The organism is Micromonospora sp. CA-248089 (assembly GCF_050948515.1).
GTDB lineage: Bacteria > Actinomycetota > Actinomycetes > Mycobacteriales > Micromonosporaceae > Micromonospora.
The window spans coordinates 3,402,314-3,629,709 of sequence record NZ_CP192016.1 but is presented as its reverse complement, the minus strand read 5'-3'; the positions used below and the strand labels follow the sequence as shown (position 1 = coordinate 3,629,709).

Genomic DNA, 227,396 nt, shown 5'->3' with positions numbered 1-227,396 from the left:
CTCACCGGCACCTGTCTCGACATCGGAGACGCCTCGCCGTTGCACCCGGTCCGGCAGGCGCTGCGCCGGCTCGACGCCGAGCAGGCCGACGCGCGCACCACATCGGCCGTCCGCGGGGTCCTGCAGGTCTTCGACGAGGAGACCCCGGGCCCGGACGGCGCCGGGGCGCTGCTGGAGCGGGTCGCCCAGGGCCTGCACCTGGTGGCCGGCGGGCGTCCGCTGGTGCTCGTCCTCGACGATCTGCAGTGGGTCGACCGCAGCACCCGACAGCTCCTGCTCTACCTCCTCGCCGGGCTGGGCGACCTCCAGCTCTCCGTGCTGGCCGCGATCCGGGCCGAGTCGCTGCGCGGCGCGCACCCGCTGCGCCGGGTGCTCACCGAGCTGCGCCGGCTGCGTTCGGTACGGGTGATCGACCTGCTGCCGCTGGACCGGTCCGCCACCGACGAGCTGGCGGCCGCGGTGGTCGGCGCGCCGCTGCCGCCGGAGGCCGCCGACCAGCTCTGGCAGCGCAGCGGCGGCAACCCGTTCGTGGTGGAGGAACTGGCCCGGGACCGGCGCGACGGCCGCGACGGCCTCTCCGACACGCTGCGCGAGGTGTTCCTCGACCGGGTCGACGCGCTGCCCCAGCCGGCGCACGCGGTGGTGCACGCGGTGGCGGCGGGCGTCGAACCGGTCGAGCACTGGCTGCTGGCCCAGGTGGTGCGGCTGCCCGAGGAGGAGCTGCTCGACGCGGTCCGCGAGGCGGTCGCGCACCGCCTGCTGGTCGGCGCCGACGACGGTTACCGGCTGCGGCACCGGCTGGTCGCCGAGGTCCTGGCCCACGAACTGCTGCCCGCCGAACGGGCCGCGCTGCACCGCCGCTACGCCGAGGCGCTCACCGCCGTACCGGCCGAACTGCACCAGGCCCGGCTCGCGCACCACTGGCGGCAGGCCGGCGAACCGGCCCGGGCGCTGCCCGCCGCGATGGCCGCGGCCCGCGAGGCGGAGCGACTGCACGGGTACGCCGAGGCGCACCGCCACTGGTCCGCCGCGCTGACCCTGGCCACCGAGCCGGCCGCCGTCCTGCCCGACGGGGGACTGCCGGAGCCGGTGGACGTGGACCGGGCCGAGCTGCTCAGTCACGCCGCCGAGGCCGCGCACCACAGCGGCGAGCACGCCCGCGCCCTCACGCTGCTCGAGGAACTGGCCGACGACCCGTCCGGCCCGCCGGTCTGCGGGTTGCGCATCCGCCGGGCCCGCTACCTGGCCGCGGCCGGCCGGTCGGCACCCGCGGAGCAGGAGTACCGGCGGGTGCTGGACTCGCCCGACTGCACGCCGCAGGAGCGGTGCACCGCCGCGGCCCGGCTGGCCGAGCTGCTGCTGCACCTGGGCCGCTACGCCGAGGCCGGCGACCAGGCCCGGGAGGCCCTCGCGCTCGCCGCCGACGTTCCCGGCACCACCTCCGAGGTGGTGATGGCCAGCGCCGCGCTCGGGTTCAGCGAGGCGTTCCTGGAGGATCCGGCCGCCGGGCTGGCGGTGATGCGCCAGGCGCTGGACACCGCCGAGCGGGCCGGGCGCCCGGAGGACGTGGCCTGCGCGTACCTGCACCTGGCCGAGCTGCTCACCGGGCCGCTGAACATCCTCGAGGAGGGGGTGGTGGTGGCCCGCCGGGGTGCCGACCGGGTCGCCGAGCTGGGGCTCGGCCGCACCTGGGAGACCCGGCTGCTGGCGGTGGCGACGAACGGACTGTTCCGGGTGGGGCAGTGGGCCGAGGCGGAGAAGGTCGTCGCCGCCGCGCTGCGGCACCGCCCGTCCGGGGCCGACGCGGTCGAGCTGCTACTGGCCCGGTGCCGGCTGTCCGTCGGGTACGGCGACGTCGAGGCGTCCGACCGCGACCTGGAGGCGGTGGCGACGGTGCTGGCCGGTGGCGGCGCCCGGCACGTGCTGCCGATGCTCATCCTGCGCGCCGGCCTGGCCATGTGGCAGGGCCGGCACGACCTGGCCCGGCAGGCGGTGCAGCGGGGCCTGACCGAGAGCCGCTCCGACGACGTGATCGTGCTGGCCACGCTGGCCTGGCACGGGCTGCGCGCGGAGGCCGAGGCGACGGCCAGCCGCACGATCGAGGTCGACCCGAACGCGGTACGCCGACTGCGCGAGGTGGTCGACCGGGTGACCGGCAAGAGCGCCAAGGCGGGCGCCCCGGTGCGCTACGTGGCCGAGGGGTTCCTGGCGCTCTGCGAGGCCGAGCTGAGCCGGCTCGAGGACGGCCGCGGCGACCCCGCGCTGTGGGAGCGTTCCGCCGCCGAGTGGGACCGGCGCAACCACCCCTACCCGGCCGCGTACTCGCGGTTGCGGCAGGCCGAGGCGCTGCTGGGCCGCCGCAGCCGGGTGGCCACCGCCGGCAAGCTGCTGCGCCGGGCGCACGAGATGGCCCAGTCGCTCGGCGCGGTGCCGCTGACCGCGGAGATCCGTACCATCGCCGCGCGGGCCCGGGTGACTGTGGACGCCGCGCCGGAGGCCGCGCCGGTGCCCCGGCAGCGGGCGGCGGCGCCCGCCGGACCGGCGGTGGACGAGCTGGCGACGCTCACCGCGCGGGAGCGGGAGGTGCTCGCCGCGGTCGCCGAAGGGCTGACCAACCGGGAGATCGGCCAGCGGCTGTTCATCAGCGAGCGGACCATCGGCGTCCACGTCTCGCACATCTTCGACAAGCTCCAGGTCCGCACGCGGGTGCAGGCCAGCGCCATCTTCCTGCGCAACGGCGCGGAATAGGCGTACGTCGGCAATACGTCGTTCGACGGATCCCTGTGTGGACGGTGACTGGCAGGCTGTCCCGCGGAACAGGGGTGGCGTCGTGGGGGCGCCGGCCGGCTGATGGAGGAGAGATGACCGAACCGGTCTGGGGTCCTGTGCACCAGGACATCGTCGGCCTTCTCGCCGACCATCCCGCCGACGTGCCGGCGGTCGTGGACCATCTGACCAAGCTGCAGGACCTGCTGGTCCGGCTGCCGCCGCTGGAGGAGAGCTGCCCGCTCGCCGACTTCAACAAGCTCTACCTGATCATCACCAGCACCGTGCTCGACGGCCTGTACGACGACCGGTTCTGCGACCCGGCCTTCCTGGCCCGGCTGGACGTGGAGTTCGCGGCCCGCTACTTCGAGGCGCTGCGGTTCTGGACCGACTCCAGCCCGAGCACCCCGAAGGCGTGGTCGTGCCTGTTCAAGCGCATGCGCGGCCCGGACGCCCGGCCGCTGCCGTCCGCCGCCGCGGGCGTCAACGCGCACATCAACTACGACCTGCCGTTCGCGCTGGTGACCACGTTCGACAGCCTGGAGTCCGAGCCGATCGACGGCAGCGACCAGCACCGCGACTACCTGGAGATCAACAAGATCTTCGCCGAGCGGATCCCGGAGCTGCGCCGTGGCTACCTGGACAACTGGCAACTCATGATCGACATGGTGAACGGCGACATCGACGACTGGTACCAGGGCGAACTGGTGGGGTACACCCGGAACGTGGCCTGGCGCAACGCGCAGAAGATCTGGCGCTGCCGGCACGACCCGGACGCCCGCGAGTGTGAGCGGACGCGGCTGGACGACAACGCCGCGCTGCTCGGCCGGCTGCTGCTGTCGCCCCTCGGGGCGTTCCTGCAGTAGCCGGGACGGGGGGTTCCCGCGTCCCGCCGTCCGGGCGCGGGACGCGGGAACGCCCCCCGGGGTGTCGAGCCCGCCGCACCGGGTACCTCGCCGCCGTGCCGCGAGACGAACCAGCCGGCCCCGGGGCGCTCCCGCCGGGCCCGGTCCGCCGCTTCCCGTTCCGCTTCGACCCGGCGTTCCGGCTGCCGCTGGCCCTGCTCGGGGTCCGGCCCGCCACGGCCTGGCTGGACTGGGGACCGGACGCGCTCGTCGTCCGGTTCGGTCCCTGGCTGCTGCGCACCACGCCGGACAACGTCACCGGGGCGGAGCTGAGCGGACCGTACCGCTGGTGGCGGGCGATCGGCCCGCACCTGTCGGCGGCCGACGGCGGGGTGACCTTCGGCGCGAGCGTGGCCGGCGGCGTCTGCCTGCGCTTCGCCGAGCCGGTTGCGGCGCTGGTGCCCGGCCCCTGGCTGCGGCACCCGGCGGTGACCGTCACCGTGGCCGACCCGGCGGCGGTGCGCGCGCTGGCCCGCTGACCGGATCTTTGACCGGTTCGGCCGAGCCGCGCCCGGGACAAGCCCTACCGTCTTTGCCAGGGGGACGAAGGGGAGCAGATGGGGCAGGCGGGGGACGCGGAGCAGCCCAGGCGTGCGCGGGAGCGGCGCCGGGAGGCGCACGCGGCCGCGGCGGCCCGCGCCGGGCGGCACGGCGACCACGCCGAACGGTCCGGCCGTACGGCGCCGGAACTGCCGGAACGGGTGGCGGCCCCGGCGCGGCCTGCCGCGCCGGCGGGCCGGCTGCACCGGTGGCTGTTCGCGCACCGGGTCGAGCCGGTCGGCCCGGAGGTCCGCGAGCACCAGACCCGGTCCCACCCGTGGTGGCAGGTGATGTGCCTGACCGGCGTCGACTACTTCTCCACGCTGTCCTACCTGCCCGGCATCGCCGCCGTGGCGGCCGGCGCGCTCAGCCCGCTGGCCACGCTGCTGATCGTGGCGCTGACGCTGCTCGGGATGCTGCCGATGTACCGCCGGGTGGCCCGGGAGAGCCCGCACGGGCAGGGCTCGGTGGCCATGCTGGAACGGCTGCTGCCGTTCTGGCGGGGCAAGGTCTTCGTGCTGGTGCTGCTCGGCTTCGTCGCCACCTCGTGGATCATCACGATCACGCTCTCCGCCGCCGACGCCAGCGTGCACCTGCTGGAGAACCCGGTCCTGCCCGCGTCGTTCCCGCACGGGCAGACGGCGGCGGTGCTGGTCACCGTGGCACTGCTGCTCGTGCTCGGCGGCGTGTTCCTGCTCGGGTTCAGCGAGGCCGTGCAGGTCGCCATCCCGCTCGTGGCGGTGTTCCTGGCGCTGAACGCCGTGGTGGTGGTCGCCGGGGTGGCCGAGGTCGTCGCCGACCCGGGTCTGCTCGACGACTGGACCGGGCGGCTGGCCCACGCCGGCGGGCCCGGCGACATCGTGGTCACGAGCGTGCTCGCGTTCCCGCTGCTGGTGCTCGGCCTGTCCGGTTTCGAGACCGGGGTGAGCATGATGCCACTGGTGCGCGGCGAGGGCGACGACGCGCAGCGGCGGCTGGACGCCCGGATCCGCAACACCCGGCGGCTGCTCACCACCGCCGCGCTGATCATGTCGGTCTACCTGATCGCCACCACGTTCGTCACCACCGTGCTGATCCCGCCGGAGGCGTTCGACCCCGGCGGGCCGGCCAACGGCCGGGCGCTCGCCTTCCTCGCCCACGAGCACCTCGGGGAGGGGTTCGGCACCGTCTACGACATCAGCAGCGTGCTCATCCTCTGGTTCGCCGGCGCGTCGGCGATGGCCGGGCTGATCAACATCGTGCCCCGTTATCTGCCCTCGTACGGCATGGCGCCGGAGTGGGGGCGGGCGGTGCGCCCGGTGGTGCTCGTCTACACCGCGATCAGCATCGCCATCACGATCGCGTTCGGCGCCGACGTGAACGCCCAGGCCGGCGCGTACGCCACGGGCATCCTCGCGATGATGGTCTCCGGCGCGATAGCGGTGACCATCGCGGCGTTGCGCGCCCGCAGCCGCGCCGCCGCCGCCGGCTTCGCGCTGCTCACCGCCGTGCTGCTGTACGCGCTGGTGGAGAACGTGGTGGCCAAGCCCGACGGGATCACCATCTCCGGGTTCTTCATCGCGGGGATCATCGCGGTGTCGCTGATCTCCCGGGTCACCCGGACCACCGAGCTGCGGGCCGAGCGGATCGAGTTCGACGAGCCGGCCCGACGCTTCGTCGACGAGTCCGTCGCCCGGGACGGGCGGCTGCACCTGATCGCCAACAAGCGGCAGCGCGGGTCGGTCAAGGAGTACCGGGTCAAGGAGCGGGCGCAACGGTCGATGAACCCGGTGCCGGGCGCCGCCGACGTGCTGTTCCTGGAGATCGACGTGAGCGATCCGTCCCAGTTCAGCCAGGTGCTGCGGGTGCACGGGGTGGAGTCCGGCGGCTTCCGGATCCTGCGCGCCAGCAGCCCGGCCGCGCCGAACGCGATAGCCGCGATCCTGCTGGCGCTGCGCGACGCCACCGGCGTGCGCCCGCACTGCCACTTCGAGTGGTCGGAGGGGAACCCGATCGCGCACCTGCTGCGCTACCTCATCCTCGGCCGGGGCGACACCCCGCCGGTGGTGCGGGAGATCATCCGCAAGTCCGAGCCGGACCCGACCCGCCGCCCCGGCATCCACGTCGGCGGGTGAGGAGCGGCCGGGACACGGGACCGGCCGAGGCGCGGTGGGCTAGCCGAGCGCGCGTACCCGGGCGAGCAGGTCGCGGGCGCAGAAGTCCAGGAAGCCGTCCGGGTCCGGGCCGGCGTTCTGGAACACGATGTGGTCGAAGCCGGCCTCGACGTACGTCCGCGCCTTCTCCACGTGCGGCGTCGCGTCCGGGCCCACGGAGAACTGCCGCCGGATGTGGTGGTCCTCGACCCAGGAGGTGGCGGCGTCGAAGTTCACCGGGTTGGGCAGCTCGCTCATCACCTTCCAGCCGGTGACCGCCCAGCGGCTGGTCTCCTTCGCCGCGCGTACCGCCGACTCCTCGTCGGCGGCCCAGGCCATCGGCACCTCGGCGTAGCGGGGGCCCTGACCGCCGGCGTTGCGGTACTGGTCGACGATCGACGCCTTCGGCTCGGTGGCGAACAGTCCGGTGCCCAGCTCGGCCGCGAGACCTGCCGACTCCCTACCGCTGGCGGCCACGGCGAGGACCGGCGGCTGGTCGGGCAGGTCCCAGATCCGGGCGTCCTCCAGCTGCAGGTGCCGGCCGTCGTACGAGCGGTATCCGCCCTGCCAGAGCAGCCGGATGATCTCCAGCGCCTCGCGCAGCCGCTCGTGCCGCCCCCGGACGCTCGGGAACCCCTGCCCGACGACGTGTTCGTTGAGCCGCTCGCCGGCGCCCACCCCGAGCGTGAACCGCCCGTCGGAGATCAGCGCCATGGTGGCGGCGGCCTGCGCGACGATCGCCGGGTGGTAGCGGACCGAGGGGCAGGTGACACCGGTGGCGAGGCCGATGCCGGTGGTACGCGCGGCGATCGCGCCGAGCGCGCTCCAGGTGAAGCAGGAGTGCCCCTGCACCTCCAGCCACGGGTGGTAGTGGTCGCTCATCTCGACGAAGTCGAAGCCGGCCTCCTCGGCCCGGACCGCCTGCCGGATGAGTTCCTGGGGCCCGAACGCCTCCGAGGCGAGCTTGTAGCCGATCCGCATGCCCGGTTCTCCGTTCCCGTCGTCGGCGAACCGCTGCCGTTCCCACCCGTTCCGCCCGCAAACCCGGCCGGACCCAGCCTCCTAGGATGCCGTAGGGGTGGTGACCCGGCGGACACGAAACGGCCCGCGCTCGACGGGCGGGCGCGGGCCGGGAGGGGAGTACGGGAGCGGCGGCCTACTTCGACGGCTCGGGGAGCTTGCAGTCCACCTTCGGGTTGGCGCCGATGTAGTTCAGCGGGCCGGCCACGATGGTGACCAGGATCGTGCCCGCCTCCGCACAGTTGGTTTCGTCGTTGCCGTAGTAGCCGCGCTGACCGGCGGCGATGGCGCCGATGATGAGCCAGATGACGACCAGGACGCCGACTATCGAGGTGCCGCGCATCAGTTGCCTCCACTGGGGTTGTGGTGGATTCGAGGTGGAGGCCTTGTACCCCGTCCGGGTGATCCGCCAAACGGCGCGCAGGTGCCGGCACGGCCGATTCCGATTACCTCAGTGCGGCGGCATCGGCTCCTCCGGCGGGCGGCCCCGGCTGCGGCGGTAGTCGGCGAACGCCACTCCGGCCAGGACCAGCATCGCCCCGGCCGAGGCGTAGACCGGCGCGAGGAACAACCCGGCCGGCGCGATCGACAGCAGCGCCAGCACCCCGCCCGGCCGCGACGGCGAGACCCGGCTGAACACCTCGTACTCGAAGGCGGCCCGCCCGGCCAGGAACAGCGCCGGCCCGCCGAGGATCACCGCCAGCCAGGCCGGCGGCGTGTGGCCGGTCGGCTCCAGCAGGACCAGGTCGAACCCCGCCGCGGTGGTCACCACCCCGGCCACCATCAGCAGATGGGTGTACGGCGCGGTGTTGAGAAACCGGCTCGGCTGGGCGGCCCGGGCGATGGCGTGCGGCAGCAGCTCACCGGACTTGTGTACGTAGATGCGCCAGAGCAACAGCGTGGTGGCGAACGCGGTGGCGAACGCGACCAGGTTCTCCGCCTCGGAGTGGTGCAGGCTGAACACGGTGCCGGCGACCAGCACGGCGTCGCCCAGCGCGATGATGAAGAACTGCTGGTACCGCTCGGACAGGTGCTCGGCGGTCACGTTGCGCTGGGCCTCCGGCACCGCGCCCAGACCGGGCACCGGGTACGCCAGACGGAACCCCAGGTAGTCGATGGCCAGGGCGGCGGCCCAGAACCACAGGCGGGCGGTGCCGTGCGCGGCCAGCGCGCCGACCAGCCAGGGCACCGCCGACACGGCGAACCAGACGAAGATACGCAGTGCCCGGCGGTTGCTCTGCGGGTGCCGCCGGACGGCGGGCATGAGGAACAGGCCGCGTCCGAGATGGATCGCCACGTACGTGCCGCCGAACACCAGCCCTCGGGCGCCGAACGCCTCCGGGATGGCGGTGGTCATCAGCAGGGCGCCGAACATCACCGCCACGATCAGCAGCTTGATCTCGGTACGCTGCGGGTCGTAGATGTCGGTGACCAGCGTGGTGATCGCCCAGGTCCACCAGATCGCCATCAGCATGACCAGGGACTCGGCGGCCCGTTCCCAGGTCACCGACCCGACCAGGTTGCGCGAGATCAACGCGAGCGCGACCACGTACACCAGGTCGAAGAAGAGTTCGAGCAGCGTCACCCGGCGCGGCGCCTCCGGGTCGCGGACCGGCGGTCGCCGGCCTGCGGGCTCCGGCGCTGCGGTGGGCACGAGACGCTCCTGCGGGTGGCGGTACGCGCGGCGGGCCGTCGCGGCCCCTCACCGACCGTAGCGACGCCCGTCCCCGCCCGGTCCGTTTTCCGGCATACCGCTCCGGGTTGGGGGTGATGGGGCGGCTGGTGATGTGGCCAGTCCGGCGTGCTGGCGGATGGCGGAACGCGCCGGGCCGGTGGCGACCATCGTCACCACCGGCCCGGGAACGCGCAGGACCGTCTACTCGGCGCCGGCCGGGAGCACCCGGTCGGCGTCCGCGCCGATGCCCGCCAGCACCTTCGCCTGCTGCGGCCAGGTGGCCAGACCCGGCGCGGAGCGCAGGCCGGCGGCCTTCACCGTCTGCCGCAGCGCGGCCTCGTCCAGTTCGGCGAGCTGCCGGTAGGTGCGGATCCCGGCGTCCTGCAGGGCGGCGGCCAGCTTCGGCCCGATGCCCTGGATCCGCCGGAAGTCGTCCGGCGCGCCGGCGTCCGCCGCGGCCGGGGCGTCGTTCTCGACCGAGGTACGCGGCGCGGGCACGGCGACCGGCTCGGCGGCGCCGACCGGCTCGGTGGCCTCGACCGGCGCGGCCTCGGTGGCCGGCGCGTCGACGGCCGCGCCGACCGCGGGCTGCTTCTCCGTGACGGGCTCGTCCTCGGCGAGGGTGGCCGGAGCCGCCACCGGCTCGGCGTCGGCGGTGGCCGGAACCGTCACCGGGTGGGCGTCGACGGTGGCCGGAGCCGGCTCGGCGTCGGCCACGGGCGCGGCAACCTGCTCGGGCTCGGGCTCGGGCTCGGGCTCGGCCGAGGGCGACACCGGCTCGGCGGCGACGGGCTCGAACACGACGGGCTCGGCGGCGACCGGTTCGGACACGACGGGCTCGGCGGTGACCGGTTCGGAGGTGGCGGCCTCGGCGGTGACCGGCTCGGTGGCGACGGGCTCGGACACGACCGACTCGGCGGCGACCGGCTCGGACACGACGGGCTCGGAGGTGGCGGCCTCGGCGGCGGCGGCGGGGGAGGACTCGGCCGGCTCGTCGGCGGTGCGGGCGGTGGCGACGGCCGGTTCGGCGGTCGCGGTCTCGGTGGGCGCGGGCTGCTCGGCCAGCGTGGCGGCCGCCGGGGGCTCGTCGACCACGGCGACCGGGCGCGGCTCGTCGACGGTGGCGGTCACCGCGGGGGTGGTCTCCACCGTGGGCGTCGCCGGGGTGCCGGACCGGCGGCGGCCGACCAGGAACCAACCGGCGCCGAATCCGATGAGCAGGGCCAGTATCACGAAAAGCCACTGCCCGAAGCTCGACGGCATGGCCAACCTCCTTCTATATGTACGTGTACGACGGTGCCGAAAGACTCGGGGCAGCTTCGCACACGCGCGCGGCGCACGACAGGCAGGCCGGGGCCGGGCCACGACGGTGGGACCGGCGGTGTCGGCCGGTGGCCGGAGCATGACCGAGCGTGTGCCGTACGGCCGCGTCGAACGGCGTCGGAGGGCGGGGAGACGCCCCGGAACCCGGTGCCGTGCGTGGTTCCGGGGCGTCCCGTCCGTCGCCCGTGGCCGGTCAGTGGATCCGGTCGGGCGCAGGGGTGTCGGAGGCGTCCCAGCTGTAGAAGCAGCCGGCCACGGCGTCGCGGGGGGAGTTCCAGGTCGGCAGGTACGGCGAGGTGTGCGCGGAGAGCCGCTTGTTCACCTGTTCGTAGAGCGGGTGGTCGCGCAGCTCCGCGGTCAGCCCGGGGTCGACGTCGACGGTCTCCATCAGATGGACGCACAGGTCGTGCAGGTAGTACAGCGACCGGTGCCGCACGCCGGTGAGGTGGGGGAGTTCGGTCGCGTCGGCCTCGGCGAAGATCTGCGCCACCCGTCCCTGCGCACCCGGCACGATCCGGCTGACCACCAACAGTCGACTCATCGTGACCCCTCTCGCCGCGGCGGTGCTGCGTTCACGGTGCCGGTCGCGCTGTCACCTGGCCGTCACCGCGTACCCCGGGGCATTGATGGTGGTGGCGGCGCGGCGGGGGCGCGCGGCGCCGGCTTGGCGGTCCGGTCGGTGCGGCGCGGCGGCGGCTCCGGGCGGCTGGCCCGGCGGATCGGCGCGAGGGTGTCGTCGAGCAACGCGGTCATCGCCGGGGACGGTTCCAGGCGCAGCTCGCGCAGGAGCAGGTCCCGGTAGACGTAGAAGGAGTGGACCGCCTCGAACGCGTTGCCCTCGGCCAGGTGGATGCGGACCACCAGTCGGTGCGGGGTCTCCCGCAGCGGCTCGGCGGCCATCGCCTCCAGCGCGGCCTCCAGCGCCTCGCCGTGCCGTCCGGCGGCGAGGTGGTTGCCGGCGAGTTCCTCCAGCATGTGCAGGCGCAGCTGGCGCAGCCGTTCGCGTTCCAGCAGCACCCAGTCGTCGTACCAGCCGGGGAGCAGGTCGTGGCGTCCGGCGCCGGCGGCGCCGCGCGGGACGGCGCCCTCGCGGACCAGCGCGGCGGTCTCCACCAGGTCGTCCACGTCGAGGCGGACGGTCGGTCCGAGGCGGACGGTGTCGCCGTCGGTGCGCAGCGGGCAGCACGGGTCCTGCCGCAGCCGCCACAGGGCGGTCCGCAGCGACGACAGCGCCCGCTCCTCCGGCGTCTCGGGCCACAGCAGCCCGGCGAGGTGGCTGCGGGTCGCGGCCGGCCGCAGGCCGATCAGGGCGATGACGCGCTGCAACCCCCGGGGTACGACCACCGGCGCGTCGTCGTGCAGCAGCTGGAATCCGCCGAGCAGGTGCAGTGACACCCGTGGGGCGGGTTCGCCCGCCGTCGGCATTCTCGATCCACCCGACACGGCGCACCCCCCAGCACCGGAACCCTCGTCCCGACGTATCGCGTTGCCCGGACCGCCGCCCGCGACGCCGGTGTCGGAACGCCTCCGCCACGGCCGGAAGCTCCACCGTGGCCGGGCTGACCGAGACGCAGAATATCAACGCCTGTTACTCTCAGTCAACGATCCGTCGGTCACCTGACTGTCCGCAGCGGACCGGTAATACGCCTGTGATCTGCGAAGAAGTGTCGTCACCCGGAGAGCGGAAGGCGATCTTCCCATAGCTCGCGCACAGCTTGCGTCAACGCAGCGTCACCATGTTTGTGGCGCGATGGGGCCCGGTTGACGCCCGGTAGACGCCTGCGGCGCGACCGTGTGCCCATCCGTGCGGCGCGACCGGTTCGCCGCGCACCGGGACGTACGCAGGAGGCGCGAATGGACCGTTCGCTCATCGTCGCCAAGGTGGTGCCCACAGCCGAGGACCGGGTCGCCGAGATCTTCGCCGAGTCCGACGCGACCGAGCTGCCCGGCCTGGTCGGCGTCCGGCACCGCTCGCTGTACCGGCTGCACGACCTCTACGTGCATCTGCTGGAGACGGAGACGCCGGCGCAGGGCGCCGTGGAGGACAACCGGGGCCATCCGGAGTTCGTCCGGATCAGCGAGCGGCTGCGGCCGTACATCTCGCCGTACCTGCCGACCTGGCGCTCGCCCCGCGACGCGATGGCGCACTGCTTCTACCGCTACGACGCGCCGGCCCACCGGTACGACGCGGCCGGGCGGCCACGGTGACCACGACCGCCCCGCGCGACGAGCAGCTCTGGTCGAGGTGCGACGGGTGCGCGTCGCTGCTCTACCGCAAGCGGCTGCGTCGCAACCTGGACGTCTGCCCGGAGTGCGGCTCGCACGCGCGGCTGGACGCGCCGGACCGGGTGGCGCAGCTGGCCGACCCGGACTCGTTCGTCCCGCTGCCGGACCGGGCGGTACGCGTCGACCCGATCGAGTTCGTCGACGAGCTGCCGTACCCGCACCGGCTCGGCGCGGCCCGCGCGGCGACCGGCCTGGACGAGGCGGTGCTCTGCGGCACCGCCCGGCTGGGCGGGCACGCGGTCGCGCTGGCGGTGATGGACTTCCGCTTCCTCGGCGGCAGCCTCGGCTGCGCGGTCGGTGAGCTGATCACCCGGACCGCCGAGCGGGCGCTCGCCGACGGTGTCCCGCTGGTGCTGGTGACCGCGTCCGGCGGCGCCCGGATGCAGGAGGGCGCGCTGTCGCTGATGCAGATGGCCACCGTCAGCCAGGCGCTCGCCGGGATGCGGGAGGCGGGCCTGCTGACGGTCAGCGTGGTCACCGATCCCACGTACGGCGGCGTGGCCGCCTCCTTCGCCACGAACACCGACCTGGTGCTGGCCGAGAGCGGCGCCCGGCTGGGCTTCGCCGGGCCCCGGGTGATCCGCCAGGTCACCGGCGCGAAGCTGCCGGAGGGCTTCCAGACCGCGGAGTACCTGCTGCGGCACGGCCAAGTGGACATGGTGGTGCCCCGGCACGCGTTGCGGGGCCGGCTCGCCGCGCTGCTCGCCGCCGCCGAGGCGGGCCGCCGCCCGCCGGAGACCGCGCCCGCCCCGCGCCCGCCGGCCACCGCACCGACTGCGGCGGCGCGGCCGGACCGCGACCCCTGGGAGACGGTACGCACGGCGCGGCACCCGGGCCGGCCGACCACACTGGACTACCTGGAGACGGCGTTCGACGGCTTCGTGGAACTCCACGGGGACCGGCTCGGCGCGGACTGCCCGGCTGTCGTCGGCGGCATCGCCCGCCTCGACGGCCGTCCGGTGATGGTGATCGGCCACCAGAAGGGACACACCACCGCCGAACTGGTGACCCGCAACTTCGGCATGGCCAGCCCGGCCGGGCACCGCAAGGCGCTGCGGCTGATGCGTCTCGCGGCGCGGCTGCGGCTGCCGGTGGTGACGCTCGTGGACACGCCCGGCGCGGACCCGGGGGTGAGCGCCGAACAGCAGGGCCAGGCGGCGGCGATCGCGGAGAACATCCTCGCGCTCACCGTGCTGCCCACGCCGGTGGTGGCGGTGGTCACCGGGGAGGGTGGCAGCGGTGGCGCGCTCGCGCTGGCGGTCGCCGACCGGGTGCTCATGCTGGAACACGCCGTCTATTCGGTGATCAGCCCGGAGGGCTGCGCGGCGATCCTCTGGCCGGACAGCTCGGCCGCCCCGCAGGCAGCCCGCGCGTTGCGGCTCACCGGTGCCGACCTGTGCCGCCTCGGCGTGGTCGACGAGCTGGTGCCGGAGCCGCGTCCGGCCGCCCACGCCGACCCGGGCGGCGCGGCCGAACTGCTGCGCCGCGCGGTGGCGGCGAACCTCGCCCCGCTGCTCACCGTCCCGCCGGCCACGCTGGTCCGCCGCCGCCGGCAGCGCTTCCGCCGCTTCGGCGCGGCCCGCGCGGCCGGACCGTCCCCGGCTGCCTCCTCGGCCGGTGGCCGGGCGGAGGTGGCGTGATGGCCGACGCCGAGGCCGAGCAGGTGCTCGACGGGCTGCGCCGGCAGGCCCGCAAGCTCGTTGCCGACCTGGCCGGGCCGGTACGCCGGGTGCGGCTGCGCAGCGGCGAGTCGGTGCTGGAGGTCGAGTGGCACGACCCGGCGGCACCCGCGCAACGCGCCGCCGAGCCGGCCGAGGCGCTTCCCGCGCGGGCCGCCGAGCCCGCCGCACGGGCGGCGCCGGTGGCCGACCGGCCGACGGTGCGCTCACCGGTGGTCGGCACGTTCTACCGGGCCCCCGAACCCGGCGCGATGCCGTTCGTCGCGGTCGGCGACCTGGTCCGCCCGGGCCAGGTGGTCGGCATCGTCGAGGCCATGAAGCTGATGAACGAGGTGACCGCCGGCCAGGCCGGACGGGTGGTCGAGGTGCTGGTTGACGACGGCAAGCCCGTCGAGTACGACCAGCCGCTGATCGCCCTGGAACCGGTCACCGGACGGGACTCCTGATGTTCGACAAGGTGCTGATCGCCAACCGGGGCGAGATCGCGCTGCGGGTGCTGCGCGCCTGCCGGGAACTCGGCGTGCGCACGGTGGTGGTGCACTCCAGCGCCGACGCCGACTCGCTGCCGGTACGGCTGGCCGACGAGGCGGTACGGATCGGCCCCGCGGCCAGCCGCCGCAGCTACCTCAACGCCGCCGCGATCGTGGAGGCCGCCCGGCAGACCGGCGCGCAGGCGGTGCACCCCGGCTACGGCTTCCTGTCCGAGGACGCCGACTTCGCCGAGATCTGCGCCGAGAACGGGCTGGTCTTCGTCGGCCCGCCGCCGCAGGTGATGGCCGCACTGGCGGACAAGTCGACCGCCCGCGCGCTGATGAGCAGGGCCGGGCTGCCGCTGCCGCCGGGCAGCGTACGGACCCTGCCCACCGTCGCCGAAGCACAGGAGGTGGCCGCCGAGGTGGGCTACCCGGTGATCGTGAAGGCCGCGGCGGGCGGTGGCGGGCGCGGCATGACCGTGGTGCGTTCGGCCGCCGAGCTGCCCCGCGCGTACGCCCGCACCCGCGCCGCCGCGCAGGTCGCGTTCGGCGACGACCGGGTGTACGTCGAGCGGTACCTCGCCGACGCGCGCCACGTCGAGGTGCAGGTGCTCTGCGACAGCCACGGCAACGGCGTGCACCTGGGCACCCGGGACTGCTCGGTGCAGCGCCGGCACCAGAAGCTGATCGAGGAGGCGCCCGCGCCCGCGCTGCGGCAGGCCACCCTGGACACCGTCGCCGAGGTGGCGCTGCGCGGCGCGCTGTCGGTCGGCTTCACCGGCGCCGGAACCGTGGAGTTCCTGGTCGACGAGGCCGAGCGCTGTCACTTCCTGGAGATCAACTGCCGGATCCAGGTGGAACACCCGGTCACGGAGATGATCTCCGGCATCGACCTCGTGCAGGAACAGCTGCACGTGGCGTTCGGCACCCCGCTGCGGCTGCGCCAGTCCGACGTACGCCTGGACGGCGTGGCGATCGAGTGCCGGGTCAACGTGGAGGACCCGGACCGCGACTTCGCGCCCGCACCGGGCCGGCTGGACCGGTTCCGGCCGCCGGGCGGCCCGTTCACCCGGGTCGACACCCACGGCCACGTCGGCTACCTGGTCAGCCCGCACTACGACTCGCTGCTGGCGAAGGTGGCCGTGTGGGCGCCGGACCGGGACGCCGCGCTGGACCGGCTCGACCGGGCGCTGGCCGAGTTCGACGTGGCCGGCCCCGGTGTGCGTACCACCATCCCGTTCGCCCGGCGGGTGCTGCGCGATCCCGCCTTCCGCGCCGCCCGGCACACCACCGCCCTGGTGGAACGCCTGCTCGCCCCGCCCGCCGACGACACCCCGCCGACCAGTGACACCCTGCCGACCGGCGACGCCCCACCGGCCGAGGCGGCGCGGGCCGTCGTGCCCGATCCGCGCGCCGCTGCCGAGCCGGACAGCCGTACCCCCGTCAGCGCCGTGCCCGCCGCCGGCCCGACCACCTGGAGGAACCGATGACCGTCGCCCCCGACCGCCCGCTCGCCCGCGAGATCACCGACATCCTGGTCACGCACTGCGGCCTGGACCCGGACGCCGCCGCCGGCGCGCCCGCCGCGAGCCTGGAGGAACTGGGCATGGACTCGCTGGCGCTGCTCGAGCTGTCCGCGGTGGTCGCCGACAGGTGGCGGGTGAAGATCCCCGAACAGGCCGGGCAGCTCAGCATCGCCGGCGTCGCCGACCTGGTGGCCCGCAAGGCGGACCCGCCCGGGCACACCGAGAACGCCGTGGAGATCGCCGCGCCGCTGCCGCTGGTCTGGGAGATCACCAACGACGTGGCCCGGTGGCCGGAGCTGTTCACCGAGTACGCGGTGGCGGAGATCCTGCACCGCGACGGCGACACGGTGCGTTTCCGGCTCACCATGCATCCGGACTCCAACGGCGTGTCGTGGAGCTGGGTCAGCGAACGCACCGCCGACCCGGCCACCCGGGAGGTGCACGCCCGGCGCGTCGAGACCGGCCCGTTCGAGTACATGCGCATCCACTGGCGCTACGACGAGACGCCCGGCGGCACCCGGATGACATGGACGCAGGACTTCGCGATGAAGCCCGACGCACCCGTCGACAACGCCGGCATGACCAACCGGATCAACACCAACAGCACGATCCAGCTCGCCGTGATCAAGGAGAAGATCGAGCGGGCACACGCGGGAGGCGCGCGATGACCGACACCACCACCGCCCGGGTCTCCGTCCACGACGTGCCCGCCGACCGCCGCCGCGGCGGGGAACTGCGGGTGCTGCTCGGCCCGAAGACTGTGGGCAGCACCTCCGGATTCATGGGCGTCGCCACGCTCGCGCCGGGGGAGCGGATCGCCGAGCACTACCACCCGTACAGCGAGGAGTTCCTCTACGTCGCCCGCGGCGCGATCACCGTCGACCTGGACGACGTGCCGGTCCCGGTCGCCGCCGGGGAGGCGCTCTACGTACCCAAGGACGTGCGGCACCGGCTGCGCAACACCGGCGACGAGCCCGCCGAGGTGGTGTTCCACCTCGGACCGCTCGCCCCGCGCCCGGAACTCGGCCACGTCGACACCGAGAGCGCCGCACCGCCGCCACGGGAGCCGTCGTGACCGGCCGGCGCACGGTGGTGACCGGGATCGGCGTCGTCGCACCCGGCGGCGCCACCCGGGACCGCTTCTGGAAGACGATCACCGAGGGACGCACCGCGACCCGGCGGATCAGCTTCTTCGACCCGTCGCCGTTCCGCTCGCAGATCGCCGCCGAGTGCGACTTCGACCCGGACGCCGCCGGGATCACCCTCGCCGAACGGCAGCGCGCCGACCGGTACGTGCAGTTCGCGCTCGCCTGCTCCGCCGAGGCGCTCGCGGACAGCGGCCTCACCCTCACCGACGCGCAACGGGAACGCGCCGGGGTGGTGCTCGGCACCGCCGTCGGCGGAACCATGGCGCTGGAACAGGAGTACGTGCGGGTCAGCGACTCCGGCCGGCAGTGGCTCGTCGACCACGCGCTCGGCGGGGCGTACCTCTATCAGGCGCTGGTGCCCAGCAGCCTGGCCGCCGACGTGGCCTGCCGGCACGGCCTGCACGGCCCGGCGCAGGTGATCTCCACCGGTTGCACCTCCGGCATCGACGCCATCGGGTACGCCCACCAGCTCGTCGCCGACGGCGAGGCCGACGTGGTGCTCGCAGGTGCCGCCGACTCACCGATCTCCCCGGTCACCGTCGCCTCGTTCGACGCGATCGGCGCGACCAGCCCGGACAACGACGACCCGGAGCACGCCTCCCGGCCGTTCGACGCCGACCGGCACGGGTTCGTCCTCGCCGAGGGGGCGGCGGTCCTGGTGCTGGAGGAGGCCGAGCACGCCCGCCGCCGGGGCGCGCACGTCTACTGCGAGGTCGCCGGGTACGCCAGCCGCAGCAACGGTTTCCACATGACCGGGCTGCGCCCGGACGGCGCGGAGATGGCGGTGGCGATCAGCGACGCCCTGCGGCAGGCCCGGCTCGCCCCGACGGCCGTGTCGTACGTCAGCGCGCACGGCTCCGGCACCCGGCAGAACGACAGGCACGAGACGGCAGCTTTCAAGCGGGCGCTGGGGGAGACGGCGTACCGGGTGCCGATCAGCTCGATCAAGTCGATGGTCGGTCACTCGCTGGGCGCCATCGGCTCGATCGAGATGGCCGCCTGCGCCCTGGCCATCGAGTACGGCGTGGTCCCGCCGACGGCGAACTGGACCACCCGCGACCCGGAGTGCGATCTGGACTACGTACCGAACGAGGCCCGGGAGGTGCCGGTGGACGTGGCGTTGTCGGTGGGCAGCGGGTTCGGCGGATTCCAGTCCGCGATGGTGTTCGGCCGGCTGGCGGCGGTGCCGACATGACCGCGCGGGCCGTGGTGACGGGCATCGGCGTGGTCGCGCCCAGCGGCATCGGCGCCGAGGCGCACTGGGCCACGGTGCTCGCCGGAACCCGGCGCACCGGGCCGATCACGCTGTTCGACCCGGCGCGCTACCCGACCCGGGTGGCCGGCGAGGTGACCGATTTCGACCCGGCCGGGTTCAGCGACACCCGGCAGCGGGTGCAGACCGACAGGTGGACACACCTCGGCTTCGCCGCCACCAAACTGGCGCTCGCCGACGCCGGGCTGCCCGAGGTGTCGCCCGACCCGTACCAGTGGGCGGTCACGCTCGCCAGTTCCTCCGGCGGCAACCTGTTCGGGCAGCGGGAACTGCAACGGCTCTGGGGCGGGCCGAGCCGCACCGTCGGGGCGTACCAGTCGATCGCCTGGTTCTACGCGGCGAGCGTCGGGCAGTTGTCGATCCGCCACCAGTTCAAGGGACCGTCCGGGGTGACCGTGTCCGAGTCCGCCGGCGGGCTGGACAGCCTGGCGCACGCGGTGCGCACCATCCGCCGGGGCACGCCCGTGGTGATCGCCGGGGCGACCGAGTGCCCGCTGAGCCCGTACGCGCTCGCCTGCCAGCTCCGCTCCGGGCTGCTCAGCGACGTGTCCGACCCGGAGAAGGCGTACCGGCCGTTCGACGTCGCGGCCGCCGGATACGTGCCGGCCGAGGGCGGCGCGGTCTTCGTGGTGGAGGAACTGGGCCACGCGCTGTCCCGGGGCGCCCGCGTCTACGGGGAGGTCACCGGCTGGGCGGCCACCCACGACGCCGCGCCCACCGACCCGGCCGGCGGCCCGGACCCGGCCCACTACGCCCGCGCGCTGCGACTGGCGCTGGAACGCGCCGGGGTACGCCCGCACGACGTGGACGTGATCTGGCCGGACGCGCTCGGCGTGCCCGCGTACGACCGGGCCGAGGCGGCGGCGCTGCGTGCCGTGTTCGGCGACCGGACCCCGCCGGTGACCACGCAGAAGCCGCTGACCGGGCGGGCGCACCAGGGCGGGTCCGCACTGGACGCGGCGACCGCGCTGCTGGCGTTCCGCCGCGGCATGCTGCCCGCCTCGGCCGGCCCGGACGAGCCCGCGCCCGGCTGCGAGCTGACGTTCCTGCGGCAGCCCCGCCCGCCGCGCAGCCGGATCGCGCTGGTCGGCGCGCGCGGCTTCGACGGGTTCAACAGCGCGCTGGTGCTGCGCGGCGCCGCGCCCCCGCCGGGCGAGCGCTGACCGTCACGACGGCCGGGCCAGGTACGCGGTCTTCGCGTCGCCGGAGAACCCGCAGGCCAGGTAGAAGGCGTGGGTCGCGGGCGAGCGTGATCCGGTCATCAGCATCGCCTTGTAGCAGCCCGCGTCCCAGGCGGCCCGGAGCGTGCCGGCCATGATCCGCCTGCCCAGGCCGGTGCCGCGCCGCGACTCGTCCACCACCACGTTCTCGACGACCGCGTAGGGCGACGCCGACCGGCTCAGGTTGGGGATCACGTTGAGGTACGTGGTGGCGACGACCGCGCCGTCCACCTCGAGCACGAACAGGTGCAACCCCTCGGTGGCCAGGATCCGCGCGAAGGCCCGCTCGTCGGAGCCGTCGCTCAGGTGCGGGTCGTCCGGGTTCAGCTGCCGGTAGAGGCGCATCACCTGCGCGAAGTCGTCGGGCCGGGCCGCACGGAACATATCGGGAGCGTAGCCGCACCCGCCGTCCGCGCGAGGGCGCACGCGCACAGCATCCGGCGGCCGGCGGACTACCTTGCCGGCGTGGCCCCGATCCTGCCCGTCCGATCGAGCCTGAGCAATCCACCCAGCCGCCGTTTTGGATCTAGCCATTTGCATCTGGCGATGCGGAAGGGCCCGTCGTAGGGTTCCGCCATACCCCGAACGACGTACCCGCTGGGCGGATCCGCCCAGTTCCTCTGTGGAACGGTGGCTGGTCGTGACTGCACATCCCGTGGCGGAAGATCCTGCCTCGACAACGGTGGACTGGGTGGACGACATCCTGTTCACCGGCCGCGACACCGACGTCTGCCTGCGCCTGCCGGAACCGGTGGACAAGGGCACGCTGCGCCGGCTCGTCGGCGAGGCGCAGGACCGGCTCGCCGAGGCCGGGCTGCGTGCCGGAGGCGCGGCCGCGCTGCGCCTGCCGCCCTCGCCGGCGTACGTGGCGCACCTGCTCGCCACCTGGCGTACCGGCGCCCAGGCGGTGCTGCTCGACCACCGGCTCACCGACCACGAGGTCGACCAGGCGCTGCGCCGGCTCAGCCCGCAGGTCGTGGTCGCCCCGACCCGGACCGGTGGCGGCGCGCTGCGGATCTTCGTCGACGTCACCGCCGGGGTCAGCGCGTACTCCGACCGCCCGGCGGGCAGCCCGCACGCGGTGATCCAGCTCAGCTCCGGCTCCACCGGTCCGTCCAAGGTGATCGGCCGTACCGCCGCCGACCTGGTCGCCGAGGTGCACCGCTACACCCGCATCGACGGTGTCGCGCTGCCCGGCGAACGGATCATCCTGCTGCCCAGCATGGTGCACGTGCTCGGCCTGGTCGGCGGCCTGCTCTACGGGCTGCACGCCGGCGTCGAGCTGTGCCCGCCGGAGCGGCTCAGCGGCGACGCGATCCTCGCCGCCGTCGCCGCCCAGGACACCCCGGCCACGGTGCTCGGCGTGCCGTTCCACATCGGCCTGCTCGCCTCCACCACACCGTCCGGGCCGCTGCCCCAGCTCAAGCGCATGACCACCGGCGGCGAGCTGGTGCCCGCCGCCGTGGCGAACGCGTTCACCGACCGCTACGGCGTGCCGCTGGGCAACATGTACGGGATGACCGAGGTCGGCGTCATCGGCACCGACCTGTACGGGCGGCACCGCCCCGCCATCGCGCCCGCCCCCGGCATCGAGGTACGCGAGCGCGACGGCGAGCTGTGGGTCAGCTGCCCGGCCAACCCGTACGTCGGACCGGCCGACCCGACCCGGTGGGCCGACGGCTGGCTGCACACCCGCGACGCCGGCGTGGTCGACCCGGACACCGGCCTGGTCACCATCAAGGGCCGGCTGGACTCGCAGGTGTCGGTGGGCGGCCTGAAGGTCGACCTGACCGAGGTGGAGGCCACAGTCGCCGGGCTGCCCGGCGTCATCGCGGCGGTGGTGGTCTGGGACGACGGCATCACCGCGTACGTCCAGTCCGACGGCTCGCTGACCGAGGAGACGCTCGACAAGCTGATCGCCGAACGGCTGGCCGGCTTCAAGCGGCCCCGCACGCTGCGCCTGCTCGACCAGATGCCCCGCACCACCACCGGAAAGCTGGTCCGGTCCGTCGCGGCACTGCGGGACGCGGCGTCGTGACCGGCCCCCTGTACGAGCAGCACGCCCGCCGGACGCCCGCCGGACGTCCGGTCCATCCCGAATCCCGACCCCGACCGGCGGAGCAGCGCGCCACCCGCGCGCCCGACCCGGCCGGTTCACACGCACGCGGCGTCCCGACCGGGCACCGTCAGCCGGTACACGGAGAAGAGGTCTGAACCCATGCGAGACCAGGTCCGCACTTTCGTCGTCGAACAGCTCGCCGACATGAACTACGACGTGGACGAGCTCGACGACGACACCACCCTCGGCCCCTCCGGCGTCGACCTGGAGTCGCTGGCCCTGGCCGACCTCGCGGTCCGCGTCGAGGATCGCTACGGCCTCAAGTTCGCCGACGACGAGTCGGAGAAGCTGGCGTTGATGACGGTCGGCGAGTTCACCACGATGGTCGCCGACCGGGTGGCCGCGAACAGCGACAAGTCCTGATGTCCGGTCAGCCCGACCTGGGGCGAGCTGACCTGGTGAGCATGCTCGCCGAACTGACCGCGAAGCCCGCCGACCAGGTGCCGGACCGGCTCGGCTCGATGGAGCTGGCCTGGCTGGTGCACATGGTCGAGCAGCGCTACGACCGCCGGCTGGACCTGAGCGACGACCAGCTCGCCGGCATCCGCACCGTCGACGACGCGCTCGCGGTGTTCCGCGGGTCGCTGACCGCTCCCGCAGATGGCTGAGCGGGAGACCGTACGGATCACCGGCACGCACGCGCTCAGCGCCCTCGGCAGGGGCGCCGACGCGCTGCTGGCCGGGGTGCTCACCGGCACCCCGGCGTTCGGGCCGGTGCGCCGTTTCGACACCACCGGCCGCCGCGTGACGGTGGCGGCCACACTGCCGGACGTCGGCACGCTCGTCGCCGAACTGGCCGACGCGATCGACACCGCCGCCCGGGCCGCCGGGCTGGACCGGGCCGGCCGTGCCGACTCGGCGCTGTTCCTGGCCACCCACGGCAGGCCGCACTCGCTGCCCGTACCGGAAGGGTCGGACGAGCCGACGGTGCCGGCGCTGGCCGGTCACCTGGCCGCGCGGTGCGGCCTGGGCGGGCGCACCCGGATCTACACCACCGCCTGCGTGTCGGCGAGCAGCGCGGTCGCCGACGCGGCGGCGCTGATCCGCCGGGGGGACCTGGAGCGGGTCGTGGTGGCGGCCGGGTACCTGGTCGAACCGGACCAGTACGCGCTGTTCGACGCCGGGCGGGCGCTCGCCGCCGACGGCGCGGTACGCCCGTTCAGCGCCGGCCGCAAGGGCCTGCTGCTGGGCGACGGGGTGGCCGCCGTGGTGCTGGAGTCGGCGGGCGCCGCCGCCCGGCGGGGCGCCGAGTCGCTGGCGAGCGTGACCGGATGGGGCCGGGCGGGGGACGCGTACCACCCGTGTCAGCCGCACCCGGACGGGCTCGGGCTGGCCCGGGCGGTCGAGGCGGCGCTGCGCCGCGGCGGGCTGCCTCCGGACGCGGTCGGCTACGTCAACGCCAACGCCACCGGCACCCCGTTCAGCGACGCCTCCGAGGCGGCGGCGCTGACCCGGGTGTTCGGCGAGGACGCCAGGCGGCTGCCGGTCAGCTCCACCAAGTCGGTGCACGGGCACGCGCTGGAGGCGTCCGGGTTGCTGGAACTGCTGGTCACCGTGCTGGCGCTGCGGCACGGCAAGCTGCCGGTCACCGCCGGCTGGCTCGGTCCCGACCCGCAGTGCCCGCTGGACGTCATCCGCGACGCCCCGCGCCCCGCGCGTACCGGGCACGCCCTGACCCTCAACGCCGCCTTCGGCGGCGCCAACACGGCCCTCCTGGTGAGCACCGCATGACCGCCTCCGTGCCCAGCCCCCCGCGATCTTGCACTTCCGGCCCCGGCGAAACGGGCACAACGCCCGCCGAGGGGGCACCAACCGCAAGATCGCGCGCAGGGGTGGTGGTGCTCGCGGAGGCGCGGTGGCCCGAGGCGGGGGATGAGGGTGCTGCGCCGGCGGGGGTGCCGGGGTTCGTGCACTCGCCGTTCCATCCGCTGGTGGCGGCGGTGGCGCAGCGGTGCCTCGCGCGGCGGTACGGCGACGGACCGCTGCCGCCCGGCAACCGGACGGCTGTGGTGCTGGTCAGCGCGGGCGGGGACACCGCCGGTGCGGCGCACGTCCGCGCCACGGTGGCCGCGGGCGGACGGATCGGGCCGCTGTTCTTCTTCCAGTCGGTGCCGAACAGCGTGGCCGGGCACGTCGCGGCGCGCTGGGGACTGGACGGGCCGGTGGTGTGCCTGAGCCCGACCGGCGACGCGCGGGCCGACGGGGAGGCGGAGGCGAACCTGCTGCTGTACGACGGCGACGCCGCACAGGCGTTGCTGATCCTGATCGAACTGGCACCGGACGGTACGCCGGGCGAGGCGACCGCGGTGCTGCTGGGGGAGGGAACACGTCAATGAGGACGAAGGGACTGCGCGGCGCGCTCGCGGCCGACGCGGAACTGGGCGCGGGCAACGTGCTCGCCCGGGTGCTGGCGCACGGCGCCGACCCGGACGGGCCGGGGCTCACGTTCGACACCGAGATCGACGGCCACCCGGCCGAGACTCCGCTGACCCTGGGCCGGCTCGACCGGATGGTCGCCGCCCGGGCGGCCTGGCTGCACGAACGCGGGGTGAAACCCCGCGACCCGGTCGCCGTCTGGGCCGGTACGGCCGCCGACATGGTGCTGTCGTTCCTGGCGCTGACCCGCCTGGGTGCCATCCCGGCGCTGATGAACGGCAGGCTGCGCCCCGAGATCGCCGCCGAGTACATCCGCCGGCTGCGCGCCGCCGGGGTGCTCGCCGACGCCGCGCACGCGCAGGCGCTGGCCGGGCACGACCTGGGCGCCCCGATGATCGGCGAACCCGCGCAGGCGGGCACCGGCGACCCGGACGCCGCGCCCGCCCACTACCGGCACCACCAGGACGACCCGATCGTCATCACCCACACCTCCGGCACCACAGGCGTGCCGAAGGCGGTGCTGCACTCGCACGCCAGCCTGTTCGCCGCCACCCGCCACCTGCTGTCCATGCCGCAGGCGCAGGGGACCACGCGCATCCTCAACGCGCTGCCCGCCCCGCACACCGCCACGGTGCTCATGGTCAACCAGGCGCTCGGCAACCGGGCCGAGATGTTCCTGCTCTCCGAGCAGGGCGGCGAGCGGGTGCTCGACGCGATCCAGCGGTGGCGCCCGGACGGCGTGTTCGGCTTCTCGGTCACCTGGGCCGAGCTGGCCCGCTTCGACCTGTCCGGTTACGACCTGGACTCGGTGCGGCTGTGGTTCAACACCGGCGACTGCTCGCACGAGCCGCACGTACGGCGGCTGGTCGCGGTCGGCTCCCGGGACGTGGTGACCCGTCAGGGCGTCACCCGGGTACCCGGGTCGGTGTTCATCGACGGGCTCGGCTCCAGCGAGATGGGCCACTCGATGTTCCACATCACCCACACCACCGACACCGACAGGTACGGCCGCTGCGTCGGCCGCCCGTACCGGTTCACCAAGGTCGCGGTGCTCGACGCCGACGGCAACGAGCTGCCGGCCGGGCAGGTGGGCTGGCTCGGCATCGACTCGCCGTCGCTGTTCCGCGGCTACTGGAACGACTCGGTCACCACGTACCGGTTCCGGCTGCGCGGCTGGTACCTCACCGGCGACCTGGTGTACGCCGACGAGGACGGCCGCTACTACCACCTGGACCGGGCGGTCGACTCGGTCGAGGCCGGCGACGGGAAGCGGTTCTTCACCGCGCTGTCCGAGGAACGCATCCTCGCCGCCAGCCCCGACGTCACCGACTGCACAGTGGTGATCGTCAAGGCCGACGACGGCACCGTCACCACCGACGTGCTGCTGGAACTGGCCGCCGGCGCCGACCCGGACGCGGACCGCACCGAGCGCATCCGTACCGCGCTCGGCCCGGACGTGGCCGCCACGCTGCGCCGGATCGTGCCGGTACGCGCCGACGACATCCCGGTCACCGTCACCGGCAAGGTCCGCAAGGTGGCGCTGCGCGAGCGCTACCTGACCGAGGCGCCGTCGTGACCGCCGTCATCACCGGCATGGGCCTGTTCACCCCGGCCGGGCGCGGCGCGGCGGACACGTTCGACGCGCTCGTCTCCGGCCGCTCCGGGCTGCGCCGCCCGCCCGAGGGACACCCGGCGGCGGACAGCCTGGAGGTGGCCGGGCTGCTGCCGGACATCGACCCGCGCAGCGTCGCCTCCGGACCGGAGACGAAGGTGCTCGACCGGGTGGTGCTGCTCGCCCTGATCACCGCCGCCGAGGCGCTCGCCGACGCCGGCATCGAGGTGGGGCGCGACGTCGACCCGGAGCGGATCGCCGTGATCGTCGGCGGTGTCGGCGGAATGTCCACGCTGGAGGGTCAGGTGCTCGCCCGGGCCGCCCGGGGCCGGGCGGCGGTCAGCCCGTACCTGCTCACCGGCATCCTGCCGAACATGCCGTCGGCGCGGATCGCCATTGCGCACGGCGTCCGCGGTTACAGCTCGTCGGTCGGCACCGCCTGCGCCTCCGGCGCCCAGGCCGTCGCCGACGGGGTACGCCTCATCCGCTCCGGCGAGGCCGACGTGGTGGTGTGCGGGGCGAGCGAGGCGCCGCTGTTTCCCACGTTCGCCGACACGTTCGGCAACGCCCGGGCGCTGGCCCGCGGCTGGGACGAACCGACCGAGGCGAGCCGTCCGTTCGACAAGCGGCGCAACGGCTTCGTGCTGTCCGAGGGCGCGGCGCTGCTGGTGCTGGAGCGCGCCGGCCACGCCGACGGACGGGGTGTGCGCGGCTACGCCGAGGTCGCCGGTTTCGGGGCGAACACCGACGCGTACCACCCGACCGCGCCACGGCCGGACGGCGCGGGCGCGGCGGCGTGCATGCGCCGGGCGCTCGCGGCGGGCGGGGTCGAGCCCGCCGACGTCGGGTACGTCAACGCGCACGGCACCGGCACCAAGCTCGGTGACGTCGCCGAGACGGTCGCGCTCGCCGAGGTGTTCGGCGCCGGTGGCGTGCCGGTCAGCTCCACCAAGGCGCTCACCGGGCACCTGCTCGGCGCATCGGGGGTGCTGGAGGCCGCCGCCACCGCGCTGGCGCTCGACAGTGGCCTGCTGCCACCCACCTACCACCTGGACGACCCGGACCCGGAGTGCGAGGCGGACCACGTCCGCGCCGTGCCCCGGCCCACCCGGGCCGGCCATGCGCTGACGAACTCGTTCGGGTTCGGCGGCCAGAACGTCAGCCTGCTCCTGCGCCGGCTCTCCGGGCCGGCCCGCCGGGCCGCCACCCCGGCCGCGGGCTGACCGGACTCCAGTCCCGGGCGTCCGTCCGGGTCGCGATCACGGGGGGAACAGGGGAAGCCCATGACCATCAACGGGATAGATCATCTGGAACTGTACGTGGGGGACGCCCGGCAGGCGGCCTTCTACTTCGACAACGCCGTCGGTTTCCGGCTGTGCGGGCAGGGCGGTCCGGAGACCGGGCTGGACGGTCAGCGGTCGCTGCTGCTGGCCCAGGCCGGCATCCGGCTGCTGCTGACCACCGGACTGTCCGCCGAGCACCCGGCCGCCACGTACGTGCACCGGCACGGCGACGGCATCGCCGTGGTGGCGCTCGCCGTCGACGACGCCGCCGGGGCGTACGCGGAACTTGTCGACCGGGGCGCGACGGCGCTGAGCCCGCCGCGCACCTTCACCGGCGCGGACGCCGAGGTGGTGGTCGCCGAGGTCGGCGGCTTCGGCGACGTGGTGCACCGCCTGGTCGAGCGGCGCGGCGACCCGGGTGTGTTCCTGCCCGGGGCGATCGAGCCGGTGACCGTGCCGGACGGGGAGGACACGCTGCTGGCCGAGGTCGACCACCTGGCGATCTGCGTGCCGCCGGGGCAGCTCGACGAGATCGTCGCGCACTACGAGAAGGTGTTCGGCTTCGCCGACATCTTCACCGAGCACATCGAGGTCGCCGGCCAGGCGATGAACTCCAAGGTGGTGCAGAGCCCGTCCGGGACTGTCACGTTCGTGCTGCTGGAGCCGGACACCAGCGCCCGGCCGGGGCAGATCGAGGACTTCCTGCGCTGGCACGCCGGTGCCGGGGTGCAGCACCTGGGCCTGCGTACCGACGACATCGTCACCGCCGTCGGCGCGCTCGCCGGGCGGGGGGTGCGCTTCGCCAGCACCCCGGGCGCCTACTACGACGGGCTGGAGCAGCGGGTCGGCCGCCTCGACGCGCCGGTGGACCGGCTGCGCGACCTGAGCATCCTGGTCGACTCCGACCACGACGGCCAGCTGCTGCAGATCTTCACCGAGTCGATGCACGTGCGTCGCACCCTCTTCCTCGAACTCATCGAGCGGCGCGGGGCGCGCACCTTCGGCAGCGGCAACATCAAGGCGCTCTACGAAGCGAAGGAACGCGAGCTGGCCGCGGCGGAAGGGGTGACGGCATGAGGGAACGCACCGAGCGAAGCGAGGGCCGTGAGGCCATGCCCGGCCGGCACGGCATGACCACCATCGATCCCGGGCTGACCGCCGAGGAGGAGGCGCTGCTCCCCTCCGACGAGGACGTCCGGCACTACGCCGAGCACGGCTGGTACCTGTCGAAGAAGCTGCTCACCGACGACGAGGTGGACGAGCTGGTCGCCGCCACCGACAGCTACTACGCCGGGGAACGCGACCGGCGCCTGCCGGTACGGCCGCCGAAGCTGGCCTACTGGGAACCGTCGAAGGGTGACGTGCAGCGGCACAACGACTACGTCCACCACGAGCACGACGGCATCGCCCGCATTCTGCGCAAGCCGCTGATCGGCGCGGTCGCCGCCCGGCTGGCCCGGGCCGCCGAGATCCGCATCTTCCAGTCCACGCTGATCTGGAAGCCGCCGATCGCCGGTGAGCCGTCGAACATCGTGCCCTGGCACTTCGACAAGCACTACTGGGCGTCCTCGTCGTCGGAGAACATGCTCACCGCGTTCATCCCGTTCCACGACTGCGGCGAGGAGATGGGCACCATCACCATGGTCGACGGCTCCCACCGCTGGCGGGAGATCGGCGCCGACGACACGGTGGTGCGGCACTTCGCCGACCGGGACCGCGACCAGCTCGAGGCGATGCTCGCCGAGAACGCCGCGTACAACGGGGCGACGATCCGCAAGATCCCCATGGTGATCCCCAAGGGACACATGAGTTTCCACCACTGCCGCACCTACCACGGCAGCGGTGCGAACGTCAGCGGGCGGCCCCGCCGGGCCGTCTCGCTGCACCTGCAGGACGGCGACAACGCCTGGCGGGAGTACCCGCTCTCCGACGGCACGCTCGCCGCGTACAACCACGACGTGCTGGTCCGCCGCACCCACGAGGGCCGGCCGGACTACGCGGACCCCGATTACTGCCCGGTCATCTGGCGCGACCGCGCCCAGCAGGGAGGCTGACAATGTCACGGTACGACTGGGGTAAGACGCACCCGGGCATCGAGCGGCTGGAGCGGGCGGTGACCGAGCGCCGCGACGTGGTGGTCAAGCACCCCCTCTACGCCAACCTCGACACCCACGACGCGCTCGTCACGTTCATGGAGCACCACGTCTTCGCCGTCTGGGACTTCATGTCCCTGCTGAAGTCGCTGCAGCGGCAGCTCACCTGCGTCACGGTGCCGTGGATCCCGACCGGGCCGACCGGCAGCCGCCGCCTGATCAACGACATCGTCATGGTCGAGGAGAGCGACGAGCTGGGCGACGGCTACATCAGCCACTTCGAGCTGTACGTGCAGGGCATGACCGAGGCCGGCGCCGACACCACCGCCGTGAACAAGCTCGTCGACCTGCTGCGCGACGGCAGCCCGGTCACCGAGGCGCTCGGCGCCGCCGGCGTCCCCGCGGCGTCGGCCGCGTTCGCCGGCACCACCTGGCGGATCATCGAGACCACCCCGGTGCACTGCCAGGCCGCGGCGTTCGCGTTCGGCCGCGAGGACCTCATCCCGGAGATGTTCACCCAGGTCGTCGCCGTCAACGAACGCAGCAACCGGCTCAACAAGTTCGTCGACTACCTGGAGCGGCACATCGAGGTCGACGGCGAGCAGCACACCCCGATGGCCATGCAGATGCTGGCCGACCTGTGCGGCGACGACGACACCAAGTGGCAGGAGTGCGCCGACACGGTGAACGCCGCGCTGACCGCCCGCGCCCGCCTCTGGGACGACATCCTCGCCGCCGTCAAGGAGGGCCGTCCGGCGTGACCGGCTCCGACCCGCTCCGGCTCTACCGGACGGTCCGGCTGATCCGCCGCTTCGAGGAACGCGCGATCGAGCTGGTCCGCGCCGGGGAGATCGTCGGCGGCATCCACCCGTACCTCGGTCAGGAGGGGATCGCCGCCGGTGTCTGCGCGGCGCTGTCCGCCGCGGACCTGGTCACCGGCACCCACCGCGGGCACGGGCACGTGCTGGCGAAGGGCGCCGACCCGGCCCGGATGCTGGCCGAGCTGTGCGGCCGGGTCACCGGGCTCAACCGGGGCCGGGGCGGGTCGATGCACGCCGCCGACTTCGGCGTCGGCGTCCTCGGCGCCAACGCCATCGTCGGAGCCGCCGGCGCGATCCTCACCGGAGCGGTGTGGGAGCGCCGGCGGCGCGGCGCCGACATCGTCGGCGCCACCTTCTTCGGCGACGGCGCGGTGAACGAGGGCATGCTCCTGGAGGCGTTCAACCTGGCCGCGCTCTGGCGGGTACCGGTGCTGTTCGTCTGCGAGAACAACGGCTACGCCACCACCATGCCCGTCGAGGGCGCGGTCGCCGGCACCATCGCCGGGCGGGCCGCCGCCTTCGGCATGCCGGCCGTCGTCGTCGACGGGCAGGACCCGGAGGCGGTACGCGAGGTCACCGCCGCCGCCGTCGCGCGGATGCGCGCCGGCGGCGGACCCGAGCTGGTCGAGGCCCGCACCTACCGCTTCGACGCCCACCACACCTTCGAACATCAGGTACGCCTCGACTACCGGCCGCCGGAGGAGGTGGCCGAGGGCCGGTCCCGCGATCCCGTCGACATCGCCGGCGCGCGGCTCGACCCGGCGGTACGGGCCGAGGTGGACGCCGCCGTCGAGGCGGAACTGGACGCCGCCGTCGCCTACGCGCTCGCCGGGCCGCACCCCGACCCGGCGACCGCCCTCGACCACCTGTACGCCAGCGGGCTCACCGCCCGGACCGGAGGTGGCTGAATGCCCCGGCTCTCCTACCGCAGGGCGCTCACCCGTGCCCTCGCCGACGAGATGGCCCGCGACGAGTCGGTCGTGGTGCTCGGCGAGGACATCCGGGTGGCCGCCGCGAACGTCACCACCGGACTGCTGAAGAAGTTCGGCCCGGAACGGGTCCGCGACACGCCCCTGTCCGAGCAGGCGTTCACCAGCTTCGCCACCGGCGCGGCGCTGGCCGGGGCCCGCCCGGTGGTGGAGTTCCAGATCCCGTCGCTGCTGTTCCTGGTCTTCGAGCAGATCGTCAACCACGCGCACAAGTTCCCGCTGATGACCGGCGGCCAGTGCGCGGTGCCGGTCACCTACGTGGTGCCCGGCTCCGGCTCCCGTACCGGCTGGGCCGGGCAGCACTCCGACCACCCGTACGCGTTGTTCGCCCACGTCGGGGTGACAACTGTCGTACCGGCCACACCGGCCGACGCGTACGGGCTGCTGGTCTCCGCGATCCGCTGCGACGACCCGGTGGTGGTCTTCGCCCCGGCCGGCGCCCTCGACCTGCGCGCCGACGTCACCGACCCGGCGCCGGTGCCGCTGGGCCGCGGGATCGTCCGCCGCGGCGGCACCGACGTGACGGTGGTGGCGGTCGGGCACCTCGTGCACGACGCGCTCGCCGTCGCCGAGGAACTCGCCGGCCAGGCGTCGGTGGAGGTGTTCGACCCCCGCACGCTCTACCCGTTCGACTGGGACGGCCTCGTCGAGTCGGTGAGCCGCACCGGGCGGCTCGTCGTCGTCGACGACGGCAACCGCTCCTGCGGCATCGCCGGGGAGATCATCGCCACGGTGGTCGAGCGGGTCCGGCTGGCCGCCCCACCCCGGCGCGTGACCCGGCCCGACGGCGCGGTGCTGCCCTTCGCGCCCGCCCTGGACCGCGCCGTGCAACCCGGCCGCGACCAGCTCACCGCCGCCATCCAACTGACCCTCAAGGACGGATGAACGATGGACCCGAACTACACGTGGCCGCCGCTCGGCCAGGCGTGGACCGACCTGCCCGAGTCCACCCGTACCGCGATGGTGACCACCGGCGCCGCGGCGTGGGAGAAGATCTTCCACGGCCGGGCCACGTACAACAAGCAGTGGCGGCTGGCCCGCCCGCCCGTGTTCACCGCCGACGCGTTCCGCGAGCTGAACGAGGTGTGCGACCGTATCGCCCAGCTCATCCTGGAGGCCTGCCGGCGTCGCGCCCGTACCGCCGGTGAGCTGCGCCTGCTGCTCGACGTGCCGGACGGCGAGACCCGGCTGCTCGACCCGGACGAGGAACTGCACGAAGGGCTGCTCGCCGCGTACCGGCCGGACGTGCTGTTCTCCGGCGGCGTGCCGTGCATCGTGGAGTACAACATCGACAGCAGCCTCGGCGGCGGCTTCGACGCCGACACCGTCATCCAGCGGTACGCCGAGCTGTACGGCACGCACGGCCTGCTCGACGGCGCGCGGCCCGCGCCGTCCCTGCTGGAGCAGCGGTTCGTGGCCATCCGGGACACGCTCGGCCTGGCCGACGGCGCCCGGGTGGCGCTGCTGATGGACTTCGAGGCCGACTATCCGGGGCTGGACGACCCGGAGACGTTCATCCGGATCCTGTCCCCGCTGATCGACCAGGCCCGCCCGTTCGGCATCGACCTGGTCATCGCCCCGGTCGCCACCGCAGCCCTCGACGAGCAGAACCGGCTGGTCGTCGGCGGGGCCCCGGTGGACGCCCTGTTCCGGCTGTTCGTGCCCAACCGCGTCACGCCCAGCCCCGGCCTGGACGCGGTGGCCGGCGCGCTCGCCGCCGGCACGCTCCCGATGTTCGTCAGCAGCGCCGCCTGGCTGCTCAGCAACAAGCTGAACTACGCCTGGCTCTGGGCCGACCTGGACCTGCTGGCGGAGGACGACCGGACGCTGATCCGCCGGTACGTGCCGCACACCGTCGCGCTCACCGCCGACCAGCTCGACCGGGCGCTCGCCGAACAGGCCGACCTGGTCGCCAAGCCGGCCGGCGGGTCGGCCGGGCACGGGGTGCTGATCGGGCGGGAGATGACAGCGGTGGCGTGGGCGGACGGGGTGCGCGCGGCCATCGCCGAGGGCGGCAACATCCTGCAGCGCTACCACGAGGCGGACCGGGTGGCGATGGACTTCGTGCAGATCGAGACCGGCGAGACGGTCACCGCGGACGTCCCGTACAGCCTCGCCCCGTACCTGTTCGACCGCACCGAATCGGGCGCGCTGGCGCGGGTCGGCTACCCGGGTTGCGACGAGGTGCTCAACCTGGCGAGAGGCGTCCTCCTGACCGGCATCCTGCTAACCGACTGACCCCGGTCCCTCCCCGTCCCCCCGTCTCCCCGTTCCCGTTCCCCCCTCCTCCCTCCCAGCGTTGATCAAGGAGTTTGTGTCCTCGCGGGGGCGTGTGACCGACCCAAACTCCTTGGTCAACAACGTGGATCCGGCCCGGCGATTGGCCCTCGGCCCCTGACTCCGTTGATCATGAAGTTGGCGGGGACAAAACGGACGCAGAGCGCCGTCAACTTCATGATCAGCGGGGCGGGGCGGGGGCGCCGGGCGCGGTCAGGGGTGGGGGAGGTGGGTGGAGAGGACCCTCAGGGTTTCGGCTGTGGCTATCGCGTCGCTGCGGGCGCTGCCGTGCCGGCCGTCGCTGCTGTACAGCGACGGGTCGGCCACCAGCGGATGGTCGGTCAGGTGGACGTGCAGCGTGCCCAGCCGTTCGGCCACGCCCCGGGTGTGCCGGGACAGCAGGCGCATCCGCTCGCCGAGCGCCGCGCGCAACGTCTCCGGCACCGCCGGGCTGTGCGACACGTCGAACATGCCCACGGTGATCACGTCCGCCCCGGCCTCCCGCAGCGCGGTGATCATGGCGGTCAGCTCGGCGTCGACCGCTTCGGCGTCGTAGGCGGACCGGAACGCGTCGTTGCCGCCGCACACCACGAGGGCCAGGTCCGGTTCGAAGGCCAGCGCGTCGGCGAGCTGGGTGGCCCGGACCTCGTGCGCGCGCAGTCCGCGCCGGCCCAGGTTCCGGTAGGCCAGTTCCGGGCGTATCGCGCGCAGCTCGGCGGCGATCCGGTCGGCCCACTGGAGGTCGGGGTAGCCGTCGGCCGGCTCGCACAGCCCTTCCGCGACGCTGTCACCCAGCACCACGAACCGGCGCCACGGGTGCCCGCGCAGCAGGTCGGCGGCCTCTCCCGGCCGCAGGCACCACGGGTCGGTTGCCTCGGTCAACGTCGATGGCATGCACGGCAGGCTAGCCGAGCGCCCGGCGCGGGAAAAGAGGGCTCAGGGCAGCAGGGCCAGCAGTTCCGCGGGCCGGGTCAGGCTGAGGTCGGCCGGCTCGTCGGGGTCGTACTGGTGACCCCACGCGGCTGCCACCGCGACCGCGCCGCTGCGCCGCGCGGCGCGTACGTCCAGTGGCGAGTCACCCACGTACGCGGCACGGTCGGGCGGCACGGCGAGCCGCCGGCAGGCCGCGTCCACGCCGTCGGGCGCCGGCTTGGGGCGCTCGACCTGGTCTCCACCGAGGACGACCTCGAAGTGACCGAGCAGTCCCGCCCGGTCGAGCAGGATCTCGGCGGCCCGGTGGCTCGCGCCGGTGAACACGCCCACCGGCACCCGGGCGGCGATCCGGGCGAGCGCGTCCGCGACGCCGGGGTAGACGCGCACCTGCCCGGCGAGCGCATCCAGCTCGGTGTGGTAGCGGTCCAGATCAGCGCCGGAGGCGGGCCGCCGCAGCAGGTGGGTCAGCAGGTCGATCGGGGAGCCGATCGAGTAGCCGGCGATGACCTCGGCGTCGGTGTACGACGGCCCGCCGCCGGCGCGCACCGCCGCCCGGTACGCCGCCGGCACCACCGCGTGCGACTCGACGAGCGTGCCGTCCATGTCGAACACGATCGCGTCCACCGGGCCGGTCACGCGCCCTCCGCCCGGTGTGCGGCGGCGAGCCGCTTCGGGGCGCGGGTGTGCCACGCCTCGGTGACCAGCTCGGTCAGCTCGTCCACGTCGATCCGGTCGAGCCGGACCAGCACGGCCGGGTATCCGTCGAGGTGCGGCGTGGTGAAGTAGACCGCCGGGTCGTCGGCGAGCAGCGCCTCCTTGGCGCCCAGGTCGGGCACCCGGACGCCGAGGATCGGGCCGTCGGGTGCGGCGTCGCCGAGCGCCTCGAGGTCGCTGCGGCGCAGCGGCCGGTCCCAGACGAACATCTTGTCGCGCACCCGCCAGGCGGGCAGGTCGTCGTACGAGCCGCGCTCGGTGGTCTCCGGCAGCGCCAGCGCGATGCGCCGCACGTCGTCCCAGGTCGCCATGGGCCGACCCTACCGCCGACCCCCGAGACGGTGGCCCGGACCGGGCGGGCTCAGACCGGCGTGGGCGTGGCCGGTTCCGCCGCCGCCCGCCGGGACGCGCGGGTCAGCAGCAGCGGCCCCACGGTCAGCACCAGGCAGACCACCGACATCACCAGCAGTGCCGGGGTCAGGTCGAGCAGTGCCACCGACCACCCGCCGAGCAGCGCGCCGACGGGCAGGCCGAGGAACGCCACCGAGCCGGAGATGCCCAGTACCCGGGTCTGCAGCTCGCCCGGCACCCGCTGGTAGAGCGTGGCGCCGAGCAGCGGGTTCACCGCCGCGATGCCGATGCCGGACAGGAACGTCACCACGAGCACCACGACCAGGTCGTCGCTGAGCGCCAGCGCGAGCAGCCGGGGCGCGCCGCTGAGCGTCAGCCCCAGCGCGAACGTCGTGCCGGCGGGCAGCCGGGTGCCGAACATCGTGAACAGCACGTTGCCCAGCAGCGCGCCGCCCGAGAACACGCCGAGCAGCAGACCGAACCCGGCCGGGTCGCCGAGCACCTGGTTGACCCACAGCGGGATCCAGACCGCGACGCTGGCGTTGGCGAACATGTTCGACACCGACACCACGATCAGCATGATCATCAGCGTCCGGTCGGTGCGCAGGTACGCGAACCCGCCGCGCAGCGCCCGCAGGTAGGGCTCCCGGGGCGCGGGCTGCGCCGGCGCCGGCGGCCGGACCAGCACGCCGATCAGCAGCGCGCAGACCGCGAACGTGGCCGCGTCGATCCAGATGGCCCGGGTCAGCCCCACCCAGTCGATGAGCAGCCCGCCGAGCACCGCGCCGAACAGCGTCATGCCCCGGGCCAGGCCGTCGTAGGCGCTGGTGAGCCGGATCAGCGGCACCCCGGCCCGCTCGGCCGCCGGTTTGAACAGCACGTGCTTGACCCGGTCGCCGATGCCGCGCAACCCGCCGGCGATCGCCACCAGCACCAGCAGCGTGCCGAAGCCGAGCCAGGGCGCCAGCGCCACCACGGCCATCGCGACCGCGCTCGCCGCGTCCACGAACACCGAGGTACGGCGTACCCCGAACCGGTCCGCCCAGGGGGTCGCGAGCGCGCTGGAGAGCATGTACGGAAGCGTCTCCGCCGCCGCGACCAGTCCCATCTTGGTGGGGCTGCCGGTGGTCTCCAGCACCAGCCAGGGGATGGCGACCACCGAGATCCGCGTGCCGAGGTTGGACAGCAGGTCGGCGCCGACCAGGGTGTACAACTCCCGGCGCGGGTTCACGCCGGACTGCCGATCGGGTCGGCGCCGGCCGGGTGGGCGGCGGCGTACCGGGCGCGCAACGCGCGCTTGTCCACCTTCGCGGACCGGTTCAGCGGCAGCGCGTCGACGAACTCGACAGCACCGGGCGCCCACGTCTCGCTCAGTTCCCGGACCACGAGCGCGATCAGCTCCTCGCCGGTCACGGACGCGTCCGGTGCGGGCACCACGTACGCGTGCGGCAGTTCCCCGGCCACCGGGTCCGGTACGCCGATGACGGCGGCGGCGCGTACCTCGGGGTGGCCGGCGAGCACGTCCTCGATCGGGCGGGAGTAGATCGGCCAGCTGCGCTGCCGGGTGAGGATGCGGTCCTGTAACCGGTCGACCAGGTAGAGGTAGCCGTCGGCGTCGAGGTGCCCGATGTCGCGGGTGCGGACCCAGCCGTCGACGAGCGTGTCGGCGGTCAGCTCCGGCTGGCCGTGGTAGCCGGCGAAGCTCAGCTTGGTGCGCACCCACACCTCGCCGTCGGTGCCGGCGGGCAGCACCCGGCCGTCGGCGTCGCGGATCTCGACAGTCACGTCGCCGTACGGGCGGCCGCAGGAGCGCAGTCGCTCCGGGTGCTCCGGATCCTCGGTGAGTCCGGGCAGCGCGCAGATGACGACCGCCTCGCTGAGCCCGTACACGATGCGCAGGCACGGGCCGAAGCGGGCGATGGCCTGGCGCAGCCGGGCCGGCGCGGCGGGCCCGGCGCCCACGTTGAACATGAACATCGCGGAGAAGTCGGCGCCCGGCAGGTCGGGGTGGTCGAGCACCTCGTAGAGCATCGGCGGGGTGACGAACGTGGAGGTGAGCCGCTCGGCGTCCACGGTGGCGATGAACACCGCCGGGTCCCACTGCTCGCGCAGGAACAGCACGCCGCCGGTGAACAGGTTGAACAACGTGGTGATCTGGCCGCTCGCGAGCCACATCGGGGAGTGCGACAGGTGCCGCAGCAGCGGGAAACCGGCGCCCCGGAAGTCGGCGGCCAGGGCCAGCACCTGCCGGTAGAAGCTCTCCCGGTGGTGCACCAGCTTCGGCGTGCCGGTGGTGCCGCTGGTCTGCAGGAACGACTCCGGCGCGGGCACCGCGGCGGGCAGCTGGACCGCCGGCCCGGCGGCCTCGGCGGTCAGGTCCGGCCCGGCGCCGCCGGGGCCGAGGCAGAGCACCGGTACGCCGGACAGGCCCGCCGCCACCTCCACCGCCTGGGCGTCGCGCGGGTCGTGGACGAACGCCTCCGGCGCGGACAGCGCGACGAACTCGTCGACCTCCCGCCGCGAGGTCACCGGCGCGACCCACATGCTCCGGCAGCCGAGCAGGTGCAGGGCCAGTTGCAGCAGCGGGCCCTCGACCGTGTTGCCGAGCATCACCAGCACCGCCGCGCCGGGGCGTACCCCGTGGTGGTGCAACGCGGCGGCGAGGCCGCGCACCTGCGCGGCGACCTGGGGGTAGGTGAGGCGGCGCCCGCCGCCGACGAGCGCCTCCCGGTCGCCGAACCCGGCGAACAGCTCCAGCGCCTCGTGCACGTAGTTCGGCCGGTCGGTCATCGGGCAGCCCCCATCATGGTCCGCGAGCGGCGTCCGGCCAGGTCAGGGCCGGGACAGGACGGCAGGTGCCAGGGTCGGCGACCGCACCGCCGCCAGTCCCGAGCCTAGGCAGCCGTGGTCCACGGCGGACAGAGCCGATCGTCGCTGCGTCACGCCCCCCGGGCATTTGATCATGTCGATCAGGTTGATTGACGCTCGTCACAGCCGGAAGCTAGTTTCCGGTCCATCGCCCGGGCCGGTGCCGCCGACCGCGTCACGCCCGGGGCTGCCGACCATGGAGGATCGATGCCGACCCCGAAGAGATGGCACGTCATAGCTTCCGCCGTAACGCTGCTGATCGCCGCAACCCCCGCGGTCACCGCCAGCGCCGGCCCGACCGACACCGACCGCGCCGGGCACGCGCGCGCCGAGTGGGCCGGAACCTGGGCCGCGGCGGTGACCCGCGGGAACACCGTGGGCCTGACCGAGACCGGCCTGAACAACCAGAGCATCCGGATGACCGTGCAGACCACTGTCGGCGGGCCGCGCCTGCGGGTGCGGCTGACCAACCTCTACGGCCAGCAGGCCATCCAGGTGGGCCGCGCCACCATCGCCCGGCCGAACACCGCCACCCCCGACGACCTGTCGGACATCGTCCCGGCCAGCGTCCGCCAGCTGACGTTCTCCGGCGCCGGCTCGGCCACCATCAACAAGGGCGCCGAGCTGCTCAGCGACCCGGTGGCTTTCCCGGTGACCGAGCAGGAGGACCTGGTGGTCACCCTGTACTTCCCGGTGCTCACCGGTCCGGTCACGTTCCACGGCCAGTCCCGGGTCACCAACTTCATCGGTGCCACCGACCTCACCTCGGCGGCCGACGGCGCCGGCTTCACCATCCGGCCCAACTGCTGCTGGATGTTCCTGTCCGGCATCGACGTGGAGCGCAAGGTCACGCCCGGCTCCGTGGTGGTGCTGGGTGACTCCATCAGCGACGGCAATGGCAGCACCGTCAACGCCGACCGCCGCTGGCCGGACTACCTGGCCAAGCGGCTGATCGACGCCCGGCCGGACCCGCGTACGCCGGGTGTGCTCAACCTCAGCCTGGCCGGCAACCGGCTCAACCACGAGGGCACCGAGCCCGGCGCGGGCGACTTCCCCGGCTACTACGAACTCGGCCCGAACGCGCTCGCCCGGCTCAACGAGGACGTCTTCCCGCAGACCGGGGTGCGTACCGTCATCACCCACCTGGGCATCAACGACATCTGGATGAACGGCGACAGCCCCGAGGCGATCATCGCCACGCTGCGCCAGCTCAACCGGCAGGTCCAGGCGCGTGGCCTGACCAGCATCGCGGGCACGCTCATGCCGTACGAGGGCAACGGCGGGCCGGGCGTGTGGACGCCGGAGAAGGACGCCACCCGCCAGGCCGTCAACACCTGGCTGCGCGGGCCGGGCCGGGCCGAGTTCGACGGCATCGTCGACTTCGACGCGGTGATGCGGGATCCGGCCCAGCCGAGCCGGCTGTTGCCGGCGTACGACTCGGGTGACCACATCCACCCGAACGACACGGGCGCTGCGGTGATGGCGAACGCCGTACCACTGAAGCTGCTCGGACTGTGACACCGGGCGGGGGCGGCGGTCGACACGACGCCGCCCCCGCCGCCGTTTTCCTGGGGAGGAAAAGACAGTGGACGTCAGCGAGATCCTGACCGGCCTCTACAGCGAACAGGGCCGGCAGAACCCCTATCCCTTCTACGCGGCCCTGCACGAGCACGGGCCGATCAACGCCGTTCCGGCCCGGGCCGAGCACAGCACCGTCAGCGCGGTGGCCGGCGGGTACGACGTGGTGGACCAGATCCTGCGCGATCCCAGCTGGTACAAGGGTTTCCCGCCCGGCTGGGAGGAGCAGGAGATCCTGCGTACGTTCCTGACCTCGATGATGTTCGTGAACCCGCCGGACCACACCCGGATGCGCGCGGTGTTCGCCAAGACGTTCACCCCGCGCCGGCTGGGCGCGCTGGAGCCAGTGATCGAGCGGATCGTCGCCGAACGCCTGGACCACCTGGCCGAGGCGGGCGCGGACGGCCACGAGGTGGACTTCGTGGCCGATTTCGCCTACCCGGTCCCGGCGCTGGTGATGGCCGAGTTCATCGGCCTGCCGGCGGCCGACCTGTCCTGGTACCGGCAGCGGGTCGACTGGATCGACGAGTACATGGACGTGTCCGGCAAGACGCCGGAGCGGCTGGCCCGGGCCAACCAGGCCGCCGACGAACTGCGCGTCTACTACCGGGACCTGATCGCCCACCGGCGCCGCGCGCCCGGCCACGACCTGATCAGCGGCCTGGTCGAGGTGCTCGACGCGGGCGGCGTCGACCTCACCGAGGAGGAGTTGATCAGCAACCTGATCGTGCTGTTCAACGCCAGCTTCGTCACCACCGTCTACATGTTCAGCAACGGCTTGCCGCTGCTGCTGGACCACCCGGACGTGACCGCCGCGCTGCCGGGCGACGACGAACTGGCCCGCGGCTGCGTGGAGGAGGTGCTGCGGATGGAGAGCCCGGTGCACTTCCTGGCCCGCTCCGCGCCCGCCGGCGTCGACCTCGGCGGCGTACCGATCGGCCGCGACGACAACGTGCTGCTGCTGATCGCCGCCGCCAACCGCGACCCGGCCCGGTTCCCCGACCCGGACCGCTTCGACCCGCACCGCGACGGCCCGCCGTCGCTCGCCTTCGGTGTCGGGCTGCACTTCTGCCTCGGCTCGGCGGTGTCCCGGCTGGAGGGCCGGCTGGCGCTGCCGCGCCTGTTCGCGCGCTTCCCCCGGCTCGCCATAACCCAGCCCTACACGTACAGCGGGAGCCTGTTCCTGCGCGGAATCGACAAACTCTTCGTCACCACAGGGGAGGCCGGATGACACTCGATCCGCAGGTGGTCGCGTGGCGGGCCGCACGGGCCGCCGCCGGCACCGCGCCGCTCTACACCCAGACCCTCGCCGAGGCCCGCGCCGCCGACCTCGCCGCGATCCGCGCCGGCTCCGGCGTGGTCGAGCCGGTCGCCGAGGTACGCGACACGACGGTGCCCGGCCCGGCCGGGCCGCTGCCGGTGCGGATCCACCGGCCGGACGGCGACGGCCCGCTGCCCACGCTCGTCTACTTCTTCGGGGGCGGCTGGACGCTCGGCAGTGTCGACACCGCCGACGGGATCTGCCGGCGGCTGGTCAACCTCACCGGCGCGCAGACCGTGACGGTCGGCTACCGGCTCGCCCCGGAGCACCCGTTCCCGGCCGCGGTGGAGGACTGCCACGCCGCGCTGCGGCACCTCGCCGCGCACGCCGCCGAGTTCCGCGTCGACCCGGACCGGCTCGCGGTGGGCGGCGACAGCGCGGGCGGGAACCTGGCCGCCGCGGTGACGCTGCTGGCGCGCGCCGACGGCGGTCCCCGGCTCGCCGCCCAGTTGCTGGTCTACCCGAACACCGACCAGCGGCCCGGGCACCGCCCGGCCGACGACGAGGATCCGCTGCTGTTCAACAGGCACTCGGTCGGCTGGTACCGGAGCCACTACCTCGCCGACCCGGGCGACGCGGCGCACCCGCTGGCGTCACCGCTGCTCGCCGAGGACCTGAGCGGCCTGCCCCCGGCGCTGGTGATCACCGCCGGGCACGATCCGCTGCGCGACGAGGGACTGCGGTACGCCGAGCGGCTGCGCGAGGCCGGTGTGCCCACCGAGACGGACGACCACCCGGGGATGGTGCACGGGTTCTTCGCCATGCCCGGCGTGTTCGACGCCGGACGGGAGGCCCAGGAGCGCGCCGCCGCCTTCCTGCGCCGCGCGTTCGGGCTCGACCCGGCGCACGCGCGGGCGGCGACGGGTGCCGACCATGGCTGACCCGGCCGACGGGTTCGTGCCGCCGGCCAGCCTGGCCGACTTCGCCGCGCCGGCCCGGGCCGTGCTTCCCGCCGACGTGTGGGACTTCGTCGACGGCGGGAGCGGCACCGAGACCGCCCTGGCCGCGAACCGGGCCGCGCTGGACCGGGTGGCGGTGCTGCCCCGGATGCTGGCCGGTGTGGACGACCCGTCCACCGAGGCGACGCTGCCCGGCGGCCGGGCCGCGATGCCGGTGGCTGTCGCGCCGATGGCGTACCAGCGGCTGCTGCACCCCGACGGCGAGCCGGCGCTCGCGGCGGCGGCCCGCGCGGCGGGCGTGCCCTACGTGGCCAGCACGCTGGCGAGCACCCCGATCGAGGAGATCGCGGCGACCGGCGCGACGGTGTGGTTCCAGCTCTACTGGCTGCGCGACCGGGCGCTGGTGGCCGACCTGCTCGACCGGGCGTCGGCGGCCGGCTGCGCGGCGGTGATGGTGACCGTGGACGTGCCGGTGCTCGGGCGGCGCCTGCGCGACGCGCGCAACGGGTTCGCGCTGTCGCCGCACGTCACCGCCGCGAACCTGCCCGGCGGCCGGGACGACCTGGCGCACCAGGGCACCCCCGGCGTCTCGGCGGTGGCGGTGCACACGGGCGCGGTCTTCGCCCCGGCGCTGAGCTGGGCGGACCTCGACTGGCTGCGCGCGCGTACCCCGGTGCCGTTGCTGGTCAAGGGCATCCTGGACCCGCGCGACGCGGTCCGCGCGGCGGACGCCGGCGTCGACGCCGTGGTGGTCTCCAACCACGGCGGACGGCAACTCGACGCCGCCCCGGCCAGCGCGGCCGTGCTGCCGGAGGTGGTCGAGGCGGTCGACCAGCGGTGCGCGGTGCTGCTGGACAGCGGCATCCGCGGCGGTGTCGACGTGCTGCGCGCGCTGGCGCTCGGCGCGGACGGCGTGCTGCTGGGCCGGCCGCTGCTCTGGGCCCTGGCCGCCGGTGGCCGGGCCGGCGCCGAGGCGGCACTGGCGCTGCTCGCGGCGGAACTGCGCGACGCGCTCATCCTCAGCGGCTGCTCCGACCCGGCCTCGGCCCGGCGGCTGCGTACCCGGATCGGAGGCTGACGTGGAACCGGTCGACCTGGCCGTCACGGCGCTGCACGGCAGCGTCGGCGACCCGGCGCTGAACTCGATGAACTTCCTCAACGAGGTGGCGCAGCACTACCCGGACGCGGTGTCGCTGGCGGCCGGACGGCCGTACGAGGCGTTCTTCGACTCGGCGGTGCTGCACACGCACCTGGACCGCTTCCGCCGCTACCTCGCCGAGGACGTCGGGCTGGACCGGGCCGGCGTGGACCGGACGCTGCTGCAGTACGGCCGCACCAAGGGCGTCGTGCACCACCTGATCGCCCGGCACCTCGCCGTGGACGAGGGGCTCACCGTCGACCCGGAGTCGGTGGTGGTGACCGTCGGCTGCCAGGAGGCCATGTTCCTGGTGCTGCGCGCGTTGCGGGCCGGCCCGGCCGACGTGCTGTTCGCGGTCGCGCCCACGTACGTCGGCCTCACCGGCGCGGCCCGCCTGGTCGACCTGCCGGTGCGCCCGGTGGCCGGCGGTCCCGGCGGCGTCGACCTGGCCGACCTGCGCGCCGGGGTGCGCCGGGCCCGCGCGGAGGGGCTGCGCCCCCGGGCCTGCTACGTGATGCCGGACTTCGCCAACCCGTCGGGCGTCAGCATGGACACCGCGCAGCGGCGGCGGCTGCTGGACCTGGCCGCCGAGGAGGACCTGCTGCTGATTGAGGACAACCCGTACGGCCTGTTCCCGGCCGACGGCACCGACCGGCGGCCCACCCTGAAGGCGCTGGACACGGCGCGCCGGGTGGTCTACCTCGGCTCGTTCGCCAAGACCGTGCTGCCCGGCGCCCGGGTCGGCTACGTGGTGGCCGACCAGCGGGTGGGGGAGGCGGACGGCAGCGTGGTCCCGCTCGCCGACCACCTCGCGAAGATCAAGAGCATGGTCACCGTGAACACGTCGCCGGTCAGCCAGGCGGTGATCGGCGGCGCGTTGCTGGCACACGACTGCTCGCTGGTGGCCGCGAACGTGCGGGAGCGGGCCGCGTACGCCCGTAACCTGCGCCACCTGGTCGACGGCCTGACCCGGCGCTTCCCGGCCGGCGGGCCGGTCTCCTGGACCGTCCCGGCGGGCGGGTTCTTCGTGGTGGTGAGCGTGCCGTTCGCGGTGGACGACGCGCTGCTGCACCGCTCGGCGCGCGAGTACGGCGTGCTCTGGACCCCGATGGCGCACTTCTACGACGCGGGCACACCGGTGAACGCGCTGCGGCTGTCGGTGAGCGCCGTCACACCGGAGTCGATCGATGTCGGCCTGGACCGGCTGGCCGCGCTGGTCACGGACACCATGACGGCCGAGGTGACGCCACAGTGTCAGGGTTCCGCCACAGTGCGTGTTTCCTGACTCCGTTCGTCTGTTGATAATGGACGAATGGTTGCCTGGGAGTACGCGTTGCTCGTTCGTCGGTATCAGGGTCAGGGTCGCAATTTCCACGTCTCGTTCGTGTGGTACGGCCCGGACGGGTCACGCACCGACGTGACCGCGTACGGCGACACCGCGATCGCGCACCTCAACCGGGTCGGCCGGGAGGGCTGGGAACTGGTGTCCGCCGCCGAGGACGTGAACAACGTGCAGGGCAGCACCGAGGTCCACCGCTACCACCTGAAGCGCCCGCTGAACTGACCCGTGAACCGCCGGCGCCCCGGGAGACCGTTCTCCCGGGGCGCCGCTTCGTGTTCGGTCGGGCGCTCAGCCCAGGTCGACCGCCGGGTAGAGCGGGAACGGCGTGAGCAGGTCGGCGGCCTGCTTGCCGACGGACTCGGCGACCGCCGGGTCCAGCACGTACTTCGCCTTCGACGGCGCGCCGTCCGGGCCGGTGCCGGGCGTGGTCTGGCTGAGCACGGTGTGGATCAGCTCGGCGGTGGCGTCCATCTCGGCGGCGCCGAGGCCCCGGGTGGTCAGCGCCGGGGTGCCGATGCGGATGCCGGAGGTGTACCAGGCGCCGTTCGGGTCCTGCGGCACCGAGTTGCGGTTGGTCACGATGCCCGAGTCCAGCAGCGCCTGCTCGGCCTGCCGGCCGGTCAGGCCGTAGCCGGACACGTCGATGAGCACCAGGTGGTTGTCGGTGCCGCCGGTGACCAGCGTCGCGCCCCGGCGCAGCAGCCCGTCGGCGAGCGCCTGCGCGTTGTCGACGATCCGCTGGGCGTAGTCGGCGAAGTCGGGGCGGCGCGCCTCGGCCAGCGCGACCGCCTTGGCGGCCATCACGTGCGGCAGCGGCCCGCCGAGCACCATCGGGCAGCCCCGGTCGACCTGGTCGGCCAGCTCCGGCCCGCAGAGCACCATGCCGCCGCGCGGGCCGCGCAGCGACTTGTGCGTGGTGGTGGTGACGATGTGGGCGTGCGGCACCGGGTCGAAGTCGCCGGTGAAGACCTTGCCGGCGACCAGCCCGGCGAAGTGGGCCATGTCGACCATGAAGGTGGCGCCGACCGAGTCGGCGATCTCCCGCATGATCCGGAAGTTGACCTTCCGGGGGTACGCGGAGTAGCCGGCGACCAGGATCAGCGGCTTGAACTCGCGGGCCGCCTCGGCCACCCGGTCGTAGTCGATCAGGCCGGTGGCCGGGTCGGTGCCGTAGCTGCGCTGGTCGAACATCTTGCCGGAGATGTTCGGCCGGAAGCCGTGGGTGAGGTGGCCGCCCGCGTCCAGCGACATGCCGAGCATCCGCTGGTTGCCCAGCTCGCGGCGCAGCGCGAACCAGTCGGCCTCGGTGAGGTCGTTGACCTGCCGGGCCTGCGCCTTCTTCAGCGCGGGCGACTCGACCCGGTCGGCCAGGATCGCCCAGAACGCGACCAGGTTGGCGTCGATGCCCGAGTGCGGCTGCACGTACGCGTGGGACGCGCCGAACAGTTCCCGGGCGTGCTCGGCGGCGAGCGCCTCGACGGTGTCGACGTTCTGGCAGCCGGCGTAGAACCGGCGTCCGACGGTGCCCTCGGCGTACTTGTCGCTGAACCAGTTGCCCATCGCCAGCAGCGTCGCCGGGGAGGCGTAGTTCTCGCTGGCGATGAGCTTGAGCGACTCGCGCTGGTCGGCCAGCTCCGCGGCGATGGCGTCGGCGACCCGCGGCTCGACGCCGCGGACGACCTCCAGCGCGCTGCGGAAGGCGGTGGACTCGGCGTTGCGCGACATGCGACCTCCAGGTGACGTGCGGAAGGCCCAGGCGCTCGGCATGCGTCCTCATGACGAGGCCGCTCCCCGATGGTGCTCCATCTCCACGCGCCAGTCACGGCCTGTGCCGATCCTACCGGCCCGGCCCGGACCTGCGGGGTTGGGCCGCCCGTCCCGGGGCACACCGTGGGGAGGGCCGGCCCCGACCCGGCCCGGGGGAGAGGAGGCACGACCATGACCACACCGAGCACCGGACGGCCGCTCGCCGTGGTGACCGGCGCGTCCAGCGGCATCGGGTACGAGCTGGCGGTCCAGTTCGTCGAGCACGGGTACGACGTGGTGGTCGCCGCCGAGGACGCGGCGATCGAGCGGGCGGCCGGCGACCTGCGGCGCGACGGCGGCCCGGAGGTGTACCCGGTCCGGGTGGACCTGGCCACGCCCGAGGGCGTACGGCGGCTGGCCGGGGAGGTGACCGGCCTGGGGCGCCCGGTCGACGCGCTGGCGCTCAACGCCGGGCGCGGCGCGGGCGGGGACTTCGTCGGTGGCACCGACCTGGACGACGAGCTGACCGTGATCGACCTGAACGTCCGCTCGACCGTGCACCTGGCCAAGCTGCTGCTGCCGGACATGATCCGCCGGGGCGCCGGGCGGGTGCTGTTCACCTCGTCGATCGCCGCCACCATGCCCGGGGCGTACCAGGCGGTCTACAACGCCTCGAAGTCGTTCGTGCAGTCCTTCGCCGAGGGGGTGCGCAACGAGCTGAAGGACAGCGGTGTCACCGTCACCTCGCTGATGCCGGGCCCGACCGACACCGAGTTCTTCGACCGGGCCGACATGGAGGACACCCGAGTCGGCAAGGGGCCCAAGGACGACCCCCGCACGGTGGCCGAGGACGCGTTCGAGGCGCTGATGAAGGGGGAGCACAAGGTCGCCGCCGGCTCGCTGGTCAACAAGATCCAGGTGGCCGCCGGGAAGATCATCCCGGATCGGCTGAAGGCCGAGCAGCACCGCAAGATGGCCGAGCCCGGCTCGGGCGACTGAACCCCGAACGCGAGCGGGACCGCCCCGAGGGAAGGGGTGGTCCCGCTCGCGTTCCGGGGCCGGTGTCAGGCCACCACGGCGTCCATCGACTTCTTCAGCGCCTTCGGGGCGGTCGGCGTCTTCGGCGCCTTCGGCCGCAGGTCGAGCATCCGCTGGCCGATCTCCTGGAGCTGGTTACGGCCGAGCGCCTCGCGGACCTTCGGGAACCACTCCTGCTCCTCCTCCTCGATGTGGTGCGACACGTTCTCGATCAGCACCGTCGTCTTGGCGTTGAAGCGTTCGTCGTCGGCGTCCATGGTGAACAGCTCGAAGCAGAGCACGTCCGCGACGTGGTGCTCCTCGTACGACTCCAGGACGTCGTCCTCGACGTCGGGCACCAGCTTGCGGACCTCCGGGTACATCACCTCGTTCTCCAGGTAGGTGTGCACCGTGAGAGCTTCGAGGATCTGCCCGACGATCTTCCCGCGCTTGCTCGCCGGTCCCTCCTCGGCCTCCTGGAAGGCCTTGAACAGGCGGCGGATCTCTTTGTGGTCCTCCTTGAGCAGGACGATCGCGTCGGTGGACACCGTTACCTCCTAAGTCGGCTGACGAATGGCCCCCTACCCGGCGCCCGACCAGGACAAACAGACCGGGCCCGGCAATCGCTGCCGGGCCCGGTCCACGCGGATCGGGTTACTTGACCGCGTTGTACGCGTCCACGACGCCGGCGCCGTAGAACCCGTTGCGCTTCCCGCCGGAGCAGGTCGCGTCGTACGCGTTCGGGCCCGCCGGGATCAGCGGCACCGGGTTGTAGACGCCCGACGGGCAGGACTTCGCCACGGCGGTGCGCTCGAGGAACGAGGAGAGCTGACCCGGCGTCATGCCCGGGTGCGCGGACAGCGCCAGCGCCGCGACGCCGGTGGCGTGCGGGCCGGACATCGAGGTGCCCTGCTTGTAGCCCCACCCGTTGGTGCGGGTGGCGGTGTTGAAGGTGGTGGACAGGATGCCGTCGGTCGACGTCGAGCGGGCGCCCTGGGTACGGAACCGGGTGTCGCCACCCGGCGCGGTCACGTCGATGACGCCCTGGCCGTACGAGGAGTAGTAGCTCTTGTCACCGGTCGGGCCGACGGCGGCGACGGTCACCACGCCCGGCGCCTCGGCCGGCAGGTCGAGGCAGGCGTTGGTGAGGTTCTCCCGCTCCTCCGGCGTGCCGTTGTTCGGGCTGCCGGTGTCGGTGATCTTGTGGGCCAGGTCGTAGTTCGAGTTGCCGGCCGACGCGACGTGCAGCACGCCCTGGGACTGCGAGTAGCGCAGGGCCCGCTGCACGGCCTGCCACACCGGGCGCTGACGCGCGTCGTTGCGGCAGTTCAGCTCCCACGGGTCGATGTAGTAGCTGTTGTTGGTGAGCTGCATGCCGTGCTCGGCGGCCCACATGAACCCGCAGACGGCGGCCTCCGGGAAGATGTAGCCGTCGTCGTTGACGACCTTGACGGCGGCGACCTTCACGCCCGGCGCCACACCGGTGACGCCGACGCCGTTCACCGCGGCGGCGATGGTGCCTGCCACGTGGGTGCCGTGGTCGCTGGTGGTCGGGTTCCAGGAGGCCTCGGTGGTGTCCGGCGCGCCGCCCACACAGGAGGCGCTCTTGTCCTTGGCGATCTGGGTCGCCAGGTCCGGGTGGCTGCTGGAGATGCCGCTGTCCAGCACACCCACCACTACCGACGGGCTGCCGCCGGTCACCGCGTGCGCCTGCGGGACGCGGATCATGTCCATGTCCCACTGCTGGCCGTAGAGCGGCTCGGCGGTCGGGTCGCCGGCGGCCGCGGCGACGGCGGCGGCCGGGACCTCGACCGTCTCGCCCTCGTCCAGGGCGGTGCCCAGGCCGCCGGTGGAGGCGACCGACTCGACACCGGCGCCCGCCACCCGGGTGGCGAAGTCCGGGGCGGTCGAGCGCACGACCAGTACGCCGATCTTGTCGTACGCGGCCACCACGGTGCCGTCGGCGGCGGCCACCCGGGCGGCGGCCTTGGCGGTGCTGTTGCCCTGCGGGGCGAGCACGATGTAAGAGGTTTCCGGTCCGACGGCCGCGGCCGGCGCCGTGCCGCCGACGAGGGCGAGCCCGGCGCCGAGCGTCACTGCCGACGCCGCGGCGAGTGTCTTGCGACGGAGGTTGTTCACACAGACTCCCAGGGGTTCGTGCGGGTGGACCGCACCCCTGGTGCGGGCTGCGGTCCGGGCGGAGGCACGGCGAAGTACCGGCCTCGCCCGGACCAGCGCCACCGCCCTGCGGGGTGTTACACGTGCCGCCGGGCGGGAGAGTGGACCGTCAGACAGTGGCGATCGTGTAGGGGATCTCGTCGAGCAGTTCCCGGGCGAGGAAACCGATCCGCCCGTACCGGGGGACCAGCCGCTGCCCGCTCACCGCGTGCGCGAACGCCGCCCAGCAGGCCGCCTGCGCCGGGTCGGCGCCCCGGGAGAGCAGGCCCGCGAGCAGCCCGGCACGTACGTCGCCGCTGCCCGAGGTGCCCAGCCCGGCGTCCCCGCTCTCCTCGCGCCAGGCCCGGCCGTCCGGTGTCGCGATGTGCCCGTACAGCGACACGACGGCGTCGTACCGGCCGGCCAGTTCGACCGCCTCGGCGTCCAGGTCGTCGCCCGGGTCGCGGCCCAGCAGATGCCGGGCCTCGGTCAGGTTGGGGGTGAGCACCACCTTGCGGCCGGACCCGGCCAGCAGGTCCGGCGCGTGGCTGAGCGCGCCGAGCGCGTACGCGTCGAGCACTAGCGCGGTCTGGCGGCCGGCCGCGTCCAGGACCAGGCGCAGCAGCTCCCCGGTGGCCTCGATGTCGGTCAGGCCGGGCCCGACCGCCACCACGTCCGCGTCGGCGACCAGGCCACGGAGCAGGTCTCCCGGGTCGCCGCGGACCGCACCGTCGGCGGTCTCCGGCAGGCCGACCACGAGTGCCTCGGGCACCTGGATGCTCAGCGACGGCGCTGTCGACTCGGCGGCGGCGAGCTGGAGCACGCCGGCCCCGGCCCGCAGCGCGGCCACCCCGGCGAGCAGCACCGCGCCGGGGGTGAACCGGGAGCCGCCGACCACCAGCACCGTGCCGCGCGCCTCCTTGCCGCCGGTGGGCACCGGCAGCGCCCAGTCCCGCAGCAGCGCGGGGGTGATCACGTCAGACCGGCTCGGCATGGACCTCGTCCTCCCTGGTGGGTGTCGCCCCCTGCCGGTGCAGGTGGGTGACGTCGTTGAACACCTCCGGCGTGAGCCGTCCCGCGTCGTCGGCGTGCCAGCCGGTGACCGAGCAGTTGGCGATCACGTGTTCGCGGGTCAGCGCCATCAGCTCCGCCTCGGTGAGCCCCTCCACCAGGTAGCGCAGCAGGAAGACCAGCGCGTCGTGGCCGAACAGCAGCACCCGGCCCCCGTCGTGGTCGCGGCGCAGGTCGCCGAGCAGCGCCCGCAGCCGCAGCGCCACGTCGGTCCAGGACTCGCCGCCGGGCGGGCGGTAGTAGAACTTGCCGAGCCGGGTACGCCGGTCGGCCTCGTCCGGGTAGCGCCGCCGTACGCCGTGGCCGGTGAGCCCGTCGAGGATGCCCAGTTCCCGGTCGCGCAGCCGCTCGTCGACGCTCATCGGGATCCCGGTTCCGTCCAGCGCCAGCTCGGCCGTCCGGACCGCCCGCAGGTACGGCGACACCACAGCCACCTCCGGGCGGCGCGAGCCGGGCAGCTCGGCCAGCCAGCGGCCGGTCGCCCGCGCCTGCTCCTCGCCGGTCGGTGACAGCGGCACGTCGGCGTCCCGGTGGGTGAGGTCGATCAGCTCGGCGCCGGACGTCTCGGCCGCCGTGGCCGCGACGTTCGCCGTGCTCTCGCCGTGCCGGACGATCCAGAGCGATGCCAACTCCGCCATGCGGCTCCCGGTACCCGGGCTCGACCGGGGATAACCGTGCGACCTGCGGATGTGGGCTGCTGATCACCTGAGCGGTTCTCACGCTGTCGGTGCCGCCGGTTATGGTCCCCGCACACTGCGGGCGATCAAGGAGACGGTGTGCGCAGATTCGAGTTCGTGGGCGGCGGTTCGGCCAAGTTCTGGGAGGTCGGGCAGAGCGACACGACGGTGACGGTCCGCTATGGATCGATCGGCTCGCAGGGCCGCACCCAGGTCAAGGAACTGGGTTCGCCGGCCGAGGCCGCCGCGCACGCCGACCGGCTGGTCGCGGAGAAACTGCGCAAGGGGTACGCCGAGACGACAGTCGCGCCCTCGGCCGGGCACACCGGAGCGCCCGCCGTCGAGCCGACTGCGCCGGGTCACGACCCGGAAGCGGCCGGCACCGGTTCGGCCGGCACCGGTTCGGCCGGTAGCGACCCGGCCGGGGCGCTGTCGCCTGCCGGCGAGCTGCCGGACGAGGACGCGTTCGAGGTCCCGGGCGGCTGGCGACGGATACTGATCCCGCGCCGGGACGGCACACCCGGCCCGGCCTTGCCGTCCGCCGCGAAAAGCCGCGCCGCCGGGCGGAAACTGCTGGACTCGCTGGCCGACCATCTCGCCTCCACCGCACGGCTCTCCTTCGATCCGGAGCTGGGCCCGGCGCTGCGTGGCTACCTCGACGGCCGGCCTGGTCCGCTGGGCGGGGCGGCGCTGGTGGCGGCGGTGGGCACGGCGCTGGACTACCGGGTGCGCGACCAGCAGGGGCATGCCCTCGCCGACCTGCTGGTCGCCGACCTCGGCCCGGCCGGTGCGGCGGTCGCCGCGACCGAGCAGATCACCGTGGCGGCCGCCGGACACTCGTCCTCGTTTCCGTTGCGCCGCACCGAGGCGACGAACGCACACGGCTACAGTCACTGGCGACTGCGCCGGTCGGTGATGCGCCGGGTCCGCGCGCACCTCGCGGCAGCCGGTGACGGCGACTACGCCGCGGCCCACGCCGCACTGGCCCCGTACCGGTCCGGGCCGCTTCCGGTGCGGGCGGCCACCTCGTTCCTGCTGCCGACCGAGCGGGAGTGGGTGGCCCGGGACGTGGCCGACGTGGCGCGCGAGGGGGGTCCGCTGCTCGCGGAGCTGCTGCTCTGCGCGGTCGACGACGTGGACGCCGTCCACGCCCTTGAGGGGCAGCAGACGGTCTACCGGCTGATGTACGACCTGGCGCCGATCGTCACCGCCACCGCGGCGGTCGGGTCACCGATCGCGCCGGTGCTGATCGGCTGGTTCGACCACGAGCACGCCGGCGCGGACGCCCGGCAGCGGCTGGTGTCACTGCTGGCGGCCCTGCCCGGTGACGAGCCGATGGCGGCGCTGCTCGACCGGCTGGACCGCAGGTACGTCCCGCCCGCGGTGACGGAGATGCTGCGCCGTTTCCCGGTGCGCGGCGTGCGCCTGCTGTCCGCCGCCGCCGAGGGGCGCAGCCCGGCCGCGCGGGAGGCCGCCACCCTGCTGCGCGCGCACGTGCTGGCCAACCCGGCCGCTGTCGAGGCCGCGCTGCCGGCGCTGGACCCGCCGCAGCGGGAAAGGGTCGAGCGGATCCGCGACGACGCGTCCGCGCTGCCGGTCGCCGCGCCGGACCGCCTGCCGCCGGTGCTCGTGACGCCGCCCTGGTCGGTCCGGCGCCCACGAGCCACCCCGCCCGTGGTGGACGGCCTGGAGCGGCCCGCCGGGTCCGCCATGGACTGGCTGCCGGGCGAGCGGGAACGGTGGGCGGCGGTCGTGCCCCGCTGGTCCGGCTACTGGAACGGGAACGACCTGAGCGTGCTGGCCGCGAAGATCGCCGCCGGGCGGGCCGACTCGCGTGAACAGATCTACTTCTTCGTCCGGGCGACCGGGGAACTGGCCCGGCCGCTGCTGCCGGCCTGGCGGCCCGACGAGTCCTGGGGCGCCGACGAGTGGATGTCCCGCCTCGTCGGCCGGTACGAGTTGGACGCGCTGCCCACCGCGCTGCACCTGGCTCGCACCGCGCCGAAGAGCGTCGGCGAGGTGCTGCTGCCGTACGCCGACGGTGAGGTGGCCGACCTGGTGGCCGACTGGCTCGACCGGCTCAAGTCGGCCCGCCCGGTCGCCCGGTCCTGGCTGCGGCGGCACCCGGAGTACGCCGTGCGGGCGCTGCTGCCGGCGGCCCTGGGCACGCCCGGCCCGCGCCGCCGGGCCGCCGAGCGGGCGCTGCGCCTGGTCGCCGCGGAGCACCGCGAGGTGCTCCTGGGCGTGGCCCGCGAGCACGGCGAGGAGGCGCTCGCCGCCGCCACGGCGATGCTCGACGCCGACCCGCTGGCCCAGCTTCCGGCCCGGATGCCGAGCCTGCCGGTGTGGCTGGACCCGGCGGTGCTGCCGCACGTGCTGCTGCGGGACCGCTCGGCCGCGCTGCCCGCCGATGCCGTCCGCCACCTCTGCACCATGCTCGCCATCTCCCCGCCCGGCGAGCCGTACCCGGGGGTGGAGATCGTCCGCACGGCCTGTGACACCGACTCGCTGGCGGAGTTCGCCTGGGCGCTGTTCGAGTGCTGGCAGGGCGCCGGCGCGCCGTCGAAGGACGCCTGGGCGTTCACCGGGCTCGGGCTGCTCGGCGACGACTCGACCGCGCGGCGGCTCGCGCCGCTGGTCCGGGCCTGGCCGGGTGAGAGCCAGCACACCCGGGCGGTGACCGGCCTGGAGGTGCTGGCGCAGATCGGCACCGACGTAGCGCTGATGCACCTCTACGGCATCTCGCAAAAGGTGAAGTTCCGGGGCCTGCGGGAGCAGGCGGCGCGCAAGGTCACCGAGGTCGCCGAAGGGCTGGGCCTGACGCCCGAGCAGCTCGGTGACCGGCTGGTGCCCGACCTCGGGCTGGACGCCGACGGCAGCCTGGTCCTCGACTACGGGCCGCGCCGGTTCACCGTCGGCTTCGACGAGCAGCTCAAGCCGTACGTGGTGGACGGCGCGGGGGCCCGCCGCAAGGACCTGCCCAAGCCCGGCGCCCGGGACGACGCCACGCTGGCGCCCGCCGCGCACAAGCGCTTCGCCGGCCTGAAGAAGGACGTCCGTACGCTCGCCGCCGACCAGATCCGCCGCTTCGAGACGGCGATGGTGACCGGGCGGCGCTGGCCGGCCGCGGACTTCCGCCGCTACTTCCTGTCCCACCCGTTGCTCTGGCACGTCGTCCGACGGCTGGTCTGGGCCACAGTGGACGGCTCCGGTCAGGTGGGCACCGCGTTCCGGGTGGCCGAGGACCGCACGCTCGCCGACGTCGACGACGAGACGTACGCGCTGCCTGATGACGCCACCGTCACCATCGCGCACCCGCTGCACCTCGGCGCGGCGGTGCCGGCCTGGGCGGAGGTCTTCGCCGACTACGAGATCCTCCAGCCGTTCCCGCAACTCGGCCGCGAGGTCTTCCACCTGGACGAGGCCGAGCGCACGGAGAAACTGCTGCACCGGCACATGGGCGTCACGGTCCCGGCCGGGCGGCTGCTCAGCCTGGAACGGCGGGGCTGGCGGCGCGGCACACCGCAGGACGCCGGCATCCAGAGCTGGCTGGAGCGCGAGGTCCCCGGCGGCCGGGCCGTGGTGATCGACCTCGACCCCGGCATCGCGGTCGGAATCGTCGACATGTTCCCCGACCAGAAGATCGAGGCGGTCTGGGTCAACGACGTGCCGTACGGCGACTGGTTCCAGCGCGGCGGCAAGGTCCGCCTGCGCGACCTGGACGACGTCACCGTCTCCGAGGTGCTGCGCGACCTGGCGGAGGTGACCCGGTGACCGCGCTCGACCCGGCCGTCGAGCGGGCCCAGCGTCCCCCGGCCGAGGTGCGGTACGCCGACGAGCTGGCCGCGCTGGCCGCGAACGACAACGACCCACGCCCGCCGGGCTGGCGGCTGAGCCTGCGCGCCGCGCGCCGGTTCATCCTCGGTGACCCGGCGGCCGGGATCCGGCGCAAGTTCGTCGGCGACCCGTCGCTGATCGACCGGGCACTGGTGGCGCTGGCGACCAGCCGCGGCCTGATGCTCGTGGGCGAGCCCGGCACCGCCAAGTCGTTGCTGTCCGAACTGCTCGCCGCCGCGGTCAGCGGCGACTCCACGCTCACCATCCAGGGCGGCGCGGCCACCACCGAGGACCAGATCCGCTACTCGTGGAACTACGCGCTGCTGGTCGCCGACGGCCCGTCGCCGCGTGCGCTGGTGCCGGCGCCGCTGCTGCGCGGCATGGCCGAGGGGCGGGTGGTCCGCTTCGAGGAGATCACCCGCTGCCCGCTGGAGGTGCAGGACTGCCTGCTGTCCCCGCTGTCGGACCGGGTCCTCGCCATTCCGGAGCTGCCGGGCGCCGACGCCATGGTGTTCGCCCGCGAGGGCTTCAACGTGATCGCCACCGCGAACACCCGGGACCGGGGCGTCAACGAGATGAGCGCCGCGATGAAGCGGCGGTTCAACTTCGAGACCGTCTTCCCGATTCCCGACCTCGGCACCGAGCTGGAGCTGGTCGAGGCCGAGGCGGGCGAGCTGCTGCGGCGCTCCGGCGTGACCGCGCCACCCCGGCGGGACCTGCTGGAGGTGCTGGTGACCACGTTCCGGGAGCTGCGGACCGGGATCACCGAACGCGGCGACGCGATGGAGCGGCTGTCGGCGGTGATGAGCACCGCCGAGGCGGTCTCGGTGGCGCACGCGGTCGGGCTGCGCGGCTGGTTCCTGCGCGGTGAGCCCGGCGACGCCGCCGACCTGGTGGCCTGCCTGGCCGGCACCGCCGCGAAGGACGACGCGGAGGACCTGGCCCGGCTGCGGCGATACCTGGAGCAGCAGGTGTCGCGACGCTCCGGCGCGCAGTGGCGGGCGGTGCACGACGCCCGGCACCTGCTGCCCGGGTGAGCGCCGTCGAGGCGCCCGGCGGCGTCACGTTCCTCGGCGTCCGGCACCACAGCCCGGCCTGCGCCCGGCTGGTCGCCGCCACGGTGGCGCGGCTGCGCCCGGCGTACGTGCTGGTGGAGGGGCCGGCGGACCTGAACGGGCGGATGGACGAGCTGCTGCTCGACCACCAGCTGCCGATCGCCGTGTTCACCGCGCACCGCGACGGCATGCGGCGGCACGCCTCTTGGAGCCCCTTCTGCGCGTACTCGCCGGAGTGGGTGGCGCTGACCGCCGGGCGGGAGGTGGGCGCGCAGCTGCGCTTCATCGACCTGCCCGCGTGGCATCCCGCGCTGTCCGACCGCGCCAACCGGTACGCCGACGCCGACGAGCGGTACGCCGAGGCGGTCCGCCGGCTGTGCGCCACCCTCGCCGTGGACAACGTGGACGCGCTCTGGGACCACCTGTTCGAGATCGGTCCGGACGACGGGCTGGCCGAGCGCCTCGACACGTACTTCGACCTGCTGCGCGGCGAGTCGGCGGCGGGGGATGACGACACCGCCCGGGAGGCGTACATGGCCCGCTGGGTACGCGCCGCCCGGCGCCGGGCCGCCGGCCGGCCGGTGCTGGTGGTGACCGGCGGTTTCCACCGTCCCGCCCTGGTCCGGCTCACCGCCGGCGACGACGCAGCGGACGACGACTGGCCGGAGGTCCCCGCCCCCGCACCGGACGCGGTGGCGGGCAGCTACCTCGTGCCGTACTCGTTCCGGCGCCTCGACGCCTTCGTCGGCTACCAGTCCGGCATGCCCTCCCCGGCGTACTACCAGCGGGTCTGGGAGGACGGCCCGCGCCGGGCCGCGGAGGCGCTCACCGAGGCGGTGGCGGCCCGGCTGCGCGCCCGGCGGCAGCCGGTCTCCACCGCCGACCTGATCGCCGCCCGGAGCATGGCCGGCGGCTTGGCCCGGCTGCGCGGCCACGCCCACCCGGGCCGGGTCGACGTGCTCGACGCTCTGGTGTCCGCGCTGGTCACCGACGCGCTCGACCAGCCGCTGCCGTGGGCGACCCGGGGCACCCTGGCACCCGGCGCCCACCCGGTGGTGGTGGAGATGGTCGCAGCGCTCAGCGGTGACCGGGTCGGTCGGCTGCACCCGGACACGCCGCTGCCGCCGCTCGTGCACGACGTCGACGCCGAGCTGGCACGGCACCGGATCGATCCGCACGAGACGGTCGAGCTGGACCTGACCGACGCCGCCGACCTGGCCCGCAGCCGCCTGCTGCACCGGCTGCGGCTGCTCGACGTGCCCGGCCACACCCGCGACAGCGGCCCGCGCGTGGGCGCGGACGCGCTGCTCACCGAACGCTGGTCGCCCGCGCCGTCGGCGGACCGGCTCGCCCGGGTGATCGAGGCCGGTGGGTACGGGCCGACCGTCACCGACGCCGTCACCGCCCGGATCGAGGAACGGGTGACGCTGCTCGGCGCAGACGTCGACGCGCTCGCCACGACGCTGTTCGACACCGCGCTGGCCGGGCTGCCCGAGCACTCCACCCGCACGCTCACCGCGATCGCCCGCGCCACCGGCGGGGTCACCGACCTGCGGGCGCTGGGCCGGGCGCTCGCAGTGGCGCTGGCGCTGTGGCGGCACGACCGGCTGCTCGGCAGCGCCGGGACGGCCCCGCTGGGCGCGCTGATCACCGCCGCCGTACGCCGGGCGCTCTGGCTCGTCGAGGGCGTGCGCGCCGCTGCCGCCCCGGCCGACCCGGGACGGCTCACCGTGCTCGTCGCGGTCCGGGACGCGGTCCGCCACGCCGGCCCGGCGCTCGGGCTCGACCGGGACGGCGTGCTGGCAGTGGCCGGGCGGGTGGCGGCCGACGCGGCGGCCCCGCCGGACCTGCGCGGCGCGGCGCTGGGCCTGACCTGGTCGCTGGGGGACGTGCCGGACGTCGCCCGCGCGGTCCGGGCGGTGGCCGCGCCGGACATGCTCGGCGACTGGCTGGGCGGGCTGTTCGCACTGGCCCGGGAGGAGGTGGTGGCGGGCGACGCGGCACTGCTGACCGTGGTGGACGAGCTGCTCGCCTCGATGGGCGCGCACGACTTCCTGGTGGCGCTGCCGGCGTTGCGGCAGGCGTTCGGCTGGTTCCCGCCCCGGGAACGGGCCGAGGTGGCCCGGCACGTGCAGACGCTGCGCGGCGGCGACGCGCCGCCCGGTGACCTGCTGCGGCTGGACGCCGACCCGCTGCTGGTGGCCGCCGCCCGCGCGGTGGAAGAGCGGGTCGACGCGGTGCTGACCCGGGAAGGCCTGTGGGAGGGGGACGGAACGTGAGCGACCCGATGCGGGAACGCTGGCGGCTGGTGCTCGGCGACGCCGCACAGGACAGCCTGGGCGGTCTGTCGGCCGACGCGGCCGGCCGGGACGCGGCGCTGGACTGGCTCTACGGCCGCGACGCCGAACTGGGCCGCCGCGACGTGCGGCGCGGCGGGTCCGGCCCGTCCGTGCTGACCACTGTGGACTGGCTCGACGGGATCACCCGGCTGTTCCCGAAGGAGACGGTGCAACGGCTGGAGCGCGACGCGGTCGAGCGGTACGGCATCCACGAGGTCGTCACCGACCCGGCGGTGCTGGCCCGGGTCGAGCCGAATCCGGCGCTGCTGCGCGCGGTGCTGCGCACCAAACACCTGATGAACCCGGACGTGCTGCGGCTGGCCCGGAAACTTGTCGAGGCGGTGGTGCGGCAGCTCGTCGAACGGCTGGCCGCGGAGGTGCGGCAGTCGTTCTCCGGGCCCCGGGCGCGCCGCCCCAGCCGTTTCCGGCAGGCCCGCAACTTCGACGTCCGGCGCACCATCCGGGCAAACCTGGCGCACTGGCGGCCGGACGAGCGCCGCCTGCACGTACGGCAGCCGCACTTCTTCTCCCGTACCCGCCGCCACCTGGACCGCTGGCAGGTGATCCTGCTGGTGGACCAGTCCGGTTCGATGCTCGGCTCGGTGATCCACGCCGCGGTGACCGCCGCCTGCCTGTGGGGGCTGCCGGGCGTCCGCACCCATCTGGTCGCCTTCGACACCGACGTGGTCGACCTGACCTCCGACGTGGACGACCCGGTGGAGCTGCTGATGAAGGTGCAGCTCGGCGGCGGCACCGACATCGCCCGCGCGGTCGCGTACGGCGCGCAGCTGGTGGAGAACCCGCGCCGGACCATCGTCGCGCTGGTGTCCGACTTCTACGAGGGCGGCGACGCCGGGCGGCTGGTCCGGTCGGTGCGGCAGCTCGTGGAGCAGGGCACGCACGTGCTGGCCCTCGCGGCGCTGGACGAGGAGGCCGACCCGGCGTACGACAGGGCCACCGCCCAGCGGCTCGCGGACGTGGGCGCGGCGGTAGGCGCGATGACGCCCGGCGAGCTGGCCGCGTTCGTGGCCGAGCACGTGGGCCGGTAGGGGGACCGCCATGACCCGCGAGGATCTGATCGCGCTCACCCCGGACGTGCTCGCCGCGCTGAGCAACAGGGGCCTGGTGAAGCGCGCCACCAGGGAGGTCGACGCCGGCGAGCGCCCCGCGCTCACCGTGGACGCCGACGGCGCGGTGCGTGCCGCGTACCCGGACGGGGTGACGGCGACGCTGCCCGCGGGCGCCGGCCTGGCAGCCGGGAGCTGCACCTGCCCGGCGCCCGGCGTGTGCCGGCACCTGCTCGCTGTCGTGCTGACCTACCAGCGCACGCACGGAGAGGCCCCGGGCCGCGAGGCCGCGCCCGACCGGAACGCCGGGCCGGGCCACGACGCCCCGCCCGGCCGGGAGGATGCCGGAGGCGAGCCGTGGCGCTGGTCGCCGGGCGACGTCACCGACGAGGAACTGGCCGCCGCGATCGGTGCCCCCGCGCTCGCCGCCGCGCAGCGGCGCCGTCGGCGCGGCTACACCGCCGTGGTCCACCGGCCCGACGCCGCCGACCCGGTCCCGCGCGTGGAGCTGCCCACCGGCACGGTCCGCTTCCTGATACCGCGCCAGGTCGGGTACGCGCGCGGCGACGCGGCCGACGACGGCGGCGAGGCGATCGCCCTCGCGGTGTGGGCGTGCCGGACGGCCGACCGGGAGCAGCCGGACCGCCCCGAGGCGCAGGTACGCGTCGGCGGCGCGGCCACCGTGACGGACCATCCGGCGCTGGACGCGGCGGTGGCGCTGGCCGCCGACGTGCTGCTGACCGGGGCCGCGCACCTGGGCTCCGGTGTGGACGCCCGGCTGGCGGCGGCTCGGCGCGACCTCGACGCGGCAGGTCTGCGCTGGCCGCTGCTGGCGGTGGAGGACCTGACCGGGCAGCTGGGGGCGTACGCGGCGCGCGGCGCCCGCTACCGGCCGGAGACCCTCGCCGACCTGCTCGCCGAACTGCCCGCCCGGCGGCGCGCGGTCGTCAACGCCGGCGCCACCCCACCGGAGCGGGTGCTCGGCACCCACGAGCCGGCGGAGACGCCGCTGCGGCGGGTGCGCCTGACCGGCCTCGGCGCCCGGGTCCGTGAGAGCGGCGGCGAGGTGGGTGTGGACGTGGTGCTCGCCCACCCGGCGGCCGTCTCCGTGCTGGTGCTGCGCCGCGCCTACTCCGTCACCGACGACGGCACGCCGCCCGGCCACGAGCTGGCCGGGCGGCGGGTCACCGGCACCACGCTCGGCGCGCTGGCCACCGGCAATGTGGTCTCCGAGTCGGCGGTGCGCAGCGCCGCGCATCAGCTCCGGTTCGCCGCCGGGCGGCTGGCCCGCACCACAGTCACCCCCGGCACCGGGTCGTGGTCCGAGCTGCCGCCCGGCCTGCTCACCGGCGACCCGGACGCGCTCGCCGCCGAGCTGGCCGGTCGGCCACCCCGGCTGCTGCGCCCCCGCACCGCCGCCGAGTCGGTGCGGGTCCTGGCGCTCGGCGAGGTGCGCGCCATCGGGTACGCGGCCGGCGAGCAGCGCCTGCACGCCACGGTGGCCGGGGCCGACGGCGGCACGGCGACGATCACCGCCACCCACCACGCCGCCGCCCCGGGCGCACTCGACGCGCTCGCGGCGGCGCTGGACGGCACGCACGGGCCGCCGCGCTTCGTCAGCGGGACGGTCCGCCGGGGCGCCGACGGGCTGGTCGTCGAGCCGCTGGCGGTGGTCGCCGACGCGGTGGTCGTACCCGATCTGGCACCCGGAGTGGGCGACGGCCGGCCGGCCGGCGCGGTAGGCGCCCGGCCCGACCCGGTCGCGGCTGTCCTCGGTACGGCGTCGGCGCTGCTCGCCCAGGCCGCGCACACCGGACTGCGGCACCTGCCGGCGGGCTTCCCGGACCGGCTGCGCGCGACGGCCGCCACGCTCGGCGGAGCCGGCCTGGAGCGTTGCGGCGCGACGCTGGCCGGGCTGGCGGCGACGCTCGGCGCCGACCCCGGCGAACCGGCGGTGCGGGCCTGGGTGGACGCCTGGATCCGGTTGTCCGTCACGGCGGAGTCCCGGTGAGCCGGTCCCCACCGGGGGAAAGGATCGCTACGGTGTGACGGTGGCGACCACGGCGGCGCAGGAGATCCAGGTGGGGGAGCGGCTGGTCCGCGTCTCCAGCCCCGACAAGCCCTACTTCCCGGAGCGCGGGCTGACCAAGCTGGACGTGATCAGCTACTTCCTGTCCGTCGGCGACGGCATCCTGCGCGCGCTGCGGGACCGGCCGACCATGCTGGAACGCTGGCCGCGCGGCGTGTTCGAGGGCGCCAAGGTGGCCACCCGGCAGACCAACAAGGGCGACGCGTTCTACCAGAAGCGGCTCCCGGCCGGCGCGCCCGACTGGGTCCGCACCGCCCACATCACGTTCCCGAGTGGCCGTACCGCCGACGAGGTGGCCCCGAGCGAGCTGGCCGTGGTGATCTGGGCGGCCAACCTGGGCACGCTGCGGTTCCACCCGTGGCCGGTGTCGAAGGACGACGTGGAGCACCCCGACCAGCTGCGCATCGACCTCGACCCGATGCCGGGCGTCGACTTCGCGCAGGTGGTGCCGGTGGCGCACGAGGTACGCGCGTTCCTGGCCGAGCTGGGCCTGGAGGGCTTCCCCAAGACCACCGGCGGGCGCGGCATCCACGTGTACGTCTCGATCGAGCCGCGCTGGAGCTTCGGCGAGTGCCGGCGGGCGGTGCTCGCGCTCGGCCTGGAGATGCAGCGCCGCCTGCCCGACCTGGTCACCACCACCTGGTGGCGCGACCAGCGGGACCGGCCGGTCTTCGTCGACTACAACCAGATGGCCCGCGACCACACCATGACCTCGGCGTACTCGATCCGGCCGACGCCCGCCGCGCTGGTCTCCGCGCCGCTGGACTGGTCCGAACTGGACGACGCGCGCCCGGAGGACTTCGACGTGCTCAGCATGCCCGAGCGGTTCGCCGGGCGCGGCGACCCGCACGCCGGGCTGGACGGGCGGCGGTACTCGCTGGAACCCCTGCTGGAGCGGGCCGACGCCGAAGGGCTGGAGCCGCCGCCGGAACGCTGACCGGTCAGTCCCAGGGGCTCTGCGTGCCGTCGAACTCCTCGAACACCAGCCAGGTACGTGTGGACAGCACCCCGGCGATGCTCTGCACCCGGTCCAGCACCACGTCCCGCAGCGTCGCGTTGTCCGGCGCCCGGACCAGCGCGAGGACGTCGTGCTCTCCGCTGAGCAGCGCCGCGTGCTCGATGTAGCGCACCCGGGCCAGCTCGGCGGAGACCTCCCGCCAGGTGTTCTGCTCGATGGTCAGCGCGATGTACGCCGACGTGCCCAGCCCGGCCGGCTCCGGCGCCACCCGCGCGGTGAACCCGGTCAGCACCCCGTCGCGCAGCAGCCGCTCCACCCGGGCGTACGCGTTGGTGCGCGAGACGTGCACCCGTTCGGCGAGCGTACGGATCGACGTGCGGGCGTCGCGGACCAGTTCGCGCAGGATCCGCCGGTCCACCTCGTCGAGCGGCCCGGCCGAACGTCCCGTTCCGCCCGCCGCGCCCGGTGTGGTGCCGGTCTCCTGGCTCACCTCAGCCGCCCTCCCGTGCCATTCGTCCCGCGTTCATCCCGCATGTTGAGTCAATCATCCACGACCGGGAGCATAGGGCCACCACACGTCCAGGAGGTCCCCGCCGTGACGACCACACCCCAGGCGGTCCGCAGGGCATCCCCGCGCACCCGCCGGAAGACCACCCCGGCCGCACCCGACCCGTCGGCCGGCTTCATGCCGCAGGCCGAACCGGTCCGGCTGCTCGAATCCGACGGGACCCCGCTGCCGGCCCGCGACGACTACCCGGAGCCGCCGGTCGAGACGCTGCGCGAGATGTACCGGCGCATGGTCGTCGGCCGCCGCTTCGACGTGCAGGCCACCGCGCTCACCAAGCAGGGCCGCCTCGCCGTCTACCCGTCCGCGCGCGGCCAGGAGGCGTGCCAGATCGGCGGCGTCCTCGCGCTGCGCGACACCGACTGGGTGTTCCCCACCTACCGCGAGTCGATGGCGCTGACCGCGCGCGGCCTCGACCCGGTCGAGGTGCTCACGCTGCTGCGCGGCGACTGGCACTGCGGGTACGACCCGGCCGTCACCCGCACCGCGCCGCAGTGCACCCCCCTGGCGACCCAGTGCGTGCACGCCGCCGGGCTGGCCTACGGCGAGTCGTACCAGGGCCGCGACACCGTGGCGCTGGCGTTCATCGGCGACGGCGCCACCAGCGAGGGCGACTTCCACGAGGGCATCAACTTCGCCGCCGTGTTCAAGGCCCCGGTGGTCTACCTGGTGCAGAACAACAAGTACGCGATCAGCGTGCCGCTGTCCCGGCAGACCGCCGCGCCGAGCCTCGCGTACAAGGGCGTCGGCTACGGCGTACCCAGCGAGCAGGTCGACGGCAACGACCCGGTGGCCGTGCTCGTGGTGCTGGAGCGCGCCGTCGCGCACGCCCGCGCCGGCAAGGGCCCCTACCTGGTCGAGGCCCACACGTACCGGATGGAGCCGCACACCAACGCCGACGACCAGACCCGCTACCGCGACGCCGACGAGGTCGAGGCGTGGCGCGACCGCGACCCGATCGCCCGGCTCGAGGCGTACCTGCGGGCCAAGGGCGTGCTCGACGACGCCGCCGTCGCGGCGATCGCCGACGAGGCCGAGGAGTACGCCGCCGCGCTGCGCCGCCGGATGGACGCCCACCCGACCGTGGACCCGCTGAGCCTGTTCGACCACGTGTACGCGGAGCCGACGCCGCAACTCGTCGAGCAGCGCGAGATGGTCCGGGCCGAGCTGGCCGCCGACGCGGAGGGGGACGCCTGATGGCCACCATGACCATGGCGAAGGCGCTCAACGCCGCGCTCGCCGACGCGATGCTCGACGACGAGCGGGTCGTCGTCTTCGGTGAGGACGTCGGCCAGCTCGGCGGCGTCTTCCGGATCACCGACGGGCTCCAGGCCCGCTTCGGCGACAAGCGCTGCTTCGACACCCCGCTCGCGGAGGCCGGCATCGTCGGGTTCGCCGTCGGCCTGGCCATGTCCGGGCTGCGGCCGGTGGTCGAGATGCAGTTCGACGCGTTCGCGTACCCGGCGTTCGAACAGATCGCCTCGCACGTGGCGAAGCTGCGCAACCGCACCCGCGGCGCGCTGAGCGTGCCGATCGTCATCCGCGTGCCGTACGCCGGTGGCATCGGCGGCGTCGAGCACCACTGCGACTCGTCCGAGGCGTACTACGCGCACACCCCCGGCCTGAAGGTGGTCACCCCCGCCACCGTGGACGACGCGTACTCGCTGCTGCGCGCCGCCATCGACGACCCGGACCCGGTGGTGTTCCTGGAGCCCAAGAAGCTCTACTTCACCAGCGCCGAGGCGGACCTGCCGGCCCGTACCGCGCCGATCGGCAGCGCCGTGGTGCGCCGCCCCGGCACCGACGCCACCCTGATCGCGTACGGCCCGGCGGTGCCGATCGCGCTGGCCGCCGCCGAGGCCGCCCGCGAGGAGGGCTGGGACCTCGAGGTCGTCGACGTACGCAGCATCGTGCCGTTCGACGACGCCACAGTCACCGCCTCGGTCCGCCGTACCGGCCGGTGCGTGGTGATCCAGGAGGCGCAGGGCTTCGCCGGTGTCGGCGCAGAGATCGCCGCCCGGGTGCAGGAACGCTGCTTCCACGCGCTGCACGCCCCGGTGCTGCGGGTGTCCGGGCTGGACATCCCGTACCCGGCGCCGATGCTGGAGCACACCCACCTGCCCTCGGTCGACCGGGTGCTGGACACCGTGGCCCGCCTGCAGTGGGACGACCAGCCCGACACGCGGTGGGTGGCGGCATGAGCGAACGCACCGAGCGGAGCGAGGGCCGTGAGGGCATGCCCGGTCAGCGCGGCATGAGCACGGCTGTGGGAACCCGGGACTTCCTTCTTCCCGACCTCGGGGAAGGGCTCAGCGAGGCGGAGATCGTCGAGTGGCGGGTCGCCGTCGGCGACGTGGTCACCGTGGACCAGAGCGTGGTCGAGGTGGAGACCGCCAAGGCCGTCGTCGACGTGCCCTGCCCGTACGCCGGACGGGTCGTGGCCCTGCACGGCGCGGCCGGTGAGGTCCGCCCGGTGGGTCAGCCGCTGATCACCATCGCCCCGCTCGACGACGCACCCGACCCGCACGCCACCTACCGCGAGGAGGAGCGGGCCGGGTCCGGCAACGTCCTGATCGGCTACGGCACAGGGCACGGCGGCTCGGGCCGACGGAGGCGTCGGCCGCGGCTGGCGCTCGCGCCCGAGCCCGGCGCGCCCGCCTCGGCGGACTCCTCGGCCGTGACCGGCTCCGCGTCCAGCCCGGTGGCCGTGACTGGCTCTTCGGTTTCGGCGGGTCCGGCTCCGGCTGGCTCGTCGGTTCCGGCGGGTGCTCCCGCCCTGGCGGGACCGCCGGCCCCGGGCGGCCTGTCCGCGTCGGCGGGCCGGGCGGCCGCTGCGGAGGCGGCCGGCGGATCGGCGGCGCCGTTGGTCATCTCGCCGATCGTGCGGCGGCTGGCGAAGGAGCACGGCATCGACCTGGCGTCGCTGCGCGGCACCGGGCCGGGCGGCGTGATCCGCCGGGCCGACCTGGACGCCGCCGTGGCCGCCTCCACCACCGCCGCCTCGGCGGCCCGGCTGGCAGCGGTGCCGGACGCCCCGGCCGCCCACGTCGGGCTCGCCCCGGCCGGCGACGGTGACACGGTCATCCCGCTCACCGGCATCCGCAAGGTGATCGCCGACAAGCTCTCCCGCAGCCGCCGGGAGATCCCCGAGGTGACCATCTGGGTCGACGTGGACGCCACCGGCCTGCTGGAGACGCGCGCCGCGATCAACGCCGCCACGCCGGAGGCACCGGTGAGCATCCTGGCCCTGCTGGCCCGGATCTGCCTCAGCGGCCTGCGGAAGTTCCCGCAGCTCAACGCGCACGTCGACACCGAGGGGCAGCGGATCATCCAGTCTGCGGGCGTGCACCTGGGCATCGCCGCGCAGACCGACAGGGGCCTGGTCGTCCCGGTGCTGCGCGACGCGCAGCGGCTCACCACCCGGGAACTGGCCGCCGCGCTCGCCGAGACCACGGCGGCGGCCCGGGCCGGCACGCTGCCGCCGGCGCGGCTGACCGGCGGGACGTTCACCCTCAACAACTACGGCGTGTTCGGCGTGGACGGCTCCACACCGATCATCAACCACCCGGAGGCGGCGCTGCTCGGCGTCGGCCGGATCGTCGACAAGCCGTGGGTGGTGGACGGGCAGCTCGCCGTCCGCAAGGTGACCCAGATCAGCCTCACCTTCGACCACCGCGTGTGTGACGGTGGCGTGGCGGGCGGCTTCCTGCGCCACGTGGCCGACTGCGTCGAGCAACCCGCCCTCCTGGTCGCCAACGTCTGACCCCCGCCCTCCCGGCACCCGGCCCCGGCCCTCCCCACAGAGGACCGGGGCCGCGCCCGTCCTCCTCCGCCCGCCCGCCCGCGATCTTGCACTTGCGGCCCGTGATGTGCCCGATTCGCACCCTTCTCCAGGGCCGCAACTGCAAGATCTGTGAAGGTGTTTGTCAAGCGTTGGTTTCGAGGGTGCGCCAGATTTGGCGGGCTTTGTAGCGTTTGAGGCTGCGGGTGATTTCGGCTGGGGTGCGGCCTTCGGTGGTGCGGCGTTCGACGTAGTCCTTGGTGGGTTGGTGGCATCGTTGGCGGGTTTTCGCGATGGTGTGTAGGGCGGCGTTGAGGGTGCGGTCGCCGCCTCGGTTGAGGCGGTGGCGGATGGTGCGTCCGGAGTTGGCGGGGACGGGGCTGGCGCCGGCGAGTGAGGCGAAGGCGGCTTCGTTGCGGAACCGGCCGGGGTGTGACCAGGCGGTCAGTGCGATCGCGGCGGTGACGGGGCCGATCCCGGGTTGGTCGAGCAGGGTGGGGCAGAGCTTGTCGACCAGGGTGCGGATCTCGGTGAGGTTGGCTTTCAGGAGCTTCTCGAGGGTCAGGATCTGCTCGGCCAGGGCTGCCAGTTGAGTGCGGCGCAGTCGGTCAAGTCCGCTGCCGCTGCCGCTGCCGCTGCCGGTGCCGCTGCCGCTGCTGGTGCCGCTGCCGCTGCCGGTGCCGCTGCCGCTGCCGCTGCCGCTGCCGGTGCCGGTGGTGAGGGTGGTGGCGTGTTGGACCTGCCGCAGGGTGTTCAGTCCGCGCATCTGTGTGCGTAGATCGTCGTCGGCGGTGAGGATCAGCGATTTGAACAGGTTGATGGTGGCGGTGCGGGTGTCGCTGTAGTGGCGGCGGCAGACGTGCAGCAGGCGCAGGGCTTCCCGGTCGCCGTCGGCGCGGGGCGTGGCGACGTGGTCGGCGGCCAGCACCGCGCGAGCGGCGTGCACGGCGTCCAACGCGTCGGACTTGCCGCCTCGCCGACGGCGTCCGGCAGCGGGTTTGGGTGCTTCCAGGACGTCCTCACCCGCGGCGCGCAGGACACGCAGCAGACCGACCCCGTGACACCGGGCGCCGTCCAGGGCCCAGGCCCGCCGGCCCGTTCCCAGCCCGGTCGTCTGCCGCCCGGCCCAGGCCAGCAGAACAGCGGCGCCGTCGGCGGTGGCCGGCACGGTGATCTCGGCCAGCACTGTCCCGACCGGGGTGAGCACCGCGGCGGTGTGCGTATCGGTATGGGTATCCACACCGATGACCGCGTCAACACGGCCGGCCAGACGATCTGCCAGGATGGAAGGCACGGACGGTTCTCCCTTGCACGGGACGACGTTCGGACGGCGTCGGCCCGGGAGACGATCACCCGGCGGCACATCTGTGATGAGTCACGCGACACCAATCGCGGACAGGCTTCTGATCAGGCCAGCAAGGTGGGCCGGGCCGACGCCGGCAACCCACGAGGACAGGTCGCACTCCACGGCACACCCTTCTGCGGTGGCCAGATCTTGCATGAGTCACTCGTCGATCACCGACGTCGAACCCTACCGATACCAACCCCTCCCGGAACCGGCCCACCTATAGAAGCGTCGCGGCAGCGGTGCGGCTCGCGTTGGGGGTGATGTCGTCCAGCGCTGTCCGCCTTGCGAGACCGTTGTTCCGGCGGTTGGGTTCGCTCGAGATCTTGGTAGGAAAGCGCCCCTATGAGGGCTGTCATGTCCCGGGACATGTGTCAATGGGAAGTCCCGATAGATGTGTCATGGGTTGTGGATCGTGGGGGTGGGGGTGAGGGGGATGTAGTTCTTGTCGGGGTCGAGGTGGAGATGGCCGATGGGTTGGCCGTCGGGGTGGTAGATGGTGACGTGGTTGTTGTCGCGGATGGCGGTGACGGTGGTGCCGGCGTGGGTGGCGCCGACGCTGGTGCGGTGTCCGGCGATGGCGATGGCGCCGTTGCTGGCCACGGGGCAGTGGTGCAGGGTGGCGTCGGTTTGCAGGGGTGTGCTGGTGGGTCCGCCGAGGGTGGGTGCGTGGGTCCAGGCGTGGGCGGGTGTGGTGCGGCGGGGTAGGGCGCTGTGGCGGCGTTGGGTGTTGTAGTAGCGGCGGTAGGTGTCCAGGAGTGTTTGCAGGGCGGTGAGGGTCTGTGGTGGGGGTTGGGTGCTCAGCCATTTTTTGAGGGTTTGGTGGTGGCGTTCGACCTTGCCGCAGGTTTGTGGGTGGTAGGGGCTGGAGTTGATCGGGCGGGCGCCGTGGTCGATCAGGGTTTGCACGAAGGTGGAGATTGATCCGGGTCGGGTCCGGCGGCTGGTGAACGCGATGCCGTTGTCGCTGAGCACGATGGCTGGCACGCCGTAGGCGGTGAACGCCTGTCTGATCGCGGTGATCGCGGCTCGGGCGGTCTCCGCGGCGGCGGCGTGGCAGGCGACCAGGGTGCGGGTGCAGTCGTCCAGGACGTCGAAGACGACAACCGTGCGGCCGTCGGCGAGTTTCACTTCGGTGGCGTCGATCTGATAGCAGTCGCGGGGCCGGGCATAGCTGAAACGCCGCCACGAACTACGCGGTCGTTTAGCCGGAGTAGCCACGAGCAGGTCATGTCGGGCCAGCACCCGGTTGACCGTCGAGCGTGACGGCACCGACCAGGACGCGCCGATGCGCCGGCGCACCTCGCCCAACGCGTCTCGGATGAAGTCCGCCCCGTTGTCCGGGCCCAGTTCAACACGCAGTTTGCAGATCCACGCGTCCACCTCCGGCGGCGTGACCCGCGGACTACTACGCGGACGCCGGGATCGTTCCTGCCACTGACCCTCGGCCCGGATACGTGCGCGGTGCCGGTACACCGTGCGCACCGACACCCCGTGCTCACGCGCGAACTCGGCCGCGTTCACCCGAACCCCCGCCGCCAGCAGCGCGTCCAGCAGGTTCATCACATGCCGCCGAGAAGCCATGCCCGGCAGCACATACCACCCGACCCAAGATCCCTACCACCTGACACATGTATCGGGACTTCAACGCTGACAGATGTCATGGGACTGAACAGCCCCTATGAGGGCCGTTTCGTACCAAGATCTCGCACTGCCTCTCGCCTTCATCCGTCGATCATGAGGTTGACCGGGGCAAAACGGACACCGCGTGCCGTCAACTTCATGATCGACGGGCCGGGGGCGTGCCGGGGGCCGGGGGGCGTGGGCGGGGGGACAGGGAACCGGGCGGAGGGCGCGTGGGGCGCAAGCGGGGACGGGAATTACCTGTCCGGCACGATTCTCCGCAGCTGTTTCCGAGCAATTCCGCCGAAGGTGCCACGGCGCGATCCCAGGCCTACAGAATGTGGGCGAGAGGGTTCGGAAATGGGGGGCGAAATATGTTTGCGAGGCGCCGACTGACGCTTTTCGCGATGACCGTCGCAGCCGCGCCGCTGGCGGTCGGCGCGTGTACCGCCGGCCCGAAGTCGGTGGCGAAGCGGGCCGAGGCGGCGCCGCCGTCGGTCACCGTGTCGCCGGCCGACCGCACCCGGGACGTGCCGATCAGTGCGGAGGTGGGAACGAAGGTCAGCAACGGCAAGGTCACCGCCGTCAAGCTGACCGACGACAAGGGGAACGCGGTGCCGGCCCAGCCGCGTGAGGACGGCTCCAGCTGGGTGCCGGACCGGCCGCTCGTCAATTCCCGGACGTACACGGCGGAGGTGACCGCGACCGGCGATTCCGGTAAGACCGCCACGCAGAAGACGACGTTCACGACGATAGCCAAATCCACCAAACCGGCAGTCACCAGCGAATTGTATTTCCGGCCGAATCAGACGTACGGGACGGCGATGCCGGTCGTGCTCGGATTCGACCCGCCGATTCCGAAGGAGGCGCGTGCGGACGTCCAGCGCCGGCTGTTCGTGAAGACCGATCCGCCGCAGCCGGGCACGTGGTCCTGGGTGGCCGACGGCAAGCAGGCCGAGTACCGGGCGCCGGACCGGTGGAAGCCGGGTACGAAGATCAGCGTGCGCAGCGCGTTGCAGGGTCTGCCGATCGGCAAGGACGCGGTCGGCGACTCCGACCGGGTGGCGAGCGCCAAGGTCGGCCGGCAGGTGACGCTGGACATCGACAACGAGACCAAGCAGATGACCGTCTACCAGGACGGCAAGGTGCTCAAGAAGATCCCGGTCAGCCTCGGCAAGCCGAGCACGCCGACGTCGAGCGGCGCCATGGTGATCATGGAGAAGCACGAGCACACCACGTTCGACACCCGCGGTGAGCCCAACGGTGGCTACGTGGTCGACGTGGACGACGCCCAGCGGCTGACCTGGGGCGGCGAGTTCATCCACTCGGCGCCGTGGTCGGAGGGCGACCAGGGGAGCACGAACGTCTCGCACGGCTGCACCAACGTCTCGGCGACCGCCGCGGACTGGCTGATGGGCTTCACGCAGGTCGGCGACCTGGTGACGGTCAAGGGCACCGAGGTGAAGCTCGACCAGGGCAACGGCTTCACCGCCTGGAACGTCGGCTGGGACGAGTTCGCCAAGGGCAGCGCGCTGCCCGTACCGGCGGGGCTGAAGCCCACGCAGAGCCCCACGCCGCACCCGGGCGCGGTGGCCGGCGGGTCGTCACCGGCCCCGGCCCCCTCGCGGAGCAACAGCGGCGGCTGAACCTGGGGAGGAACGGCCACGGGGCCGGCCCGCGTCCGCGCGGGCCGGCCCCGCGCCGTGCTCAGTCGAGGTCGACGCGGGCCACCCCGGTCGCGGTCAGGCTGCCCAGCCAGAGGTGGCGGCCGTGCTGCCGCACGCCGGTGACCATCGGGTACGCCCCGCTCGGGCCGTGCAGCGTGCGCAGCACCCGGCCGGTGCCGTCGACCAGCGCGACCAGCCCGTAGCGGCGTGGCTGCGGCTGCACCGCGCCGGGTAGCAGGGCCACGATCTGCCGGACCCGGGGATGCGGCAGCAACCGTTCCATCGCCCGCAGCCGAGGGCTGGGCAGCGCGACCCAGTACGTGCCGTCGCCGACCGCCGAGACGTTGTCCGGGTACGCGGGCAGGTCGGTGAGCACCGTGGCCCGCCCGCCGGGCAGGTCCACCCGGAGCAGCCGGTGGGTGGCGGTCTCGGCGAGCATCAGCGCCGACTCGTCCGGGGTGAGCGCGAGCCCGTTGGGAAAGTAGAGCCCGTCGGCCACCACGTCGGTGCGCCCGGTGCGTCTGTCGTAGGCGAGGACGCGCCCGTTGGGCCGGTGCTCCAGCAGGTCGCGTTTCCAGTGCGACAGCGGGAACCGGTCGGAGGAGTCGGTGAAGTAGACGGTGCCGTCGCGGGCGACCGCCGCGTTGTCGGCCAGGTGCACCGGCGGCGCGGTGCCGGTCAGCTCGTGCACCCGTCCGGCCGGGTCGACCCGCAGCAGCCCCCGGTACGCGTCGCAGACCAGCAGTCCGCCGTCGACCGGATCGCGCTCGATGCCCAGCGGTCGTCCGCCCGTCTCGGCCAGCAGGGTGGGCGGCGTGCCGGGCGGGGAGTCGGCCGGCCACCACCAGAGTCGGCCGTCCTCGTCACCGCTGACCACCCGGCCGTCCCCGTCGACCACCACGTCCTCCGGGCCGTGCCCGCCGGCCGGCAGCGGCAGCAGGTCGGCCCGGTCGAGCCGGGTGTCAGCGGGCGCCCAGGGGCCGGTGAGCGGCGGCGGTACGGTCGCCGGCTCGCGGACCGGCCGGATCAGCAGTGGGGCACGCGGGCGGGGGACGGCCATCGGCTCATTGTGGCCCGGCGGCGTCGCGAAGGGCAGTGCCCGACGGCGTTTCGTGCGCGTGGCGGGGGGCTGCGGGATGACCCTGAGACGGCTCGGGGTCGGGTCCCGGACAGTACCCGGAACCCACCGCCGCGAGGCCCGGAAATGTCGGTGGGCCCGGGTAGGTTGGGGCGCATGGTACACAGCGTTGAGCGCTTCCACGTGGCGATGGACGTGCGCGATCACGTGGTCGAGCTGCGCCCGGTCGGCGAGATCGACATCGCCTCCGTGACGGCGTTCCGGGCCGCGCTCTGGGCGGCGCCGGCCCGGCCGGTGCTGCGGGTCGACCTGTCGGGTGTGCGGCTGCTCTCCGCCGCCGGCGTCCGCGCGCTCGTCGCCACCCACCTGCGGGTCCGGGCCCGCGGTGGTGAGCTGGTGCTCACCGATCCCGACCCGGTCGTGGCCCGCGTGCTGCGGGTGACCGGCCTGCACCGGGTGCTCCCGGTGCGCTGCTCGGATCGCGAGCACGAGCTGGTGGCCTGCGCGGCCTGAGCACCGAACCGGCCGGGCGGCCGCGACCGAGGCGCCGCGACCGAGCGGGACATGCGCCGGGCCGCCGGCGTGAGTGCCGACGGCCCGACGTGAACGGCCCTGCGCTCAGCGCACGCCGAGCAGGTCCACCACGAACACGAGCGTCTCGTTGGGCTTGATGACGCCGCCCGCGCCCCGGGCGCCGTAGCCCAGGTGCGGCGGGATGGTGAGCTTGCGCCGGCCGCCGACCTTCATGCCCACGACGCCCTGGTCCCAGCCGGCGATGACCTGGCCGCCGCCGAGCGGGAACTCGAACGTCTCACCCCGGTTCCACGAGGCGTCGAACTCGCGGCCGTTCGAGTGGGCCACGCCCACGTAGTGCACGCTCACCAGTTGGCCCGGGCGGGCCTCCGGGCCGTCGCCGACGGTGATGTCCTCGACCACCAGATCGGCGGGCGGCGCGCCCTCGATCGGGCCGACCTCGGGCTTGTCCATGAACGGTCTCCTCGGGTGCTGACGGTGTGGTCACCGTCGATCCTGCCGGATCGCGACCGGCCGATACGCGCCGGTCCCCGCACACCGGCGTGGCGGGGACACGAAAGAGGCGGGCGTCGCCTGTCGGCGACGCCCGCCTCCGGGCGAGCTGGTCACTTCAGCCAGGGGAGACGCTGGACCAGGGGGAGCTTCGCCCAGACTCGGCCGAGGCCGAGGGTGTTGCCGGCGCCCACCAGGGCCAGACCGGCCAGCAGACCCGCGTAGATGAGGTGGTCGTCCATGAAGGGGTTGTTCGCCGGGGGCAGCACGGCCGTCCACATCAGGACCAGGAGCAGCCCGCCGGCGACGGCGGCGATCCGGATGCCGATGCCGAGCATGAGCGCGACACCGATGCCGAGCAGGCCGAGCATGAACAGCCAGTCCGCCCAGGCCGCGCCGGCCAGGTTCTGGTAGAAGCCCGCGAACGGTCCCTCGACGGCGTTGCCGAGGAAGCCCTTGGTCGGGCTGCCGCCGTTGATCCAGGCGTTCTTCGCCGGGGTCTCGTGGCCGAGGCCGAACATCTTGTCGAGGAAGGCCCAGAGGAACACCCAGCCCAGGGCGAGCCGCAGACCGGCCCAGACGTACCGGGTGGCCTTCTGGCGGGTGGTCTCGGTGTGCGCCGCCGGAGCGGTGGTGACGGCGGGGGTCCGCTTGACGGCGGGGGTCCGCTCGATTGTCGCGGTCATTGTCTCCACGTCCCTTCCTTGCCTCGCACCGCGCTTCCCGGTGGCACATTCATTCCACCGCCGCGCCGTCTCCCGGAGCAGGGCCGAGCGGTGCCCTCCTGACCGGGTCCTTGGTCCCGTCCGGACCCGGTCCGGTCGGCCCCTCGCGGCCGGTCCGCCGCCCCTGACCAGGGCGTACGCCGGCGGCCTACCGTCGCAGGTGAAGACCCGGCACGAGGAGGTCGTGATGAGGACGTGGCAGGTGGCAGACGTGATGACCAGGGACGTCGCCACGGTGACGGCGGAGACGCCGTACCGCGAGATCGTCGACGTGCTGGTGCGGCAGCGGATCAGCGGCGTGCCGGTGGTGGACTCGTTCCGCCGGGTGCTCGGGGTGATCTCCGAGGCGGACCTGCTGCACAAGGTGGAGCGGACCGGCCACCCGGACGAGCGGCGGGTCTTCGAGGGACGGCGTCGCCGTACCGCGCGGGAGAAGGCGGGCGCGCTCGTCGCGCGGGACCTGATGACCGCCCCGGCGGTCACCACCCACGAGCGGGCCACGCTCGCGGCGACCGCCCGGATGATGGACCACGAGGCGGTCAAGCGGCTGCCCGTGCTGGACGACCTGGGCCGCCTGGCCGGCATCGTCACCCGCGGTGACCTGCTGCGCGTGCACCTGCGTACCGACGCGGAGATCCGCGAGGAGGTCGTGCGCGAGGTGCTTCGCCGGGTGCTGTCCGTGCGCGACGGTCTGGTCACGGTCCAGGTCCGCGGCGGCGAGGTCACCATGGACGGGCGGCTGGACCGGCGCAGCGCCGTCGACCTCGCCGGCCGCCTCGCCGCCCAGGTGGCGGGCGTGGTCGCGGTGCACAACGCCATCGGGTACGACGTGGACGACACCACGCTGATGGAGCTGGACCCGGTGCACGCCACCCCGGTCGCCTGAGCGCCGCCACCCGGGCCTCACCTCTCAGGTGGGGCCCGCGGTGGCGAGCTGGGCGGCGAGCAGCGCCGGCGCCTCGGCCAGCGAGGGGCCGTACCAGGTGAGGTGCCGGCCGGAGACCAGCGCCGCGGGTACGCCGGGGAACGCCTCCGGCCCGTCGTCGGCGGTGAACCGGTACGGCTCGTCGGGCAGCACCACCAGCTCCGGCGCGCGGGCGCGCAGCTCGTCCAGGCCGGGCCGGGGATAGCGTTCCGGGTCGCCGGCCCAGCCGTTGCGTACGCCGAGCCGGGCCAGCACGTCCCCGGCGAACGTGTCCCGGCCCAGCACCACCCACGGGCGCCGCCACACCGGCACCACGGCGGTGGGCACGCGTTCGGGCGCCGGCAGCGCGGCCCAGGCGTGGCGGGCGTCCCGCAGCCACCGCGGCTCGGCCGGCACGCCGAGCGCGACGACCAGCTCACCGAGCTGGTCGAGGGCCTCCGGGACGGTACGCGGGAAGGTGACCCGGACCGGCACCCCGGCCGCGCGCAGCGCCTCGGCGTCGGCGAGCCGGTTCTCCTCCTCGTTGAGCAGCACCAGATCCGGCTCCAGCGCGAGCACCCGGTCCAGGTCCGGGTACTTCGTCCCACCGACCCGGGCGACGTCCAGCCCGGCCGGATGGGTGCACCAGTCGGTCGCACCGACCAGCACCTCCGGGCGGGTGGCCGCGACCGCCTCGGTCAGCGACGGCACCAGCGACACCACCCGCACCGCGTCTCCTTCCCCCGGACCGGCCGTCAGCGGGCCGGGGTGGCCACTGCGTCGGCGTTCTCCGGCGGCAGGCCCGCGACCGGCAGGCCCTTGCGTACCGCCCAGTCGACAGCGGCACGCAGGTCCGCGGTGGGCAGCGGCCGCCGGGTCGTCACCCCGACCGCCGCGTGCACGATGTACGCCATGAACGGGTACGACCGGGCCAGCGCGCCGATCGCGTCGTGCAGCCGGCGTACCACCTCCAGCGCGGCCGGTTCGTCGAGTCCCGGCAGGACGAGCTGGAACTCGTTCTCGGTGACGCGCACCGCGCGGTCGACCGGCCGCAGCGCCGCCGTGATCGCGGTGAGCACGGCGTGCCCCTCCCGGGCGACGCCGCGGCGGCCGAAGCGTTCCGGCGAGCCGGGCGGTGCGTCCACCCGGATTCCGATCAGCGCCACGGGCAGCGTGCCGGAGGCGGTGACGCCGTCCGCGCCGGACCACCGGGCCAGGCCGGGCTCGTCCAGCATCGTCTCGGCCGGCTGCGCCGGCAGGTGGGTCCGGTCGCCGCGGCGGGCCAGCATCCGCAGCGCCGCCTCGGCGCGCGGTTCACCCGGCCCGGCCGGAATGTCCCGCACCCGGGCGATCGCCTCGTCCAGCGCGGTGCGTGCCGCGGCGGGCAGCCGCTCGGCGAGCTGCTCGCGCAGCCGGATCGTCTCGTGCAGCGCCTCGTCGCGCCGGAAACCCCAGCGTCCCTCGAACAGCCGGCCGGCCTCGAGCGTCGGGGCGGGCGCCACCTCGGCCCGGTCGTGTGCGACGAGAGTGGCGCCGAACCGCGGGCTCAGCGCCACCACCGTCCACTCCCGGGCCAGCGCCTCCGTCTCGTCCAGCGTCACCCCGTAGATCCCCTCGGGCAGGTCCGGCGGCGGCCCGCCGACCATCGCCACCACCGTCACGGCGGCGCGGCCGGCGATGCGCCGGTAGACCTCGCGCTCCCGGGCGAAGTACGGCAGGCGCTGGAACAGCGCGAGCACGACGAGTGGGCCGTCCTCGGCCTCGGCGAGCGCGGCGCGTTCGATGGCGTGGGAGACGGCGACGAGACTGCGTTTGGTGAACTGTTCCGGGGTCCGTCCGCTGGGCACGGGCAGAGCCTAGAGGGACAGGCGCGGTTGCGCACCGGTCGGCCGGGGGGTGCGTGCCGCACCGCCTACACTCGGGCGTCGACCGGACGAGGGGGGATCGGGGCGAGATGACGAGCACAGGCAGCGCGACCGCGTCCTGGCTGCGGCCGATCCCGCCCGGCGCCGCGCCGTGTCTGACCCGCGCGGGCCACCTCGGTCACGCCGGCCGGCGGCTCGGCGACCTGGTGCAGGGCCGCCCGCCGGGTGTCACGGGCAGTCAGTGGAGCACCGCCGGACGGGCGTCGCTCGACCTGGTGGTCTGCGCCGCCGACACCGGGCTGCCGCGCTTCGCGGTGCGGTTCACCGCGCCCGCCGGCGACGGATCGCCCGCCCGGCGGGCCGAACGGCTGACCGACGCGGTCTGCGCCGCCGTGGGCCTGCCGCTGCTGCGTGTCGAGTCGCCGACGCTGGGCGGCGCGGAACAGGTCCGCCGGTTCGTCGAGTACGTGCTGGACGCGCGGGCCTACGCCGACGGCACCGACCCGGACGCCGGTGACGCGGTCGGCTTCCGGGACATCATCGGCCGGCTGCCGGACGGCCGTCGCGGGCCGGTGAACGACCTCGGCGCGCTGGCCCGGGTCGAGGCGGTCGAGGCGTACGTGGCGGGCCGGATCGTCGACCCGATCGTGCGCGGGTTGCACGTGCGCTGGACCGGCGGCCCGGCGGAGGGCTGGGCCTGGGCCGAGGTGGGGCCCGGCCGCTGCCTGCTGGAGCGGGTACGGCTGACCTCGCGCGGCTTCTCCTGCGGCGTCGATCCGGGGCGGCTCGCCGAGGATCTGGCCGTGGCGGCGCTGGGGGAGCGGCTGCGTGACCTCGACGCCACCGCACCGTCCGAGGTGGACCGGGACGAGCTTCTCCGGCGGGTACGCGCGCTCGCCGCGCAGCGGGATTCCTTCGACGGCGGGTTCGCCTTCGAGCACCTCTGCGCCGACTGAGCCGTCCTCGTCCCAGGACGGCGACTTTTCGATTTTTTTCCGATCTCCGGTTGAACCTTCGCCGACGGCGCTCCGTACCTCATCGGGAATGGACGCAGATCTTCCCCGCCGCGCCCGGACGGCGCGGAGACGGTGCGGAAAGGGCACCGTCGGCCATTGACGCGCGACTGAGCGTCGCAGTGATCTCACACCCCGAATTCGTCGGTCCGCCGGGATCACCAGTCAACTACCGGATCGAGAAGGAGAGCAATTCGATGCGCAGGTCCACACGGGCGCGCCGGTCATCCGGTAACGCGCGGAGCAAGCGGTTGCTGGCAGTGGTCGGCACGCTCGCGGTCTTCGGCGGCATCGTCGCCGTCACCCAGATCTCGTCCGCCCAGGACCGGCGGACGACCACCCGCGCCGCGTCGGCGTCCTGCGTGCCCGCGAGCTCGGGGGCGACCGCCCCGGACGGTCAGGGCAGCACCACCCGTACCTGGCAGAACGGCCGGTGGGTCCGCAACCACTGGGGCGACGGCCAGATGTCGCCGGCCGAGTGCCAGCAGACGAACGCGGGCGGCGCCGGCGCCGGCACCCCGACCGTGGCCTGCCCGGACGTCCGCAGCCGGCTGCCGCAGGTGCCCGACCGGGCCCGCGCCGAGGTGGACCGCACCCTGGCATTGCTGCAGTCCCAGATCGCGGATGCGAACCGGCGGCTCGCGGCGGAGGGCCGCAACGGCGGTGACTTCATCAACAACGCGATCCTGCGTCCGCTCGCGGACAAGCGGACCGCGGCGCTCAACCGGATCGCCACCGCCATCGGCCGGGTCGCCCAGCGCCCGCAGGGCCTGGACCAGCTCGCCCAGTGCGCGCTGACCGACGCCCCCGGCACCGGTGGCGGCCAGAACGGCGGGAACAACAACGGGGGTCAGAACGGCGGCAACAACAACGGCGGCCAGAACGGCGGAAACACCGGCGGCAACAACGGTGGCGGGAACAACAACGGCGGTGGCCAGAACAACGGCGGCGGCAACGGCCTGAACGTGCTCGCCAAGGACTGCTCCGGCAGCCAGCTCCAGGCGCACGACGGTTTCCAGAACGGCAACCGGTGCGTGAGCACCGCGTTCGGTGAGGTCGGCGCCGCGGCGAACAACCCGTCGCTGCTGATCACGCAGTTCCCGAACCAGGTGCGGCGCAATCAACCGTTCACGCTGCGGGTCACCACCAAGAACCTGGTGCGGGACCGCTTCCTCGCCGCCGGCCAGGGTGGCTACTACCTGGAGAGCTCGCTGCTCAACGGCGAGGGCCTGGTGCGCGGTCACTTCCACACCGCCTGCCGGATGCTCGGCAGCACCCGGCAGCCTCCGAACCCGCAGGACGTGCCGGCCTTCTTCGTCGCCACCGAGGACGGCCGGGGCGGCAACCAGCCGGACGACGTGCTGATCCAGATCCCGGGCCTGGCCCAGTCGGGCGTGGCGCAGTGCGCGGTCTGGGCCGGTGACGGCTCGCACCGCATCCCGATGATGGAGCGGGCGAACCAGACCCCCGCCATCGACGTGGTGCGCATCCGGGTCAACTGACACTGACGAACGGCCGCGGCCGTCCGGGGGACTCCTCCGGGCGGCCGCGGCCGTTTGCGCGGACCGAAACGGCGGGACGTGGTCCCGGAGGAAATTTCATGCCGGCGGTATCCGGTCGGATGAAAGTGCCGACCGTAGAAAGCCGATCGGGGCCGCGCCGATTTCTCAGCGTGACCCCGGGACGCCCGACGGTGAACCGGCGGTGATCAGCGGTTCTTGTACGCCTCGACCACCGACACCGGGATGCGCCCGCGCTCGGAAATCTCGAACCCGTTCTTGGCGGCCCATTCCCGGATGGCGCGGTTCTGCTCGCGGTCCATTCCCGAGGTGCTCGGCCGGGTGGTGCGGCGGGCGCCGCGAGGAGCTTCGGTCGTTCCCCGGCCGATTCGCCTGCCAGCGCTGATGTACGGATCCAGGGCCTTGCGCAGGACGCCCGCGTTCTCGTCGGAGACGTCGATCGTGTACGCCGCGCCGTCCAGGCTGAACTCGACGGTCCGATCGGCCTTTCCGCCGTCGAGGTCGTCGGTCAGAACGGTGATTACTTTCCTTGCCATCGCCATTACTCCCTGTGTCGGGCGGGGTGTGGCTAAGAGTTTGACCTACCGCACGGTAATTCCGCAACAATAGCCGACTCTTCCCATTCGGCGGGTCGCGGTAAAGGATGCCGCCATTGGGCACGGAGCGTGGGAGCGCGACGTTGAGGAGTGGCGTGGGTCACAACCCGGAACAAGGGACACGTTTTGTTACTTGAGCCAGACACGCTCAACCAACGTGATGGCAGGTGTTCGATGGCAACTCTTCCGGTACTTCCTCTGACCGACGCCGTCCTGCTGCCCGGGATGGTCATCCCGGTGACCCTCGACCCGACCACCCAGGCCGCCGTCGACGCGGCCCGCGCCACCGGCGACAAGGAACTCCTGGCCGTACCCCGCATCGACGGCGAGTACGGCTCCGTCGGCGTCGTCGCGACGATCGAGAAGGTGGGCCGGCTGCCCAGCGGCGAACCGGCGGCGGTCGTCCGCGGTCTCGCCCGTGCCCGCATCGGCTCCGGCGTGCCCGGTCCCGGCGCCGCGCTCTGGGTCGAGGCGACCACACTCGACGAACCCGCCCCGGCCGGGCGCGCCCGGGAACTCGCCCGCGAGTACCGCGCGCTCATGACCTCGGTCCTGCAGCAGCGCGGCGCCTGGCAGGTGATCGACGCGATGGAGCGGATGACCGACCTGTCCGAGCTGGCCGACTCGGCCGGTTACGCGCCCTGGCTCAGCCTGACGCAGAAGACCGAACTGCTCGCCGCGCCGGACGTCACCGCCCGGCTGGACCTGCTCGTCGGCTGGGTCAAGGAACACCTGGCCGAGCAGGAGGTCACCGAGCAGATCAACAGCGACGTCCGCGAGGGGCTGGAGAAGTCCCAGCGCGAGTTCCTGCTGCGCCAGCAGCTCGCCGCGATCCGCAAGGAACTCGGCGAGGACGAGCCGGACGGCTCCGCCGACTACCGCTCCCGGGTGGAGTCCGCCGACCTGCCGGAGAAGGTACGCGAGGCGGCGCTGCGCGAGGTCGGCAAGCTCGAGCGGGCCAGTGACGCCTCACCCGAGGCGGGCTGGATCCGTACCTGGCTGGACACCGTCCTGGAAATGCCGTGGAACACGCGTACCCAGGACAACACCGACCTGGCCGCGGCCCGTGCCGTGCTCGACGCCGACCACGCCGGCCTGGCCGACGTGAAGGACCGCATCCTGGAGTACCTCGCGGTGCGCAACCGGCGCGCGGAGCGCAACCTCGGCGTGGTCGGCGGACGCGGCTCCGGCGCCGTGCTGGGCCTCGCCGGCCCGCCCGGTGTCGGCAAGACCAGCCTCGGCGAGTCGGTCGCCCGGGCGCTGGGCCGCACCTTCGTCCGCGTCTCCCTCGGCGGTGTCCGGGACGAGGCGGAGATCCGCGGCCACCGGCGCACCTACGTCGGCGCGCTGCCCGGCCGGATCGTGCGGGCGCTGCGCGAGGCCGGCTCGATGAACCCGGTCGTGCTGCTCGACGAGGTCGACAAGCTGGCCGCCGGTTACGCCGGCGACCCGGCCGCCGCCCTGCTGGAGGTGCTCGACCCGGCGCAGAACCACACGTTCCGCGACCACTACCTGGAGGTCGACCTCGACCTGTCCGACGTGCTGTTCCTCGCCACCGCGAACGTCGTGGAGGCGATCCCCGGCCCGCTGCTGGACCGGATGGAGCTGGTCGCGCTGGACGGCTACACCGAGGACGAGAAGGTCGCCATCGCCCGCGACCACCTGCTGCCCCGGCAGCGGGAACGGGCCGGGCTGACCGCCGAGGAGGTCACCGTCGCCGACGAGGCGCTGGCCCTGATCGCGGGCGAGTACACCCGCGAGGCGGGCGTCCGGCAGCTCGAACGGTCCCTCGCCAAGATCCTGCGCAAGGTGACAGTCGCGCTGGCCGGCGACCCCGTGCCGGTGCACGTGGACGCCGGCAACCTGGCCCGCTACCTGGGCCGGCCGAAGTTCACCCCGGAGTCGGCCGAACGCACCGCCGTGCCCGGCGTGGCGACCGGCCTGGCCGTCACCGGCGCCGGTGGGGACGTGCTGTTCATCGAGGCCACCACGATGGAGGGTGAGCCGGGGTTGACGCTCACCGGCCAGCTCGGCGACGTGATGAAGGAGTCCGCGCACATCGCGTGGTCGTACCTGCGGTCGAACGGACGGCGCTACGGGCTGGACCCGAACGCCCTGGCCGGGCGGCGGATCCACCTGCACGTTCCGGCGGGAGCGGTACCGAAGGACGGCCCGAGCGCCGGCATCACCATGGTGACCGCGCTGGCGTCCCTGGTGACCGGACGACCGGTACGACCCGAGTTCGGGATGACCGGCGAGGTGACGCTCTCCGGCCGGGTGCTGCCGATCGGCGGGGTGAAGCAGAAGCTGCTCGCCGCGCACCGGGCCGGTCTCACCGAGGTGATCATCCCGAAGCGCAACGAGCCGGACCTGGACGACCTGCCGGCGCAGGTGCGGGAGGCGTTGACCGTGCACACGCTGTCCGACGTGGCGGACGTGCTCGCGCTGGCGCTTCGCCCGGCCGAGATCGGCACCCAGGCGCTGGACGGCCCGGCGCTCGCCGCGGCCTGACGACAGTCGCCCCGGCCACCGTACCCACGGTGGCCGGGGCGCCGTCGTACCCGGCTGCCGGTCGCGCCGGGCTCAGCGGCGGTCGCGCCGCTCGTAGCCGCGGTCGCGGCGCTCGCCCGGGCCGTCGCCGTCCCGGTCCCGGCGCACCGTCGCCTTGCGCCCCTTGATGGTGGTGCCGCGCAGCGCGGCGATCACCTCGTCGGCCACCCCCTGCGGCACCTCGACCAGCGAGAACCGGTCGGCGATCTCGATCGAGCCGATGTCCCGGCCGCTGACCCGGGTCTCCCCGGTGATCGCGCCGACCAGGTCCTGCGGACGCACCCCGGCCCGGCGGCCCAGCCCGATGAAGACCTGCGTCGCCCCGCCGGTACGCGGACGGCCCGGGCCCCGGCGGTCGCCCCGCCCGCCGGTCTCCGGCCGGCCCTCGCGCGGGCCCCGGACCGGGACCTGCGGGATCTCCTCCTCGTCGTCCGAGCCCGGCGACGTCGCCTCGTGCGCCAGCTTCACCGCCGCCAGCGCCACCTCGACCAGGTCGAACTCGTCGGTGAGCGACTCCACGATCGCCCGGTACGGGTCGAGGTCGTCCTCCAGCAGGCTCTCCCGCAGCGCGCCCTGGGTCAGCTCCAGCCGCCGGGTCCGCATGTCCGCAACCGTGGGGATCTTGTCGATGGCGATCCGCTGGCCGGTGACCCGCTCGATGGTCTTGAGCATCCGGTGCTCACGCGGCTCGGCGAGCGTGATCGCCACGCCCTCCCGCCCGGCCCGGCCGACCCGCCCGATTCGGTGCACGTACGACTCGGGGGCCGACGGCACGTCGTAGTTGACCACGTGGGTGAGCTGCTCGACGTCCAGCCCTCGGGCGGCCACGTCGGTGGCGACCAGCAGGTCCGCCGTGCCGGCGCGCAGCCGGCCCATCACCCGGTCCCGCTGCTCCTGGCTCATCCCGCCGTGCAGCGCCTCGGCCCGGTAGCCCCGGCCGTTCATCGTCTCGGTGAGCCGGTCCACCTCCTCGCGGCTGCGGCAGAACACGATCGCCGCGGTGGGCGACTCCACGTCCAGCACCCGGCCCAGCGCGGCCGGCTTGTGCCCCCGGGCCACGATGTACGCGCTCTGCCGCACCCGGGGCGCCTCGCCGGCGACCGGCCGCTCCCGCTCGATCCGGATGCGCACCGGGTCGGTCAGGTGCTGCCGGGCCAGCCCGTCGATGCGGGCCGGCATGGTGGCCGAGAACAGCACCGTCTGCCGGCCGGCCGGGGCGTGCTCCAGGATCGCCTCGATGTCCTCGGCGAAGCCCATGTCGAGCATCTCGTCCGCCTCGTCCAGCACCACCGTGGTCAGCGCGCCGAGCCGCAGCGTGCCCCGGGCGATGTGGTCCAGCGCCCGGCCCGGCGTCGCCACCACCACGTCCACCCCGTGGTCGAGCGCGCGCAGCTGCCGGCCGATCGGCTGCCCGCCGTAGATCGGCAGCACCCGGGCGCCCAGGTCCTTGCCGTAGCGGTGGAACGCCTCGGAGACCTGCACGGCCAGCTCCCGGGTGGGCACCAGCACCAGCGACACCGGGTCGCCCTCGGCCCGCCCGACCGGCATCCGCTGCAGCAGCGGCAGCGCGAACGCGGCGGTCTTGCCCGTACCGGTGGCCGCCTGGCCCAGCAGATCCTGCCCGGCCAGCAACGGGGGGATGGCCTCCCGCTGGATCGGCGTCGGTTCCTCGTACCCGAGCGCGGACAGCGCGCCCAGCAGCTCGGTGCGGAGCCCGAGATCGGCGAAGGCGAAGGCGTCCTCGGCGTCGTCGGGCACGGCGGGGTCGGTCGGGGTCGGTGCGGCGGTCATGCGACAAGTTTTTCATCACCGCCGAGCGGCGGTCGCGGCGACCGGGGCAAACGTTCGCCGCGCCACCCGTGTGCCGTCCCCTCCGGGTGATCCGGCGCGGCCCCGTGCCCCCGCCGGATCACCGGGACAGGACGGCGGATCACCGGGACAGGACGGCGGATCACCGGGACAGGACGGCCAGGAGCGTGGTGAGGCCCACACCGACGTCGAACACCGCGCACCACAGCGCGTACCCGCGCGGCACCACCGTGCCGGTGCGGTGGTACCAGGCGTCCCATGCCGCGTGGACGAGCCAGCCCACCCCGACGATCACCCCGGCGACGTCGGCGGACGCGATCATCGCCACGACCGCCAGGCCGCCCCACACGGCCGCCCCGGCGAGCTGCGCCGCCAGCGCGCGCCGGTCACCCCACTGCCGCCGCCAGGTGCCGATCAGCAGGTAGCCGGCCGGCAGGACCAGCAGCGTCCACGGCGCGAACACCGTGGGCGCGAACCACATGTCCACGGTCAGCAGCAGCGCCAGCCCGGCCGGCCACCCGCGCGCCACTGCGGCCGCGACCGGGTGCCGGCGCGGCCGGGCGACGGCGGTGTGCCGGTGCCGCAGGGCCACCAGCAGCATCACCGGCACCATCAGCAGGTGCCCGCCGAGCAGCAGCGTCTCGTCCCCGACCCACCCGGCCCACCAGGGCGGGAGCAGCAGCAGGAACGGCACGTACATGGCCGCCGACATCTCCGCGGTGGCGGCCCGGCCGTCCCCCCGGTACCACATCCAGGCGGCCATGCCCGCCGCCATGTTCGTCGCCATCACCAGCGCGGCCACGTCCGGCCGTGCCAGCACCGCCGCGCCGCCCAGCAGGTTCCCGCCCACCCGCCACAGCGGCCCGAGCAGCACCATCCCGGCCGCCATCGCCACCACCATCCCGGCCAGGTGCCGGGTCCGCGCCCACCCGGCCCACCGTCGGGGTACGACCACAGTCATCTCCGTCATGCCCCGACCCTGCCGCCGCCCGGCGCACCGGAGAAGGCGCATCTGTCATCGGGAAACCGTGCGGATCGCACGGTCCGGCCGTGACGTCTCCCAGGGGTGGGCGAGCCGGTGCACGCCCTAGGATCAGCGGGCATGAGCGTCGATCCGGCGGACCACCGGCTGCGCCGGGCCCGGCGGGTCACCCTGCTGTCGCTGGCCACCAACGTGTGGACCACGGTGCTGCTGCCCGCCGTCGGCCTGGCCCGCGAACCCGACCCGGTACGCGTCGCGCTCGGCGCCGCCGGGCTGCTCGCGTTCACCGTCGCCCAGATCGGGGTGCTGCACGCCGCCGTCACGCCGTGGCTGCCCGTACCGGACCGCCGTCGCCGGCACGCCGCGCTCACCGTGGCGGCGCTGCTCAGCCTGCCGCTGCTCGGCCCGGTCGCGGCCGGCTCCTGGCCCACCTGGGCCTGGCTCGGGGCGTCCCTGGTGGGCATGACGCCGCTGCTGTTCCGGCCCGTCGTCGCGGCGGTGGCGGCGGCCGGCGTCCTCGCGGTGTCCGCCGTCGTCACCGGGGTGACGGGTGGGCCGGTGCCCACGGCACTGCTGGTCACCGGCACGGTGGGCGCCGGCATCGCCGCGCTCACCTGGGTGCAGGTCTGGTTCTGGGACCTGCTCGTCGAGGCCCGGCAGGGGCAGGCCGCCCAGGCGCGGCTGGCCGCCGCCGAGGAACGGCTGCGCTTCGCCCGGGACGTCCACGATCTGCTCGGCCACGACCTCACGGTGATCGCGCTCAAGGCCGAGCTGGCCGAGCGGCTGGCGCCGCGCGACGCCGCGAGGGCCGCCCGGGAGGCGGCGGAGGCCCGGCGGCTGGCCGGGTCGGCGCTGACCCGGGTACGGGCGGCGGTGCACGGCTACCGCGCCGTCGACCTGGCTGAGCAGGCCGCCGCGGTGGGGGAGGTGCTGCGCTCCAGCGGCGTCCGCACGACGGTGGTCCCGCCCGCCGGTGAGGTGCCCGAGGCGGTCGCCGCCGACCTGGCCGCGGTGCTGCGCGAGGCCGGAACCAACGTGCTGCGGCACAGCCGGGCCGGCTGGTGCCGGATCGAGATCACCCGGGAGGACGGCGTGGTGACAGTGACCGTCAGCAACGACGGCGTCGGTGCCGGCACCGGACCGGACCAGCTCAGCGGCGGCCTGCGCGGCCTCGCCGACCGGCTCGCCCCGGCCGGCGGACGGGTCCGGGCCGAGGCCGCCGACGGCGTGTTCAGCCTGGTGGCGACGGTACCGGTGACGCCGTGATCCGGGTGCTGCTGGCCGACGACGAGGAGCTGATCCGGCTCGCGCTGGCCGCGCTGCTCGACCTGGAACCGGACATCGAGGTGGTCGCGCACGCCCGCGACGGACGCGCCGCCCTGGACGCGGCGCTGGCCCACCGCCCCGATGTCGCCGTGCTCGACCTGGAGATGCCGCCGCCCGGTGGCGTCGAGGTCGCCGCCGAGCTGACCCGGGCGCTGCCCGGCTGCGCGCCGGTGATCCTCACCGGACACGGCCGGCCCGCCCAGCTCCGGCCGGCGCTCACCGCCGGCGTACGCGGGTTCCTCGCCAAGGGCGCTCCGGGCGGTGCGCTGGCCGACGTGATCCGCCGGGTGCACTCCGGCGCGCGTTACGTCGATCCGGCGCTCGCGGCCGACGCGCTCACCCTGCCGGAGTGCCCGCTCACGCCGCGTGAGCTGGAGACGCTGCGGCTGGCCGAGCTGGGCACCCCGGTAGCGGTGATCGCCCGGCGTACCCACCTCGCCGCCGGCACGGTCCGCAACCACCTGAGCGCCTGCGTGCAGAAGCTCGGCGCCGCCGACCGGGCCGAGGCGGTACGGCGGGCGCGGGAGGCCGGCTGGCTCTGACGTACGGGGCGTCGCGGGCGGTCGCCGGCGACTAGCCTGATCACGTGCGGACGGTCGAACTGCTCTGCTCTCCCGAACTGGAAGCGGCGGTTCGCGCTGCCTGGGACCGGCTCGCCGCCGCCGGGCTGCCCAGCCTGGCCCGCAACACGCACCCGACGAACCGGCCGCACCTCACGCTCGCCTCGGTGGAGGAGTTCCCGCCCGGCGCCGAGCAGCGCCTTGCCGACCTCTGCGACGCGGCGCTGCCGCTGCCGGTGCGGCTGGGCCGCGTGACGGTGCTCGACGGCAGCGCGCCGCTGGTGTGGCTGGTCCGGCCGACACCGCAGCTCGTCGCGCTGCACGGCGCGGTGTGGGACGTGCTCGCCGAGGCGCCCGGCGGGCACTCGTGGCACCAGCCCGGCCGGTGGGTGCCGCACCTCAGCCTCGCGCTGCGGTTCGGCGCGGCGGACCGGCGCCGCGCCCGGGCGGTCGCCGGGGCGCACCCGCCGTCCGGGGCGTTCGTGGCGGCGCGCAGCTACGACGGCGACACCCGCACGGTCAGCGAGCTGACCACCGCCTGCCCGCGTTCCGGCCGCTGAGCCGCCAGGCCCTTGCCCTTCGCCGGAAACAGCCCTACTTTGCATCGATGACCATCAGCGAGGGGGTTCGCCCGGACCCGCAGATCGCCAGCCTCGGCGATCTGCGGCCCGAGGATCTCGGTGGCATCGCCTACCTGCGGGGACTGTCGAGGCGAGGCTTCCTCACCGGGGCCGCGTTGGCGGCGTCCGGGGTGTCTGCCGCCTTCGCGCTGCTGCCCGGCTCCGCCCGGGCCGCCGGCACCTATCAGCGGCCGTGCGGAAACGTGCGCATCTCGAGTTCGTGGCAGGACCACCGGAGCCGGACGCCGCCCTCGGCCGAGCCGGGCACCGACTACGCGGTCGGCACCGGAACCCCGGTCGTGGCCGCCGCGAACGGCACGATCCGTCTCGTGAAGACCGACACCTCCACCGCGACCGGGCGCGTCGTGGGGATGGCGCACGACGACGGCAACTACACCCGGCACCTGCACCTGTCGAGGATCATCGTCACCGTCGGTCAGCGTGTGTCGCGCGGCCAGACGATCGCGTACTCCGGCGCCTCGGCGAACGGCAGCGACGCCGGTGTCGGGCCGCACGTGCACACGAGCCTCTGGCTGAACACCGGCAGCCCGACGGACTTCCGCGCGACGGCGGATTTCGAGAACCATGTCGGGGACGTCGCCAACCCGAACCCGCCCGACCAGGAGGCAGACGACGTGTTCATCGCGAACGTGAAGGGCAACTGGTATCTCGTGGTGCCGCAGGGGACCGGTAGGCCGCGGGCGGTGGTCCTCGGCGGCGACAGCAATGCCGCCGCGTCCGGCATCCCCGTCCTGAACTTCAGCTGGGACCCGTCGATCAATGCGCTGAGGGCCGCTGTCGACGGCATCGGCTGAGGCGGCCAGGCGCGCCACGACCGCCCCTGCCTGCGACGAGGCAGGGGCAGTCGTGGCCGGCACCGGCGGGCGTCAGCGGTGGAAGCGCAGGTAGTCGAATTCGGCGGTCACCGCGGGCGTCGCGCCGCCGTGCGCCACCAGCCCGATCCGGGGCGTCGTGCCCGGGAACGTCCACACCGCGCCCCACGTCCAGTGCTTCCCGTCGCGGCTGGACCCGGCCCGGAACTCGTGCTCGCCGTTCACCGGGTCGACCCGGTGGGCCAGTCGCAGCCAGGTGGTGGTGCCCGGGGTGCCGACGATGCTGCCGCCGTACACGGGTTGCCCGGCGAATGGGAGCTCGTAGCCGTACTCGACCTGACGGGTGTTCCAGATCGCCACCTGGGTCAGCCGGGCGAAGCGGTCGTCGTCGACGTACGCGACCAGGCCCGCCTGCTGGTAGTTGCGCACGCTGTCCTCGCCCAGGTCGAGCGTCACCTTCGTCTCGGCGACGTAGTTTCCGGCCGGCGCGTCGCGCAGCAGCACCCCGGCGGTGTTGCCGGTGCCGGACAGGTCGGCGTCCTGCACCGGCCAGCGCAGCGCCCCGCCGCTCACGGTGGCAGCCGGGTCCTGGCGTACCCACTGCCAGGCCGGGCCGAGCCCGCCGGTGAACTCGTCGGAGTAGCCGCGCAGCACCGGGCCGACGCGCGGGTCGCCGACGGTGTGCCGGGCGGGATGGTACAGCCGGGCGACGCTGACGTTGTCGAACTCGGCCGGGCCGCCGTCCGCGCGCACGGACAGCTCACCGGGTGCCGGGCGGGGAAGCCGGACCGTCACCCGGGCCACCGGGTCGCCGAGGCGGGACGGGCTGAGCGTGGCGACGAGTTGCCGCCCGCGTACCTCGATCGCGAGATTGTGCCGGTCGCACAGGTCGAGGCCGGCGGGCAGCGCGGTGGACGCGGCGCCCGCCGTGAGCCGGCCGCGCCCGACGCGGACGTCCACGCCGTGCAGCCGCAGCCCGGCGGTGGTCGCGCCGGTCAGCCGCAGGTCGGTCTCCACGCGCAGGTCACCGCCGATGCGGGTACGCGAGGTGAGCGTGCCGCTGCCGGTCAGCACCCCGCCGGCGGCCTGCCAGCGGCCGCGCTCGGCCCGCCAGCCGCGCAGGTCGGCGGTGGCAAAACGGGCGTCGACCGGGCCGGTGGTGACCGGCGCGGGCCGGATGCTGTCGGACGGGCCGGCGCCCGCGTTCACTGTGGGCCACCCGTCGATCCAGTCGAGGCGGTCCAGGAGCATCGGCCGCTCGTTGACGCCGAACGGCTCGTCCAGGTACGGGTCGGCGCGGTCGATCGCGTGGTAGGCGATCCAGTCCTGCCCGGACAGGTCGGTGAGGACCGCGTTGTGCCCGGTGCCGATCCAGCGGTTGCCGTTCTGGGTGAGCACCGGTGTGCCGCCGGCCCGGGAGACGTCGAGGCGCTGCCCGTCGCGGTCGGTGAACGGGCCGCGCGGGTCTCGGGACCGGCCGACCTGGACGGAGTAGCCGGTGGCCGGGCCGGCGCAGCAGTTCGCGGTGGACGCGAACAGGTAGTACCAGCCGTCGCGGCGCAGCACGTACGCGCCCTCGAACTTGTTGTCGATCGCGACCGGCGTCGGCGTGCCGACCGCGCGCAGCCCGTCCGGCGACAGTTCGGTGACCGAGATGCCGCCGTAGTAGCTGCCGTAGTAGAGCCAGTGCCGGCCGTCCGCGCCGGTGAGCTGGCTCGGGTCGATCGTCCACAGGTAACCGCCGCCCGCCCCCGGACGCGGCGCGACCACCGGTGTGTCGGCGAACGTCCACGGGCCGGCTGGGCTCGGCGCGGTGGCCACGCCGACGGCGGTGTCGAACGTGTCGTCGGAGACGGTGGTGTCGGTGACCGTCATGTACATGACCCAGCGCCCGTCGACACGCCGTACGTCGGGCGCCCAGAACGCGGCGCCGGGCGCGGCGTAGGCGGGCCGCTGGTCCGGGGCGAACGCGTCGGCGACGTAGGTCCAGTCGACCAGGTCGGCGGAGCGGGCGATCGGCACCCGGTGGACCTGGCCTTCGCCCTCGCGTAGCGGGTCGGAGGTGCCGAAGGCGTACCAGAGTCCGTCGTCGCCGCGCACCACGACCGGGTCGGCGAAGGTGTCGGCGAACCCGGCGGAGACCGGGTTGCGGTAGCGGTCGGGCCCGGCGGCGGACGCGGGGGCCGCGCCGGCGAGCAGAAGCGTGAGTACGGCGGCGAGCGCGCCACCGCGGCGGAGGTGTCCCATCGGGCCTGCCCTCGGGGATAGACGGAGGTGCGGTGCCACCGTTTCTACAACGTTGCAGAGACCGCTGTAAAGAACCCCCTGACCGTTCGGCGCGGCCCGAACCGTGCCCGTGTCAGCATGGGCCGATGACCACTGGCGCCGACGGGCGCGGACTCGCCGGGTTCGCCGCGCTGCTCGCCGACCCCACCCGGGCCGGTTTCTGTCTCGCCCTGCTCGACGGCCGCGCCTGGACCGCCGGGGAACTGGCCCGCGCCGCCGGGGTGGCCGCGTCCACCGCCAGCGACCACCTCACCCGGCTGGTCGCGGGCGGCCTGCTGGTCGAGGAGCGGCAGGGCCGCCACCGGTATGTCCGCCTCGCCGACCCGGGCGTCGCCCAGCTCGTCGAGGACCTGGCCGCGCGGGCGCCCGCCCCGGACACCCCGCCCCGCACCTTGCGCGCCGCGTCGGCCGGTGCCGCCCTCGCGTACGCCCGCACCTGCTACGACCACCTGGCCGGGCGGCTCGGCGTGCTGCTGCACGACGCCCTGCTCGCCCGCGGCGTGCTCGACCGCACCGGCGGCCTGGCGCTGACCGGCACCGGAATGTCCTGGCTGGCCGGTCTCGGCGTACCCGTCGAACCGCTGCGCGCCACCCGGCGACCGCTCGTCCGCGACTGCCTGGACTGGACCGAACGGCGTCCGCACCTGGCCGGCGCGGTCGGGGCGGCGCTGTGCGGGCGCTTCCTCGACCTCGGCTGGACGACGCGTGGCACCGGCCGGGCGGTACGCCTCACCCCGGCCGGGCGGGACGCGCTGGCCGACGCGCTCGCGCTCGACCCGGCGCTGCTGGCCCCGCCCGCCGGCCGAGACAGCGGCCCGGCCCGCGCCTGACCCGGTTCGCGCCCGCGCGGATCGTTCGGCCGGCACCGAACCGTTCCCGCCCTACGGTCGGGCGATGCGACTACCGACGATCACCGCTGCTCCGGGCACACCGCCCTGCGGGCCGCCGACCCTCGGCGACGACGGCTGGGTGGTCACCCGGCACGCCGACGTCCTCGCCGCCCTGACCGACAGCCGCTGCGTGGTGCCGTCCGTCCCGGACGGGCCGGTGGGCACGCTCGCCTGGCTGCGGGCCTCGGTGAGCCGGTTCAGCCCGCCGGACCGGCATGCCGCGCGGCGAGCCGTCGGCGTGGCGGCACTCGACGCACTCGACCCGGAGGAACTGCGCCGTCACGCCGTACGACTGACCGAGCGGATCCTCGACCTGCCGGGCGAGGAGGACGTGACGCCGGCTCGGCGCGTACCCCTGCTCGTGCTGGCCGAGCGGCTCGGCCTGACCAACCCGGCGGCCGCCACGGAGGTGGTGGCGGTGGCCGCCGCCTACCACCCGGGCGCCGACGCGGCGGCCGAGCGGCGGGCGGACCGGGCGGTCGCCGCGCTGCTGGCGATGTCGCCACCGGCCGCGGCCGAGGTGACCGCGAACCGGCTCGGGCTGCTCGTGCAGGCCGCCGACGCCACCGCCGGGCTGATCGACGCCGCCCTCCGGCACGCACGCGCCGCGCCGGACGGGCTCGCCACGGCCACGCTGCTCGCCGAGGTGCTGCGGCTGGACCCACCGGTACGGGCCACCCGCCGGGTCGCCGCCGACGCGCTGCGCCTGGGCGGCCAGAGAGTGCGGGCGGGGGACCGGCTGCTGCTGCGGTTCGACGCGGCAAACCGTGACCCGGCCGTCATCGCCGAGCCGGACCGGTTCCGGGCCCAGCCGGCCGTCGGGGTGCTGACCTTCGGCGCCGGCCATCGGGGTTGTCCGGCGCAGCGGCACGCGCTCGCCCTGGCGGCAGGCGTCGTCGACGTCCTGCGCCACGCATCCGGCAGGCTGATCGAGGGGAGCCGGCGATGACCGACAGGTACCGCGCGTTCCGGGAGCTGCACCGGCCCGGAGACCCGCTGCTGCTGCCGAACGCCTGGGACCACGCCTCCGCCGCGGCGCTCGCCGAGCGGGGATTTCCGGCGATCGGCACGACCAGCCTGGGCGTGGCGGCGGCCGCGGGCCGGCCGGACGCGGTCCGCGCGACCCGCGCCGAGACGCTGGAGCTGGCGTACCGGCTCCGAGGGCTGCCGGCGCTGCTCACCGTCGACATCGAGGACGGCTTCCACGACGACCCGGCGGACGTGGCGCGCTTCGTCGGCGAGCTGGCCGCGCTCGGCGTGGTCGGCGTCAACCTGGAGGACGGCCGCCCGGACGGGCGCCTGGCCCCGGCCGAGCACGTCGCCGCCACGATCGCGGCCGTCCGCGCCGCCGTGCCGCGGATGGTCGTCAACGCCCGCACCGACGCCTGGTGGCTGGGCGTGCCGGCGCCGCTGGTCGAGGCGCGGCGGCGGGCGGCGGCGTTCCGGGCCGCCGGTGCCGACTGCCTGTTCGTGCCGGGCGCGCCCGACGACCTGGTCGGCGTGCTCGCCGCCGAGGCGGGGTTGCCGCTGAACGTGCTGTACCGGCCGGGCGGCCCCGACCCGGCCGCCCTCGGCCGGCTCGGGGTGGCCCGGGTGAGCACCGGCTCGCTGCTGTTCCGGGCCGCCCTCGGTGCGGCGCTGCACCTGACCGACGCGATCGGCGCCGGGCGCGACGCGGGCCTGCCGGCGCCGCCCGGGTACGACGAGGTGCAGGCGCTGGCCCTGCGGCACGCCACCTGATCGGGCACATCGGGGGAGATGGGAGGAATCCCGCCTTCTTCGGTCTTTACGGTGTGTGCAAACCCGATCACGCCGTGTCCTGCCCGAGAGGGGACGGAGACCATGCGAGTGCCCAGCCGCAGCCCCGGTCGCCAGCCCGGTCCCGCCGTCACGTCCACCGCTCCGGCCCGGCGGGTGCCGCCCGGCGGCCGGCGCGTCGGCGCCGAGCCGGACCTGTCCGCGTACCGGACGGCGGTGGCGGAACTCCTGGTCGAGGTGGGGGCGCTCGCCGACGCGCCGTCCACCACCGCCCGCCAGGTGCTGCTCGACCAGCGGCTGCGGGAACCGGCCATCGCCGCCGTCCTCGACGCCACCCCGCAGGGGCTGATCGGGGCCCGGGAGACGCTGCTGCTGGAGATGGCCCGCTACCAGCCCAACACCCGCAGCTCGGCGCAGGACCTCACCGCGCTGGTCCGGATCTACCTGCTGTCCCGCGTCGACGTGCTCTGGTGGCGGGACAGCCCGACGTTCCTCACCGACGACCAGGTCCGCCTCAGCACCGAACTGGTCGACCTGGAATGGCTGCGCCGCCGTGGCCTGCTCGAGTTCCGCTACCAGGAACAGCCCGCCACCGTGGTGGGACGCGGGCTGCGGGCGGTCCGGCGGCGGCTGCGCCCGGACGCCACCCCGCGCACCGCCGGGCTGCTGTTCCGGCGCGCCCGCCGCGAGATGATCGCGTTCCTCAACGACCTGGCCCGCGAGTTCACGGCCGTCGCCCCGGACGGCACGCCGCCGCTCTGGGTGACCAGCCTGGCCCGCAGCGCCGAGCACCAGTACCGGCTGCGCCGCCTCGGGTACGCCGCGATGGTGCCCAGCGGGCACTGCCTCGGCTGGGCCGCCGACATCGAACTGGAGTGGTACGACCGCTTCGGCGCCCGCCCGGCGCTCGCCGGGCTGCTGCTGGCCCGCCAGGACGCCGGCGAGGTGAACGTGGTCGACGAGGGACAGGCCTGGCACGTGTGCCTCGCCCCGGCGGTGCGCCGCCGGTACCGGCGGGCGTACGAGGCCGAGATGGGGGTGTGACCCGTTGTGCGGCATCGCGCTGAGCATCGGCCCCGAGGCGGACCCGGCGACGTTCCGGCGGATGCTCGCCGCGCTCGCGCCACGTGGTGAGGTCACCGAGACCCGGCAGGAACACGGCCTGCTCGCAGGCGTACGGCGGCTGAAGATCGTGGACCGGGAACGATCCGTGCAGCCGTGGATGTCGCCGGACGAGCGGCACCTGCTCTGCTTCAACGGCGAGATCTTCAACCACCACGAGCTGCGCGCCGAGCTGACCCGGCTCGGGCACCGGTTCCGCACCACGGGCGACACCGAGGTGGTGCTCACCGCGTTCCTCCAGTGGGGTGGGAACGCGGTCCGCCGGCTGCGCGGTGAGTACGCGTTCGTGGTCGTCGAGCGTGACTCCGGCCGGGCCTACCTGGCCCGCGACCCGCTCGGCGTCAAGCCGCTCTACTGGTCCCGCCAGCCCGGCTGCCTGCACCTCGCCTCCGAGGTCAAGGCGCTCGTCGGGCACGGCGCGCCGATCGGCGAGGTGGCGCCCGGGCACCACGGCTGGGTCGAACCCGGCGCCCCGGTCCGGCTGGGCCCGCACGTCGACCTGCTGACCCTCGGCGACGGCCTGCCGGTGATCGACGACCCGGACGAGGCGGCGCTGCTGGTCCGCGTCGCGCTCACCGACGCGATGCGCGCCCGGCTGGACACCGACCTCACCGTCGGCGTGGTGCTCTCCGGCGGCCTGGACAGCTCGCTGGCCCTGCTGCACGCCCGGGAACTGCACCCGGACTGCGTGGCGGTCACCATCGGGGTGCCGGAGAGCCCGGACGTCGCGTACGCCCGGCGGCTCGCCGCCGACCTCGGCGTGCCGCACGAGGTGATCGAGCTGCGCCCGCGGGACATCCGGCTCGCCGACGTCCGCGAGGCGATCCGGGTTTCCGAGCTGACCGAGTACGGCGACATCATCAACGCCGTCGTCTCGGTGCCGATCTTCCGGCGGCTGCGCGAGCTGGGCGTGCGGGTGGTGCTCACCGGCGACGGCTCCGACGAGCTGTTCGGCGGGTACCCGATGTACCACAGTGTCGGGCCGGAGCGGTCCCGCCGGCTGTTCCTGCACAAGATCCGCAACCTGTGCCGGACCGAGCTGCAGCGGGTGGACCGGGCCAGCATGGCGCACGGCGTGGAGGCTCGGGTGCCGTTCCTCGACCTCAGCGTCGTCGAGCTGGCCATGCGGCTGCCGCTGGACCTCAAGCTGCGCGACGGGCAGGAGAAGTGGATCGTCCGGCGGGCCTTCGCGGACCTGCTGCCCGGCTACGTCCGGCAACGGCCGAAGAACCCGATGTCGTACTCGTCGGGGCTGCACGAGCGGGCCCGCCTCTACAAGCCGCTGTTCGCCCGGCTGCACCGGTCCTTCGGCTACGACCTGTTGGAACCGGTCCGCCGGGACTTCGACAGCGTGCTCACCCGGTGCGGCAACGACCTCGACCGGGCCATCGCCGAGGGCATCGCCCGGCCCGACTACACGGTGCTGGAACACGCCCGGGACCTGGTCGGCGCGGCCCGGTGGAACGCCGCCCCGATGGTCCGCCGGCTGGTCAACCCGCGCCGCACCCGCGGCGACGAGGCGCCCCTGCCCGGGTGAGCCCGCGCGGCCCCGGTGGCGGGCCGCCGCGCGGCGACCGGTGGGTCAGCGTCGCAGGTCCACGTCGGCGGCCACCCCGGAGACCGGGTCCATGCAGTGCACGGTCGGGCCCGGACGCAACCGGGCGTCCGAGGCGTACCGCCGGGCCAGCTCCCGCCCGGCGGCGGCGTCGCCGCGGTCGGCGGCCACCAGCAGCGCGGCGACCTCGTCGACGAGGGTGAGGTCGGCGCCGGTCAGGTCCTCGGTCATCGCCCCGAACCCGTCCCAGAGCAGCACCTCGTCCTTGTGCCGGTGAGCCAGCTCGAGCAGCACGTAGTCGTGGATGAGCCAGTCGCCCCGGATCGGCAGCGACGGGTCGACGCCGTAGGTGTCCGGGTCGATCCGGCCCGCCCGGTACGCCAGCCACACCCGGGCCGCCGACTCGAAGTGCCCCGCCTCCGGGTCGATGTCGTAGCCGTCGAACGGCCGGTCGGCGGCCGGGTCGAGCTCCGGGTCGGACCAGACCCAGCGCTCTCCGTTCCACCACTCCGCCAGCACGTGGTCGTGGTGCCAGTCCGGGGCGAAGTAGCTCACGAACCCGACCCGGCTGCGCGCCGGGATTCCGTGCCCGCGCAGCGCCGCGACGGTGAACAGCGTGTGGTCCCGGCAGCAGCCGGCGACCCGCTCGGCGGCCGGGCGCTCGGCGGTCAGCGGTAGCGGGAACCGGGACTGGTCGGTGTCGAGGATGCGGTCCAGCCAGCGCAGGTTCACCTCGGCCCGGCGGACGTCCGGCAGCTCCACACCACCGGCGCGGTAGTGGACGATCACGTTGCGGGCGGTCGCCGCGACGGTGGGCAGGTCGGCCGGCACGGCGCCGAGCAACGCCGCGTGGTGGCGGGGATCGCTGTACGGGGAGTGGGTCCGGTAGTCGTCGACGTCCATCCGGTCATTGTCGGCGCCGGACGCGGCCGGCGGGTGCCCGCTCGGCGCGCAATCTCGCGGTGCCCGAACGCCAGGTCCGATCACCGCCAGCGCCGCGGTGTGGACCGCGCCAGGCTGGAACCGTGACGACCACCCGTACCGCGTTCCGGATCCGCCCGCTGACCGCCGGGACGCTCGCCGAGCTGCGCCGCACCGGCCGCGACGCCGGCGGGCGGCCACCCGAGCACCGCCGCGCCACCGGAGGCGAGCCGCTGCGCTGCTGCCTGCGCGACGCCCGGCCGGACGAGGCGCTGCTGCTGTTCGGGTACGCCCCGCCGCTGCCGCCGGGTCCGTACCGCGAGGTGGGGCCGGTGTTCGCGCACGCGGCTGCCTGCGCCGGGCCGGACGACGTGACGGCGTACCCGTCGCCGTGGCGCGGACGGGAGCAGGTGCTGCGCGCGTACGACAGCAAGGGCCGCATCGTGGGCGGACGGCGACACGACGGCGGCGACCCGGAGGCGGTGATCGCGGAGCTGTTCGCCGACCCGGCGGTGGAGCTGCTGCACAGCCGCAACGTCGTGTACGGCTGCTGGATGTTCGCCGTCGTGCGGAGCTGACCGGGTCCCGGATGGACATCGGCGGACGCCTCTTCTAGCGTCGCTGTCATGCGGAGGACCCTCATCGCCGGCGGGCTCGCGCTGCTCCTGCTCGGCACGGCCTGCGGGGAGAACCGCCGGTCCGGCCCGCCGGCCGCGGCCGGCTCGCCGACCGCCTCGCGCCAGGACCAGGGGCAGGTCGAACGGACGCTGGCCAGCCTCCGCAAGATCGACGATCTGCCGATGTACGAGATGACGTACGACGGCGACTACGACCCGACCGCCGGGCTGGCCGGGTCGACGCCGCCGAGTCCGTTCGGCTGCTCGCTGTTCGCCGCGCTCGGCGACCGGGACCGGCCGGTGTTCGCCCGCAACTTCGACTGGGAGCCGAACCCCGCGCTGGTGCTGCGCACCGACCCGCCGGACGGGTACGCCTCGATCTCCCTGGTCGACATCTCCTACCTGGGCGTGGCCGCCGACCCGACGGGGGACCGGCGGCTGCTGGACGCGCCGCTGCTGCCGTTCGACGGCATGAACGAGCGGGGTCTCGCGGTCGGGCTGGCCGCCGACGACGGGGCGCGCGCCGAGCCGGTGCCCGGCCTGCCGACTGTGGGTTCGGTGCGCATCCTGCGCCTGGTGCTCGACTCGGCCGCCACCGTGGACGAGGCGGTCGCCGTGTTCAAGCGCTACAACCTCGACTTCGACGGCGGGCCGCCGCTGCACTACCTGCTGGCCGACGCGACCGGCGCGTCAGCGGTGGTGGAGTTCGTCGACGGCAAGCTGACAGTGGACCGGCGCAGCGGCCCGTGGCAGGCGCTCACGAACGTGCCGGCGGCGGGCGTGCCGGACCGGGAACTGCGCCAGGACCGCCGGTACGGGGTGCTGGCGAAGGAACTGGACCGCACCGGTGGGGTGGTCGACACGGCCGGGGCGCTGCGGCTGCTGAACGCGGTACGCCAGTCGCACACCCGCTGGTCGGTGACGTACGGGCTGCGCAGCGGCGAGGTGCGGGTGGTCACGGCCGGCGGCGGCACCCGCGACTACCGGCTGCCGATGAGCTGACCCGGCGTCGATCGGCGGCAGGGCCGAGGTCGTCCACTGACGCGCCGGGCCCGGCGTCCCCGCGAGGGGAGCGCCGGGCCCGGGACGGGTCAGCGGGTCACCAGCTCAGGTAGCCCGCCTGGGTCTGCACGTTCAGCTCGGGCACCAGCAGGAACTGCGCCAGCCAGGTACGCGGGTCACGCAGCTCCAGCACGTCCAGTCCCTTCTGGATGTCGCTGGAGTAGATGTGGCCGTTGTACCAGTAGGCCGACCAGGACCCGCCGGTACGCAGCTGCGAGGCGTCCAGCGGCCCGCGCTCCCAGTAGGCGATCTCCTTGGGCTTGCGCGAGTCGGTGAAGTCCCACACCGAGATGCCGCCCTGGTACCAGGCCTGGACCATGATGTCGCGGCCGGGCACCGGGATCAGCGAGCCGTTGTGGGCCACGCAGTTCTCCGTGTCCGCGTTCGCCCGGGGGATCTTGTAGTAGCTGCGGAACTCCAGCTTGCGGGCGTCGCCGCGGCCGGTGATGTCGTAGATGGCGTCGGCGCCGCGGTTCGGGCCGACCGCCTCGTTGCAGGTGGCCGCGCCGCCGCCGCCCAGCTCGTCGGTGAAGACGACCTTGGTGCCGGCGTTGTTGAACGTGGCCGAGTGCCAGAACGCGAAGTTCTCCGCGTCGGTGACCCGCTCGATCACCCGGGGGGCCTCGCGGTTCTTGATGTCCAGCAGGATGCCGTCACCCATGCAGGCGCCCGCCGCCAGGTCCTTCGACGGGTACGCGGTGATGTCGTGGCAGCCGGTGGTGGCCGACGACTGGCCCGGTACGCCCGGGTAGCCGCCGTCCGGGAAGAGGTTCGGCGTGGCGACCACGGAGGCCGTGGTGGGGTTCTTCACCGGCACCTTGACGATGGAGATGGAGTCGTGGGGCGGCTGGCAGTCCGGGAACTCGGCACGCGGGCTGTACGAGGAGACGTACAGGTAGACGTTCCGCTTGTCCTTGCCGGGCACCAGGGTGTGGGTGTGCGAACCGCACGCCGTCTCCACCGACTTGATGTAGCGCGGGTTGCGCTTGTCCCGGATGTCGAAGATCTTGATGCCCTCCCAGGACTCCTTCACCGACGCCGGCTGGGCGGTGCTGGCGCAGGAGTCGTCGTTGCGGGAGGAGTCGGTCGACAGGAACAGCAGGTTCCCGTGGACGGAGATGTCGTTCTGCGAGCCGGGGCAGAGCACCTGGGACACGATCGTCGGGCGGTCGGGGCGGGAGACGTCGTAGACCACGAACCCGTCGTAGTTGCCGACGAACGCGTACCGCCCCTGGAAGGCGATGTCGGTGCCGAAGGCGGCCGAGGTGTCGAACGGCGCCTGCTTCGGCAGGTTCGCCACCTGACGCAGGTTGGGGCTGCTGGAGATCTCGTCGACACCGGGGACGGCGCTGTCCACGGTGGCGGGCGCGGTCTGGGCGCGCGGGATCTCCTGGGCGCTGCTCGGCGGCGCGGCGACCACGCCGGCGAGCAGCAGGCCGGCGGCGGCGAGGCTGATGATGCGGGTGCGGGACGTGCGGATGCTGATCACCGGCAACACCCTTCGAAAGGGGATGATGATTCGCCAAACCTTACCTATTGGAGACCGTCATCAATGTGACCTGGGTCACACTTGGGAACTTTCGTCTATGGATAGGATCGCTGTCACCTTGACCGGAGGAGGCGTCGTATGACCAGCCGGCAGGCACGCGTGTGGGTCGGCGTCACAGCGCTCGCGACGCTCCTGGTGATCGGCGGGCTGGCGCTCGCCGGGCGCGACGACACCCGGACCGAGGCGGCGGGCGACGCCGCGACCGGCGCGCCGAGCCCGAGCGCCACCACCTCGGCGCCGCCGCTGCTGGTCCCGGGCCGCCCGGGGGAGCCGGCCGCGACCGGTGCGCCCGATCAGGTGCGGGGAGCGTCGGCGCCCCGGTTCAACAGCCTCGACGTCTGGTACGTCCGGATGATGATCCCGCACCACGAGCAGGCCCTAGAGATGGCGACGCTCGCCCCCGACCGGGCCGCCGACCCCCGCATCCGCGCCGTGGCCGAGCGGATCCGCGCCGCCCAGGGGCCGGAGGTCGGCCTGCTGCGCGCCTGGCTCAGCACCCGCGACCTGCCCGCCGACGTGCCGGGGCACGACCACGGCAGCATGCGCGGGATGCAGTCCGCCGAGGCGATGCGGCAGCTCGCGGACGCGAAGGGCGTGGCGTTCGACCGGATGTTCGTGCGGATGATGACCGACCACCACCAGGGCGCGATCGTGATGTCCACCGACCTGCTGAAGGTCGGCGCCGACCAGGCCATGCAGGAGTTCGCCACCGGGGTGGCAGTGGAACAGTCCACCGAGATCACCCGCATGCGTGCCCTCCTGCCCTCCTGACCCCGCACCCCGCCACCCGCCCGCTCGGGCGATCATGAGGTTGGCGGGGACAAATCGGACGGCGACGCCCGTCAACCTCATGATCACCGCGCGCTGCTCGGCCTGGCCGTGGTGGCCCGCATCGGCGGCGACTTCACGCTGGTGCTGCCGTGGGCGCGGATCGGGCTGATCGTCGCGGTGGCGGTGGTGGCGGCGCTGCTCGCCTCGGTCCTGCCGGCCCGCCGCGCGCTGTCCCGGCCGGTGGTGGCGTCGCTCGGCGCGGACTGAGCACGCCCGGACACAGCCGAGCCGGCTCCGCCGTGGGCGGGGCCGGCTCGCGGGTGCCGTGGATCAGGGCTGGGTGGCCGGCTGCCCGCCGGTGTCACCGCCGCCGGTGCCGGTGCCGGGGTCGGCGGTGGTCGGGTCCGGCGCCGGCGCCGTGGTGGGCGCCGTCGTCGTCGGCGCGCTGGACGGCGTGCTGCTCGGCTCGTCCGTCGGGGCCGGCGCGTCCGACACGCTCGGCTGGGCCGACGGGGTCGGTGAGGTGCTCGGCGTCACCGAGGGCGTCGCCGACGGCCGCTCGCCCGGACCGACCGGACGGTAGGTGTACTCGTCGCTTGCCGACGGCTCCTCGACGACCGGCTCCGCAGCCGGGTCGCTCGGCGCCACCGCGGGCGCCGTCGAGTCGATCTTCGTGGCCGGTTCGGCCGTGTCGTTCGCGGCGGCCACCAGCGCGCCCAGCGCACCCATCGCCACCAGCACCGCGCCCAGCGCCCCGACCAGCGTGCCGCGCCGGCCCCGCCGCCGCGACGTCGCCACCGCGGCGCCCGGCCGCACCGCCGGCTGGTCGTCCCGGGACCGCGCCGAACCCGCCGCGCCGCGCAGCGCCGCCGTCGCGGTTGGGGAGTCGGCCCGCGCGGCCCGCGCCGCGTCGGCCATCGCCGCGGCGCTCGGGTAGCGGTCGGCCGGGTCCTTGGCCAGCGCGCGCGACACCAGCTCCCGCACCGACGCCGGGATCTCCGCCGGCAGCTCCGGCGGCTCGTCGTCGAGATGGCGTACGGCCACCTGGAGCGGGTTGTCGCCGGTGAACGGCGGGCTGCCGGTGAGGCAGCAGTACGCGACGGCGCCGAGCGCGTACACGTCGGTGGCGCCCGAGACGGGCCGGCCGGCGGCCTGCTCCGGCGCCATGTAGAGGGCGGTGCCGGGCACCGCGTTCGTGCTGGTGATGCTCGTGACGTTGGTCGACCGGGCCACCCCGAAGTCGACCAGGACCACGGTGCCGTCGTCCTGCACGAGGAGGTTGCTCGGCTTCACGTCGCGGTGCACGATGCCGCGGCCGTGCGCCGCGTGCAGCGCCTGCGCCACCTGGGCCACGATCGACATGGTCTCGGCGACCTCGAGCTGCCCGGCGGTCTCGATCCGCCGCGACAGCGGCTCACCGGCGACGAACTCCATCACCAGGTAGTCGGCCCGGCCGCCGCTGGGCAGGTCGTCCTCACCGCAGTCGAAGACCTGGACCACGCCGGGGTGGCGCAGGGAGGCCATGATCCGGGCCTCGGAACGGAACCGGGCGATGAAGTCGGGGTCGGACACCAGGGCGGGAAGCAGCACCTTCACCGCGACCGGGCGACCGAGGACAAGGTCTGTGGCACGCCAGACGTCGCCCATGCCGCCGGTGGCGACACGGTCATCAAGGCGGTACCGACCGCTGAGTACGACGTCTGAGGACAGCACCCCCATACCGTACCCACAGCAGGCGCGAAGTATTTCCCGCGATATCGGCGGCCGGCTCGGCCGGGCCGTTCGGCCGGGTGTCCGGCAGCCGGGACGCCGATCGGCTGATCGTGATCGACCCGGTACGATCGGCCAGAAACCGACGCGCTCCCGCGCTCGCGGCCCGCCGCGCCGACGGGGACCCGATCCGGGGCAGCGTCGCGCGGTCCGTGGGCGTTACCCCGACACGCCGGTGACGCAGCTAGACATTTCTCTCTGTTTTTCCGCCCCTCGGTGACTTGCCGCCCGCACCCGGCCCGTCCGGCGTCGGCCCGACTCCCGGCCGCACCCGGACGCCGGTACGGTATGTCCCGCCGACGCCCGTGCCGCGCGGCGACGTCCAAGGCGCACCGCACCCTCGTGCGCGTGCCTGATCAGCTCACCGGGGGGCCGAGTGCGGATGGCGGTGTGGCCACTGGCACCCGTTGACGCCCGGCGCCGGGCGGTCATCCGGGTGGGGCGGCGCGCGTGACGGCCGAACTCAACGAGGCGGTCATCGCGGCGCAGGCGGGGGACGAGGAGGCGTTCCGGTTCCTCTACCGCAGCCTGCAACCCGCGCTGCTGCGCTACCTGACCGCCCTCGTCGGCGCCGACGCCGAGGACGTGGCCTCGGAGGCGTGGCTGCAGATCTCCCGCGACCTGCCGTCGTTCACCGGCGGCGAGTTCCGTGCCTGGGCGGTCACCATCGCCCGCAACCGGGCCATGGACCACCTGCGCCGGCAGCGTCGGCGTCCCTCAGTGCCGGTGCCCGTGCAGGCCCTCAACGATCTGGCCGCCGACGTCGACACCGCCGACCGGGCCGGTGAGGCCATCGCCACCGAGAGCGCACTGGCGCTGATCCGGACGCTGCCGCCGGCCGAGGCCGAGGCGGTGATGCTGCGGGCCGTCATCGGCCTGGACGCGGAGACCGCCGGGCGGGTGCTGGGCCGGCGGGCCGGCGCGGTGCGCACCGCCGCGCACCGGGGCCTGCGCCGGCTCGCCGCGATGCTCGAGCGTTCGGCGGCGCAGGCCGCGCCGGACGACACCCGGGACGCCGTGGCGCCCCGTCCCCGTACCGACCGCCAGGTGCCGCACGCGCCCGAGGCCGAGCCGGCGGAGGGCTGACGTGAGGGGAGACGACGGCATGCACGCTCGCCGGTTCGGCGGGCCCGCCGACCGGGCGGAATCCGACCGCCTGCTCGACGCCGCGCGCGCCGGTACGCCGCCGGGGGCCGACGCTGATCCGCTGACCCGGCTGCTCTCCGCCGCCGCCGGGCCGGCCGCCCCGGGCGAGGTCGCCGGGGAGGAACGGGCGCTCGCCGCGTTCCGGGCGGCCCACGCGGCGCGGGGAACGCAGCCGGTGCCCGCGGCGGTGGCCGCACCGCGCTCGCGGCGGCGCCTGCGCGTCGCCGCCGCGTTGTCCGGGCTCGCCGCCACCGCTGTCGCCGGGGTGGCGTTCGCGGCGGTGCACCTGGACCGCGAGCCGGAGCCGCTGGGCCCGCCCGGGACGACGGCCGGGCCCAGCGGCACCGGCCCGACCGGCACGGGCCCGGCCGTCACCGGGCCGTCGCGGGCGGCGCCGAGCACCCCGGCCGGTGACGCGTCCGGTGCGGCGTCGCCACCGGCTCCGTCGCCGACGCCGGTGCCGTCCGGAACGCCGAGCCCCGCGGACCGGAAACCCGCGCCCTCGCCCGGCGGGCCGCAGATGGCCGGCCACTGCCGTGCCTACCTGGCCAAGTCGGAGCGGCAGCGGGAGAAGGCGCTCACCAAGCCGGGCTACGCCGACCTGGTGGCTGCCGCCGGCGGACCCGAGCAGGTGGAGAGCTATTGCCGGAACCTCCTGGGCGCGCTGGCGGACGACCCGGCCGAGGCGCCGGAGCCCGCGCCCCCGGGTCCGGCAGGGGACGACTGAGCCGCCGCGGCGCAATCAGATTCCGGACAAAAATTCATCTCTCCGGGCAAGCGGATCTCGTCTGCTAGACAGAGGATGGTGGGACGGCGTCCCGTGCCGTCCCGGCCGGGCGTCGCGACGACGTTGTCGCCCATCGCCGAGGAGGAGCCGTCCCATGGTGATGTCGCCGGACCTGGACCGGGCAGTCGTCCTGGGGGACGAGGAGGCGGCCCGGGGCCACCTCGCCCGGATCTGCTTCAAGACCGGGCCACCCGCACTCGTCGGCGTCGAACTGGAATGGACCGTGCACGACGCCGCGGACCCGGCCCGGCCGGTCGACCGCGAGCGACTACGCGAGGCGCTGGGGCGGCACAGCCCGGTGACCCTCGACCCCACCAGCCCGGCCGACGAGCTCCGGCACGGCGGCGCCGTGACCGTGGAGCCCGGCGGGCAGGTGGAGATCTCCGCGATGCCGCGATCGACTGTCGGCGCGCTCATCCTGGCCACCGAGGCCGACGTCGCCGAGCTGCGGGCCCGGCTGGACGCCGCCGGCCTGGTGCTCGGCCGCAGCGGGATGGACCCCTGGCGTCTGCCCCGGCCCGTCGTGGAGACCCCCCGCTACCGGGCCATGCGCTGCGCCTTCGACCGGCGTGGCCCGGCCGGACGGGCGATGATGTACAGCACCGCCGGTCTCCAGGTCTGCCTGGACGCGGGCGAGCCGGAGCACCTGACCCAGCGGTGGGCGGCCGCGCACGCCGTCGGCCCGCCGCTGCTCGCCGCCTTCGCCACCGCCGACCGGCACGCCGGCCGCCGGACCGGCTGGGCCTCCGCCCGGATGGCCACCTGGCTCGCCATCGACCCGGCCCGCACCGGTCCGGTCTGGTCGCCCGAGCGGGCCGACGAGGATCCGGTGACGGCCTGGACCGGGTACGCCCTGGCCGCGCCGCTGCTGTGCGTCCGCGGCGACGGCCCGGACTGGACCGCGCCGCCCGGTGTCACGTTCGCCGACTGGCTGGCCGGGGCACTGCCCCGCCCGCCCACCACCGACGACCTGGAGTACCACCTCAGCACGCTGTTCCCGCCGGTACGCCCACGCGGCTACCTGGAGCTGCGCTACCTGGACACCCAGCCCGGCCCGGAGTGGACGGTGCCGCTGGCGGTGCTGGCGGCGCTGTTCGCCGACCCGGCCACCACCCGGGACGCGCTGGCGGCGGCCGCCCCGGTCGCCGACGGATGGCGCGCGGCGGCCCGGTGCGGGCTGGCCGAGCGTCCGCTGGCGACCGCCGCGGCGGCGCTGTTCGACCTGGCGCTGACCGCCCTGCCCCGGCTCGACCTGCCGGCCGGCATCCACGACGAGACCCACCGAGCGATCCGGCGGCACCGCGCCGCCGCGGAGAGGGGACACCGGTGACCACCACCGAGCGACTACGCGACCGGATCGCCGCGGAGCTGGAACGGACCCGGGCCCGTACCGTGCTGCTGACCGACGCGGTGGACGACGACGACCTGGTCCGGCAGCACTCCACGCTGATGTCGCCGCTGGTTTGGGACCTGGCGCACGTCGGCAACCAGGAGGAGCTGTGGCTGGTCCGCGACGTCGGCGGCCGTGACCCGGTGCGCCACGACATCGACGACCTCTACGACGCGTTCAAGCAGCCCCGCAAGGACCGCCCGGCGCTGCCGCTGCTGCCGCCGGCGGAGGCCCGCGCCTACGTGCGCACGGTGCGGGACAAGGTGTTCGACCTGCTCGACGGCATCCGCTTCACCGACCGTCCGCTCGTCGCCGACGGGTTCGCGTTCGGCATGATCGTGCAGCACGAGCAGCAGCACGACGAGACCATGCTCGCCACCCACCAGCTGCGCGCCGGCGCCCCGGTGCTGGACGCGCCGCCCCCGCCGGAGCCCCGGGCCCGGGCCGGCGGGGAGGTACGCGTGCCCGCCGGGCCGTTCACCATGGGCACCTCCACCGACCCGTGGGCGCTGGACAACGAGCGCCCGGCCCACACCGTCGACCTGCCCGCGTACGTCATCGACGCCGCGCCGGTGACGAACGGGCAGTACCGGGCGTTCATCGCCGACGGCGGGTACGACGAGCCGCGCTGGTGGAGCGAGGCCGGCTGGCGGCACCGGATCGAGGCGGACCTGAGCGCGCCGATGCACTGGCGGCGCGACGGGGACGGCTGGGCGTACCGGCGGTTCGGCCGCTGGTCGGCGGTCCGCGACGACGAGCCGGTGGTGCACGTCTGCTGGTACGAGGCGCAGGCGTACGCGGCGTGGGCCGGCAAGCGGCTGCCCACCGAGGCGGAGTGGGAGAAGGCGGCCCGCTGGGATCCGGCGACCGGCCGCTCCCGCCGCTACCCGTGGGGCGACGAGGACCCGACTGGCGAGCACGCCAACCTGGGTCAGCGGCACCTGTGGCCGGCGCCGGTGGGCGCGTACCCGGCCGGCGCCTCGCCGCTGGGCGTCCACCAGCTCGTCGGCGACGTGTGGGAGTGGACCTCCTCGCCGTTCCGGGGGCACCCGGGCTTCACCGCGTTCCCGTACCGGGAGTACTCGGAGGTCTTCTTCGGCGACGACTACCGGGTGCTGCGGGGCGGCTCGTTCGGCACCGACCGGTCGGCCTGCCGGGGCACGTTCCGCAACTGGGACTACCCGATCCGGCGGCAGATCTTCAGCGGCTTCCGCTGCGCCCGCGACGCCGGACCGGAGGAGTGAGCCGGCTCGATGTGCCGTCACCTCGCGTACCTCGGTCCACCCGTGCTGCTGTCCAGCCTGCTCTCCGACCCGCCGTACGGGCTGCTGCGCCAGTCGTGGGCGCCGCGTGACATGCGCGGCGGCGGCACGATAAACGCCGACGGCTTCGGCGTCGCCTGGTATCCCGGCGACGGCGATCCGGTCCGCTACCGGCGGGCCCAGCCGATGTGGAGCGACACCACGCTGCCGGAGCTGGCCGCCGTCACGCGGGTGCGGGCGGTGCTGGCCGCGGTCCGCTCCGCCACCGTCGGCATGCCGCTGCACGAGACGGCGGCGGCGCCCTTCGCCGAGGGGCGATGGCTGTTCAGCCACAACGGCGTGGTCCGGGGCTGGCCGGACAGCCTCGTCCCGCTCGCCGCCGGCCTGCCCGTGCGCGACCTGATCACGCTCGACGTGCCGACCGACTCGGCGCTGCTGTGGGCGCTGGTCCGGCACCGGCTGCGCGAGGGCGCGCCGCCGGCGCAGGCGGTGGCGGACACCGTCGCGGCGGTCGCCGCCGCCGCTCCCGGCTCGCGGCTGAACCTGCTGCTCACCGACGGTACGACGGTGGTGGCGAGCACGGCCGGGCACGCGCTGTCGGTGCGCCGCGGCCCGGACTCGGTGCTGCTGGCCTCCGAACCGTTCGACGACGACCCGGCCTGGCGGGCCGTGCCGGACGGCCGGCTCGTGGTGGCGACCACGGGCGGGCTCGAGGTGCGGGAGACGACCGCCGCCTGACGATGCGTACCCACCGCAAGAGAGGACACTCGATGAGCGCGGAGCCGCTGGAGATCCACCTGGAGCAGCAGGACCTCGACCGTGGGTTGCGGGAGGACGTACGGGCCGGGCTGGCCGCGACGCCGAAGTGGCTGCCGCCGAAGTGGTTCTACGACGCCCGGGGCAGCGAGCTGTTCGAGGAGATCACCCGTCTGCCGGAGTACTACCCGACCCGGGCCGAGCGGGCCGTGCTCGCCGCGCACGCCGACGACGTGGCCACCATGACCGGCGCGAAGACGCTGATCGAGCTGGGTTCGGGCTCGTCGGAGAAGACCCGGCTGCTGCTCGACGCGTTCACCCGCCACGGCGACCTGGGCACGTTCGTGCCGCTGGACGTCTCGGTGAGCGCGTTGCGGTCGTCCACCGAGCAGATCGCCGCCGCGTACCCGGGGCTGCGGGTGCGGGGGATCGTCGGTGACTTCACCCGCCACCTGGACCGGTTGCCCACCGGCGGCCGGCGCCTGGTGGCGTTCCTCGGCGGCACGATCGGCAACCTGCTGCCGGCGGAGCGGGCCGAGTTCCTCACCGCGATGCGCGCGGCGCTGGAGACCGGCGACTGGCTGCTGGTCGGGACCGACCTGGTCAAGGATCCGGACGTGATCGTGCCCGCCTACGACGACGCGGCGGGCGTGACCGCCGAGTTCAACCGCAACGTGCTCCGGGTGATCAACCGCGAGCTGGGTGCGGACTTCGACGTCGACGCGTTCCGGCACGTGGCGGTCTGGGATCCCGAGCGGGAGTGGATCGAGATGCGGTTGCGCGCCGAGCACCCGGCCCGGGTGCGGGTCCTGGACACCGACGTGGTGTTCGCCGCCGGCGAGGAGCTGCGCACCGAGGTGTCGGCCAAGTTCCGGCCGGAGGGGATCGCCGCCGAGCTGACCGCCGCCGGGTTCGACAGGCGGGCGTTCTGGACCGACCCGGACGGGCTGTTCGGGGTGAGCCTGGCCCGGGCCGACTGAGGCCCGTCGTGGCCCCGGCCACACCCGGGGACCGGGCCGGCCGGTGATCGGCTAGGCTGGCGGCGCGAAGGGGAGTAGCCCCCAATGTCGTGGTCGACACACTGGTGCGTTCCGCACCCGGCCACGCGGCCCCGGTCTCCGGGGCGGGCGAGACCTTCGACTCAGGCTGTCGCAGCCGGGTCGAGGGCGCCCCCGTTCCTCCTCCCGGCTTGATCGGGAAGGTTCACATGGAGGGTTTCCTCGTCGCGCTGGTGGTCAGCTTCGGCGTCATCTTCGTCGCCGAACTGGGCGACAAGTCCCAACTGATGGCACTGACGTTCGCCACGCGGTTCAAGCCGGTGCCGGTGCTCATCGGCATCACGATCGCCACCGCGATCGTCCACCTGGCCTCGGTGGCCATCGGGTACGGCTTGAACGCCGCCCTGCCCACCGACTGGATCTCGCTCATCGCCGGTGTGGCGTTCCTCGGCTTCGGCGCCTGGACGCTGCGCGGCGACAGGCTGACCGAGGAGGAGAAGCGCAAGGCCGAGCGCGGCGGCCGGTCCGCCGTCATCGCCGTCGGTGTGGCGTTCTTCCTGGCCGAGCTGGGGGACAAGACCATGCTCGCCACCATCACGCTGGCCACCAAGTACGGCTGGTTCGGCACCTGGCTCGGCTCGACGCTCGGCATGGTCGCCGCGGACGCGCTGGCGATCCTGGTGGGCCGGATGCTCGGCCGGCACCTGCCGGAGCGGACCATCCGCTACGGCGCCGCCGTGCTGTTCGCCATCTGCGGCCTCTGGCTGATCTTCGAGGCGGTCGCCGAGCTGACCTGAGCCGAGGGCCGGGGTGCGGCGGGTGGGACCGGCCGGTCCCACCCGCCGCGCCGGCTCAGGCCGGGCCCTCCTGGTAGACGTCGGGGATGCCGTCACCGTCGGCGTCCCGGCTCTCCCGTTCGCTGATCCGCCGGTAGGCCCGGTTGCGGCGGACCAGCACCACCGAGGCGAGCAGGGCGGAGATCAACGAGCCGAGCAGCACGGCCACCTTGACGCCGTCCTCCTCCGGGCTGCCGGCGCCGAACGCCAGCTCGCCGATGAGCAGCGACACGGTGAAGCCGATGCCGGCCAGCAGCGCCAGCCCGAGCAGGTCGGCCCAGGTGATCTCCTCGTCCAGCTCGGCCCGGGTGAACCGGGCGAGCAGGTACGTCGACCCGAACACGCCGATCACCTTGCCGAGCACCAGCCCGGCGGCCACCGCGATCACCACCGGATTGGTCAGCACGCCGCCCACATCCACGCCGACCAGCGTCACCCCGGCGGCGAAGAAGGCGAACACCGGCACGGCCAGGCCGGCGGAGACGGGCCGCCAGCGGTGCTCGAGGCGCTCGGCCAGGCCGGGCGCGCCGTCGCGCCCGCGCAGCACCGGCACGGTGAAGCCGAGCAGTACGCCCGCCACGGTGGCGTGCACACCGGAGGCGTGCACCAGCGTCCAGGCGGCCACCGCCAGCGGGATCAGCGCCCACCACCAGGTCCGCCGGCGCTGCACGAGCAGCCCGAACACGGCGATCGGCAGCAGCGCGCCGAGCAGCGGCAGCGGCTGGAACCCGTCGGTGTAGAACACCGCGATGATGGTGATCGCGAACAGGTCGTCGACCACGGCGAGGGTGAGCAGGAACGCGCGCAGCCCCTGCGGCAGGTGGGAGCTGATCACGGCGAGCACGGCGAGCGCGAAGGCGATGTCGGTGGCGGTGGGGATGGCCCATCCGCGCAGGCCGGCGCCGCCGGCGCTGAGCGTCACCGTCAGGTAGATCAACGCGGGCGCGATCATGCCGCCGAGCGCGGCGATCACGGGCAGCGCGGCCCGCCGGGGGTCGCGCAGGTCACCGGCGACGAACTCGCGTTTGAGTTCCAGCCCGACCACGAAGAAGAAGATCGCCAGCAGCCCGTCGGCGGCCCAGGTGCGCAGGTCGAGGTCGAGGTGCAGGCCGGCGCCGCCGGGCCAGGGCACCCAGTGGCTCAGTTCGGCGTACGCGGCGCGCCACGGCGAGTTGGCCCAGATCAGGGCGAGCACCGCGCCGAGCAGCAGCAGGCCGCCACCGACGGTCTCGGTGCGCAGCACGTCGGCCAGGAAGCGGGCCTCCGGCCAGGAGCGGCGGGACAGCAGGCGGGACCGGTGCGGGGTGTGCTGGGGCATGCGGGGTCCGTTCGGGAGCTGGGGTCGGCGGAACCATCGCCGACCAGGCTTCCCGGCACACCTGTGACAACCTTATCGGCCGCCGCGCCCGGCGGCGAACCCAGCCGGCCGACGGGACGCCCTGTCACCTGGGCGGGGCGTCCCGTCGGCCGGTGGGTCAGCGCTGTCCGGGCAGAGCCGGCTGGGACACCCCGGCCGGGTCGCAGAACGCGGCCATCCGCTTGATCAGCTCGTCCGGGTCGGCGTACGGGTCGAGACCGCGGACCTCGTCCGGGTCCAGCTCCGGCACCGGGACATGGGAGATCAGCGGGTGCAGCGGCCGGGTGTCCACCTCGTCGGCGCCGAACAGGTGCTCGTGCAGCTTCTCGCCGGGGCGCAGACCGGTGAAGACGATCTCCACCGGGCGGTCCGCCTCGGCGGCGAGCCGGCGTGCCACGTCGGCGATCCGGACCGGCTCGCCCATGTCGAGCACCAGCGCCTCGCCGCCCCGGCCGATCGTCGCGGCCTGGAGCACCAGGTGCACCGCCTCTTGGACGGTCATGAAGTAGCGGGTCACGTCGGGGTGGGTGACGGTGATCGGCACCCCGGCGCGGATCTGCGCCTGGAACGCGGTGAGCACCGAGCCGCGGCTGCTGAGCACGTTGCCGAACCGGACGCTGAGGTATCGGCCGGCGAGCCGCTGCGCGTGGTACGCGGTGAGCCGCTCGGTGATCCGCTTGGAGTAGCCGAGGACGCTCGCCGGGTTGGCCGCCTTGTCGGTGGAGATGTTGACGAACTCGGCGACGTCGCGGCACGCCTCCAGCACGTTGAGCGTACCCAGGATGTTGGTCTTGAGCGCCTCGCCGGGGTGGCGCTGGAGCAGCGGGAGGTGCTTGAGCGCCGCGGCGTGGAACACCACGTCGGGCTGCCGGTCGGCGATCACCCGGGCGATGCCCTCGGCGTCGCGGATGTCGGCCAGGATCAGCTCCGGTCCGTCCAGCAGCGCGCGCCCGTGCAGGGACATCTGCAGCGCGTGCAGCGCGGACTCGTCCCGGTCGAGCATCATCAGCTCGTCCGGCTCGCAGCGGGCGATCTGCCGGCACAGTTCCGAGCCGATCGATCCGCCGGCGCCGGTGACCAGCACCCGGCGCCCGGCCAGCCCGCCGCGCTCCACGCTCAGCTCGGCGACCCGGTGCGCGCGGCCCAGCAGGTCGGTGAGCTGGAGGTCGCGGACGTCGGTGGCGGCCACCGGGCGGTCGAGCACCTCGCGCACCGGCGGCAGGACCTTGAACGCCGCCCCGGCCTCCAGCACGCGGGTGCGGACGTCGCGCAGCAGCTGCGGGTCGGAGCCGCTCATCGAGAAGATGACGGTGCTGGCCCGGGTGGCCCGGACGGCGGCGCCGATCTGCTCCCGGCCGCCGAGCACGCGCAGCCCTTCCAGCCGCAGGCCCCGGCTGTCCGGGGCGTCGTCGAGCAGACCCACCGGGTGGTAGCTGCTCTCCGGGTCCTGGAGCAGCACCCGGACGAGCCGTTCGCTCGCCGCGTCCACGCCGTAGACCAGGCACCGCTCGGCGTGGCCGGCGGCCGGCGGCCGGCGGTCGGCGTGGGCGCGCCAGAGGCCGCGGGCGGTCGCCATCACCACGAGTGCCACCGCGCCGCCGACCAGCGGGGTGCTGGCCGGGACCGGGTGCTGCGTCCAGGGCAGGACGACGACGAAGCCGAGGGCCGCGACGAGCGCGACGGTGACGGCCAGCCCCTGCGCGTCACCGGCGCTGCCGATCGGGTACCGGCCGTAGAGCCGGGAGCGCGCAAGCGTGAGCGTGGCGTAGAGCGCGGCGCAGGCCAGCGCCAGGCCGAGCGTCGCGGCGCTGGCGGAGGCGGTGAGGTCGAACTCGTACCGCGTCCAGGCCGCGCCGAGAAATCCTCCGCACCACGCGGCCGTGTCCAGCGTTAACAGGGAGGGGGTGGCGGCTCGGTAGGTGATCCGGCCGGGGGTTGGTACGGCTGCGATGGCTTCACGATCCATGGGCTGCCCTCTGCGTCCTATCCGTATTGAAAGGATTAGACCGTCTGTGCCTGTTCGGTCGTTTACTGTCGTCCAGTCACGTAACGTCGTGAATAGGCGATTCGATCCTGGCACGGCGACTGGTGTTTTTAGGGGGCTTTCGTGCAGTTTCATCGGCAGACCGGCGTGTCGCGAGGGGGAGCGTGATGGACGTTCTCGGCTACCTGCGCCTGGTCCGACGCCACTGGTGGATCGTGCTGGTGACGGTGATGCTCGGCCTGGGCACCGCCGCGCTGGTGACGGTCCGGACGGCGCCTCGGTACGAGGCGTCGGTGACGTTCTTCGTCACCACGCCCAGCCAGGGGGTCACCGACGCCTACCAGGGCAGCCTCTTCCTCCAGCAGCGGGTGAAGTCCTACGGTGACCTGCTCACCAGCGACCGGCTGGCGCAGAGCGTGGTCGCCGACGCGCCGCTCGGCCTCACCGCCGACCAGGTGCGCAGCCGGATCCGCACCACCGCCACGACCGGCACGGTCCTGCTCAAGGCGACGATCACCGACACCGACCAGACCCGGGCGCTGAAGACCACCGAGACGCTCGCGGCGAAGTTCACCGAGCTGGTCCGCAAGGTCGAGACGCCGCCGGACGGCAAGGCCCCGCCGATCAAGATCGAGGTGGTCAGCGGCCCCCGTGTCACCTCCAACCCGGTCTCGCCGCAGCCCACCCGCAACCTGGTCCTGGGCGGTCTGCTCGGCCTGCTGCTCGGCGCCGGCCTCGCGGTGCTGCGCGGGGTGGCCGACGTCCGGATGCGCGACGGCGCCGGGCTGCAACGGGTGACCGGCAGCCCGCTGCTCGGCGAGATCCCGTACGAGACCGGCGCGCGTTCGGCGCCGCTGATCGTCGGCGACGCGGCCACCTCGGCCCGCGCGGAGGCGGTCCGCAAGCTGCGTACCAACCTGCGCTTCGTGGACGTGCACGAACCGGCCCGGGTCATCGCGGTCACCAGCGCGTTGCAGGGCGAGGGCAAGACCACGATGGCCTGCAACACCGCCATCGCGCTGGCCGAGGCGGGCTGGCGGGTGCTGCTGATCGACGCCGACCTGCGCCGCCCCAAGGTCGCCGACTACCTCGGGCTCGACGGCGGCGTCGGCCTCACCGACGTGCTCGTCGGCGACGTCCAGGTCGGCGACGTGGTGCAGCGCTGGGGCGAGAAGTCCCTACTGGTGCTGCCCAGCGGCGCCACCCCGCCCAACCCGAGCGAGCTGCTCGGCTCCAAGTCCATGGCGGACCTGCTGGTCGCACTGCGGGACTCGGCGGACATCGTGGTCATCGACACCGCGCCGCTGCTGGCGGTCACCGACGGCGTGGTCGTGGCCGTGCAGGCCGACGGCGCGCTCCTGGTCACCCAGCAGGGGCGTACCTCCCGCAGCCAGGTCGCGGCGGCGGCACACGCGCTCAGATCGGTCTCGGTGCGCCTGCTCGGCTGCGTGCTCAACATGGCCAAGGTGGCCAAGGCGGACGCCTACCAGTACGAGGCGTACAAGGTGGTCGTGCCGCCCGCGGCGCCCTCCGTGCCGGCCGACCGGGCCGGTGCCCGGCGGGGCGCGAAGAAGGCCGTGGGCGACCGGACGCAGGAACTCACCCGGCTTTCGCGATGAGCGCGAGCACGGGCCGGATCGACCGCTCGATCTCCTCGGCGCAGCGCCGGAAGTCAGCCGGCGAACCCCCGATCGGGTCGCGCAGGTCGTCCGCGTCGGGGGCGGCGGGTTGCAGCCGCCCCCGAGCGCGGACGGCGGCCGACATCGCCGCCCGCAACGGTGTGCCCGCGTCCGCCTCCGCCTCGGCGGGGCGGGCCTCCGCGGCCAGCCGGGCGAACTGCCGCAGCGTGAACGTCCGGGTCAGCGCGGCCGGGGCGAGCGCCGTGCAGGCCGAGCGTTGCCGGCGGGTCGCGGTCAGCACCAGCGCCGCACCGGTCAGGTGCTCCGGGCGCAGCCGGCGGGTGCGGAAGGCCGCCGGGTCCGCGCCGGTGGCCGCGGTCACCTCGACCGCGTACGGGTGCATGACCGCACCGTCGATCGCGTCGGTGCCCGCGCTGGCCACCGCCAGCGGCAGGCCGGCCAGCATCCGGCGGGCGATGAACTCCGCCATCGGTGACCGGCACATGTTCGCGTGGCAGACGAAGAGCACCTCGTCGACCATCTGCACCCCTCTCGTCGGCACGGTCGCGACGAAAGGTGCCGCGACGGCTTTTCTCCGGCGGTCGCGGCCGGACGCAGAGGGGATGCGGAAATGGTACGCGGTGCGGCGCCCGGCCGTCCGGAAAGCCGCGCCGGGAGCGCGGCCATGAGGGTCGGCATCCTGACCTACCACTTCCCGCCGGAGCCGGCGTTCGTGCCGGGAAGCCTGGCCGAGGAACTGGTGGCCCGGGGCCACGAGGTACGGGTCCTCACCGGATTCCCGGACTACCCGGGCGGGCACGTGTACCCCGGCTGGCGGCAGCGCTGGCGGCACCAGACGCACAGTGAGCGGCTGACCGTGCGCCGGGTGCCCCGGTACGCCGCGGGCGACGGTTCGGCCCGGGCCCGCGTCGCGAGCTGGCTCTCCTTCGCCGGCAGCGCCGCGCTCGCCGGCCGGGGGCTGCTGCGTGACGTCGACGTGCTCTACGTCCACGGTCACCCGGCGGTCACGTTCGCGGCGACCGGGCTGCTGCGGCTGCTCGGCCGTACGCCGACCGTCCTGCACGTGCAGGACGTGTGGACGGAGCGGCCCGCGGCGCGGGACGGCGGGCGGCCGGGGCGGCTGGAGGCCGCGACGCGCCGCCTCTACCGGGAGGCGGCAGTGGTGGCTGTCGGTTCGCCGTCGATGGCGGATTTGGTCCGGGCCGGTGGGGCCGCCCCGGACCGGGTCCGCACGGTGCCGAACTGGACCGACGAACGCATCTTCCGTCCCACCCAGGCCGGTCCGGCGGTGCGGCGGCTGGTCCGCCGGGACGACCGCTGCGTGGTGATGCACGCCGGGACGATCGGCGCGCGTCAGGATCTGGAGACGGCGGTCCGTGCGGCGGCGGCGCTCGGCGACCGGATGGACCTGGTCCTCGTGGGCTCGGGCCCGGCGGAGCAGCGGGTGCGGGGGCTCGCCGCCGATCTCGGCGCGGACAACGTCCGGTTCCTGGAACGACGGTCCGCGGTGGACATGCCGCAGCTCTACGCCGCCGCCGACTACCAGCTCGTCGCGCAGCGCGACCTGCCGGAGCTGCGGGGCCGGGTGCCCGGCAAGCTCCAGGCCGCGCTGTCCTGCGCCGCGCCGGTGGTCGCCTCGGCCGCCGGGGAGACGGCCGAGGTGGTGGAGCGCGCCCGCGCCGGGCTGTCCTGCCCGCCGGAGGACTGGGCGGCGCTGGCCGACCGCTTCTGGCTGGCCGCGGCCATCCCGCCGGCCGCCCGGATCGACATGGGCAGGCGCGGTCGTGACGCCTACCTGCGGGACATGTCGATGCGGGCCGGTGTGGACCGGATCGATGTCCTGCTGCGCGAGGTGGGCGCGCAGGCGTCGAACGGAACAAAGCTCGCGCACAGCCGGTTAAATCGTCAGAGTGTCCGATAACCGCTCGAACGGGCAGTTTCCCGTGCTAAAAAGCACTCGATCGCGAATTGTGTCCGATTCGACCGACACCGTAGGGGGAGATTCGTGACCGGACCTGGTGCCACGCCCGGCCGGCGGCGCCGTTCGCGACGGCGCCGCCGCGCCCGGGTCCGCCGGATCCTGCTGACCGGGCTGGTGGTCGTGTCGGTGCTGCTCAGCACCGGCGGCTGGGTCGCGTTCCGCGGCTGGCAGGCCCGCGCCCACCTGGTGAACGCCGCCGGGCTGGCCCGGGAGCTCAGCGCCCAGGTGCTCGACGGCGACGTGGCCCGGGCCCAGCGCACGCTGGCCGCGTTGCAGGAGCAGGCCGCCGCCGCGCGCGGCGCCACCGGCGATCCGGTGTGGTGGGCCGGTCAGCAGACGCCGTACGCGGGAGACAACCTGACCGCGGTCCGGCAGATCTCGGTGGCGGTGGACGATCTGGCCCGGCTCGCGTTCCCCACGCTGCTGCGGGTCGACCTCGCCTCGCTGGTGCCGAAGCAGGGAAAGCTGGATCTGGCTCGCCTGCGCGCCGTCTCGGGCGAGGTCGCCGCCGCCGACCAGGCGGTGCGCGCGACCGCCGAGCGGTTGCGGCAGGTGCCCACAGACGATCTCGTGACGCAGGTCCGCGACGCGGTCACCGCGCTGCGCGCCGAACTGGACCAGCTCGGCGATCTGACGTCGGCCGCCGAGCGCGGCGCCCGGCTGCTGCCGCCACTGCTCGGCGCGGACGGTCCGCGCAGCTATCTGCTGGTCTCCCAGAACCCGGCCGAGCTGCGCGCCACCGGCGGCATGTTCGGCGCGTACGCCGTGCTGCGCGCCGAGGCCGGACGGATCCGCCTGGTGAAGCAGGGCACCTCGGCCGACCTGCGGTTCTTCGACCCGCCCCTCACTGTCGACGCGGAGGCGAAGCGGCTCTGGGGGGATCTGCCGGGCATCTATCCGGCGGACGTGAACCTCAACCCGGACTTCCCGGCCGCCGCCGCGCTCTACCGGGACATGGTGCGCCGCCGGACCGGCACCACGGTGGACGGCGTGCTGGCGGTGGACCCGGTGGTCCTGTCGTACCTGCTCGGTGTCGTGGGTCCGGTCGACGTGCCGGAGGGGCCGTCGCTGGCCGCCGCCACCGCCGTACGGACGCTCCTCAGTGACTCCTACCGGGATCTGGACACGAAGGACCAGGACAAGTTCTTCACCAAGGCGGCCTCGGGCGTGTTCGACACCCTGTTCACCAAGACGGTCGACCCGCGTGCGCTTTTGACCGTTTTTAGCCGTTCAATCAATGAACGTCGGATATTGTTCTGGAGTGTCCGATCTGAGGAGCAACGCGCACTGGCCGGCAGCCGGCTGGCCGGTCAACTCCCGGAGAAGGACGCCGTGCCGACAGTCGGCGTCTTCCTCAACGACGGCAGCGGCGCGAAGCTCGGTTACTACCTCAGGTTCTCGGCCACCGTGACGGTCGGCGAATGCCACCCGGACGGGCGTCGCGAGCTGCGGCTGCGGGTCACGGTGCACTCCACCGCCCCGAAGTCGGGCCTGAGCAAGTCGGTGACCGGACTGGCTCTGGCCGGCGACAAGTACACCGCACGCACCTTCGTCTCCGTGCACACGCCCACCGGCGGCGCCGTCCTCACCGGGCGGCTCGACGGGCGGGACACCGCGATGGGCAGCGGCACCGACGGCCGCCGCCAGGTGGCGGTGGCGAAGGTGGAGGCCCGACCGGGGCAGACCCGGACGCTCGACGTCACGGTGCTCACCGGCCAGACCGGCGCCGGGACGGCCGAACTGGTGCACACACCCACCGTCACCCCATGGACCACCCAAGTAGTCAACGCACCAAGCTGTGAACAGTAGGAGGGAATCCATCATGCGGCTATCCCGCATCATCATGGCGCTCACGGTGGGCCTGGCCGTAGCGGCCGTGCCGACCGCGGCCGGGGCGGCGCAGCCGCAGCCCCCGGTCTACCCGCCCGAGGTCGCGTCGCTGACCGTCTCACCGACGACCATCCGGCTCGGCGAGACGTTCACCCTGCGGGGTTCGAACTTCGCGCCGAACGAGTCGGTGCGGATCGACGTGGCGATCTCGGGTCTGCCCCAGGCCGCCCCGGCCGAGGGCACCGCGCGGCGCAGCGACGGCAGCACGGTGGCGATGGCACCGGTCGCCTACACGCCCAACCGGGCCCAGCCGCAGCCCGCGCCGACCACGTTCACCGTGACGGCCGACGGCGACGGCAACTTCACCGTCACCTACCGGCCGACCCGGCCGGGCCGGTACACGTTCACCGCCACCGGCCTGACGTCCGGGCGGATCGCGAGCGCCACCGGCACCGTCCTGCCGCCGCGGCCGACCCGGCCGCCGCACAAGGGTGGACTGCCGGTCACCGGTGACAGCATCGGCACGCCGCTGAAGCTCGGTGGGGGCCTCGCCGCCGCCGGTGCGGTGCTGCTGCTGGCCTCCATGGCCTGGCGCCGCCGCCGCCTCGGCTGATCCGAGGCGCGCCGGGGACGACCCGGCTCGATCGTGAGTGCCCGCCGGACCGAGTCCGGCGGGCACTCACGTGTCCCGGCACCGGGACACAATGAGCCGATGGACGCGACACCGTGGACCGACCGGACCGGCCTGCTCACGCTGCCCGGGGGCGCCACCGTACGCGGTCGCCGGGTCGCCGATCCCGCCTCGCCCGCCGACTTCGCCCTGCTGCTGGCGCCCGGCCCCGAGCCGGAGTGGCCGTCCCGGCGGGTCCGCTGGCCCGACTTCTGGATCCCGTCCGACCGCGCCGACGCCCTGGACGCGCTGCGGGAGGCGCGGCGGCGCGCGTACGCCGGGGAGCGGGTCGAGGTGGCCTGTCACGGCGGCGTCGGGCGCACCGGCACCGCGCTGGCCGCGCTCGCCGTGCTGGACGGGCTGCCGCCCGCGCGGGCGGTGGCCTGGGTCCGGTCCCACTACCACCGGCGCGCGGTGGAGACGCCGTGGCAGCGGTGGTGGCTGCGCGGCGTGCGCTGACACCCCGCCCGGTCACCGACCGGGACCGCCCGGTCGGCACGGTGTCACGACACGGGTGAGCTGTCCGGCCCGTGATCATCGGGCTCGGTAGGGTGCCTTCTCATGAGTGCCCGGGTCCTGGCCGCCGCCACCGCCGTCACCCTGCTCGCCACCGGGGTGCCCGCTCCGGCCACCGCCGCCCCGGTAACCACAGCCCCAGCCGCCGCCGCGCCGGCCGCCGCACCCGTGCCCTGCCCGCGCCTGCCCGCCCCGAAGATCAGCCGGCCGCCCCGCCCGACACCGCCGGCCACGACACCCGAACAGGCGGCGGTGGGCGGCGAGGCACTGGCCGGCACCGGCCTCGTCACGCCACCCGGCAGCCCGGCACCCCCGGCGGTCACCGCCACCACCTGGCTCGTGGCGGACCTGGACACCGGCGCGGTCCTCGGCGCGTGCGGCCCGCACGTCCCCGGCACCCCGGCCAGCACCCAGAAACTGCTGCTGGCCGCCACCATGCTGAGCCGGCTGAACCCCAGGCAGGTGGCGGTCGCCACCCGCGCCGACCTGGACATCGAACCGGGCAGCTCGGCCGTCGGCCTGCTCGTCGGCGGCCGCTACACGGTCGAGACGCTGTGGCTGGGCCTGCTGCTGCAGTCCGGCAACGACGCCGCGAACATGCTGGCCCGCCTCGGTGCCGGCAGCGCGCAGGCCGGCGTCGCCGAGATGAACGCGCAGGCCCGCCGGCTCGGCGCCGGGCAGACGCACGCGGTCACCCCGTCCGGCCTGGACGGTCCCGGCCAGTTCACCAGCGCGTACGACCTGGCGCTCATCGCGCGGGCCTGCTTCGCCGACGCCGCGTTCCGCCGGTACGCGCTCACCGAGCGCACGCAGATCCCGGCCCAGCCCGCGCTGAAGAAGGGCGGGTTCCAGATCCAGAACGAGAACCAGCTCATCTACCGCTATCCCGGCGCGCTCGGCGGCAAGACCGGCTTCACCGAGCTGGCCCGGCACAGCTACGTGGGCGCCGCGCAGCGCGACGGACGCCGTCTCGTCGTGACGCTGCTCGGCGCCGAGGCCCGCCCGGTACGCGGCTGGCAGCAGGGCGCCCAACTGCTGGACTGGGGCTTCCGGCAGCCCCGGGACGCCTCGGTCGGCCGGCTGGTCGAGCCGGGCGAGCGGGACGCCGAGGCGGCGGAGCCCCGGCCGGCGGCGGCCGCCCAGCCCTCCCGTACCGCCTCCCCGCCGTGGCGGGGCCCGGCCGGGACCGCGCTGCAGCGCATCGGCGACGGGGACTGGCGGGTGATCGTGCCGACCGCCGGTCTGCTGGCGCTCACCGTCGGCGGGGTGGTGGCGGTGCTCGCCGCCCGGAAGGGCCGGTCCGGCCGAAGGGGGCGCCGCCGCGCCTGAGCGCCGGCGGCACCCTACCGCCCGGTCCGGGCGGCGGAACGCGAATCCCGGACCCGGTGACCCGTTCGGGTCGGCGTGGCTAGCGTGCGGGTCATGAGGACCTGGGGATCCTTCGTGGCGCTGGCCGCCGCCCTGCTGGTGCCGGTGTCGGCGACGCCCGCTGTGGCGGGTGTCCGCGTGCCCGTACGCCGGCTGCCGGCCGCGCCGCCCTGCCCGAACGTGCCGCCTCCGGCGACCCGGCCGCCGCAGCCGCCGCCCGCGCCCGATCCGGCCGCGCGGGCCGTCGGCGGCGCCGCGCTCGACACCGCGGGCCTGATCGTCCCGCCCGCGTCGACGGTGCCACCGGCGGTGACAGCCACCTCGTGGGTGGTCGCCGACCTGGACAGCGGCGCGGTGCTCGGCGGCTGCGGCCCGCACGAGTACGGCGTGCCCGCGAGCGTCCAGAAACTGCTGCTCGCCGCCACCATGCTGCCCCGGCTGGACCCGAACCGGGAGGTCACGGTGACCGCCGGGGACCTGGCGGTGGAACCGGGCAGCTCGGCGGTGGGGCTGGTCGAGGGCGGGCGCTACCGGATCGAGACGATCTGGCTGGGACTGCTCCTCCGCTCCGGCAACGAGGCGGCCAACGCGCTCGCCCGTCTCGGAGGCGGCCCGGACGGACTGGCGGGCGGGGTACGGGCGATGAACGAGGAGGCGCACCGGCTCGGCGCCCGGCAGACACACGCGGTGACCCCGTCCGGGCTGGACGGGCCGGGGCAGTTCACCAGCGCGTACGACCTGGCGCTCATCGCGCGGGCGTGCTTCGCCGATCCGGCGTTCCGCCGGTATGCCGCGACCCGGTCCACGCAGATCCCGGCCCAGCCGGCGCGGCGGGCGAAGGGCTTCGCCATCTCCAACGACAACGTGCTGCTGGACCGGTACCCCGGCGCGATCGGCGGTAAGACCGGCTTCACCGACCTGGCCCGGCACACGTACGTCGGGGCGGCCGAGCGCGGCGGGCGGCGGCTCGTGGTCACGCTGCTGGGCGCCGAGGTGACCACGCAGCGCGGCTGGCAGCAGGGCGCGGCGCTGCTGGACTGGGGGTTCGCGCAGCCCCGCGACGCCGCGGTCGGCCGGCTGGTCGAGCCGGGGGAGCTGGACCGGTCCGCGCCACCGGCGGGCGGGGCGGCCTCGGCCCTGGCCGGGCACGCCGGTCTGCGCGGCGGGGCGGCGGCACCCGGACCGCGGCCCGGCACGGGGGTGACGGTGGCGGTGGGCGCGGTGCTCACGGCCGGGGGAGCGCTGCTGCTGGCCCGGCGTCGCCGCCACGCCGCCGCCATGTCGACCGGGTCGGCCCTGCGGGAGCCGGAAATTCCGGAACAGGACTGAAAAGAGCGGTCCGGGTCAGGGGCAGGCGGGCCCGGCGGTGCTGTCCCGAACCACGAGTTCGGTGGCCAGTTCGACCCGGGGCGAGTCGATCTCCTCGCCCTGGGCCAGCCGCAGGACGGTACGCGCGGCGAGCCGGCCCATCTCCACGAGCGGCTGGCGCACCGTGGTCAGCGGCGGGGAGGCCCACCGCGCCTCGGGCAGGTCGTCGAAGCCCACCACGCTCACGTCGTCGCAGACCCGCAGCCCGCGGCGGCGGACCGCCTCGTACACCCCGAAGGCCATCTGGTCGCTGGCGGCGAAGATGGCCGTCGGCGGGTCGTCCAGGTCGAGCAGCGCGCCACCGGCGGTGAACCCGGAGGCGTGGTAGAAGTCGCCCGGCTGCACCAGCCGGTCGTCGGCGGCGACCCCGGCGGCGGCCAGCGCGGCCCGGTAGCCGTCCAGCCGGGCGCGGCTGCACAGCAGGTGCGGCGGGCCGGCCACGAAACCGATCCGCCGGTGGCCGAGCTTGAGCAGGTGCTCGGTGGCGGCCAGGCCGCCGGTCCAGTTGGTGGCGCCGATCGCCGGCACGTCCGTGGCGGCCACACCGGCGGCCGGGTCGACCACCACCACCGGCACGTTGAGGCGCCGCAGCTGGGCCTGCACGGCCGGGCTCAGGTGCGAGGTCACCACGATCACGCCGTCGGACGCGCGGGCGCGCAGGTTGTGCAGCCACTGCCGGGTGGAGCTGGACTCGCGGTGGATCGCCGAGACGACGGTGCCCACACCGGCGGCGTGGCTGACGTCCTCGACCCCGCGGATGATCTCCACGGCCCACGGGCTGTCCAGGTCGTTGAAGACCAGGTCGACCAGGTCCGCCCGGCGCACCGTACGGCTGCCCCGGCGCCGGTAGCCGTGGTGGCGCAGCAGTTCCTCGACGCGCTCCCGGGTGTCCGGCGCGACGTCGGAACGCCCGTTGAGCACGCGCGACACGGTCGGGACCGAGACGCCGGCCTCCCGTGCGATCGCGGTGATGGTCACCCTGCGCTCGTCGTCCGCGCTCACCCGTGTTTCCCTTCGCCGGCTGCCGGAACCGACCGGTAGACCGTCCCGCCCCACGCACATCTTGCCGTACGGCGAGGGCTTGACGACAGGCCGGACCGGCCCTAGCGTTCGCCGGAGTTGCGGAAACGTTCCGGAAATGCACCCGTCATCTCCCGGCGGCTCGCCGTCCACCCCCGACGAACGACGAGGAAAACCGAGGCGTGTTCACCGACCTGGCCGAGGCCGAACTCCGTACCCACCGCAGCGACCTGCACGAACCGCCGGACTTCGACGCCTTCTGGGCTGACACTCTCGCACAGGCGCGCTCCTGCGGCGACCCCGTGTCCGCGACCCCGCTGTCCACTCCGCTGACCGGTGTCGACGTCTTCGACGTGACCTTCCCGGGCTTCGCCGGCCAGCCGATCCGCGCCTGGCTGCGGGTGCCGCGCGGCGCGACGGAGCCGCTGCCCACGATCGTGCAGTACGTCGGATACGGCGGCGGGCGCGGCCACGCGCTGGAGAACCTGCTCTGGTCCGCCGCCGGGTTCGCGCACCTCCAGATGGACACGCGCGGTCAGGGCTCGGGGTGGAGCCGGGGCGACACGCCCGACATCGCCGCCGCCGGACCGCAGGCGCCGGGCATGGCCACCCGCGGCATCGAGGACCCGAACCGGTACTACTACCGGCGCTTCCTCACCGACGCGGTCCGCGCCGTGGACGCCGCGTGCGAGCTGCCGGGCGTCGACCCGGACCGGATCGCCGTACTCGGGCACAGCCAGGGCGGCGCCGCCGCGCTCGCCGCCGCCGCCCTGGCGCCGAAGGTGCGGGCGGCGGTGGCGCTGGTGCCGTTCCTCTGCGACATCCCGCGCGCGATCACGATCACCGACACCACGCCGTTCCGGGAGATCCGCGACTACCTCGCCGTGCACCGCGACCGCGAGGAGCAGGTGCTGCGCACGCTCGGCTACGTCGACGGCGTCGCGTTCGCCCGCCGCGCCACGGTGCCGGCCCGCTTCTCCGTGGCGCTGATGGACGACATCGTGCCGCCGTCGACGGTCTACGCCGCCTACCACGACTACCGGGGCGACAAGGACCTGACGGTGTGGCGGTTCAACGGCCACGAGGCGGGCGGCATCGACGACGACGCCGCCGCCGTCGACTTCCTCCGTACCGTCCTGGGCGGCTGAGGACCGGTTCCGCCGATGCCGGCCCGCGAGGGCTGGTAGACACGGCGGATGGGCACCGGCATGCGCGCGACGGCGGTCCTGGCCGTCGCGGCCGCGCTGCTCGCCGCCGCCTGCCAGCGGCCCGCGCCGTCGCCGTCACCGTCCGCGCCGCCCTCACCCACGCCGACCGGCCCCCGGGCCCCGGCGGACATCGTGGACCTCGCCGCCGTCGACCCCACCGTCCGCACCGACATCCGGTACGCGGGTCCGCACAACTTCGTCGGCCGCCCGATCGACGGGTACGCCGAGCCGCGCTGCCTGCTCACCCGGCCGGCCGCGCAGGCGCTGCACCGGGTGCAGACCGCCGCGCTCGCCGGTGGGCACAGCCTCAAGGTGTACGACTGCTACCGCCCGCAGCGCGCGGCGGACGACTTCGTCGGCTGGGCGAAGGTCCCCGGCGAGCAGCGGATGAAGGGGGAGTTCTACCCGGAGGTGCCGAAGGACCGCCTGTTCGCCGACGGCTACATCGGCGCGCCCACCGCGCACAGCCGGGGCAGCACCGTCGACCTGACCCTGGTGCCGGTCTCCGCCGCCGCACAGCCCGCGTACACGCCCGGTGAGCCGCTCGTGCCGTGCACCGCACCGGCCGGCCGCCGCTTCGCCGACGACTCGATCGACATGGGCACCGGATTCGACTGCTTCGACCCGCGCGCCCACACCGCCGACGCGCGGATCACCGACACCGCCCGGAACAACAGGGACCTGCTGCGACGGCTGATGTCCGCGCAGGGCTTCGAGAACTATCCGCTGGAGTGGTGGCACTACCGGTACGTCGACGAGCCGTACCCGGACACCTGGTTCGACTTCCCGGTGGCCGGTTCGTCACTGCGGTGACGCGGTCGTCCCACCATGATCGATCGCGGCTAGGCTGGGCGCTCATGGAGACCGAACGGATCGGGCCGCCGCTGCTCGCCGACGAGCGGGAGTCGCTGCGCGCCTTCCTCGACTTCCACCGGGCCACGCTGGCCCTCAAGTGCGAGGGGCTGACCGACGAGCAGTTGCGCCGGGCGGCGTCGCCGCCGTCCACGCTGTCCCTGCTCGGCCTGGTCCGGCACATGGCCGAGGTGGAGCGCACCTGGTTCCGCCGGGTCATCGACGCGCAGGACGTACCGCTGGTGTGGTCGGACAGCGGCGACTTCCAGCGGGCGTACGACGCCGCCGACGCCGACGCGGCGGAGGCGTTCGAGGCGTGGCAGCGGGAGATCGAGCACGCCCGGCGCATCGAGCGGGAGGCCGAGTCCCTCGACGTGACAGGTCACCAGGCCCGCTGGGGCGAGGACGTCTCGCTGCGCCTGGTCATGCTGCACATGCTGCACGAGTACGCCCGCCACAACGGGCACGCCGACCTGATCCGCGAGGCGATCGACGGCACCGTCGGCGTCTGAGCCGGCCCGCTGCGCGCCCGCGCGTCGGTCAGCGCGTGCGCAGCGGCAGCCAGGCCAGCACGTCCTGAATCCGCGCGTCCCAGTACGCCCAGTCGTGGTCGCCCGGACCGAAGTCGACGGTGACCGGCACGTCGCGTTTGCGGGCCACGTCGAGGAACCGCAGGTTGTCCTCGTACAGGAAGTCCTCGGTACCGCAGGCGACGTAGAGCGCCGGGAGGTCGTCGCCGGCACGCTCCAGCAGCCCCACCGTGTCGTCGTCGGCGGGCACCGGGCCGTCACCCCAGACCGTGTGCCACACCGCCGGGTCGACCGGGTGGGTCGGGTGGTGACGGCGGCGGGTCACGTCCAGCGCGCCGGACAGGCTCGCCGCCGCCGCGAACCGCTCCGGCCGGCGCAGCGCCCACTTCACCGCGCCGTAGCCACCCATCGACAGACCCGCGACGAACGTGTCCTCCCGCCGGTCGGACAGCCGGAAGAACGACCGGCACACCTCGGGCAGTTCTTCACTGAGGAACGTCCAGTACCGGTTGCCGTGCGCCTCGTCGCAGTAGAAGCTCCGCTGCACCTGCGGCATCACCACGGCCAGCCCCAGCGGCGCCACGTACCGCTCGATCGAGGTGCGCCGCGTCCACACCGTGTCGTCGTCGGTCAGGCCGTGCAACAGGTAGAGCACCGGCGGGTCGCCGTCGGCGGCGGCGCCCGGCACACCGATCCCGGCCGCGCCCCGGTCCGGCAGCAGTACCGTCATCGACGTGCCCATGCCGAGCGCCTCGGAGAAGAAGTCACAGCGGATCAGCGCCATGAGGCGGCAGCGTACCTCGCAGGGGTTCGATGAGGGCGTTCCTATTGCCCCGGGACGGTCGTACGGGACAGGATGGCCGTGCGTGCCGGTAACACACCCGTAACCTGCGCGCTGCTGGTCTCTGTCACAAGGAAGTGGGAGTCAGGCATGAGCGACGTGTCCGCCGCACTGGGTGTGCGCCTCTACCCGGATCTGGTCGAGCCCGGCGGTCTTGCCCCCGCACTCGTGGCGACCGCCGCCGCACAGCAGCTCGATGTCGGCGAGGTGACCGCGCCCGAGCAGGGGCGCAGCCGGTTCACCTGCGCCGAGATGACCTCTCCCCGGGGCGTCGTCTGCGTCAGCCTCGGCTCCCAGGCCCGCTACTTCATGATCGACCTGCGGGTGGACGGCGACGTCCAGGCCCGTGGTGACGCCACCGACCTGCTCCAGGTCGCGCAGGTCGCCGCCGCGTGGCGGGCCGGCATCACGCTCGCCGAGCTGACCGCGCGCTACCCCTTCATGGAGGAGATGCGCCGCCACCCGGTGGCCCACGCCGGCTAGCCGCCGGGCACTCGTCACGTCGCGCCCTTCGCCGCCCACGCGCGAAGCAATATCGCGTTGCCGCCCGTGCGCGGCGGCCGTACCGTGAACGGGCAACGTCGATCTGATCCACCAGGGGAGCCTGCCGTGTCGCAGCAGAACCGCACCCGCGCCGAGCGGCAAGCGTCGCGCGCCGGTGTCCTGCGGCCCGAACCGGGCACGGGCCGGCGACGGCAGTGGCAACCAGGGTGGTGGCGCGTCTAGCGCCGGCGCGACGATCCGCGCGAACCGCCCGCCCCGACACCGGAGCCGGGCGGTTCTCCGTGTCCGGGGTACCTATCTCAGACGGACATGAGCGAGGAGACGACGACGGGTTTCACCCCGCTGGCCGGTACCCGGGCGCCGGTCCGGGTTTGGACCGACCCGTACGCGATCGAGACGCAGGCGGCCCGGCAGCTGCGCAACATCGGCGCGCTGCCGTGGGTGCAGAGCGTCGCGGTGATGCCGGACGTGCACTTCGGCAAGGGCGCCACGGTCGGCTCGGTGATCGCGATGCGGCAGGCCGTGTCGCCGGCCGCGGTCGGCGTGGACATCGGCTGCGGCATGTCCGCGGTGCGGACCTCGCTGACCGCCGCCGACCTGCCCGACGACCTCGCGCCGCTGCGTTCGGCGATCGAGGCGGCGATCCCGGTCGGCTTCGCGATGCGTGACGACGCTGTCGATCCGCGCCGGGTGCGGGGTCTGGAGCAGGCGGGCTGGGACGACTTCTGGCGGCGGTTCGGCACGCTGGACCGGAAGGTTGCCCAGCTCGAGACGCGGGCGCAGCGGCAGCTCGGCACGCTCGGCGGCGGCAACCACTTCATCGAGGTCTGCCTGGAGCAGGGCGGCCCGGACGACGGCCGGGTCTGGCTGATGCTGCACTCCGGTTCCCGCAACATCGGCAAGGAACTCGCCGAGCGGCACATGGCGGTGGCGCGCGGTCTGCCGCACAACGTCGACCTGCCGGACCGGGACCTCGCGGTGTTCCTCGCCGGCACGCCCGAGATGGACGCGTATCGGCGGGACCTGTGGTGGGCGCAGGAGTACGCCCGCCGCAACCGGGCGGTCATGCTCGCGCTGCTGAGCCAGGTGGTCCGGGACGCGTTCCCGCACGTCGGCTACGACGAGCCGATCTCCTGCCACCACAACTACGTGGCGGAGGAGACCTACGACGGGGTGGACGTGCTGGTGACCCGCAAGGGCGCGATCCGGGCCGGCAAGGGGGACCTGGGCATCATCCCCGGCTCGATGGGCACCGGGTCGTACATCGTGCGCGGCAAGGGCAACCTCGACGCGTACTGCTCGGCGTCGCACGGGGCCGGGCGGCGGATGTCGCGGGGGCAGGCGAAGCGGACGTACAGCACGGCGGATCTGGCCGCGCAGACCGCCGGGGTGGAGTGCCGCAAGGACGCCGGGGTGGTCGACGAGATCCCCGGGGCGTACAAGGACATCACCGAGGTGATGGCCCAGCAGGACGACCTGGTCGAGGTGGTCGCCCACCTCAAGCAGGTCGTCTGCGTGAAGGGCTGAGCGGCAGGGCCGGCGTCGAGGGGGCGCCGGCCCTACCGGGTACGCCGGGCGACGCGGACGCCGATGGCGACCGCGCCGATGACGAGCAGCGCGGACAGGAGCTGGAGGCCGGGAGAGTCGTCGGCCTCGCCGTACACGAAGCCGGCGACGCCGAGCACGACGGCGAGCAGGGCGACGGCGGCGGCCAGGTATCTCATCGCTCCTCCTCGTCGGGGACCCATTCGAGCAGGTCGCCGGGCTGGCAGTCGAGCACCCGGCACATGGCCTCCAGGGTGCTGAACCGGACGGCCTTGGCGCGGCCGTTCTTGAGTACGGCGACGTTCGCAGGGGTGAGCCCGACGCGCTCGGCGAACTCGCCGACGCTCATCTTGCGCTTGGCCAGCTCCACGTCGATGCGCACGACGATCGGCATCAGATCACCGCTTCCATGTCGGTGCGCAGCGTGGTGGCCTGCCGCAGCAGCGCGCGCAGGACGACCATCAGCAGCCCCAGCACGCTGACGCCGGTGACCAGCAGGAACAGCAGCAGCGGCAGCCCGGGGTCGTCGGCGTTGAAGCCGACGTAGAGAAACACGCCGACGAGCACCACCCAGGCGGCGACGACCGCCCAGACGATTCCGTCGACCCAGCGCAGGGACGCCTCGGTGAAGATGCGGTCGCGCTTGACCAGGGTGAGCAGCTGCCAGGTGCAGACGATCACCACCTGCACGCAGAGCACCCAGAAGACCGTGACCGCGGTGGCGGGCCAGCGCAGGTACGCCATGTCCGGGTCTTCCCGGGCCATGTGGGCGAACTGGCCGGGCAGCGACATGGTCTGGAACAGCACCAGGACCGCGAACAGCAGGACCAGGAAGGCGCGGAGTGGTGTGACCGCGCGTTGAGCGGTAAGCATGCATCGACTATCGCGCGGAACCTATCGAAAGTCAATCGGTATCGCCCGTGTGGCGGCCGACGGCGTAGCGGACGTGGACGGCGTACCGCGAGTGGTGCACCGCGCGGATCTCCAGGTCGACGTCCCGGTCGAAGCCCTCGAAGAGCCGCTTCCCACCGCCGAGGACCACCGGAGCCGTGGACAGGCCCAGCTCGTCGACCACGCCGGCCGCGAGCGCCTGCCGGATGACGTCGGCGCCCCCGCCGATGACCACCGCGCCGTCCCCCGCCGTACGCCGGGCCGCCGCCAGCGCCGCGTCGAACCCGTCGACCATGAGGAAACCGGCGCTCGGATCGGGCTGGTCGGCGGTGCGGTGGGTCAGCACGACCAGGGGCGCCTGGAACGGGTTCCGGCCGCCCCAGGCGCCGGCGGCGTCGTACATGCCCCGGCCGCACAACGCCGCGCCGGCACCCGCCAGCAGCTCGTCGAAGTACGCGCGGTCCTCGGCGGTCATGCCGGCACCGGGTTCGCGTGGCGTGTCGTACGTCCACGGCCCGCCCATCACCCAGTAGTGCAGCCGCTCGCCGCCGATGCCCAGCCCCTGACCCGCGTGGTCGTCGGGACCGGTGACGTAGCCGTCCAGGGAGACGGTGACGAACGCCCGTACCCGGCCCCGCGCTTCGGTGGTGCTCATGCTTCCTCCCGGAGATTCGGAGAACACCGACTCACCGAAGACCGCGCACCGGCACCGGACTCATCGCCGTCCGCGGTCCGGCGTCAGCCGTACACCGGATGTTCGGCCTGGAACGCCAGCCGGCGATCCGCGCCGGCGGCCAGCTCGGCGAGCACGTCGTCCAGGTCCAGGAACGTCTGCCAGCGCTCCTGGCCGGTGATGCCGGCGAGCCGGTCGACCACGAGCTGCTCCAGGTCGGTGACCCGGCGGCCCTTCCACACCTTGTCGGCGAGGCTGACCATCAGGTCCTCCAGCTGTACGCCGGGGGAGTGCCAGGCGGCGTGGGTGACGGCGAAGCGGGCCCGCTCCTCCGGTACGCCGAAGCGCAGCAGCAACTGGTAGCCCGCCTCCTCGTGCGCGGACCCCGGGCCGGTCAGCTCGGCCGGATGCTCGACCTTGCCGAGATCGTGCACCGCCGCACCGAACAGCACCGCCTGCCTGTCGAACGGCACCGCGGCGAACCGGTCGGCGAACGCGGCGGTCAGGTGCCAGGCGACGTCGTGCACCAGCCGCAGGTGCGCGCCCAGGCGCGGCGGGGCGTCGAGTGCGGCCAGCAGCTCGACCGCCACCCCGGGCAGCGGGAGCAGCGGCGGCTCGCCCGGTTCGGTGAGGGCGCGGCGCAGCGCGTCGGAGGTCATCGGGGCGAGCGTACCGGGCCGCCGTGGTCTCACCTGTGGTGATGGACGAGCAGCCGAACGTGAAGCGGCCACTCGTCCGATTCCGGTGCGTCGATCCACTCGGGAGGGTGAGGGCCACGTCTCACACGGGGGTTGTCGAATGACCGCACTGAATCGTCGTGCCCTGCTGCGTACCGCCGCGCTGACCGGGCTGGCCACCGCGACCGGGCTGGCCGCCGCGTCCCACGCCGCGTCCGCCGCACCGGCCGCCGCCGACGTGGTGAACGGGCCGTGGCTGGTCAGCGTCGGCTGGGGCGTGCTCCAGGTCGACCCGGGCCGCACCACGCCGCGGGAGCTGCTGCCGAACGGGGACCACGCCAAGACCTCGCCGGACGGCCGGTACGTGGCCTGGGTCAACACGGGCCGCTCGGGCGACGGCACGCTGGAGCCGTTCGTGGCGGTGTACGACCGGACCACCGGCCTGAAGCGCACGCTGCTCGCCGACCCGTTCGGCGTCCGCTACGGCGCGCCGACCTGGTCGCCGGACGGGCGGGAGATCGCGCTCGTCACCGGGCAGAACAACGACCGCCTGATCGCCGTCGACGTGGCGACCGGCGCCACCCGCGTGCTGGTCGAGGGGCACGTCATGATTGACCCGGACTGGTCCCGGGACGGCTCGATGATCGTCGTACGGTGGCGCAGCCGTTCGCAGGGCTGGCAACTGCGGGTGCTGGAACTCGCGACCGGCACGGTCCGGCCGATCTACACGCCGGTGGCGGGCGAGAGGTTCGACTCGCCGGTCTTCATGCCCGACTCCGGGCGCGTGGTGTTCTGCACCGACCGCTGGTATCCCGAGCTGGAGACGCTCAACCAGTCGCTCGCCTCGGTGCGGATCAACGGGACCGGGCTGAGGAAGCTCACCGACGAGCCCCGGTTCTACCTGTCGCCGGTGTTCTCCCCGGACGGCCGCTACTGCGCCGCGCTGTCGATCCCGCCGGAGAACGAGTACCCCGACGGCGGCAACATCATCGTGTCCACCAGCGGCTTCGGCGAGCAGTGGTGGATCCCCGGCGACGAGTACGACGACAGCACCCGGCTGGACTGGGCACGCGCGATCTGACGTGGCGGGCGCGCGCATCGCGACCGGATGCGCGCCCCCGGGCGCGCCCGGTGCGAGGCTTGGAGCGGACGCCGCCGACGGGGCCGGCGTCCGCTGTGGAGGGGTGATGGCCGAGCCGCCGACCGGGACGTCGTCGCACCGCGCGCAGGCGCACGGAAGGCACGCCAACCACCGCCGCTACCACGACGGCGCCGAGGTCGACGGGTACGTCGACGATCCGTACCACCGGGTGCGCCGCGCGGTCGCGGCCCGGCTGATGGCCGAGGGGGTGACCGGCCGCGGACCGGTGCTGGAACTGGGCTGCGGGCCGCGTGGCATGCTCGACCCGGCCGCGCTGCCCGGCCCGGTGGTGCTGGCCGACACGGCCGAGGCGGCGCTGCGCACGGCCCGCGCGGCGGCCGGTGGACGGGGGCCGGCGGTCTGCCTGGACGCCACCCGCGGGCTGCCGTTCCGGGCGGGCAGCTTCGCCGGGCTGCTCGCCGGGGAGCTGATCGAGCACGTGTACGACCCCCTCGCGCTGCTGCGGGAGTGCCACCGGGTGCTGGCGCCCGGCGGCCTGCTGGTGCTCACCACCCCGAACCTGGCGCCGGTGCAGGACCGGCTGGCGTTCCTCGCCGGCCGGGCGCCGCGCCAGGTCGACCCGCTGCACCCCTATCTGTGGCTGCACATCCGTCCGTTCACCGCCTCGCTGCTGCGCCGCACGCTGCGCCGGGCCGGTTTCACGCCGGTGGCGCTGCGGTCCAACGAGGTCGGCTGGCGGCTGCCGGGCGGCCGGTGGGTGGCGTCGCGCCGGCTGGCCCGCGCCGCACCCGGGCTGGGCGGTTCGCTGATCTGCGCCGCCCGTCGGCAGGGCGGACCGCCACCGGCCGGAAACAGGGTGTGATGGCGACATTGACAACGGGCTATCATGGAGGTTCCGTCGTCGACCGGGGGATGTCATGACGCGCCTGCTCGCCTGGGTCGTGACCAATCTCGACGCGTTCATCGGCCTCGTCCTGGCGCTCACGGTGTCCGTGCTCGGCCTCACCAACGCGGTCGACCAGGAAGTCGTCAACAGCGCGATCCTGCTGGTCCTGGGCCTGCTGGCGCAGGCGATGCTGCGCGACCGGCTCCGCCGGCGCACCACCGAGCGGGAGGTCCGCCAGGTCATCTCGGACACCCGCGACCGGCTGACCGACCTGGTGCCGCAGATGAAGGAGATCACCGGCCCGGAGGGCGCGCTGAACCGGGCCCGCGAGGCCATCGACAGCGTCTCCATGGTGCGCGTCCTGCACGGCAGCGAGGTCGGCCAGGCGCTCGCCGAGGCCCGGCGGCACACCGACCAGTGGAGCTTCAAGGGCGGCACCGGCACCTTCCTGCGCGCGGTCACGTTGCCGGACTGCCTGGAACACGCCCGGCGGCGCAACGCCACGCTCACCGTCGCGATCGAGATCATCGACCCGACCGACGAGGAGGTCTGCGAGCGGTACGCGCGGTTCCGGCGCAGCCTCGACCCGGACGCGCCGGGGGAGCCGTGGACCGTCGACCGCACCCGCAAGGAGTCGTACGCGACGGTGCTGGCCGCCTGCTGGCACCTGCAGCGCTCCGGCCTGCTCACCGTCGACGTCCGGCTGTCCGCGCAGATGACCACGTTCCGCTACGACCTCTCCTCGTCCTGCGTCGTCATCACCCAGGAGAACCCGCAGACGCCCGCGCTGCGCATCGACCGCGGCGAGGTCTACTACAACCGTTTCAACATCGAGCTGGACTACAGCCGCCGGCAGAGCCGGCGCGTGCCGATTGAGGCCGCGGCCCAGGTCAAGCTCGACGACGAGCCGTCGGTCGAGCAGGTGCGGCGGTTGTTCACCGCCCTCGGCCTGACGCTGCCCCGGTCCTTCGGCGACCGCGAGGTCGCCGACATCATCGGCAAGGCCGTCCAGGCGAGGAACCCCTACTCATGACCAGTTTCGCCGACCTCGAACGGGAGATCGACCGGGGCACCCGGCCGGAGGTGCTCCGCGACTGGGTGCTGGACGTGCTCGGCGACGTCGCGGAGGGACGCCGGCCGCTCCGCGCGGTCCGGCACCCGCTCGGCTTCACCTGCCTGCCGGTGGAACGCGACGGCCCGGACGGCATCTGCGTGCACGCCTGGCCGGCCGACCCGCCGCCGGTGCGCCCGACCACCTCCACCATGCACTCGCACAGCTGGGACCTGCTCAGCCACGTGCTGCACGGCACCGTCCGCAACGAGCTGATCGAGGTCGACGACGCGCCGGCCGACCCGGCCTGGCGGATCTACGAGGTGCACAGCCTCGGCGAGGTGGACGAGATGGCCGCCACCGACCGGCTGGTCACCGCGACGACCGCGACGGTGGAGACGCACTCGGCCGGTGACTCGTACGCGCTGCGCGCCGGCGGCTTCCACACCTCGGAGGTCGACGCCGGTGAACCGGCGGTGACGGTGGCGCTCGGCCGGACCACTCCCGGCGCGTGCGATTTGAGCCTCGGCGCGGTGGACGGGCGCAGCCACCGGGTACGCCGGGACCGCTGCGACGCGGCGGAGACCGCGCGGATGGCGCGGGAGATCGCGCGACTGGTGGCACGGGGCTGACTGGCTGGAGGAGCCATGGACGTGGAGCCGAGCAGAGGCGGGCCCGACCTGCGCGACGCGCACCGCTTCGCGGTGGAGGCCGCCCAGGCGGCGGGCCGCCTGCTGCGCCGGGGCACCCGGGGGGAGGTGCACGCCCGGGCCAAGAACGACACCGGTGACCTGGTGACCGACCTCGACCTGGCCGCCGAGCGGCTGATTGTCGACCGGATCCGGGCCCGCTGGCCGGAGCACGGCGTGATCGCCGAGGAGGGCGGCGAGTACGCCCCGGACACCACCTGGGCGTGGCTCGTCGACCCGCTCGACGGCACCAACAACGTCGCGATCGGACTGCCCGCGTACGTGGTGGGGATCGCCCTGTGCGACAACGGCTCGCCGGTGCTCGGCGTCGTGCACGACCCGGTCGCCGGCCGGACCTGGTCGGCGGTGCGCGGCCGGGGCGCGTTCGTGCACGCGTCCGGCCCGGCCGCGCGGCCGCTGCGCGCCGCGCAGCGTCCGGTGCCGTCCGCGCCGGTGCTGGCCTGGACCCAGGGGCATGAGGTACGCCGGGACGACAGCACCGCCCGGGCGCTGAAGGTGGTGCTCGACACCAGCGCCCGCCGGGTGCTGCAACTGTGGGCGCCGCTGCTGTCGTGGGTGATGCTGGCCCGCGGCGACATCGACGGCATCGTCGGCTACCGCCCCGAGGCGGTCGACCTGCCGGCCGGGATGCTGCTCGCCGCCGAGGCCGGCATGGCGGTGCGCGCGCTCGACGGCGGCACGTTCGACGACAGGTACGGCTGCCCGGCGGACCGGCGCAGCTTCGTGGCCGGGCCGCCGGAGACCATCGACCGGCTGGTCAAGCTGGTCACCGCGGCACAGTGGATCGAACCGCAGGTGCGCCGCCTCACCCCTGTCGGTCTCGGCTCGGTCGGCTGGTGAGCCGGTTCGGGCTCGACCCGGACGGCTACGAGGTCATGGCCGAGCAGTTCCATCCCGTCACGGGCGCCTGACCGTACGTGCCGGATGCCGCCGACTGTTCATAGGATTCGATGCCACATGTGCGTCGCTAGGCTCCTCGCGTGTTCTCACCCCCCACCGGATCCGTTGGTCCATGTCGGACGCCAGTAGGCCGGCCCGTCTCGTCCCGTCATGGCTGAGCCGGACGGCTACTGGACGGATGTCCGGGCGCGCTGGTCGCGGGTCGTGTCCGCCGTCGAGAATTCCGGCGACGGTCACCCGCCGGGTGGGCGGGTCACCGTCGCCGAGACCGGCCGACGTCCCACGAGCCAGATCATCCCGGTCCTGATCGCAGGTCAGCGCGGAGTCGGCAAGAGCGCGCTGTATCAGGCGTTGCTCGGCGACAACGGCTACGTCCGGCGACGGGACGAGGACCATGTGCCGCACCGCCTCGTGCTCGCGTCCGGCCGGCGCCAGGCCCATGTGACGCTGGTGGTGAGCCCCGGTCAGACCGCGGGCGGCGACTACTCGTCCGGCGAGGTGGACAAGTGGGACGCCATGCTGAAGCCGCCGAACTACCCGACGGGCGTCATCTACGTCGCAGCGGCCGGGTACGACGAGCCGTGGGACCCCCGCGAGGTCAACGTCCTCGAGGAGCGGCGGCAGCGGCGTGAGGCCGAGCTTCGCCGCCAGGTCGAGGACCGGCTCTGGGAACAGTGGCGGGCCTCGCGCGACGCGACGCCCACGGACGAGGAGGAGCGGGTCCGGGCCGGCCAGATCCGCCGGGAGGTCGAGGAGGCGATCCCGTCGCCGTCCGAGCAGCTCTGGGAACAGAACCGGAACGTCGAACTCGAGCACTTCTCCCGGTTCTGCCAGAACCTTCTGCCCTGCTGGGTCGACAATCCGGCCGCCAAGGACCTGTGGTTCATCCTGGCGGTCAGCAAGGCCGACCTCTACTGGAACGACCAGTTGGGCCAGGTCGAGAACTACTACCTGCCGGGTGCCGACGGTGAGCCGGCTACCGAGTTCCAGCGGCAGCTCGTCCATCTCATCCGTGCCTTCGGCCACCGCAACCGTCCTCGGCTGGCCGTCCTGCCGGTCGCCGGACGCCGGCAGGACTACCGCTTCCTCCCGGGAGTCGGTGAGAAACAGGCGATGTTCGACGACATGAAATTCGCCGCGGTGCAGCGACGCCTCCGGACGACAGTGGGAGAGTTCTGTGGGCTCGATTCCTGAACGCGGCGACCTGTCCGGTCCGGAGTTCGAGCGCCTGCTGCGCGGGGCGGAACACCTGCTGGCGCGGGTGGACGCGGCGCGCGAGCGGCTGCGCCACTACCAGACGCTGCGAGCGGTCGTCCTGGCCGTCCTGGCCCTGGCCGGGCTGGTGACGGCGCTGTCGGCGTCCGACTGGTGGACCGGGGCGGGGGTCGCGGCGGGCGCCGCGGTGATCGTCGCCTGGTTCGCCGCCACCGTGCGGCGCAGCGTCGTGAGGCCGCTGCTGAGCCAGATCTATCGCGACGAGAAGCTGATGGTCGCCACCGTCAACATGCTGCGCGAGGTGCTGCCGCTGCTGAGCCACGACGAGCGGTGGAGCGAGGTCAGGCAGGATCGGAGCCGGCTGCGCCTCGGTCGTTTCCCCATCGAGCCTCGGGGACTGTGATGGCGCGGGCGGAGAACGCGGCGGGCAGCCGGCGTGAGGCCGGCATCTGGCTCGTCGCCGGACGGGTCGGTGTCGCCCTCGGCGTGGTCAACGGGGTCGTGCAGGTCGTCCGCACCGTCGTCGCCGGGCGGGTCGGGATCCGCGGCGTGCTCGCCGACGGGTGGGTGCTGGGAAGCGCGGCGCTGACCGGGGGTTTCGCCCTGGTGTTCGGAGCGGTGATGGTGGTGTACGCGCGCTACTGGTTCCGGTCGAGCCCGTTCGACGACTTCCGCCCGGACCGGCAGTCGGTGCGCCGGCGCATCCACCGCGGCGGCTGGAGTCTGGCCGGGGTCGGCGCGGTGATCCTCGCCGTCACCGGGGCGGCCTGGGCGGCCCTGCGCTGAGCGTCCCGGGGCCGGTCAGGCGACCGGCCGCGACGGCGCCCGCCCGGCCAGGAAGTCGGCCCAGGTCCGCACGCCTCTCGCTGCACCGGGCCGGGCCAGGTTCGCGCCCTCCCGGTACGCACGGCCGGCCCGCCCGGGGATGCGTACCGGCAGCCGCGCCCGGCGCTTCCCGGTAGCGCTCAGGTAGCCGGTCAGCAGGTCGCCGACGCCGTGGATGTCCGGCCCGGCCAGGTCCGACACCAGCCCAGCGGGCGCGCCCAGCGTCAGCTCGGCCAGGCGGGCCGCCACCTCGGCCGCGTCGACCGGCTGCAACCGCAGGCCGCCCGGCACCGGCACCACCGGCAGTCTCGTCATCGCCGTCAGCATGGTGAGCACAAGGTCGTGGACCTGCGCGGAGCGCAGCACCGTCCACGGGACGCCGGAGTCCGTCACCGCGCGCTCGGCGTCCAGCTTGGACCGTGTCCAGGCCAGCGGCACCCGGTCGGCGCCGGTCACCGAGATGTGCACCAGGTGCGTCACGCCGGCCCGGCGCGCGGCCCGGACCAGGTGGGCGGTGGCGCGGTCGTCGCCCTTCGCGCCGCCGGCCAGGTGCAGCACCGTGGACACCCCGCGCAGGGCGGGGGCGAGGTCGGTGCCGGTGAGCAGGTCGGCGGTCACGTGGGTGACGCCGTCGCCGGGCTGTCCGCCGCGCCGGCTGAGCACGCGTACCGGGTGTCCGGCGGCGCGCAGCAGCGGTACGACGTGCTGCCCGATCGTGCCGGTGCCGCCGGTGACCAGGATCTGTGCGGTCATTCGTCGTTCTCCCGTCGTCGGTCTGCCACGTCGACCCGCGCGGGCCCGCCGACGTGACAGGTGTGACGACGGTCACCTCCGGTCACGTCGGCGGCACCCGGCGGGTCGAGACGACGTGCGGGAGGGGAGGCTCAGGTGGTGGACACCCGGCTGGCGGAGCGGTTCGAGGGGGAGCGGCCGCGGCTGCGCGCGGTGGCGTACCGGCTGCTCGGGTCGCTCACCGACGCCGAGGACGCGGTGCAGGAGACCTGGCTGCGGCTGTCCCGTACCGACGCGACCACTGTCGACAAACTGGACGCCTGGCTGACCACGGTGGTCGCCCGGGTCAGCCTCAACACGCTGCGGTCCCGCGCGGCCCGCCGGGAGGACCCGCTGGACGTCCGCCTGCCCGACCCGGTGGTGGACACCGGCGCCGGCGACCCGGCGCATGCCGCGGTGCTCGCCGACTCGGTGGGGCTGGCGCTGCTGGTGGTGCTGGACACGCTGGCCCCGGCCGAGCGGCTCGCGTTCGTGCTGCACGACATGTTCGGCGTGCCGTTCGACGAGATCGGCCCGCTCGTCGACCGCTCACCGGCGGCGGCACGGCAGCTCGCGAGCCGGGCCCGCCGACGGGTACGCGGACAGGCGCCCGTACCCGATCCGGACCTGGCCCGTCAGCGGGCCGTGGTGGACGCGTTCCTCGCCGCCGCCCGCGACGGCGACCTCGACGCGCTGATCGCGGTGCTGCACCCGGACGCGGTGCTGCGCTCCGACGCGGGGACCGCCCGCTCCCGCCACACTGTCGTGTTCAGCGGCGCGACGACGGTGGCTGCGCAGGCCACCACGTTCGGCCGCTTGTTCCCGTACGCCCGGCCGGTGCTCGTCAACGGCGCCGCCGGGGTGCTGGTGAGCGCCGGGGACCGCGCGCTGTCGGTGATGGCGTTCACCGTCACCGGCGGCCGGATCGCCGCCGTGGACGTGATCGCCGACCCGCGCCGCCTGGCCGCGCTCGGTCTCGCCGGCTGATCCGGAGCCGCTTCAGCCGACCAGAACCAGGTTGGCCATGTCGACCACCGGCCGGAATCCGAGCCGGGCGTAGAGCCGGTTCGACACCGGGTTGGCCTGGTCGGTGAACAGGCACACCCGCGCGCCCTCGGCGGTGAGCAGCCGGCACACCTCGGCCACCGCGTTGCCGGCCCAGCCGCGTCCGCGCTGCCCGGGTGGCGTGTACACCGGTCCGACGCGGGCCACGCCGAACGACGGCGGGTTGGCGGCGGTCAGGTGCACCGGAGCCCCCGACTCGTCGGTCCAGAACCAGACCCGCCCGTCCCGGATGCGGCGCAGCAACTCGGCGCGGTCGGGCGTCTCGTGTGCGCTGGTGCCGGGCGGGCGGCCCGCCTGCTCGTCGGCGTCGGCCGTGAACGCGGCGAACCACGCGGCGACCAGGTCGACCTCGTCGGCGGTGGCCGTCCGCAACGCGTCCGGCACCGGCGCGGGCGGCGTGAGTTGGTCGAGCACGTGCAGCCGGGTGTGCTGGGCCACAGCGACCCGGCCGCCGTCGAGGCGTGCGACCTCGTCGGCGCAGGCACGCGCGGCGGGCAGCGCGCCGTTCACCGCGCGGACCCGCTCGCCGCGCCGGTGCCACGCACGGGCCAGCGCCACGGCGGCCTCCGGCGGCATCGGCAGCAGGAACGGCGGTCGCGGCGGGAACGGCGCGGTACGCATCGCGGCGCCCACCACCGCCCCGGAGGCGTCGCGCACCACCAGCCACCAGTCGTCCTCGGGCACCGCGACGCCCTCGGCGCGGCGGGCCGCCATCCGGCGTGTCACGCTGGCGACGACGGTGTTGACCACCGGGTCGGCGGCCAGGTACGCCTCGGCGGCGTCGAGGAACTCCTCCGGGTCGGCGAAGAAGTGCAGGGTGTGCGCGGCGGTCATGCGGGCACGGTAGTCACTGCCGGCGGCCGGGTCGTAGCGGTTTTCCCGCCCCCGGTTCAGGGGGCGATGCGCAGCCGGCGGATGTGGGTGTCGTCGTACTCCTCGAACCGGAACCGCAGCCCCGCGAACGGGCTGCCGGGGAAGCCGCCGCTGATCGTCGCCGTCACCACCGTGCCGGCCGGCGTCTGCTCCACGTCGGTGATCTCGTACGTCACCAGCGGCGTGCCGCTGCGCCAGGCGCGGATCTCGTCGATCCCGCGGTGGGTGCGTCCTTCGTCCTCGACCACCGCGTCGTCGGCGAACAGCGCGAGGTAGGGCTCCTTGTCGGCCTGGCCGGCGAGCGCGAAGTAGCGGCGGACGATCTCGGGCGGGTTGCTCATGGGCGTGATGCTAGGCGCCGGGACCGACAAGAAGCCCCGTAACCGTGGCGGCGGTGGCGAGCACGGCGAGCGCGGCGCTGGTGGCCACGAACCGGCCCAGCGGCACCGCCACCCCGGCGGCCCGGCAGCGTTCGTACCAGATCAGTGTGGCCAGCGACGCCCACGGCGTGGCCAGCGGGCCCACGTTCGTGCCGATCAGCAGCGCCAGCAGCTGGGTGTGCCGGTCGGCCGCGATCACCGCCTCGCCGGCCAGGTACGCGGGCAGGTTGTTCACCGCGTTGCTGAACAGCGCGCCGACCGCGCCCGCCCGCAGTGCCCCCTCCGCGCCCGGGTCGGTGCCGATGAGCGTGCCCATCACCGTGTCCAGGCCGTGCCGGCCGATCGTCTGCACCACCAGGAACAGCCCGGTCACGAACACCAGCAGCCGCCACGGCACCAGCGCGAGCCGCAGCCGGTGCCGGGCCCGGACCGCGAAGCCGACGACCAGGATCGCGGCGGCCACCCCGGAGGCGATGCCGATCTCCACCCCGGCGAGGATCCCGGCGACGAACAGCAGGCAGGCGGCGAGCGCGGTGCGGTACAGCAGCCGGTCCGGCGGCACGTACGGCCGCGGCGGGTCGAACGGGTCGGCCCCGGCGCGCGCCGGACGCCAGTACCACCACCACAGCAGAAGCGCGGTCACCGCGACGGCGACCAGCTGCGGCCACCACATCCGGGCCGCCCACGGCACCGGGTCCAGGTCGACCCGGTCGCTGGCCAGGATGTTCGTCAGGTTGGACACCGGCAGCAGCAGGCTGGCCGTGTTCGCCAGCCACACGGTCGTCATGGCCAGCGGCGTCGGCGGCACGTTCAGCGCCCGGGCCAGCGCGATCATCACCGGCGTGAGCAGCACCGCCGTGGTGTCCAGGTTGAGCGCGACGGTGGTCACCGAGGCGAAGCCGACGCAGAGCCAGAACAGGGCCCGGAAACTGCCCCGCGCGGTCACCGCCACCCGGGTCGCGAGCGCGTCGAACACCCCCGCCACGGCGGTCAGCTCGGCCAGCACCACGACCGTGCCGAGGAAGATCAGGATCGGGATGATCCGGCGCATCGTGCCCTCGGCGTCGGCGCGGGGCAGCAGCCCGGTGAGCACGAACATCACGCCGAGCACGGCCAGCCCGATCGCGATCCAGTCCAGCACGTGCAGGCGGCCCCAGCGGGAGCGGTCGGGCACGGCGTTCGGCGGATCGCCGGGGGTCTCCACGAGGGATGATCCTCGCACATGCCGGCACGGGCGCAGGAGCCCGACGCGGTCGCGATCCGGGCTGCCGAGGGTGTCGATCTGTTGACCGTCGGTGGCCATAATGACCATGTGGTTGTAGGCGCGCACCCCACCCGGTCCGACCGCCCCATCGATTTCTTCATCAGCTACTCGCCCGCCGACGAACGCTGGGCCACGTGGCTGGCGTGGGAGTTCGAGGCGGCCGGCTACCGCACGCTGCTGCAGGCGTGGGACTTCGTCGCCGGCACCAACTTCATCGACTTCATGGACCGCGGCGTCCGCGAGGCCGAGGTCGTGGTGGCGGTGCTGTCCGAACGCTACCTGCACTCCACGTACGGCAAGCTGGAGTGGCAGGCCGCACTGCGCGCCGACCCCGACGGCACCGGCAACAAGCTCGTCACGGTACGCGTCGAGGACTGCCCGATCGACGGCCTGCTCGCCACCATCACCTATGTGGATCTGGTCGGTGTGGACGACCCGGTCCAGGCCCGCAACCGGGTGCTGGACCGCATCCGGGAGGCGCTCGACGGGCGGGCCAAACCGATGCGGCAGCCGGCGTTCCCGCACCACCCGGCCGACCCGCACGGGGTACTCGCCGCGCCCGCCGCCGGAGCGCCCGCCCCGCGCCGCGCCCGGCGTACCCCGATCAACCCGCCGCCGTTCCCGCCGGCCGCGGTGGCGCCGCCGACGGCCCGGGACACCGTCACCGTGCTCCAGGTCGCCGGGCCGCGCTTCGGCCGGGGCGTGATCACTCCCGGCGCGCCGGTCACCCCGGGCGAGGTGCAGGAACACCTGATGGGTGACCTCACGCTGCTGATGAACGACGGCGTGCCCCGGCCGGACCTGCTCGTCGTCGCCGGCAACCTCACCGAGTCGGGCAGCCCGCGCGAGTTCTCCGACGCGTTGAGCTTCCTCACCGGCCTGCGGGTGCTGCTCGGGCTGGAGCCGCACCGCCTGGTCGTGGTGCCCGGCCCGCGCGACGTGACGATGGCGGCGTGCCGCGCGTACTTCGCCACCTGCGAGGCCGACGACGTCGACCCGCAGCCGCCGTACTGGCCGAAGTGGCGGCACTACGCGCGCCTGTTCGACGACCTCTACCAGGGGCTCGACGACCGGATCTTCGACAGCGAGCAGCCCTGGACGCTGTTCCCGGTGCCGGACCTGCGCGTGGTGGTGGCCGGACTGAACTCCACCATCGCCATCACCCACCGCGAGGAGGACCGGTACGGCTTCCTCGGCGAGGCGCAGTCCAGCTGGTTCGCCCAGCGGCTGCGCCACTACCAGCAGTCCGGCTGGCTGCGGCTCGGCGCGATGGCGCACGCGCCGGGGGCGCGCAGCCCGTACGCCGACGAGGTGCCGCCGGACCCGGTGTCGCTGCGCGACCGCGGGTCGGTCAACCGGCTGGTCGGCCCGATGCTCAACCTGCTGCTCTCCGACGCCGCGCCGTCGGCCCGGGTCGACCCGGTGGTGCCGCTGGCCGCCGCGCCCCGCGACGGCCGGGCGCAGGTGCTGCGGCTCGGCGGCGACGGGATGACCCGCTGGGTGCTCGGCCGCGACGACCGGCTCGACGGCGGCACTGTCACCGCCGTGTCCTGGCCGCACGCGGAGGCCACCTTCGGCGCGTCCGGCCCGGCCCAGGTGCCCGACCCGCGCCGTCCGGCCGCCGTCGAGGGGGCCACCCAGGGCGCGGCGGTGGCCGCCGCGCCGGTCGCCCCGGTGCAGCGGCTGCTGGACCGGCTCGCCGAGGTCTGCGAGGCCCGCTACGACCGGGTGGTGGTACGCCGCGTCGGCACCGACCCGCCGCACCTGTACATCAGCTACCGCTCCGACGGGGTGGTCCGTCAGCAGCGCGTCGGTGCGCACGTCGGCACCCCCACCGCCGCCGACGTGGACGTCTTCGCCCGCCGGGTGCACGCCACCGACCCGGACATCGCCTCCGAGCTGGTCTACGACGGCGACCGGGTGCCACGCGGGCTGGCCGAGGAGGCGCAGCGCCGGGGCGTACGCGTGCTGCACCTGACCGAGTTCCAGGGCCTGCTCGACCTGCGCGAGTACGTCGCCGCGCAGACCGCCCGGCTCCAGGCCGACCGGCTCTACCCGCCGGGGCAGTACGTGCCGCAGCGCTATCGGCACCTCGTCGGCGCCGACCAGCGCGTGCGCGACGACGTGGTGGACGAGCTGCTGGAGACCGTCTCCGCGCCGGACGGCCGGTTCGTGCTGGTGCTCGGCGACTTCGGCCGGGGTAAGACGTTCGCGTTGCGGGAGGTGGCCCGGCGGCTGCCCACCGCCGCGCCGGACCTGATCCCGATCCTGGTGGAGCTGCGGGCGCTGGACAAGGCGCACTCCGTGGACGGCCTGGTCGCCGCGCACCTGGCCAACCACGGCGAGCAGGTCATCGACCTCAAGGCGTTCCGCTACATGCTGCGCCAGGGCCGCATCGTGCTGCTGTTCGACGGGTTCGACGAGCTGGTGGCCCGGGTGACGTACGACCGTGCCGCCGACCACCTGGAGACGCTGCTGCAGGCCGCCGAGGGCAACGCGAAGATCGTGGTGAGCAGCCGGACCCAGCACTTCAAGACCAACTCACAGGTGCTGACCGCGCTCGGCGAACGGGTCGGCCTGCTGCCGCACCGGCGCGTACTCGCCGTGGAGGACTTCACCCCCGGGCAGATCGAGGCGTTCCTGCGCAACCGGTACGGCGGCGACGAGCGGGCCGCCCGCGAACGGATGGACCTGCTCGGCGGGGTGAAGGACCTGCTCGGGCTCTCCCGCAACCCGCGCATGCTCGGCTTCATCGCCAACCTGGACGAGGGGCGGCTCGCCGCCGTGGCGGGGGCGGGCGGCACGTTCAGCGCCGCCGCGCTGTACCGGGAGATCCTGGAGTCCTGGCTGGACTTCGAGGAACGCCGCACCCAGGGCATCCCGGGCGCGCCGGTGAGCCTGCGCCGGCCCGAGCTGTGGCAGGCGGTCAGCCGGCTGGCGTTCCAGCTGTGGGAGAGCGGGGAGGCGTACCTACGCCTGGCCGAGCTGGCCGAGTCCACCGGCCGGCTCGCCGGGCGGGCCGACTCGCGGCTGTCCGGCCCGCAGGCGGCGCATGCGGTCGGCGCGGGCAGCCTGCTCGTCCGCACCGACGACGGGCTGTTCGGGTTCATCCACACCTCGGTGATGGAGTGGCTGGTCGCCGAGGGGGTGGCCGAGCAGATCAACAGGGGTGAGGAGCCGGCCGCGCTGGCGGTACGGTCGTTGTCCGCGCTCGCCGTGGAGTTCCTCGGCGACCTGGCCGACCCGGCCCGCTGCACCGCCTGGACCGCGCGGGTGCTCGGGGACGAGTCGGCGGGTGAGACGCTGCGCGCCAACGCGCTGCGACTGTCCGCCCGCCTGCGCCTGCCCGACCGGGCCGACCTGCGCGGCGCGGTGCTGCGCGGCGAGGACCTGTCGCACCGCGAACTCGCCGGGGCCGACCTGACCGGCGCCGACCTGACCGACGCGCGGCTGGTCGCCACCAACCTGACCGAGGCGCGGCTGGAACACGCCCGGCTGCGCGGCGCCCGCCTGGACCAGGCCCGCCTCGCCGGGGCGGACCTGCGCGACGCGGAGATGGCCGGCGCCCGCCTGTTCCGTACCGACCTGCGGGGCGCGCGCGTCGCCGGCAGCAGCTGGCACCGCACCGCGCTGATCGACGTCAGCGCCGACCCGGCGCTGCTGCGCGCCCCGGAACTGCGCGGCGCCGTCGTCGCGCCGGGCCGGCCGGTCGCGCCGGGCCTGGCCCCGCCCGCCGTGGGCGTCGGCTACGGCTTCGAGGTGGGCCGGCTGCCGGTGCCGGTGGCGTACAGCCCGGACGGCGCGGTGCTCGCCGTCGGCAGCGACGACGGCGGTGTGCTGCTCTGCGACACGGCGACCGGGCTGCCGGTGCGCACGCTCCAGGGACACCGCTCCCGGGTGTACGCGGTCCGCTACGACGCCGCGTCCCACCAGCTCGTCACCGGCTCGGCCGACCTCACCGTACGGCTGTGGGACGCCGACCACGGCGACGTGCGGCACGTCATCGAGGACGTCTTCACCGGCTGGGTGTGGCCGCTGCTCACCGACGGCCGGCGCGGCCGCCTGGTGGTCGGCGACGCCGCGGGGGTGGTGCGGCTCTACGACACCCGCGGCGCCCGGCTGCGGCACGAGTGGCCCGGCCACGCCGCGCCGATCTGGGGCACCTCGTTCAGCCCGGACGGGCGGCGGGTCGTGGTGGCCGACAGCGCCGGCACGGTCCGCGGCTGGGACATCCCCACCGGCAAGCTGGCGTTCGAGGTGCAGGAGCCGGAGGTGGTCTTCCGGGTGGTGCACTCACCGGACGGCCGCCTGCTGGCCGCCGTCGGGCAGCACGGCCGGATCTGGATCCGCCGGGCCACCGACGGCGAGCTGCTGCGTGCGCCGCGCGGCCACGAGGCCGACGTGTACGCCCTCGACATCCATCCCGACGGCACGCTGATGGCCACCGGCGACACGCACGGCGCGCTGCGGCTCTGGGAGACCGAGACGGGCCGGCCGGTGCGGGTGCTCGGGCGGCAGCGCGGCGCGATCTACAGCGTCCGGTTCAACGGAGACGGCAGCCTGCTTGCCACCGCCGCCAGCGACGGCGCGATCCAGCTCTGGGACACCGACGACGGGCAGGTGCGGCACGAGCTGACCCGGCACCGCGGCTCGGTCTGGCCGGTGGTCTGGCGGCCGGACCAGAACCAGGTGGCGACCAGCAGCAACGACGGCACCACCCGGCTGTGGGACGTCCGCAGCGGGCAGCTCCAGCACACGCTGCGCGGGCACGGCCGCCGCGTCACCGCGTTGTCCTTCCGGGACGACGGTGAGGTGCTGGCCGCCTGCGGCAACGACGGCGTGATCCGGCTCTGGGAGCCGCGCACCGGCCGCCTGCTGCGGCAGCTCGCCAGCCCGGCCGACCGGCTGCTGTCGGTGGTGTTCTGCCCCGAGGAGCCGCTGGTGGCCACCCCGAGCGGCGACGGCGGCGTGCACCTGTGGAACACCGACACCGGCGCCGACGAGCGCGAACTCAACGTGGACACCGACCACGTCTGGGCGGTCGCGTTCAGCCCCGACGGTGACGCCCTCGCGACCGCGAACGACGACGACACGGTACGCCTCTGGTACCGCCGGACCGGCCGGCACTTCGCCACGCTCACCCCGCACCGGGGACGCGTGCGCACCGTCGCGTTCAGCCCCGACGGCGAGACCATCGCCACCGGCTGCGACGACCAGACGGTACGGCTCTGGGACGCCGCCACCGCCACCTGCCGCCTCACCCTCGAGCACCACACCGATCGGGTCTACTCGGTCGGCTTCAACAGCGAGGGCACGCTGCTCGCCAGCGCCGGCAACGACGGCACTGCGGTGGTGTGGGACGCGATCACCGGTGAGCGGCGCCTGGTGCTCACCGAACACGACGGCCGGCTCTGGTCCTGCGCGTTCAGCCCGGACGGCAACCTGCTCGCCACCGCCGGCGACGACCTGGTGATCCGGCTCTGGGATCCGGTCACCGGCCGGCTGCACGGCACCCTGGCCGCGCACACCCGGCGCGTCTGGTCGGTGCACTTCAGCCCGGACAGCAGCCTGCTCGCCAGCGCCGGTGACGACGGCACCGTACGCCTGTGGGACGTGGCCGACCCGGAGCACGCCCAGCTGCGGACCACACTCATCGGCCTGCCCGACGGGTGGGCGGCGGTCAGCCCGGACGGCCGGTACAAGCTGGACGGCGACCCGGGCGGCCAGTTCTGGCACGTCATCGGCACGTGCCGCTTCGAGGTGGGCGAACTGGACCCATACCTGACCCAGGTCCGCCGCCTGTCCGTAGACGCCCCCTTCTGACCCCCGCCGCCTCCGCCCGCCCACCCTCCTCGTTGATCAAGGAGTTTGTTTCCCGGCACGCACTCGCCCCGGACGCAAACTCCTTGATCACCGCCCCGGTTCACCGGGAGGGGCGCTGGTCGTGCCGTCACCGTCCGCGGCCCCCGGGGTAATCCGGAGATCTTGGTAGAAAAGGCCCCTATGAGGGCCCTTTCGTACCAAGATCTACTGCGGTTCCGGGATGTGGTCCGCGAATCCTGGAATCCGGACGCACCTGGCCGATATGGGTGGCCGGGCAGGTCGCCGCGCAGGGAGCCGGTGGGTCGGCCGCACCCCTGCCCGCGATCTTGCGCTTTGTGCCCGGGCGAACGGGGCATTCGGGGCGCGACTCAGGCCGAAAGTGCAAGATCGCGGGGAAGGGGGTGCGGGGGGTGGCCGGGGCGGGCGGTTTGTGCCGCCCGCCCCGGGCCGGGGCGCTGGTCAGCGGCGCCACTTCTGGTTGGCGGCGCCGGTGCAGTCCCAGATCTGCAGCCGGGTGCCGTCGGCCGAGCTGGGACCCGTAGCGTCCAGGCACTTGTTCGCCTGGGGGTTCACGATGTCCCCGGCCACGCTGAACACCCACTTCTGCGCGCCGGTGCCGTTGCAGTCGTAGAGCTGCACCTTGGCGCCGCTCGCCGTCGACCCGGCGGCCACGTCGAGGCACTTGCCGAGCGCGCGTACCGAGCCGTCGGCGTTCCAGGTCCAGCGCTGGGCGGCGGTGCCGTTGCAGGTCCACAGCTGCACGGGCGTGCCGTTGGCGGTGCCGGCGCTGGCCACGTCGACGCACTTGGTGCCGTACCCGATGATCTGGCCGCCGGTGCCCCCGCCGCCGTTGTCCCACGCCTGCACCCGGACGTAGTCGATGGTCATGGTCTGCGGGAACGTGGTGCTGCCGTCCGGCGAACCGGGCCAGTTGCCACCGACCGCCACGTTCATGATCATGAAGAAGGGGTGGTCGAAGACCCAGCGGTTGCCGCCCAGGTCGGCGGGGGTCTTGCGGGAGTACGCCACGCCGTCGAGGTACCAGGTGATCGAGTCCGGCGCCCAGTCCACACCGAACGTGTGGAAGGTGTCGGCGAGCGCCTGCCCGCCGGGCAGCGAGGTGGACGCGCCGACGCTGTTGCCGCCGGAGTAGCCGGGGCCGTGCAGCGTGCCCCAGACGGTCGAGGGGGCGTAGCCGACGTTCTCCATGATGTCGATCTCGCCGCTGCCGGGCCACGGGTTCGTGCCGATGTCGTTGCCGAGCATCCAGAACGCCGGCCACAGTCCCTGTCCACGCGGGACCTTGATGCGCGCCTCGAACCGCCCGTACGCCTGGGCGAACGTGCCGTTGGTGAGCAGCCGGGCCGAGGTGTACTGGCAGCTGCCGTACCAGCAGGAGTAGCCGGACGGGTTCTCCCGGCGGGCGGTGATGACCAGGTTGCCGTTGCCGTCGAGCGCGGCGTTGCGGGTGCTGTTCGTGTAGTACTGCAACTCGTTGTTGCCCCAGCCGCCGCCACCGATGTCGTAGCGCCACTTGCTCGCGTCGGGGGCGGCGCCGGCCGGGCCGTTGAAGTCGTCGGACCAGGTGACCGCTCCGGGGGCGGCGATCGCGGGGGAGTGGGGGACGACGGCGAGGGCGGCGGTGAGGCCGACCGCCGTCGCCGCCAGGGCGGCGAGGGTACGGATGGTGCGCACGGGGCGCCTCCTGCGGGGTGGTGGCTGTCACCGTCACGGCGGCCGGCCCCGCCCAACGGTTAACAAACCATACAAATAGACTTCGATGAAGGTATGAACGAAGTCGGTCGATGTCAAGAGAGCGTTTCCCGCTGGCGCTCCGACGTCGGCTCCGGCTCGCGTTGCCGCACCACTGTGGGCCGGCGCATGTCCCGCCACGGGCCGCCCAGCAGCGGCGTCAGCACCACCAGCAGGTAGCACGCGCCCATCACGACGAGCGTGGACGTCGGGCCGAACCGGTCGGCGGCGAATCCCGCGCCGACCGCGCCGGCCGGCATGGCCGCCCACGCGCCCGCGCCGATCACGCCGTACACCCGGGCCCGCATCGCGGGCGGCACCCGCTCCAGCTCGACGGCGCCCATCAGCGGGTTGAGCGAGCCCGCGGCCAGCCCGGCGACCGCGACCACGGCGACCACCACCGGCAGCGGCGGTGCGGCGGCGAGCGCCCACAGTGGCGGCGCGCCGCACAACACATACGCGGTGACGAACGTGGCCCGGCGGGGCAGCCGGTGCCCGATCGCGCTGAACACCAGCGAGCCGACCAGCGCGCCACCACCCATGACGCCGACCAGCAGGCCGAACGCGGCCGGGCCGCCGAGTTCCCGGTCGGCGACCACAGGCAGCAGCACCTGGCTCTTGGCCGCGTCGAACAGGTTCGTCACCAGCACCAGCAGGACCATGGCGCGCAGCAGCGGCTCGCGGACCAGGAAGCGCAGCCCGGCGGCGAACTGCCGCCAGTAGCCGCCGGCCTCCGGCTCGCTCTCCTCGCCGGAGGGGCTCAGGCGGCGTGGCACCAGCAGCGCCACGACGAGCGCCGACACGGCGAACGTCACCGCGTCCACCGCCAGCACCGGCAGCGCGCCGAACACGCCGACGAGCAGGCCGGCCACCGGCGCGCCGATCATCCGGGCGCCGCGCGAGGTCGCCTCGGCCCAGCCGACCGCCCGCTCGATCGGCACCCCGGCCGCCGCCGCGGCCTCCGGGAGCAACGCCGTGCGCGCGGTCTGCCCGGGTGTGTCCAGCAGGCCGCTGACGAAGACCAGGGCCAGCAGCGCCGGGAACGGCAGGCCGACGGTGGCGTGCAACAGGGGTACGGCGGCGATGGTCACGCCGGAGACCACGTCGGCGAGCACGCTGGAGCGCCGGTAGCCGATCCGGTCGACGAGCACGCCGCCGAACGCGCCGCCGAGCACCACCGGCGCGGTGGCGAACGCTCCGGCCAGTCCGGTGGCCGCCGGTGAGCCGGTCTCGGCCAGCACGTAGAGCGGCAGCGCGATGAGCGTGAGCACGTTGCCGGTCAGTGAGACGGCGTGCCCGATCAGCAGTCCGGCCAGCGGCCGGCGGTCGCGGGTCACTGCGGCCCCCGGTACGCCTGCCAGATCAGCGTGACCATCTCGGCGCCGGCCCGGCCGGGTGCGCCGCGCTCCTGCCAGCGTCGGCCCAGCGCGGACAGTTCGTCGCGCAGCTCGACCAGTTCCTCCGGCGTCAGGCGCAGCACGATGTCGCTGCTGGTCGTGCCGCGTACCCAGGCCGGGTCGAGGCTCGCCTCGGAGTCCAGGTACGCCTGGTAGCGGTCCACGTAGCGCTGCATGGCGGCCTGGCGCAGCAGGTTGCCGGCGAGCCGGCGCTCCGGGTCGTCGAGCAGTTCGAGCGGATCCCAGTCGGTGGTGGCGTGCGCGGCCCGCCACCACCGCTCGCGCCGGTCGCGGGCCAGGTCGGGGGCCTCGGTCACGAAGCCGTGCTCGGCCAGCTTGCCGACGTGGTAGCTGACCGAACCCACCGCCTCGCCGGTGCGCTCGCTGAGCATGCCGACCGTCTGCGGGCCGCGCAGGCGCAGCTCGCCGAGCAGTCGTAGCCGGGTGGGGTGGGCCAGCGCCCGCATGGCTCGCGGGTCGCTCACGCGCCGGTTGGCGGTTCCGTCCGTCATATCGACAGACTAGACCTACAACAGATGATGTACAAGAAACCTTGTATTTACCGTGCGGCCTCCGGCGTGTGGCGGTACAGGTCACGCAGCAGGCACACCTCGGACAGGTGGTGGATCACCTCCCGGTTGATGTGCAGCACGAGCGTGGCCATCGGGACGTCCGCGAACGGCCCCTCCGCCGGGCCGCAGGGGCGGGCCAGGCCGTCCTCGCCGAGCGCCTCGACCCCCGCCGTCCAGGCGGCGTACTCCTCGTCGAGCTGGGCCAGCGCGCCGGCCGCGGTGGGGGAGTAGGGGAACGAGGCGTAGTCGGTCGGCGCGCGGCCGAAGTGCGACGCGTTGCGCATGGCCAGCACGCCGACGATGACGTGCGCGAGCCGCCACGCGATGGTGGTGAACGGCGGCGGGTCCGGCTGCGGCATCGCGAAGTCGATCGCCGGCGTGCCGCCGTCGGCGCGTGGTCGCAGGCTCCAGCAGCGGGGGACCGGCTCCCAGAGGTATTCGGCGTCGGTGAGCCCGGCGAGGCGGTCGCGCAACTGGTAGGTCCAGTGCCAGGTGAGTTGTTCGCGGAGCAGCGGGTTCCAGGTCAGATCGGTCATGCGCCTCAGCGTGCCACCGGCCTGGGACAGAAAACGGCGCGCTCAGTCCCGCCGCGCCGTCGTACGGCCCTTGAGGCGGCGGCCCATCTCCCGGGCGATCTCCTTCTTCGCGTCCCGCTCGGCGAGCGTCTGGCGCTTGTCGTACGACCGGCGGCCCCGGGCCAGGCCCAGCTCCACCTTGGCCCAGCCGTCGGCGAAGTACATCGACAGCGGCACCAGCGTGATGCCGCCGTCGCGCAGCTTCTCCAGGATGCGGGCGATCTCCACCCGGTGCAGCAGCAGCTTGCGGGTGCGCCGGGGCGCGTGGTTGGTCCAGGTGCCGAAGCCGTACTCGGCGATGTGCAGGCCGTACAGCATGATCTCGCCGTCGCGCTCCTGGGCGAACGCGTCGACAAGCGACACCCGCCCTTCGCGCAGCGACTTCACCTCCGTGCCGGCCAGCACGATGCCCGCCTCGTACGTCTTGAGGATGTCGTAGTCGTGCCGCGCCTTCTTGTTCGAGGCGATCAGCTTGCGCCCGTTCTCCCTGGCCACGCGAGCAGGGTACCCGCGGGCGGCGACTCGGGGCCGGTCGCCGGGCGGGTCGCGGTCACCCAGCCGGTGGTGATCAGCAGCAGCGCCGCGCAGTAGGTGGTCATCACCAGCAGGCCCCGCCCGGGCAGCTCGATTCCGGCCGCGCCCACGCCGATGAGCAGGTCGGAGACGAGGAAGAGCGCGCCGCCCGCGGCGACCCGCGCGGACACCCCGGTCGCGGCGGCGGCCATCAGGCACAGCGCCAGGCTGTAGCCGAGCACCGGCAGCCGCAGCGGCCCGAGCATGCCCCACAGCAGCGCGTTCGCGCCCGCCCAGGCGAGCAGGTAACCGGCCCACGCCAGGGCCGGCGCACGACGGTGCCGCACGAAGGCGGTGATGAATGCGACCTGGGTGACCAGGAAGAACCCCATGCCGGCGAGGAACGCGGTCTCGCCCGGCAGGAGCAGGGCGACGTCGCCCGCGGTGGCGGCGACCAGGCCGACCGCCACCGCGTCGATGCGGCGCCGGTGCGCCCAGAGGTACGCCAGCAGCACCGGCGCGAGCAGCGGCTTGGCCAGCCACTGGAGCACCGTCGAGTCGAGCGCGACGCCGACCAGTTCGACGGCGGCGACCAGCCCGAACAGGGGCAGCAGCCGCCTCATCGGACCGGCTGCCAGCCGGGACGGCCGAACAGGTAGCCGAGGCGGTGCCGCCAGGAGCGTGCCCGGCGTACGTCGGACCAGATCGCGGCGAACTCGTGGGTGGCCACTCGCAGCGGGTTGTAGGTGCCGATGTTCGTGGTCAGCCCGTAGCGCGCGGTGGCCCGCTCCGGCTCGAACGTGCCGAACAGCCGGTCCCAGATGATCAGGATGCCGCCGTAGTTGCGGTCCAGGTACTCGGTGTTCGAGCCGTGGTGCACCCGGTGGTGCGACGGCGTGTTGAAGATCCACTCGATCGGCCGGGGCAGCACCTTGATCCGCTCGGTGTGCAGGAAGAACTGGTAGAGCAGGCTGACCGACTGCTGCAGGAAGATCATCCACGGCGGGATGCCGAGCAGCGCCAGCGCCAGCCAGAACGGCAGCGAGGTCATCGGCGTCCAGCTCTGCCGCAACGCGGTCGAGAAGTTGTAGTAGACGCTGCTGTGGTGCACGACGTGGCTGGCCCAGAGCACGCGTACCTCGTGGTGCGAGCGGTGGAACCAGTAGTAGGCCAGGTCGTCGGCGAAGAACAGGATCACCCAGGTCCACCAGTCGCCGGGGGACAGCTGCACCGGCGCCACGGTCCACGCCGCCGCGAACAGGCCGACGGTGAGCAGCTTCCACGGGAAGCCGATGATCTGGCTGCCCAGGCCCATCGACAGGCTCGTGGTGGTGTCGCGCAGCTCGTAGCCGCGTTCGTCGTCGTCGGGCAGGAAGCGGTAGGAGACCGCCTCGATGACGATCAGGAGCAGGAACGCCGGGACGGCGTACAGCACGGCGGGGATCATGCGCGCGCTTCCCTTCCGGGGGTGGTGGGGGTGGGGGTGGGGGTGACCGGCGCGGTCAGCAGCTCCCGGGCGTGCCGGGCCGCCGCCGCGCCCTGACCGGAGGCGATCGAGGCGGCGAGACGGCGGTGCCCGGCGACGTCCAGCAGTTCGGCCGCGCGGGCGTCCGGAGGGACGTCGCCGACCGCGAAGGTGCCGGCCACCAGGCTGTTGAAGGCGAGCTGGTAGGCGGTGTTGCCGCTGCCGCGCACGACCAGCCGCCAGATGGCGATGTTCGCCTCGTTCATCAGGTCCAGGTCGGGGGCCAGGTCGCCGTACTCCTCGGCGGCCCGGACCACGGCGGCGACGACCGCCGCGTCGCCGCGCTCCGCGCAGAGCCGGGCCGCGTCGATCCCGACGCAGGCCCGCATCTCCAGCATGTCGCGCACCAGCGTCTCGACCGGGAGTACGTCGCCGGAGCGGGCCAGGGACAGCGCCAGGTCCAGCCCGGCGTGCACCCGCCAGTCGAGCACCCGGGTCGCGCCGCCCTGGCTGACCCGGACCAGGCCGAGTTGTTGCAGGCGGCGCAGCGCCTCCCGGACCGCGTGCCGGTTGACCGCGAACGCGCCGGCCAGTTCCCGTTCGCCGGGCAGCGTCTCGTCCGGCGCGTACCGGCCGGAGACGATCGCGTCGCGCAGCCGGCCGAAGACGTGGTCGGAGACCGAGACGCGGGGCGCGGGATCGAAGGTCATGCGCAGCAGTGTGGCCCCGCGCACGTCAACCCGTCAACTGGTTGTACCAGTCGAATTCCGGGGCGGCCGGTGCGTACCGCGGCGGTCACCCCTCGTATCCTTTCCGCCGTAGGACCCGCCAGAGGGAAGGGAGTCGGTGTGAGCGACGGGGTCGAGACGCTGGAGTTCCAGGCCGAGGCCCGTCAGCTGTTGCAGCTGATGGTGCACTCGATCTACTCGAACAAGGACGTCTTCCTGCGCGAACTGATCTCGAACGCGTCCGACGCGCTGGACAAGCTGCGGCTGGAGTCGCTCGTCGACAAGGACCTGCCGGCCGACACCGCCGACCTGCACATCGAGATCGAGGCCGACAAGGACGCCCGTACGCTCACCGTGCGGGACAACGGCATCGGCATGACCCGCGACGAGGTGGTCCGCCTGATCGGCACCATCGCCAAGTCCGGCACCGCCGAACTGCTGCGCAAGCTGCGCGAGTCGTCCGACGCCGCCGCCTCCCAGGAGCTGATCGGCCAGTTCGGCGTCGGCTTCTACGCCACGTTCATGGTCGCCGACAAGGTGACGCTGCTGACCCGCCGCGCCGGGCAGTCCGGCGGCACCCGCTGGGAGTCCGCGGGGGAGGGCACGTACTCGATCGAGGAGGTCGCCGACGCGCCCCAGGGCACCTCGGTCACGCTGCACCTCAAGCCGGTCGACACCGAGGACAACCTGCACGACTACACCGCCGAGTGGACGATCCGGGAGATCGTCAAGCGGTACTCCGACTTCATCTCGTGGCCGATCCGGATGACAGTCGACAAGCCCGGCGAGGACGGCGCCACCACCCGCGAGGAGCAGACGCTCAACTCGATGAAGGCGCTCTGGGCGCGCTCGCGGGACGAGGTCGACGAGGCCGAGTACAAGGAGTTCTACCGGCACGTCGCGCACGACTGGGCCGACCCACTCGAAACCATCCACATGCGCGGCGAGGGCACCTTCGAGTACGAGGCGCTGCTGTTCCTGCCCTCGCACGCCCCGCTCGACCTGTTCTCCCCGCAGGGCCGCCGCGGCGTGCAGCTCTACGTCAAGCGCGTGTTCATCATGGACGACTGCGACGCGCTGATGCCCAACTACCTGCGCTTCGTCAAGGGCGTGGTGGACGCGCACGACCTGTCGCTGAACATCTCCCGGGAGATCCTCCAGCAGGACCGGCAGATCCGCGCGGTGCGCCGCCGGCTGGTCAAGAAGGTCCTCGCCACGCTCAAGGACATGTCCGCCGAGTCGTACCGCACGTTCTGGACCGAGTTCGGCGCGGTGGTCAAGGAGGGTCTGCTGGAGGACCCGGACAACACCGAGACGCTGCTGGAGCTGGTCCGCGCCGCCAGCACCCACGACCCGGCCGAGCCCACCACGCTGCGCGCGTACGTGGAGCGGATGAAGGACGGTCAGAGCGAGATCTACTACGCCACCGGCGAGAACCGGGCCACCATCGAGAACTCGCCGCACCTGGAGGCGTTCCGCGCCAAGGGCTACGAGGTGCTGATCCTCACCGACCCGGTGGACGAGGTGTGGGTCGAGCGCGTCGGCGCGTACGACGGCAAGACGCTGCGCTCGGTCGCCAAGGGGCAGGTGGACCTGGAGACCGAGGAGGAGAAGGAGAAGGCCGAGGCCGAGCGGCAGGAGTACGCCGAGCTGCTCACGTTCCTCGGCGGCGCGCTCGCCGACAGCGTCAAGGAGGTACGCCTGTCCACCCGGCTGACCACCTCGCCGGCCTGCGTGGTGGGCGACGCGCACGACATGACGCCGACGCTGGAGAAGATGTACCGGGCCATGGGCCAGGAGGTGCCGCAGGTCAAGCGGATCCTGGAGCTGAACCCGGCCCACCCGCTGGTCACCGGGCTGCGCAAGGCGCACGGGGAGGGTGGCGACACGGCCGCGCTGACCGAGACCGCCGAGCTGCTGTACGGCATGGCGTTGCTGGCCGAGGGCGGCGAGCTGGCCGACCCGGCCCGGTTCACCCGCATCCTCGCCGACCGCCTCGCCCGCGGCCTCTAGCTGTAAGGAGGGGCCCCTTCTTATCGCCTACGCGATAGGAGGGGCCCCCTCTTAACAGGTGGCGCTCAGGGGAGCGCGGGGTAGAGCGCGGCCACGCCGCCGGACAGCCCGGCCTGGACCCGCCGGGCGACGTCGTCGGCGAGGATCTCGTAGCTGTCGGACTCGATGCCGTCGGCCGCGAGCCGGGCGACGTCGGCCGGGTGCGCCTTCGGGCCGGGGACGGCGGCGGCCATCTCGGTGTCCATGTAGCCCACGTGCAGGCCGGCGACGCGGACACCCCGCCCGGCCAGTTCCACGCGCAGGGCGTTCGTCATCGACCACTCGGCGGCCTTCGCCGCGCCGTACGCGCCGACGCCGGGGAACGTGAACCAGGACAGCGCGGACAGGACGTTCAGGATCGTGCCGCCGCCGTTGGCCACGATCCGGGGCGCGAACGCCCGCACCACCGACAGCGTGCCGAGGTAGTGCGTCTCCAGCTCCAGCCGGATCTTCTCGAGGTCGCCGTCGAGCAGGTCGGTGCCGGTGCTCACGCCGGCGTTGTTGACGAGCAGCGTCAGGTCCCCGGCCCGCTCCGCGGCGGCGGCCACCGACGCGGGGTCGGTGATGTCGAGCCGTACCGGGGTGACGCCGGGCAGGTCCACGGTGTCCGGGTCGCGCGCGCCGGCCCAGACGGTGGCGCCACGCGCGACGAGTTCGGCGGCCAGGTGCCGGCCGAAGCCGCGGTTGGCGCCGGTGACCAGGGCGGTGCTTCCAGCGATCTTCATGTCTCGCTCCGAGAGGTGGTGGGGAAGGGAGGTCAGGCGGACAGCAGGCCCGGACCGGGCAGCACGGCGAGCTCACCGGGCGGTACGTCGTGCCCGGCGTCGCAGCGCAGCCGGACGTGCACCGCCGCGCCGCACTCGTCGTGGGCCACCCGTACCGCCGGACCCGCCTCGTCGGCGGCGTACGTGTCGCCCCACTGCCGCAGCGCGACGAGCACCGGGATCAGGTCGCTGCCCTTCGCGGTGAGCACGTACTCGTCGCGGGTGCGCTGCCCGGGCTCGCGGTAGGGACGCCGGTCGAGCAGCCCGTCGGCGACGAGTTGCTTGAGGCGGGTGGCGGCCACCGGCTCGCTGACGCCGACCCGCCGGGCGAAGTCGTCGAAGCGGCGGGTGCCGAACGACGCCTCCCGCAACAGGAGCAGCGTGGTGCGGTTGCCGACCACCTCGAGCGCCCGGGCGATCGAGCAGTTGGCGGTGGACCAGGAGTCACGCTGCGCAAGGAGGTCCGTCATGGCGTCGACGGTACCCCCTGACTTAGGAAAGCAAAAGTCAGCTACCTCACAGCTGGCCGGGGAAGAAGCCGTGCCGGGCCAGCGGCTCGACGATCTGGTGCTCCTCGTACGACAGGTGCGACAGCAGCGTGTCGGTGAGCAGGTCCACCGCCTCCTGGAGCTGCGTGAAGTCGCCGGGCCGGCGGACCAGCTCGACGAGCGCCCGGTCGACGCTCTCCACCACCCCGTGGATCACCACGTGCTCCTCCTCGAGGCGGTCCAGCACCGCCGCCAGCCCGGCCTCGGAGCGGCGCAGGTGCGGGAAGATCGAGGCGTCCTCCAGCCCGTGGTGCTGGGTGACCATGGTGCAGTACGCCGCGCAGTACGCCCCGAGCGTCCAGTTGTTCTGCCGCATGGTCATCTCGTTCAGCGCGGCCCGCGCCCGGCCCGGCGAGACACTGCCCCGCTTGACCTGTTCCAGCAGGTCCCGCACCTGGGCCAGCTCCTGGCGCAGGTGGTCGTGCACGTCCACCAGGTGCTGCCCGGCGGCCTGTCCCCGGGCCGGGTAGGCGTGTCCGGCCGGCGGCTGCGGGGCGCTCGGGCGGGTGGACTCGTCCCACGGGCGGCGCGCGCTCAGGCGTACCCCCGGGTCGGGGGTGGGGGTGACGCCGAGCGTGCTCGGGAGGCCGGCGGCGGTCTGCTCGTCGGACGCCGCGCGGGTGCCGCCGGTGGGCGCGGCGCGCTCGGCCGCGACCAGCTCCCGGACCGCGGGCGCCACCTCCTGGCCGAAGATCTGGATCGCGCGCGGCTCGTCGCTGCCGAGGATGAACGTGGTGATGCCGTGCTCCAGCGTGAGCCCGGCCAGCTCCTCCACCCACTGCTCCGGTGGCCCGGCCAGGAAACCGGCCGACGAGCGGGCGAACGTGCCGGTCACGTTGAGCATGCGGCGGATCGCAGCCGGGTCGCGTCCGGCGGCCGCCGCGCCCTCGTCGACCAGCGCGTTGAGGGCGGGCAGCTCGTCGGGGCCCTTCGGCAGGTACGACAGCGACGGCAGCCAGCCGTCCGCGGCGCGGCCGACCAGGCGCAGCATGCGCGGCTTGTACGCGCCGACCCAGATGCCCACCGGGTGCGCGGGCGCCGGGCCACGCTTGGCGCCGACCACTCGGTAGTGCTCGCCGTCGACCCGGATCATGCCGCGACTGCCGGTGTCCCAGACCTCGCGGATCACCCGGATCGCCTCGTCGAGGGCCTCGACGGCCGCACCGGGGGACAGGCGCCGCCCGCCCGCCGCCTCGATCGCGTCCCAGAACGCGCCCGCGCCGAGCCCGAGCTCGACCCGGCCGCCGGTGAGCAGGTCCAGGCTGGCGACGCTGCGGGCCAGCACCACCGGCTGGCGCAACGGCAGGTTGAGGACGTTTCCGGCCAGACGGACGCGTTCGGTGGCGGCGCCCACGTAGGACATCAGCGTCCAGGTGTCCAGGAAGCCGGGCTGGTACGGGTGGTCCTGGAACGTGACCAGGTCCAGCCCGACCTGCTCGCAGAGGCGGGCGAGCGCCACCACCTGGTCGGGCTGCCCGGCGGCGGGGGTGATGAAGCCGCCGAAGGTCAGCTCGTGTCCGTGATCGGTCATCGGTTCCGCCTCCCGTGATCTTGTCCAGCCCTGCCACGGTAGCGCCACAGGTGGTAGTCCGGCCGGGTGAAGAGCATCACAAGAAGTGGACTATTGTCGCAAATCGCTCCTAGCGTCGGTTTCGTCCGCAGACGCGGACACCGCAGGCCGGAAACGCCAAATCCCGCCGCCGGCCCCGGTAACCGAACCTCGCGCGGGAGCGGGGGAACCACACGTTCCACGGTGCACCGTCACCTCGGGGTGAAGCCGCCACCGGCGGCCGGGCTCCTCGGCCCGAACCCGACAGCTCACCTCGTCGGCGTGGAGGAATCCACATGGCAACTGAATACTCGACCCGGGGTCGTCGTACCGCTCTCGCAGCGATGACGGCCGGCGTCGCCGTCGGCGCCGCGACCCTGTTCGGCCCGGCCGCTCCGGCCAGCGCGGGCGTCAACTGGGACGCGGTTGCGCGCTGCGAATCCGGCGGCAACTGGAAGATCAACACCGGTAACGGCTACTACGGCGGGCTCCAGTTCTCCCGCGCCACCTGGAACGGCTACGGCGGCCAGAAGTACGCCGCCCGCGCCGACCTGGCCAGCCGCTCCGAGCAGATCGCCGTCGCCGAGAAGGTGCTGCGCGGTCAGGGCATCGGCGCGTGGCCGGTCTGCGGCAAGAAGGGCGGCTCGGCGAGCGCGGCGACCCGGTCCGAGCGGGTCACCCCGAAGGCGGCGCCGAAGAAGGCGGCCGCGAAGAAGGCGGCCCCGAAACGGGCGACCACGCGCAAGGCCGCACCGGAACGCGCCGCGAGGCCGGAACGCGCCGCGACGACGGTGGCGCCGCAACCTGCGCCAGGCGCCGAGACGTACGTGGTGCGGCGCGGGGACACGCTGTCGGAGATCGCCGTGGCGCAGCGCGTCAACGGCGGCTGGCGTGCCCTGCACGAGCGCAACCGGGCCGTGGTCGGCGACGACCCCGGCCTGATCTTCCCCGGTCAGCGGCTGCGCCTGCGCTGACCGGCTCCGGACGCCCGGCCGGTTCGCCCGGCCGGGCGTTCGCCAGCCCGCGACACGCCGCGCCGCCGGTGTCCGGCCTGCTCGCGGCGCCGGGACGCCGACCGTGACGGCCGCTGACCGCGATTCGTCGGAGCCGGTTGCTAGGGTCACGATGATCGGCTCAGACGTGAAGAAAGCGCGGAAATGACCAACGACCCGTTCTCGGCTGCCGCGAGCATCGACGAGCTGCTGACCCGCACGCAGCAGGCTCTCACGGCGATGCGCTCCCGGGCCTCGGCGCACGCCGACGGCGAGCCGGGCGACCTGCTGCGCGCCGAGGGCACGGCAGCCGGCGGCCGGGTCCGCGCGGTCGCCGTCCAGGGTGGCAGGCTGGATTCGGTGACGGTCGACCCGGAGCTGGCCGGCGAGCCCCTGGACGTCCTCTGCGGACATCTCGTCGCCGCCGCCAACGCCGCCCTGTCCGAGCTGGACGCCCAGGTCAGCGCGTCGGCGCGGGCCGACGCCGACGCGCTCGCCGCCCGGCTCGGCAGCATGGGTGACCAGGCGGAGCTGTTCGGCCGCGCGATGCACGAGGCCGCCGCCCGGATCCACCGCGACCGCGGCACCGCGTCCCGGGCCGGGCGCCCGGCCTGACCCCGGCCGCACGCGCCCCGGGCGCGGCGAGGCGCAGCACCGGCCCGGCACGTAGCCCCGGCCTGGGACGACGAGGCGGCCGGCCGCCGGGAGGACGACGACCGGCCGCGCTACGCCACGGTCAGCTCAGGGTGACCGCGGTGTCGTCGACGACGAAGGACGTCTGCAACGAGCTGTCCTCCACGCCGCTGAACGAGATGGTCGCCGTGGTGCCCGCGAGCGACGAGACGTCGAAGGACCGCTGCACGTAGCCGGTGGCCTTGTTCAGGTTGGAGTAGGTCGCCAGCGTGGTGCTGCCGGCCTTGACGGTGAGCTTGTCGTACGCGGTGCTGGTGGTCGACTCCGCGCTGTCGATGTGCAGCCAGAAGCTCAACGTCGCCCGGCATCCGGCCGGGATCGTCACCGACTGGCTCAACGTGTCGGTGTGCGACGAGCCGTACCCGTCCAGCCACGCCTTGTACGAGCCGCCGTGCGCGGCCTGGCCGCTGTCGGTGGTGATGACGCCGGACGAGGCGCTCCAGCTCACGTTGCCCGACTCGAAGCCGGGGTTGGCGAGCTTGTTGCCGGAGCAGCCGCCCGACGGCGGGGTGGTCGTGGTGCTCGGCGTGGGCGTCGGGGTGCCGCCGGCGCAGGTCGGCTCACCGGACTGGGCCGGCACGCTCACCGCGGCCCAGGCCGCCTTGACCGTGTTGAACTCGGTGCAGCTGCTCGGGTAGAGGTTCTTCGCCGCCTGCAGCGTCCACACGCGGTACTTCAGGTAGGACGAGGAGGACGTCTTCAGCAGCATCGCGTTGTACATGATCTTCATGGCCTTCTGGATGCCCAGGCCGGTCACGCTGCTGCTGTTGCAGGTCGAGCTGGACGGCTGCCCGTTGGTCGGGCTGCTGCCGTTGGCCAGCAGGTAGAACCAGTGGTTGCCCGGGCCGGCCGCGGCGTGCACCTCGGTCGACGGGATGCTGCTGGAGTAGCAGTTCGGGTCGCCGAGCGCCGACGGGTTGTACATGTTGCGGATCGGGCCGGAGCCGACCAGGTTGATCTTCTCGCCGACCAGGAAGTCCGGTGCGTCGTAGCTGGACGGCTCGTTGGCGAACCACTCGGTGGCCGCGCCGAACGTGTCCGCCACGAACTCCTGCGTACCGCCGCCGGAAATGCCGCCGGGGGTGGTGTCGTCGATGCCGTGACCGATCTCGTGCGCCACCACGTCCAGCGAGCCGATCCACTGGCCGGCGGTGTTCTTGCCGATCTGCACCTGGCTGCCGTCGTAGTAGGCGTTCTGGTCGTTGAGACCGACCCGGATCGGCCAGTAGCCGCCGTTGCCGTTGGCGCCGTTGCGGCCCAGCCACTGGGCGAGCATCTTGTGCTCGGTCTGCGCCGAGAACAACGCGTCCACGCAGCCGGTTTCCTTGTTGGTGGCGGTGCCGTTGCCCCACACGTCGTCGGAGCCGCTGAACGTGGTGTTGTTCGCCGAGTCCTGGCAGCTCAGGTTGGTGACGGTCGGGTCCTTCATGGTGTACGTGGAGCCCGACTGGGTGGTGTTGAGCGTGAGCGGGCTGGGCCCGTTCCAGGCGCCGGTGCCGGTGCCGCGGACGACGTGTTCCTGCGTGCGCAGGATCGCGCCGGTGCGGGCGTCGACGTCGACGGTGAGCCGGCTGGGGCCGTCCGCGCCGGTGCCGCGAACAGTGGTCTCCCAGGCCAGCGCCGGTGCGGCGCCGAGCGTGTAGACCACGAGCGTGGTGCCCTCGACGGCGCTGACCGTCTTGAGCTGGGCGCGCGCCGTGGTCGCGGCGGCGTCCCGGGTCAGCGCGGGCGTGGTGGCGAGGGCGCCGATGGGCCGCTGCTGGGCGACCGAGGCGTACTTCAGGTTGCCGGCCGCGTCCGTGGCGAGCACGAAGTCCCCGCCGACCACCGGCAGGCCCTTGTAGGTGCGCTCGTAGGGCACGTACTGGGTGCCCTCGGAGGAGATGACCGGCTTCTGGACGAACGCGTCGTCGGCGCCGGCCTGCAGGTAGGCGGGGCGGTTCGCGACCAGCGCGCGGGCCGAGTCGGCGGCGACCGCGCGGGCCTGGGCCGGGTCCGGGGCGGCGGGTCCGGGTGGCGCGGCCTGCACGGCCGCGGCGGTGCCGGCGGCGAGGATGCCGGCCGCGGCCGCGCCGGTGAGCGCGGCGAAGCGAGGTGTGAGTTTCACGGGGGTTTGCTCCTGTTCTACAGGCGCGCCGCACGGAGCCCGGTGGGGACGGGCGGCGCGGTGGTGCGAGGCAGGGTGACGGCCGGTCACCGGAGCTGCCGGCGTGGCTCCGGGTCGACAGATCGACCGTCGCGAGTCGCCGGGGGTCGGCTGCTCGCTGGTGCACAATCACACGCCGCCCGAGCCCGGAGCAATGGGTGACCTGGGCAACGGCTGACAGTCGGGCGCGTCGCGACGCGCGCCGATTCAGGCAACCATGATCTTCAATAGCCCCTGATCAGGGCGAACATCGCCGACGGTGGATGAAGTGCCGTGCAAATTGCGGACGTTGCCGCTGTGTGCGAATGGCGCGCATAGACGCGAGGCCGCCGTGCGCTCGGCCGGGCGGCGGTCGCACCGCCGCCCGGCCGGGTCAGCGCGGGCCGCGGGTCCGCGTCGGCGACACGGTGGGCAGCGGTGGCAGCGACGGTGTCAGCGTCGGCCGTGAGCTCGGCCGACCGGTCGGCTCCGGGCTCGGGCTCGACCGGGTCGGGCTCGGGCTCGGCGACGCCGACGGCGTGGGCGCGGCGGTGGTCGGCGGCGGCGCCGACCGGGTCGGTTCCGGGGTCTCGCCGGGGAAAGCCGGCTCGCCGAACCGGTGCTTGTCCGGGTCGAGCTTCATCGCCGCGGTGGCCCGGGTCATGAACTGCCGCCAGATCGGCGCGGCGCCGGTCGAGCCGTACACCTCGTAGCTGCCGCTCTTCGTGCGCAGCGGCTTGCCGTCGGTGGTGCCCAGCCAGACGGCCGAGGCGAGCGCGCCGGTCCAGCCGACCATCCAGGTGTGCACGTTCTGGGTGGTGCTCTGCCCGGCCTGCCAGGTGCCGGTCTTGCCCGCGGAGTCCCAGCCGTTGCCCAACTCGGCGGCCCGGACCCGGCGCAGCGTCCAGTCCAGCTGGTCGATCGCCTCCCGGTCCAGCCCCAGGTCGGTGGTGCGCAGTTGCTCGGTCCACACCTCCTCGTCGTCCTTGCTCACCGACCGGACGAAGTGCGCGTCGGCGCGCTTGCCGCCGGCCGCGAACGTGGCCATGCCGTTCGCGTGGTCCTGCACGGTGATGCCGTACTGCCCGATCCCGACCTCGGTGGAGAACCGCTTCGCCACCTCGTCGGCCGGGTCGCTGCGCAGGTCGACGCGCTGCGGCCGGGGATTGCCCCGGACCGTCTCCCACATCGACTCCACGCCCGCCTGCCGGGCCATCTCGATCACCTTGTCGGTGCCGAGCTTCTCGGTCAGCTCGAAGTAGGTCACGTTCAGCGAGGCGACGGTGGCCTCCCAGAGCGCGCAGTCCGGCTGGCAGGACGCGCGCTCGGCGTTGCGGATCGGCCCGGCCGCGCTGCCCCTGGTCCGCCCCGAGGCGGGGAACTCCTTGGTGTCCGGCGAGTCGAACCGCTGCTTCACCGAGATCCCGTCGCGGACGGCGGCGGCCAGGTCGTACACCTTGAACGACGACCCCGGCGGATGCTGGCCGAAGCCGCGGGTCTCACCGTTCTCGTCGTAGTACCAGCCCGCGTAGTCTGCGCCGGAGCCCTTGTCGCCGCCGTAGTAGCCGAGCACCCGGCCGGTGCCCGGCTCCACCGCGACCAGCGCCGCCTGCCAGTTGCGCGGCTGGCCGCGTACCGCCTGCGGCGCGGTGTCGCGGCGGATGTCCGCCGCCGCCTCGGCCGCGTCCTGGACCCGCTTGTCGATGGTGGTGACGATCCGGTAGCCGCCGTCGCGGATCACCTCGTCGGGCTTGCCGCGGAACGGGTCGGTCTCGCGCAGCTCGGCGAGCACGTGGTTGACGACCAGGCCGGTCGGCCGGTCCAGGTCGGAGCGTCCCGCGTCCTTGTCGATCGGCCGGACCGTGTCCGGGTACGCGAGGTCGGCTGCCTGCTGCGGCGTCAGGTAGCCGAGCTTGACCATGCCGTCGCGGATGTAGTTCCACCTGTCGATCGAGTTCTGCCGGGCCAGCGCGTTGCGGCGCGGGTCGTAGCCGGGCGTGCCCTCGGGGTCGGCCGGGTCCGCCTCCGGCTGCTTGACCATGGCGCAGAGCACCATCGCCTCGGCCTGGGTGAGCTGCCGCTCGGGCGGCGCGTCCCGGCGCACCGTCTTGCCGAAGTACGTCTGCGCGGCTGCCTCGATGCCGTACGCGCCCCGCCCGAACGGCACGGTGTTCAGGTAGAAACCGAGGATCTCCTCCTTCGAGTACGCGTCGTCGAGCTTCCACGCGATCACCGCCTCGCGCAGCTTGCGGGAGTAGGTGACCCCGCGCAGATCCGCGGCGATGCGCGCGTACTGCTGGGTGAGGGTGGACGCGCCCTGCCGCTGGCCGCCGCTCACGTTCGCCCAGGCGGCGCGCAGTACGCCCTTGAAGTCGATGCCGCGGTTGGTCCAGAACGTACGGTCCTCGGCGGCCACGATCGCCTGCTTCGCCGAGTCGTTCATCTGGTCGTACGGCACGATGGTGCGGTTCTGCGCGCCCAGCTTCGCCATCGGCGTGCGCCCGTCGGCGTAGTAGACGGTGGTGGACTCGGGCAGCTTCAGGTCACTGGGCGTCGGCACGCTGTCGAAGTAGTAGCCGCCGGCCACCAGCCCGCAGCCGGCCAGCAGCGTGCAGACCGCGAGGACGACCAGCAGACGCCGCCGCTTGCGCCTGGGGCGCACCGGCGGCGCGCCGCCCGGCCCCGCTGTGGATCCGCTGTTCCGCACGCGTTACCTCCGACTGCTCGGCTGAGTCGTGCCCGGCTCGCAGGCTAACCGAGCTGCGCCAACGGCACCGGCCGACGAACCCGGACGCGCGGGTCCGGGCCGGGGCGGACGGCCGCCGCCCCGGCCCGGGGCTCACCCGGTCAGTGCGCCGCCCGTCCGGCGGCCCGGTCGTCGTGCTCCCGCCGGGCGGCCCGGCGGGTCCGCCACCTGTCGCTGCCGCCCGCGTGGAACGGCGCCGACCGCCACAACGACCGCACCGGCGTGCCGTCCGGGGCGGCGAATGTCTCCCGTTCGGCATAGCCGAGTCGCCGCAGCAGCTCCTCCTGCTCACCGGCGCACGGGTGCGCGTACGTGGGCAGGCTCAACGTGTCCATCCGGCGCTGCGCCGCGGACAGCGCCTCCGCCGCGCCGCCCCGGGGCGCGGCCAGCAGCGCCAGGTTGTTGTGCGGTTCGGCCGGGCGCCGTGCCGCCAGTTCCGCACCGAGGCGGCGGAACCGGTCCCCGTCCGGCCCGGCGGCTCCGGCGAGACGGTCGGCGTACCGGTGGGGGGTGGGGATCGGGCGGTAGCGGTGGAACCAGACGGTGGCGGCGCTGCCGTCGGGCAGCAGGAACGCGTCGCCGAACAGCAGCGCGTGTTCGGTCCAGATCCGCGCCACGGCGGCGAGGACCGGCAGGCGGCGCGAGGTGTCGGGGACGAGCCAGGCGGCCAGCGCGGTGGGCGCGAGGGCCTCGGCGACCAGATCGGCGATCCGGCCGATGTCGCACCATCGGGCGCGGACGACGGGCAGGGCAGTGCTCATGAACGAACTCCTGTTTGTCCAGGCGTTGTCGGGTCGGTTGCGGGCGCCGGACGACAGTCGGCGGCGCCGCCGCGGCATGCGGCAGTCGGGCGGGACACGCCCGTGCTCCGGATCGGAGGTGGTGCCTGTGGAGTCCGCTCAGGCGGGTCTGGTGCCGGGGCGCGACGTGCGCGACGGCGGAAGCGGCTCGGCCGCCGGTCGGGCGTACCGGTGGGTCAGCGCGGGCAGCCGCCAGCGGTTCGCGTGCGCGTCGGCCGGCTCGCTGTGCACCGCGCCGCCGCCGTGGGTGACGCCGTCGAGCGGCAGCGGCAGGGCGGGCGCGGTCGTGACGTGCGCGGCCGGACCGACAGTCGCCGGTGCCCGGCTGCGTACGCTGTCGACCCACCGCGCGCCGACGACGGTGGGGTGCGCGCCGCCGAGGCGGCGAGGACCGGTCCGCTGGGCGGCGTGTCGTGCGCACGCCCGGGTGCCGGTGCCGGTGCCGGCGTCGCGGCCGGGTCGGCCGGGACGACCGGGGTACCCGGATCGGCCGGGCCGGGCACGGGTTCGTCGGGTGCCGGAGGCGGGCCGGGTTCCGGCGGGTCGAGCAGATCGGTCACCGGGCTGAGCGGGTCGAGCACCGGATCCAGCGGGTCGAGCACCGGTTCCAGGCCCCGCCAGACCGGGCCGAGGATCGGGTGCAACGGCTCCACGACCGGGGACAGCAGGTCCGCCACCGGGTCGAGCACGCCCACCGTCACCGGGTCGGTGACCGGGCGCAGACCGTCGGCGACGGGCGCGAGCAGGTGATCGCGCAGCGGGTCGGTGACCGGGCGCAGACCGTCGGCGACGGGCGTGAGCACGTGGTCCCGGACCGGGGTCACCACCGCCTCGACCACCCGGCCGGTGGCCGGTGCCGCGCCGCCCGGTCGGCCCGGTGCCGGCTCGGCGGGCGCGGCCGGAACCGCGCCCGGCGCCGATGGTCCGGCCTTACCAGGCGCTGTCGGCTCGGCCTTTCCCGGCGCTGCCGGTTGGACCGGGCCCGGGGCCGGCGCGGAGACACCCGGCGTCGGCGAGGGCGCGCCGGAGTCGGGAACAGGCGCGGCGGGCGCCGTCGGCCCCGCCGTGGCGCCGCCGGACCCGGAAGGGGGCGCGCCGCCGTCGTCGGTTCCGGACATCGGCAGGCCGAGCGCCGTCCCGAGCGTGTGGGTGAGCACCCCGACCGTGGCGGTGAGCGGGCCGGACGGACGGTCGGCGGCGTGGGCGGCCGAGCCGGATGCGACCTCGTGGGCGCCCCAGACCACGGCCATGCCGCCGAGCAGCAGACCGAGGCGCAGCGTGTAGCGCGCCACCCACCCGGTCCGTCCCGACATCCCACACCTTTCGGACCCGCACCCGGCGGCACGGATCGACGCACCGCACTGTACCGAACGTGGCGGTCCGGGCACAGTACGCCGTCGATGCGAGTCGGGCGCGTCGCGCCGGGGCCGCAGGCGTGGGATCCGCGGCGTCCGGGTACCAGCCGGGCCATGGACACGCGCACGGCCGAACGCCCGGACACCGCCCCCGCCCCCGCCGCGCCTCCGGCCGGTGTGGTCGCCGTCGTCGCCCACCGCAAGAAGACGTTCGGCGGTGGGCTCGACGAACTGCGCTCCCGCCTCGTCGGCGCCGGGGTCGGCCGGCTGCTCTGGTACGAGGTGCCCAAGAGCCGCAAGGCCCCCAAGCGGGTCCGTGCGGCGCTGGACTCCGGCGCCGAGCTGGTGCTGGTGTGGGGCGGCGACGGCATGGTGCAGCGGTGTGCCGACGCCCTGGCCGGCAGCGGTGTGCCGATGGGGATCCTGCCCGCCGGGACCGCCAACCTGTTCGCGGTGAACCTGGGCATCCCGGTCGACCTGCCCGAGGCGGTACGCATCGCGTTGCACGGCCGCCGGCGCGAGCTGGACCTGGGCCGGATCAACGGCGAGCACTTCGCGGTGATGGCGGGCGCCGGGTTCGACGGCGACCTGATCCGTGACGCCGACCGGCAGCTCAAGGGCCGGTTCGGCCGGATCGCGTACGTCTGGACCGGGCTGCGGCACGTACGCGGCGAGTGCGTACGGACCCGGATCCGGGTCGACGGCGCCGACTGGTTCGACGACGAGGCGAGCTGCGTGCTGTTCGGCAACGTCGGCACCATCACCGGCGGCATCCCGGCCTTCGACGACGCCCGCCCCGACGACGGGGCCCTCGAAGTCGGCGTGTCCACCGCCAGCGGCGCCGTGGACTGGGCGCGCACGCTGGGCCGGATGGCCGCCGGGCGCTCCGAGGAGTCGCCGTTCGTGCGGATCACCCGGGGCCGCAAGATCAGGGTTCGGTTCGACGCGCCGAAGACGTACGAGCTGGACGGCGGCGCCCGGGGCAAGGCGAAACGGCTCAAGGTCAAGGTCGTCCCGGGCGCGCTGACCGTGTGCTGTCCGGACCCGGCGGACTGACCGCGCCCGGGCCGGGGCAGGATGCCGGAATGCGCGACGACATCCGCGACTACCTGGCCGAAGTGCTCCGCCGCTCCCGGGACGTGCTCGGTGACGACCTGGTCGGCGCGTACGCCGCCGGATCGGTCGGGCTGGGCGCGTATCAGCCGGGCCGCAGCGACGTGGACGTGGCGCTGGTGGCGGCCGGGCCGGTGCCGGAGCCGGACAAGCGTCTGCTCGTGGACCGGCTGCGGCACGAGTCGCTGCCCTGCCCGGCACGCGGCCTGGAACTGGTCGTCTACCGACGAGACGTCGCGGCTTCCGGCACCGCGGAGCCGGGCTTCGAGGTCGAGCTGAACACCGGCGCGACCATGCCGTTCCGCGCCACCTACGACCCGGCGGACCGGCCCGCCGCCGACGGGCGGTTCTGGTACGCGCTGGACCGCAGCATCCTGCGCCAGTCCGGCTTGGCCCTGCTCGGCCCGCCCGCCGCCGACGTGTTCGCCGACCCGTCCCCGCAGGCGCTGCGGACGCTGCTGGCCGACGCGCTGCGCTGGTGGCTGGCGCTGCCCACGCCGCCCGGCGACACACCGGCCCCCGGCGCGGAGGACGCGGTGCTCGGGGCCTGCCGGACGCTGGTGCGCTGGCGCGACGGCGTGTGGCTGGGCAAGGTCGACGCCGGGCTGCGGGTCGCCGCCGACGACCCGGACGCCGCGCTGATCCGGACCTCGATCGAGGCTCGCCGGGGCGGTACGCCGCCGTCCGGCCCGGCCGCCCGCGCGTTCCAGCGGCGGGTGCTGGAGCGGATCACCGCGCGGTGAGCGCCGCCGTGCGTGACTACTGTGAGCCGGGGGAGGTGCGGTGATCATGACGGAGCTGAGCGCGTCCACGCGGGCCGGGCTGGAGGCGGTGGTGCCCGGCGGCGTGGCGACCCGGGCCGCGGACCGGCTGCGGATGGCCCACGACGCCTCGCACTACCTGCTGCACCCCGGCGCGGTGATCACCCCGTCCGACGTAGGCCAGGTCGCCGCGCTGCTGGCGTACGGCGCCCGCACCGGCACCCCGCTGACGTTCCGCTCCGGCGGCACCAGCCTCAGCGGCCAGGCGGTCACCGACCGGCTGCTGGTCGACGTGCGGCGGCACTTCCGCGACCTGAGCGTGCTCGACGACGGGCGGCGGGTGCGGGTGCAGCCGGGAGTGGTGCTGCGGCAGGTGAACGCGCGCCTGGCGCCGTACGGCCGCAAGCTCGGCCCCGACCCGGCCAGCGAGTCCGCGTGCACGGTCGGCGGCGTGGTCGCCAACAACTCCAGCGGCATGACCTGCGGCACCGAGTTCAACACGTACCGGACGCTGGAGTCGCTGGTCCTCGCGCTGCCCAGCGGCACCGTGCTGGACACCGGCGCCCCGGACGCCGACGCCCGGCTGCGCGCCGCCGAACCGGCCCTGCACGCCGGGCTGCTGCGGCTGCGCGACCGGGTACGCGGCAACCCCGACTCGGTGCGCCGCATCCGCGCCCAGTACGCCATGAAGAACACCATGGGGTACGGCGTGAACGCGTTCCTCGACCACGACGACCCGGCCGACCTGCTCACCCGGCTCGTGGTGGGCAGCGAGGGCACGCTCGCGTTCGTCGCCTCGGCGACGTTCCGGACCGTACCCGTGCACCGGCACGCCGCGACCGGCCTGCTGGTCTTCGACTCCCTGGGCGCGGCGATGGCCGCCATGCCGGCGCTGGTGGCCGCCGGGCCGGCGGCGGTCGAGCTGCTGGATGCCGCCGCCCTGCGGGTGGCCCAGCGCGACCCGAAGGCGGACGCCGCGCTGCGCGGCCTGGCCGTGCGCGGGCACGCGGCGCTGCTCGCCGAGTGGCAGGAGTCCGACCCGGCGGCGCTCGCCGACCGGGTCGCCGGCGCCGAACCGGTGCTCGCCGGCCTGCCGTTGAGCGCCCCGGCCCGGCTCAGCGGCGAGTCCGCCGCCCGCGCCGCGCTGTGGCACATCCGCAAGGGCCTGTACGCGGCGGTCGCGGGCGCCCGCCCGTCCGGCACCACGGCGCTGCTGGAGGACATCGCCGTGCCGGTCGAGGCGCTCGCCGGCACCTGCGCGTCGCTGGCCGAGCTGTTCGAGCGGCACCGGTACGCCGACAGCGTCATCTTCGGCCACGCGAAGGACGGCAACCTGCACTTCATGCTCAACGAGCGGTTCGACGGGGGTGAGGCCCCGGCGCGCTACGCCGACTTCACCGAGGAGATGGTCGACCTGGTGCTCGGCCACGGCGGCACGCTAAAGGCCGAGCACGGGACCGGCCGGGTGATGGCCCCGTACGTGCGCCGTCAGTTCGGTGACGAGCTGTACGAGGTGATGCGCGAGCTGAAGACGCTCTGCGACCCCGACGGCGTGCTGAATCCTGGTGTGCTGCTCAGCGACGACCCGGAGATCCACATGCGGCACCTCAAGACCGTGCCGGCGGTGGAGGAGGAGGTGGACCGCTGCGTCGAGTGCGGCTACTGCGAGCCGGTCTGCCCCAGCCGCGACCTCACCACCACGCCTCGGCAGCGCATCGTGCTGCGCCGGGAGATCGCCGCCGCGCGGGCCGCCGGCGACACCGCGCTGGCCCGGGAACTGACCGACGCCTACGACTACGACGCGGTGCAGACCTGCGCCGTCGACGGCATGTGCGCCACCGCCTGCCCGGTGCTGATCAACACCGGTGACCTCGTCAAGCGGCTGCGCGCGCAGGAGCACGGCCGGGCGGCGGGGACCGCCTGGCGCGGCGCGGCCCGCCGCTGGGGCGCCACCACCCGGGGCATGGCCCGTGGGCTCGACCTGGCCGGGGCGCTGCCGCCCGCGCTGCCCGAGGCCGCCACCCGGGCCGCCCGCGCGGTGCTCGGCGCGGACCGGGTACCGCGGTGGCAACGGGACCTGCCGCGCGGCGGCACCCCCCGCCGCCCGCACCGGGCCGACGACCCGGACGCGGTGTTCGTCCCGTCCTGCCTGGGCACCCTGTTCGCTCCGGAGCGGGGCGGCACCGGCGTGGCAGCCGCGCTGCTCACGCTCGCCGAGCGGGCCGGCGTACGCCTGCTCGTGCCGGACGGCATCGGCGACCTGTGCTGCGGCACCCCCTGGTCGTCGAAGGGCCTCACCGAGGGCTACCGGGCGGTGCGCGACCGCGTCCCGCCGGTGCTGCGCGCGGCCAGCCGCGACGGCGCGCTGCCGGTGGTCAGCGACGCCGCGTCCTGCACCGAGGGTTTCGAGCGGCTGCTCGACGGCGCCGGCGACGTGCGGGTCGTGGACGCGGTGGCGTACACCGCCGGCACGCTGCTGCCCCGCCTGACCGTGCGCCGCCGGATCGGTTCGCTCGCGCTGCACCCGACCTGCTCGTCGGTCCGGCTCGGCCTGGACGACGCGCTGCTCACCGTGGCCCGCGCGGTCGCCGACGAGGTGGTGGTCCCGGAGGGCTGGCAGTGCTGCGGCTTCGCCGGTGACCGGGGGCTGCTGCATCCGGAGCTGACCGCGTCGGCCACCCGGGCCGAGGCCGCCGCCGTCACGGCCCGGCCCTTCGACGGGTACGCCTCGGTGAACCGCACCTGCGAGATCGGGCTGGCGCGGGCCACCGGGCAGCCGTACCGGCACCTGCTGGAGCTGCTGGCCGAGGTGACCTCGTGATGCGCAGCTGGCGATTCGCGGCGCTGATGCTGGTCGTCGGCGTGGCGGTGGCCGCCGGCCAGGACACGCCGGTGTCGGCGACGGCGGGGTTCCTGGCGTTCGCCGCGCTGGCGGCCGTCTTCTCGCCGCTGGCGTTCCCCCGGTCGCTGACCGCTGCGCAGGCCCGTCGGCGCAGCGCTGACGACGGCCGGCCGGTGATCTACTGGCGGCCCGGCTGCACGTACTGCCTGCGGTTGCGTCTCCGGCTGGGCGGGCGGGCCCGGCGCGCGTACTGGGTGGACATCTGGCGCGACCCGGAGGCCGCCGCCGCCGTCCGGGCGGTGACCGGCGGCGACGAGACGGTCCCCACCGTGGTGCTGCCGGACCGGGCGGTGGTCAATCCCGACCCGGCGTGGCTGCGGGCGCGGCTCGGCGCCTGACCTGGCGAACCCCGGCACCGGCGGCCCGACGGGCATACCGTGCGAAGAGGGCGTCGCGGACGGCGCCCCGGACGACCTGGCCGAGACCGGGCGGCGGGTGACGCCCGCTGGTCGGCGCACCAGGCGGATCAGCGCGACCTCGGCGCGGTACGCGCGCGGGGCTGCCGGTGCCGCCGGTCGTGGCTAAGCTCGGCCGATGCATCGATCGCGGTTGTATGCCCTCATCATCGACGCGCCGCGGGACGAGGCGGGGGAAGCGGCCGCGTTCTGGTCCGCCGCGCTCGGCGCGGACCTGCGCACCGATCCGGCCGAACCGGAGTTCGCCGGCCTGGCCGACGTGGTGCCGGGGCTGGTCACCGCCGTGCAGTCGGTCGGCGACGCGCCCCGCTACCACCTCGACATCGAGACCGACGACGTGGCCGCCGAGGTGGAGCGGCTGTGCGGGCTGGGCGCCACGCCGGTGTCCCGCTGGCTCGACTGCCACGTGCTGCGGGCGCCGGGCGGGCACCTGCTGTGCGTGATTCCGGTGGCGAGCGACAGCGAGTTGTTCGAGACCACCGCCACCCGCTGGCCGTGACCCGGCGCCCCGGCGGTGAGCCGGGGCGCCGGTGCCACGGGGTCAGGAGCCGTACGGCAGCGTGACCGTCGAGCTGTTGCCGACGCCGAGGATTGTGGGCGCGCCGCCGATGGCGTTCCACACCTCGACGCGTACCGTGCCGCCGGCCAGGCTGCCCAGCGTGCCGGTGGACGAGAGCAGACCCTGCGTCTGCCGGTAGCGCTCCGCACCCGGGACCGGATCGGTGGCGAAGTACCTGTAGGTCTCCACCCGCTCGACGCTGCCGTTGCCGGTCAGGTCGTAGGAGACCCGGATCTGGACGCCGTTGCCGACCGCGGTGCCCGCGTCGACGGCCAGGTCGAACGCGGTCGCCCCGCCGGTGTACGTGCCGGTCAGCCCGGTGGCGGTGAACACCTGCGGGTTGGTGGGCGTGCCGTCGGAGTTGCCGGTCGCCGCCGCCACGTTCACCGTGCCGGAGGTGCCGGCGGTGCCGTCCAGGCCGCCGCCGGACCGTAGGTACCGGACCGGCTTCAGCGGGCTGCCCGTACCCGTCGGGCTGGGGCTCGCGGAGGTCGGCGTCGGGCTCGCGGTGGTCGGGGTGGGGCTGGGCCCCGACGTCGACGGGCTGCCGGTCGGCACGGCTCCGCCGCCGGTGGCGTTGCCGCCGCTCCACGTGTACGCCCCGGACGTGGCGGTCTTCCCGGCCGGCACGGCGAGCGTGACGCCGGTGGAGAACGTGACGGTCAGCGGCCGGGCGGTGATGTTCGACGCCACGTAGGTGCGGACGCCGTTCTTGACGAACACCTTCGCCAGCGGGTGGTTCGCCGTCACCGTGGTGTCCACGGTGCCGAGCGCGGCCAGGTTGCGGATCCAGTGGAACGTGTGCGCCTTGCTCTCCCCCTCCTCACTGGTGAACCCGCTGTTCGCCCGGAAGTTGCGCAGCGCCTGCTCGCCGTCGCCGAGGGCCAGGAACTCCCAGATGATGTCCTGCCACACCGTCGGCGGGCCGCCCTTGTTGGTGACCAGCTCGGCGTAGTTGGCCTTGACGTACTCGGGGAAGTCGCCCAGGTAGAGGTGCCCGCCGGTGATCGGCAGCATGTTGATGCCCTGGATCATCTCGGGCGCCGCGGAGAACCAGGTGGAGTACGACCCGCCGTCGCCCCAGACCATGCCGACCGTCTTGTGCCCGAACGCGGACGGGAAGTTCTGGTCGTGCACGTCGAACCAGTACTCGGAGATGGCCGCGGACTGCGTGGTCCACAGGTAGACCCCGGCGTCACGGACGGCGGTGTCGCCGGTGGCCTGACCCCACTGGATCAGCGCGTTGGCGAAGTTCATCCCCTCCGACGAGGACTCCTGGTTGTTGCCGGCGAAGAACGGCGCCAGGCCGGAGGCCCAGTCGTGGCCGGCGTAGATGTCGAAGTCCCGCAGGTAGGGGAAGCGGCTGTCGGCGCGGTCGTAGTTGTTGGCGTCCCGGATGAGCAGGTCGACCATGCCGCCGTAGCGGCTGTCGTCGGCCCACCCCGGGTCGAACTTGGCGACGGTGGCGGCGGCGGCGATGAAGTAGCCGTAGTGGAAGTGGTGGTCGTTGAGGTCCTCGTCGGAGCCGTACGAGGCGGGGTAGCCGATCAGCGTGCCCCAGTTGCGGTCGTAGTAGAACAGCTGGCCGGTCTCGCCGGAGCCGGCGGTGAGCCAGTTCGTCAGCCGGTTCTTCATGGCGGTCAGCGCCGCGTCGCGGACCGAGGTCTGCCCGAGCTGGTCGGCGATCTCGGCGATCCGGGCCGCCCGGCCGAGTCCCTTGCCGGCCCAGTACGTGTCCGGGCCGCTGACGCCCTCGGGGTTGCCCTGCTCGGCGTTCAGGTAGCCGGTGACTGTGGACAGGTCCGCGCCGCTGGAGTCGCCCACGGCGGGCACCTCCGGCAGCACGCCGGTGAAGCGCATCGTGGTGGTGAACGACGGCACGCCGGTGAGCACCCGCATGGCGCCGCGCGCCGAGACGTAGGTCTGGCTGATCGGGGTGGCGCCGGTGAGGCTGCGCCACTGGTGCGGGTAGAGCGCCACGACCGTCTTCGTCTCGCTGCCCTCCCGAGGGGTGGTGGTGAACGCGTACGTGGTGCGCACCGTGCCGGCGGACGGGTCGTAGGCGTAGCTCATCCGGGTGCCGGTGACGTGGGCGTGGGCGTACCGGCCGAAGGTGTCGGCGAGGGCGGCCCGGTCTCCGCCGCCGGGCAGCACCGCGACCGAGAAGTACCCCTTGCCGGCCAGCGTGGAGCTGATGCCGGTGCCGTTGACGGTCCAGGTCGCGCCGCTCGGGGCGTACGCGACGTAGTCGTGGCCGCGGACGGTGAAGCCGATGGTGGCGCCGGAGTTGCGCCAGACGGTGGGCGTCCCGGCGGCGGTGAGCTGCGCGGTGCCGCCGCTGACCGTGTAGTAGCTGATCGGCAGCCCGTGGCCGATGGTGGCGCGCATGGTGCGGCTACCGTCGCTCCAGTCCGCGGTGACGGTCCAGTCGCTCCACCCGGCGGCCTTCACGACCGGCGCGGACAGCCCGGGCATCCCGACGCGGACGTCCTCGGTGTACGGGTAGTGGAACTCGCCGACGCCGGTGGCGGTGCCGCTGATCGCGGGCGTGGTGGTGTACGACAGCCCGAGCCCGTTGGTCTCGGCCTTGGCCGCCAGCGGGTGCGCGTGCAGGACCTCGCTGCCGGTGCAGTTGTTGCGCTTCCAGATCAGCGAGGACCACCAGTCGTTCGTGGGGATCGCGCCGGCCGGCGCGTCGGCGGTGGTGAAGGTCCTCGGGTTGGTGCTGATCGCGCCGCAGCCCTTCGGCAGCAGGGCCCCGGCGGGTCGGGTCTCGGTGTAGCTGCCCGCGCCGACGGCGCCGGCGGTTGCGGTGCCGCCACCGCCGACCACGACGCCGAGCAGGCCGGCGGCGAGCACGGAGGCGGCGACGAGGGCGGTCGCCCGCAGCCCGCGACGGCGGGCCGGGGACGGGACGGGCGGGGGTACGGGGTCGGGGGAGAAGTCCCGCAGGAGGGTCATGGAGGTCCCCTTCACGAGAAGGCGAGGTACGGGGGTGGTGTTGCGGCGTCGTGAGAGCGCTCTCTTGGGAAGGGACATTAAGGTTCGGGTTACGGATCCGTCAATGTCTTGTTACGAAGGAGAGCGCTCTCCCGGGCCTACCACGGGCTCTCCGGTCACCCCGCGAAGCCCGCTGACCAGCCACGACGGCACGCCGAAGCGCCGCCCCCGGCCGAGACGGGCGGGGGCGGCGCTTCAGGCGTGCGCCTACGGTGAGTCAGGCGGCGGTGGCGGCGAGGCTCCGCGCGCCGGTCCGCGCGGCGACCGTGCCCGGTTCACCGGTCTGACCGGCGCCCGGCTGCCCGGTGACGACCGGCCGCGGCGAGGTGGACTGCGGCGAGGTGGCCGGCTGCCCGGGCGCGGCGGGCTGCCGCGGCTTGCGAGCCGCGCCCAGCCCCGCCTGCGCGTTGTTCCAGGCCGCGCACGGCCACGCCGCCCCGGCGCAGCTCGGGCTGGCGCAGACGCGCTCGGCGTCCGGCTGGTGCGCGTCGGCCACCGCGGCGGCCAGGTCCCACAGCAGCGGATCGGTCACCTCCGCGGGGCGGTCGGCGACGCGGTCTGTGCTGGCTTCGGACATGATTCGGTCCCCCTGTCGTGAACGGCCCCCACCTGTTTCCGGAAACCGCCCCGGCCAAACCTGCGTGCGGCCGGGCGCGGACATAGGCTGGCCGGCGTGGCGAGGTACTACGACCTGCATCCGGACAACCCCCAGCCCCGCGTGATCCGGCAGGTGGTGGACCTGCTGCGCGCCGACGGGGTGATCGCCTACCCGACCGACTCCTGCTACGCGCTCGGCTGCCGGATCGGCAACCGCGACGGGGTGGAGCGGATCCGGGAGATCCGGCGGCTCGACGACCGGCATCCGTTCACGCTGATGTGCGCCGACTTCGCTCAGCTCGGCCAGTTCGTCAAGCTCAGCAACGCGGTCTTCCGCCAGGTCAAGTCCGTCATCCCGGGCAGCTACACGTTCCTGCTGCCGGCCACCGCCGAGGTGCCGCGCCGGTTGCAGGACCCGCGGCGGCGGGTGGTCGGGGCGCGGGTGCCGAGGCACACGGTGACCCAGGCGCTGCTGGCCGAGCTGGGTGAGCCGCTGCTGTCCAGCACGCTGCTGCTGCCCGGCGAGGACGAGCCGATGACCCAGGGCTGGGAGATCAAGGAACGGCTCGACCACCTGATCGACGCCGTGGTCGACGCCGGTGACTGCGGGCTGGAACCGACCACCGTGGTCGACCTGTCCGGCGACGAGCCGGAGATCCTGCGCCGCGGCGCCGGCGATCCGGCCCGCTTCGAGTAGCGATCACCGATTCCGCCCCGCCGGGCCGCCGCCGTAGGGCACGGTGGGGACGGCGGACGGTGACGGGGGTACGGCGTGGAAGCACTCCTGCTGATCACGGTGCTGGGCGCCACCGTGCTCGTCGGGACCACCATCGGCGGCCGGTACAGCGTCGCGCCGCCGGTCCTGCTGATCGCGATGGGCGCGCTGATCGGCCTGCTGCCGCCGTTCGACAACCTGATCCTCGAACCCGAGGTCGTGCTGGTGCTGTTCCTCCCGGCGATCCTCTACCGGGAGAGCCTGGTCATCAGCCTGCGCGAGATCCGGGCCAACCTGGTCGTGATCGTCGGCCTCGCCGTCGTGCTGGTGATCGTCACGATGGCGGCTGTCGCGTTCACCGCGCAGGCACTCGGTGTGGCGGCGGCCTCCGCCTGGGTGCTCGGCGCGGTCCTGGCGCCCACCGACGCCGCCGCCGTGGCCGGCCTGGCCAAACGGATGCCGCGCGGCATCCTCACCACGCTGCGCGCGGAGAGCCTGGTCAACGACGGTACGGCGCTCGTGCTCTTCGCCGTGGCGGCGGGCGTGGTCGCGGGCGGGACGGTGCCCGGGCCGCTGCTGCTCACCGGCGAGTTCGTCGGCAAGTCGGCCGGCGGGGTGGCCGCGGGCCTGCTCGTCGGCGCGGTCGTGGTGCTGATCCGCAAGCACGTGGACGACCCGATGCGCGAGGGCGGGCTGAGCATCCTCACCCCGTTCGTCGCGTTCCTGCTCGCCGACGCGGTGCACGCCAGCGGCGTGCTGGCGGTCGTCGTGTCCGGGCTGGTGCTGTCCTACGCCGCGCCCCGGGTGATCCGGGCCCGCTCCCGGGTCACCGCGTTCGCGTTCTGGGACCTGTCCACCTTCATGGTCAACGGCGGCCTCTTCGTGCTGCTCGGTACGCAGGTGCCCCGCTCGCTGCGCGGCATCACCAGCCACTCGCCGACCGCCTCGCTCGGCATCGCTGTGCTCGTCGCGGCGGTCGTGGTGGCCATCCGGCTGGTCTGGGTGCACCTGTCGGTGTCGGTGCTGCAACGGGTGGACCGCCGCGAGTCGAGCCGGGCGCGGCACTTCGACTTTCGGATGCGTACCGCGGTGGGCTGGGCCGGGTTCCGTGGCGCCGTATCGCTCGCCGCGGCGCTCGCCGTGCCGGTCACCATGCACGACGGCAGCAACGTGCGCGAGCGGGACCTGATCATCTTCGTCACCGTGGTGGTGATCGTCCTGATCATGCTGGTGCAGGGCACCACGCTGCCCGCCGTCGTGAGCTGGGCCGGTCTGACCGGCGACCGGGAACGCGACGACGAGGTGCGCTGGGCTCGGATCCGGGCCACCGAGGCCGCCCTGGAGGCGCTGCCCCGGGCCGCCAGCGACGTGGGCGCCACCCAGGACACGGTGGACCGGCTGCGCGCCGACTACGAGGACCACCTGGCCGCCGCCCGCGACCCGGGCGGCGAGGAGGCGGAGGGGGAGCGGGAGATGGCCCGCCGGCTGCGGTTGCGGGTGCTGGACCACAAGCGGCAGGAGATCACCCGGCTGCGCAACACCAGGCAGATCGACGACGTGGTGCTGCGGCAGCTCCAGGCGGCCATCGACATCGAGGAGATCCGCCTGCTCGGGCCGGAGATGGAGGAGTGAGCCGGCCGGCCGCCACCCGGACGCCGGTGGCGGCCGGGGTGGCTCAGCGCGCGTCGACAGCGACCACGGTGTACGGGGTGGTCGGCGTCGGCGGGGTGGTGAACCGGCCGTTCGGCAGGTAGAGCCGGCCGAGCGCGGCGGCCACGGTGGTCGGCACGTCGAAGCCCGGATCGGTGATGACCCGGCGCAGCGCGCCAGTGGTGCCGGCGCGGTTCAGGTCGACCACGGCGACCTGGTTGAGGAAGTTCTGCACCACGTACAGCGTGCGGCCGAGCAGCAGCAGGCCGTCGCCGTTGAGGAAGGTGGCGCCCGGCACGTCGACGGCGGTGGTGACGCCGGTGGCCGGGTCCAACCGGAACAGGGTGCCGGTGTTCGACTGCACGACGATCAGCGCGCGCCCGTCCGGGGTGGGCGCGATGCCGTTGAGGTTGACGCCGGTGCCGGTCTGCTGGAAGTCGCCGGTCAGCGGCAGCGTGGTGAACCCGTCGGCGGGCGGCAGCGTGCCGCCGCGCCCCAGCGGCAGGCGGTAGAGCACCGGCCGGTTCGAGTCGGTGAACCAGGCGGCGTCGCGGGTGAGCGTCACGTCGTTGACGAACGTCGGCGCCTCGGCGAACTGGTAGCTCGCGAGCACGGCGCCGGTACGGGTGTCGATGACCCGGGCGTCCCCGGCGGTGCCGCCGGCGACGAAGAGCCGGCCGCGCGGGTCGACCTTCAGGCCGAGCGACGGGGTGCCGGTGGCGGGGCTGACCTGCTTGCCCGCCCCGGTGATCAGGTCGGCACGGTAGATCTCACCGGTGGCCCGCGACCCGAACCAGGCGTACCGGCCGGCGGTGGCGACGCCCTCCGGCTGGAAGCCGTCCGGCAGCGCGATGACGCTCGGGCGGCGGTCGTGGGCGGCGGCGGGCGCCGGGGCGGCGGTGGTCACGAGGGTGGCGGTCAGGGCGACGCCGAGGGCGGTCCTGATGCGTCGGTTCACTGTGGTCCTTCCGGCGATGGCGGTGGGACAGGACCCACCCCACTGTACGGTCGCGGGCCGGTGTCCGCCCGGGACGCGACCCGGCACGGCGCTCCCGTGCCGGGTCGCGCCGACGGTCAGCCCGCCGCGCAGGTCGGCGTGCCGGAGGGCGCGGTACCCGTGCCCTGGAATCCGAACTCGGTGGTGCCACCGGCACCGACCTGGCGGTTGTAGTCGACGTTGCGGAAGGTCACCGCACCGCTGGTGCCGCTGGCCTGGGCGCTCCAGGTGTTCGTGACGGCCGAGCCCGACGGCACGGTGAGCGACACAACCCACCCGTTGAGCCCGCTGGAGCCCGCGGTGATCCGTACGTTGGTGACGAAGCCGCCCGGCCACTGGTTGGTGGTGAACGTCGCGGTGCAGGCGCCGGTCGGCGGGGGACTCGTCGGCGGCTCGCTGGTCGGCGGCGTGCTGGTCGGCGGCGTCGACGTGGGCGGGGTGCTGGTCGGCGGCGCGGTCGTGGGCGGCGGGGTGCCGCCCTCGTTGAGCGCGTTCAGCACAGCCGTGTACGCCTGCTTCTTGTTGCCGCTGCCGTCGAACAGCAGCGGGGTGCCGCTGGCCCGCCAGGAGTCGGTGTCGCGGATGCCCCAGACCGTGATGCCGTTGCAGCGCGGCACGGCCAGGCAGTCCCGCGTCACGTTGCCGTACGTGGTGGCCTGGCTGCTGCCCGAACCCTCGATGTCCAGCTCGGTGATCTGCACGTCGACGCCGAGCGCGGCGAAGTTCTGCAGCGTGGTGCGGTAGTTGCTCGGGTACGGCGACCCGCTGTTGAAGTGCGACTGGAGACCGACGCAGTCGATCGGCACGCCCCGGGCCTTGAAGTCCCGGACCATGTTGTAGACGGCCTGGGTCTTGGCCCAGCTCCAGTTGTCGGTGTTGTAGTCGTTGTAGCAGAGCTTGGCGCCGGGGTCGGCGGCGCGGGCGGCACGGAACGCGGCCTCAATCCAGTCGTTGCCGGTCTGCTGGAGGTTCGAGTTGCGGCGGGCGCCGTTGTTGCCGTCGTCGAACGCCTCGTTCACCACGTCCCAGGAGTGGATCTTGCCCCGGTAGTGGGTGGCGACCTGGGTGACGTGGTTGATCATCGCCTCGCGCAGCGCGCTGCCGGACAGGCTTCCCGTCCACCCCGGCTGCTGCTGGTGCCAGAGCAGCGCGTGGCCGCGTACCCGCATGCCGTTGGCCTGGGCGTGCGCGACGAGCCGGTCGCCGGCGCTGAAGTTGAACTGGTTCCGGGACGGCTCGGTGGCGTCCCACTTCATCTCGTTCTCGGCGGTGACCATGTTGAACTCGCGGTTGAGGATGCCGACGTACGTGCTGTCGGACAACTTGTTCACCGCCACCGCCGTGCCGAAGTACCGGCCCTGCTCCGCCGCCGACGCGCCGAGCGTCGTGCCGGCGCTGGCACTGGTCGCCATCGCTATCGTGGCGGCGGCCACCGCGGCCCCCGCCACCATCGCGACCACAGCGGTCCGCGGGCGTGACCGGGCTGCCGCGCTCCCGCTGCCGCGGGCGAGCACCTTGTCCATCTGAAACGCCTCTCTAGCCTGTCAATGGGATCGGCTCGCCTCGGCCACCGCCCGCCACGACGTCGGCTCCGCGCGGCCGCCCGGTGGCCGCGCCAGGTGGGGGAGGAGTCCCCGGCACATCGTGAGTGGATCGAAGCGAATCTCTGCCCGGAGCCTACCGGAAGTGTTCCGAAAACTTAATCACCTCGATATGTCGACATGGGGCACGCGGCGGCCGGTCCAGGAGCGGAAGCCGAGGGCGGGCAGGGGGACGGGCGCGCGCGTACCGCCCGTCGCGACTCCGGAAGTTTCGGGAATCGCCGGTTCTGCCGGTTGAGTCGATCGCGCCCGCGGGCCGATGCTTGCCGAATCGACCGTAGACGATGGAGGAGGTCCTGGAGGATGCGCCGGTCCGCGCTCGTCGTACTCGTCCTCGCCGCCCTGCTCGCCGGCACCCCGGGGGTCGCCCGGGCCGGCGCCGCCGGACCGCCGCCCGCGCCCGCCGCCCTGGCCGGGCTTCGCACGCCCGGCACCGCCTGGGGCCACGACCCGGCCACCGGCCGCCTCACCGTCACCGCCGACGACACGGTACGCGGACGCGAGCTGGCCGCGCTGCGACGTGCCGCCGACCGGGCCGGCGCGGTGCTGCGCCACGAACCCGGGCGGCTGCGCACGCTGATCGCCGGCGGCCAGGCGATCTACGGCGGCGGTGGGCGCTGCTCGCTGGGCGCGAACGTGCGCAGCGGCACCACCTGGTACTTCGTCACCGCCGGGCACTGCACCCGCCTGGCCGCCACCTGGTACGCCGACAGCGCCCGCACCACCGTGCTGGGCAGCCGGACCGGCAGCAGCTTCCCCGGCAACGACTACGGCGTGGTCCGCTACACCGGCGCCGTCGCCCACCCGAGCGCGATCCACACCTACCCCGGGCAGGTCACCGTCACCGCGGTCGGCAGCGCGTACGTCGGGCAGGCGGTCTGCCGCAGCGGCGCCACCACGGGCGTGCGGTGCGGCTCGGTCACCGGACTGAACGCCACAGTCAACTACGCCGAGGGCAGCGTCACCGGGCTCATCCGCACGAACATCTGCGCCGAACCGGGCGACAGCGGCGGCCCGCTCTACGTGGCCGCCACCGGCACCGTCATCGGCGTCCTCTCCGGCGGCAGCGGCAACTGCGCGAGCGGCGGCACCAGCTACTACCAGCCGATCCTGGAGATCCTCGCCGCGTACGGCCTGACCATCCCCTGACCGGCCGCGCGGGCGCCGCGGCAGGCCACCCGCGCCTGATCGTTCGCCCGGTCAGGCGTCGCCGGGCACCGCCATCTCGCCCAAGCGCGACCAGTCCTGCTGCGGCACCGTCACGTTGACGATCCGGGGCGTCTCGGCCAGGTGCGGCGGCAGCGTGCGCTGGGCGGCCCGGAAGTGCTCCGACTGCACGTGCGCCGCGCCCGCCTCGTCGTCGCGGAACGCCTCGACCAGCACGTACTCGGTCGGGTCGTCGAGGCTGCGGGACCAGTCGAACCACAGGCAGCCGGGCTCGGCCCGGGTCGCGGCGGTGAAGTCGGCGGCGATCCGCGGCCAGTTGTCGGCGTCCTCGGGGCGAACCCGGAACTTGGCGGTAATGAAGATCATGGGATCAGGCTACCCAGGGCCGGCGGCCGCCCGCGCGGCATCAGCTCCTGGCCGCCGGACCGAGCAGTTCGGCCGCCCGGCGGTCGGCGAACGCGGTGACCGCCTGCTGCCCGGCGCCGAACACGATCGCCAGGCCCAGCAGCGCGGCGGTGCTGCTCACGCTGGTCTCCACCAGGCCGCCGATGACCAGCATGATGCCGACCACCGCGACCAGCGGACCGATGGCGAGCTTCAGCAGTCCCTGCTGGAACGGCAGCTTGTAGGGCAGCCCGCCGGACCGTGAGGTGATCATCGAGGGCAGCGCGCTGAGGAACGCCCCGAGCGCGCCGGCGATCAGCACGAAGAACAGCAGCCGCCAGGCCGGCACGCCACCGGCGTCGGTCGGTGCCTCCAGCAGCCGTACGTCGTGGCTGCGCCACTGGACCAGCACCACCAGGACCTCCGCCACCAGTGCGAACACCGACAGCCCCAGCATGCGGTTGCGCAGCCGGCGCGCCGACTCGTGGAACTCGTCCGAGACGGCGTGGCAGCGCTGCAGCAGCGCCTGCACCCGGGCGCGCAGCAGGTCCGCGGACACTCCGCCGGCCACGGTGTCGAGGTCGGTGAGCACCTTGTCGTCGGCCGGCAGCACCTGCGCCGCCGCGCTGCGGTAGGCGGGCAGCAGCCCGGTCAGCTCGTCCGCGGAGCGCAGCCCCACCATGGCCCGCTCCACCCAGTGGATCGTCTGCCACGCGTACTCGAGCTTGCCGCCGCGCAGCCACTCGATGACGCCGCTGCGCCCGAGCACCGCCTCCACCCCGGACAGTTGCGCGCGCAGTGCCGCGGCCTGCTCGAGGTCGCGCGTGGCCAGCACCGCGAGCTGCTGGTACAGGTCGTCGAGCTTGGTGCGGACGCGGACCTGCCACACCGCGCGGGGAACCGACGTGGCGGGCGGTACCGGCAGGCCCTCCGGTGCGTTCCGGGGCCCGGGTACGGCCTCGGGCTGGGTCTCCTGCTCGATCATGGCGCCCCACCTCTTTCCCCCGCGCCGCGCGGACCTGCTGTCACTATTCCCAGGTCAGGGCCATAATGGCTAGCGCACACCGGACAGTTGACACGGCTCGCGACGGCGCGGGATCCGCCCGACGGACGAGGCCGGAGCGCTCGGGCGGTCGGTAGCCTGGGCCGGTGACCGTCTACGCCCTCGCACAGATCACCATCCACGACCGGGCGCGCTACGACAGGTATGCCGCCGCCTTCCCGCCGGTGCTGGCCCGCTACGGCGGGAAGCTGCTCGCCGCCGACACCGCCCCCCGCGTGGTCGAGGGCGACTGGCCGCACCAGAAGGCGGTGCTGTTGTCGTTCGACAGCCGCGAGGACTTCGAGCGCTGGTCCACCTCGGCGGAGTACCGGGAGATCTCCCGGGACCGGGAGGCGGCCACCGACGGTGTGGTCCTGCTGCTCGACGGGATCGGTCACGCCTGGCCGGCCTGATCCGTCAGAGGCGGTGCCGCACCCACACGTTGGGCTCCACGTACGCGGCGTGGTCGTGGTCGACGTCGACGAGCACCGGCGTCAGCGCGCCGGGCACGCGTACCGGCCCGGAGGTGTCGAACGGCAGCCCCGTCCAGCGCCGCCAGTCGGCCAGCGTGCCCGTCACCGTCATCGACCGGGGCGCGACCCGCTCGATCACCCCGCCGGCGCGGACGTGCACCCGCAGCCACGGGTCGGCCGGCAGCCCGTCGGGGCGGCGCCGGGCCGCGTACTCGGTCATCGGCACGTCCGGGACGGCGGCCTTGCCGCTCGGGCGCACCGGCGCCACCAGCGTGTCGAACCCGGCGCTGGCCACCGCCGCGCGCATGGCCGCGAGCATCAGCCCGGACACCCCGCCGCCGCGCCGGTCCGGGCGCACGCAGATCTCCAGCGCGGACACCAGGTTGGGGGTGGACCCGGTGAGCCGGCCGAGCGTGGCCCGCTGGATCACCCGGTCCCAGCCGCCGTCGGGCAGCTCGTTGTCGGTCCAGCGCAGCGGCACCGCGTACCCCCGGGCCACCGCCCGGCCCGGCTCGGCCGGGTCGACGGCGGCGAAGACGAACTCGGGATACTGCTCGTGCGCGACGCCGTAGTAGATCGCGCCCATCGGATCCCAGAGCATGAACGGCGGCCAGGCGCCGTCGAAGTCGGTGTCCAGCAGCGGCGCCAGGTCGGGCCGCTGCGCCAGGGTCACGATCTCCAGAGTCACGCCGGGCAGGTTAGGGCCGCGCGGCCCGGACCGCACGCCGTTTTGTCCGCGCCGCTGGTTAGGCTGCCGCCATGGCAGATCCGTTCCGGGTCCGCGTCACCGTGCGCGGCTACGAACTCGACACGCAGGGGCACCTCAACCAGGCGGTCTACCTCCAGTACGCCGAGCACGCCCGCTGGGAGTGCCTGCGCGCGTCGGGCATCGGCCAGAACCAGCTGATCGCCGGTGGCGTCGGGCCGGTCGCGCTGGAGGTGACGGTGCGCTACCTGCGGGAGCTGCGCGGCGGCGACGAGGTCGACGTGACCTGCGAGTTCCACTGGGGCGAGGGCAAGACGTTCCGGATCGGCCAGGAGTTCACCCGCGCCGACGGCACCCCCGTCGCCTCGGTGTCCGGCGTCGGCGGCCTGCTCGACCTCACCGAACGGCGGCTCGTGCCGGACCCGCGCGAGCGGTTCCGGGCGCTGGCCACCGACCCCGTGCCGATGAACCTGTAGGGCCCCGGTCAGCCCGCCGCGCGCAGGTAGGCGAGCACCCGCCGGTTGGTGTCCTCGTCCGGGGGCAGACCGAGCTTGGCCAGGATGTTGCCCACGTGCTTGCCCACGGCCGCCTCGGTGACGTGCAGCCGCGCCGCGATCGCGCTGTTGGAGTGGCCCTCGGCGATCAGGCCCAGCACCTCCCGCTCCCGCGGGGACAACGCGCCGAGCGGATCGCGCGGACGGCGCAGCAGGTGCCGCACCACGTCCGGGTCGACGGCGGTGCCGCCGGCCGCGACCCGGCGCAGCGTCGCGGCGAACTCCTCGACGTCGGCCACCCGGTCCTTGAGCAGGTAGCCGACCCGGTTGCCGTCGCCGCTGTCGAGCAGCGCGGCGGCGTACCCGCTCTGCACGTGCTGGCTGAGCACCACCACGGCGAGGTCCGGGCGTTCGGCGCGCAGCGCGACGGCCGCGCGCAGGCCGTCGTCGCGGTGCTGCGGCGGCATCCGGATGTCGGTGACCAGCAGGTCGGGCCGGTGCGTACGGACCGCGTCGAGCAGTTCCGGTGCGGAGCCGACGGCGGCGTCCACCGCGAAGCCGAACCGGGTCAGCAGGCCCACCAGGCCCTCCCGGAGCAGGACCTCGTCCTCGGCCAGGACGACCCGGGTCACGGACGGCACGGCAGCTCCACCCGCACGAGGGTAGGCCCACCGGGCGGGCTGGACAGCAACAGGCGTCCGTCCACCGCGGCCACCCGGTCGGCGAGCCCGGTCAGGCCGGTGCCGCGCGCCGGATCGGCGCCGCCCCGGCCGTCGTCGCGCACCTCCACCACCAGCAGGCGGTCGGTACGGGTCAGCCGTACCTGCGCCCGGCCGGCCCCGGCGTGCCGGGCGACGTTGCCGAGCGTCTCCGAGACCACGTACCAGGCGGTGGTCTCCACCAGCTCCGGCACCGGGCGGGTCAGGTCGGCGTGCACGGTGACCGGGACGACCGACCGTGCGGCCAGGTCGCCGACGGCGGCGGCCAGGCCGAGTTCGGTCAGCTGCGGCGGGCGGATGCCCTGGACGATCCCGCGCAACGTCACCATCAGCTCCTTGGCCTGCTCGTGCGCCGCCGCGAGCGGCTTCGCCGCCGGGGAGTCGTCCGGCACGTCGAGGCGGGCCAGCCCGAGCTGCAGGGTGAGGCTGGTCAGGCGCGGCTGCACGCCGTCGTGCACGTCCCGCTCGACGCGGCGGCGCTCGGCCTCGTAGGCGCTCACCAGACGGGCCCGGGACCGGGTCACCTCACGCAGCGCGGTCCCGCCGGGCGCGCCGTCGAGCAGCAGGCGGGCCACCGCCGCCTGGGCCGCGACGAGCAACCCGGCCAGGTAGACCAGCGCGGGGACCGCCAGCAGGCCGGCGACCGCGTACGGCACCGCCTCGGCGGGGGAGCCGACAGTGGCCCAGACCAGCACGATGCGGTCCTCGCCGTCGGCCAGCCACGGACCGGCGACGAGGGCCACGTCCACTAGCACGAGCAGACCGAACATCCCGTACGCCAGCGGCACCGCCACACCCAGCACCGCCAGGTACGCGCCCTCTCGCCACCCGTCGGCGGTGGTGAGGCGGGCGGCGATTCCGCGCCACCTCGGCGCGGTCACCGGCCGGTCGTCGACCAGGCCGAGCCGCCACCGCTCGATCGCTGCCACCGGCGCGGCGGCCAGCGGGGCGATCGCCACCACCGCCAGCGCCAGCACGGCCAGCACCGCCAGCGCCAGGGCGTCGACCGGGCGGCCCTGCCGCAGCGCGCCGGCCACCAGCAGCAGCGGTGCGGCGACCACCGCCGCGCCGAGCGCCGCCGCGCCGGCCAGGGGCAGCGTCGTGGCGGCGTACGCCAGGGTCCGCCACGGCCACGCGGAGAGCAGGTAGCGGCGACCGCGCAACGCGGCCGCCAGCCCGTGATCGATGGTCATGGCCCGACGCTAGCCAGGCCACGCAGACCTACCCAGCCGGCTGGGGCCCCTCTCCGGGTAGGTCTGGCCCTACCCGGAACCGGCCCGCCACGCCCCGTGCGCCGGGGTGCCCCGAGGCGGTGCGATCGGCGGATGAGAAACCGCCTCGCGGGCGCCTGCTGGCTGCTCGCCGCCGTGTCGTTCCTGGTCGCCAACGTGGTCGTCGGCCTGGCCTGGGACCAGCCCGGGTTCAGCTGGGCCGAGCACAACATCAGCGACCTCGGCAACGTGACCTGCGGTGTGTGGGACACCAGCCGGCCCCGCCCGGTCTGCTCGCCGTGGCATCCGGCCATGAACGCCGTCTTCGTCGGCACCGGGCTGCTGCTCGCGCTCGGCGCGCTGCTCGCACACCGGGCGCTGCGCCCGGGCCCCGCCGCGGCCGTCGCCGTCGCGTCGACAGTGGCCGCCGGAACCGGGTACGTGCTGGCCGGCCTCTACCCGGCCGACGTGGACGAGAACCGGCACGTGCTCGGCGCGCTGCTGGTCTTCGCGCTCGGCAACGCCGCCCTGCTCGCCGCCGCCCTCGCCGGCCGGTCGCCGCTGCTGCGGCAGCTGCGGACCGTCAGCGTGGTCCTCGGCCTGCTCGGGCTCGCCGGCACCGTGCTGTTCCTGGCCCGGGTGGACACCGGCATCGGTGTGGGCGGCATGGAGCGTGTCGCCGTGTTCCCGCTGTTCGCCTGGGTCACGACGGCCGGGCTGCGGCTGCTCCCGTTTCGCCGGACCCGGCCCCTATCCTGACCGGATGGAGCTGGCGTTCAGCGGCGAGGTGTGGTTCTGGCGCGGCCCGGCGCCGTACCACTTCGTCACCGTGCCCGACGAGCAGAGCGCGGCGATCGAGGCCGCCTCGGCGTCGGTCACCTACGGCTGGGGCATGATCCCGGTGACGGTCCGCATCGGTGACACCGACTGGCGGACGTCACTGTGGCCGAAGGACGGCCGGTACGTGGTGCCGCTGCGGGTCGCGGCGCGCCGGGCCGAGGGCATCGAGCTGGGCGACCGGGTCGACGTGCGGCTGACGGTGGACGTGTGACCGGGCCGGAGCTCGCCGAGGCGGGCCGGCTGCTCGCCGCCGCGCGGCGGCCGGTGGTGTTCACCGGGGCCGGCATGTCGGCCGAGAGCGGCGTGCCGACGTTCCGGGACGCCCAGACCGGGCTCTGGCAGCGGTACGACCCGCAGGAGCTGGCGACCCCGGCGGCGTTCCGGGCCGACCCGGCGCTGGTCTGGGGCTGGTACGAGGCACGCCGGCGCGGGGTGCGCCGCGCCGAGCCGAACCCGGGGCACCGGGCGGTGGCGGCGATCGCGGCCCGGCTGCCGGACACCGTGGTGATCACGCAGAACGTCGACGACCTGCACGAGCGCGGCGGGGTGCCCGCCCCGGTACGCCTGCACGGCAGCCTGTTCGCGCCCCGCTGCTCGGCCTGCGCCCGGCCCGCGCCGCTGCCACCCGACCTGCCGCCGCGCTCCGGCGTGCCGGTGCCGTCCGGCGGCCCGGAGGCGCACGACGAGGCGGAACCGCTCGGTGGGCGGGAGGCCCACGGCGCGGCGGAACCGCCCGGCGGGCCGGAGCCGCATGCGCCGGAGCCGCGGGACGGGCCGCTGACCCCGCCCGCCTGCGCCGGATGCGGCGCGCCCGTACGGCCCGGGGTGGTGTGGTTCGGCGAGGCGCTGCCGGCGGCCGCGCTCGACGCGGCGGTCGAGGCGGCCGCCGGCTGCGACCTGCTGCTGACGGTGGGCACCTCGGCGCTCGTGCACCCGGCCGCCGAGATCCCCCTCGTGGCGGCCCGCCTCGGCGCGCCCGTGGTGCAGGTGAACCCGGTGCCGACGCCGCTGGACGCGATCTGCGCGGTGAACCTGCGCGGCCCGGCCGGCGAGGTGCTGCCCGCGCTGGTCCGCGCCGCCTGGCCGGACGCCGACGCCGGCTGAGCTGCCCGCCGCCGCCCGGCCGGACAGCCCGGCTCGCGCCGCCTCGTCGTGCCGCCCGGCGGGCACCGGTCCGGCGCACCGAGCCGGGCGTGATCGCGGGAATCGCCAGATCGCCCGTCCGGGGCCGCCTACCGTCGGCGCAGGAGGTGGACCGGCGGAGGGCGGCGGACGTGGCACGCGAACGGGTACGAGGACGGCTGCACGCGCCCCGGCCGGGGCCGGACCAGCGCCGGGTCACCCCCTTCGAGATCTTCTTCGACCTGGTCTTCGTCTTCGCGCTCACCCGGATCATGGCGCTGATCGAGCCGCACCCGACCCCGGCCGGGATGGCCAAGGGGCTGCTCCTGCTCGTGCTGCTCTGGGTGGCGTGGCTGTCGTACACCTGGTTGGGCAACCACACGCCCGCCGACGTCGGGGTGGTGCGCGGCGGGTTCCTGGTCGCGATGGCCGCGTTGTTCCTGGCCGCGCTCGCCATGCCGGAGGCGTGGACGCCGGGTTCGGGGCTGGACGGGCCGCTGATCGTCGTGCTGGCCTACGTGGTGCTGCGCGTGGTGCACCTGACGCTGTTCCACTGGGCCGCGGCGGGTGACCCGGAACTGCGCGCCCGGATCCGGTTCTTCGCGTTCGTCAGCGCCGCCGGCTGGGTGCCGCTGCTGCTCGGCGCGCTGCTGGACGGTGCCGCGCACGCGACGCTGTGGGTGCTGGGTTTCGCGATCGAGGTGGCCGGGCAGCGACTGTCGTACGCCCGCCGGGGCGCCTGGCCGCTGCGCAGCCCGACGCACTTCGCCGAGCGGTACGGCCTGGTGCTGATCATCTCGCTGGGGGAGTCGCTGGTGGCCGCGGGGGTGGGCGCGGCCTCGGCGGTCACCGAGCCGCCGGTCCTCGCCGTGGCGCTCGTCGCCTTCGTGGTGACCGTCTGCCTCTGGTGGCTCTACTTCCGCCGCACGTCACCGGCGGCGGCCCGGACGCTCGCCACCGCACCGGCGGCGCAGCGGGACCGGATGGCCGCGGACGCCTACAGCCAGACCCATCTGCTGCTCGTCGCCGGCGTCATCTTTCTGGCGCTCGGGGTCGAACAGGTGCTGGAGCACGTCGCCGATCCGCAGGCCGGGCCCCGGCTGAACGGCTCGGCGGCGGTGGCGCTGTTCGGCGGCGCGGCCGTCTACCTGGCCGGACGGCTGCTGTTCCGGCGGTTGACCGGTCAGCCGGTGGGTGCGGCCCGGCTGGCCGTCGCCGGTGCGGCGTTGCCGCTGGTCGCGCTCGGGACGGTACTGCCGCCGGCGCTGGCGCTGGCGGCGCTGGCCGGGCTGCTGCTGGTCGCGATCGCCGTCGATCGGCGCGGTGAGCCGTCCGCCGCCGGGCGGTCGACGGTCACCGACGCGCATCAACCGGTCTGAGGCCGGATCACCGGGCGTGGCGGGTGAGCCTCACGCGCCGCGCGGCGCCCGCTTCGGGAAGACGGTGTACGCGACCGGCCAGAACACCAGCCAGCCCGCCATGACCACGGTGAGCCGGCCGGCCCAGGCCCACAGTTCGGCGGTCCGGTCGGTGTCGCCGACCACGGCGATGCCGGCGAGCAGCACCGCGCAGGCGACCGCCCAGCCGATCATGCCCTTGCCCCATTCGCGCCACTCGTGCCGGGCCCGCGCCATCCCGTACTTCGGGGCCCGGCGCGGGGGAGGGCCGCCGGCGAACCGGTGCGCGAACCGCTCGTCGGCCCAGCGCACCATGCTGTGCCCGAACGCCACCGAGAACCCGAGGTACGCGGCGGCGAGGCCGTGGGCGAACGTGGCGGTCGCGCCCCGGCGCAGGTCGATCATCGTGGCGGCCAGCAGCACCAGGTCGACGACCGGTACGGCGATCAGCAGGGCGGCGCCGAGGCGGGGCCGGCGCAGCGGGTACCGGGCGATCAGTCCGGCGAGCAGCACCACCCAGAACGCCACCTCACATCCGACGATCACTGCGATCAGCATCCGACCCCCTTTTTTAGTACGCTGTGCGATAACCGTAACAGCGGCCGTCAACCAGCCTCCGGAGGGGCCCGTGCCCAAGATCGTCGACCACGGCGCGCGCCGTGCCGAACTGGCGCGGGCGATGTGGCGGGTCGTCTACCGCGACGGCGTCGGCGCCGCCACCGTCCGCAGCATCGCGGTCGAGGCGGGCTGGTCACCGAGCGCGCTGCGGCACTACTTCGCCACCCAGACCGAGCTGCTGGTGTTCGCCATGGAACACGTGCAGGCGGAGGCGGCCGAGCGGATCGCCACCGGCGACCGCAGCGGAAGCCAGCGCCAGGTCGCCCAGCGGATCCTGGAACAACTGCTGCCGCTGGACCGCCAGCGCGTCCGCGAGGCCGAGGTGTGGCTGCTGCTCGCCGCGCGCGCCCAGACCGACCCCGCGGCGCGGGCCCGGATGGCCGACGCGGACGACGGCATCCGCCGCGCCGCCGAGTTCGCCGTCGCGCTGCTGACCGGGAAACCGGCCGCCGACCCCGAGGCGGTCGCCGGGCTGCACGCCCTGCTCGACGGGCTCGCGCTGCACGCGCTGCTGTACCCCGATCGGATGCCGCCCGCGCGCGCCCGGGAACTGCTCGGCGCGCACCTGGACGCGCTCGCCGCGTCCTGACCGCCTCAGTCGCCCGTCGGGCGGCCCATCGCCGCGCCCAGCTCGGCGCGGCTGGCGATGCCCAGCTTGCGGTAGACCCGGGCCAGGTTGGCCTCCACCGTCTTCGGGCTGATGTAGAGCGCGTCGGCGATGAGCCGGTTGGTCTGGCCCCGGGCGGCGAGCCGGGCGACCCGCTCCTCGGTCGCGGTCAGCGCCGTCGGGGCCGGAGTGCGGGCACCGATGCGGCCCAGCTCCGCCCGCGCCCGGTCGGCGAACGCGGACGCGCCGAGCGCGTCGAACTCGGCCGCCGCCGCGTCGAGCGCCGCCCGCGCCTCCCGCCGTCGCCGCACCCGCCGGTACGCGCGCCCGGCGGCGAGCAGGCAGCGGGCCCGGTCCAGCGGCAGCACCGTCTCCGGCACCGCGGCCCGGGCCCGCGTCAGCGCGTCCAGCGCCTCGCCCGGATCCGCCCCGGTCGCCCCGGCCAGCAGCACCCGGCTGCGGGCCAGCCCGAGCGTCGTCCACGGGCGCGGCAGCCTGCGGTGGCGCCCGGCCAGCCGGTCCAGCGCGGCGTGGGCGGTGTCCAGGTCACCGGCGCCCACGCACGCCTCGATCCAGTCCGGCTCGAAGCGCTGCCCCAGCGGTTCGGCGATGCCCGACCCGTCGAGGTCGGCCGCGAGCGCGCCGTACGCCGTCGCGGCGGTGGCCCACTCCCCGCGGGCCAGCGCCACCAGCCCGGTGAGCTGGTGGTGCAGTCGCCGGCTCCACGCGTCGCCGAGGTCGTCGTCGCGGCGCAGCCCGGCGGCCGCGGCACCCGCCTGCGCCAGCCGCCCCCGGTGCGCGTCGAGCACACCGGCCAGCCAGCTCTCGCCCACCAGCCCGGTGCCCAGCTGCTCACCCAGATCACGGGCGGCGGCGATGTGCGTACCGGCCTCGGCGAAGCGCCCCGCCAGCAGCTCCGTCTCGCCGAGGTGGGTGAGCACCTCGTGCCGCAGCGGGTCGTCGCCGCGCGCCACCGCCAGGTCCAGCATCAGGTGCAGCCGGGCCCGAGCCCGGTCGTGGTCGTCGACCGACTTCCACCAGATCGCCGGCACCGAACCGGCCAGGAAGGACGGTTCACCGTCCTCCAGTGACAGGGCCCGGTCCAGCAGGTCGGTGGGCGCCGGGCCGCCGGCGCGTACCTCGTGGAAGAACAGCAGCAGCAGCGCGGCGGTGAGCAGCGGGCGGTGCTCGTCCCGGTCGGACAGGCGGGCGATCGCGGCCCGCGCGTGCCGGCGGGCGGGCTCCGGCTGGTCGTGGAACATGGTCAGGTGCGTGTGGATCCGCCCGGCCAGGTCGCCGTCCGGCCCGGCGGCGGCGAGCGCCTGCTCGGCGACGCGGACGGCGGTGACCAGGTCGTCGGCGCACCACGCGACGAGCGCGCGCAACAGCAGCGCCTCGCCCCGCTCGGCGCCGGTCAGCTCGCCCGCCGCCGCCTCGGCGGCCCGCCCGGCCGCCGCGTAGTCGCCGCTGTCGATGCGGCACTGCACCGCGTCGAGGCGGCGCCGGTTGCGGTCGGCGGTGGCGGACGGCGGGGTCAGCTCGGCCGCCCGGGCGTACCAGTCGGCGGCGAGCGCTGACGCGCCGCGCATCCGCTGCCGGGCCGCCGCGGCGGCCAGGTCGGCGGCGACGGCGGCGTCCGGCGCCACTGTGCACCGGGACAGGTGCCGGGCCCGCTCGTCCGGGTCGGCGACCGCGCCGGCGAGCAGCGCGTGCAGCCGTCGCCGGGCCCCCGGCGGGATGCTCTCGCGCACCGCCGCCGCGTACCGGGGGTGTGCGAAGTCGACCCGGCTCGGGGTGACCACGACCAGCCCGGCGTCCTCGGCCGCGTCCAGCGCCCCGGCCGGCACGCCCGCCGCCGCCAGGTCCCGCAGCGTCGGCACGCTCAGCAGCGCGGCCAGCCGCACCGCGTCCCGGCTCGGGCCGGGCAGCGCCCGCTGCGCCTCCGCGAGCAGGAGGCGCAGCGACGACGGTACGGGCAGGTCCTCGTCGTGCGCGGGTGGGCGGGGCAGCCGCAGCACTGCCCGGGCCAGCTCGATGGCGAGCAGCGGGTTGCCGTCGGCGTCGCGGGCCAGCCGGTCGGTGAGCGGACGGCTGAGCGTGCCGCCGAGCCGGGCCGCCAGGACGCGGTGCAGGTCGGGCGGAGTGAGCGGGGGTACGTCGGCACGCAGCAGCCGGTGCCGCCCGGTCGGGTCGTCGTCCAGCCCGAGCGGCACCGGAACCGGCGGGCCGTCCCCGGTGCGGTGGGTGGCCAGGACGGCGGGCCACCGGGTCAGCCGGCGCAGCGCGAACCGCAGCGCTCGGGCGCTAGGCGGGTCCAGCCACTGCGGATCGTCCACCGCGAGCAGGACGCGCGGCGCCTCGGTGACCGCCGCGTCGAGCAGGGTACGGGTGGCGGCGCCCACCGCCCGCTCGTCCACCGCGTCGTCGTGCTCGCCGGTCAGCAGCACCATGTCGGCGGCGACCCGCTGCGGCGCGGGCAGCAGTGGTAGCGCGTCGGCGAGCGGGCGCAGCACGTCGGCGAGAGCCGCGTACGGCAGCGCGCTCTCGGCCTCGGTGGGCGCGGCGGACAGCACCCGCCAGCCGGTCCGCCCGGCGTGGGCGACCACCGCCCGCCAGAGCGCGGTCTTGCCGATGCCGCTCGGGCCGTCGAGGAGCACCGGCGTACCGGCGGTCAGGGCACGCCACACCCGCTCGACGACCGCGTCGCGGCCGACCAGTGCGGCGTCCATGGCGGGATGGTGGCACAGCCGCGCCCGCGAACCCAGCGTCGGCGCGGCCTAGCCCGGAAGCTGTCCGCATATCGAGACGGGCGGGATCACCTCCTGGTTGCGGTACACGGTGGCGCTCCAGCTCGGCCCGCCCGACGCCACGATCGGCGGGATCCGTGGTGCCCGGGACGGGCTGAGCAGGCTGAGGAACTTGTTGATCACCTGGACGACGGGTTCCAGGATCCGGTAGCCGATCCCGAACCGCGCGTGCACACCGAGCCCGACGCCCCGGCACAGCGCGTACGGGGCGCCGAGCGCCGAACCGATAGTGGCGCCGTACGAGGTGACCAGCTCGAACCAGATCCCGGCGGTGAACAGGAACGCGCTGATCCCCATGGTGAACCGCACGCCGTGCCGGACCACGAGGCCCATCACGCCGACCGGCACGCCGGTGAGCGAGTCGAGCAGGCTCACCCGGCGGGCGAAGCCCTCCGTCACGCGTGAGCCCACCTGGCCGCCGGCGTAGCCGAACCCGAGCTTGCCGGCCAGCGCGTACTCCCCGGCGCCGCGGAACGTGCCCCGCTTGGCGCCGAACGCGGTGGCCACCTCCAGCGTCTGGTTCACCGTGAACGACAGCGGCAGGCCGGCGACCAGCCCGATCGGGAACGCGATGTCGACCGGGACCGGGAACGTGCGGCGGTGGTTCTGCCCGCCGTCGATGCCGGCCGTGAAGTCCACCTTGATGCCGAAGCCGCCACCGATCTCCAGCTCGGCCCGGTTGACCTTGCCCGCGCCGATGGCCAGGTGGAACGACGCCGTGGGCCGGCCGACGGTGAGCGTGACGGTGCCGGCCAGCCGGAGGCCGCCGTCGTCGTACGTGAAGTGCGTGCCGACGCCACCGGCGCAGCAGAACGTCCGGACCCGGTAGCCGTGGGCGCCGGCGGCGGCCTGCCCACCCGGCGCGGGTGGCGGCTGCGCGGGCGCGACGGCGAGCGGACGGGACCGGCCGAGCGTGCCGCCCGCCGCCGCGACCTCCCGGGTCCACGACGGCTCACCCGCCACGTAGACGGTCGGGCTGTCGAGGGTGACACCGTCCCCGCCGAACGTGCCGTCGCGGATCACCTCGGTGAGCGTGACCGGGCCGATCGTGACGACCAGGTCGCCGCCGTCCTCGGCCAGGTCGAGCACCCGGCCCACGCCGCGTCCGGTGAGGAACATGACCCGGCCGGGCGCGAGCCGGTCGGCGTCGCGGGCACCGGGATCGAGCCGCCAGATCAGCCCGTCCGGGCTCACCGACCGCACGGTCCGGCTGCCGCCGCCGACCAGCACCACGTCCGGTTGCAGCGTGACGTCCTTCCCCGGCACCGGGGCCTGCCCGTACCGGGGCTGCCCGTCGTCGGCGGCGTCGGCCGGGCCCGGTGTGGGGCCGCCGCAGCCGGTCACCGCGAGCAGCACCGCCACGCCGGCCGCGAGCAGCCGACGGCCGCGCACCGCCGTCGTCACATCCGGCCGGCGACGGTACGGGCGAGCCGCTCCAGCGGTGCCCGGTTCTCCTGCGGGTCGTTCAGCCGCACCAGCCGTACGGCGACCCACAGGTCGCCCTTGCGCAGGAAGAACGCCTCCGCGGTGAGCAGTGCCTCGTCGGCCGTGCCGGCCAGCTCACGGATCTCGTGCTCGAGCTGCCGCTCGATGTCGAGGTACTTCTTGGCGCCGTCACCCACGAACACCTCGACCTGGGCGGTCGGCCCGCTTGTCGGACCGGTGTAGGTGCACGACTGCCCGGCCACCACGGGTTCGTCCAGCGGCGTACCGGCGAGACGTTCGGCGTCGGCCTTGGACACCAGCGCGCAGGCGTCCGGCCCGGCGGCGTCGTCCACCGGTTCGGTGCTCGGCTCGGCCGGCGCCTCCCCGGTCGGCTCCGCCACCGGCGTGCCCGCACCGGGCGCGGCGCCACCGGCCGGCGGTGGTTCGTCGCCGCCGCAACCGGCGGACGCGGTGAGCAGGGTCGCGGTCAACGCGAGCGCGACCAGTCCTCGGGTTCGCACGCCTGCCCCCGCTCAGGCCGGGATCGCGTCGAGGACGCGGCGCAGGATCTGTTCGTTGCCTGCGGTGCCGCCCTCGAAGCTGCTGATGGTCACCGTGTACGTGCCCTTGCCGTCGATCAGCACCGCCTCGCCGCGCACGTCCTTCACGGCGAGGTAGCCCCGCTCGCCCCGGTCCAGGTCGACGACCTTCTCGTACTGCTGGCCGGCCTGGTCGTGCTGGTAGTCGTAGGTGGCCTTGCCGGCGGCGGCCGATGCGGTGGTGACCGCCAGCTGGGCGATGCCGTCGCCGAACGAGCAGTTGCCCTCGTCGCGCAGCTTCCGGTCGACCAGCTCGGCGACCTGGGCGGCGGTGAACGGGCACGGCGGGCGGACGTCGCCCACCGCGCCCGCGTCGGTGTCGCCGCCGTCCTCGTCCGCCGCGGTGTCGGCCGAGCCGCTGTCGACGATCCCGCCGCCGGAGTCGCACCCGGCCGGCGCGAGCAGGGCGAGCAGCAGCAGCGGTAGCGCCAGGCGGGCGCGGCGGGAACGAACGGTCCGGACCGGTGTGAGCGCGTCAGTTGCCATGGCCCGACGCTAGGCGCGCCGTCACCGGCCGTAATCGGGGGTTTCCCTATGCGGTGACCTTGCCGACGGGCTCGCCCGACCCCACCGGCGGCGCGCCCGCGCCGCTGCGCCGCCCCACCCGGATGGCGAGCCGATCCACGTAGCCGATCATGAGCGCGACGAACAGCACCACGAACAGGATCAGCATCGGCAGCGGCAGGATCAGGCCCAGCGGAAGCTCGCCGCCGCCGCCGAAAGCGCGGCTCGCGATCATCGTCACCAGCGCGGGCGCGGTGAGGCTGTCCGGACGCGTACCCACCAACGTCGTCCACAGCGGCGACTGGGCGTGCGCCAGCCAGGTCAGCAACGCGGTCACGGCCAGCATCGGCAGCGCCGGCAGCAGCAGCGTACGGCCGGCGCCACCGCCGGAGCGCCACCGCTCGTGCTGGCCCCGGAACAGCAGCGTGAACGCGAACAGCGCGGGCACCGACAGCCAGGTCGGCGGCACCAGGCCGAGGAACAGGCCCAGCTGTTCGCGCTCCATCGTGCGTTCGAAATTGGCGATGGCCAGCGGGCCGGCGCCGACGAACAACCAGGGCGCGAACGGCACCAGCAGCAGTTCGCTCCAGCGTCCGAGCGGTCGCAGCACGCCGATCCCGAATCCGGCCAGCGCGGCGAGCGTCACCGCGACGAGTGTGGACAGCAGCGGCGGCACCCAGGTGTTGGCGAACAGGTTCGAGGTCTCGACCCCCCGGGGCAGGGGCCCGGTGTCGGAGGAGAGGTTCCGCAGCCACGGCAGCGACGCCCAGACGGTCACGCCGAGGACGACGACGAGCGCGACAGCGGTCAGCCCGACGAGCAGCGGCCGGCGGCCGGAGTAGGACTCCGCCTCCCGGGCGGCCGGGCGGTCGCGCCAGCCGTCGAACTCGATGCGCAGCCGGGTCGCCAGGATCAGCGCCACCGCGGCCAGCCCGAGCAGCCCGAGGAGCACCAGCAGCAGCGTCGACGTGGCCGATCCGACGCCCAGGCGCATCGTTCGGAACGAGGTCTGCGCGGCGGTGAACACCGGCGTCGCCGTGTAGTCGCCGCGCGGCCCGCCGCCGGTCAGGATGTAAGGGGCGGTGTAGGTCTGCAGGGCGGCGGCGAGGACGCCCAGGCCGAGCAGCCCGCCGACGGCCAGCATGGCCGGCGCGGGCCGCTGGTCGGGCTCGCGGCGGCGCAGCGCGCTCAGGTAGACAGTCGCGGCCACCGCGACGACCAGCCCGAACGTCACCTGGGCCAGCGCCGAGACGAGGAACGCCCGGGGGGACTGCAGATCCTGGGTGAGGGTGCCGTTCTCGATGCCTTCGGCGCGCCGGCCGAGGTACACCGCGACCGGCGCGTACGCGGCGAGCGGCAGGGCCAGCACGCCCCGGGTGACCAGGCGGGCGACCCGGCCGGCCCGGTCGGCGAGGACGGCGAGCAGCGGCGCGGCGAGCAGCGCCACCGTCAGCGGGATCAGGCTGAGCAGCACCGCGAACCCGACCTGTCCGACGAACCCGGAGGTGAAGGCGACCTCGTAGTTCCCCGCACCCGCCGATTCGGACGGGCGGCGCAGCCCGTCCGCCTGGAAGCTGCGAGCCACTGTGGACAGCGTGGGCAGGACGTACGACCAGATCCAGGCGATCACCGCCGGGACGACCAGGGCCAGCCCGATCAGGGCCCTCCCCGGACGGCTCTGCGGCGTGAGCGGGGGCACTGACGCTGTCACCTGCGGCGCTGCCGGCTGGTTCATCGGGACATCCACCCTCGAAGATCGACGATCACGGCCGCCGCGACGATAACCAACCCTGTCAACGTCCGCAGCGTGACCGGCCCACGGCCGCGCCGGGACGGCTACTGTCGCAACAGTGCGGACGAAGCAGGAGCTGTCGACGGCGATCCGGGAACGGCGGCGGGCGGCGCTGGTGGTCAACGCCCACTCCCGCCGGGGCCGGCGCCTCTACGACACCGTCCACGCGCGCCTGCGGGCGGCCGGGTTCACGCTGCTCGGCGCGTACCCGGTGGACCGGCCCGGCGAGCTGGACCGGGTGCTCGCCGAGGCCGCCGACCTGGGCCCGGACCTGCTGGTCACCGGCGGCGGTGACGGCACCGTCGGCGCGGCGGCCCGGCTGCTCGCCCACCGGGACGTCGCGATGGGCCTGCTGCCGCTGGGCACCACGAACAACTTCGCCCGCACCGTCGGCGTCCCGCTCGACCTGGACGCCGCGATCGGCGTGCTCACCGGCGGCAAGGTGATCGACGTCGACCTGGGCCTGATCGGCGACACCCGGTTCACCAACCACGTCGGGATCGGGCTGTCCGCCGACATCATGCAGTCCGCGCCGCCGGCGCTGAAGCGGGTCGCCGGGCGGCTCGCGTACCCGATCACCGGGCTGGGGCTGCTGGCCCGGCACCGGCCGCTGGCCGTGACGGTCCGCGCCGAGGGCCGCGAGCACACCTTCACCACACACCAGGTGTACGTCGCCAACGGCGGCTTCCACGCCGGCCGGCCGATCACCGCCGACGCCACCGCCGACGACCGGCTGCTGGTCGCGTACCCGGTGGGCGGGCCGACCCGGCGCGGGCTGCTGCGCGAGACGGCGCGCAACGCGGCGGCCGGCCACCGCCGCACGCTCGGCGACGAGCCGTTCCTGGCGGTACGCCAGCTGTGGCTGGAGACCGACCGGCCGGCCCGCATCGAGGTCGACGGTGAGCCGTACGGGCAGACGCCGGTCCGGATCGGCCTGGACCCGAACGCGTTGCGGCTGATGGCCCGCTCCGACAGCCCGGACCACTGACCGGTCAGGCCCAGTGCTCCTCGTCGGGCAGCGGGATCTCGGTGTTCTGCTCCACCGCGTCGGCGGTGGTGAGGTCGTCGCGCACCGACTCGCCCAGGCCCGCCCGGTCGCTCGGCGGGCGCAGCGCGCCCTGCTCGGCCAGGTCCGCCTCGCTCGCCTCGGGCACGGTCGCGTCGAGCGTGTCGGGTGGGCCGACGAGCGTCTCGTCCTGTCGCTGCTCCTGCGCGTCGGCCTCGGGCGGGCGGCGCAGCGCGTCCTCGCTCACGCCGTGCGCCGCACGTACGGCGCGCTCTGGTCGGCCACCTCGCCGTACTCGGCCGGCAGTTGCGCGACGACCTGCGCGTAGGCGGCCGGGTCGACGGCGTCGCGCAGCACGTCGAACACCGCGGTGACCCCGTCCCGGGCGGCGTCCACGTCCACGTCCGCGCGTCCGCTCACCCGCTCCACGAACACGTCGAGCCCGAACGGCTCGGCGTCCTCGGCCGGGCCGAACGCGTACGCCCGCAGCGCCTCCGGCAGCCGGTCGGCCAGGTCACGGGCCTCCCCGCCGTCGATCCGCTCGGCCAGCGTGGTGAGCGTCGCCCGGGTGATCGCCGTGGCCTGCTCCGCGGACGCGCCGCACCGCTGGGCCACCGCGCCGATGAACTGATCCTGGTCCATCTCGCCGCCTTCCTCCGCCGGGATGGCCGGATTCCCGCGCTGGACCTCCGCAAACGGCCGCCGGGCCGGGTAGTAGCGTGCAGCCCGGAACCCGCAGCGAGGAGGCCCCGACAGTGCAGCCGACGACCGTGGACGTGCCCACCCCCGACGGAACCGCCGACGCCTACCTGGCCACGCCGGAGACCGGCGGGCCCTTCCCGGCGGTCCTGCTGTTCATGGACGCGTTCGGGCTGCGGCCCCGGGTCGCGGAGATGGCCGCCACGATCGCCGCCCGCGGGTACGTGGTGCTCGCCCCCAACCTGTTCCACCGCGCCGGGCGCGCCCCGCTGATCGACCTCGGCGCGCTCGCCGACGACAGCCGCCGGTCCGCCCTGTTCGAGAGCATCGGGCCGATGATGGCCGCGTTGACGCCGGACGCGGTGGCCCGCGACACCGCCGCCTACCTGGACTTCCTCGCCGCCCGGCCGGACGTCGCACCGGGACCGGCGGCGATCACCGGCTACTGCATGGGGGGCACGAACGCGCTGCGCGCGATCGAGGCGCTGCCGGACCGGATCGCCGCGGTGGCGGCGTTCCACGCCGGCCGGGTGGTCACCGACGCGCCGGACAGCCCGCACCTGGCGCTCGGCGCGGTGACCGGCGAGCTCTACTTCGGGCACGCCGACGCCGACCCGTCGATGACCGCCGAGCAGATCGCCACGCTGGAGAAGACGCTGGACGCCGCCGGGGTGACCTACCGCTCCGAGGTGTACGCCGGCGCCCGCCACGGCTACACCCAGTCGGACACCCCGATGTACGACGAGCAGGCCACCCAGCGGCACTGGACCGCGTTGTTCGACCTGCTCGACCGCACGTACCGCCGCTGACCCGACCGCGCGCCGGGGCGGGCCGACGATTCACCGGCGCGGAGGCGGGTAACCGCCGTCATGGCCGACCGCCGCGCCGACACCGTCCGCTCGCCCCTGGACCGGGCGGTCGAGCGGGGCGGTTCCGCGTTGTCCCGGGCCCGCGCCGAGGGCGGCGCGGCCGGCCGGAACCGGCTGCGCCAGCTCGAGATCACCGTGGTGATCTCCGCGCAGGCCGGGCTGGCCGCGGCGCTCGCCGCGCTGCTCGCCGACGAGCTGCTCGGTTCCGGCGCGCACGTGTTCGCCCCCGCCGCCGCGGTCGGCACCATCGCCACCGCCATCGGCCAGCGCGCCCGGCGCACGTTCGAGCTGCTCATCGGCGTCGGTCTCGGCATCGTGGTCGGTGACCTGCTGCGCGCGCTGCTCGGCAGTGGATCCTGGCAGACCGGTCTGGTGGTCACCCTGGCCATCGCCACCGCGCTGCTGGTGGCCGGGCGCGGCGGCGCCCTCGTCGGCCAGGCCGGCGGTACGGCGGTGCTGATCGCCACGCTCGCACCGGTGCAGCCCGGCCTGGAACTGCCCCGCATCTTCGACGCGCTGGTCGGCGGCCTGGTCGGCCTGTTCGTGGTGGCGCTGCTGCTGCCGGTCAACCCGATCCGGGTGCTGGACCGGGCGGTGGAACCGGTGGTCTCCCGGCTCACCGAGCAACTCGACGCCGTCGCCCACGCGCTGACCCGCCGCGACGCCGACGCGGCCCAGCAGGCCCTGGAGGACCTGCGCGGGATCGAACCGGACATCGGGCGGCTCAACGACGCGCTCAGCGGGGCCGAGGAGGTGGTCACCATCGCGCCCGCCCGCTGGCACCGCCGCGCCCAGTTCCACAGGTACGCCGACGCGACCCAGCACCTCGAACGCATCGTCCTGTACGCCCGCTCGATCGCCCGACGGTCCGCCACCGCGTTGCAGTACGACGAACCGGTTCCGCCCGCGCTGCCCGACGCGGTGGCCCGCCTCGGCGAGGCGGTGCGGGAACTGAAGCGGGCCTGCAAGTCCGGGGACGACCTGGAAGGCACCCGGGAGTTGGTGCGGCAGGGCGCCGAACTGGCCGGGCGCGCGTGGTCGCAGGGCGTGCGCGCCTTCGGCGAGGCGATGATCAGCGACCTGCGGACCGGCCAGAGCGAGCTGCTGCGGGCCACCGGCTGCCGGCCCGAGGACGCCAACGGCAGCGTGCGCCGGGCCGCCGGCGCGGGGGAGGCGGAGGCGCGTCCACCGGTCCGGGCCCGGATGAGCCGCCCGGTCCGGCGCCGGCCCGCCGGGCGGCCCCGGCCGAAGGCCACCGGGCGTCAACTGGCACCTGCCCGGGGCAGCCCGGCTGGTTAGCGTCGGCGCATGGACATCAGTCACGACGCGCCGTCCGTGCGCTTCGCCGCGCTGACCACCGCCCACGTCGCCGACGCCTGCCTGCGCGCCGGTGTCCCCGTCCGCTGCGCCCCGGCCGCCGTCGTCCCGGTGCTGCCCGGGCGGCGCCTGGCCGGTCCGGTCCGCCCGGCCCGGCACTCCGGCAGCGTGGACGTCTTCCTGGAGGCGATCGAGCCGGCCGCCGAGGGGGACGTGCTCGTCGTCGACGACGACGGGCGCACCGACCGGGCCTGCGTCGGGGACCTGGTGGTGCTGGAGGCGCGGGCCGCCGGCCTGGCCGGGCTGGTGGTGTGGGGCGCACACCGGGACACCGCGGACCTCGTCGCGGTCGGGCTGCCGGTGTTCAGCCTCGGCGCCACCCCGAGCGGGCCGCTGGAACTGGACCCGCGCCCGGACGGGGCACTCGAACACGCCCGGGTCGGGCCGGTCACCGTCGGCCCGCGGGACCTCGCGCTGGCCGACGACGACGGCGTGCTGTTCGTACCCGCCGACCGGGCCGGTGAACTGTTCGACCTGGCCGAGTCCATCCGGGACACCGAGCGGCGGCAGGCCGACCGGATCCGGGCCGGGGAGTCGCTGCGCGCGCAGGTCGGGTTCGGCGCGTACCTGGCGGCACGGGAGGCCGACCCGGCGCTGACGTTCCGGGCGCACCTGCGGGCGGTGGGCGGCGCGATCGAGGAGTGACCCGGTCAGCCGCCGCGCGCCCACAGCGCCAGGCGTACCCGGTTGGCGCTGCCGGTCTTCGTCATCAGGCTGGTGATGTGCGTCTTCACCGTCGTCACCCCGATGTGCAGCCGGTCGGCGATCTCGGTGTTCGACAGTCCGTCGGCGACCAGGTCCAGGACGTCCCGCTCACGGGCGGTCAGCTCGGCCGTACGCCGGGGCGCGCCGGCGCGCGCGTGCACCGCGCGATCGACCAGCCGGCGCAGGACGTCCGGGCTGAACGGGCTGTCGCCCGAGGCGGCGCGGCGGACGCCGTCGAGCAGGTCGGCCGGGGGTGCGTCCTTGAGCAGGAACCCGCAGGCGCCGGCGGTCAGCGCGGGATAGAGGTGGTCGTCGTCGCCGAACGTGGTGAGCACCATGATCCGGGTGGCGGGCCGGTCGGCGAGGATGCGGCTGGTCGCGGTGATGCCGTCGACGCCGGGCATCCGCAGGTCCATCACCACCACGTCGGGTCGTAGCCGGGCGGCGAGGGCGACCGCGTCCCGGCCGTTGTCGGCCTCACCGACGACCTCGAGGTCGGGCTGGGCGTCGCACAGCATCCGCAGGCCGGCCCGGATGAGGTGCTGGTCGTCGACCAGCAGCACCCGGATCACGCGGGCTCCGGCGTGCCCGCGCGGGGCCGGGGCGTGGGACGGGCGGGCCCGGCCGCCGGCAGGACGGTCCGGACCCGCCAGCCGGACCCGGTCGGCCCGGCCTCCAGCCGCCCGCCCAGCACCTCGACCCGTTCCCGCATGCCGACGATGCCGTGGCCGCCGCCTGCGGGCACACCGGCCGGCGCGGCGCCCCGGCCGTCGTCGGTGACCGCCCAGTGCACCGCGTCGTCCTCGACCGACACGGTCAGGTGTGCGCGGGCCGCCGCGCCGGCGTGCTTCGCCACGTTCGTCAACGCCTCCTGGGTCAGTCGCAGCACCGCCTGGCCGCGTACCGCGTCTAGCGTGCCGATCGCGGGGTCCATGTCGGCCTCGACGACCACACCCGCCTGCCGGGCCCGGTCGACGGTCGCGCCGAGCGCGGCCGGCAGCGCCGACGGCTCGATCGCGGTCAGCGTCGCGTCGCCGCGAACGCCGTCCGGGTCGCGCAGCACCGCCACCAGCCGCCGCAGGTCGGCCAGCGCGGCCGTGCCGGTGGCGTGCACGTCGTCGAACACCTCGCCGACCCGGGGATCCAGGTCGGGCAGGACGTGCCGGGCCACGCCGACCCGCAGCACCATCGACGCGACGTGGTGCGCGAGCACGTCGTGCAGTTCCCGGGCGATGGCGCCGCGCTCGTCGGCACGTGCCGCCCGGCTCTCCGACTCGCGCCGGCGCCGCTCCGCCTCGGCCCGCTCCTCGGCCTGCCGCCCGAGCTCCCGGGTGGTCCGCACGACCAGCCCGAGCAGCAGCGGCAGGCCGACGGTGACGGCGAGCCCGAACAGGCCGGAGAACGCCGCACGGACCGGTTCGCCGATCAGGTTCGCCAGGTCGATGCCCGCCAGCAGCCCGGCGCCCAGCCAGACCGGGCGCGGCCGGGTGGCCCGCATGGTCAGCTCCAGCAGCGCCCAGCTCGCACCGACCTGGTTGATCATCACGTCGTCGATCAGGACGAGCGCGGCGACCAGCAGGACCGACTGGAGCAGCAGGTTCGCCATCGGCCGGCGGTGGCACAGCAGCGCCAGGGCGAACGCCGGGATCGCCAGCGCCCACTGCGTACCGGTGGCGGCCGGGCCGCCGTGCGCACCGAAGACCAGATAGCCGATGCCGCTGAGGTCCAGCAGCAGGACGCGCGCGAACGTGTCGCGCGCGTCGAACAGCCGACCGACCCAGCCCACCGCGTCAGCCTAGGCAACCGGTGCGGCAGGGAGCCACCGCGTTCGGCGGCCGTCCGAGGTGGACCGCCGGGCCAGCACCAGCGCGGTGGCCGTCGCCGTGGCCGCGACCAGCACGGCCGCCGCGCCGAGCGTGAGCGCGTCCGGTGCGAGCAGCGGCTGCCCGCGCAGGGCCTGGGCGGTCACCAGCAGCGTCAGTGCCGCGTACGCGGTCCCGCCGACGAGCACCAGGCGGGCCCGGGTCAGCTCGTCCAGCCGCGCACCGAGGAACCGGTCGAGCAGGATCGCCAGCAGCGGCAGCGCCTGCAACGCGTGCATGCCGACGAAGTGCCCGACGCGCAGGTCGCCGCCGGTGGTGCTCCAGCCGAGCAGCGGCAGCCCCGGGCCGCCGTCGGGCACCCCGACGCTGTGCGCGCCGCTGATCCCGGCGGGCGTCCCGGCGGGGGTCTGCGCCACCATCGGGAACGCGACGACCATGCCGAGCAGGGACACGGCGAGACCGAGCCGCACCGCGTACTCGCCGGCGCGGTCCGCGAGGGACCGGCGGGACAGCACGACCGCCAGCACGAGCTGGGCGGCGAACAGCACCATGATCGCCGCGCCCATGACGCTGAACAGCATTCCGTCCAGCGACGTGGTGCCGTTGAAGTGGCTGGTGGTGCCCCGGAGCACCTGACCCACGATGACGACCATCTCCACCACGGACATGGCCACGATCACGGTGGCGGCCCGCTCGGCCGCCCGGCTGCGGCGGGGCAGCAGCGACAGCATCCAGGCGAGCGTGACGCCGTAGACCACGAACGAGATCGCGAACTTCAGCGGCTTGGCCCAGATGGGCGCGCCGGTGAGCACGCGCGGATCGGCGACGACGCCGACCGCGGCGACGACGGTGAGCACCGCCATCGCGGACACGAGGAGCATCAGGGGGCGGTGCCATCCGGCCGCCCGGTTCCGTACGGTAGTCATGCCTGTAGATGCTCGTGACGGACCGGGCCGGTCGCGCCCGCCCGCAGGCCGCGTTCGCGGCCACGGGTCGGAGGGCGTCTCCTACCCCGGGAGGAGGCCGGCCGGTCAGTCCGGCAGCCGGGGCATCTCGACGCCCGGGTCGCGGCCGAGCAGCACCCCGCGGGTCAGCGCCCGCGAGCCGAAGCGGTCCCGTACCGCGTCGACGGCGGCGTCCAGCGCCGGGCCGGGTTCGGCGGTGAACGGCAGGGTGAGCTGCGTGTGCCCGGCACCGAGGTTGCCCACCGACACGCCGAGCAGCGTGACGCCGCGCAGGTCGATCTGCGGCAGCGCGGCGCGCAGCAGGTCCCGGGCGGCGGCCCGCAGCGGCCCGGTCTGCGCGGTCGGCTCGTCGAGCGTCTGCGACCGGGCGGCCCGGGTGTAGTCGGCGAAGCGCAGCCGCAGCGTCACCGTGCGGCCGGTGCGCCGGGCGGCGCGCATCCGCCCGGTGACCCGGTCGACCAGCCCGGCCAGCACCGCGTCCAGATCGGCGGGGGAGTGCGGCCCCCGTCCGAGCGCGTGCTGCGCGCCCATCGAGGAGCGGCGGCGGCCCACCTGCACCGCCCGGGGGTCGCGGTTGTGCGCCAGGGCGTGCAGGTGCCGGCCGGCGCCCGCGCCGAGCAGCGACACCAGCGCCGGCTCGTCCAGCCGGGCCACCTGCCCGACGGTACGGATGCCGCGCTCGCGCAGTCGCGCGGCGGTGACCGGGCCGACGCCCCACAGCCGCTCCACCGGCAGCGGGTGCAGGAACGCCAGTTCCCGGTCCGGCTCCACGACCAGCAGCCCGTCCGGCTTCGCCACGCCGCTGGCGACCTTCGCGAGGAACTTCGTCCGGGCCACGCCGACGGTGATCGGCAGGCCCACCTCTCGGCGTACCCGCTCCCGCAGCGCGGCCGCGACGGCGGCCGGTGCTCCGGCGAGCCGCCGCAACCCACCCACGTCGAGGAACGCCTCGTCGATGCTGAGCCCTTCGACCAGCGGGGTGGTGTGCCGGAAGATCTCGAACACCGCCCGGCTGGCGGCCGTGTACGCGGCCATCCGGGGCGGCACCACGAGCGCGTCCGGGCAGAGCCGCCGCGCCTGCCGGCCGCCCATCGCGCTGCGCACGCCCCGCGCCTTGGCCTCGTAGCTGCACGCGAGCACCACGCCGCCGCCGACGATCACCGGCCGGCCGCGCAGCCGGGGGTCGTCGCGCTGCTCGACCGAGGCGTAGAACGCGTCCAGGTCGGCGTGCAGGATGGTGGCCTCGCTCGACACCCCGCCATCCTCGCACACATGTTCGAATCGAGGGGATTGACCTGCCCGGACGCGGACGACCGGCCGACGGGAGCGCCCGTCGGCCGGTCGCGTGCGCCTTACCGTCCGTAGACCTCGAACTCGTAGAGCGAGAAGCCGTACGAGGTGGCCCGGGTGACGCCGTACATCCGCACGTAGCGGGCGCTGACCGGGGCGAAGGTCACGTTGTCGACGCCGCCGTTGCCGGTAATGGTGCTGAACACCGGCTGCCAGGAGTTGCCGTCACCGGAGACCTCGATCCGATAGCCGGTGGCGTACGCGGCCTCCCACCGCAGCACCGCCCGGCTGATCGTCCGGGCCGAGCCCAGGTCCACCCGCAGCCACTGGTTGTCGTTGTAGCTGCTGGCCCACCGGCTGCCCAGGCTGCCGTCCACCGCCTTGGCCGGGGTGTTGCTGGTCAGGAACTGGGTGCTGGACGCGGTGGCGGTACGGCCCTGCGCCAGGTTGGTCACCGTGTCGCCCCGGCGCGCCGGGAACGAGACGACCTGCTGGTACGTGGGCCGGTTCTGCCAGGCGATCAGTGGGTGGGTGATGCCGCCGAGCCCGGACTGGGCGATCGAGTCGGCGCACCACTGGTCGCCCGCCCCGCAGGACGAGTCGCCCGGGTAGACGGTGGTCGCCGGCGCCGCCGCGGCCTGGCCGAGCGTGTCGAGCAGCGCCTGCCGGCACGCGCCGAGGTTGCCGTTGCCGCAGTAGGTGCGCCCGAGCCCACCGGCCACCGGGTCGCCGAGCACGGCCCGCAGGTCCTTGTCGACGTAACCCCACCAGCCGTACTGGAACGCCGAGCCCTTGTGCGCCTGGCCCTGCGACGCCCAGTTCACGGTGCCGTCGCGCGCCGCGTTCTGACCGCCCGAGGGTGACTCGTTGACCTGGAGGGCGCCGACGAGCGCGCCGTACAGGTCGGGGCCGAGGCCGGGCCGGAACTGCGCCGCGGCGAGCAGCGGCCACCAGGCGTCGAAGATCCGGATCGCCTCGGCGTGCTGGTAGACCTTCGACCCCGGCGACGTCTCCACCCGCCGTGACCCGGCCTGCTGCCAGGCCCGCAGTTTGCTCACCGCGGCGGCCAGCGCGGGGTCGGTGACCGGCGTGCTGTCCAGCACCCGCAGCAGTTCGCCGAGCACCTGCTGACCGCGCAGGTCGGTCACGGCCGCCTCGGCGGTGATCCGGACGACGTCGGCGCGGCTGAGCTTGCGCTGGGCGATGGCCGCCTTCACCGGACCGTCGAGCAGTTGACCGCGGTGCACCGCGCCGTAGCTGAAGTTGCCGTCGGCCGCGCCGAAGTCGCGCGCCTGCTTGTTGTTCCAGCTGACGTAGTAGTCCTGGTTGACCGACTGCGGGTGGGCCGACGACGGGGCGTAGGTGGCGTCGTTGGTGTCCGGGTTCCAGCCGGCCCACTCGTACGCCGGCTCCGCCTTCATCGGCAGGTTCGGGTCGGAGGTGGCGGAGCGCACCGGGTTCGAACCGGAGTTGTAGTACGCCGCCTCGGTCGAGTTGACGTAGAACCAGTTGAACGCGTACCCGACGTTCGCGGCGGACGCCTGGAACGCCGCCGCGCTGCCCATCGCCGCCGGGTCGTTGTACGCCTGGAAGCCGATCGCCGAGTCGGCCTCGTGCCGGTAGGTGGAGCGCAGCTTGGTGAACGCGGTCGGCTGCCCGTTCACCAGCCCCCGGTAGGACACCAGCCCGTACTTGGTGCGCAGCGCGCGCAGCGTGTACGCGCCGGCGGGGGTGGAGTCGGCGAGCGTCGGCGACCAGGAGTTGCGCTTCTCGAGCACCTCCATGGCCAGGCACTGGCCCCGGTAGAGGTAGCGGTTGGAGCGCAGCGTCGGCGTGCTGCCGTCGGTGGTGCACAGCGGCACCGCGTACGTGTCGGTCAGGTCCTGCGAGGCGGAGGTGGCGCTCCACGCGTAGTCCTGGCCGCGGCCGAGCAGCACGTAGAGGTTCAGCCCGGCGAACGCGGCGCCGCGCGCGCTGATCCCCGGCCCCTGCAGTTCCTGGAGCATGAGCAGCTGCGGGGCGAAGTAGCCGGTCTGCGGGCCGAACACGGCCACCGGGTTACCGGTGGTGGTGTGCCGGCCGGAGACCACGACCGCGTTGGACATGCCGTGCGTGCGCAGGGTGGACAGGCCGCCGAGGAGGTCCTTGGTGGCGGCGCTGCTGCCGGTACGGGCGGCGGCCCCGCCGGTGGCGTCGTACGCGAGCGGCTCGGCGACCACGGTGCCGGCGTCGGGCAGCACCGCGCTGGTGGCGCCGGGCGGCGTCGCGCCGTACGGGAAGCTCTGCCCGTCGTGCAGCGTCAGCACGGTCTCCGGGTCGTTCTGCGAGCGGAACGCCGCCCAGACCCGGTCGCCCTCGGTCGGGCCGTACTTGGCCCGGGCGGCCACCCGGACCAGCGCGGACTGCACCTCGTTGCCGCCGCCTCCGCCGAACAGCCCGCCGATGACACCGGCGGTGGCGATCAGGTCGGTCATGGTGAAGTGCTTGGGCTTGCCGGCGCCGGTGAGCACGTACTCGCCGGGGTAGTTGTCGTCGGCGATCGACTTGTCGATGTAGGCGTTGATGCCGGCGATGTAGTCCGCCACGTCGGTGTAGAGCTGCTGGCCCCGGGTGCCCTTGAGGCGCAGCGCGTCCACCTGGGCCTGGAGGTCCGCCTCGGTGTAGGGCGAGTTGGCCCAGACGCTCTGCTCCAGCTCGCGGTTGCCGGGTGCGCCGCCGGCGAACGAGCTGACGTTGCCGCGGCCGACGTGCCGCAGCAGGTCCATCACCCAGAGCCGGTCCTGGGCGCCGGCGTACCCGGCGCCGAACATGGTGCCGGCGCGGGTGGTGCCGGTGACGTGCGGGACGCCGGTGGCCTTGTCGCGCACGATGGTGACGTCCGAGCGCGGCGAGATCCTGCTCTCGACCTGCGCGTCGGGGACGCCGAACGAGGCGTCGTTGTAGAAGTGGGCGATCTGCTCGTCGGTCAGCCCGGCGTAGTTGTAGACCAGGTTGGCGTACTCGTCGAGCTGGTCGCTGGAGTGCGCGGGGCGGGTGCCGAGCGCCTGGTGGGCCAGGATGCCGGCGAGTGTGGCGTTGCCGTTCTGCCCCGGGGGCAGGATGTCGGCGCACTGGCCGAGGCAGTAGTCGTCGGGGGTGAACGTGGTGGCGGCGAGCGCGGGTGACGGCGGGATGACCGTCAGGACGCTCGCGGTGAGGGCGGCGGCGGTGAGCGCCGCGAGGCGGGCACGGATGGCGGGTAATGGCATGGCGATCCTCCGGGGACGCGGAGTAGGGCCGTTCGGTACGCCCGGCTGACGGCGTCTCGGCCTCCGCGCCCGGGCGTCCTGCCCGGAGGTGAGAATGACTCATATCTATCTGCGGGCAATGATCGGCGTATCCCTGCCGTCCGGGATAGCCGTTGTTCACCAGCCGTCAATGCCGACGTTTCGCCGCGTTCCGTCCCGCAACGACGCGGTGGGGGTGGCGTCGTTGCCACCCCCACCGCTCTCCCCGCCGGTGCGCCGTCAGTGCTTGTGGAACGACTGGCGCACCACACCCCCCACCAGCGCGCACCATGTGGTGGTGCTGATCTTGCCGTTGGGCGGTAGTCCGTGCAGGCGCTGGAGGTCCTTCACCGCCGTGCGGGTGGCGTGGTCGTACTCGCCGGTCTCGGTCACCTCGGCGTAGCCCTTGGAGGCGAGCATGAACTGCGCGGCGGCCACCGGGACGCCGGACGACTTCTGGTCCAGCTCCGGAGCCAGGGTCTCCCAGGTCGGCGCGGTCAGCGTGGCGTCGATGTCGACCGGGATGGCGTTGCGCGCCTGCCAGTCCTGCACCGCCGCGACGGTGGCCGCGTCGAACACGCCGGTGACCGGCACGATGTAGCCGCGGAACGCGAGCAGGCGCTGGGCGACCTGGACCACCGGGCCGCCGACGAACCGCCAGATGTCCGGCCAGCGGCGGGCCGGCACGTCGCCGAGTTTGGTGCCGAGCTGCTTGAACACCGCGCGGCGCAGCGCCGGGAACTCCCGGTAGAACATCGCGCCCGGGCAGAGCGTGGCCCGGAAGTCCCAGTGGCCGAAGATGTCGTGGGCGTGCAGCCCGTACTGCCGGCAGATCGCGGTGCACAGCCGTACGAGGGAGTCGAGCAACTCCTCCGGCGGCGCCTCGGTGACGTAGGTGCCCTCGTTCTCGATGCCGATGGCCCGCCCGTTCTCGCCCGGGCAGTGCGCGGCGATCATCTGCCGGTCTCCGGCGCGCAGCCGGTCCAGGCTGCCGTGCCGTCCCTCCAGGACGTGACCGCCGCGGCTCACCGTGAAGTGCTGCCCGGTGTCGGACCAGCCGTTGCCGTCCATGTGCAGGTCCTGGCAGTCGCGGGCGAGCTGCTTGGCGTGCTCCTCGGAGTAGTCCGTGACGTTCGGGAACGCCATGTGGTGCACGATGATCTTGTTGGTCGGGATCGCGCTGACCGACAGCGGGTCGGCCGGCGGGCGGGCGGCCCACTCGTCGCAGCTGATGATCCAGTCGAGGTCCGCGCCCGGTGCGGCCTGCGCGGCGGCCGGCAGGGCGAGCTCGCTCCCGACGACCGCGACCGCCGCGGCGCCGAAGCCGGCCCGCAGCAGCGTTCGGCGGTCCAGTTCGGGGTGGTCGAAGTGCATCTCGCCTCCTCGATGGCCCGGCCGGCGCCGGGCGATGTAAAGGAACTGCAGCAACTGAGCGCGTGGTGGAGAATATTGCCAAGCTCGCGCGTCGCGCCAGAGGACAAAAGCGACGTTCCTCGGCCGTTCCTATCGCCGGAGTAGGCGATCTCACGTCCGCTGACCGGGACAGACCATGGTCTTCCGTGATCCGCCGTGACAGCCTGGGCCGGTGCAGTCGCCCAGCCTGACCGGGATCGTCGTGCTCGTCGCGGTGCTCGCGGCCGCCACCGCCTTCGGCTGGTGGCGCCGCCGCCACGACGGGCGGCTACGCGCCGTCCGGAAGCGCCCATCGGCCACCGACGCGCCGCACCGGGCCACCCTCACCACCCTCGGCGTACGCCCCGGCGAGGTCACGCTGCTCCAGTTCTCCGCACCGGTCTGCCCGCGCTCGGCCTCGCCGCCACCGGCGCCGCGCTCGCCGCGGCCTTCCTCAACGCGGCGTTCGGGCTCTGCCTCGGCTGCGAGGCGTACCTGACGATCCGGCGGCTGGCCGGGCGCCCGCTCGCCGCCCGGGTGGCAGTGCCCCCGCGCTGACCGTCCGCCCGTACGCTGGCCCCGGCGGATGGGGGAGAGGCATGGCGGGTCGCGGGCGGCTGGACCGGCGTAGCGTGCTCGTGGCCGCAGGCGGGCTGGTGGTCGCCGGGATCGGCGTGCCGGTCGGGCTGGCCGCCACGAACGACCCGCCGCCGCCCCCGCCGCGCGGCCGTCGACCGATCAGCATGGCGATGCACCTGCACGCCTCGTTCAGCGAGGGCGTCGCCAGCTACGCCGCCCACCTCGACCAGGCCCGCCGCAACGGCGTCGACGTGCTCTGGTGGACCGACCACGACTTCCGGGTCGCCGCCCACGACCACCGCCGGGTCGTCCACTTCGACGGCCCGGAGGAACGCGAAGGCGGCCTGGCCTGGACCTGGCAGCCCGCCACCGAGGGACGGCTGACCGGCTCGGCCGCCGACTTCGTCGACGCGCCGGACGCCCCCGACGGCCCGGGCCGCGCGCTGCGCCTGGTCGCCGCCGGTTCCGGCACCCACTGGTACGCGGGCAAGGCATGGAACTGGACGCACACCGCCAACATCTCCGACACCACACTGCACCTCGACGTACGCCCCGAAGCGGCCGGCCGGGACGCCACGCTCACCATGGAACTCGCGCTGTCGCACCACCCGGCCGGACCCGGCCGGCCCGCCGGGCAACTCGTGCTGCGCTACCGCCTCGGCGGCGTGGACACGGTCCGGCACACGGTGGACGGCCGCCACGGCACCGTCGAACTGCCCGCCCCGGCCAGCGCCTGGCGGCGGCACACGTTCGACCTGCTCGCCGACGTGCGGCGGCTCTGGCCCGACATCGTCGCCGGGGACAACTCGCTGCGCGGGCTGCGCCTCGGCGTGACAGCGGCCGGTGGCACGCGCGGCGCGTACCTGGTGGACCGGCTCGTCTTCGACCGCGCCCGCCGCGCCGGCCAGGCGGGCGAGGAACTGCGCGCCGAGGTGCTGCGCGGCTACGACGGCGCGTACCCCGGCGTCACCCACCACCGCGCGTACGAGGTGTCGATGGTGCGCCACCTCAACTGGTTCGGCGGCGACGGCACGCTGCCGCGCTTCCCGTCCCCGCCGTACCGGGACAACGACGTCGACGCCACCGAACGGATGGTGGAGTTCCTGCACGCGCACGGCGGCGTGGTGTGCTGGAACCACCCGCTGGACACCGAACGCCGGGAATCCCTGGCCCGCCTGCTGGTCAGCCGCGACGCGCTCGGCGTCGACCTGATCGAGATCGGACGCCGGCCGGTCGAGGACCACCTCTGGGCGTACGACGTGGCGGCCCGCAACGCGATCCCGCTGACCGCGGTCGGGGTCACCGACGACCACGACGGCACGGACTGGCGGGCCGGCCGGGACCGCAACGTCACCTCGGTGTGGGCGGCCTCGACCGGCCGGGACGACCTGGTCGCGGCGCTGCGTGCCGGTCAGGCGTGGTTCGCCGACCTGGCCGGCTACCGGGGCGCGCTGGACCTGGAACTGGGTGGCCGCAGCGCGATGGGCGCGCTCGCCGTGCTCACCGAGGACACCGTCACCATGCGGCTGCGCGCCACCGACCTGCCCGCCGGGGCCACGCTGGAGACGGTCACCGGTGAGGTCGACCGGGCCGGTGTCGCGGACCCGACACCGGCGGTCCGGGTCGACCAGGTGCCCTGGCGGCGGTTGCGGCAGGGCTGGCACGACCTGCCGGTGCGCGTCGGCGCCGGCAAGTACGTCCGCACCCAGATCCGCGACCGCGACGGCGAGATAGTCGGCGCGAGCAACCCCGTCTGGCTGCTGCGCACCCCGCCACCGGCCGGAATCCCCCCACCCCGCCGCTTCTGACCCGCGCCCCCGCTCCCTCTTGTAGATCATGAAGTTGGCGGCGATGTCTGTCCTTTTTGTTCCTGTCAACTTCATGATCGACGAGGTGGGGGCGGTTGCCGGGGCCTGGTACTCGTGGCGGTGTGTCCGATACCGACCACATGCCGCGCCGCGCCGTGCCGCGCGAGCGCCCGGCCGCCGACCGGCGACCGGAAGCAGCCGTTGCGGCGATGGCCGGCGGCCGCGCCACGGTGAGAATGACGAGCGAGGCGGCGTCCGACATCCGCCCGTGGGACGCCGTGGAGTCTGTCGCATGAGCGGCTGGGAACTGTCCGGATACACACCGGTCCGCCGGCTCGGCGCCGGCGCGTCGGGCAGCGTCGTGCTCGCCACCCACGACCCGACCGGCACCCCCGTCGCGATCAAGTACCTGGTCCGCGACCTGGGCGAGGACTCGGCGTTCCGGACCGCGTTCCGCGCCGAGGCCCGGCTCCTCGGCGAGATCGACGACCCGCACGTCAGCCGCCTCTACGAGTACGTGGAGAGCCCGCACGGCGCGGCCATCGTGATGGAACTGGTCGACGGCGTCTCGCTGCGCCAGATGCTGCGCGAACACGGCCCGACCACGCCGGAGGCCGCGCTCTGCGTCCTCAAGGGCTCGCTCGCCGGCCTGGCCGCCGCGCACGCCCACGGTGTCGTGCACCGCGACTACAAGCCGGAGAACGTCCTGGTCACCGGCGCCGGGCTGAGCAAACTCGCCGACTTCGGCATCGCCATGCCGATCGGTCAGGGCTCCGACACCACGGTGTCCGGCACACCCCGCTACATGGCCCCCGAGCAGTGGACCGGCGCCCCGGCGGCCCCGGCGTGCGACATCTACGCCGCCACCGCCACGTTCTTCGAGTGCCTCACCGGCCGGCCCCCGTACCAGGGACCGGACCTGCTCTCCCTGCGCGACCAGCACGCCAGCGCGCCGATCCCCGCCGAGGCGGCACCCCCGCCGGTGCACGACCTGCTGCGCCACGGCATGGCCAAACGCCCCGACGAGCGGCCGCCGTCCGCCGAGGCGTTCCTGGCGCTGCTGGAACAGGTCGCCGGCACCGGCTACGGCCCGCAATGGCAGGAACGAGGGCTGCGCGAGCTGGCCCGGCGGGCAGTGCTGCTGGCCGCGCTGTGGCCGTTCCCGGACCGGGCCGAGGGCGCCACCGCCGTCGCGCACACCGAACTCGGCACGACCACCACCGGCCGGGGCGGACGGTTCCGCAAGGGCCGCACCCGTACCGCCCTGGCCGCCGGCGCCGTGGCCGCCGCCGTCCTGGCCGGGGGCGCCGGCTACAGCTACGCCGCCCACGACGGCACGTCCACCGCCGGCCCGGCGAGCGCCGCTCCCGCCATCACCGGCGCACCCACACCGGACCCGACCGGCGCCGAGACGCCGAGCCCGTCACCGACACCCGCCCCGCCCACCGCGTCCGCCGCGCCACCACCGCCCACGCCGCCGGACACCCCCGACCCGACCGGGACGCCGACCCGTACCGGCTCGCCCACCCCCAGCGCGTCCCCGAGCACCAGCGCGCCGCCGCCGGACGTGACCGCGCCGGTCGTGGACGGCGTCCGCGCCGACCCGGGTGAACTGGACCCGAAGGGCTGCCCCTACGGCGCCAAGACCAGCACCGTCACCGCCGCCGTCACCGACGACCGCAGCGGTCCGGCCGCGCTCACCGTCACGTTCGGCTACACCCTCGACGGCGCCACCGGCACGGTCCGGATGGCCGCCGCCGGGCGCGGGCTGTTCACCGGCACGCTCGGCCCGCTGTCCACACCCAGGCGCAGCGTCCGCATCCCCGTCCGGGTCACCGCCGCCGACGCCGCCGGCAACACGACCACCTCGGCGTCACCGGTGTACGTGACGCTCTACCACGACTGCACCCCCGGCTAGGAGTACGACAGTGCCCGCTGCCCCGCACCGCAGCCCGTCCCCGGGACGGCCGGCGTGACCCGTCCCGACGAACCGACCGAGGCGCTGCCCACCCGTGCCCTGCCGATCACCGGTGACGCGGACGCCGCCGAGCCCACCGTCCACCTCCCCGGGCCGGTGGCGGACCAGCCATCCGCCGCCGAACCCACGGTCCACCTGACCGCGATCCCCGACGACCGCACCGCGGACCTATCCGCCTCGGTCACGCCGACGCCGCCCGATGCCGAGCCGACCGTGCACCTGCGGCCGGGCCGGGCGGACGACGCGGGCGAGGCGACCGTCCATCTCCCTCCGGCGCCGGACAGCGCGGCGGCGGAGCCGACGGTGGCCCTGCGTCCCACCCCGGACGGCAGAGCCGAGGAGGCCGCAGCGTCGTCCCGTCCGGCACCGGAGGGTGCGGCAGGGGAGCCGACGGTGAACCTGCGCGCGGCTCCGGACCAGGCTGCGGGGGAGGCGACCGTCCACATGCGCCCTCCCGCGGGAAACGTGACCGGGCAGGCCACCGTCTACCCGCGTCCGAGCGCGGAACCGCCCCAGCGCCCCGGCGCCGAGCCGACCGCGTCGTGGCAGCCGACCGCCTCCTGGCAGCCCACCGGCGTACCCCATCAAGGCCACCCCACCGGGACGGCGGCGACCGGCGCCGGGGCGTACCCGGATCGGACCGGCCAGGCGCGGGCGGTGAGTGGCGTCCCGGCGCCGGGCGGCGAGCTGCGCTTCGGACCGGGCGTGCCGGCGGCGCCGCCGCCCGCGCCGCCCTGGCCCACCGCACCCCCGATCCGCCCGCGCCCGGTCTGGCGTCGCGTCGTCTCGGTGCTCTCCACGTTGCTCACCGTGGTGCTGTTGCTGGCGGTCGGTCTCTACCTGTGGCAGCGGTTGCGCCCGCTGGAGGTTGAGGGGGTCACCGTCGCGGTGCCCCGGCCGGCGGGTGTCGCCTGCGACGTGACTGTCGACGTGGTGGCCACCGTGCGTACCAACGGACGCGGCGGGACGATCCGGTACCAGTGGTTCCGCTCCGACGCGCCGCCCGGCGCCGTGCTCACCGAACGGGTCGGCGGCGGACAGCAGACCGCGGCGCTCACCCTCAAGTGGACGTTCACCGGCGTCGGTACGACCACCGGGATCGCCACCGTCAACATCATCGAACCGTCGACGGCGCAGGCCAGCACCCGCGTCGTCTACCGCTGCCCCGGCGGCTGACCGCGTTTCCCCGCGCGCGGGTCCGGGTAGCCCCACCCGAACAAACCTGGACCACGCACGTGGAGGCCCTTCGATGAGAGACAACTTCGGGGACGCGGTGGGCGACGCGTTCCGATCGGTGATGCTGTTCCTGCCCAAGGCGGTCGCGTTCGTCGCGATCCTGATCGTCGGCTGGCTGATCGCCAAGGCCGTGCTCAAGCTCGTGGACAAGGTGCTGGAGCGGGTCCACTTCGACCGGGCCGTCGAGCGCGGCGGGATCAAGACCGCGCTGGCCCGCTCGAAGTACGACGCCAGCGACATCGTCGCGAAGCTGGCCTACTACGGCGTGCTGCTGGTCACGCTGCAGCTCGCGTTCGGCATCTGGGGCCCGAACCCCATCTCCGACCTGATCGCCGGCGTGATCGCCTGGCTGCCCCGGGCGTTCGTCGCCATCGTCATCGTGGTGGTCGCCGCGGCCATCGCCCGCGCGGTCAAGGACATCATCTCCAGCGCGCTCGGCGGCCTCTCGTACGGCCGGGTGCTGGCCAACCTCGCCTCCGTGTTCATCCTGGGCCTGGGTGTCATCGCCGCGCTCAACCAGATCGGCGTCGCCACCACCGTCACCACCCCGGTGCTGATCGCGGTGCTCGCCACCGTGGGCGGCATCCTGGTCGTCGGCGTCGGCGGCGGGCTGGTCCGGCCGATGCAGAGCCGCTGGGAGAACTGGCTGACCCGGGCCGAGGAGGAGTCGCGCACCATCGCCGCCCACGCCCGCGCGTACCAGGCCGGGCGGCGTGACGTCGAGGCCCGCCTCGCCGCCGCCGGCCCGTACGCGGACTCGGAGCTGACCCAGCCGGTGAGCCGCGACGCCGAGGCGGACCGCACCCAGCCGGTGCCCGCGTACCAGGGCACCCCGGCGGCCACGGCCGCCGCGGACGCCACCGAGCCGGTGCCGCCGCAGGCGGGCGCGGAGGCGACGCAGCACATTCCGGCGTACGCCGACTCCGAGCGCACCCAGCCGACCACGCCGCGCCAGCCGACGGCCGAGCAGGCAACGGACAGCGAGGCCACCATGGTCATCCCGCAGGCCGACGTGGAGAAGTTCCGCCGCTGACCCGACAGCCGCGACGAACCGGGGCGGGACCGCACGGTCCCGCCCCGCTTCGTGTCCGTCGCGGGACCACCCGGGCGCCGCGCGGCGGATAGGATTCCGGCATGACCTGGCGATGTTGATGCCCACCTGAGCGACGAGGCCGCGGGCCGCCGCGGACGCCGTGCATTCCGACCGGTGTCCGTCACGTCCCGTGGAAGGTTCCATGCTCGTCGCACCTGCCCGCGTACCAGCGACCCGCCGTCTGGCGGCGACGCTCTACGGGTACGCGTTCCTCACCGACCTCGTCCTGCTCTACCCGCTCTACGTGCTCCTGTTCGCCGACACCGGCTTGTCGGTCGGGCAGATCTCCTCACTGTTCGTGCTCTGGGCGGCCGCCGGCATCGTGCTGGAGGTGCCCTCCGGCGTGTGGGCGGACGCGGTGTCGCGCCGTCTGCTGCTGTGCCTGGCACCGCTGCTCGCCGCCGCCGGGTTCGCGCTCTGGGTGCTGCTGCCGTCCTATCCGGCGTTCGCCGTGGGCTTCCTGCTCTGGGGCGCCGGTGGCGCGCTGCGCTCCGGCGCGCTGGAGGCGCTCGTCTTCACCGAGCTGGGACGCCTCGGCGCGGCCGACAGGTACGCCCGGCTGATCGGCCGGGCCCGCACCGCCGAGGTGCTCGGCGCGGTCGGTTCCGGGGTGCTCGCCGGGCCGGTGTACGCGCTCGGCGGCTACCTCGCGGTCGGCGCGGCGAGCGTGGCGACCTGCCTGCTGGCGGCGGCCGTCGCGGCCCGCTTCCCGGAACACCGCCCGCCACCCGTCCCGGCGCTGCCGAGCGTCGCGCCCGCGGGTGCCGCCCCGGGGGACGAGCAGGGTGCCGGCGAGCCCGGCTGGCTGGACAGCCTGCGCCTGGGCCTGCGCGAGGTACGCGCCGACCGCCGCGTCCGTGCCGCCGTGCTGCTGGTCGCGGCGGTGACCGCGATCTGGGGTGGGCTGGACGAGTACACCGGGCTGCTGGCCGCCGACACCGGCACGGCGGAGGTGGGCGTACCGCTGCTGCTCCTGCTGGTCTGGGCCGGCATGACGGTGGGCGGGCTGCTCGCGCCGCTGGGCGAGCGGCTGTCCCACCGCGGCTACGCCGGCCTGCTGGTGTTCGCGGCCGGGGCGACGGCGGCCGGGGCGCTGCTGCGGCACCCGGCGGGGTTCCTGCTGCTGGCAGCGGCGTTCGCCGCGTTCCAGCTGGCCACCGTGCTCGCCGACGTGTGGCTCCAGGCCCGGATCGCCGGGTCGGCCCGGGCCACCGTCACGTCGCTGGCCGGGATGGCCACCGACCTGACCGTCGTCGCCTTCTACGCCGGGTACGGGCTGCTCGCCGGTGCGGTCGGAAACGCGGCTGCCTTCGCGTTCGCGGTGCTGCCGTACGTGCTGGTGGCGCTCTGGCTCCTCACCGGTCGAGCATGAATCGCCAGAAAGGGGACCAATGGTCGCGCTCGCGTCCTAGCGTGGGTCCGGACATCGGCGACCCCGGGAGACGATCGCGGTGACGTTGGAAGCAGAGCGCACGCTGCGCGACGAGGAGCAGACCGGGCTGGCGGAGCTGGCCGCCCAACTGCGGGTGGACGCCATCCGGTGCAGCACGGCGGCAGGCTCCGGGCACCCCACGTCCAGCCTGTCCGCCGCCGACCTGCTCGCCGTGCTCGTCGCCCGGCACCTGCGCTACGACTGGTCCTACCCGGGTAACCCCGGCAACGACCACCTGATCTTCTCCAAGGGCCACGCCTCCCCCCTGCTGTACGCGGTGTTCCGCGCCACCGGCGCGATCAGCGAGCAGGAACTGCTGGAGACGTACCGGCAGACCGGATCGCGCCTGCAGGGGCACCCGACGCCGGTGCTGCCCTGGGTGGACGTGGCAACCGGCTCGCTCGGGCAGGGCCTGCCGGTCGGCGTCGGGGTGGCGCTGGCCGCCCAGTACCTCGACCGGTCACCCGCGCACGTCTGGGTGCTCTGCGGCGACAGCGAGACCGCCGAAGGGTCGGTGTGGGAGGCGCTGGACAAGGCAGGCCACTACGGGCTGCGCAACCTCACCACGATCGTGGACGTCAACCGGTTCGGCCAGCGCGGCCCCACCGAACTGCAGTGGGACCTGGACACCTACCGGCGGCGCGTCGAGGCGTTCGGCTGCCACGCGATCGTGGTCGACGGCCACGACCTGGGCGCGATCGACGAGGCGTACGGGCAGGCCCGCGAGACGACCGGGCCGACTGTGGTGCTGGCCCGCACGGTCAAGGGCAAGGGCGTGCCCGAGGTGGAGAACGACCCCTCCTGGCACGGCAAACCGTTCGACCCGGAGCTGGCCGACCGGGCCGTCCGGGCGCTGGGCGGCCCCCGGCGGATCCGGGTCGCCGGCCCGAAACCACCGGCCGCGCCGCGCACCGCCCCGGCCGAGCACGGAGAGCCGGAACTGCCGCGATACGAGCGCGGGGCGAAGGCCGCCACGCGGGACGCGTACGGCGACGCGCTGCGCGCCCTCGGCGCCGCCCGGCCCGACGTGGTCGCGCTCGACGGCGAGGTCAGCGACTCCACGCGGGCGGAGTACTTCGCCACCGCGTACCCGGATCGGTTCTTCCAGATGTTCATCGCCGAACAGCAGCTCGCCGCCGCGGCGGTCGGCATGGCGGTCCGCGGCTACCGGCCGTTCGCGGCGACGTTCGCCGCGTTCTGGTCCCGGGCCTACGACTTCATCCGGATGGCCGGGGTGTCCCGGGCCGACATCGCGCTCGTCGGCTCGCACGCCGGAGTGGAGATCGGCCCGGACGGCCCGTCCCAGATGGGGCTGGAGGACATCGCGGCGCTGCGCGCGGTGCCCGGCTCCACGGTGCTCTGCCCGGCCGACGCGGTCTCCTGCGCGGCCCTGGTCGCCCAGATGCCCGACCACCCGGGTGTGACCTACCTGCGGACGACGCGCGGCAAGTACCCGGTGCTCTACGACGACACCGAGCCGTTCCCGATCGGCGGCAGCCGGATGGTGCGCGACGGCGGCGACGTGGCGCTGCTCGGCACCGGCGTGACCGTGCACCTGTGCCTCGCCGCCGCCGACGAGCTGACCCGCGAGGGCATCGACGCGCGCGTGATCGACATGTACTCGATCAAGCCGGTGGACCGGCAGCGCCTGGCCGAAGCCGTCGTGGAGACCGGCGGGCGGCTCGTCGTGGTCGAGGACCACTACCCGGAGGGCGGCCTGGGCTCCGCGGTGCTGGAGGCGCTCGCCGACCTGGGCGAACCCGCCCGGGTCAACCACCTGGCGGTACGCGGGCTGCCCGGCTCCGGCACCCCCGCCCAGCAGCTCGACCGGGCCGGCATCGGCGTCGGCGCGATCGTCTCGGCGGCGCGGGCCCTGGCCTGAGACGGCGTTCGCCCGGACCTGTGGCGCTCGCGGCCCGTGCCCACCTGGACGGGTGGCGCTCGCGGCCGTGTCCGTCCGGAACGGTGGCGCTCGCGGCCGTGTTTGCCGCGGCCGGCGGCGGGTAGCCACGCTGCCGTTGCGACGGGAGGACCGACGATGGCCGAACCCGAGTTCTACGCGCGGGTGTCCGCCCGCGCCGGCGTGCCGGTGGAGACGGCCCGCGCGCTGACCGAGGCGACGCTGCGCACGCTCGCCGAACGGATCAGCGGCGGCGAGGCCGACGACCTGTCCGCGCACCTCGCGCACGAGTTGCGTCCGCTGCTGGCCCGCGCCCGGGTCGAAGATCCCGAGGTCTTCGGGTACGACGAGTTCCTGCGCCGGGTCGCCGAGCGCTCCGGCGCGACGCCGTCCGACGCCGAGCGCGGCGCCCGGGCGGTGTTGCAGGCGCTGCACCGGGTGGTCGGGCCGGCCCAGTTCAACCGGGCGCTGTCCCAGCTGCCGCGCGAGATCGCCGAGCTGGCCCAGCCCACCCCGCGCCCCGCTTAGGTGTAAGGAAGGGCCCCTTGTTAACGCCTCCGGTAGAGGAAGGGCCCCTTCTTAACACCCGCCGCGAGCGCTGCACCGCGTCGGCGCCGGGGAGGCGTCACTCGGGCGACGCGTCCAGGTAGACCCAGCGGCCGTTCTCGCGGGCGAAGCGGCTGTGCTCGGCCAGCACGCCCGCCCGGCCGTCCTCGCGGTAGTGCGCCCGGAACCGGACCGTCCCGGTGCTGTCGAACAGGCCGCCCTGCCTGGTCTCCACGATCTCCAGCCGGGTCCAGCGGGTGCCCGGGTCCAGCTCCAGCCGCTCCGGGCGTGTGGTGGAGTGCCAGCTGTGCCGCAGGTAGGCGGCGTCGCCGCGCGCGAACGCGCTGAACCGGGACCGCATCAGCGCCTCCGCGGTCGCCGCCGTCGCCTCGCCCCGGTGGACCGGGGCGCAACAGTCCGCGTACGGCCGGCCGGTGCCGCACGGGCAGGCCGCCGACCGTTCACCCCGTCTCGCCATGCCACGATTCTCCCAAGCTGCGGAGAGGTGTTAACAAGGGGCCCTTCCTCTACCGGAGGCGTTAACAGGGGGCCCCTCCTTACACCTCAACCCAGTAGGCTTCCTCGACCATGAGTGTGAGTCCCACCCAGCGGGTTCTCGATCCCGCGCAGGTCCGCCGCTACCTCGCCGCCTCGCTCGGGCCCGGCGCCGAGGTGGCCGACTGCGGCCCGCTGACCGGGGGCGGCTTCGCCGCCGTCTGGCAGGTACGCCTCACCGACGGCCGCGACGTGGTGCTCAAGGTCGGTCCGCCGCCGCACGTACCGCTGCTGCGCTACGAGCGCGACATGATCGGCGCGGAGGCGCACTACCTGCGCCTGGTGGCCGACCGCGCACCGGGGGTGCCCACGCCGGAGCTGCTGCACCACGGCCGCCACCCCGAACTGGGTGACTGGCTGCTCATGGCGCGGCTACCAGGTCGTACCCTCTGGGACCTGAGCCAGGCCGGCGCGGACGTCGGACCGCTGCGCGCGGAGTTCGGCCGCGCGCTCGCCGCGCTGCACACGGTGACCGGCGGGCGGTACGGCTACGACGGCGACCGGGCCTCCGGCGCCACGTGGCGGGACGCCTACACGGCCATGGTGGACGACATGCTCGCCGACGCCGCGGACTGGGCGGTGCCGCTGCCGGTGCCGGCGTCCCGGATCCGGGAGCTGGTGGCGCGGCACGCGGCGGTGCTCGACGCGGTCGACCGCCCGGCGCTGCTGCACTTCGACGGCTGGGCCGGGAACGTGCTCGCCGTCGACGGGCCGGACGGCACGCCGCGCCTGAGCGGCCTGGTCGACGGCGAACGGTACCTGTGGGGCGACCCGCTGATGGACCTGGTGTCACCGCTGCTGTTCCGCCGCGCCGAGGACGAGCCGGACGAACCACTGGTACGCGCCTACCGCGAGGCGGCGCCGTTCCCGCTGGACGCCGAGGCGCGGCGGCGGCTCGGGCTCTACCGGCTGTATCTCTACCTGCTGATGACCGTCGAGATGCCCAGCCGCAACATCACCGCCGACAACGACCCGGGCCGGGTGGAGCTGCTGGCGGACCTGCTCGGCGCGGAACTGGCCGACCTGGCGCGCTGAGCCTCACCGGGTCGCGGTGGCGAAGACGACGATGTTGTCCGGGTAGCTGCCGGTACCCGGGTCGAACCGCCCGCCGCACGTGATCAACCGGAGCCGCGCCGCCGCGTCGCCGCCGTAGACC

At 74.4% G+C, this 227,396-nt stretch carries 206 protein-coding genes and 2 riboswitches (2 of these 208 running past the window's edge); of the genes, 120 read left to right on the top strand and 86 right to left on the bottom strand.

The window, feature by feature from the left end; genetic code table 11:
- The 4 genes from ACQP26_RS17280 to ACQP26_RS17265 all read left to right on the top strand — a co-directional run.
- Window positions 1-2,748 carry the 3' portion of a helix-turn-helix transcriptional regulator gene (locus ACQP26_RS17280; RefSeq protein WP_433493366.1) on the top strand. 192 nt of this gene lie to the left of the window's left edge, so the window shows 2,748 of its 2,940 coding nt (coding positions 193-2,940); its start codon lies off the left edge, out of view; the stop codon is at window positions 2,746-2,748.
- Between the two features lie 113 nt (window positions 2,749-2,861).
- A complete protein-coding gene (locus ACQP26_RS17275) occupies window positions 2,862-3,632 on the top strand; it encodes a DUF5995 family protein (RefSeq protein ID WP_269705698.1) in 771 nt (256 codons plus the stop codon).
- A 95-nt stretch (window positions 3,633-3,727) separates the two neighbouring features.
- Window positions 3,728-4,150: a hypothetical protein gene (locus ACQP26_RS17270; protein WP_269705699.1), complete on the top strand. Its 423-nt coding sequence runs from the start codon at window positions 3,728-3,730 to the stop codon at window positions 4,148-4,150.
- Between the two features lie 78 nt (window positions 4,151-4,228).
- Window positions 4,229-6,325 (top strand): amino acid transporter, encoded by a 2,097-nt coding sequence (locus tag ACQP26_RS17265; protein ID WP_433493365.1) that lies wholly within the window; start codon window positions 4,229-4,231, stop codon window positions 6,323-6,325.
- Between the two features lie 39 nt (window positions 6,326-6,364).
- Here ACQP26_RS17265 and ACQP26_RS17260 read toward each other — a convergent pair whose 3' ends face one another.
- The 6 genes from ACQP26_RS17260 to ACQP26_RS17235 form a co-directional block, all read right to left on the bottom strand.
- Window positions 6,365-7,324, bottom strand: coding sequence for a TIGR03557 family F420-dependent LLM class oxidoreductase (locus tag ACQP26_RS17260; RefSeq protein ID WP_281577647.1), 960 nt, complete (start codon window positions 7,322-7,324; stop codon window positions 6,365-6,367).
- A gap of 175 nt (window positions 7,325-7,499) precedes the next feature.
- Entirely contained in the window at window positions 7,500-7,706 is a 207-nt protein-coding gene (locus ACQP26_RS17255) for a hypothetical protein (protein WP_013286658.1), read from the bottom strand.
- Window positions 7,707-7,814: 108 nt separating this feature from the next.
- Window positions 7,815-9,017 (bottom strand): low temperature requirement protein A, encoded by a 1,203-nt coding sequence (locus ACQP26_RS17250; protein ID WP_269705702.1) that lies wholly within the window; start codon window positions 9,015-9,017, stop codon window positions 7,815-7,817.
- 222 nt (window positions 9,018-9,239) lie between these two features.
- Entirely contained in the window at window positions 9,240-10,301 is a 1,062-nt protein-coding gene (locus ACQP26_RS17245; RefSeq protein WP_433493364.1) for a helix-hairpin-helix domain-containing protein, read from the bottom strand.
- Window positions 10,302-10,554: 253 nt separating this feature from the next.
- On the bottom strand, window positions 10,555-10,902 hold the full coding sequence (locus tag ACQP26_RS17240) for a TcmI family type II polyketide cyclase (protein WP_269705704.1): 348 nt from the start codon (window positions 10,900-10,902) through the stop codon (window positions 10,555-10,557).
- 62 nt (window positions 10,903-10,964) lie between these two features.
- Window positions 10,965-11,804, bottom strand: a complete 840-nt coding sequence (locus tag ACQP26_RS17235; RefSeq protein WP_269705705.1) for an AfsR/SARP family transcriptional regulator — start codon at window positions 11,802-11,804, stop codon at window positions 10,965-10,967.
- A 411-nt stretch (window positions 11,805-12,215) separates the two neighbouring features.
- On the opposite strand from ACQP26_RS17235, the gene ACQP26_RS17230 reads away from it, so the two are divergent.
- Genes ACQP26_RS17230 through ACQP26_RS17195 form a run of 8 tightly spaced genes read left to right on the top strand, consistent with a single transcriptional unit; the run spans window position 12,216 to window position 19,909 of the window.
- Entirely contained in the window at window positions 12,216-12,569 is a 354-nt protein-coding gene (locus ACQP26_RS17230; protein WP_269705706.1) for a TcmI family type II polyketide cyclase, read from the top strand.
- The gene (locus ACQP26_RS17225; protein ID WP_433493363.1) at window positions 12,566-14,287 is read left to right on the top strand and encodes an acetyl-CoA carboxylase carboxyltransferase subunit alpha; all 1,722 of its coding nucleotides are present in this window, start codon (window positions 12,566-12,568) and stop codon (window positions 14,285-14,287) included. The genes ACQP26_RS17230 and ACQP26_RS17225 overlap by 4 nt, the downstream gene beginning before the upstream one ends.
- Window positions 14,287-14,772 carry an acetyl-CoA carboxylase biotin carboxyl carrier protein gene (accB, locus tag ACQP26_RS17220; protein ID WP_281577651.1) on the top strand — a complete coding sequence of 162 codons (486 nt, stop codon included), beginning with the start codon at window positions 14,287-14,289 and terminating at the stop codon, window positions 14,770-14,772. The genes ACQP26_RS17225 and accB overlap by 1 nt, the downstream gene beginning before the upstream one ends.
- Complete coding sequence (locus ACQP26_RS17215) at window positions 14,772-16,289, top strand: acetyl-CoA carboxylase biotin carboxylase subunit (protein ID WP_269705709.1); 1,518 nt, start codon at window positions 14,772-14,774, stop codon at window positions 16,287-16,289. Before accB ends, ACQP26_RS17215 begins: the two co-directional genes overlap by 1 nt.
- Complete coding sequence (locus ACQP26_RS17210) at window positions 16,286-16,993, top strand: SRPBCC family protein (protein WP_433493362.1); 708 nt, start codon at window positions 16,286-16,288, stop codon at window positions 16,991-16,993. Before ACQP26_RS17215 ends, ACQP26_RS17210 begins: the two co-directional genes overlap by 4 nt.
- On the top strand, window positions 16,990-17,400 hold the full coding sequence (locus ACQP26_RS17205) for a cupin domain-containing protein (RefSeq protein WP_018784080.1): 411 nt from the start codon (window positions 16,990-16,992) through the stop codon (window positions 17,398-17,400). Before ACQP26_RS17210 ends, ACQP26_RS17205 begins: the two co-directional genes overlap by 4 nt.
- Window positions 17,397-18,668 (top strand): beta-ketoacyl-[acyl-carrier-protein] synthase family protein, encoded by a 1,272-nt coding sequence (locus ACQP26_RS17200; protein WP_433493361.1) that lies wholly within the window; start codon window positions 17,397-17,399, stop codon window positions 18,666-18,668. Before ACQP26_RS17205 ends, ACQP26_RS17200 begins: the two co-directional genes overlap by 4 nt.
- Window positions 18,665-19,909, top strand: a complete 1,245-nt coding sequence (locus tag ACQP26_RS17195) for a beta-ketoacyl synthase N-terminal-like domain-containing protein (protein WP_433493360.1) — start codon at window positions 18,665-18,667, stop codon at window positions 19,907-19,909. Before ACQP26_RS17200 ends, ACQP26_RS17195 begins: the two co-directional genes overlap by 4 nt.
- Window positions 19,910-19,912: 3 nt before the next feature.
- On the opposite strand, the gene ACQP26_RS17190 is transcribed toward ACQP26_RS17195, so the two are convergent.
- Window positions 19,913-20,350, bottom strand: a complete 438-nt coding sequence (locus tag ACQP26_RS17190; RefSeq protein ID WP_269705713.1) for a GNAT family N-acetyltransferase — start codon at window positions 20,348-20,350, stop codon at window positions 19,913-19,915.
- Between the two features lie 307 nt (window positions 20,351-20,657).
- Between ACQP26_RS17190 and ACQP26_RS17185 the strand changes: the two genes are divergently transcribed.
- From ACQP26_RS17185 to ACQP26_RS17125, 13 genes are all read left to right on the top strand, one after another.
- The gene (locus tag ACQP26_RS17185) at window positions 20,658-22,004 is read left to right on the top strand and encodes a class I adenylate-forming enzyme family protein (RefSeq protein WP_269705714.1); all 1,347 of its coding nucleotides are present in this window, start codon (window positions 20,658-20,660) and stop codon (window positions 22,002-22,004) included.
- A 180-nt stretch (window positions 22,005-22,184) separates the two neighbouring features.
- Window positions 22,185-22,448 carry an acyl carrier protein gene (locus ACQP26_RS17180; RefSeq protein ID WP_104115204.1) on the top strand — a complete coding sequence of 88 codons (264 nt, stop codon included), beginning with the start codon at window positions 22,185-22,187 and terminating at the stop codon, window positions 22,446-22,448.
- Window positions 22,448-22,693 carry an acyl carrier protein gene (locus tag ACQP26_RS17175; RefSeq protein ID WP_128139144.1) on the top strand — a complete coding sequence of 82 codons (246 nt, stop codon included), beginning with the start codon at window positions 22,448-22,450 and terminating at the stop codon, window positions 22,691-22,693. The genes ACQP26_RS17180 and ACQP26_RS17175 overlap by 1 nt, the downstream gene beginning before the upstream one ends.
- Window positions 22,686-23,816, top strand: a complete 1,131-nt coding sequence (locus ACQP26_RS17170) for a beta-ketoacyl-[acyl-carrier-protein] synthase family protein (protein WP_433493359.1) — start codon at window positions 22,686-22,688, stop codon at window positions 23,814-23,816. Before ACQP26_RS17175 ends, ACQP26_RS17170 begins: the two co-directional genes overlap by 8 nt.
- Window positions 23,817-23,920: 104 nt before the next feature.
- Complete coding sequence (locus tag ACQP26_RS17165) at window positions 23,921-24,421, top strand: beta-ketoacyl synthase chain length factor (protein WP_433496157.1); 501 nt, start codon at window positions 23,921-23,923, stop codon at window positions 24,419-24,421.
- Window positions 24,418-26,037, top strand: coding sequence for a class I adenylate-forming enzyme family protein (locus tag ACQP26_RS17160; protein ID WP_433493358.1), 1,620 nt, complete (start codon window positions 24,418-24,420; stop codon window positions 26,035-26,037). Before ACQP26_RS17165 ends, ACQP26_RS17160 begins: the two co-directional genes overlap by 4 nt.
- Window positions 26,034-27,296: a beta-ketoacyl-[acyl-carrier-protein] synthase family protein gene (locus ACQP26_RS17155; RefSeq protein ID WP_433493357.1), complete on the top strand. Its 1,263-nt coding sequence runs from the start codon at window positions 26,034-26,036 to the stop codon at window positions 27,294-27,296. The genes ACQP26_RS17160 and ACQP26_RS17155 overlap by 4 nt, the downstream gene beginning before the upstream one ends.
- A 60-nt stretch (window positions 27,297-27,356) precedes the next feature.
- On the top strand, window positions 27,357-28,433 hold the full coding sequence (hppD, locus tag ACQP26_RS17150; protein ID WP_433493356.1) for a 4-hydroxyphenylpyruvate dioxygenase: 1,077 nt from the start codon (window positions 27,357-27,359) through the stop codon (window positions 28,431-28,433).
- A gap of 53 nt (window positions 28,434-28,486) precedes the next feature.
- Window positions 28,487-29,410 carry a phytanoyl-CoA dioxygenase family protein gene (locus ACQP26_RS17145; protein WP_269707076.1) on the top strand — a complete coding sequence of 308 codons (924 nt, stop codon included), beginning with the start codon at window positions 28,487-28,489 and terminating at the stop codon, window positions 29,408-29,410.
- A gap of 2 nt (window positions 29,411-29,412) precedes the next feature.
- A complete protein-coding gene (locus ACQP26_RS17140) occupies window positions 29,413-30,210 on the top strand; it encodes a DUF3050 domain-containing protein (protein WP_281577662.1) in 798 nt (265 codons plus the stop codon).
- The gene (locus ACQP26_RS17135) at window positions 30,207-31,178 is read left to right on the top strand and encodes a thiamine pyrophosphate-dependent dehydrogenase E1 component subunit alpha (RefSeq protein WP_281577663.1); all 972 of its coding nucleotides are present in this window, start codon (window positions 30,207-30,209) and stop codon (window positions 31,176-31,178) included. The genes ACQP26_RS17140 and ACQP26_RS17135 overlap by 4 nt, the downstream gene beginning before the upstream one ends.
- Entirely contained in the window at window positions 31,179-32,144 is a 966-nt protein-coding gene (locus ACQP26_RS17130; RefSeq protein ID WP_269705722.1) for an alpha-ketoacid dehydrogenase subunit beta, read from the top strand.
- A gap of 3 nt (window positions 32,145-32,147) precedes the next feature.
- Window positions 32,148-33,497 (top strand): hypothetical protein, encoded by a 1,350-nt coding sequence (locus ACQP26_RS17125; protein ID WP_433493355.1) that lies wholly within the window; start codon window positions 32,148-32,150, stop codon window positions 33,495-33,497.
- A gap of 252 nt (window positions 33,498-33,749) precedes the next feature.
- On the opposite strand, the gene ACQP26_RS17120 is transcribed toward ACQP26_RS17125, so the two are convergent.
- From ACQP26_RS17120 to ACQP26_RS17100, 5 genes are read right to left on the bottom strand one after another with little or no spacing between them, the layout of a single operon-like run.
- Entirely contained in the window at window positions 33,750-34,430 is a 681-nt protein-coding gene (locus ACQP26_RS17120) for an SGNH/GDSL hydrolase family protein (protein ID WP_433493354.1), read from the bottom strand.
- Between the two features lie 42 nt (window positions 34,431-34,472).
- Window positions 34,473-35,105, bottom strand: a complete 633-nt coding sequence (locus tag ACQP26_RS17115) for an HAD family hydrolase (protein ID WP_433493353.1) — start codon at window positions 35,103-35,105, stop codon at window positions 34,473-34,475.
- Window positions 35,102-35,494, bottom strand: a complete 393-nt coding sequence (locus tag ACQP26_RS17110) for an MmcQ/YjbR family DNA-binding protein (RefSeq protein WP_433493352.1) — start codon at window positions 35,492-35,494, stop codon at window positions 35,102-35,104. The genes ACQP26_RS17115 and ACQP26_RS17110 overlap by 4 nt, the downstream gene beginning before the upstream one ends.
- A 50-nt stretch (window positions 35,495-35,544) precedes the next feature.
- Entirely contained in the window at window positions 35,545-36,765 is a 1,221-nt protein-coding gene (locus ACQP26_RS17105) for an MFS transporter (RefSeq protein WP_433493351.1), read from the bottom strand.
- Window positions 36,762-38,324 (bottom strand): class I adenylate-forming enzyme family protein, encoded by a 1,563-nt coding sequence (locus ACQP26_RS17100; protein ID WP_281577669.1) that lies wholly within the window; start codon window positions 38,322-38,324, stop codon window positions 36,762-36,764. Before ACQP26_RS17100 ends, ACQP26_RS17105 begins: the two co-directional genes overlap by 4 nt.
- A gap of 285 nt (window positions 38,325-38,609) precedes the next feature.
- Here ACQP26_RS17100 and ACQP26_RS17095 point away from each other — a divergent pair, with 285 nt between their 5' ends.
- From ACQP26_RS17095 to ACQP26_RS17070, 6 genes are all read left to right on the top strand, one after another.
- A complete protein-coding gene (locus tag ACQP26_RS17095) occupies window positions 38,610-39,920 on the top strand; it encodes an SGNH/GDSL hydrolase family protein (RefSeq protein WP_433493350.1) in 1,311 nt (436 codons plus the stop codon).
- 67 nt (window positions 39,921-39,987) lie between these two features.
- Complete coding sequence (locus ACQP26_RS17090) at window positions 39,988-41,211, top strand: cytochrome P450 (RefSeq protein ID WP_281577670.1); 1,224 nt, start codon at window positions 39,988-39,990, stop codon at window positions 41,209-41,211.
- Window positions 41,208-42,182: an alpha/beta hydrolase gene (locus tag ACQP26_RS17085; protein WP_433493349.1), complete on the top strand. Its 975-nt coding sequence runs from the start codon at window positions 41,208-41,210 to the stop codon at window positions 42,180-42,182. Before ACQP26_RS17090 ends, ACQP26_RS17085 begins: the two co-directional genes overlap by 4 nt.
- A complete protein-coding gene (locus ACQP26_RS17080) occupies window positions 42,175-43,278 on the top strand; it encodes an alpha-hydroxy acid oxidase (RefSeq protein ID WP_433493348.1) in 1,104 nt (367 codons plus the stop codon). The genes ACQP26_RS17085 and ACQP26_RS17080 overlap by 8 nt, the downstream gene beginning before the upstream one ends.
- A 1-nt stretch (window position 43,279) precedes the next feature.
- Window positions 43,280-44,623 carry a PLP-dependent aminotransferase family protein gene (locus ACQP26_RS17075; RefSeq protein WP_433493347.1) on the top strand — a complete coding sequence of 448 codons (1,344 nt, stop codon included), beginning with the start codon at window positions 43,280-43,282 and terminating at the stop codon, window positions 44,621-44,623.
- A 27-nt stretch (window positions 44,624-44,650) separates the two neighbouring features.
- Window positions 44,651-44,902 carry a hypothetical protein gene (locus ACQP26_RS17070; RefSeq protein ID WP_269705733.1) on the top strand — a complete coding sequence of 84 codons (252 nt, stop codon included), beginning with the start codon at window positions 44,651-44,653 and terminating at the stop codon, window positions 44,900-44,902.
- 66 nt (window positions 44,903-44,968) lie between these two features.
- Here ACQP26_RS17070 and ACQP26_RS17065 read toward each other — a convergent pair whose 3' ends face one another.
- On the bottom strand, window positions 44,969-46,405 hold the full coding sequence (locus ACQP26_RS17065; RefSeq protein ID WP_116506178.1) for a glycine hydroxymethyltransferase: 1,437 nt from the start codon (window positions 46,403-46,405) through the stop codon (window positions 44,969-44,971).
- Between the two features lie 18 nt (window positions 46,406-46,423).
- A riboswitch (ZMP/ZTP riboswitch) is annotated at window positions 46,424-46,513 on the bottom strand.
- Between the two features lie 105 nt (window positions 46,514-46,618).
- Here ACQP26_RS17065 and ACQP26_RS17060 point away from each other — a divergent pair.
- Window positions 46,619-47,425, top strand: a complete 807-nt coding sequence (locus tag ACQP26_RS17060) for an SDR family NAD(P)-dependent oxidoreductase (RefSeq protein WP_269705734.1) — start codon at window positions 46,619-46,621, stop codon at window positions 47,423-47,425.
- A gap of 65 nt (window positions 47,426-47,490) precedes the next feature.
- Here ACQP26_RS17060 and ACQP26_RS17055 read toward each other — a convergent pair whose 3' ends face one another.
- From ACQP26_RS17055 to ACQP26_RS17040, 4 genes are all read right to left on the bottom strand, one after another.
- Window positions 47,491-47,991 (bottom strand): hemerythrin domain-containing protein, encoded by a 501-nt coding sequence (locus ACQP26_RS17055; protein WP_269705735.1) that lies wholly within the window; start codon window positions 47,989-47,991, stop codon window positions 47,491-47,493.
- Between the two features lie 106 nt (window positions 47,992-48,097).
- Window positions 48,098-49,582 (bottom strand): S8 family peptidase, encoded by a 1,485-nt coding sequence (locus tag ACQP26_RS17050; protein ID WP_433493346.1) that lies wholly within the window; start codon window positions 49,580-49,582, stop codon window positions 48,098-48,100.
- A 148-nt stretch (window positions 49,583-49,730) separates the two neighbouring features.
- Entirely contained in the window at window positions 49,731-50,594 is an 864-nt protein-coding gene (locus ACQP26_RS17045; RefSeq protein ID WP_269705737.1) for an NAD(P)H-hydrate dehydratase, read from the bottom strand.
- Window positions 50,578-51,309, bottom strand: a complete 732-nt coding sequence (locus tag ACQP26_RS17040) for a histidine phosphatase family protein (protein ID WP_433493345.1) — start codon at window positions 51,307-51,309, stop codon at window positions 50,578-50,580. Before ACQP26_RS17040 ends, ACQP26_RS17045 begins: the two co-directional genes overlap by 17 nt.
- Window positions 51,310-51,447: 138 nt before the next feature.
- On the opposite strand from ACQP26_RS17040, the gene ACQP26_RS17035 reads away from it, so the two are divergent.
- Genes ACQP26_RS17035 through ACQP26_RS17010 form a run of 6 tightly spaced genes read left to right on the top strand, consistent with a single transcriptional unit; the run spans window position 51,448 to window position 62,672 of the window.
- The gene (locus ACQP26_RS17035) at window positions 51,448-55,122 is read left to right on the top strand and encodes a DUF4132 domain-containing protein (protein ID WP_433493344.1); all 3,675 of its coding nucleotides are present in this window, start codon (window positions 51,448-51,450) and stop codon (window positions 55,120-55,122) included.
- Window positions 55,119-56,222: an ATP-binding protein gene (locus ACQP26_RS17030; protein WP_281577677.1), complete on the top strand. Its 1,104-nt coding sequence runs from the start codon at window positions 55,119-55,121 to the stop codon at window positions 56,220-56,222. Before ACQP26_RS17035 ends, ACQP26_RS17030 begins: the two co-directional genes overlap by 4 nt.
- Window positions 56,219-58,519: a DUF5682 family protein gene (locus ACQP26_RS17025; RefSeq protein ID WP_281577678.1), complete on the top strand. Its 2,301-nt coding sequence runs from the start codon at window positions 56,219-56,221 to the stop codon at window positions 58,517-58,519. The genes ACQP26_RS17030 and ACQP26_RS17025 overlap by 4 nt, the downstream gene beginning before the upstream one ends.
- Window positions 58,516-59,628 (top strand): VWA domain-containing protein, encoded by a 1,113-nt coding sequence (locus ACQP26_RS17020; RefSeq protein WP_433493343.1) that lies wholly within the window; start codon window positions 58,516-58,518, stop codon window positions 59,626-59,628. The genes ACQP26_RS17025 and ACQP26_RS17020 overlap by 4 nt, the downstream gene beginning before the upstream one ends.
- A gap of 10 nt (window positions 59,629-59,638) precedes the next feature.
- Window positions 59,639-61,657: a hypothetical protein gene (locus ACQP26_RS17015; protein ID WP_433493342.1), complete on the top strand. Its 2,019-nt coding sequence runs from the start codon at window positions 59,639-59,641 to the stop codon at window positions 61,655-61,657.
- Window positions 61,658-61,691: 34 nt separating this feature from the next.
- Complete coding sequence (locus tag ACQP26_RS17010; RefSeq protein WP_281577680.1) at window positions 61,692-62,672, top strand: DNA polymerase domain-containing protein; 981 nt, start codon at window positions 61,692-61,694, stop codon at window positions 62,670-62,672.
- 4 nt (window positions 62,673-62,676) lie between these two features.
- Here the strand turns inward: ACQP26_RS17010 and ACQP26_RS17005 are convergent, their stop codons facing one another.
- Entirely contained in the window at window positions 62,677-63,183 is a 507-nt protein-coding gene (locus ACQP26_RS17005; protein ID WP_030499924.1) for an Lrp/AsnC family transcriptional regulator, read from the bottom strand.
- Window positions 63,184-63,255: 72 nt separating this feature from the next.
- Between ACQP26_RS17005 and pdhA the strand changes: the two genes are divergently transcribed.
- From pdhA to ACQP26_RS16990, 3 genes are read left to right on the top strand one after another with little or no spacing between them, the layout of a single operon-like run.
- Window positions 63,256-64,455: a pyruvate dehydrogenase (acetyl-transferring) E1 component subunit alpha gene (gene pdhA / locus ACQP26_RS17000; protein WP_433496156.1), complete on the top strand. Its 1,200-nt coding sequence runs from the start codon at window positions 63,256-63,258 to the stop codon at window positions 64,453-64,455.
- Complete coding sequence (locus ACQP26_RS16995) at window positions 64,455-65,459, top strand: alpha-ketoacid dehydrogenase subunit beta (protein ID WP_433493341.1); 1,005 nt, start codon at window positions 64,455-64,457, stop codon at window positions 65,457-65,459. Before pdhA ends, ACQP26_RS16995 begins: the two co-directional genes overlap by 1 nt.
- Before the next feature lie 53 nt (window positions 65,460-65,512).
- Window positions 65,513-67,021: a dihydrolipoamide acetyltransferase family protein gene (locus ACQP26_RS16990; protein ID WP_433496155.1), complete on the top strand. Its 1,509-nt coding sequence runs from the start codon at window positions 65,513-65,515 to the stop codon at window positions 67,019-67,021.
- Window positions 67,022-67,184: 163 nt separating this feature from the next.
- On the opposite strand, the gene ACQP26_RS16985 is transcribed toward ACQP26_RS16990, so the two are convergent.
- Both ACQP26_RS16985 and ACQP26_RS16980 read right to left on the bottom strand, forming a co-directional pair.
- The gene (locus ACQP26_RS16985; RefSeq protein WP_433493340.1) at window positions 67,185-68,333 is read right to left on the bottom strand and encodes an IS110 family transposase; all 1,149 of its coding nucleotides are present in this window, start codon (window positions 68,331-68,333) and stop codon (window positions 67,185-67,187) included.
- 450 nt (window positions 68,334-68,783) lie between these two features.
- Window positions 68,784-69,968: a DDE-type integrase/transposase/recombinase gene (locus ACQP26_RS16980; RefSeq protein WP_433493339.1), complete on the bottom strand. Its 1,185-nt coding sequence runs from the start codon at window positions 69,966-69,968 to the stop codon at window positions 68,784-68,786.
- A gap of 413 nt (window positions 69,969-70,381) precedes the next feature.
- Here ACQP26_RS16980 and ACQP26_RS16975 point away from each other — a divergent pair, with 413 nt between their 5' ends.
- Window positions 70,382-71,653, top strand: coding sequence for an Ig-like domain-containing protein (locus ACQP26_RS16975; protein ID WP_433493338.1), 1,272 nt, complete (start codon window positions 70,382-70,384; stop codon window positions 71,651-71,653).
- A gap of 61 nt (window positions 71,654-71,714) precedes the next feature.
- Here ACQP26_RS16975 and ACQP26_RS16970 read toward each other — a convergent pair whose 3' ends face one another.
- Window positions 71,715-72,734, bottom strand: coding sequence for an SMP-30/gluconolactonase/LRE family protein (locus ACQP26_RS16970; RefSeq protein WP_269705748.1), 1,020 nt, complete (start codon window positions 72,732-72,734; stop codon window positions 71,715-71,717).
- 174 nt (window positions 72,735-72,908) lie between these two features.
- Here ACQP26_RS16970 and ACQP26_RS16965 point away from each other — a divergent pair, with 174 nt between their 5' ends.
- Window positions 72,909-73,265, top strand: coding sequence for an STAS domain-containing protein (locus ACQP26_RS16965; RefSeq protein ID WP_269705749.1), 357 nt, complete (start codon window positions 72,909-72,911; stop codon window positions 73,263-73,265).
- 105 nt (window positions 73,266-73,370) lie between these two features.
- On the opposite strand, the gene ACQP26_RS16960 is transcribed toward ACQP26_RS16965, so the two are convergent.
- Together ACQP26_RS16960 and ACQP26_RS16955 are read right to left on the bottom strand one after the other, a co-directional pair.
- Entirely contained in the window at window positions 73,371-73,739 is a 369-nt protein-coding gene (locus tag ACQP26_RS16960) for an FKBP-type peptidyl-prolyl cis-trans isomerase (protein WP_018784126.1), read from the bottom strand.
- Between the two features lie 152 nt (window positions 73,740-73,891).
- The gene (locus ACQP26_RS16955; protein WP_433493337.1) at window positions 73,892-74,473 is read right to left on the bottom strand and encodes a hypothetical protein; all 582 of its coding nucleotides are present in this window, start codon (window positions 74,471-74,473) and stop codon (window positions 73,892-73,894) included.
- A 217-nt stretch (window positions 74,474-74,690) separates the two neighbouring features.
- On the opposite strand from ACQP26_RS16955, the gene ACQP26_RS16950 reads away from it, so the two are divergent.
- Entirely contained in the window at window positions 74,691-75,389 is a 699-nt protein-coding gene (locus tag ACQP26_RS16950; protein WP_269705751.1) for a CBS domain-containing protein, read from the top strand.
- Window positions 75,390-75,413: 24 nt separating this feature from the next.
- On the opposite strand, the gene ACQP26_RS16945 is transcribed toward ACQP26_RS16950, so the two are convergent.
- Together ACQP26_RS16945 and ACQP26_RS16940 are read right to left on the bottom strand one after the other, a co-directional pair.
- Entirely contained in the window at window positions 75,414-76,136 is a 723-nt protein-coding gene (locus tag ACQP26_RS16945; protein WP_433493336.1) for a helical backbone metal receptor, read from the bottom strand.
- Window positions 76,137-76,162: 26 nt separating this feature from the next.
- Window positions 76,163-77,254, bottom strand: a complete 1,092-nt coding sequence (locus ACQP26_RS16940) for a DICT sensory domain-containing protein (protein ID WP_433493335.1) — start codon at window positions 77,252-77,254, stop codon at window positions 76,163-76,165.
- Between the two features lie 107 nt (window positions 77,255-77,361).
- On the opposite strand from ACQP26_RS16940, the gene ACQP26_RS16935 reads away from it, so the two are divergent.
- Together ACQP26_RS16935 and ACQP26_RS16930 are read left to right on the top strand one after the other, a co-directional pair.
- On the top strand, window positions 77,362-78,228 hold the full coding sequence (locus ACQP26_RS16935) for a hypothetical protein (RefSeq protein ID WP_433493334.1): 867 nt from the start codon (window positions 77,362-77,364) through the stop codon (window positions 78,226-78,228).
- A gap of 254 nt (window positions 78,229-78,482) precedes the next feature.
- Window positions 78,483-79,787 carry a hypothetical protein gene (locus tag ACQP26_RS16930; RefSeq protein ID WP_269705755.1) on the top strand — a complete coding sequence of 435 codons (1,305 nt, stop codon included), beginning with the start codon at window positions 78,483-78,485 and terminating at the stop codon, window positions 79,785-79,787.
- A gap of 206 nt (window positions 79,788-79,993) precedes the next feature.
- Here the strand turns inward: ACQP26_RS16930 and ACQP26_RS16925 are convergent, their stop codons facing one another.
- On the bottom strand, window positions 79,994-80,341 hold the full coding sequence (locus ACQP26_RS16925) for a histone-like nucleoid-structuring protein Lsr2 (protein ID WP_269707080.1): 348 nt from the start codon (window positions 80,339-80,341) through the stop codon (window positions 79,994-79,996).
- A gap of 234 nt (window positions 80,342-80,575) precedes the next feature.
- Here ACQP26_RS16925 and lon point away from each other — a divergent pair, with 234 nt between their 5' ends.
- Complete coding sequence (lon, locus tag ACQP26_RS16920) at window positions 80,576-82,912, top strand: endopeptidase La (protein WP_281577686.1); 2,337 nt, start codon at window positions 80,576-80,578, stop codon at window positions 82,910-82,912.
- A 72-nt stretch (window positions 82,913-82,984) separates the two neighbouring features.
- Here lon and ACQP26_RS16915 read toward each other — a convergent pair whose 3' ends face one another.
- Both ACQP26_RS16915 and ACQP26_RS16910 read right to left on the bottom strand, forming a co-directional pair.
- Window positions 82,985-84,742 (bottom strand): DEAD/DEAH box helicase, encoded by a 1,758-nt coding sequence (locus tag ACQP26_RS16915; RefSeq protein ID WP_269705757.1) that lies wholly within the window; start codon window positions 84,740-84,742, stop codon window positions 82,985-82,987.
- A gap of 160 nt (window positions 84,743-84,902) precedes the next feature.
- Window positions 84,903-85,730 (bottom strand): hypothetical protein, encoded by an 828-nt coding sequence (locus ACQP26_RS16910; RefSeq protein ID WP_433493333.1) that lies wholly within the window; start codon window positions 85,728-85,730, stop codon window positions 84,903-84,905.
- Between the two features lie 132 nt (window positions 85,731-85,862).
- Between ACQP26_RS16910 and ACQP26_RS16905 the strand changes: the two genes are divergently transcribed.
- Genes ACQP26_RS16905 through ACQP26_RS16890 form a run of 4 tightly spaced genes read left to right on the top strand, consistent with a single transcriptional unit; the run spans window position 85,863 to window position 89,063 of the window.
- A complete protein-coding gene (locus ACQP26_RS16905; RefSeq protein ID WP_269705759.1) occupies window positions 85,863-87,008 on the top strand; it encodes a sensor histidine kinase in 1,146 nt (381 codons plus the stop codon).
- Window positions 87,005-87,610, top strand: coding sequence for a response regulator transcription factor (locus ACQP26_RS16900; RefSeq protein ID WP_269705760.1), 606 nt, complete (start codon window positions 87,005-87,007; stop codon window positions 87,608-87,610). The genes ACQP26_RS16905 and ACQP26_RS16900 overlap by 4 nt, the downstream gene beginning before the upstream one ends.
- A 44-nt stretch (window positions 87,611-87,654) precedes the next feature.
- On the top strand, window positions 87,655-88,188 hold the full coding sequence (locus tag ACQP26_RS16895) for a 2'-5' RNA ligase family protein (RefSeq protein WP_269705762.1): 534 nt from the start codon (window positions 87,655-87,657) through the stop codon (window positions 88,186-88,188).
- A 47-nt stretch (window positions 88,189-88,235) separates the two neighbouring features.
- Entirely contained in the window at window positions 88,236-89,063 is an 828-nt protein-coding gene (locus ACQP26_RS16890; protein ID WP_281577688.1) for a M23 family metallopeptidase, read from the top strand.
- Window positions 89,064-89,135: 72 nt separating this feature from the next.
- On the opposite strand, the gene ACQP26_RS16885 is transcribed toward ACQP26_RS16890, so the two are convergent.
- On the bottom strand, window positions 89,136-91,328 hold the full coding sequence (locus ACQP26_RS16885; RefSeq protein WP_433493332.1) for a family 43 glycosylhydrolase: 2,193 nt from the start codon (window positions 91,326-91,328) through the stop codon (window positions 89,136-89,138).
- A 125-nt stretch (window positions 91,329-91,453) separates the two neighbouring features.
- Here ACQP26_RS16885 and ACQP26_RS16880 point away from each other — a divergent pair, with 125 nt between their 5' ends.
- The 5 genes from ACQP26_RS16880 (at window position 91,454) to ACQP26_RS16860 (ending at window position 96,674) form a co-directional block, all read left to right on the top strand.
- Entirely contained in the window at window positions 91,454-92,197 is a 744-nt protein-coding gene (locus tag ACQP26_RS16880) for an ArsR/SmtB family transcription factor (RefSeq protein ID WP_433493331.1), read from the top strand.
- Between the two features lie 64 nt (window positions 92,198-92,261).
- Window positions 92,262-93,206 (top strand): cytochrome P450, encoded by a 945-nt coding sequence (locus ACQP26_RS16875; protein WP_433493330.1) that lies wholly within the window; start codon window positions 92,262-92,264, stop codon window positions 93,204-93,206.
- Entirely contained in the window at window positions 93,203-93,997 is a 795-nt protein-coding gene (locus ACQP26_RS16870; protein WP_433493329.1) for an isocitrate lyase/PEP mutase family protein, read from the top strand. The genes ACQP26_RS16875 and ACQP26_RS16870 overlap by 4 nt, the downstream gene beginning before the upstream one ends.
- A gap of 102 nt (window positions 93,998-94,099) precedes the next feature.
- Window positions 94,100-95,059 (top strand): hypothetical protein, encoded by a 960-nt coding sequence (locus ACQP26_RS16865; protein ID WP_433493328.1) that lies wholly within the window; start codon window positions 94,100-94,102, stop codon window positions 95,057-95,059.
- A 4-nt stretch (window positions 95,060-95,063) separates the two neighbouring features.
- The gene (locus tag ACQP26_RS16860; protein ID WP_433493327.1) at window positions 95,064-96,674 is read left to right on the top strand and encodes an asparagine synthetase B family protein; all 1,611 of its coding nucleotides are present in this window, start codon (window positions 95,064-95,066) and stop codon (window positions 96,672-96,674) included.
- 45 nt (window positions 96,675-96,719) lie between these two features.
- Here the strand turns inward: ACQP26_RS16860 and ACQP26_RS16855 are convergent, their stop codons facing one another.
- Entirely contained in the window at window positions 96,720-97,595 is an 876-nt protein-coding gene (locus tag ACQP26_RS16855) for a transglutaminase domain-containing protein (RefSeq protein ID WP_433493326.1), read from the bottom strand.
- Between the two features lie 122 nt (window positions 97,596-97,717).
- Here ACQP26_RS16855 and ACQP26_RS16850 point away from each other — a divergent pair, with 122 nt between their 5' ends.
- Entirely contained in the window at window positions 97,718-98,191 is a 474-nt protein-coding gene (locus ACQP26_RS16850) for a DUF1203 domain-containing protein (RefSeq protein WP_433493325.1), read from the top strand.
- Between the two features lie 48 nt (window positions 98,192-98,239).
- Window positions 98,240-99,232, top strand: coding sequence for a carcinine hydrolase/isopenicillin-N N-acyltransferase family protein (locus ACQP26_RS16845; RefSeq protein ID WP_433493324.1), 993 nt, complete (start codon window positions 98,240-98,242; stop codon window positions 99,230-99,232).
- 97 nt (window positions 99,233-99,329) lie between these two features.
- Here ACQP26_RS16845 and ACQP26_RS16840 read toward each other — a convergent pair whose 3' ends face one another.
- On the bottom strand, window positions 99,330-100,772 hold the full coding sequence (locus ACQP26_RS16840) for an LVIVD repeat-containing protein (RefSeq protein ID WP_433496154.1): 1,443 nt from the start codon (window positions 100,770-100,772) through the stop codon (window positions 99,330-99,332).
- A gap of 147 nt (window positions 100,773-100,919) precedes the next feature.
- Here ACQP26_RS16840 and ACQP26_RS16835 point away from each other — a divergent pair, with 147 nt between their 5' ends.
- Window positions 100,920-101,612: a DUF305 domain-containing protein gene (locus tag ACQP26_RS16835; RefSeq protein ID WP_281577694.1), complete on the top strand. Its 693-nt coding sequence runs from the start codon at window positions 100,920-100,922 to the stop codon at window positions 101,610-101,612.
- Window positions 101,613-101,723: 111 nt separating this feature from the next.
- Window positions 101,724-101,879, top strand: coding sequence for a hypothetical protein (locus tag ACQP26_RS16830; RefSeq protein ID WP_281577695.1), 156 nt, complete (start codon window positions 101,724-101,726; stop codon window positions 101,877-101,879).
- A 63-nt stretch (window positions 101,880-101,942) separates the two neighbouring features.
- Here ACQP26_RS16830 and ACQP26_RS16825 read toward each other — a convergent pair whose 3' ends face one another.
- The gene (locus ACQP26_RS16825) at window positions 101,943-103,325 is read right to left on the bottom strand and encodes a serine/threonine-protein kinase (protein WP_281577696.1); all 1,383 of its coding nucleotides are present in this window, start codon (window positions 103,323-103,325) and stop codon (window positions 101,943-101,945) included.
- Between the two features lie 507 nt (window positions 103,326-103,832).
- Between ACQP26_RS16825 and ACQP26_RS16820 the strand changes: the two genes are divergently transcribed.
- From ACQP26_RS16820 to ACQP26_RS16790, 7 genes are all read left to right on the top strand, one after another.
- Window positions 103,833-104,468 (top strand): RNA polymerase sigma factor, encoded by a 636-nt coding sequence (locus ACQP26_RS16820; RefSeq protein ID WP_269705778.1) that lies wholly within the window; start codon window positions 103,833-103,835, stop codon window positions 104,466-104,468.
- 1 nt (window position 104,469) lies between these two features.
- Window positions 104,470-105,255: a hypothetical protein gene (locus ACQP26_RS16815; RefSeq protein WP_433493323.1), complete on the top strand. Its 786-nt coding sequence runs from the start codon at window positions 104,470-104,472 to the stop codon at window positions 105,253-105,255.
- Between the two features lie 154 nt (window positions 105,256-105,409).
- Complete coding sequence (gene egtA / locus ACQP26_RS16810) at window positions 105,410-106,645, top strand: ergothioneine biosynthesis glutamate--cysteine ligase EgtA (protein WP_269705781.1); 1,236 nt, start codon at window positions 105,410-105,412, stop codon at window positions 106,643-106,645.
- Window positions 106,642-107,949 carry an ergothioneine biosynthesis protein EgtB gene (gene egtB / locus ACQP26_RS16805; RefSeq protein WP_433493322.1) on the top strand — a complete coding sequence of 436 codons (1,308 nt, stop codon included), beginning with the start codon at window positions 106,642-106,644 and terminating at the stop codon, window positions 107,947-107,949. Before egtA ends, egtB begins: the two co-directional genes overlap by 4 nt.
- A gap of 9 nt (window positions 107,950-107,958) precedes the next feature.
- Window positions 107,959-108,705: an ergothioneine biosynthesis protein EgtC gene (gene egtC / locus ACQP26_RS16800; RefSeq protein WP_269705785.1), complete on the top strand. Its 747-nt coding sequence runs from the start codon at window positions 107,959-107,961 to the stop codon at window positions 108,703-108,705.
- A gap of 32 nt (window positions 108,706-108,737) precedes the next feature.
- Window positions 108,738-109,703: an L-histidine N(alpha)-methyltransferase gene (gene egtD / locus ACQP26_RS16795; RefSeq protein ID WP_281577700.1), complete on the top strand. Its 966-nt coding sequence runs from the start codon at window positions 108,738-108,740 to the stop codon at window positions 109,701-109,703.
- A 227-nt stretch (window positions 109,704-109,930) separates the two neighbouring features.
- The gene (locus ACQP26_RS16790) at window positions 109,931-110,518 is read left to right on the top strand and encodes a TMEM165/GDT1 family protein (RefSeq protein WP_269705788.1); all 588 of its coding nucleotides are present in this window, start codon (window positions 109,931-109,933) and stop codon (window positions 110,516-110,518) included.
- Window positions 110,519-110,573: 55 nt separating this feature from the next.
- Here the strand turns inward: ACQP26_RS16790 and nhaA are convergent, their stop codons facing one another.
- Together nhaA and ACQP26_RS16780 are read right to left on the bottom strand one after the other, a co-directional pair.
- Window positions 110,574-111,875, bottom strand: a complete 1,302-nt coding sequence (nhaA, locus tag ACQP26_RS16785) for a Na+/H+ antiporter NhaA (RefSeq protein WP_269705789.1) — start codon at window positions 111,873-111,875, stop codon at window positions 110,574-110,576.
- 157 nt (window positions 111,876-112,032) lie between these two features.
- On the bottom strand, window positions 112,033-113,880 hold the full coding sequence (locus ACQP26_RS16780; protein ID WP_269705791.1) for a nucleoside-diphosphate sugar epimerase/dehydratase: 1,848 nt from the start codon (window positions 113,878-113,880) through the stop codon (window positions 112,033-112,035).
- A gap of 185 nt (window positions 113,881-114,065) precedes the next feature.
- Between ACQP26_RS16780 and ACQP26_RS16775 the strand changes: the two genes are divergently transcribed.
- A complete protein-coding gene (locus ACQP26_RS16775; protein WP_433493321.1) occupies window positions 114,066-115,517 on the top strand; it encodes a polysaccharide biosynthesis tyrosine autokinase in 1,452 nt (483 codons plus the stop codon).
- Here ACQP26_RS16775 and ACQP26_RS16770 read toward each other — a convergent pair.
- Window positions 115,498-116,079, bottom strand: coding sequence for a low molecular weight phosphatase family protein (locus tag ACQP26_RS16770; RefSeq protein ID WP_433493320.1), 582 nt, complete (start codon window positions 116,077-116,079; stop codon window positions 115,498-115,500). The two genes, ACQP26_RS16775 and ACQP26_RS16770, sit on opposite strands and share 20 nt — an antisense overlap.
- Before the next feature lie 123 nt (window positions 116,080-116,202).
- Here ACQP26_RS16770 and ACQP26_RS16765 point away from each other — a divergent pair, with 123 nt between their 5' ends.
- The 6 genes from ACQP26_RS16765 (at window position 116,203) to ACQP26_RS16740 (ending at window position 123,232) form a co-directional block, all read left to right on the top strand.
- Window positions 116,203-117,459, top strand: a complete 1,257-nt coding sequence (locus tag ACQP26_RS16765) for a glycosyltransferase family 4 protein (protein WP_433493319.1) — start codon at window positions 116,203-116,205, stop codon at window positions 117,457-117,459.
- Between the two features lie 84 nt (window positions 117,460-117,543).
- Window positions 117,544-119,328, top strand: coding sequence for a DUF4012 domain-containing protein (locus ACQP26_RS16760; RefSeq protein ID WP_433493318.1), 1,785 nt, complete (start codon window positions 117,544-117,546; stop codon window positions 119,326-119,328).
- 13 nt (window positions 119,329-119,341) lie between these two features.
- Window positions 119,342-119,962 carry a hypothetical protein gene (locus tag ACQP26_RS16755; protein ID WP_433493317.1) on the top strand — a complete coding sequence of 207 codons (621 nt, stop codon included), beginning with the start codon at window positions 119,342-119,344 and terminating at the stop codon, window positions 119,960-119,962.
- Window positions 119,963-120,061: 99 nt separating this feature from the next.
- A complete protein-coding gene (locus ACQP26_RS16750; RefSeq protein WP_281577707.1) occupies window positions 120,062-120,478 on the top strand; it encodes a protein-tyrosine phosphatase family protein in 417 nt (138 codons plus the stop codon).
- A gap of 102 nt (window positions 120,479-120,580) precedes the next feature.
- Window positions 120,581-121,864: a D-alanyl-D-alanine carboxypeptidase family protein gene (locus tag ACQP26_RS16745; RefSeq protein WP_433493316.1), complete on the top strand. Its 1,284-nt coding sequence runs from the start codon at window positions 120,581-120,583 to the stop codon at window positions 121,862-121,864.
- A gap of 93 nt (window positions 121,865-121,957) precedes the next feature.
- On the top strand, window positions 121,958-123,232 hold the full coding sequence (locus ACQP26_RS16740) for a D-alanyl-D-alanine carboxypeptidase family protein (RefSeq protein WP_433493315.1): 1,275 nt from the start codon (window positions 121,958-121,960) through the stop codon (window positions 123,230-123,232).
- A gap of 15 nt (window positions 123,233-123,247) precedes the next feature.
- Here the strand turns inward: ACQP26_RS16740 and ACQP26_RS16735 are convergent, their stop codons facing one another.
- A complete protein-coding gene (locus ACQP26_RS16735; RefSeq protein ID WP_269705803.1) occupies window positions 123,248-124,273 on the bottom strand; it encodes a LacI family DNA-binding transcriptional regulator in 1,026 nt (341 codons plus the stop codon).
- A 200-nt stretch (window positions 124,274-124,473) separates the two neighbouring features.
- Here ACQP26_RS16735 and ACQP26_RS16730 point away from each other — a divergent pair, with 200 nt between their 5' ends.
- The 3 genes from ACQP26_RS16730 to ACQP26_RS16720 are packed head-to-tail and all read left to right on the top strand — an operon-like array spanning window position 124,474 to window position 126,863.
- Window positions 124,474-125,439 carry an acetylxylan esterase gene (locus ACQP26_RS16730; RefSeq protein ID WP_433493314.1) on the top strand — a complete coding sequence of 322 codons (966 nt, stop codon included), beginning with the start codon at window positions 124,474-124,476 and terminating at the stop codon, window positions 125,437-125,439.
- 60 nt (window positions 125,440-125,499) lie between these two features.
- Window positions 125,500-126,312: a M15 family metallopeptidase gene (locus ACQP26_RS16725; RefSeq protein ID WP_433496153.1), complete on the top strand. Its 813-nt coding sequence runs from the start codon at window positions 125,500-125,502 to the stop codon at window positions 126,310-126,312.
- Between the two features lie 44 nt (window positions 126,313-126,356).
- Complete coding sequence (locus ACQP26_RS16720) at window positions 126,357-126,863, top strand: DinB family protein (protein ID WP_269705805.1); 507 nt, start codon at window positions 126,357-126,359, stop codon at window positions 126,861-126,863.
- 28 nt (window positions 126,864-126,891) lie between these two features.
- On the opposite strand, the gene ACQP26_RS16715 is transcribed toward ACQP26_RS16720, so the two are convergent.
- Window positions 126,892-127,665, bottom strand: a complete 774-nt coding sequence (locus ACQP26_RS16715; RefSeq protein ID WP_269705806.1) for an alpha/beta hydrolase — start codon at window positions 127,663-127,665, stop codon at window positions 126,892-126,894.
- A gap of 147 nt (window positions 127,666-127,812) precedes the next feature.
- On the opposite strand from ACQP26_RS16715, the gene ACQP26_RS16710 reads away from it, so the two are divergent.
- Together ACQP26_RS16710 and ACQP26_RS16705 are read left to right on the top strand one after the other, a co-directional pair.
- Window positions 127,813-128,205 carry a hypothetical protein gene (locus tag ACQP26_RS16710; protein WP_433493313.1) on the top strand — a complete coding sequence of 131 codons (393 nt, stop codon included), beginning with the start codon at window positions 127,813-127,815 and terminating at the stop codon, window positions 128,203-128,205.
- Between the two features lie 330 nt (window positions 128,206-128,535).
- Window positions 128,536-129,753, top strand: a complete 1,218-nt coding sequence (locus tag ACQP26_RS16705; RefSeq protein ID WP_433493312.1) for an RtcB family protein — start codon at window positions 128,536-128,538, stop codon at window positions 129,751-129,753.
- 32 nt (window positions 129,754-129,785) lie between these two features.
- Here the strand turns inward: ACQP26_RS16705 and ACQP26_RS16700 are convergent, their stop codons facing one another.
- From ACQP26_RS16700 to ACQP26_RS16680, 5 genes are all read right to left on the bottom strand, one after another.
- A complete protein-coding gene (locus ACQP26_RS16700) occupies window positions 129,786-129,950 on the bottom strand; it encodes a hypothetical protein (RefSeq protein WP_281577711.1) in 165 nt (54 codons plus the stop codon).
- Window positions 129,947-130,165: a helix-turn-helix domain-containing protein gene (locus ACQP26_RS16695; RefSeq protein WP_030499989.1), complete on the bottom strand. Its 219-nt coding sequence runs from the start codon at window positions 130,163-130,165 to the stop codon at window positions 129,947-129,949. Before ACQP26_RS16695 ends, ACQP26_RS16700 begins: the two co-directional genes overlap by 4 nt.
- Window positions 130,165-130,644, bottom strand: a complete 480-nt coding sequence (locus ACQP26_RS16690; RefSeq protein ID WP_433493311.1) for a DUF2975 domain-containing protein — start codon at window positions 130,642-130,644, stop codon at window positions 130,165-130,167. Before ACQP26_RS16690 ends, ACQP26_RS16695 begins: the two co-directional genes overlap by 1 nt.
- 31 nt (window positions 130,645-130,675) lie before the next feature.
- Window positions 130,676-131,317, bottom strand: coding sequence for a dihydrofolate reductase family protein (locus ACQP26_RS16685; RefSeq protein WP_433493310.1), 642 nt, complete (start codon window positions 131,315-131,317; stop codon window positions 130,676-130,678).
- An 83-nt stretch (window positions 131,318-131,400) separates the two neighbouring features.
- The gene (locus ACQP26_RS16680) at window positions 131,401-131,994 is read right to left on the bottom strand and encodes an HD domain-containing protein (protein WP_269705814.1); all 594 of its coding nucleotides are present in this window, start codon (window positions 131,992-131,994) and stop codon (window positions 131,401-131,403) included.
- Between the two features lie 139 nt (window positions 131,995-132,133).
- Here ACQP26_RS16680 and ACQP26_RS16675 point away from each other — a divergent pair, with 139 nt between their 5' ends.
- The 8 genes from ACQP26_RS16675 (at window position 132,134) to ACQP26_RS16640 (ending at window position 138,662) form a co-directional block, all read left to right on the top strand.
- Window positions 132,134-133,093, top strand: coding sequence for a TolB family protein (locus tag ACQP26_RS16675; protein ID WP_433493309.1), 960 nt, complete (start codon window positions 132,134-132,136; stop codon window positions 133,091-133,093).
- A gap of 106 nt (window positions 133,094-133,199) precedes the next feature.
- Window positions 133,200-133,976: a methyltransferase domain-containing protein gene (locus tag ACQP26_RS16670; RefSeq protein WP_433493308.1), complete on the top strand. Its 777-nt coding sequence runs from the start codon at window positions 133,200-133,202 to the stop codon at window positions 133,974-133,976.
- Window positions 133,977-134,031: 55 nt separating this feature from the next.
- Window positions 134,032-135,033 carry a hypothetical protein gene (locus ACQP26_RS16665; RefSeq protein WP_269705817.1) on the top strand — a complete coding sequence of 334 codons (1,002 nt, stop codon included), beginning with the start codon at window positions 134,032-134,034 and terminating at the stop codon, window positions 135,031-135,033.
- Window positions 135,030-135,683, top strand: coding sequence for a hypothetical protein (locus tag ACQP26_RS16660; RefSeq protein WP_433493307.1), 654 nt, complete (start codon window positions 135,030-135,032; stop codon window positions 135,681-135,683). The genes ACQP26_RS16665 and ACQP26_RS16660 overlap by 4 nt, the downstream gene beginning before the upstream one ends.
- A gap of 15 nt (window positions 135,684-135,698) precedes the next feature.
- Window positions 135,699-136,601 (top strand): inositol monophosphatase family protein, encoded by a 903-nt coding sequence (locus tag ACQP26_RS16655; RefSeq protein ID WP_433493306.1) that lies wholly within the window; start codon window positions 135,699-135,701, stop codon window positions 136,599-136,601.
- Between the two features lie 210 nt (window positions 136,602-136,811).
- Window positions 136,812-137,855 carry a hypothetical protein gene (locus ACQP26_RS16650; protein WP_269705820.1) on the top strand — a complete coding sequence of 348 codons (1,044 nt, stop codon included), beginning with the start codon at window positions 136,812-136,814 and terminating at the stop codon, window positions 137,853-137,855.
- Window positions 137,839-138,279, top strand: a complete 441-nt coding sequence (locus ACQP26_RS16645) for a hypothetical protein (RefSeq protein ID WP_269705821.1) — start codon at window positions 137,839-137,841, stop codon at window positions 138,277-138,279. Before ACQP26_RS16650 ends, ACQP26_RS16645 begins: the two co-directional genes overlap by 17 nt.
- On the top strand, window positions 138,279-138,662 hold the full coding sequence (locus tag ACQP26_RS16640; RefSeq protein ID WP_269705822.1) for a hypothetical protein: 384 nt from the start codon (window positions 138,279-138,281) through the stop codon (window positions 138,660-138,662). Before ACQP26_RS16645 ends, ACQP26_RS16640 begins: the two co-directional genes overlap by 1 nt.
- Before the next feature lie 15 nt (window positions 138,663-138,677).
- Here the strand turns inward: ACQP26_RS16640 and ACQP26_RS16635 are convergent, their stop codons facing one another.
- Window positions 138,678-139,454, bottom strand: coding sequence for an SDR family oxidoreductase (locus ACQP26_RS16635; RefSeq protein WP_433493305.1), 777 nt, complete (start codon window positions 139,452-139,454; stop codon window positions 138,678-138,680).
- A 135-nt stretch (window positions 139,455-139,589) separates the two neighbouring features.
- Between ACQP26_RS16635 and sigJ the strand changes: the two genes are divergently transcribed.
- A complete protein-coding gene (sigJ, locus tag ACQP26_RS16630) occupies window positions 139,590-140,459 on the top strand; it encodes an RNA polymerase sigma factor SigJ (protein ID WP_433493304.1) in 870 nt (289 codons plus the stop codon).
- A 12-nt stretch (window positions 140,460-140,471) separates the two neighbouring features.
- Here the strand turns inward: sigJ and ACQP26_RS16625 are convergent, their stop codons facing one another.
- From ACQP26_RS16625 to ACQP26_RS16615, 3 genes are read right to left on the bottom strand one after another with little or no spacing between them, the layout of a single operon-like run.
- Entirely contained in the window at window positions 140,472-141,371 is a 900-nt protein-coding gene (locus ACQP26_RS16625) for a GNAT family N-acetyltransferase (protein ID WP_433493303.1), read from the bottom strand.
- Window positions 141,372-141,427: 56 nt separating this feature from the next.
- Window positions 141,428-141,751: a nuclear transport factor 2 family protein gene (locus ACQP26_RS16620; protein WP_433493302.1), complete on the bottom strand. Its 324-nt coding sequence runs from the start codon at window positions 141,749-141,751 to the stop codon at window positions 141,428-141,430.
- 10 nt (window positions 141,752-141,761) lie between these two features.
- Window positions 141,762-142,994 (bottom strand): SLC13 family permease, encoded by a 1,233-nt coding sequence (locus ACQP26_RS16615; RefSeq protein WP_433493301.1) that lies wholly within the window; start codon window positions 142,992-142,994, stop codon window positions 141,762-141,764.
- Between the two features lie 18 nt (window positions 142,995-143,012).
- Here ACQP26_RS16615 and ACQP26_RS16610 point away from each other — a divergent pair, with 18 nt between their 5' ends.
- Window positions 143,013-148,877: a TIR domain-containing protein gene (locus ACQP26_RS16610; protein ID WP_433493300.1), complete on the top strand. Its 5,865-nt coding sequence runs from the start codon at window positions 143,013-143,015 to the stop codon at window positions 148,875-148,877.
- A 459-nt stretch (window positions 148,878-149,336) separates the two neighbouring features.
- Here the strand turns inward: ACQP26_RS16610 and ACQP26_RS16605 are convergent, their stop codons facing one another.
- The 8 genes from ACQP26_RS16605 to ACQP26_RS16570 form a co-directional block, all read right to left on the bottom strand.
- Window positions 149,337-150,572, bottom strand: a complete 1,236-nt coding sequence (locus ACQP26_RS16605) for a ricin-type beta-trefoil lectin domain protein (RefSeq protein WP_433493299.1) — start codon at window positions 150,570-150,572, stop codon at window positions 149,337-149,339.
- Between the two features lie 113 nt (window positions 150,573-150,685).
- Entirely contained in the window at window positions 150,686-151,966 is a 1,281-nt protein-coding gene (locus ACQP26_RS16600; protein WP_433493298.1) for an MFS transporter, read from the bottom strand.
- Window positions 151,963-152,538: a helix-turn-helix domain-containing protein gene (locus ACQP26_RS16595; protein ID WP_269705830.1), complete on the bottom strand. Its 576-nt coding sequence runs from the start codon at window positions 152,536-152,538 to the stop codon at window positions 151,963-151,965. Before ACQP26_RS16595 ends, ACQP26_RS16600 begins: the two co-directional genes overlap by 4 nt.
- A gap of 47 nt (window positions 152,539-152,585) precedes the next feature.
- Entirely contained in the window at window positions 152,586-153,134 is a 549-nt protein-coding gene (locus ACQP26_RS16590; RefSeq protein WP_433493297.1) for a DinB family protein, read from the bottom strand.
- A gap of 42 nt (window positions 153,135-153,176) precedes the next feature.
- Window positions 153,177-153,668 (bottom strand): SsrA-binding protein SmpB, encoded by a 492-nt coding sequence (gene smpB, locus ACQP26_RS16585; protein ID WP_433493296.1) that lies wholly within the window; start codon window positions 153,666-153,668, stop codon window positions 153,177-153,179.
- Window positions 153,641-154,309, bottom strand: a complete 669-nt coding sequence (locus ACQP26_RS16580; protein ID WP_433493295.1) for a lysoplasmalogenase — start codon at window positions 154,307-154,309, stop codon at window positions 153,641-153,643. The genes smpB and ACQP26_RS16580 overlap by 28 nt, the downstream gene beginning before the upstream one ends.
- Window positions 154,306-155,133: a sterol desaturase family protein gene (locus ACQP26_RS16575; protein ID WP_269705834.1), complete on the bottom strand. Its 828-nt coding sequence runs from the start codon at window positions 155,131-155,133 to the stop codon at window positions 154,306-154,308. The genes ACQP26_RS16580 and ACQP26_RS16575 overlap by 4 nt, the downstream gene beginning before the upstream one ends.
- Window positions 155,130-155,861, bottom strand: coding sequence for a FadR/GntR family transcriptional regulator (locus ACQP26_RS16570; protein WP_269705835.1), 732 nt, complete (start codon window positions 155,859-155,861; stop codon window positions 155,130-155,132). Before ACQP26_RS16570 ends, ACQP26_RS16575 begins: the two co-directional genes overlap by 4 nt.
- Before the next feature lie 198 nt (window positions 155,862-156,059).
- Between ACQP26_RS16570 and htpG the strand changes: the two genes are divergently transcribed.
- Entirely contained in the window at window positions 156,060-157,892 is a 1,833-nt protein-coding gene (gene htpG / locus ACQP26_RS16565) for a molecular chaperone HtpG (RefSeq protein WP_433496152.1), read from the top strand.
- 65 nt (window positions 157,893-157,957) lie between these two features.
- On the opposite strand, the gene ACQP26_RS16560 is transcribed toward htpG, so the two are convergent.
- From ACQP26_RS16560 to ACQP26_RS16550, 3 genes are read right to left on the bottom strand one after another with little or no spacing between them, the layout of a single operon-like run.
- Window positions 157,958-158,656 carry an SDR family oxidoreductase gene (locus tag ACQP26_RS16560; RefSeq protein WP_433493294.1) on the bottom strand — a complete coding sequence of 233 codons (699 nt, stop codon included), beginning with the start codon at window positions 158,654-158,656 and terminating at the stop codon, window positions 157,958-157,960.
- Window positions 158,657-158,688: 32 nt separating this feature from the next.
- The gene (locus ACQP26_RS16555; RefSeq protein WP_433493293.1) at window positions 158,689-159,165 is read right to left on the bottom strand and encodes a winged helix-turn-helix transcriptional regulator; all 477 of its coding nucleotides are present in this window, start codon (window positions 159,163-159,165) and stop codon (window positions 158,689-158,691) included.
- Window positions 159,166-159,211: 46 nt separating this feature from the next.
- Entirely contained in the window at window positions 159,212-160,774 is a 1,563-nt protein-coding gene (locus tag ACQP26_RS16550) for an LLM class flavin-dependent oxidoreductase (RefSeq protein ID WP_269705840.1), read from the bottom strand.
- A gap of 170 nt (window positions 160,775-160,944) precedes the next feature.
- Window positions 160,945-161,090: riboswitch (cyclic di-AMP (ydaO/yuaA leader) on the top strand.
- Between ACQP26_RS16550 and ACQP26_RS16545 the strand changes: the two genes are divergently transcribed.
- Window positions 161,089-161,766: a transglycosylase family protein gene (locus ACQP26_RS16545; protein ID WP_433493292.1), complete on the top strand. Its 678-nt coding sequence runs from the start codon at window positions 161,089-161,091 to the stop codon at window positions 161,764-161,766. It overlaps the preceding riboswitch by 2 nt.
- A 183-nt stretch (window positions 161,767-161,949) precedes the next feature.
- A complete protein-coding gene (locus tag ACQP26_RS16540; RefSeq protein WP_269705842.1) occupies window positions 161,950-162,399 on the top strand; it encodes a YbaB/EbfC family nucleoid-associated protein in 450 nt (149 codons plus the stop codon).
- 121 nt (window positions 162,400-162,520) lie between these two features.
- Here ACQP26_RS16540 and ACQP26_RS16535 read toward each other — a convergent pair whose 3' ends face one another.
- From ACQP26_RS16535 to ACQP26_RS16520, 4 genes are all read right to left on the bottom strand, one after another.
- Window positions 162,521-164,584: a M4 family metallopeptidase gene (locus ACQP26_RS16535; RefSeq protein WP_433493291.1), complete on the bottom strand. Its 2,064-nt coding sequence runs from the start codon at window positions 164,582-164,584 to the stop codon at window positions 162,521-162,523.
- Window positions 164,585-164,996: 412 nt separating this feature from the next.
- Window positions 164,997-167,309 (bottom strand): transglycosylase domain-containing protein, encoded by a 2,313-nt coding sequence (locus ACQP26_RS16530; RefSeq protein WP_433493290.1) that lies wholly within the window; start codon window positions 167,307-167,309, stop codon window positions 164,997-164,999.
- Between the two features lie 140 nt (window positions 167,310-167,449).
- Complete coding sequence (locus tag ACQP26_RS16525; protein ID WP_281577731.1) at window positions 167,450-168,109, bottom strand: hypothetical protein; 660 nt, start codon at window positions 168,107-168,109, stop codon at window positions 167,450-167,452.
- Window positions 168,110-168,324: 215 nt separating this feature from the next.
- Window positions 168,325-169,461 carry a hypothetical protein gene (locus tag ACQP26_RS16520; protein ID WP_433493289.1) on the bottom strand — a complete coding sequence of 379 codons (1,137 nt, stop codon included), beginning with the start codon at window positions 169,459-169,461 and terminating at the stop codon, window positions 168,325-168,327.
- A gap of 156 nt (window positions 169,462-169,617) precedes the next feature.
- On the opposite strand from ACQP26_RS16520, the gene ACQP26_RS16515 reads away from it, so the two are divergent.
- From ACQP26_RS16515 to ACQP26_RS16495, 5 genes are all read left to right on the top strand, one after another.
- Entirely contained in the window at window positions 169,618-170,559 is a 942-nt protein-coding gene (locus ACQP26_RS16515) for a diacylglycerol/lipid kinase family protein (RefSeq protein WP_281577733.1), read from the top strand.
- A 29-nt stretch (window positions 170,560-170,588) separates the two neighbouring features.
- The gene (locus ACQP26_RS16510; protein ID WP_433493288.1) at window positions 170,589-171,359 is read left to right on the top strand and encodes a nucleotidyltransferase domain-containing protein; all 771 of its coding nucleotides are present in this window, start codon (window positions 170,589-170,591) and stop codon (window positions 171,357-171,359) included.
- Between the two features lie 46 nt (window positions 171,360-171,405).
- Complete coding sequence (locus ACQP26_RS16505) at window positions 171,406-174,198, top strand: FAD-binding and (Fe-S)-binding domain-containing protein (RefSeq protein WP_433493287.1); 2,793 nt, start codon at window positions 171,406-171,408, stop codon at window positions 174,196-174,198.
- Window positions 174,198-174,617 carry a glutaredoxin domain-containing protein gene (locus ACQP26_RS16500; RefSeq protein WP_269705851.1) on the top strand — a complete coding sequence of 140 codons (420 nt, stop codon included), beginning with the start codon at window positions 174,198-174,200 and terminating at the stop codon, window positions 174,615-174,617. The genes ACQP26_RS16505 and ACQP26_RS16500 overlap by 1 nt, the downstream gene beginning before the upstream one ends.
- 196 nt (window positions 174,618-174,813) lie before the next feature.
- Complete coding sequence (locus ACQP26_RS16495; RefSeq protein WP_281577736.1) at window positions 174,814-175,194, top strand: VOC family protein; 381 nt, start codon at window positions 174,814-174,816, stop codon at window positions 175,192-175,194.
- A 42-nt stretch (window positions 175,195-175,236) separates the two neighbouring features.
- Here ACQP26_RS16495 and ACQP26_RS16490 read toward each other — a convergent pair whose 3' ends face one another.
- Both ACQP26_RS16490 and ACQP26_RS16485 read right to left on the bottom strand, forming a co-directional pair.
- A complete protein-coding gene (locus ACQP26_RS16490) occupies window positions 175,237-178,215 on the bottom strand; it encodes a glycosyl hydrolase (RefSeq protein WP_433493286.1) in 2,979 nt (992 codons plus the stop codon).
- Window positions 178,216-178,471: 256 nt separating this feature from the next.
- Entirely contained in the window at window positions 178,472-178,831 is a 360-nt protein-coding gene (locus ACQP26_RS16485) for a hypothetical protein (RefSeq protein ID WP_433493285.1), read from the bottom strand.
- Between the two features lie 96 nt (window positions 178,832-178,927).
- Between ACQP26_RS16485 and ACQP26_RS16480 the strand changes: the two genes are divergently transcribed.
- The gene (locus tag ACQP26_RS16480) at window positions 178,928-179,548 is read left to right on the top strand and encodes an L-threonylcarbamoyladenylate synthase (RefSeq protein WP_073828564.1); all 621 of its coding nucleotides are present in this window, start codon (window positions 178,928-178,930) and stop codon (window positions 179,546-179,548) included.
- A 75-nt stretch (window positions 179,549-179,623) separates the two neighbouring features.
- Complete coding sequence (locus ACQP26_RS16475; RefSeq protein ID WP_433493284.1) at window positions 179,624-181,198, top strand: Na+/H+ antiporter; 1,575 nt, start codon at window positions 179,624-179,626, stop codon at window positions 181,196-181,198.
- 43 nt (window positions 181,199-181,241) lie between these two features.
- On the opposite strand, the gene ACQP26_RS16470 is transcribed toward ACQP26_RS16475, so the two are convergent.
- Together ACQP26_RS16470 and ACQP26_RS16465 are read right to left on the bottom strand one after the other, a co-directional pair.
- Window positions 181,242-182,174 carry a superoxide dismutase gene (locus ACQP26_RS16470; RefSeq protein WP_433493283.1) on the bottom strand — a complete coding sequence of 311 codons (933 nt, stop codon included), beginning with the start codon at window positions 182,172-182,174 and terminating at the stop codon, window positions 181,242-181,244.
- Between the two features lie 116 nt (window positions 182,175-182,290).
- Window positions 182,291-183,736: an endo-1,4-beta-xylanase gene (locus tag ACQP26_RS16465; protein ID WP_433493282.1), complete on the bottom strand. Its 1,446-nt coding sequence runs from the start codon at window positions 183,734-183,736 to the stop codon at window positions 182,291-182,293.
- Between the two features lie 381 nt (window positions 183,737-184,117).
- Between ACQP26_RS16465 and ACQP26_RS16460 the strand changes: the two genes are divergently transcribed.
- Window positions 184,118-184,963: a S1 family peptidase gene (locus ACQP26_RS16460; RefSeq protein WP_433493281.1), complete on the top strand. Its 846-nt coding sequence runs from the start codon at window positions 184,118-184,120 to the stop codon at window positions 184,961-184,963.
- 51 nt (window positions 184,964-185,014) lie between these two features.
- Here ACQP26_RS16460 and ACQP26_RS16455 read toward each other — a convergent pair whose 3' ends face one another.
- Together ACQP26_RS16455 and ACQP26_RS16450 are read right to left on the bottom strand one after the other, a co-directional pair.
- Window positions 185,015-185,347 carry a putative quinol monooxygenase gene (locus ACQP26_RS16455; RefSeq protein ID WP_116505992.1) on the bottom strand — a complete coding sequence of 111 codons (333 nt, stop codon included), beginning with the start codon at window positions 185,345-185,347 and terminating at the stop codon, window positions 185,015-185,017.
- Window positions 185,348-185,387: 40 nt separating this feature from the next.
- Complete coding sequence (locus ACQP26_RS16450; protein WP_433493280.1) at window positions 185,388-186,350, bottom strand: hypothetical protein; 963 nt, start codon at window positions 186,348-186,350, stop codon at window positions 185,388-185,390.
- 164 nt (window positions 186,351-186,514) lie between these two features.
- Between ACQP26_RS16450 and ACQP26_RS16445 the strand changes: the two genes are divergently transcribed.
- Window positions 186,515-186,820 (top strand): DUF1330 domain-containing protein, encoded by a 306-nt coding sequence (locus ACQP26_RS16445; RefSeq protein WP_269705865.1) that lies wholly within the window; start codon window positions 186,515-186,517, stop codon window positions 186,818-186,820.
- Between the two features lie 4 nt (window positions 186,821-186,824).
- On the opposite strand, the gene ACQP26_RS16440 is transcribed toward ACQP26_RS16445, so the two are convergent.
- Window positions 186,825-187,568 (bottom strand): N-acetyltransferase, encoded by a 744-nt coding sequence (locus ACQP26_RS16440; protein ID WP_269705866.1) that lies wholly within the window; start codon window positions 187,566-187,568, stop codon window positions 186,825-186,827.
- A 71-nt stretch (window positions 187,569-187,639) separates the two neighbouring features.
- Between ACQP26_RS16440 and ACQP26_RS16435 the strand changes: the two genes are divergently transcribed.
- Window positions 187,640-188,062, top strand: coding sequence for an acyl-CoA thioesterase (locus tag ACQP26_RS16435; protein ID WP_433493279.1), 423 nt, complete (start codon window positions 187,640-187,642; stop codon window positions 188,060-188,062).
- An 8-nt stretch (window positions 188,063-188,070) separates the two neighbouring features.
- Here ACQP26_RS16435 and ACQP26_RS16430 read toward each other — a convergent pair whose 3' ends face one another.
- Entirely contained in the window at window positions 188,071-188,721 is a 651-nt protein-coding gene (locus tag ACQP26_RS16430; RefSeq protein WP_433493278.1) for a response regulator transcription factor, read from the bottom strand.
- On the bottom strand, window positions 188,709-189,992 hold the full coding sequence (locus tag ACQP26_RS16425; RefSeq protein WP_269705869.1) for a sensor histidine kinase: 1,284 nt from the start codon (window positions 189,990-189,992) through the stop codon (window positions 188,709-188,711). The genes ACQP26_RS16430 and ACQP26_RS16425 overlap by 13 nt, the downstream gene beginning before the upstream one ends.
- Window positions 189,993-190,124: 132 nt before the next feature.
- Here ACQP26_RS16425 and ACQP26_RS16420 point away from each other — a divergent pair, with 132 nt between their 5' ends.
- The 4 genes from ACQP26_RS16420 to ACQP26_RS16405 all read left to right on the top strand — a co-directional run bounded on the left by ACQP26_RS16420 (window position 190,125) and on the right by ACQP26_RS16405 (window position 193,351).
- Window positions 190,125-190,769 carry a DUF998 domain-containing protein gene (locus tag ACQP26_RS16420; protein ID WP_433493277.1) on the top strand — a complete coding sequence of 215 codons (645 nt, stop codon included), beginning with the start codon at window positions 190,125-190,127 and terminating at the stop codon, window positions 190,767-190,769.
- A gap of 4 nt (window positions 190,770-190,773) precedes the next feature.
- Complete coding sequence (locus tag ACQP26_RS16415) at window positions 190,774-191,061, top strand: DUF1905 domain-containing protein (RefSeq protein ID WP_120569760.1); 288 nt, start codon at window positions 190,774-190,776, stop codon at window positions 191,059-191,061.
- Window positions 191,058-191,954, top strand: coding sequence for an SIR2 family NAD-dependent protein deacylase (locus tag ACQP26_RS16410; RefSeq protein WP_433493276.1), 897 nt, complete (start codon window positions 191,058-191,060; stop codon window positions 191,952-191,954). Before ACQP26_RS16415 ends, ACQP26_RS16410 begins: the two co-directional genes overlap by 4 nt.
- Before the next feature lie 170 nt (window positions 191,955-192,124).
- The gene (locus tag ACQP26_RS16405; protein ID WP_281577746.1) at window positions 192,125-193,351 is read left to right on the top strand and encodes a low temperature requirement protein A; all 1,227 of its coding nucleotides are present in this window, start codon (window positions 192,125-192,127) and stop codon (window positions 193,349-193,351) included.
- Window positions 193,352-193,381: 30 nt separating this feature from the next.
- Here ACQP26_RS16405 and ACQP26_RS16400 read toward each other — a convergent pair whose 3' ends face one another.
- Window positions 193,382-193,927: a hypothetical protein gene (locus tag ACQP26_RS16400; protein ID WP_433493275.1), complete on the bottom strand. Its 546-nt coding sequence runs from the start codon at window positions 193,925-193,927 to the stop codon at window positions 193,382-193,384.
- A 70-nt stretch (window positions 193,928-193,997) separates the two neighbouring features.
- On the opposite strand from ACQP26_RS16400, the gene ACQP26_RS16395 reads away from it, so the two are divergent.
- The gene (locus ACQP26_RS16395; protein ID WP_433493274.1) at window positions 193,998-194,576 is read left to right on the top strand and encodes a TetR/AcrR family transcriptional regulator; all 579 of its coding nucleotides are present in this window, start codon (window positions 193,998-194,000) and stop codon (window positions 194,574-194,576) included.
- Window positions 194,577-194,581: 5 nt separating this feature from the next.
- On the opposite strand, the gene ACQP26_RS16390 is transcribed toward ACQP26_RS16395, so the two are convergent.
- The 5 genes from ACQP26_RS16390 to ACQP26_RS16370 are packed head-to-tail and all read right to left on the bottom strand — an operon-like array spanning window position 194,582 to window position 201,664.
- Window positions 194,582-197,323: an ATP-binding protein gene (locus tag ACQP26_RS16390; protein ID WP_433493273.1), complete on the bottom strand. Its 2,742-nt coding sequence runs from the start codon at window positions 197,321-197,323 to the stop codon at window positions 194,582-194,584.
- A gap of 48 nt (window positions 197,324-197,371) precedes the next feature.
- Window positions 197,372-198,805, bottom strand: coding sequence for a hypothetical protein (locus tag ACQP26_RS16385; protein ID WP_433493272.1), 1,434 nt, complete (start codon window positions 198,803-198,805; stop codon window positions 197,372-197,374).
- Complete coding sequence (locus ACQP26_RS16380) at window positions 198,802-199,347, bottom strand: hypothetical protein (protein ID WP_433493271.1); 546 nt, start codon at window positions 199,345-199,347, stop codon at window positions 198,802-198,804. The genes ACQP26_RS16385 and ACQP26_RS16380 overlap by 4 nt, the downstream gene beginning before the upstream one ends.
- A 12-nt stretch (window positions 199,348-199,359) precedes the next feature.
- Window positions 199,360-199,911, bottom strand: a complete 552-nt coding sequence (locus tag ACQP26_RS16375; RefSeq protein WP_269705886.1) for a hypothetical protein — start codon at window positions 199,909-199,911, stop codon at window positions 199,360-199,362.
- Window positions 199,912-199,957: 46 nt separating this feature from the next.
- Window positions 199,958-201,664 (bottom strand): sugar ABC transporter permease, encoded by a 1,707-nt coding sequence (locus tag ACQP26_RS16370; protein WP_433493270.1) that lies wholly within the window; start codon window positions 201,662-201,664, stop codon window positions 199,958-199,960.
- 115 nt (window positions 201,665-201,779) lie between these two features.
- Here ACQP26_RS16370 and ACQP26_RS16365 point away from each other — a divergent pair, with 115 nt between their 5' ends.
- Window positions 201,780-202,709 carry a diacylglycerol/lipid kinase family protein gene (locus tag ACQP26_RS16365; protein ID WP_433493269.1) on the top strand — a complete coding sequence of 310 codons (930 nt, stop codon included), beginning with the start codon at window positions 201,780-201,782 and terminating at the stop codon, window positions 202,707-202,709.
- A gap of 4 nt (window positions 202,710-202,713) precedes the next feature.
- Here ACQP26_RS16365 and ACQP26_RS16360 read toward each other — a convergent pair whose 3' ends face one another.
- On the bottom strand, window positions 202,714-202,974 hold the full coding sequence (locus ACQP26_RS16360) for a hypothetical protein (protein ID WP_433493268.1): 261 nt from the start codon (window positions 202,972-202,974) through the stop codon (window positions 202,714-202,716).
- Window positions 202,971-203,369 (bottom strand): DUF2267 domain-containing protein, encoded by a 399-nt coding sequence (locus tag ACQP26_RS16355; protein WP_269705892.1) that lies wholly within the window; start codon window positions 203,367-203,369, stop codon window positions 202,971-202,973. The genes ACQP26_RS16360 and ACQP26_RS16355 overlap by 4 nt, the downstream gene beginning before the upstream one ends.
- Before the next feature lie 113 nt (window positions 203,370-203,482).
- Here ACQP26_RS16355 and ACQP26_RS16350 point away from each other — a divergent pair, with 113 nt between their 5' ends.
- Genes ACQP26_RS16350 through ACQP26_RS16340 form a run of 3 tightly spaced genes read left to right on the top strand, consistent with a single transcriptional unit; the run spans window position 203,483 to window position 206,317 of the window.
- Window positions 203,483-204,235: a dienelactone hydrolase family protein gene (locus ACQP26_RS16350; RefSeq protein ID WP_269705894.1), complete on the top strand. Its 753-nt coding sequence runs from the start codon at window positions 203,483-203,485 to the stop codon at window positions 204,233-204,235.
- Between the two features lie 60 nt (window positions 204,236-204,295).
- Complete coding sequence (locus tag ACQP26_RS16345; protein WP_269705896.1) at window positions 204,296-205,594, top strand: FUSC family protein; 1,299 nt, start codon at window positions 204,296-204,298, stop codon at window positions 205,592-205,594.
- Window positions 205,595-205,603: 9 nt separating this feature from the next.
- Window positions 205,604-206,317 carry an RraA family protein gene (locus ACQP26_RS16340; protein ID WP_433493267.1) on the top strand — a complete coding sequence of 238 codons (714 nt, stop codon included), beginning with the start codon at window positions 205,604-205,606 and terminating at the stop codon, window positions 206,315-206,317.
- A 5-nt stretch (window positions 206,318-206,322) separates the two neighbouring features.
- On the opposite strand, the gene ACQP26_RS16335 is transcribed toward ACQP26_RS16340, so the two are convergent.
- From ACQP26_RS16335 to ACQP26_RS16310, 6 genes are all read right to left on the bottom strand, one after another.
- Complete coding sequence (locus ACQP26_RS16335; RefSeq protein WP_433493266.1) at window positions 206,323-206,949, bottom strand: response regulator; 627 nt, start codon at window positions 206,947-206,949, stop codon at window positions 206,323-206,325.
- A complete protein-coding gene (locus tag ACQP26_RS16330; RefSeq protein ID WP_433493265.1) occupies window positions 206,946-208,163 on the bottom strand; it encodes a sensor histidine kinase in 1,218 nt (405 codons plus the stop codon). The genes ACQP26_RS16335 and ACQP26_RS16330 overlap by 4 nt, the downstream gene beginning before the upstream one ends.
- A 9-nt stretch (window positions 208,164-208,172) precedes the next feature.
- Window positions 208,173-209,126, bottom strand: a complete 954-nt coding sequence (locus ACQP26_RS16325) for a hypothetical protein (RefSeq protein ID WP_433493264.1) — start codon at window positions 209,124-209,126, stop codon at window positions 208,173-208,175.
- Window positions 209,127-209,231: 105 nt separating this feature from the next.
- Window positions 209,232-210,419, bottom strand: a complete 1,188-nt coding sequence (gene dinB, locus ACQP26_RS16320) for a DNA polymerase IV (RefSeq protein WP_433493263.1) — start codon at window positions 210,417-210,419, stop codon at window positions 209,232-209,234.
- A gap of 98 nt (window positions 210,420-210,517) precedes the next feature.
- Window positions 210,518-213,703, bottom strand: a complete 3,186-nt coding sequence (locus ACQP26_RS16315) for a penicillin acylase family protein (RefSeq protein ID WP_433493262.1) — start codon at window positions 213,701-213,703, stop codon at window positions 210,518-210,520.
- Between the two features lie 258 nt (window positions 213,704-213,961).
- Window positions 213,962-215,095, bottom strand: coding sequence for a peptidoglycan recognition protein family protein (locus ACQP26_RS16310; protein WP_281577759.1), 1,134 nt, complete (start codon window positions 215,093-215,095; stop codon window positions 213,962-213,964).
- Between the two features lie 195 nt (window positions 215,096-215,290).
- On the opposite strand from ACQP26_RS16310, the gene ACQP26_RS16305 reads away from it, so the two are divergent.
- From ACQP26_RS16305 to ACQP26_RS16270, 8 genes are all read left to right on the top strand, one after another.
- Window positions 215,291-215,671, top strand: a complete 381-nt coding sequence (locus ACQP26_RS16305; RefSeq protein WP_433493261.1) for a DUF4395 family protein — start codon at window positions 215,291-215,293, stop codon at window positions 215,669-215,671.
- A gap of 41 nt (window positions 215,672-215,712) precedes the next feature.
- Window positions 215,713-217,500, top strand: a complete 1,788-nt coding sequence (locus ACQP26_RS16300) for a hypothetical protein (RefSeq protein WP_433493260.1) — start codon at window positions 215,713-215,715, stop codon at window positions 217,498-217,500.
- Window positions 217,501-217,792: 292 nt separating this feature from the next.
- Window positions 217,793-219,418: a serine/threonine-protein kinase gene (locus ACQP26_RS16295; RefSeq protein ID WP_433493259.1), complete on the top strand. Its 1,626-nt coding sequence runs from the start codon at window positions 217,793-217,795 to the stop codon at window positions 219,416-219,418.
- A 54-nt stretch (window positions 219,419-219,472) separates the two neighbouring features.
- Window positions 219,473-220,654, top strand: coding sequence for a hypothetical protein (locus ACQP26_RS16290; protein ID WP_433493258.1), 1,182 nt, complete (start codon window positions 219,473-219,475; stop codon window positions 220,652-220,654).
- Window positions 220,655-220,727: 73 nt separating this feature from the next.
- Window positions 220,728-221,747 carry a mechanosensitive ion channel family protein gene (locus tag ACQP26_RS16285; RefSeq protein WP_433493257.1) on the top strand — a complete coding sequence of 340 codons (1,020 nt, stop codon included), beginning with the start codon at window positions 220,728-220,730 and terminating at the stop codon, window positions 221,745-221,747.
- Window positions 221,748-221,949: 202 nt separating this feature from the next.
- Window positions 221,950-223,179, top strand: a complete 1,230-nt coding sequence (locus tag ACQP26_RS16280) for an MFS transporter (RefSeq protein WP_433493256.1) — start codon at window positions 221,950-221,952, stop codon at window positions 223,177-223,179.
- Between the two features lie 79 nt (window positions 223,180-223,258).
- Entirely contained in the window at window positions 223,259-225,121 is a 1,863-nt protein-coding gene (locus ACQP26_RS16275) for a transketolase (protein WP_433493255.1), read from the top strand.
- 156 nt (window positions 225,122-225,277) lie between these two features.
- The gene (locus ACQP26_RS16270) at window positions 225,278-225,667 is read left to right on the top strand and encodes a DUF2267 domain-containing protein (protein WP_281577764.1); all 390 of its coding nucleotides are present in this window, start codon (window positions 225,278-225,280) and stop codon (window positions 225,665-225,667) included.
- 97 nt (window positions 225,668-225,764) lie between these two features.
- Here the strand turns inward: ACQP26_RS16270 and ACQP26_RS16265 are convergent, their stop codons facing one another.
- Entirely contained in the window at window positions 225,765-226,163 is a 399-nt protein-coding gene (locus ACQP26_RS16265; protein WP_433493254.1) for a YchJ family protein, read from the bottom strand.
- Between the two features lie 110 nt (window positions 226,164-226,273).
- Between ACQP26_RS16265 and ACQP26_RS16260 the strand changes: the two genes are divergently transcribed.
- The gene (locus ACQP26_RS16260) at window positions 226,274-227,275 is read left to right on the top strand and encodes a phosphotransferase family protein (protein ID WP_433493253.1); all 1,002 of its coding nucleotides are present in this window, start codon (window positions 226,274-226,276) and stop codon (window positions 227,273-227,275) included.
- A gap of 3 nt (window positions 227,276-227,278) precedes the next feature.
- Here ACQP26_RS16260 and ACQP26_RS16255 read toward each other — a convergent pair whose 3' ends face one another.
- Window positions 227,279-227,396, bottom strand: the final stretch of a protein-coding gene (locus ACQP26_RS16255) for a class F sortase (RefSeq protein WP_269705928.1). The gene runs 524 nt beyond the window's last position; the window shows 118 of its 642 coding nt (coding positions 525-642); the start codon falls outside the window, past its right edge — the gene reads right to left on this strand; the stop codon is at window positions 227,279-227,281.

Coding starts and splice junctions, on each gene's coding strand:
- ACQP26_RS16485 (WP_433493285.1), bottom strand. CDS start 178,831: ATGTCCGAAGCCAGCACAGACCGCGTCGCCGACCGCCCCGCGGAGGTG.
- ACQP26_RS16845 (WP_433493324.1), top strand. CDS start 98,240: ATGCGGAGGACCCTCATCGCCGGCGGGCTCGCGCTGCTCCTGCTCGGC.
- ACQP26_RS16300 (WP_433493260.1), top strand. CDS start 215,713: ATGGCGGGTCGCGGGCGGCTGGACCGGCGTAGCGTGCTCGTGGCCGCA.
- ACQP26_RS16960 (WP_018784126.1), bottom strand. CDS start 73,739: ATGGACAAGCCCGAGGTCGGCCCGATCGAGGGCGCGCCGCCCGCCGAT.
- ACQP26_RS17110 (WP_433493352.1), bottom strand. CDS start 35,494: ATGGCGACCTGGGACGACGTGCGGCGCATCGCGCTGGCGCTGCCGGAG.
- ACQP26_RS17040 (WP_433493345.1), bottom strand. CDS start 51,309: ATGGCGGAGTTGGCATCGCTCTGGATCGTCCGGCACGGCGAGAGCACG.
- ACQP26_RS16855 (WP_433493326.1), bottom strand. CDS start 97,595: ATGGACGTCGACGACTACCGGACCCACTCCCCGTACAGCGATCCCCGC.
- ACQP26_RS16425 (WP_269705869.1), bottom strand. CDS start 189,992: ATGACCATCGATCACGGGCTGGCGGCCGCGTTGCGCGGTCGCCGCTAC.
- ACQP26_RS16865 (WP_433493328.1), top strand. CDS start 94,100: ATGCGAGTGCCCAGCCGCAGCCCCGGTCGCCAGCCCGGTCCCGCCGTC.
- ACQP26_RS17015 (WP_433493342.1), top strand. CDS start 59,639: ATGACCCGCGAGGATCTGATCGCGCTCACCCCGGACGTGCTCGCCGCG.
- ACQP26_RS16400 (WP_433493275.1), bottom strand. CDS start 193,927: ATGCTGATCGCAGTGATCGTCGGATGTGAGGTGGCGTTCTGGGTGGTG.
- ACQP26_RS17130 (WP_269705722.1), top strand. CDS start 31,179: ATGCCCCGGCTCTCCTACCGCAGGGCGCTCACCCGTGCCCTCGCCGAC.
- ACQP26_RS16695 (WP_030499989.1), bottom strand. CDS start 130,165: ATGCCGATCGTCGTGCGCATCGACGTGGAGCTGGCCAAGCGCAAGATG.
- ACQP26_RS16285 (WP_433493257.1), top strand. CDS start 220,728: ATGAGAGACAACTTCGGGGACGCGGTGGGCGACGCGTTCCGATCGGTG.
- ACQP26_RS16415 (WP_120569760.1), top strand. CDS start 190,774: ATGGAGCTGGCGTTCAGCGGCGAGGTGTGGTTCTGGCGCGGCCCGGCG.
- ACQP26_RS16345 (WP_269705896.1), top strand. CDS start 204,296: ATGGCCGACCGCCGCGCCGACACCGTCCGCTCGCCCCTGGACCGGGCG.
- ACQP26_RS17260 (WP_281577647.1), bottom strand. CDS start 7,324: ATGCGGATCGGCTACAAGCTCGCCTCGGAGGCGTTCGGGCCCCAGGAA.
- ACQP26_RS16910 (WP_433493333.1), bottom strand. CDS start 85,730: ATGACGGAGATGACTGTGGTCGTACCCCGACGGTGGGCCGGGTGGGCG.
- ACQP26_RS16370 (WP_433493270.1), bottom strand. CDS start 201,664: ATGAACCAGCCGGCAGCGCCGCAGGTGACAGCGTCAGTGCCCCCGCTC.
- ACQP26_RS16875 (WP_433493330.1), top strand. CDS start 92,262: ATGCGACTACCGACGATCACCGCTGCTCCGGGCACACCGCCCTGCGGG.
- ACQP26_RS17265 (WP_433493365.1), top strand. CDS start 4,229: ATGGGGCAGGCGGGGGACGCGGAGCAGCCCAGGCGTGCGCGGGAGCGG.
- ACQP26_RS16450 (WP_433493280.1), bottom strand. CDS start 186,350: ATGATCGAGCAGGAGACCCAGCCCGAGGCCGTACCCGGGCCCCGGAAC.
- ACQP26_RS16925 (WP_269707080.1), bottom strand. CDS start 80,341: ATGGCAAGGAAAGTAATCACCGTTCTGACCGACGACCTCGACGGCGGA.
- ACQP26_RS16510 (WP_433493288.1), top strand. CDS start 170,589: ATGCGCGACGACATCCGCGACTACCTGGCCGAAGTGCTCCGCCGCTCC.
- ACQP26_RS16540 (WP_269705842.1), top strand. CDS start 161,950: ATGACCAACGACCCGTTCTCGGCTGCCGCGAGCATCGACGAGCTGCTG.
- ACQP26_RS16435 (WP_433493279.1), top strand. CDS start 187,640: ATGGCAGATCCGTTCCGGGTCCGCGTCACCGTGCGCGGCTACGAACTC.
- ACQP26_RS16995 (WP_433493341.1), top strand. CDS start 64,455: ATGGCCACCATGACCATGGCGAAGGCGCTCAACGCCGCGCTCGCCGAC.
- ACQP26_RS16545 (WP_433493292.1), top strand. CDS start 161,089: ATGGCAACTGAATACTCGACCCGGGGTCGTCGTACCGCTCTCGCAGCG.
- ACQP26_RS17140 (WP_281577662.1), top strand. CDS start 29,413: ATGTCACGGTACGACTGGGGTAAGACGCACCCGGGCATCGAGCGGCTG.
- ACQP26_RS16550 (WP_269705840.1), bottom strand. CDS start 160,774: ATGACCGATCACGGACACGAGCTGACCTTCGGCGGCTTCATCACCCCC.
- ACQP26_RS17080 (WP_433493348.1), top strand. CDS start 42,175: ATGGCTGACCCGGCCGACGGGTTCGTGCCGCCGGCCAGCCTGGCCGAC.
- ACQP26_RS16490 (WP_433493286.1), bottom strand. CDS start 178,215: ATGACCCTCCTGCGGGACTTCTCCCCCGACCCCGTACCCCCGCCCGTC.
- ACQP26_RS16590 (WP_433493297.1), bottom strand. CDS start 153,134: ATGACCGATCTGACCTGGAACCCGCTGCTCCGCGAACAACTCACCTGG.
- ACQP26_RS16270 (WP_281577764.1), top strand. CDS start 225,278: ATGGCCGAACCCGAGTTCTACGCGCGGGTGTCCGCCCGCGCCGGCGTG.
- ACQP26_RS16310 (WP_281577759.1), bottom strand. CDS start 215,095: ATGCACTTCGACCACCCCGAACTGGACCGCCGAACGCTGCTGCGGGCC.
- ACQP26_RS16705 (WP_433493312.1), top strand. CDS start 128,536: ATGAGCGAGGAGACGACGACGGGTTTCACCCCGCTGGCCGGTACCCGG.
- ACQP26_RS16505 (WP_433493287.1), top strand. CDS start 171,406: ATGACGGAGCTGAGCGCGTCCACGCGGGCCGGGCTGGAGGCGGTGGTG.
- ACQP26_RS16980 (WP_433493339.1), bottom strand. CDS start 69,968: ATGGCTTCTCGGCGGCATGTGATGAACCTGCTGGACGCGCTGCTGGCG.
- egtA (WP_269705781.1), top strand. CDS start 105,410: ATGGTGATGTCGCCGGACCTGGACCGGGCAGTCGTCCTGGGGGACGAG.
- ACQP26_RS16575 (WP_269705834.1), bottom strand. CDS start 155,133: ATGATCCCCGCCGTGCTGTACGCCGTCCCGGCGTTCCTGCTCCTGATC.
- ACQP26_RS16520 (WP_433493289.1), bottom strand. CDS start 169,461: ATGTCGGGACGGACCGGGTGGGTGGCGCGCTACACGCTGCGCCTCGGT.
- ACQP26_RS16355 (WP_269705892.1), bottom strand. CDS start 203,369: ATGGACCAGGATCAGTTCATCGGCGCGGTGGCCCAGCGGTGCGGCGCG.
- ACQP26_RS16765 (WP_433493319.1), top strand. CDS start 116,203: ATGAGGGTCGGCATCCTGACCTACCACTTCCCGCCGGAGCCGGCGTTC.
- ACQP26_RS16665 (WP_269705817.1), top strand. CDS start 134,032: ATGACGCGCCTGCTCGCCTGGGTCGTGACCAATCTCGACGCGTTCATC.
- ACQP26_RS16750 (WP_281577707.1), top strand. CDS start 120,062: ATGGACGCGACACCGTGGACCGACCGGACCGGCCTGCTCACGCTGCCC.
- ACQP26_RS16390 (WP_433493273.1), bottom strand. CDS start 197,323: ATGGACGCCGCACTGGTCGGCCGCGACGCGGTCGTCGAGCGGGTGTGG.
- ACQP26_RS17215 (WP_269705709.1), top strand. CDS start 14,772: ATGTTCGACAAGGTGCTGATCGCCAACCGGGGCGAGATCGCGCTGCGG.
- ACQP26_RS16720 (WP_269705805.1), top strand. CDS start 126,357: ATGGAGACCGAACGGATCGGGCCGCCGCTGCTCGCCGACGAGCGGGAG.
- ACQP26_RS16515 (WP_281577733.1), top strand. CDS start 169,618: ATGGACACGCGCACGGCCGAACGCCCGGACACCGCCCCCGCCCCCGCC.
- ACQP26_RS17145 (WP_269707076.1), top strand. CDS start 28,487: ATGACCACCATCGATCCCGGGCTGACCGCCGAGGAGGAGGCGCTGCTC.
- ACQP26_RS16870 (WP_433493329.1), top strand. CDS start 93,203: ATGACCGACAGGTACCGCGCGTTCCGGGAGCTGCACCGGCCCGGAGAC.
- ACQP26_RS17100 (WP_281577669.1), bottom strand. CDS start 38,324: ATGACCGACCGGCCGAACTACGTGCACGAGGCGCTGGAGCTGTTCGCC.
- ACQP26_RS16715 (WP_269705806.1), bottom strand. CDS start 127,665: ATGGCGCTGATCCGCTGTGACTTCTTCTCCGAGGCGCTCGGCATGGGC.
- ACQP26_RS16690 (WP_433493311.1), bottom strand. CDS start 130,644: ATGCTTACCGCTCAACGCGCGGTCACACCACTCCGCGCCTTCCTGGTC.
- htpG (WP_433496152.1), top strand. CDS start 156,060: ATGGTGCACTCGATCTACTCGAACAAGGACGTCTTCCTGCGCGAACTG.
- ACQP26_RS16700 (WP_281577711.1), bottom strand. CDS start 129,950: ATGAGATACCTGGCCGCCGCCGTCGCCCTGCTCGCCGTCGTGCTCGGC.
- ACQP26_RS17245 (WP_433493364.1), bottom strand. CDS start 10,301: ATGCCGTCGAGCTTCGGGCAGTGGCTTTTCGTGATACTGGCCCTGCTC.
- ACQP26_RS17060 (WP_269705734.1), top strand. CDS start 46,619: ATGACCACACCGAGCACCGGACGGCCGCTCGCCGTGGTGACCGGCGCG.
- ACQP26_RS16525 (WP_281577731.1), bottom strand. CDS start 168,109: ATGAGCACTGCCCTGCCCGTCGTCCGCGCCCGATGGTGCGACATCGGC.
- ACQP26_RS16775 (WP_433493321.1), top strand. CDS start 114,066: ATGGACGTTCTCGGCTACCTGCGCCTGGTCCGACGCCACTGGTGGATC.
- ACQP26_RS16970 (WP_269705748.1), bottom strand. CDS start 72,734: ATGGCCGTCCCCCGCCCGCGTGCCCCACTGCTGATCCGGCCGGTCCGC.
- ACQP26_RS17230 (WP_269705706.1), top strand. CDS start 12,216: ATGGACCGTTCGCTCATCGTCGCCAAGGTGGTGCCCACAGCCGAGGAC.
- ACQP26_RS16675 (WP_433493309.1), top strand. CDS start 132,134: ATGACCGCACTGAATCGTCGTGCCCTGCTGCGTACCGCCGCGCTGACC.
- ACQP26_RS16740 (WP_433493315.1), top strand. CDS start 121,958: ATGAGGACCTGGGGATCCTTCGTGGCGCTGGCCGCCGCCCTGCTGGTG.
- ACQP26_RS16260 (WP_433493253.1), top strand. CDS start 226,274: ATGAGTGTGAGTCCCACCCAGCGGGTTCTCGATCCCGCGCAGGTCCGC.
- ACQP26_RS16905 (WP_269705759.1), top strand. CDS start 85,863: ATGAGCGTCGATCCGGCGGACCACCGGCTGCGCCGGGCCCGGCGGGTC.
- ACQP26_RS16595 (WP_269705830.1), bottom strand. CDS start 152,538: ATGACGGACGGAACCGCCAACCGGCGCGTGAGCGACCCGCGAGCCATG.
- ACQP26_RS17160 (WP_433493358.1), top strand. CDS start 24,418: ATGAGGACGAAGGGACTGCGCGGCGCGCTCGCGGCCGACGCGGAACTG.
- ACQP26_RS16990 (WP_433496155.1), top strand. CDS start 65,513: ATGAGCACGGCTGTGGGAACCCGGGACTTCCTTCTTCCCGACCTCGGG.
- ACQP26_RS17205 (WP_018784080.1), top strand. CDS start 16,990: ATGACCGACACCACCACCGCCCGGGTCTCCGTCCACGACGTGCCCGCC.
- ACQP26_RS16325 (WP_433493264.1), bottom strand. CDS start 209,126: ATGACTACCGTACGGAACCGGGCGGCCGGATGGCACCGCCCCCTGATG.
- ACQP26_RS17275 (WP_269705698.1), top strand. CDS start 2,862: ATGACCGAACCGGTCTGGGGTCCTGTGCACCAGGACATCGTCGGCCTT.
- ACQP26_RS17190 (WP_269705713.1), bottom strand. CDS start 20,350: ATGTTCCGTGCGGCCCGGCCCGACGACTTCGCGCAGGTGATGCGCCTC.
- ACQP26_RS16655 (WP_433493306.1), top strand. CDS start 135,699: ATGGACGTGGAGCCGAGCAGAGGCGGGCCCGACCTGCGCGACGCGCAC.
- ACQP26_RS16725 (WP_433496153.1), top strand. CDS start 125,500: ATGCGCGCGACGGCGGTCCTGGCCGTCGCGGCCGCGCTGCTCGCCGCC.
- ACQP26_RS17070 (WP_269705733.1), top strand. CDS start 44,651: ATGGTTGCCTGGGAGTACGCGTTGCTCGTTCGTCGGTATCAGGGTCAG.
- ACQP26_RS16375 (WP_269705886.1), bottom strand. CDS start 199,911: ATGGCAACTGACGCGCTCACACCGGTCCGGACCGTTCGTTCCCGCCGC.
- ACQP26_RS17170 (WP_433493359.1), top strand. CDS start 22,686: ATGGCTGAGCGGGAGACCGTACGGATCACCGGCACGCACGCGCTCAGC.
- ACQP26_RS16890 (WP_281577688.1), top strand. CDS start 88,236: ATGACCATCAGCGAGGGGGTTCGCCCGGACCCGCAGATCGCCAGCCTC.
- ACQP26_RS16885 (WP_433493332.1), bottom strand. CDS start 91,328: ATGGGACACCTCCGCCGCGGTGGCGCGCTCGCCGCCGTACTCACGCTT.
- ACQP26_RS16500 (WP_269705851.1), top strand. CDS start 174,198: ATGCGCAGCTGGCGATTCGCGGCGCTGATGCTGGTCGTCGGCGTGGCG.
- ACQP26_RS16635 (WP_433493305.1), bottom strand. CDS start 139,454: ATGACCGCACAGATCCTGGTCACCGGCGGCACCGGCACGATCGGGCAG.
- ACQP26_RS16780 (WP_269705791.1), bottom strand. CDS start 113,880: ATGGATCGTGAAGCCATCGCAGCCGTACCAACCCCCGGCCGGATCACC.
- ACQP26_RS16570 (WP_269705835.1), bottom strand. CDS start 155,861: ATGACCTTCGATCCCGCGCCCCGCGTCTCGGTCTCCGACCACGTCTTC.
- ACQP26_RS16495 (WP_281577736.1), top strand. CDS start 174,814: ATGCATCGATCGCGGTTGTATGCCCTCATCATCGACGCGCCGCGGGAC.
- ACQP26_RS16315 (WP_433493262.1), bottom strand. CDS start 213,703: ATGCCATTACCCGCCATCCGTGCCCGCCTCGCGGCGCTCACCGCCGCC.
- ACQP26_RS16670 (WP_433493308.1), top strand. CDS start 133,200: ATGGCCGAGCCGCCGACCGGGACGTCGTCGCACCGCGCGCAGGCGCAC.
- ACQP26_RS16965 (WP_269705749.1), top strand. CDS start 72,909: ATGGTACACAGCGTTGAGCGCTTCCACGTGGCGATGGACGTGCGCGAT.
- ACQP26_RS16465 (WP_433493282.1), bottom strand. CDS start 183,736: ATGGACAAGGTGCTCGCCCGCGGCAGCGGGAGCGCGGCAGCCCGGTCA.
- ACQP26_RS16555 (WP_433493293.1), bottom strand. CDS start 159,165: ATGACGGACCTCCTTGCGCAGCGTGACTCCTGGTCCACCGCCAACTGC.
- ACQP26_RS17195 (WP_433493360.1), top strand. CDS start 18,665: ATGACCGCGCGGGCCGTGGTGACGGGCATCGGCGTGGTCGCGCCCAGC.
- ACQP26_RS16650 (WP_269705820.1), top strand. CDS start 136,812: ATGGCTGAGCCGGACGGCTACTGGACGGATGTCCGGGCGCGCTGGTCG.
- ACQP26_RS16710 (WP_433493313.1), top strand. CDS start 127,813: ATGAGCGACGTGTCCGCCGCACTGGGTGTGCGCCTCTACCCGGATCTG.
- ACQP26_RS16580 (WP_433493295.1), bottom strand. CDS start 154,309: ATGAGGCGGCTGCTGCCCCTGTTCGGGCTGGTCGCCGCCGTCGAACTG.
- ACQP26_RS16455 (WP_116505992.1), bottom strand. CDS start 185,347: ATGATCTTCATTACCGCCAAGTTCCGGGTTCGCCCCGAGGACGCCGAC.
- egtD (WP_281577700.1), top strand. CDS start 108,738: ATGAGCGCGGAGCCGCTGGAGATCCACCTGGAGCAGCAGGACCTCGAC.
- ACQP26_RS17045 (WP_269705737.1), bottom strand. CDS start 50,594: ATGCCGAGCCGGTCTGACGTGATCACCCCCGCGCTGCTGCGGGACTGG.
- ACQP26_RS16620 (WP_433493302.1), bottom strand. CDS start 141,751: ATGAGCAACCCGCCCGAGATCGTCCGCCGCTACTTCGCGCTCGCCGGC.
- ACQP26_RS16915 (WP_269705757.1), bottom strand. CDS start 84,742: ATGACCGCCGCACCGACCCCGACCGACCCCGCCGTGCCCGACGACGCC.
- ACQP26_RS16835 (WP_281577694.1), top strand. CDS start 100,920: ATGACCAGCCGGCAGGCACGCGTGTGGGTCGGCGTCACAGCGCTCGCG.
- egtC (WP_269705785.1), top strand. CDS start 107,959: ATGTGCCGTCACCTCGCGTACCTCGGTCCACCCGTGCTGCTGTCCAGC.
- accB (WP_281577651.1), top strand. CDS start 14,287: ATGGCCGACGCCGAGGCCGAGCAGGTGCTCGACGGGCTGCGCCGGCAG.
- ACQP26_RS16660 (WP_433493307.1), top strand. CDS start 135,030: ATGACCAGTTTCGCCGACCTCGAACGGGAGATCGACCGGGGCACCCGG.
- ACQP26_RS16755 (WP_433493317.1), top strand. CDS start 119,342: ATGCGGCTATCCCGCATCATCATGGCGCTCACGGTGGGCCTGGCCGTA.
- ACQP26_RS16265 (WP_433493254.1), bottom strand. CDS start 226,163: ATGGCGAGACGGGGTGAACGGTCGGCGGCCTGCCCGTGCGGCACCGGC.
- ACQP26_RS16930 (WP_269705755.1), top strand. CDS start 78,483: ATGCGCAGGTCCACACGGGCGCGCCGGTCATCCGGTAACGCGCGGAGC.
- hppD (WP_433493356.1), top strand. CDS start 27,357: ATGACCATCAACGGGATAGATCATCTGGAACTGTACGTGGGGGACGCC.
- ACQP26_RS16340 (WP_433493267.1), top strand. CDS start 205,604: ATGGACATCAGTCACGACGCGCCGTCCGTGCGCTTCGCCGCGCTGACC.
- ACQP26_RS17125 (WP_433493355.1), top strand. CDS start 32,148: ATGGACCCGAACTACACGTGGCCGCCGCTCGGCCAGGCGTGGACCGAC.
- ACQP26_RS16685 (WP_433493310.1), bottom strand. CDS start 131,317: ATGAGCACCACCGAAGCGCGGGGCCGGGTACGGGCGTTCGTCACCGTC.
- ACQP26_RS17175 (WP_128139144.1), top strand. CDS start 22,448: ATGTCCGGTCAGCCCGACCTGGGGCGAGCTGACCTGGTGAGCATGCTC.
- ACQP26_RS17255 (WP_013286658.1), bottom strand. CDS start 7,706: ATGCGCGGCACCTCGATAGTCGGCGTCCTGGTCGTCATCTGGCTCATC.
- ACQP26_RS16975 (WP_433493338.1), top strand. CDS start 70,382: ATGTTTGCGAGGCGCCGACTGACGCTTTTCGCGATGACCGTCGCAGCC.
- ACQP26_RS16680 (WP_269705814.1), bottom strand. CDS start 131,994: ATGACCTCCGACGCGCTGCGCCGCGCCCTCACCGAACCGGGCGAGCCG.
- ACQP26_RS16640 (WP_269705822.1), top strand. CDS start 138,279: ATGGCGCGGGCGGAGAACGCGGCGGGCAGCCGGCGTGAGGCCGGCATC.
- ACQP26_RS16790 (WP_269705788.1), top strand. CDS start 109,931: ATGGAGGGTTTCCTCGTCGCGCTGGTGGTCAGCTTCGGCGTCATCTTC.
- ACQP26_RS16950 (WP_269705751.1), top strand. CDS start 74,691: ATGAGGACGTGGCAGGTGGCAGACGTGATGACCAGGGACGTCGCCACG.
- ACQP26_RS17065 (WP_116506178.1), bottom strand. CDS start 46,405: ATGTCGCGCAACGCCGAGTCCACCGCCTTCCGCAGCGCGCTGGAGGTC.
- ACQP26_RS16745 (WP_433493316.1), top strand. CDS start 120,581: ATGAGTGCCCGGGTCCTGGCCGCCGCCACCGCCGTCACCCTGCTCGCC.
- ACQP26_RS16610 (WP_433493300.1), top strand. CDS start 143,013: ATGCCGGCACGGGCGCAGGAGCCCGACGCGGTCGCGATCCGGGCTGCC.
- ACQP26_RS17095 (WP_433493350.1), top strand. CDS start 38,610: ATGCCGACCCCGAAGAGATGGCACGTCATAGCTTCCGCCGTAACGCTG.
- ACQP26_RS16295 (WP_433493259.1), top strand. CDS start 217,793: ATGAGCGGCTGGGAACTGTCCGGATACACACCGGTCCGCCGGCTCGGC.
- ACQP26_RS16880 (WP_433493331.1), top strand. CDS start 91,454: ATGACCACTGGCGCCGACGGGCGCGGACTCGCCGGGTTCGCCGCGCTG.
- ACQP26_RS17180 (WP_104115204.1), top strand. CDS start 22,185: ATGCGAGACCAGGTCCGCACTTTCGTCGTCGAACAGCTCGCCGACATG.
- ACQP26_RS17085 (WP_433493349.1), top strand. CDS start 41,208: ATGACACTCGATCCGCAGGTGGTCGCGTGGCGGGCCGCACGGGCCGCC.
- ACQP26_RS16420 (WP_433493277.1), top strand. CDS start 190,125: ATGAGAAACCGCCTCGCGGGCGCCTGCTGGCTGCTCGCCGCCGTGTCG.
- ACQP26_RS16560 (WP_433493294.1), bottom strand. CDS start 158,656: ATGAAGATCGCTGGAAGCACCGCCCTGGTCACCGGCGCCAACCGCGGC.
- ACQP26_RS17210 (WP_433493362.1), top strand. CDS start 16,286: ATGACCGTCGCCCCCGACCGCCCGCTCGCCCGCGAGATCACCGACATC.
- ACQP26_RS16935 (WP_433493334.1), top strand. CDS start 77,362: ATGACGAGCACAGGCAGCGCGACCGCGTCCTGGCTGCGGCCGATCCCG.
- nhaA (WP_269705789.1), bottom strand. CDS start 111,875: ATGCCCCAGCACACCCCGCACCGGTCCCGCCTGCTGTCCCGCCGCTCC.
- ACQP26_RS17240 (WP_269705704.1), bottom strand. CDS start 10,902: ATGAGTCGACTGTTGGTGGTCAGCCGGATCGTGCCGGGTGCGCAGGGA.
- lon (WP_281577686.1), top strand. CDS start 80,576: ATGGCAACTCTTCCGGTACTTCCTCTGACCGACGCCGTCCTGCTGCCC.
- ACQP26_RS17120 (WP_433493354.1), bottom strand. CDS start 34,430: ATGCCATCGACGTTGACCGAGGCAACCGACCCGTGGTGCCTGCGGCCG.
- ACQP26_RS16280 (WP_433493256.1), top strand. CDS start 221,950: ATGCTCGTCGCACCTGCCCGCGTACCAGCGACCCGCCGTCTGGCGGCG.
- ACQP26_RS16625 (WP_433493303.1), bottom strand. CDS start 141,371: ATGACCGCCGCGCACACCCTGCACTTCTTCGCCGACCCGGAGGAGTTC.
- ACQP26_RS16460 (WP_433493281.1), top strand. CDS start 184,118: ATGCGCCGGTCCGCGCTCGTCGTACTCGTCCTCGCCGCCCTGCTCGCC.